Source organism: Klebsiella sp. X13 (genome assembly GCF_003323835.1).
Lineage (GTDB): Bacteria > Pseudomonadota > Gammaproteobacteria > Enterobacterales > Enterobacteriaceae > Klebsiella > Klebsiella ornithinolytica.
Map to the genome: position 1 here is coordinate 2,746,476 of NZ_CP030874.1, position 230,686 is coordinate 2,977,161.

Genomic DNA, 230,686 nt, shown 5'->3' on the forward strand with positions numbered 1-230,686 from the left:
GCCGCTGCTCCCGTCGGGTTATCCAGCAGCCGGTTGCCGAGACGCAGCGCCCGATCGTCCATCGGCCCCGACGGCGGGACGCCCACCGCCCAGTAGCCCAGCCGTCCGGGAAAATCCTGGACGCTGGTCTGCGTCCCGGCGCTGAGTACCTCGACGGTGGCGGCCCGATAGTTCAGCTGTTCCAGGCAACGGGTCCAGGGTTCACCCTGGGTAAAGGGTTCAAAGCCCAGAATCTGCTGGAGATAGATGCGGTTAGTTTCCACGCCATACAGGCGGGTGTTCGCCAGCGCCCGGGCCAGTTCAGCGATAGCCTCTGCGCGGGTTGGCCGCCAGGCGATCGTTTTGGCCAGCATCGGATCAAAAAATGGCGGCACGTCGCAGCCGGCTTCTACCCAACGATCGATGCGAAGCGTTTCGCCGTCCGCCGGTGGAAAGAGCACCTCGGTCAGCAGACCCGGCGATGGCTGAAACTGCCGGCCCGGATCCTCCGCATAAATACGCGCCTGGATAGCGTGCCCCCGTGGAGTCAGATCGGCCAGCAGCGCAGTGAGCGGTGGTAAATCTCCGGCCGCCAGCGCCACCATCCAGCGCACCAGGTCGACGCCCCACACCTGCTCGGTGACGCCATGTTCCACCTGGAGCCGGGTATTCACCTCGAGAAAATAGAAGCGTTGCGCCGCGCTGTCATAGACAAATTCGACCGTCCCGGCGCTACGATAGCTGACCGCTTTGCCCAGCGCGACCGCCGCCGCACAGAGGGCCTCCGCCGTTGCGGTGGGTAAATTGGGCGCCGGAGTCTCTTCGATCACTTTTTGATTGCGCCGCTGTATCGAGCAGTCGCGCACCCCGAGGGCGATGACCTCGCCCTGCCCGTCGCCGAATATCTGCACTTCCAGATGGCGCGCGCGTTCAATGTATTTTTCGAGAAACACGCCCGCATCGCTAAAGTTGTTCTGCCCCAGCCGCTGTACGGTCTCAAAAGCGTCCGTCAGCTCGCGGGCGTCGCGACAGACGCGCATCCCGATACCACCGCCCCCGGCGGTGCTTTTTAACATCACCGGATAACCGATGGCGTCCGCCGCCCGGCACGCTTCAACGCTATCGGCCAGCAGACCGGTCCCCTCCAGCAGCGGCACGCCCTGCGCTTTGGCCAGCGCCCGGGCGGTGTGTTTCAGGCCAAACGTGCGGAGCTGAGCGGGCGTCGGGCCAACAAACGCCAGCCCGGCAGCTTCACATGCCTCGGCGAAGGCGGCGTTTTCCGACAGGAAACCGTAGCCGGGATGAATCGCTTCGGCCCCGCTTTTTACAGCGGCGGCGATGATTTTTTCCGTCATCAGGTAGGTTTGCGCCGCCGGGCCGTCGCCAAGGCCGATCGCCTCATCGGCTTCACGGATATGCAGGCTGCTGAGATCCGCGTCGGAATAGACCGCTACGCCCTTCACCTGCATCGCGCGCAGGGTGCGTAAAATTCGACAGGCAATGGCGCCGCGGTTAGCAATCAGTAAGGTTTTGAACATACAAGGGACTCGCGTCGTGGCGGGTCGTCCCGCCAAAAAATTCGACGTCCCCGGGGCCGTCCCCGAGGCGCACAAGCATTCAGGGCTTGCGCGAAGGTGTGCTTAACAGGCGGTCGGCGCGAACGGCAAACAGACGCCAGGCCAGCAGGCGCCAGCGCTGCCAACGGGTCAGTTCCATACCAGCACCTCCGCCGGCGTCGGATTCCAGCCGTTGCAGGGGTTATTCAGCTGCGGGCAGTTGGAGATCAGGACGATCACGTTGCGCTCCGCGCGCAGCTCGACGTACTTCCCGGCGCCAGAGATCCCGTCTTCAAAAGTCAGGCCGCCGGCTTCCGTCACCGGAACGTTCATAAAAAAGTTGATATTGGCGCCAATATCACGCTTATGCAGCCGGCCGTCATGCAGACAGGCGCAGAGAAAATTATCCCGACAGCTATGCATGTAGCGTTTATCCAGCGCATAGCGCACGGTGTTGCTCTCCTGCGCGCAGGCCCCCCCGAGGGTATCGTGGCGCCCGCAGGTATCGGCCACGATGGTCAACAGCGGATTCCCGAGGTTGGAGTACAGCACGCTGCCGGTCGTCAGGTAGGCGTTGCCCTGGCGGCGCAGCGTGCGCTGCGGATCGTAACGCTCGCGTGGGCTGTCGGCGCAATAAAACAGGGTATCGACAGCCTGGTTGCCTTCCAGATCGAGCAGGCGCAGGGTCTGCCCCTTTTTGATTTCGAACAGCCAGGGTTCGCCTGCGGGAATCACGTGGCGATAGACGGCATCGGCGGGGTTACGGGTACTGGTCACAAGGCTCATCGCAGGCTCCTCAAAGGGCGAACAGGTGGGTGTTGGTGAAGGCGCGCTGGTTTTCATCGCGGGTAAACAGCGATTCGACCGCCGCCTGCTCATCGTCGGCCTGATACCAGTCCAGCTGGACCGGACGAGGAGCATATTCGTCAGACGGGTTCATCGGATGCGGCAGCGCGGTGAGGACCATCAGTACATCCATCGGCGCGAACAGTTCAACGTAGCTACCCGGGGTGGAATGGCCCGCACAAAACTGAAAGCGCCCTTCGCTGTCGACGGTGACTTTGCTGAACAAGTTGACCACCATCAGCAGATCCTCGAGGCCGAGATCCCATTTACCCATTTCGACCAGCAGATTATCGGTGCCGTTGCGATGGAAGGTGTTGCGCAGTTCCTGGTAGCGACCGGCACCATATTTTTCTTCCGTCTCTTGCGCATTGAGCACCCCGCCGAACGGATCGTGCCAGCCGCAGCTATCGGCGATAATGCCCGCCAGTACCCGCCCCATATCGGAGTAGAAACAGTGTCCGGCCGTCAGTCGCGCGGTGTGCTGTCCCTTGAGGGTGTCCGGCAGGTTCAGACGCTCGCTTTTCTCGTGCGGGTTGAGCATCATCATGCTGACGTTCGCACCGCCCTCGATGTCGGTCAAACGCAGGATCTGTCCACGGCGCAAAATGAACGAGGTATGGCCCCCGCCCGGCAAAAATTCTTCGCGCAGATTTGGTGAGGTATGAAAAAGCGCTGTCATCGGGCTATCTCCTTAAGGCATAGACATTGTTATCGGTACCGGTGCTGAGCATCTGCGACATCCGGGTCTCATTAAGCGGAATATCGTAGGTAATGCGCGCGCCATAGGCGTTGGGAGCCTGCGGGTCGTGGCGTACCTTATCGAAGACCAGCAGACGGGTGCCGAGGTTGAATCCTTCGGCCAGATCGTGGGTGACCATAAAGACCGTCATTCGCGTTTCGCTCCACAGCTGGAGCAGCAGTGCGTGCATATCTTTACGGATACCGGGGTCGAGTGCGCCGAAAGGTTCGTCGAGCAGCAGAACCCGCGGCTGCATCACAAAGGCCTGGGCGATCGCCAGCCGCTGCTGCATCCCGCCGGACAGCTGTGCCGGATAGCGGTCCAGGGCGTGGGCGAGCCCCACTTTGTCCAGCATCTGTGCCGCCTGTTCGCGGGCAGCGCGCTTGCGGGCACCGAACAGACGGCCAAAGCACGGCGAAGATGGCAGCTCCAGACCGACGGTCACGTTATCCAGCACGCTCAGGTGCGGGAAGACCGAATAACGTTGAAACACCACGCCGCGGCTGCGATCCGGCTCGGGAGCCAGCGGCTGACCGTCGAGCGTAATCGCCCCCCGGGTCGGTTGCTCCTGCCCCAGCAGCAGGCGCAAAAAGGTGGATTTCCCGCAGCCGGAAGCGCCGACCATTGAACAAAACTCCCCCTCTTTGACCTCTAAATTGATGCGCTCCAGCACCACATGGTCGCCGTACTCCTGCCAGATATTGTTGATGCGGATAAAACTCATGTCCGGCCTCCTTCGGCCCACGGGAAGCAGACTTTATGCAGCTGGCGCAGCCCCAGATCCATCAGCCAGGCCAGCAGGGTTATCCAGATGACATAGGGGATGATCACATCCATCGCCATGTAACGCCGCACGAGGAAAATGCGGTAGCCCAGCCCGGCGGTAGCGGAAATCGCCTCCGCCGATATCAGAAACAGCCAGGCCGATCCCAGCAGCAAACGCAGCGAGGTGATCAGACGGGACAGCAGCTGCGGCAGGACCACCCGCAGGACCACCGTCCAGCTGTTGGCGCCGAGGGTTTGGGCTTTGATAAACAGTTCCGCCGGGATTTCCCGCGCCCGCTGTTCAAGATCGCGCGCCAGCATCGGCGTGATGCCAATCACGATCAGCATCACCTTAGAGAGTTCATCGAGACCGAAGACGATAAACAGTACCGGCAGGATCGCCAGCGGCGGTACCATCGAGACCACGGTCATCAACGGCGACAGCGCCGCGCGATAGAGCGGAAACACGCCGGCAACGATCCCGATGCTCAGGCCAATCAGCGCGGACACCGCCAGCCCAATGAGCAGGCGGGTCAGGCTGATCAGCGTATCGCCCCACAGCAGGTATTCGCCGCTGCGTTTGTCCGGCGTAAACGCCATCCGCTCGACGGCCGCCGCCATCTGCGACAAACCGGGCAACAGCTTGTCCTGCGGGTTAGCCTCAAGGCGAATAGCGGAGCCGATAAACCAGGCGGCGATCAGCAACACAAAGGGCAGCAGCAATAGCATCAGCCGCATGCCCTGCTGTGGATGGCGGTTAATTTGGCGCATGGCGTTCACTCCCGTCATCAATGATTACAGCTGGCCGGCGGCGGCCATTTTCAGATAGCTATCGTCGAAGCGCAGTCGGGTATTGGCGCTATCGCCGACGGTGACGTCGCCGGGGAAGCGCATGCCAATGAAGTCGGCGCTTTGCGCCCCTTCACCCAATAGCCCTTTATCAAATGAAAACTGCGCCACGCGCTGCATGGTTTTTGCCAGCTCCGGGCTGGAGATGAATGTCAGGGTTTCGGCGGCGGTCCAGAACAAGTGAGTCGTTTTCAGCTGCGCCTGGTAGCCAGCAAGATCGGTGCCGGAATCTGCCGCCATCGCGTTTAGCGCCTGGGCATCTCCGGCATGCATTTTGGCCATCATCTCAAACCATGCGCCGGTCAGGGCTTTACCCAGCGCGGGGTTATCTTTCAGGGTTTGCGTGTTGACCACCATCATGTCGATAAGCTCGCCGGGAACCTGCGCTGAGCTAAAGACTTCGCTGGTCTGCGGGGTCTTTTTAATCGCCGACAGCTGCGGGTTCCACGCCACGGCGGCGCGGACGCTGCTGGTGCCAAAAGCGGAGACAATATCGGCATCGGAGGTATTCACCACTTTGACATCTTTCTCCTGCAGACCGGCCTTCTCCAGACCGCGAACCAGCAGATAGTGCGAAACCGACAGCTCAGGGAGATAGACCTGCATCCCTTTCAGATCGGCTAACGTTTTAGCGCTGCCTTTGAGCACCACGCCGTCATTGCCGTCGGAATAGCTGCCGGTAATAAGCGCGGTGGTATCGACGCCGCCCGCTGCGGGGATCGTCAGCGCATCCATGTTGGTCATGGTGCAGCCATCAAACTGACCGGCGGTGTACTGATTAATCGACTCGATATAGTCGTTGAGTTGGACGATATTGATTTTGATGCCGTATTTCGCGGCCCATTTATCAATAATTTTTTCGTTGCTGATGGCGCCCCAGGGCATCCAGCCGGCATAGATCGTCCAGCAGACGTTGAACTCTTTTTTTACGGCGGCAAAGGAAGGGAAACTGGCCAGCAGCGCCAGCGACAGCATGAACAAGCGGATTACACGGGATGTCTTCATTATGAACCTCTGGTTGGCACAAAAACAGGAGCAGCGCGACACCTGACGGTGCTGCTGTCTCCCGGGCTTTTGTCCCGCCGTGTAACCTCGCAGAGGTCGCCAGCTCTCGGACCAGACATTCACCTGCGTGAACCGGAACCCTAGCCAGCTATTGGATCATCTTGATTGTCTGTTGCGCTGCCTTCTGATGTATTGATTGCAAAGGGCATGCCAGAAAATTGTTCTTTTTAATTCAGTGAGATAACTGAAAGTAGCGTGGCATCACACCACAATGGGGAGTGGTTTTGGGGCAATGCGTAACTTTGGTGCAGGTCATCTGTGCGACCAACGACCCGCCGCAGGCAATCAAGCAAAAACAGGCCCGGGCGCATTTTGCAAGCACTACCGGGTTATATAAACGCAGGAACTCGACCGCGGTAATCTTATTTCTTGTCGTCGCGACGGAAACCAGTAAATGACCAGAATTCACCTGCTTAGCTTTTTTTGCAACCGCTGCTTTTATCACCAGAGGCTTCGCTACAGTGTCCTATACTGATTAGCTAATAAGAAAATACGTAAGCTGCTTTACGTATTTTGGCTTTAATCCACAAATTTTTTATGGATTTCTTTGTCACCTGTTGTTAAAAGGATATAACTATTAATTCCGTAGATTCTTTCAAGTATCACTTATTGGTTGCAGTGTATATCGTAATGGCATTCACAAAAGCAAACGGAGCCTGATATGAGCACGTCTAACGATTCATCTAACAACGCATCCGCCGGGAAGTGCCCTTTTCACGCAGGGAAGCCCACACAAAGTGCCGGTGGCGGCACCGCCAACCGCGACTGGTGGCCTAATCAACTCCGCGTGGACCTGCTGAACCAGCATTCCAACCGCTCAAATCCCCTCGGCGAAGACTTTAACTACCGTGAAGAGTTCAAAAAACTCGACTATGCCGCGCTGAAGGCAGACCTGAGAGCGCTGCTGACCGATTCGCAGGAGTGGTGGCCGGCAGACTGGGGCAGCTACATCGGGCTGTTTATTCGTATGGCCTGGCACGGTGCAGGCACCTATCGTACCGTTGACGGTCGCGGTGGCGCAGGCCGTGGACAGCAGCGCTTTGCGCCGCTGAACTCCTGGCCGGATAACGTCAGCCTCGATAAAGCCCGTCGCCTGCTGTGGCCGGTAAAACAAAAATACGGCCAGAAAATCTCCTGGGCCGACCTCTATATGCTGGCCGGTAACGTCGCGCTGGAAAACGCCGGTTTCCGCACCTTCGGTTTCGGCGCCGGTCGTGAAGATGTCTGGGAACCGGATCTGGACGTGGACTGGGGCCATGAAAAGGCCTGGCTCGAACATCGTCACCCGGAAAGCCTGGCGCAACAGCCGCTGGGGGCCACCGAAATGGGCCTGATCTACGTTAACCCGGAAGGCCCGAACGCCAGCGGCGACCCGCTCTCCGCCGCCGCCGCCATTCGTGCCACCTTCGGCAACATGGCAATGGACGATGAAGAGATCGTCGCGCTGATTGCCGGCGGTCATACTCTCGGTAAAACCCACGGCGCAGCGGTAACCACTCACGTAGGCCCAGAACCTGAAGCCGCACCGATTGAAGCGCAGGGCCTCGGCTGGTCAAACAGCTACGGCAGCGGAGCCGGTCCCGATGCGATCACCTCGGGTCTGGAAGTGGTCTGGACACAGACCCCGACCCAGTGGAGCAACTACTTCTTCGAGAACCTGTTCAAATACGAGTGGGTCCAGACCCGCAGCCCGGCTGGCGCTATTCAGTTCGAAGCTAAAGACGCCCCGGACCTGATCCCCGATCCGTTCGATCCGGAGAAAAAACGCAAGCCGACCATGCTGGTTACCGACCTGACGCTGCGCTTTGACCCGGAATTCGGCAAGATTTCCCGTCGCTTCCTCAACGATCCGCAGGCCTTTAATGAAGCCTTCGCCCGCGCCTGGTTCAAACTGATCCACCGCGATATGGGGCCAAAATCGCGCTACCTCGGACCGGAAGTGCCGAAAGAAGACCTGATCTGGCAGGATCCGTTACCGGCCGCCATCCACAACCCAACGCCGGCGGATATTGCGACGCTGAAGACCGCCATCGCCGATGCCGGACTGTCGGTCAGCGAGCTGGTGTCGGTGGCCTGGGCCTCTGCCTCCACCTTCCGCGGCGGAGACAAACGCGGCGGGGCTAACGGTGCGCGTCTGGCGCTGGATCCGCAGAAATCGTGGCCGGTGAACGCCGTTGCTGCAAAAGTGCTGCCGACGCTGCAGGCCATTCAGAAAGCCTCGGGTAAAGCGTCGCTGGCCGATATCATCGTGCTGGCAGGCGTCGTGGGTGTCGAACAGGCCGCTGCGGCTGCCGGTGTGCAGGTCAGCGTACCGTTCGCGCCGGGCCGGGTGGATGCTCGTCAGGATCAGACGGATATCGAGTCCTTCGATCTGCTGGAACCGCTGGCGGATGGTTTCCGTAACTATCGCCGTATCGAAGGTGGCGTCTCGACAGAAACGCTGCTGCTGGATAAAGCCCAGCAGCTGACGCTGACCGCGCCGGAAATGACGGTGCTGGTGGGCGGCCTGCGGGTGCTGGGCGCCAACTATGATGGCAGCCAGCACGGGGTCTTCACCGATCGCGTCGGCGTCCTGAGCAATGACTTCTTCGTCAACTTACTCAGCATGGCCACCGTCTGGAACGCTACCGACGAGCAGGGCGAACTGTTCGAAGGCCGCGATCGTCAGAGCGGTGAGAGCAAGTACACCGCGACCCGCGCCGACCTGGTCTTCGGTTCGAACTCAGTCCTGCGGGCGCTGGCGGAAGTTTACGCCTGCCAGGATGCTCAGGAGAAACTGGTTAAGGACTTTGTTGCGGCCTGGACCAAAGTGATGAACCTCGACCGTTACGATCTGTAATCTCCCTCCCCGGCTGGCGCTATGCCCGCCGGGGCTTTTCCCCTTCCCCTCTTATGTTTTCCCCAGCTGCAATAACCGGCTGTAGGTACGCTGAATATCTTCCTGTTCGACATCCGCCACCAGTTCGCTCAGTCCACAGGCAGCCACCACGATCAGCTGACACTGCTTTTCATAGAGCACATCCACCAGATTAATAAAACGCTGCTGCGCCGCCGGGCCTGCCTGACGCAAAGGCGGAACCGCATCCAGTAGCCAGCGCTCATGCCGTTCACAGAGCGCCAGATAATCCATCACCGATGTTGCCGCCATGCACAGTTGGTTGAAGGTAAAATGCAGAAAATGCGCCGGCGCCGAGGCGGCGTGCAGCGTACGATAGCCCACCTGCAGCGGCTGCGCGCTGACGCAGGGATCCGGTAGTTCAAGTCGCTGGCGGGTTTGTGCAGAGGGCTGCACCAGAAATCTCCCGCGGCAGAATGGATTTTCCGCCGGCGCATGGCGCGCCCGGTAATCCTCTTCACCATTGAGCGCGGCTATCGTCATGTGCTGTTTGATCAGCGCAATCGACGGCACAAAACGTTCGTGATACAGCGGGTTAGCCAGTAATTGATCCGGGGGGTAGTTGGAGGTAGCCAGCAGAATGATGCCGCGTTGGAACAGCAGCGTAAGCAGCGCTTTCACCAACATGGCGTCGCCCGGATCGTGCAGATGGAACTCATCAAAACACAGGAGTCGACAGCCGTCGGTCATCTGTGCCAGCACCTCAGGCAGGGTTAGCGCGGGCTGCGCGTTCAGCCGCTGATGCAGTTCGCGAAAGAAATAGTGGAAATGCACCCGGCGCTTTTCCGCCAGCGGCAGGCTGGTAAAGAAATGATCGATAATAAAACTTTTACCGCGCCCGGTACGCCCCCAGACGTACAGCCCTTTGGCGCCGGCGGCCTTGCCTGAGGTCAGTCCGCTCCCCAGCGTGTCCAGTTGATTAACCAGCGCCTGCTGATCTGCATCAAGGGCCAACGCCAGCTCCTGAGCCCGCTGCGCCATAAACGAAGTAAACCTGAATTCAGTCATTCCTTGCGTCATTTTCGCTCTTCGTGGTGTTACCGGCGCATCTGCCCCGGAAAAAGATGAGGAATCCTCATCAATTACACCTTCCCTGAACGACAATAACAAGCTTATCTGCAGCACAACGGTTTTATACCTCTCGCGGACCTGAAAAAAATCCATCGCTCTCTTCAGGGGCACATCAGCAGACTAAAACCTGCAAAAACAGATAAATAGCATTGTTTATTCAGTAGCAGGTTGACTGTGCCGACCTACAAAAACCAACGTTATATATTGACATATACAGCGATGTTTTTTATCTTTTTGTCATACAAATAAAAACCGTACCCTTCAGACAGAGACGAGATTTTACCCGCCTCATTCCGCTTTCATTCGTCTGAACTCAAAATTAATGCGCTCATATAAACTCGTTTTATTTACCGGGATGATTCCCTGTTCTCTCATTATGCCGGCGATGCCCGTATATGCGGCAGAAACCCTGGTTGTCACCGCAGAACCGCTTACGCAATCCCTTGATGATGTTACGCCTGCCGCTGAACAGCAGGCTACGGTAGGCAACCTCGGCAAGCAGAAGTTGATTAACGTTCCGTGGTCCGTGCAGACGCTCTCCGACTCTCTGACCCGCCAGGTGCAGGCCAGCAGCGTCAAAGATATCTACCGTTATCTGCCCTCCGTCCAGGGCGACGGCGTTCGTCCGCAAACCCGCGGTATGCAGGGCAGCGTGGTCCAGAACAGCATGATTGACGGCCTGAACGTGGTGTCGACCACCGAGTACCCCGCTGAACAGTTTCAACGCATTGAGGTACTGAACGGTATGGCCGGCGCGTTATATGGCCCGGCGAACCCGGCAGGCATGTTTAACCTGGTCTCGAAACGGCCTACCGATGTGCCGCTGCGCAGGGTAACCGTTGGCGGTGGGACCGCCTCCGGCGCGAATGCCGCGTTGGACCTGAGCGGGCCGGTTGACGCGGCCGACAGAGTAAAATATCGCCTCAATCTGCGGGATCAGGACGGCAGCAGCTATACCCACGGTAGCCGTCAGCGCAACCAGTATGCGGGTCTGGCGCTCGACTTCCAGCTGACCGACCAGACGGTGCTGGAGAGCAATTTCAGCTACTACCACTTCTATCAAAAAGGTCTTCCCGGAACTTTTGCCCTCGCAAAAGGCACCCGTTTCCCGTCGCCGCTGGATCCGACCAAAAGCCAATATGGCCAGTACTACGCCGGCAACGACGACACCACCACAACCGGAAGCCTGCATATTAAGCATGATTTTGACGGTAACTGGCTGCTGGACATTGGCGTACTGCGCCAGATTGCCGACCGCGAATCCACCGCCGTGACCAATACGCTCACCGACAATCGCGGCCATTACACCACCACAACCGCCAACTCTGCCGCCAGCCGTTTTACCATCAACAGCTATCTTGCCAATCTTACCGGCAGCGTTGAGACGGGCTGGCTGCAGCATGATCTGGCGGTCGGCATGCGCGGTTTCGTGTGGAAAAACGACAATCCACGCAACGGCGGGACGCAAACGCTGGGACACGCCTCGCTGGCGGAAAATCCGGATTACGCCCGCCCTGCTTACCCGGACTTTACCGACCGCTATCATTCGGCCACCACCACGCAGCACGTTTTTTTACTGAGCGATACGCTGACTTTCACCCCGCAGTGGAGCCTGCTGCTCTCGGGTAGCGAAAACCTGTTCACCGTCGACAATTACAACAAAAGCGGAAATCGCAGCAGCAATCATGATGACCGGGGTACCAGCGGCTCAGCCAGTCTGATGTATAAACCGGTGGAGAATGTGACGCTCTACACGACCTGGGCAAACAGCATGCAACAGGGCGACACGGCGCCGGCCGGAGCCAGCAATGCCGGAGAGGTTCTCGACCCTTATCGTAGCCATCAGCTGGAAGTCGGCGCGAAATATGCCCCGCACCGCGACCTGCTCTTAACCGCGGCGCTATTCCAGGCCGAACGTCCGTTCGCCTACACCAACGATAGCGGCGATTTTGCCGAAGACGGTACGCAAAAAAACCGCGGGCTGGAGCTGATGGCCGACGGACACGTCACCTCTAACCTGCGACTGTTCGGCGGCGCTACCTGGCTCGACCCGCGTCTGCATAATACCTCGAGCGCGGATGCCGATGATAAGCAGGTTGTCGGCCTGCCGCGCTTCACCGCCAACCTGCTGGCCATTTACAGCATCGACCCGGTTCCTGGACTCGACGTCAACGGCAATATTCACTACGTCGGGCGCCGGGCGACGGATAATGCCAATGACAGCTGGGTCGCCAGCTATACCACCGTGGATATCGGCAGCAACTACCGCACCCGACTGTTTGGCACCGACACCACCTTCAGGTTAGCAATTACTAACATTACTAATCGCCACTACTGGACCAACATCGTGCCCGGCGCGCTGACAGGCTATACCGGCGCAGGTTACGCCAGCGCTCAGCCCGGCGCACCGCGCGAAGCGACGGCGTCAGTACAGTTTGATTTCTGAGGAACGACATGAAAAAGATAGCCGCTGGTCTGCTTTCGCTGCTACTCGCTTTCCCGGTGCTGGCCGACCGTCAGGTGACGGACGATGCCGGGCACCCGGTGATATTGCCCGATCGGGTGACTCAGGTGGCAGAGGGGTGGTTCGCGCACCACTCGCTGCTGATGACGCTCGGCGTCGGCGACCGTATCGTCGCCACGGTTAACCGTCCGGATAGCCGCCCGTGGATGTTTCATATCGCTCCCCGGCTCAATCAGGTGCTGATAAGTCGCGGCCCCCACTTCACCAGCGAAGCGCTGCTGACGCGCGATGCTCAGGTGGTCTTTGTGGCGCAGGGCAATGGCGATGCGGACGCCTATCGCCAGGCGGGATTAGCCGTGATGGAAATGCACTTTACCGACTACCCGTCGCTGGCCCACGCCGTAGAGACCACCGCAGCGGTCTTCGATACGCCCCAGGTTCGGGCCAGGGCCCAGGCGTACAACCGGTATCTGCAACAGGTTATCGCCGTCACCGCTCAGCGCAACCGGGGTCTGACGGACGGCGAGCGGCCGCGGGTGCTGCATATCCAGTCGCTGAAGCCTCTTAAGGTTGACGGCAGCCATACGCTAATCGATACCTGGATTCACCTGGCCGGTGGGCGAAACGCCGCGGCGGAAATCTCCGGCAATATGCAGGAAATTTCCCCGGAGAAAGTGCTCGCCTGGCAGCCAGATATCATCATCCTCGGCGCCGGGTGCGGCGATTTACAGCACTCGGCTTATGGCAAGCTGTTCGCGCCGCTACGGGCGGTAAAAAACGGCAAGGTCTGGCAGAATCCGGCAGGCGTGTTCCCGTGGGATCGCTACGGCACGGAAAGTGCGCTGCAGATCCAATGGGCGGCGAAACGGTTGCAACCACAGCGTTTTAACGATCTGGATATGATCGCCATCACCCGCGATTTTTATCAGCGCTTTTTCGATTATTCGCTGACCGGATCGGAAGCAGAGCGGATATTACAGGCGCTGCCGCCGCAGGTAAAAGTGGGCCGCTAAGCAGCGGCTCAGCGCATCATGCTGGCCGCCGGTGTCATGGTCATTTACTTCAAATCCGTCGGCCACTCTACGAAGAAACCAGCGTATCCAGTAGACATTTTGCATATCGGCGAGATTTTTTGCTGTGGAAGTCCCATGGAAAGAGGAATTAAAAATTTAAAACCATTAACAATCTAATAACATTAGCAGGCAAACATTTTATCTGAGGAAAATAATAATATGTCTACCACCCAGGTTCTGGGGGATGCGTCTTTTGCACCCGCAGAACACCCCCACTCCAGCTTAACCCGCCGCATTGATGCCCTGCCTGCCTCTGTCGGCCTGTGGTCGTTTATTACTCTGCTGGCGCTGGGCGGCTTCTTTGAGCTCTACGATCTTTTTCAGACCGGGTATATCAGTACCGGACTGCTGGCAGAACATATTTTTCATACCGACCAACAGGGCATTTTTGGCATCTCCGATCAGGCCTCATTTGCCTCGGCCACCTTCTTCGGATTATTTATCGGCGCCAGTCTGATGGCGCCGCTGGCGGACAAGCTGGGCCGCCGATTAACCTTTATGTTTGCGCTGGCCTGGTACGGCGCATTTTCACTGCTGATGGCTTTCCAGAACAGCGCCGAAGGGGTCATCTTGTGCCGCTTCCTGGTTGGTATTGGGCTGGGAATTGAACTGGTGACCATCGACACCTACCTGAGCGAATGGGTCCCGACCCATCTGCGCAACAAAGCGTTCGCCTTTGCCTTTTTTATCCAGTTTCTCTCGGTTCCCGCCGTCGCGCTGATGTCATGGATGCTGGTCCCGACGACGCTGTTCGGCCTGAGCGGCTGGCGCTGGGTGATTATCTTTGGCGCACTGTGTTCGCTGATCATTTGGGTCATCCGCAAAAAATTGCCGGAGTCGGCCCGCTGGCTGGAGGTGAAAGGTCGCCATGCGGATGCGCACGCGGTGATGTGTCAGATGGAGCGGCGCTGTGGCGTCACGCCTTCGCCGCAGCATATCCCTGACACCCGGGAAGCGCAGCGCAAAAGTGGAACCTTTAAAGAGATCTGGGCGCCGGAATACCGCAGACGAACCCTCATGCTGATGGTGATGAATTTCTTTCAGGCGATCGGCTTTTTTGGCTTCGGCAACTGGCTGCCGGCGCTGCTTTCCGGCCAGGGGGCGAGCATTACCCACAGCCTGCTGTACGCCTTTTTTATCACTCTCGCCTACCCGCTGGGCTGCTTGTTCTGCACCCGCTTTGTCCACCGGTTTGAGAATAAGTGGCAGATCGTTCTTTCCGCGCTGATGACGGTGGTGTTCGGTACCCTGTTTGCGCTGCAGAATAATCCGGTGATGCTGGTTGTCTGCGGGTTTATGATTACCTGGTCCAACGCCTGGCTGACCATCAGCTATCATGCCTACCAGGCGGAAATCTTCCCGACGCGGATTCGCGCCAGAGCCGTGGGCTTTTGCTACTCGTTCAGCCGCCTGTCAACGGCGCTCACCAGCCTTCTGATCGGCCTGATTTTACAATACGCCGGCACCCCGGGGGTGATTAGCTTCATCGTGGCCAGCATGCTGATGGTGATGCTCTCGGTGGGTATTTACGGCCCGAAAACCCGCGGTATCGAGCTGGAAAATATCTGACTGTCCGCTGCGCCGCCGGGTGATTATCGGCGGCGCAGTCGGCTCATGGCGGGCAATCGTCAGCGCACTAAGCCATAGTCTGCCAAATGAATATGCCATTGAGCCCCAGGGACGGCCTCCCATCCCCCGGCCATATTAATTAAAAATGACCTGCGCATCGGCAAAACATTTCTCCGCCAGTGACGAGACCGGCTGCTGGTTGCGCATGATCAGCGCCAGCATTGACTCTACTTCGGTTTCGGCGATGGGAATAATCTCCAGATTATCGCTTAACGCCTCCAGACCATTGTTGAGCGGCATAATGGCGCAGCAAATTCCCGCCTGCACCGCCTGGATAATCTGGAAGGTAGAATCGCTCTCAAAAACATATTTCGGCGTGAACCCTTTACTCTTAAAACTCATCTCAATGGATTCACGGTAATGCATTCCTTTAGTGAGAAAACCAAGCGGTAATGCGGCCATCGTTTCCCAGTCTGGCGTCCCTTCGGCAAACTGAAAATGGCGTTTATCATGCAGCAACCCCATTCGCGTTGCCGGCAGCCGCTTAATGTTGAAAAGCTGGCTATCGACGTGGTGAAGGTAGCAAATGCCCAGATCGAGCTGATTACGGCTGACGCCATCGATAATCTGCTCCGAGGTGAGAGAAAGCAGGTTGAACTGCAGCTCCGGGTACTTCCCGGCCAGCGGTTTAATCAGCTGCATCGGGTTAAGGCTGGCCAGCGGCACCATCCCTACCCGCAGTTGCCCCACCATCTGGCCGCGACAAATCGCCGCTTCCGCCTCCAGCCCGTCATGAGCCGCCAGCAGCGCCCGCGCCCAGGCCAGAATACGTTCGCCTTCCGCGGTAAACCCCTCAAACCGCTGCCCGCGCTGAATCAGAACCAGATTGAGCTCCTCTTCCAGATTGCGGATGCGCATCGAAAGCGTCGGCTGAGTGATATGGCACAGCGCCGCGGCCTGGCCAAAATGACGCGTTTGATCGAGTGCGATCAGGTATTTGAGCTGTTTAATATCCATGGTTAATCCAGTGTGTTGCCGTTCGCTATATGCGAACGCCGGCGCGATGCAGACTCCCCTCGCCCGGTCAAAAGTATGTTAGTTAAATGTTACGTTCAGCATCGGACAAATACAAGCCGGTCCGGCGCTTGCGGAAGTGACGATCGGCGGACTACACTCGCACAAAACCGCTTCGGGAGGAGCACATGGCGCCCCGCATCCATCACGTCCAGCAGCATCACTTGCCTCTCCCCGGTCTCGAGGCCATGTCGCTGCTGACCGAACAGCACTTTTCGCGCCATGCTCACGAGCAGTTTGGCCTCGGTATTTTCATTCGCGGTGCCCAGCGCTCGTGGAGTCATCTTGGCCAGGTTGACGCCTCGGCCGGGCAGATCATTATGGTCAACCCGGGAGAAATGCACGATGGCGTACCGCTGAACGGTCCCCGCAGCTGGCAAATGCTCTACCTCGATCCGCAGCTCGTCGTCGATGAATTTCAGGGCGCGGTTAAAAGTGAGGATATCCTGCTGCGCCCGGTGGTCGACGACCCGCCGCTGCGCCTGCTCATGCAGCGACTGTTCGCTGAAATCACCGCCCGCACGGGCGATGAGACGGCGCTTGAAGAGGGGCTGCTGCTCTGTCTGCTGCGGGCAACCGGCTGCCATCGTCTCGTCCGGACGGCACCGGCCCGTTACTCCCCGACCATCGCGCTGGCAAAAGAGTATCTTGATGATGCGCCGGAGGAAAAAACCTCCCTCGACATGCTCGCCGCGCTGTGCGGCATGAGCCGTTTCCAGCTGATCCGCGGCTTCGCCCGCGAAACGGGCATTACCCCGCATGCCTATCTGGTGCAGTCCCGGGTACGGCTGGCGCGTCGGCTGTTAAGCGCCGGACATTCCCCCGCCGATGCGGCGCAGATGGCCGGCTTCGCCGATCAAAGCCATCTGACTCGCGCCTTTCAAAAACAGTTCGGCACCACCCCGGGCAGCTATCACTCCGTCCGGTAACCTCGTCTGCAATTTTATTCAAGACGCGCCCGCGGTGTGGCGAAATACTCAGAGCGACTGATTTCTCTCACAGGAACACCGCCATGTCGTTCATCAGCCCTGAATTTCTACTCACCTCATTGCTGGTTGTACTCGCCCCCGGCACCGGGACGCTCTACACCATCGCCACCGGACTCGCTGCCGGAAGACGCAGGAGTTTCGCGGCCGCTTTCGGCTGCACCCTGGGTATCATTCCGCATCTGCTTGCCGCCGTCACCGGTCTGGCGGCGCTGCTTCACCGCACTCCGGAACTCTTCAGTGCGATCAAATATCTCGGTGTCGCCTGGCTGCTGTACATGGCATGGAATACGCTCGCTCAACGGGGCGCGCTCACGCCAGAGAGCCGCGACGAGGCCGATTCACCGCTGAAAATCATCACGCATGCCGTGATGATTAACCTTCTCAACCCGAAACTGCCGCTCTTCTTTTTCGCCTTTCTGCCGCAATTTATCCGCAGCGATGCCGCCTCCCCGGGGGAAGCGATGCTGACGCTGAGCGGGATTTTTATGCTGATGACGCTACTGGTCTTTATGTTATACGGCGCCTGCGCGGCCGCGATGCGCGGCTATGTCCTGACCCGTCCCAGGGTGTTACTGGGGCTGCGGGTCGCTTTTGCCGCCGGTTTTGTCGGCCTTGGCATCAAGCTGGTACTGGCGCCAGAATAGCGAGAGTTTGCTGCCGACGTTGAGGTCGGCAGCGGTCGCGGGCAGATTAGCGCAGGCCGGAGACCGGCCGAATCTCTTTCGAGCGCAGGGTCAGACGAATCGGCACGGATTTATAAGAAGGCGTGCCGCTCTCTTCATCAATGTAGTCCAGCGGAACCAGGACGTTGGCTTCCGGATAGTAGGCGCCAACGGTGCCTGGCGCGATGTTGTAGGCCACCAGCGTAATATCCTCCAGACGCAAATCGCTGTCCGGCAGCGCGGTGGTGATATCCACCCGGTCGCCGTGCTCGAATCCCTGACTGGCCATATCCTGCTCGTTCATAAACAGCACGTCGCGACGGCCAAAAATACCGCGGTAGCGGTCATCCATGGCGTAGATGGTGGTGTTGTACTGATCGTGGCTGCGCAGTGTGACCAGCCGCAGTACCTCCTCGCCCGCAACATGGACGTTCTCATGTACGCCGTGGAACACCGAGAACATGGCTTTCCCGGTTGGCGTTGGCCAGATGCGCTCCGTCGGCGGCAGCGGCATGCGAAAACCGCCCGGGTGACGAATACGCTCGTTGTAGTAATCAAAACCGGGAATGGTGCGTTCGATCAGATCGCGGATACGGTCGTAATCTGCCACCAGCGAGCGCCAGTCGACTTTAGTGTTTGCCAGGGTCGCCATCGCCATACCGGCAACAATCGCCGGTTCTGAACGCAGCAGCGGCGAGGCCGGTTTCAGTTTTCCTGACGAGGCGTGCACCATCGACATGGAATCTTCCACGGTGATCGACTGCCGCCCGGTCTCCTGCATATCCAGCTCGGTGCGCCCCAGACACGGCAGAATAAACGTCTCTTTCGCTACCAGCAGATGCGAACGGTTCAGTTTTGTCCCGACGTGCACGCTGAGATCCAGCCCGCGCATTGCCGGGAACGCGCGCTCATGGTCGGGCATTGCCACCGCAAAGTTACCGCCAAGACACAGCAGAGCCTTCGATTTGCCCTCGATCATCGCCTGCAGCGCTTTCACCGCGTCATGGCCATGCTTGTGCGGCGGCACGAACCCAAACACCTCCTGCAGCTTCGCCAGGAAGGCGGCGCCCGGCTTCTCGGTAATCCCGACGGTGCGGTTGCCCTGGACGTTGGAGTGACCGCGCAACGGACAGATCCCGGCACCGGGTTTGCCGATATTCCCGCGCATCAGCAGCAGGTCGGCGATCAGCCGCACGTTTGATGTGCCTTTGTTATGCTGAGTGATCCCCATGCCATAGGTCACAATCGTGGCGTTCGATTTAGCGTAAGCGTCGGCAACCCGCTGCAGGTCAGCGCGGGTGAGACCGGATTCGCGTTCGATATCTTGCCAGGAGGTCTTCTGCAAATCATCGACAAACGCCGGGAAGTTCTGCGTATGCTCAGTAATAAAGGCGCGATCGAGGACGCTACCCTGCTCTTCTTCCATCTGCAGCAGCGCTTTGGCAATGCCTTTCAGCGCCGCCGCATCGCCACCGGCCTTCACCTGAAAATAGGTAGAGGCAATATTTGTCGAGCGCAGGGTTGCCATCTCGATAACATTCTGCGGGTCGGCAAAACGCTCCAGCGCTCGCTCTTTCAAAGGGTTAAACACGATAATCGGTACGCCGCGACGAGCCAGCTCATGCAGCGTCCCCATCATACGCGGGTGGTTGGTTCCCGGATTATGGCCGATGGAAATCACCAGCTCGGTTTTATCAAAATCATCCAGCGACACCGTTCCCTTGCCGATGCCGATCGACTGCGGCAGCCCGACGCTGGTCGATTCATGGCACATATTCGAACAGTCGGGAAAATTGTTGGTGCCCAGTTCACGGGCAAACAGCTGGAACAGCCAGGCCGCTTCGTTGGAGGCGCGTCCGGAAGTATAGAACTCGACCTCGTCCGGCTGCATGCCGCTGACCACTTCGCCGATACGCGCGAAGGCGCTTTCCCAGCTGGTCGGGCGCAGCGTGTCGCTGGCGCGATCGTAGACCAGCGGATGGGTTAAGCGACCGTAGCCTTCGAGCTCAAAGTCGCTTTTGGCCAACAGCGAAGTGACGGTGTTCGCCGCCAGAAATTTCGGCGTAACGCGTTTGCTGGTCGCTTCCCAGGTCACCGCTTTGGCGCCATTTTCGCAAAACTGGAAAGTAGATTTGTGTTCTTTATCCGGCCAGGCACAGCCGGGGCAGTCAAAGCCGTCAGGCTGATTGGTGCGCAGCAGGGTGACGGGCGCCTCCAGGGCATCCATTTGTGTCCGCACGGCGATGGCCGTTGCTTTCAATGCGCCCCAGCCGCCGGCCGGGCCATCATAAGGATGCACGCCAGGTACTGAGCGTCTTTTCATATTCATATCTACTCCAGAATGCGCCGTCGATAAGCGAGAACGACGTGCCGAATCACCTTAATCAGGGCGATCCGCAACGTGAAAAAGTTCGTCCGCCGGAGAACACCGCGGCGGACGTTTTTGTTAACGAAAGCATAACAATCGGGATCGCAACTGTATAATCAATGTTATCTATCACGCGTTAGATTTAACTTATTTAACAGTTACGCAGAGAGAACCATCAGGTCAGATTGTAGTAGCGGTCGGGCTGCAGCGTTTCCGGCAGCGGGTGCTGACCGGTCATATCCAACAGGTTGCGTTCGATGGTGTTGCACATGGCGTTGAGGGGTAAATCGTTCGCCGCGGTGCCAAACGGATCTTCCAGCTCTTCCGCCAGCGAATCCCAGGACAAGAAGGTGTAAGAGATAAAGACCGACACGAACGGCGTCATGTAGTGCAGATCGCCGACCAGCGCGAAAGGCAGCAAGGTACAGAACAGATAGACCGTACGCTGCAGAATCAAGGTATATGCGAAAGGGACCGGCGTGCTGGCCAGGCGTTCGCATCCGCCCAACACGTGGGCCAGCTCGTCGAGCTTATTGTCCATCAGACCATAGGTGATATCGCTCACCTTCCCCGCTTCGCGCAGCTGGCCCAGCTCATGACCGACCAGCAACAGGATGCGGTTAGTCGGCATCGAGCTGCCGAGGATCTCCGCGACGGTATCGGGGGGCAGCAGCCGGTTAAGGTCAGCCCCGGGATGGGTTTTACGTAACTGGTGTTTCAGACTCCAGCTAAAGGCAATCAGGTAGCTGGCGATTTTTTGATGCGTTTGGTGCTCCGTCGGAAGAATATTTTTCAGCTGACGCATCAGGGTGCGTTCGGCAATCAGTACCGTCCCCCAGAGATTACGCGCTTCGACAAAACGGTTGTAGCTGGCGCTGTTGCGAAAACCGAGGAATATCGCGATGGCTATCCCCAGCAAACTAAAGGGCGCCACGGTCAGATGGATACCCAGCTGTTCGTACCATTGATAGCTGATGATGGCGATAATCGACATCAGGACGTTAAGCAGCAGGCGAAAAATGATTTTTGACAGCACGGAGCCGTGCCAGTCAAACAGACGAAGGAACCAGTGTTGTTCTGGTCGGATGATCATTGTATGACTTCCTGAATGCCCAGTCTGGCTATAGATAATATCTATTAACCGATTGGATTATTTTATTGAACATAAACACGACAATGCGTTTGTTATTAACCATTAATATGCGATGGAATAATGGCGCAATAATTATGGTCCTTTTTTATTTATCGGGCAATATGAAAACCACTGCGGGGATGCGAGGTAGAGCGCCAATGAATCAACCCTGAGATTAATGTGGCTACATTATCAACCTGCCGGCGTCAGCCTCCTCTGGACAGTTAACGCACCTGTCGCGGGGCCCACACGCAATCGATTCCAGCGAGCCGATAATTTAATTCACAGAGGGCCGAAAACGCGCATAAAAATATAAATCGCGCCGACTTTTTTATTCTGAAATAATAGCCGACAGGTGCTATCCGCGACAAAAACGTTAATTCACGGCCATTCTGCGCATCGCACAATGATAGGCGCCGTTGCGTACCGATGCGCGAAGCACCCTGGCGATACCCTGTACCGCGAGCCGGGCGGTATGCCGCTGCCAGGGAGTCAGCGTCAGAGAGAGCATCTCCTGCGCCCAGGGCGGCAGCAGATCAATCCCGGCACGCATCATCAACTGGCCTGCCGGCTGAGTCAGACGGCCGGGTAAACGGGTGGTCAGCAGCACGTTCGCCACCTCCCGCGTACGCTCATCGCAGCGCAGACGCGGGCGCATATCCTGCAGATATTCCGTCACCTGCTGCTGCGTCACCGGGATATCGCGCGCGCCCAGACGGCGGGCAATCTCAGCCGCCTCGTGGAAATATTGCGTCTGTCGCTCCTCGCTGACCACCGTACGCTTATAGCGCAGATGCGATGCCATAAAGCTGCTGCATTCGGCCACGTGTACCCAGGTCAGCAGCGCCGGATCGCTGGCCATATACGGCGTGCCGTCTTTATCCTGCCCGCTGACCCGCAGGTGAATGCCCTGCACTTTGGCAATCAGCCTTTCCGCATCGATGGTGGTGCCAAAGGTGGTCGCGGAGATAAACTGGCTGGTGCGCCGCAGGCGGCCGAAGATATCGTCGCGGAAATTGGAGTGATCCCAGACGCCGGCCAGCGCCAGCGGGTGCAACATCTGGAGCAACAGTGCGCTCACGCCTCCGCATAGCATCGACGTAAAGTCGCCGTGTACCTGCCAGATGGCCGATCGGGGGCCGAACAGCCCCGGCTCCCCTTGCGGGTGCTCGAAATCAATCTCTTTCAGCGCCATGCCGGTTAAGCCCAGAACCTGAGCTTCTATCATTCCGCGTATGCTGGTCATTGTTTTGCCTGATTCTCTCCGTGACAGCAAAACATACCACTATTCGGCGCGGGACTCATGTGCAGGCCGTGACTTTATCCGCAGCGAGGATGCAGAGTGCCCGCCAGCAACGGGCACTAAAGACTCAAGGATTCAGCTGGTAGTCGAGACTAATCTCAGCGTTCAACACCTGCGATACCGGGCAGCCGGCTTTCGCTTTCTGGATAATGCCGTCAAAGACATCGGCTTCAATGCCCGGCAGAACAATCTGACTCTGCAGCGCCACCTGGGTAATCGCAAAACCGCCGCCGGATTTATCCAGCGTCACCACCGCCACCGTATCAATCGCCGTGGCCGTATAGCCGGCTTCACTGAGCATCAGCGACAGCGCCATCGAGAAGCAGGCCGCATGCGCAGCGCCTATCAACTCTTCCGGATTGGTCCCTTTTACTCCCTCAAAACGGGTATTGAAACCGTACGGCTGCTGGCTCAACGCCCCGCTTTCTGTCGAAACGGTCCCCTTGCCACTTTTTAAATCCCCTTCCCAGTGCGCCTGACCTTTCTTATGGATTGCCATGTAATCGCTCCTGTTGATATGTCGAACCCAAAGTATAGATGGTGAGGCGTCTTTCGGGTGTGGATTAGGAAAATCCCCTATAAAACAAAAAATTATCAGGTGGCGCCTTCTGTCGTTATTTTTAACACGAAAATGACAATGATTAACATTCGCGCAACAGATCACATTTTCATCATCGCGCCATAGCGAATTTTTTCCGCTCATCTACTATCAGTTCACAACTAGATATATCGAGATAAAAGATATATCTCAATTGGGCTTTGTCTTGAGCAGAACAGGCGGCCACAGAGCTGCTACGTATCCGATACCTGTAGCGATGACTGAAAGAGAGAACCCTACAATGCAGCAGATCAATGAGCTAGTCGGCCAGCCTCCTTTTAATGTGACCCGGGCCAGCCATGTCGTCCTGAACGTACGGGACCTTGAAGCAAGTAAACATTTTTATCGCGAGCTGGTGGGCCTGATCGTCAGCGATGAAGATGCCTCCACCGTCTGGCTGCGTGGCCTGGAAGAGCGCGGTCACCACAGTCTGGTGCTACGTAAAAGCGCACAGCCTGGCTGCGCGCGCATCGGCATGCGGGTCCACAGTGAGGACGATGTCAAACGGGCGCGGGATTATTTCGCCGCACAAGGAGCGAATGCCGAACTGGTTGATGTCCCCTGGCAGGGTTTGACGCTGCACGTCAGCGACAGCATCGGCGTGCCGCTGGAGTTCTGCGCGACCATGGAGCCGCGCGAACGGATGTTTAAACAGTACGATCGCTACCGCGGCGCCTGTGCCCAGCGTCTCGATCATTATCAGCTGCAGGCCAGCGACGTGCGCACCGCGTTTGATTTCTACCAGCGCCTGGGATTTCGCACCAGCGAATACACCTGGTCGACGCTGGACGGCAATGAGCAGCTCTGGGGGGTGTGGATGCAGCGTAAAGGCAACCCGCACGATATTGTCTTTACTAACGGCGTCGGCCCTCGCCTGCACCATTTCGCTTATACCATCCCGGATAGCAACGACATGATTCGCGCCTGTGACGTGGCCGGAGCGTTGGGCTACGCGCCGCAGCTGGAGCGCGGCCCTGGACGTCACGGCATCAGCGGCGCGCTGTTTATCTATTTTCGCGACCCTGATGGCCACCGCATTGAACTGTTCAACACCCACTATCAGCACATCGACCCGGAACCTGCCATTGGCTGGGATCTGGCGGATCCCAAACGCGCCGATCAGTGGGGACTGCCGGCACAAAACAAATGGTTTACCGAGGCCACAACGTTCGTGGGCGTGACGCCGCAGCCTCCGCGGCTGCGGGTTGAACCGCCGGACCTGGAACGTTTTCTGGCGATGGCCAACGACGCCTGACATTGCACATCGTCACACGCTGTACCTCAACGCTCCGGCGCCGCGCGCGGCCTGTGAGCAAACTTAACAGCATCCAGGAGTACGATTGTGGCTACATTTTTTCAAAATGCTTATCTCAGAATTCTGGTGACCTACGCCCTCGGCGTGATGGCGGCGATGACCGTCAGTGAAGCGGTCACCGAACTGGGCGCCATTGCACACGCGTTTCATATCGACGGGCACGGCCAGGTGGGACTGATCATGTCGCTCCCTTCCTTAATGGTCGCTCTCGGCGCGCTGCTGGCAGGCTATACCGTTGACCGCTTCGGCGATCGCGTGGTGCTGCTGATTGGCGCGGTGATTATTGTTGCCGGCGACCTGCTGGTGATTGCTGCCCCCACTTTTACGCTGCTGCTGATCTGTCGGGCGATTACCGGCGTGGGCTATGTCCTGACCGCTGTCGCCGCCGTCACCCTGCTTATTCGCATCACAACCGGCAAGCAGAGGACGATGGCGATGGCGCTGTGGTCAACGTTTGTCCCCGCCAGTTTTCTGCTGCCGTTTCTCTCGGCCGGTCTGGCCGAACACTTTGGCGACTGGCGGGTGGCGTTCCTGGCCCACTCGGTCTTGACCCTGCTGCTGGCCGCTGTGGCGCAATGCTGCCTGCCGCGACGCAGTGCGGAAGAAAAAATCATCTTCTCCCGTACCCGGGGCCTGCGCGACGTGCTGAAGAGCCCGCTGCCGTGGCTGCTGGGGATCTCTTTCGGCGCCGATGCGTTTCTGCAAACCGGCGTCATCACCACCCTCGCACCGTGGCTGGCGAAAAGCTATGGCGTGGATCCGCTGGCGGTTTCGCGCTGGAACGTGGTGGCGATGGTCTGTAACGGCATCGGCTGTCTGATGGTCGGCGCCCTGCTCAACCGTGGCGTCCGCGCGATGCTTATCGGCGCGCTGGGCATCGTACTGACCGGTATTCCCGCGCTGGTCATCTTCAGCTTGCAACTGGGGCTGTGGCCATCGCTGGTGGCGTCGTGGGTCTTTACCTTTGGCAGCGGGCTGCTGGTGGGAATGTGGGCACTGGCGCCGGTGGTGGCCCCTTCACGCGACAGCATTGGCGCCACCAGCGGGCTTATCACCCAGTTGACGCTGATTGGCGTGTTCCTGGGACCGCCGCTGTTTTTCCATGCTCTACAGAATCATACCGGCCATTCGCTATCGCTGCTGGTTCTGGCGGGACTGGCGGTATGTCTGGTCGGCATTCCCGTCTGGCTGCGCGATCCGAACCATAAACCTGCCGCTGAACACCGCGCCCCGGACGGCGCTGGCATCAACAAATCGTCCGTGAACTGACTATGACAGGCCAGCTGGCCTGCCGATAACACAATCTGAGGAAGTTATTATGTTGGATATCGTCATTATTGGTGCCGGTCCGGCAGGGCTGGCTGCGGCCCTACGTCTGCACCAGCAGGGATTTAAACCGCGTTTATTCGAAGCCGTTCAGGAAATTAAGCCGCTGGGCGTCGGGGTGGATATCAAACCCTACGCGGTAAAAGAGCTGACGGAACTGGGTCTGTACGAGGCTTTTTGCGACATTTCTGTCGACGCTCAGGAGTCGATTTTTTACACCGGTTACGGCCAGCAGATTTTCGCCGAACAGTGCGGTCGACATATGGGATATGAACACGATCAGCGCTTCGTACATCGCGGCCATCTCCAGATGATGCTCTATCGTGCGGTACAGGAACGATTGGGACCCGAGGCGATTACCCTCGGCTGTCGCTGCCTGAGCTTCACCCAGGACGAGCATGGGGTGACCGTCACGTTTGATAACAGCCTGAACCCGGCGGCTCCGCAGCAGGTACGGGCCGACGTGATGGTTGGCGTGGATGGCATTCGCTCGGTGGTGCGCAGCCAGCTACTCCCGGCCTCTCAGCGTAGTCACTTTTCCGGCCTGACGCTGTATCGCGGCGTCACCGTAATGCCGCCGATCAAAACCGGCGGCTCAATTTTGCACATCGGCGATCCGATTCGTCAGGGCACCCTGATCGTCTACCCCATTCAGGACAACGTCGATGGTCAGGGAAATCAGCTGGTCAACTGGGTGATTGAGCAGGCCGAAAAACCGCAAAGCGAAGAAGACTGGAATCAGGAAACCGGCGTCAAAGAGATTGAACATGTTTTCGATGACTGCCAGCTCGGTTTCCTGGATGTCAGCGAAATGATCCGCCGCGCCCGCGAATGCTACCTCTTCCCGCTGATCGATCACGATCCCCTCTCCCAGTGGTCTTTTGGCCGTATCACCCTGCTGGGCGACGCCGCGCACGCCATGTATCCGCGCGGCGGCAACAGCGTTTGTCAGGCATTTGTCGACGCCCGCGTGCTGGCTGAGAAGCTCAGCACAGTGGCCGATCCGGTTGCGGCGCTGCGGGCCTACGAGGAAGAACGACGCGAGAAGGTGAACTGGCTGGTGCTGGCTTCACGCGGCGAAGGCCCCGAGGTGGTTCGTCGGATTGTTGAAGAGCGCAGCGGCGGGAAACCGTTCGACGATATTGAGGCCATTTTCCCCCACGAAGAGGCGCTGGCTATCTTCAGCGAATACCACGCCAAAGCCGGGATGCGGATTCCTGGAAGTAAAGAGAGCGTAGCGCCCGGTAAATATAAGTCCGTTTTTGCCAGCGAGCAGAAATAACCCCCCACCAACCAACATGACACCAAAAACAAAAGGAAAGAACACATGAGTAAAATTATCGATGCCAACATGCACTGGCTGCCAGGCGACCTGTTCTCCGACGAAAAACTGCTGAATGCATTTCTGGATTGCGTGCCGAAACAATACGGGGTCCACACCCGGGTAGAGCAGATCGAAGGCAAACCGCTGCGTCAGCTGATCATCGAACAGCCGAAAGGCTATGTGAATCTCAACTACGCCGAAGGTCAGTACACGCTGGAGAGTCAGCTGGCAGACATGGAAAAAGCCGGCGTCGACCACGCCATTTTCCGTCTTCCGGTATGGCAGGAGTGGCTGGATCTGGAGACCTGTAAAAAGGTCAACGATCGAATGGCCGAATACGTGAAACGCAGCGGCGGAAAAATGTCGGCGCTGGCGGTCGTTCCGCCGTGGGGGACCGAAGAGTGTCTGCGCGAAGTCGACCGCTGTCTGAATCAGCTCGGCTTCCGCGGCGCGCAGATTGTCGCCCACTACGGGCAGATCTATCTCGACGATCCGGCCTTCCGCCCTTACCTCAACTACCTGAACTCGCTGGAAATTCCGGTTGTGGTTCACCATACGCCGCTGCCGGTGGATTTTAACTCCGTACTGCCGTACACCAACCAGCGCCGCCAGTTCGGGCGCTGCATCGACCAGGCCACCGCCGTCGGACGCGAGCTGTTCAGCGGCATGTTTGACGAGCTGCCGAACCTGCGCTTTATCCACTCCATGCTGGGCGGCGCGTTTTACGCCTTCGCCGATATGCTGGTACCGCCGCAGCATCAGTTCAACGATGCGGTCGATCGTTTCCAGACCGGCACCGGCAATCTGCGCGCGCAGTTAAGCAACAACATCTTCTTCGATACTTCCGGCGCGCCGCAATGGGGTAAAGCTCAGCTGGAGGCCGCGGTGAAGGTGATCGGCGGGAAAAATATTCTCTACGGTAGCTCCTACCCGATTCGCAAGGACTGGTTCTTCCAGGGGGTGGACACCATTCAGAGTCTGGATATTTCAGCGGAAGATAAGGCCAATATTCTCGGCGGGAATGCCGCACGGATGTTCCATCTCGACTAACGAAATCGGCCCCGCTAAACATCAGATTATCGGGGCCAAAAGCGAGAAACCGGCAGAGGGCTGCCGGTTTTTTTTACGTCCGCTGCCAGCGGATATCCAGCGTTTCGCGCACTGCCGCTTCCGCCAGATGGCGTTCCACGATGGTTTCCATCTCGGCCAGATCGTCGGTTTCCGTGGCGCTCAACGTAATCTGCAACAGGTTATCCTGCACATCCAGCCGGACCTCGCCGATGCTCAGTCGAAACTGCCCGCTGTGCTCATCGCTGACGACCGGCGTGCGATGTTGGAAATGGCTGCACAAGCGGCGCATAAATCGCGAGGCATTGGGCGTCGCGATGCAGGCGATACTGGTGTGCACGCCCTCCGTCGCAACCGGGGTAGTCAGCAGATGTTCAATACGTTCGGCGGCCAGATGAATTGCCTGCGCCAGGCTCACGACCATACCGGCAGGCAGCGGCTCATATTTCATCCGCAGGCTGAGCGCCCGTTTCAGGTGGTCCATTGCCTCTACCAGCTCCACCGGCGATTCTCGGTTCGCCTGCGGCGCCACCCGCGACTTAAGCATTTCCATAACCGATTGATTAGCCGTCAGCCATGCCCGGCCCTCTTCGGTAATGCTGTAGCGCTTGCGGCCGCCCTTTTCCAGGTCGATAACCGCATAGTTGCGGTCATACAGCCAGGTCAGGGTCGGATAGATGACCCCCGGGCTGGGCTTATACAACCCGCCAAAGCGTTCTTTAATGTCATGAATTAGTTCGTATCCATGGCTCGGCTGTTCAGACAGCATCGCCAGGAGCAGCACGCGTAGCTCACCGTAATCGAATACCCGCCCACGACGCCCGGTCTGCCCCGCATTTTGCGGGACAGCCGGAGTGTCGTTACCGGCGGACTTTTTTCCGGAGCGTTGTGTTTGTTCCATCGTCGACTCCTTTATCATCCACTGCAACATAACTAAACTTTAAATATATCTTAAAGAGATGACGCAGGCCTGAATTTTGTTCGCCAACGGAATACGCGCGGGAAAGCGGAGAAGCGGTCAGTAAAAGTTAGTTAAAGAACGGCGATAAAATCACACTGTACGCGAATATTGCCGTTCAGTTTAGCATCGATGGCGTACCTGGCCGGACGCGATGCCGGATCAGGGAAATAGCGGACCCAGTGGCGGTTCACCGTTTCGCGCTCGTTTCTGTCCGCCATCAACAGCGTCAATCGGGCAATGTTGTCCAGCGTCCCTCCGGCATCCTCAATTAGCGTTTTGATATGGGCAAACATCAGCGCGCACTGGGCATCAAGATCGTCCGGTACCTGCCGGCTCAGCGGATCGCGGCCATAAATCACACCGGAAAAAACCATATTGCCAATCCGACAGGCGGCAGGAACGGGATTGGCGTGAACGAAGGCCTCGCTATAAATACTTTTTCTGTTACTCATATTTATCTCCAGTCAGGATCTGCCGCCGGCAGACCCTGCTACTAATAAAAGGACAATGTCATCACGATTAATATTCGCTGTCCGGCATCATAGCGCCGAATTTATAAACCAGGCGCAGGCGTTCAGCATGATAATCACCGGTTATCGGCGACGGCGAGTCAATATAATCAAATTCAAATTCAGCATGTAATCGCGGGGTCAGGTTATAGCCTAATATCATAAACCCGGCATTAATATCCTTAGCGGCAATCGGATAATAAATCCCACTGGAATCTTTTAAATTCAGACGCGTATAGCCTAATACCGCCAGCGCGTTTTGATTATGATAAACATAGCGCAGCGCCAGCGCATCGCCGGGCTGATTACTGGTGATCATCGATGCCAGCGGTTGTCCGGCCTCAATCGGCGTGGTGTCATAAATACCAAAATTATATGGTGCGAAATAGGCGCCATTTAAAAACGCCCCGTCTTTGCTGGGGACATGAGTGGCAATCACCGAGAGACTGTGATTGCGCGAGCGCATCCCCAGTCGGGCAGAATAAAGATCGGTGTCGATATTTTTATACGGCCAGGACTGATCCGATGTATCCCATTCATGCAAATACTGTGCGCCGAAAAATGGCGTCCATTGTCCCACGCTTAGCCCATGTACCGGCAGCTCGCCGCCGACAAAAGCCATCTGCGCACGTTTATCAAAGTGATAATACCAGGCCTCGGCCTGGGCATCGTACAGGTGGCCATAGCGCAGACCGAAGGTGGAGAAACCATCGCTGTCGACCGAAGGGATCGTCGTATCATCAACCTCTGGCGCCCCGGTATCTCCCTTACCAAAGGTATCAGAGCTGAAAGGTTTGAAGCGGTAGATTCGATAGCCGTACAGCTTTAACGGCTGCTTATCCAGCAAAGCGTAATCGCCGCCAACCCCCTCATATAAGGCCGGAATCATGGTACGACCTTCGCCGCCGTTGGCGAAAGGCGTGTCGAGTGCAATTCGTCCCCCCTGTAGATTAAATCCATATCCCCGATAGCGCAGATAGGCCTTACCCAGAACATTGATATTATCCGCCGGCAGATAAACTTCCGTTTTTTCACTGTTATCGGGATTGAGACCTAAATTCCACGACGCATAATCTGCAACACCAAAACTAAAGCCATAAAGTTCCGGGCTGACATATTGAATATCACCCCCAAAGGCGTGCGTTTGTTTATCCGCAACGGTACCGTTAAATTCTTTAAAAAAATGCATAGTTTTGACTTCGCCGTAAATATTCCCTTGCGAAAGCCAGTCGTTGAATGAATCAGAGTCGCCACCAGCAGATACCGTATTCGCGTAACAACTGCCGCACATCAACGCCAGCGGAAATAACGCCATCGTTGAGACTCTGAATGAACAGTTTAATTCCATTGCCAGATAACCTCATTGTAGGAGACAGAGATATTTTTATTTACCGCCCGGAGCCTGTTCGCGCAGGCTCATAGAGAATGGCGCGTCAATGCGCCCACCCGCGCTACGCTCTGCGTTCGCGACGGGTGATATCAACAGAAATTAAACCCGACAGGTTTATTTGCGCGTTTGTGCCAATAAGGCTTTGCCGTAATCATTGCCATTGGGAATCCGCGTAATCGTGTGAATATGAAAACGCGCCGGCTGCTCATTGGTCAGCCACATCCCGCTATGGTGATCGAACTCCAGCATCACCACCGGACTTTGAATACGGTAATAAAAGACATCGTCATCGCCGCAGCCGCCAATCCAGCACCACCAGGTTTCCTCAAGATGCTGTTCAATGCACGCCAGCCGCCGCTGTCGCGGAGCATCGGGCAAAAAATCAAGGAAGCAGGCAATCGTCGCCATTAACATCTTGCGCTGCGCCGGACTGAACTCCGCCACACAAATTCCCTCATAAGGAATTATTCGGTTATCCTGAAAAGCCCCGCCGAGATGGCGCTGATCGGCGAAGTTAAAGCGCTCTGGCGGCATCGCCGGATCTTCCATCTGCTGGAAAATCGTTGCTCGTTTCTGCTGCCGCGGAGTCAACGCCTGCATCAACGCCAGGCCGCAGCGCTCTTCGTCGGTAAACAGCGTCGCATCGCTGTCATCACCGCGATCGATAACGTTTGGCTCCACGCCCATAAACGTGGGGGCGATAGTCAGCTGACGTCCGACGATAAAACAGCAAAACGCGACATGATGGCCGTAGATATTCCACCCCCAGGGCCGATCCGCCGAAGGCTCGCCGAACAACATGAAATGGAAGCTCCAGCGGTTCATGATGTTATTCAGGTCATACAGCTCGCCAAGGAAATGGTTGGCATCCATCAGGCGAGAGACTTTGCGAAAACCCTGCTCGCTGGTGCAGGTCCTCAATAACCCGAGAAATGCCTCGCGCGTCGCCGGAGACGTCGCTTCCAGGCGCACGCCATAGTCATTGAACGGAATTTCCGGGTTATACCAGGCACGCCACTGCGGCGCATCAATCGGCTGGCAGACGCGCTGGCGCTGCGACGGCTCCAGCGTCCGCAGCAGCTCTCTGGCGGCGGCAACCGCCTCGTCGACGGCAAACCCTTCATCGGCTAACGCGAAAAGCCCCTCGCGTACCCTGCCGTCAGTCGTGATCCCGCGAAACGTTTCATCCAGGCTGGCCTGCCACTGCGCCTGTAGGTCACGCGCTTTTTCCGTCGCCAGCATCCTGGCGCCATAGGTGGCGACATCCACGTTACGCGCGGCCAGAATACGTGGCGCGTCAGCAGGCAGAAGATAATCACGAAAAGAGTTGCTGCTCATCACGCCTCCCACGCTATGGCGTCGTCTTCTGCCACCACGCGATGTTCTATCGCCCCCAGGCCGTCGATGGTCAGATGCAGCAGATCGCCCGGCTGCAGGAAACGCCCGGTCGGCGCGCCAATCCCGGACGGTGTTCCGGTAGCAAGTACGTCGCCCGGCTCCAGCGTCATCACCGATGAGAGATACTCAATTTGTTGATATATGTTGTAAATCATATCGCCGGTTGAGGCGTGCTGACGTTGTTCACCGTTCACCGTTAGCGTCATCTGTAGCGCCAACGGGTCGGCAATTTCATCGCCGGTCGTCAGCCACGGGCCCAGCGGCCCGTGCGTATCGAATGATTTGCCGAGCGTAAAGGTCGGCGATTTTTTCAGCCAGTCCCGCGCGGAGAGATCGTTGACGATCAGATAGCCGGCAATCACCGCGTGTGCATCGCGGGCACAGACATGGCGACAGCGGCGACCGATAACCACACCGAGCTCGATTTCATAATCCATCTGCTCGCTAACGCGCGGCTTAACGACCGGATCAAAGGGCCCGCTGATGCAGGAAACCTGCTTGTTAAACCACATTTGCGATGGCGGGATGGCGATCCCCGCCCGGCGTGCCTCCTCGGCATGCTGGCGATAGTTCATACCAATGCCGAGAAACTTCTGCGGGTCGTGAATCGGGGCCTCCAGGCGAACCTCCTCCAGCGCAATGGCCGGCCCGGTGGCCCGCTCAAGCCGTTCGCGAAGCGCCGGCAGGTCGTTGAGCAACTGGCGCATTGAGTGATCGATGCCGGTGATTTCGGATAAATCAATGACCGTAGAATCAACCACTTTGCCAAGCCGGGTACGTCCGTGGTGGGTGTAGCGCACGAGCTTCATAACACTCCTTCTTACGCCGCAAAGGGCGTCATTTGTGACAACACAATCTGCCAGCCCTGCGGGGAACGTCGCAGAACCAGCGTGGAAAAACCGTGGCGAACCCTTTCGGCGCCATCGTGCAGTGCACGGACCACGTTGCGCGTTTCGCCGCTGATAATGGCAATATCGCCCAGCAGGCGTATATCCGGCGTTGGCCGCTCGATAGCCACAAAGCCGCCCATTTTCACCACGTGTTCGAGAAACTCGGCCTTACCCTGCACCATTCCGGTACTGTGAATATGAACAAGATCGTCGGCCAGGAGCCCCGCCAGACGCACGCTATCACCGGCCACCAGTGCCTGCTGACGCTGCGTCTCAAGCGTCATTAGCGCCAGGAGATCCGTATTCATAGCAGCCCCTCATAGGAACCGCCGTCGAGCTGCAGATTTTGTCCGGAAATATAGGAAGCCTGCTGGCTACAGAGAAAGGCACAGGCCGCAGCGAACTCCTCCGGGCGGCCAAAGCGACCGGCGGCGATTGTCGCCTCATTGCGTCGGCGCGCCTCTTGCAGACTGATGCCCTCTTCATCCATCAGCCGCTGCAACATAAATGCCTGGCGCGGCGTATCGATCCGCTCCGGAAGCAGGTTATTGATGGTCACATTGTCGGCTACCACTTCACGACCGATCGCTTTGCAGATAGCAGTCAGCGCCGTCCGCGCCGAGGTGGATAGCCCCATCATGTAGTGCGGCGCTTTGACCATGGCCGAAGTGATATTGACGATCCGCCCGAAGCGCTGCTGCTGCATTGCCGGCAGCCACGCGCGAATCAGCTGTACCGCAGGAATAAAATTGGCCGCCATCGCCCCCAGCAGCGCCTCTTCATGCCAGTCGGCAAGTGCGCCGGGCTGAGGCCCGGCGTTATTGGTCACCAGAATGTCGATTTTTGGCCAGGCCGCCAGGATCGCCGCGCGCCCCTCCGACTGCGTCAGGTCGGCAGTGACGGTGGTGACGGCAACCTGAGGAAAGCGCTGGCGCAGCGCCGATGCCGCCTGCGCCAGCTTCTGTTCATAACGCCCGTTTAGCGTGACGTTCACGCCTTCTGCCGCCAGCGCCGCCGCGCAGGCCAGACCGAGTCCTTGCGATGATGCGCAGACGAAAGCCTGTTTTCCGCCAATCCCCAGATCCATTCTCCGCTCCTGAATGTTAATTATTGGTAAAATAATGTACATATATTGATATATCTCAAATTGCGATATGTCTAGATATCCACAGGAGGATTAGATGAAAGTCGGAGATGGCTCACGAAAGAGGACGCTGTCGGCGCGAACAAGAGACAGACGTGCGGACGCCACCCGGTAGCAGGTAGCGAGGTGAGTGATGGCAGGAGCACGCGCGCCCGCAAGGCGCGACGCAGGATCGGCGGTACGAAAGCGCGCTAGCTAAGCTGCGCCAGCTGCTGTTGGATCTCATCGAGGAACAGCGGTAGCGCGCTGGGTTGATAGTCGCGCGATAAATAGATGCCGTAGACGCTGAGTGCTTTCGGCGTCCAGCCCGGCAACACCGGCTTCAGCGCCCCGCTGTTGAGCGCGCGCTGCGCTTCCAGTTCCGGCAGCATCGCGATACCGCATCCGGCTACCGCCGCTTCGAGTAGTAATGAGGAGATCCCGGCGCTGAGGTTTCCGGAAACCGTCACCGAGACCTCCTCGCCCTGCGAGTCGGTAAGCTGCCAGCTCGGCGCGACAAAATGGCTGTAGTGCAGACAGTTATGTTCGCTAAGCTCCGCCGGCGTCTGCGGCTGGCCATGTAACTGCAGCCAGCGCGGCGATGCGCACAGGACCGAACGACAGACCCCCAGCCGACGGGCAATCGCTCCTGGCTCCGGGTTATCGGTGATGCGAATCGCCACGTCGATGCGCTCTCCGATCAGACTCACCGGATGATTATTGATATCCAGTTCGAGACGCAGCTGGGGATAACGGGCGAGAAAATCGGGTAACAGCGGTGAAATCAGCTGCATAGCCGTAAAGTGAGCGCAGGCGACGCGAAGCGTGCCGCTGGGCACCGCCCGCTCGGTCTGCCCGGCAATTTCATCCGACAGTTGCGTCAGGCTGCGGGTTTTTTGCAGCACCTTCTCCCCGGCCGCGGTTAAGGTTAATTTGCGCGTCGAACGGTGGATCAGGCGGGTACCCGCCCAGTGTTCCATCTGCTCCAGATAGCGACTGACCATCGGACGCGACATCCCCAGCGCACGGGCCGCGGCGCTCAGGCTCCCCAGTTCGCAGATCCGCATGTAGACCTGCGCGGCAATAATTCTGTCCATCTTTCACTTCCATCTGCACGTTTTATGAAACTCAGCATCTCTTTTTTCAGGAATTTTCGCAAATCAGGAAATCCGTAAAATAGCGTTATTCAACAGACACAGAGAAAACCAACATGAAATTATCCGCCCTTGCCGTTGCCACCGCGCTGTTCAGCTCCGCTGCGTTTGCCGCACCTTTAACATTGCAGACCTATAACCCGCAGGATAAAGGTATCTTCGCCGTGAACTCGACGCTGGCTTCCGGCCCGCATGAAGCGGTGCTGTTTGATGCGCAATTTAGCGTGAAAGATGGCGAAAAGCTGGTCGATATGATCCGCAAAAGCGGTAAGAAACTGAGCCGCATTGTCATTACCTCCGGCGATCCGGATTTCTATTTCGGCCTCGAGCCGCTGGTGAAGGCTTTCCCGGACGCAAAAGTTGTCGCCACGGCCGAGGTGGTCAAGCACATCGAAGCAACCCAGGCCGCGAAGCTGGCATTCTGGGGCCCGCAGATGAAAGATGGCGCACCGAAGCAGCTTTATACGCCGCAGGTGATTGCGGCCAACACCTTTACCATTGACGGCGAAAAAGTTGAAATTCGTCAGCCGCAACACTACGCGGCGTTCGTCTGGATCCCGGCGAACAAAGCCATCCTCGGCGGTACCGGTGTCGCCTGGGGTATGCACGTATGGACGGCCGATACCCAGAGCGCCGAAAGCCGCTTGCAGTGGCGCAAAACGCTCGACGATATGGCTGCACTCCATCCGCAGCAGGTCATTCCTGGCCACTATCTTGGCACACCGCCGGCCGGGGATCGCGCGATCGCCTTTACCCGCGACTATCTGCAGCAGTTTGAGCAGGCGCTGAAAACGCACAAAGATTCCGCCGGGGTGATCGCCGAGATGAAACAGCGCTGGCCGGAGCTGGCGGAAGTCAGTTCGCTGGAGCTGAGTGCGAAAGTGAACACCGGCGAGATGAAGTGGTAAACGCAGACTATTCCTGATTCCGGGTGATAAAGTTGCCAGGGGCGGAAAAATAGACCACGATAGATAGACGGTCGCACTAGCGCGCCGTTCTTAGGGTTACATTTCGTCCGGCCACGCCGGGCTTGTCCTTGAAACAGAACTGGATTAAGGAGTAAGAATGAAATCGAACCACCAGGCACGTCATCTTCTCGGTCTGAACTATAAACTGTCCCAGCAGAAAAAAGTGGTGCTGGACGGCGATGTGGAAACGACAATTAACCACGCTCATGCCACCGGCCGTAAGCGCCGCGCGGGTTAATTTCTCAGCTGAATGATGATAAAAACACCGTCCTTTCGTCAGGATGGTGTTTTTTTAATACAATTTCCCCTCTTTGATAACATCTGCTCTATACTGCTCCCGCTGCATTCCCTGCCAGCCCGCACGCTTATCGCCGCGCACGGTCTGAAGTGAACATCAAGGAGTTAGTGCGATGCAATTCACCCATAAGAAAAACCGTTCCCTGTATATCCCCTACGCTGGCCCCGTTCTGCTCGAATTTCCCCTTCTCAACAAAGGTAGCGCCTTCAGCATGGAAGAGCGCAGCAGCTTTAACCTGCTCGGCCTGCTGCCAGAAGTTGTTGAAACAATTGAGGAACAAGCTGAACGCGCATGGATCCAGTACCAGGGATTTAAAACTGAGATCGACAAGCATATTTACCTGCGCAACATTCAGGACACCAACGAAACCCTCTTTTATCGCCTGATTGGCAACCATCTCGATGAGATGATGCCGGTCATCTATACGCCGACCGTCGGCGCCGCCTGCGAGCGCTTCTCTGAGATCTACCGTCGTTCGCGCGGTGTTTTTATCTCCTATCAGAACCGGCACAACCTCGACGATATCCTGCAAAACGTCCCGAACCACAACGTCAAAGTGATCGTCGTCACCGACGGGGAACGCATTCTGGGTCTCGGCGACCAGGGCATCGGCGGTATGGGGATCCCGATCGGCAAACTCTCGCTGTACACCACCTGCGGCGGTATCAGCCCGGCCTACACGCTGCCGATTGTGCTGGACGTGGGGACGAACAATCAGCAGCTGCTCGACGATCCGCTGTATATGGGCTGGCGCCATCCGCGTATTACCGACGATGAGTATTATCAGTTTGTCGATGACGTTATCCAGGCCATTAAGCACCGCTGGCCGGACGTTCTGCTGCAGTTTGAAGACTTCGCGCAGAAAAACGCTATGCCGCTGCTCAACCGCTATCGCAATGAGATTTGCTCATTCAATGATGATATCCAGGGCACCGCCTCGGTGACCGTCGGCACGCTGATTGCAGCCAGCCGCGGTGCGGGCAGCCAGCTGAGCGAACAGAAAATCGTCTTCCTCGGCGCCGGCTCTGCCGGTTGCGGGATTGCCGAACAGATTATCGCCCAGATCCAACGCGAAGGATTAAGCGAAGAAGAAGCGCGTCAGCGCGTGTTCATGGTTGACCGTTTCGGCCTGCTGACTGACGCCATGCCGAACCTGCTGCCGTTCCAGAACAAACTGGTGCAGAAGCGTGAAAATCTGCAGCAGTGGGATACCACCAACGAAGTGCTCTCCCTGCTTGACGTTGTGCGCAATGTGAAACCGAATATCCTGATCGGTGTCTCCGGCCAGCCGGGTCTGTTCACCGAAGAGATTATTCGCGAGATGCATAAGCACTGCCCGCGTCCAATCGTAATGCCGCTGTCGAACCCGACCTCTCGGGTGGAAGCCACGCCGCAGAACATCCTCAGCTGGACCGACGGCGAAGCGCTGGTTGCCACCGGCAGCCCGTTCGCGCCGGTCACGCTGAAAGGTAAGCAGTACGTTATTGCCCAGTGCAACAACTCCTATATCTTCCCCGGTATCGGTCTTGGCGTCATCGCCTCAGGGGCATCGCGAGTCACCGATGAGATGCTGATGGCGGCCAGTGAGACGCTGGCGAAGCACTCGCCGCTGGTCAACAACGGCGAAGGCCCGGTGCTGCCGGAACTGAAAGATATCCAGACCGTCTCGCGCGCGATCGCTTTCGCGGTCGGTAAAGTCGCTCAGGAACAGGGCGTGGCGGTGAAAACCTCCGCCGAGGCGCTGTTGCAGGCGATCAGCGATAACTTCTGGTTGCCGGAGTATCGCAACTACCGCCGGACCTCGATTTAACCGGTATTCAATGGGCCTGAATCTCAGGCCCGGCTTAGTATCAGAGCAGCATATCATGCTATGCTGCTCGCCTCAGGGTAAATTAGTATTTTATATATTCATAAAAGTATAGTTATTTATTCATATCAATAGTTATGTTTTAGTTTTATAAAAGTATAAATGATTTTGTTTGTCGGGATATTGTAAAAAATAACATCTTTAATCTATTCTATCAGTGTCATCTTCGAAACGTTAGCAGGCACCGTTCGGAGGAATAATGAATAAGTATCTTGAACTGATAGATAAACCCCAAGCTAATAGTGTAAATGTTGGCCTTAGCTCACCGAAACTATCAACTTTGATAAGTCTTTTTGGAGAACCGAGAGATAATTACACAGGTGATTGCCAGCCTGTTACTGGCCCCTTTAAAAATAGAATTATTACGCAGTCAGTAGGTCCATTTAAGTGTACGGGCATGGATGTGGTACTAAAGTCATTGACCGATATTTTAGATTCGGTAAAAAATGAAATACCCGATCTTTATGCAATACTAGGTACGGCTGGAATGTTATGTGCCCGTAAAGTTAAAATTAAGCGGAAAGATGGCACTCTTCACCTTGGTGACAATCCTTCTAATCATTCCTGGGGTTTAGCAATAGATATCAAATTATCAGGTGTACTTGATAAACAAAGTGATGATAAGTGTTTCCGTGGCCTTCTAATCCTCTCAAAATATTTTAATGCCGGAGGATGGTATTAGGGAGTAAGTTTTCCAAATGAAGATGCAATGCATTTTGAGGTGGCCGAGTCGACATTAATAAAATGGCGAAATGAAAATTTAATCTAATCTCCACATAAAACATTGAGATTTAAAATTTAATAAAAAAAACCAAATCGCATTCGAGTTTTATTTCTAATTGCAAAATAATAAACTCAATGAACATACCAGGTTAACGCTATCATATTACAGAAGAGTTTCAACTCGAATTGTATTGAGCGGTTGACAGAACGAAAGCGCATACGTTCGGCTGTTCAGGATGCTAAATTACCATTAACTTACCCAGAGTAAAGAAGATGTCACGTCAATGATAGAACACTTGAGTTTAAATAAAATTTTCATAAAAATTAACAATGTAACATATTAAATTATTTATATTCCCTGATATTATTACAATTACCGCTCATTATTTATGAATGTCAAATCTACATGTCATGTGCAATTAAATAAAACAGTACCTTAAATTTCATTTAACTAGCCAAAACGTCTTTCTTCATCTACACTGCCTTCACCTGTCAACTCACTGAATGAAAAAGGAGGACCCCATGCTGTTATGTGAAATATCTATGTTTTCACTGACATTTGGTAATCGTCACTGCTCAAGCGTTATCGGTATCGTGCTGCGATAACTTCAGCTTGAGCGAAGACACCCCAGACTAATTCCCTTCCCTCGGGCTTACCGGGTTATCGTCAGCGATGTTTGACGAGGCGTTTTTACGCCTGTAACTCTTGAGTAAGTTCACTATGAGTACATTATTTAGCGCGCAATCTCTGCATGTTGAAACGGCATTCGGGCCGCTTTTCACCGACCTCTCCTTTACCCTGAAAAAAGGCGACCGCATCGGTCTGATCGGCCATAACGGCTGCGGCAAAAGTACCCTGCTGCAGGTGCTGGACGGCACGCTGACGCCCGCTGCCGGCAGCGTGGCGCTGGCGCACCATTGCCTGATGGCGCGGGTTGAACAGCACCTGCCGGATGCCCTGCTGCAACAATCGCTCATTGAGGTGGTTCTGGCGCGGCTTCCCGCCAGCGGGCGTGAACAACAGCGCTGGCAGGCAGAACGTCTGCTGGCAGAAATGGGCTTTACGACGGTGGCGTTCACCCAGCGAGCGGCAACGCTAAGCGGCGGGCAACATACCCGACTGCTGTTGGCCAGAACGTTAATTCAGCAGCCGGATCTCCTGCTGCTTGACGAACCCGGCAACCATCTCGATCTGCCGACCCTGCTGTGGCTGGAAAGCTTCTTGCAAACCTGGCAGGGGAGCTTCGTGCTGGTGTCCCATGACCCCCTCTTACTGGATGCTGTAACTAATGCCAGTTGGATCCTGCGCGACAGAACCCTGCACGCCTTCTCTCTTCCCTGTAGCGCGGCGCGTCAGGCGCTGGCGGAACGGGACGAAAGCGATGCCCTGCGTCATAAAGCCGAGCAGCGAGAAATCGACCGCGTCACCACCAGCGCCAAACGGCTGGCAACCTGGGGACAGGTGTACGACAACGAAGATCTCTCGCGCAAAGCCAAACAGATGGAGAAACAGGTCGCGCGCCTGAAGGAGAGTCAAACCGAGCTGACCGCCGGCACGCCGTGGCGGCTGGCGCTGAACGGTGACGCCCTGCGGGCCGATCGTTTACTCGAAATTGAACAGCTGCCGGTGCCCCCGGCTCCGGGATTACCGGCCCTGTTCACCGCCGGGCTGGCGCGTCTGCGCAGCGGCGACCGGGTGGCGATTATGGGGCGCAACGGCGGCGGGAAATCGTCGTTGCTGCGCCTGCTGTGGCGGCAGATGCAGCAGGCGGCGCCGGATGTCGGCCTGCGTCTGCATCCACGATTACATCCGGGCTACTACGACCAGTCGCTGCATCAGCTGGCGGATAATGCCACGCTGCTGGAGGCGCTGGAGCGCTTCGAACCCGCCGGTGAACGCCGTAAGCGGGCGCTGATTTCCGCCGGTTTCAGCTGGAGCCGCCACGGGCAAAAGGTCAGCACCCTCAGCGGGGGCGAACGTTCCCGCTTGCTGTTTGTCGGGCTGTCGCTGGCGAGCTATAGCCTGCTTCTGCTGGATGAGCCCACCAACCATCTGGATATGGAAGGCAAAGAGGCGCTGGCTGCCTCGCTGCGCGAGTATTCCGGCGGTCTGCTGCTGGTCAGTCATGACCGTCAGTTGATAAGCCAGAGTTGTAACCGCTTCTGGCTGATTGATGATAACGGGCTGAGCGAGTGGCATAGCGCCGACGACGTTTACACCCGCCTGCGCGGCGGGGCGCCCCTGCCCGGGAGGCCCGCCGACGCGGATGCGACGACCACCGTCTCCGAAGACCATGACGCCCTGCTGGAACGGCTGATCGATCTGGAACAACGGCTGGCGGATGATGTATCGCGTAAACCTAAGCACCAGAAACCCCACCTGCAGGCGCAGTGGCGCGAGGAGATCGCGGCCATTACCGCCAGACTGAGTTAAAGGAGACTGAATCCCCGGCTAAGGTGGAGACAGCTTAGCCGGGTGTACGCGGTCAAGGACGGTGGCTACGCCGACGCTGCATCCGCCGGGTATCGGCTGAACTGCTGTTCGGTCATCATCATCCCCCACTGATCGCCCTGCCACTCTTTATGTAGCGTAAAGCCGAATGATTCATACAGCGCGCGCGCGGCGTCAAGCCCGCTGAAGGTCCACAGCTGAACGGCTGAAAACGCGCGACGGTCGCAAAAAGCCATCGCCTCGGCCAACAGACGTCGGCCAACGCCGCTGCCCCGACAGCTGTCGTCGAGAATAAACCAACGTAGATGCGCTTCGTTATTGCCCAGATCTTCACCATCGATGGCCACGGAGCCGACGATTTTGCCCTCCAGCACGGCCAGCCAGATCTGATTGCACTCTGCGTCAAGTCGGGCAGAAAACTCTGCCAGCCCGCTGGCGACCTTACCTTCGAAAAAGTGGCCGAACCCGTGGTGCCGGGCATAATATTCGCCGTGCATCTGCGCAATGCGGCCAATCATACCCGGCCGGTATCCGCGCACAATCGTCACGTTGTTTGCCGCAGCGGGCCTTGGTACGTCGCGGCATTTCGCCAGCGCCTGCGCGTACGCGGTCAGCCCCAGCGCCACGTTTTGCTGTTGTCCGGCGTCGAGATGCGTAAGCGCATCAATGACCCGCATCGCCCCGTAATCGTTAATCCGTCCGACCGTCCCTCGTCCCTGTTCCGTCAGTTCGAGTTGCTTGAAGCGGGCATCTTCGCCGTCGGGTTTTTCCTGCAGCTCGCCGGCGGCCAGCAGACGGGACAACATCCGACTGACGCTTGATTTCTCCAGGCCGAGGATCTGAACCAGCTGCGCGGCGGTCATCGCCCCGTGTGCGGAAATTTCCAGCAGCGTATGCACGGCGGAGGGTGAATAGTCGGTGGCTGCCAGCGTAGAATTCATGAAGCCGAGTTCACGAACCATCAGGCGGGAAGAGCGGCGTATTTCAGTGATGAGCGATTGGTTAATAAGCGATGGATGCGTCATGGCGATGGGTGCAGGCGAGTTAATAGTTGCACAATACAACCATTATTGCGTTCTCCCTGTCAATCCACGCCGCCATTCGGCCCGCGCACACGAACGGTATTTTCTTCCGACTCATCGGCTCTTTGTCAGGATTAAACACGGTCGCAACGGGTCATTGCCCGGCTAAAAAAGTACAGGCACCGTGCGGTGCCTGTTTTTATCTTATTGTGGATTTTTGGCTTTCCACGCATCCCATGCCTGCTTAATCTCTTGTTTTGCCGCAGCGGCATCGTTAAAGCCGTTCAGCTCCACCTTTTTACGCCCGTCAGGCAGTTGCTTATAGACGCGGAAAAAGGCCTGCAGCCGCTCCTGCTCAATGGCAGGCAGGTCGCTGATATTCTTGATGTCATCATAGGTCGGATCGATTTTGCTCGCCGGCACGGCAATAATCTTATCGTCCTTTTCCCCACCATCGATCATCTTCAGGACGCCGATTGCCCGCAGCTTAATCAGCGTCCCCGGCGCCATCGGTGCACGCGTGTAGAACACCACGTCCAGCGGATCGCCGTCTCCCGCCAGCGACTGGGTCAGTGAACCGTAGTTAGCCGGATAGGCGACCGGCATCGACTGGAAACGATCGGCTATAATAAATCCCGTCTTCGCGTCGGTCTCATATTTGATGATACCGCCCGTCGGAATTTCCGTGACCGCGTAAAACTCTTCCGGGTTGTTCTCCGGCTGCGGAAAGTCCAGTACGTTGTGGGCCTGAGCGGCGGCAGACAGGAACAGCGATGCGGCGAGGATAGTTTTTACCAGATGCATTGTAGTATCACTCTGTTGTTATAAGAAATTTGCCTGTAACAGCCTGCCGCTTAGCCATGAACAGAATATGACGACCTCATTGCATAATTATTAACAGCCAAAATTCACACATATGCTCGAATTTTGCGCTATTAGTGTTGCTCTAGACCACATATTTCACTAGCTCCCTTGCATTCCTGACTATAAGGGTTAATCCTTAATGAGTATTATTTAAGAGTAAACACCCATTTTTTCTTCAAAATTCAAGGAGTAAACATGAAGGCAGCCGTTGTTACCCACGATCATCAGGTTGATGTGACGGAAAAAACACTGCGTCCCCTGCAACATGGAGAGGCGTTGTTGAAAATGGAGTGCTGTGGCGTATGCCATACCGACCTGCACGTGAAAAACGGCGATTTTGGCGATAAAACCGGCGTGATTCTGGGCCATGAAGGCGTGGGCGTTGTACAGCAGGTTGGTCCGGGCGTCACCTCCCTGAAACCGGGCGACCGCGCCAGCGTGGCGTGGTTCTTCGAAGGCTGTGGGCACTGCGATTACTGTAACAGCGGCAACGAAACGCTCTGCCGTTCGGTAAAAAATGCCGGTTACAGCGTAGACGGCGGCATGGCTGAAGAGTGCATCGTCACCGCTAACTATGCGGTCAAAGTGCCGGACGGCCTCGACTCTGCTGCCGCCAGCAGCATCACCTGCGCGGGTGTTACCACCTATAAAGCGGTGAAAGTTTCCCATATTAAACCGGGCCAATGGATTGCCATCTACGGTCTTGGTGGCCTCGGCAACCTGGCGCTGCAATATGCGAAAAACGTGTTCAATGCCAAAGTCATCGCCATCGACGTTAACGATGCGCAGCTGGCGCTGGCGGCCGAGATGGGCGCAGATCTGACCATTAACTCCCGCAATGAAGATGCGGCGAAGGTGATTCAGGAAAAAACCGGCGGCGCTCACGCGGCCGTCGTCACCGCTGTCGCCAAAGCGGCGTTTAACTCCGCCGTTGACGCCGTTCGCGCCGGAGGCCGCGTGGTGGCCGTTGGCCTGCCTCCGGAAGCCATGAGCCTTGATATTCCCCGTCTGGTACTGGATGGTATCGAAGTGGTGGGCTCGCTGGTCGGCACCCGTCAGGATCTGACCGAAGCCTTCCAGTTCGCGGCCGAAGGGAAAGTCGTTCCTAAAGTGACGCTGCGTCCGCTGGGCGACATCAACGCCATCTTTAAAGAGATGGAACAGGGGCAAATTCGCGGCCGTATGGTTATCGATTTCCGCCGCTAAGCCTCGCGCCTCTCCCGCTCAGGGAGAGGCCGTTTCATGACGCTGGCCATCCGGCATGAACGCATTCCTCCGGCTGTTACCCACATAGAATATTTCCCCGACGCGGTAAATGCCTTTTCCGCAAATGCTTAGCGCAATTCGTTGGTTCCTTTGTTTATATCCGCGCCCGATGATGGCAACACAATAGATAACAAAGGAATTCACCATGCAAAGCCGTTTTCGTCTGCCCGCGTTGGCAGCCCTCTTTTTATCCGGCGCTTTTTCCGCCTGGGCCGCCGATACGCCGGTCAAAGGCGGGACATTAATCTATCTGGAGCAGCAGCCGCACACCAATCTCTATCCACCGGCCGGAGGCTTCTATCCCAACGGCGGCATTCTCAATCAGATAACCGATAAGCTCACCTGGCAAAACCCGAAGACGCTGGCGGTTGAACCGTGGATTGCCGAGAGCTGGGTCACGAACGCCGACAAAACCGAATACACCTTTACGCTGCGTCCGGGCATCACCTTCTCCGACGGTACCCCGCTGGATGCCAACGCGGTGGCCAAAAATTTTGATACCTACGGTCTCGGCAATAAAGCCCACCGGCTGCCGGTCTCTGAAGTGATCAACAACTACGACCATAGCGAAGTCATCAATCCGCTAACGGTGAAGTTTTACTTCAAAAAACCGTCGCCAGGATTCCTGCAGGGTACCGCCACCATTGGCTCCGGGCTGGTCTCTCTCAGCACCTTGCAGCGTAATTTCGACGAGCTCGGCGACGCGCGCAATATTATCGGCTCCGGACCCTTTATCGTTAAAGATGAAAAGCCGGGTCGCGAGCTGACGCTGGTCGCCCGTAAGGATTACCAGTGGGGGCCGAAAAACCTGGCTCAACAGGGGCCGGCCAACCTCGACGGCATTACCTTTATCGTCACCCCGGAAGACAGCGTGCGTATCGGGGCGTTACTGGCGGGTCAGGCCGACTTTATCCGCCAGGTCCAGGCCTACGATGAAAAGCAGGCGACCGACCAGGGATTCAGGATTTATGCCGCCCCCACCCGCGGCGTCAATGACAGCCTGAGTTTCCGCCCGGATAACCCGCTGGTGTCCGACCTGCGCGTCCGCCAGGCGCTGCTGCATGCCACCAATGCAAAACAGGTGGTTGATACGCTGTTCTCCGCCAACTACCCGCAGGCGACCTCGGCTATCGCCAGCACGGCGGCAGGGTATGTCAATCTGAGCGACAAGCTGACCTTCGATCAGGCCAAAGCCAGACAGTTGCTCGATGAAGCCGGATGGCAACCGGCCGCCGACGGGATCAGAGAGAAAGATGGCCAGCGCCTGGCGCTGACGGTCTATGAATCGCTGCCGCAGCCGCAAAACAAAGAGGTGCTCCAGCTGATCGCCCAGCAGTGGCGCCAGGTGGGGGCGGCGCTGAGCGTAAAAGCGGGCGATGCCGGTAGCCGGGTAATTGATAACCTCGATCCGCTGAAGACCCCGCTGACCGTTTCAGAAGTGGGTCGCGCCGACCCGGACGTGGTGAAAAGCATGTTCTTCCCGACCAACCGCGATGCCCTGCTGCAACAAGGCGGTTCCAGCGACAAAGTGCAGCACTTCCGCGACGATAAGCTTAACGATCTGCTGACCGCGATTTCCGCCGAAGTCGATGCGCAAAAACGCCTGCAGCTGACCGGGGATGCCCAGCGCTATCTGCTGGATAACGCCTACGTGATCCCGATATTTGAAGAGCCGCAGGTCTTTGCCGGCGCGCCGTGGGTGAAGGGGGTGAGTTTTGAAGCCGTTGGTCGTCCGTCGTTCTACGGCAGCTGGCTGGAAAAGCACTGAGGAGCATGGGATGAGCCATAACCTTCTGCGACGTCTGGGCCAGAGTTTACTGGTGCTGTGGGCGGCCTTCACCCTCTCCTTCGTGCTGCTGCAGGTGCTGCCGGGAGACGCGGTACTGATCAAGTTCCAGAATCCGGATCTGGGTCTCAGTCCGGCGCAAATCGCCGATATGCGTATCGCCTACGGCGCCGACAGCCCAATCTGGACGCAGTATTTCCACACCTTAGCGGCGATGCTGCAGGGGGATTTTGGCTACTCGTTACAGGCGGGTATTGCGGTCAGTACGCTGCTGGCCAGCAACCTGCCGGATACGCTCAGCCTCGCGATCCCGGCGTTTATACTGGCTATCGTGCTGGCCTTTAGCCTGGCCTTCGCCTCACGCCTGCCGGGGCTGCGCTGGCTGAGCAATACATTACAATCTTTGCCGGTGCTGTTTATCTCGCTGCCGACCTTCTGGCTGGGCATTGCGCTGATTCAACTCTTCTCCTTCCAGCTGCGTTGGATCCCGGTGATCAACCCCGGCCCGCTACAGGGCCTGATACTGCCGATCATTGCCGTCGCGGTGCCCATTTCCGCCCCGCTGGCGCAGATCCTGATGCGCAGCATGGACCAGGTGGCCGCCCTGCCGTTTGTCGCCGTCGCCCGCGCCAAAGGGATGAGTGAAACCGGCGTCCTGTGGCGACACGTTACCGGCAACGCCCTGCTACCGGCGCTGAATATCGCCGGGCTGCTGCTGGGGGAGTTGATCGCCGGCGCATTGATTACCGAAACCGTCTTCGGCCGCGGCGGTCTGGGTCAACTGACCCAGCAGGCGGTCAACAATCAGGATATTGCCGTCTTACAGGCGGTGGTGATGATCTCCGCCCTCGCGTTTGTGTTGATTAACCTGCTGGTGGATCTGCTGATGCCGCTGTTCGATCCCCGCCTGAAAACAGTGACCGGAGGAGTGGTATGAGCCTCGTTGATTACGCTACCGCCGCCCGCCGGCGGGCGCCCGGCCGTCGACCGCTGCGTTTCCAGCCGGGGCTATGGCTCGCCTGGAGCATCATGATCGCCGCGCTGTTGATGGCGCTCGCCCCGCAGCTGTTCAGCGGCTATAACCCGCTTGAAGGGACCTCCGGCGCGCAGCGTCTGGCGCCGCAGGTCGGCCACTGGCTGGGAACCGACCAGCTGGGACGCGATCTGTGGACGCGGATCGTCTATGGCGCGGTCCACTCTCTTTCCGCCGCGCTGGCGGCCGTCGCTATCGGGCTGCTGGTCGGCACCGCGCTCGGTACGCTGGCCGGAGCCGTTGCCGGACGCGTCGAGTCGCTGGTGATGCGGCTGGTTGACGTCCTGCTGGCCATCCCGTCGCTGCTGCTGTCATTAACGGTGATTATCCTGCTTGGCTTCGGCACGCTGAACGCCGCGGTTGCCGTGGGCGTTGCCGCCATTGCCAGTTTTGCCCGCCTGGCGCGAGCGGAAGTAGTCCGCGTGCGGCACAGCGACTACGTCGAAGCGGCCTTTGGCAGCGGCGGCACTTTCTTCGCCGTCTTCTGGCGGCATATTTTACCTAATTCCCTCACCGCCGTACTGGCCTTCGCCACGCTGCAGTTTGGCCAGGCGATTCTCGCCCTCTCCACCCTGAGCTTTCTCGGCTACGGGACCCCGCCGCCGGTGCCGGAATGGGGGCTGCTGATTGCCGAAGGCCGTAACTATCTCTCAACCGCCTGGTGGCTGACCACCTTTCCCGGCGTGGCGGTCGTCGCGGTGGTGCTGGCGGCCAACCGCATCAGCCGTCAATTTAGCGGAGAGCGCTCATGAACGTATTACGCGTGGAAAACCTGCGCATCAGCTACCGCTCGCAGCACCGCTGGCAGGAAGTGGTGCATAACGTCAGTTTCAGCCTGCAACGCGGTGAAATGCTGGCATTTGTCGGGGAGTCGGGTTCCGGCAAAACCACCACCGCCCAGGCCATTATCGGCCTGCTGGCGAACAATGCCCGACGCGACAGTGGACGAGTGGAGATCAATGGCGAGGATATCAGCGGCTGGTCGGGGAAACGACTTGATAGTCTGCGCGGTACGCGCATCAGTCTGGTCCCGCAGGACCCGGGCAACTCCCTGAACCCGGTACAAACGATCGGCGCGCAGGTTGGCGAAATTCTGCGTCTGCACCAGAAAGAGCCCGCCGCCGTACGTAAGCAGCAGGTGCTGGCCCTGCTGAGCAAAGTTGGCCTCAGCCACCCCGAACAGCGTTTTCATCAGTATCCGCATCAGCTCTCCGGCGGCATGAAGCAGCGGGTGTTAATTGCGATCGCCATTGCCCTGAAGCCGGACTTGATCATTGCCGACGAGCCAACCAGCGCCCTCGATGTCACCGTACAAAAACGTATTCTCGACCTCCTCGATACCCTGCGCCGGGAGTCCGGGACGGCGGTACTGCTCGTCACCCACGATCTGGCGCTGGCGGCGCAGCGTGCCGACCGGCTGCTGGTTTTTCGCCACGGAGAAATTCAGGAACAGGGCATTACGGCGGATGTTATCCGCGCACCGCAACACGCCTACACTCGCCAGCTGTTGAGCGATCTGCAGGGAATCCAGCCGACAATAGGGGCAGCGCAGCGCCGCCATCCGGCGACGGCCGCTATCCGGGTCGCGGATATCAGTAAACGTTTTTCGCTGGGCGACGCCGGGCTGCAGGCGCTTGACGCCGTCAGCTTTGAGGTGAAACGCGGTACAACCCATGCGTTAGTGGGTGAATCAGGTTCGGGCAAAACCACGCTGGCGCGGATTCTGCTCGGATTTGAACAGGCCGATCGCGGCCACATCGCCATCGATGGTATCGATGCCGGTCATTTAAGTCGCGAGGCGCAGCGTCAGCTGCGGCGTAAAATTCAGTTCGTCTACCAGAACCCGTTCGCCTCGCTCGACCCGCGTCAGACCCTGTTTGAGATTATCGAAGAGCCGCTGAAAAATTTCGAACCGCTGAGCCCGGCCATCCGTCGTGCCCGGGTCGAGGCGGTTGCCGCCCGGGTCGCACTGGCGCCGGAGCTGCTGACGCGGACCGCCCGCGAGCTTTCCGGCGGCCAGCGCCAGCGGGTCGCCATTGCCCGGGCGCTGGTGCTGGAGCCGACGATTCTGGTCCTCGACGAAGCGACTTCCGCGCTGGATGTCACGGTGCAGGCGCAGATTCTGGCCCTGCTTCAGCAGCTCCAGCAACAGCTGGGGCTGACCTATCTGTTTATCACCCACGACCTGGCGACGGTGCGTCGCATCGCGCAGAGCGTCACGGTACTGCGCGCCGGTCAGGTTGTGGAATACGGCGAGGTCAACCGCCTGTTTAGCCAGCCGCAGCACGACTATACCCGTGAACTCATCGCCGCTATTCCCCACCTGTCCACTCTGAGCAAGGAGATCGCATGACGCGTAAACGCCTGGGTTTTTTCACCCGCCTGCTGGACTCTGCCCCTGCGCAAGAGCGCTACCGGCTGGCAACCGAACAGATTCGCCACGCCGAACGTCTCGGCTTTGACAGCGCGTGGATTGCCCAGCATCACTTCCACGAGCATGAAGGCGGCCTGCCTTCGCCGCTGGTCTTTCTCGCCCACGTAGCGGCACAGACCGAACATATTCGCCTCGGTACCGCCATTATTACGCTGCCGATGGAGAACGCACTGCGGGTCGCCGAAGACGCGGCGGTGCTGGATCTCCTGGCCAACGGGCGTCTTGAAGTCGGCTTTGGCTCCGGCGGTACGCCCACTTCATTTCTGCCGTTTGGCTTAACCAGCGAACAGCGGGGCGCCGCCTTTGCCGATAATCTGCATCTGATCCACAGCGCCTGGCGCGGTGATTCACTGGCCCATCCAGAAAACCATCTCTACCCGCCGGCGCCGCAGCTGGCTGAACGGATCTGGATAGCGACGTTTTCAATTGACGGTGCCATTCGCGCCGGTCAGGCCGGTCACGGCCTGATGCTCTCCCGCACGCAGCCGCGCCCGCCCGGGCAGCCATATTTAGCGCTTGATGCCATCCAGAATCCGCTGATCGATGCCTACCTCGCGGCGCTGCCCGCCGGCAAAGCGCCAAGGATCCTCGCCTCGCGCACCGCCTTTATTGCCGACAGCCAGGAGTACGCTCTGCAGGTTGCAGCACCCGGATTACGCCAGCAGGCGGCGGCGCATCGCGCCGCCGGGCATGAAATAATCGGTGACACTGTCACCGACCATCTGTCGCAACTGGATGCCCACGTCGGGGATGTCGAACATGTACAGGCGTCTCTGGCGCGGGACAGCGTGCTGGCCCGCGTCACCGATATTTCGTTCCAGGTCCACTCCGTTGAGCCCGCGCACCGTGACACGCTGCGTTCCCTTGAGCTGATCGCTCAGCATATCGCCCCGCAACTAAGGTAGGAGTCACCATGACACTGAGTCAGGATATTTTGGCAGAGCTGGCAGAGATTTCCCCGGGTTCCCCGTTAGCCGAGGCCCGGGCCGTGCGCGACGCAGCGACCCGCCATGCGCAGGGCAGCTATGAGGTGCTGTTCAGCCAGCAGGATGAGGATTTTCCACCCGATGAGCGTTTTGCCGTCGCCGCCAAAGTGGCGAAACTGCATCAGGCCGATGCGCTGGCCGCCCACTATGCCGGTTTTGGCCTCGCCGACCCGACCTCCGCGCGGCTGACACCGGCGCTGGCGTTTGCCCGCCTGTTAACCTTCAGCCCGGTGGAAGCCACGCCTGCGGCGCTGCAGGCGCTTACCCGCGCCGGCTGGACCCCGCGGGGGATAGTCACCCTCGCCCAGCAGATCGCCTTCGTCAGCTTCCAGAGCCGGTTGCTCAATGGTCTGCGGTTATTGAACGGCAAACCCTTTGCCAGCGCCGATACGCCGGTGGCGGCCGGTTTCTGGCATACCACCCGGCAAACGGTCAGCGGTAGGCCCGCCCCGGGACATTTCACCCGAGATGAGCTCAACTGGGAGCCCTGGCTTGAGGCCAAACCGCTGGAAGCCTTCAACGACGACGAACGGGCGATTCTGGCGAAATTTGGCCATACGGATTCCCCCTACTTCCGGCTGCTGGCGCGCAATCAGCCGGTGCTGGAGCAGCGTACGCTGACCGACAAAGGCATCTTCTACACCCCAGGCGGTCTGCCGCGTGCGGAACGGGAGTTGGCCGCCACGGTCGCCAGTAAAGTTAACGGCTGTATTTATTGCGCATCGGTCCATGCCCGCAAGGCGGCGCAGCTGGCAAAAGATGAGAGTGCGATAGAAACGCTGCTGGCGGTGACGCCGGGGGAAACATTGAGCGACGGCCAGTCGCCGCGCTGGCGGGCGGAAATAGACTTTGCCGCCGCCCTTTCCGTCACGCCGCCAGCCCTGACCACAGCGCATCTTCATGGCCTTGAAGAACAGGGGCTGGACACGCTGGCCCAGCTCGATTTACTGCAATCGGCGGCCTTTTTCGCATGGGCTAACCGCCTGATGTTGACCCTTGGCGAACCGTGGGAAACCGATTAATTCACCGCGCCCGCCGCGATGCGGTTTCGCTGGCCGCGGGCGTAAATCAACAGGGATGTCATGGCCAGGAAGGAGAGTAACGCCGCCGGGAGCGCAATCGCATTCCAGCCAAAGCCCGAGGTAATCATCATCCCGCCGCAAAATGCGCCGATCGCGCTGCCGAGGTTGAAGGCTATCTGCCCGCCGGCCGCCCCCAGCATCTCTCCGCCCCGCGCATTCTGTAGCAATAAGATTTGCAGCGGCGCCGCCAGCGCAAAGAGTCCGGCACAGCACAAAAATGCCAGCAGCAGCGATGCCGTTTTATGGTCGCCAAAGAGAAAGATCAGCAGCATCACCACCACAATGGCGCCGTCGGTGGCGGCCGCAATGCGCAGCGGGCTGTAGCGAGCGGAGATTTTCCCGCTCAGCAGATTACCGATAACCATCCCCAGCCCTACCAGCATCATGATGGCGATCATCGCGCTTTCGGAAAATCCGGAGACATGGATCATAAAGGGTTTGATGTAGCTGAACCACGTAAACACCCCGGCGTTGCCAAACAGGGTCGCGGCAAAAATAAGCCACGGCGCAGGCGACGATAAGAAGTGAAACTGCTCCCGCAGCCGCGATGTGGATCGATCAAAGACGGTCGGTACCCACCAGAGAATCGACATCAGCACCGCCACGTTGAAGACGGCAATGCCCAGAAAGGTATAGCGCCAGCTGAACTGATGCCCAAGCCATGTCCCGGCGGGGACGCCGACCAGGTTAGCCACCGTCATCCCGGCAATCATTCCCGCCACCGCAGCGGTCACTTTACCCGGCGGCGCCACCTTCGACAGAATAATCGCCCCGACGCCGAAAAAGGCGCCATGCGGGAAGCCGGACACCAGCCGCCCTGTCGCCAGCATGAAATAGCTGGAAGAAAAGGTAAACAAGGTATTCCCGACAATACAGAGCGCCGCGAGAAACAGCATCACCGACTTTAATGAAAAGCGGCTGGAAAACAGCGCCATCACCGGCGCGCCAATCACCACCCCGAAGGCATACCAGGCGATCATGTTGCCGGCGACAGGAATGGAGACCCCGACATCGTGAGCAATTTCCGGCAACACACCCATAATGCCAAATTCCGCCATGCCCAGGCCAAACGTACCCAGCGCGAGCGAAAAAATCGTCTTTTTCATTCAGTTAATCACGTAGTTTGGATTTTCGGCCGGCATTATTGACCACTCAGGATCGGCAAACCAGACAAAAACGTCCGCTGACCCGTTTGTCCATAAAATAGCGCGATCCCTGCATGTGAGTCTGGGGGCGGGAGAGATGAATCAGAGAGGATGGCCGGCGCGTCGGCGTGACGCAGAGGCAGTCAGCCGTATCGCAGCGCAATACGGCTGGAGAGCGTTAGTGGGTCGCTTTCCCGATCATGCCGCCGGCCCCGGCGCCCAGCGCCGCGCCCTGCAGCACGCTGTTGCCGGAAACGGCTGCGGCGCCCGCTCCGACTGCGGCGCCGATGGCCCCGCCGGTACGTGCGGCTTTGCCTTTGTCGCCGTGTTCAGTCATGGCGCCGATACCGCCACCGACGACCGCGCCTTGTACCGTAGAGCGCACGCTTTTTCCGCTTAGCGCCCCCACGGCGGCCCCCGCCACGGCGCCACCGGCCGTTTTATCCATCGCGCTGACGGAAAAGGTCAGTGCGCATCCCAAAAAAATGGCTATACCGTTCGCTGTTTTCATCGGTCAATTCCTTTTTAGTTCGCTCCCGAAGGCGTTAACGCCAGCCCTACGGGCAATCCTCAGGAGCCAGACCTGGCGGTCTGATGGCAAAGAGTCGGCAAACGGTATGCGCTCGCTGGCGGAATGAAAAGAGAAAACTTGTCCAAATCTGGACAAGTTTCATGCCTTCTGCCGCGTGACGCCTTGCCGCTTTCAGCCGTTAACCCGCGGAATTGTCATAATGTCCGCCACTCTGGCCCGGGGTGATTACACTTTACGGTACACGGGTCCCATTTCCCCTCTCAGAACGGAGCGATAGCCATGGGAAACAACAAGAAGGCCAAGGGTGTAGCGGGTTCGACCAAAATGAAGCCGCTTGGCGACAAAGAGTATGAAAAAGCGCTGCGCAAGCTCCACGTTGAGCTGGTTAAATTGCAGCAGTGGGTGGTCAGTCAGGGACTGAAGGTCTGCATTGTCTTTGAAGGCCGCGATGGCGCCGGTAAAGGTGGCACCATCAAAGCGATCACCGAGCGGGTCAGCCCGCGTGTGTTCCGGGTGATCGCCCTGCCGGCACCAACCGACAAGGAGAAGACCCAGCTCTATTTTCAACGCTATATCCCGCATCTGCCGGCCGCCGGAGAAATCGTCATTTTCGACCGCAGCTGGTATAACCGGGCCGGCGTTGAACGGGTGATGGGATTTTGCAGCGCCGACGAAGTGGAAAAATTCCTTGCAGGCGCGCCGCTGGTAGAGCGGTCGATGGTGGAGTCCGGCATCATCCTGCTCAAATACTGGCTCGAGGTGACGCCGGAAGAGCAGGAACGTCGGCTGCGCGACCGCATTGATGACGGGCGAAAAATCTGGAAATTATCACCGATGGATATCAAGTCATTTAACCGCTGGGATGAGTACACGCAGGCCAGGGATGCGATGTTTGCCGCCACCGACACCTCCTGGGCGCCGTGGTTTGTCGCCCGTTCGGAAGAGAAGAAGCGCGTGCGCCTGAATATCATTACGCATCTGCTGTCGCAGATCCCCTATAAGAGCGTCCATACCGAACCGGTCAAATTACCCAAACGTAAAATTGGCAAAGTGAAAACGGCCGATTACCCTTTCCGTTTTATTGCCGAGCGTTTCTGAGCCCGGACTCCGCCTTGTCCGCCTCGGCCCTTCGGTACCGTGGCGGGCAAAGCCCCCCTTTTCTGGGGAGCTCAAATCGACAAATCCGCCGTTTACCTCAAGTTAACTTCAGGTATTACCCTTAACGCATCCTCGTCAGACCACAATAAGGACATGATATGCATGAGATTGACAGCGGTTTTACCCACGTCGCCTTTATGGTGCGGGATCTCGACAGGAGCATCGATTTTTATACCCGTTATACCGCCATGCAGGTGATTCACCGGCGCTCGCCGAATCTTCCCTCCGCACGCCACGTGGCGTGGTTAAGCGATCGTACCCGCTTATTCGCCCTGGTGCTGGTGCAGGCGGACGAGCCGACCGATACCCCGCTGGGGCCGTTTGGTCATTTAGGTGTCGCCTGCGCGACCAAAGCGGAGATCGACGTGAAAACCGCGATGGCGCGGCGGGAGGGCGTGCTGAGAAAGGAGCCGGAGCAACTTGGGGAACCGGTGGGCTATTACGTTTTTTTCCGCGACCCGGATGGCAATACGCTGGAACTCTCTTACGGCCAGCGCGTTGGGCTGGAAGTCCTGCGTAGCGAGAGCTGAAAGCACATGGCGCGACCGGGTCGCGCCATGAATCGGTCAGGAACGGCGGGACGAGATGCCTTCCGAACTCTCTTTTTTCGCTTCCAGGCGCTCAACCTCGCGATACCAGCGCGGGTGGTGTTTCTTCGCCCAGCGACGGCTGACTTTCCCTTCGACCATCCCCTTAATCGACCCTTTCACCCAGAATGCCATATACATATGGATCAGGATGGCGTGAATCAAAATAATCGCCGAGGTGGCGTGAATCAGCAGGCTGTAGCGAATGACCTGGATCGGGAAGAAAGGGGCAAACCAGGGACGCCAGATGATCACCCCGGTCACCAGCAGCACGAAAATCATGCTCATGATGGTCCAGAACATCATCTTCTGCCCGGCATTATATTTGCCGACGCGGGCCACTTTATGCTCATTGCCCTTCAGCACTTCAACAATGCCCTTCAGCCACGGGATGTCCTGCTTGTCCGGAATGTTATGGTGGACAAAGCGTACAAACATAAACATCAGCGCAATGAAGATAGCCACGCCGAAGAAGGGATGCAAAATGCGCCCCATCTGCGGCGTACCGAAGGTTTCCGTCAGCCACTGCAGCGTCGGGAAAAAGAACGAGATCCCGGAGAGCGCCACCAGAAAGAAGCAGATAACCACCGTCCAGTGACAGGCGCGATCGATAAACTTTGTGCGCACAATCATTTTCGATTTATTCATCATGCTCCTCCTCGTCGTCATCCACTTCCTTGTTCGGCCCGATGCCGATGTAGTGATAAATCAACCCGGCAAAGGTAGCGATAAAACCGGCCGCTGACAGCGGTTTCAGCGCCCCTTTCCACAGATTAATACTGGTATCAATCTGCGGCTCTTTCGGCAAATTGTGGTACAGCTCAGGCTGGTCAGCATGGTGCAGGACGTACATCACGTGGGTACCGCCCACCCCCTGCGGGTTGTATACCCCGGCCTGTGAATAGCCGCGCGCTTTCAGCTTGTTGACCCGCTCCTGCGCGACCTCCAGCATCTCCTTCTTGCTGCCAAAATGGATGGCGCCGGTCGGGCAGGTTTTCACGCACGCCGGTTCCTGACCGACGCTAACGCGATCCACGCAGAGGGTACATTTATAGACCCGGTTATCCTCTTTATTGAGACGCGGGACATTAAACGGACAGCCGGCAATGCAGTAGCCGCAGCCGATGCAGTTCTCCTGCTGAAAATCGACGATGCCGTTGGCGTACTGAATAATCGCGCCGGCGGAAGGACAGGCTTTCAGACAGCCTGGCTCCTCGCAGTGCATGCAGCCATCTTTACGGATCAGCCACTCCAGCTTGCCGTTCTGCTCGGTTTCGCTAAAGCGCATCACCGTCCAGGATTTTGCGCTCAGGTCCGCCGGGTTATCGTACACCCCGACGCAATGCCCCACCTCGTCGCGGATATCGTTCCACTCGGAACAGGCCACCTGGCAGGCTTTGCAGCCCACGCAGGAGGAGACATCAATTAGCTTAGCCACTTCCGCCTTGTAGTCCCGCGCACGCGGCGCGGGGGTTATCGGGTTGGTTGCGGAGCGCTTAATAATGTCTTGTGTTTCCATCGCCATTGAATCGCTCCTTACGCTTTCTCGATGTTGACCAGAAACGCTTTATACTCCGGCGTTTGCGAGTTGGAATCGCCGACGTTTGGCGTCAGGGTATTGGCGATATAGCCTTTCTGCGCCACCCCTTCAAAGCCCCAGTGCAGCGGGATCCCGACGGTCTCCACCTGCTGGCCGTGAACGTTGAGGGTCCGCAGACGGCGAGTCACCACCGCCACCGCGCGAATAAAGCCGCGCTGGCTGCTCACCGTCACCCGATCGCCGTTGGCAATGCCTTTCGCCTGCGCCAGCCCTTCGCTGATTTCCACAAACTGTTCCGGCTGGGCGATGGCGTTGAGCCGCGCATGCTTGGTCCAGGTATGGAAATGCTCGGTCAGACGATAGGTCGTGCCGACGTAAGGGAACTTATCTTTTTTCCCTAAGCGCAGGGCGTCCTCTTCATACAGACGCACCACCGGACTGGAGATCACATGCGGATGCAGCGGGTTGGTCCCCAGCGGCGTTTCCATCGGCTCGTAATGTTCCGGGAACGGCCCTTCGGCCAGCTTATCGAGCGCAAACAGACGCCCCAACCCTTCCGGCTGCATGATAAACGGCCCGGTATTGCTGCCCGGCGCGGCGGTATTGAAGTCAGGAATATCGTTCCCCGCCCACTTGCTGCCGTTCCACTGGATCAACATCCGCTTCGGATCCCACGGCTTGCCGTTAATATCCGCCGACGCCCGGTTGTACAGCACGCGTCGGTTCAGCGGCCACGCCCAGGCCCAGCCCAGCGTATTGCCCAGCCCTGACGGATCGGCGTTATCGCGGTTGGCCATCTGGTTACCCTGCTCCGTCCAGCTACCGGCGTAGATCCAGCAGGACGAGGCCGTAGTGCCGTCATCGCGCAACAGCGCGAAGCTGCTCAACAGCTGGCCTTTTTTCGCCAGCAGAACGCCGTTGCTGTCGTAGAGATCCTCGAGCGCGTAGCCGTTGTTCTCTTTCGCCACCTCTTCCGACTCCGGATGATCCGGCTGCTTGTAGCTCCAGCTCATCTTCAGCAGCGGTTCCGCGCCTTTGCCGCCTTCACGGCGATACATCTCGCGCAGGCGATGGTAAATCCCGGCCAGAATTTCGCCGTCGTTACGCGCTTCGCCCGGCGCATCCTGGCCTTTCCAGTGCCACTGCAGCCAGCGCCCGGAGTTGGCAATCGACCCATCCTCTTCAGCAAAGCAGGTGGAGGGCAGACGGAACACTTCGGTCTGAATCGCCGCCGGGTCAACATCGTTCGACTCGCCGTGGTTTTGCCAGAAGGTCGAGGTTTCGGTCACCAGCGGGTCGATAACCACCATGTACTTCAGCTTGCTCAGGCTGCGGACCACCTTGTTTTTGTCCGGGAACGAGGCCACCGGGTTGAAGCCCTGGCAGATATAGCCCGTGACCTGACCTTTATCCATCATGTTGAAATACTTGATGACGTCGTAAGCCTGATCCCATTTCGGCAGCCAGTTAAAGCCCCAGTCGTTCTCTTTCTGCGCCGCATCGCCGTAAAACGCTTTCATCAGACTGACCGCAAACTTCGGATAGTTGCTCCAGTAGTTCACCTGATCCGGTCGCGTTGCTTTTGGCGTGTTCGCCGTCAGCCAGGTGTGCAGATCGGTCTGTTTTTCAGACGGCAGCGTCAGATAGCCAGGCAAGCTGGTCGACAGCAGGCCGAGGTCGGTTAAGCCCTGAATATTGGAGTGGCCGCGCAATGCGTTAACGCCGCCGCCGGCCATCCCCATGTTGCCGAGCAGCAGCTGGATCATCGCCATCGTGCGGATGTTCTGCGCGCCGACGGTATGCTGCGTCCAGCCCAATGCGTACAGGAAAGTGGTGGTCCGGTCCGCGGCGCTGGTGGAAGCCAGCACTTCGCACACTTTCAGGAAGTCGGCTTTCGGCGTTCCGCAGATATTCTCCACCACTTCCGGCGTATAGCGGGAGACATGCTGCTTCAGCAGGTTCCATACGCAGCGCGGATGTTGCAGGGTCTCATCGCGCAGGGCGTAGCCATTTTCGTCGAACTGATAGTTCCACGACGTTTTGTCGTACTGCCGTTTTTCAGCGTCGTAGCCGCTGAACAGGCCATCTTCGAAGGCAAAATCATCGCGCACCAGCAGGTTGGCGTTGGTGTAGTGCTTAACGTACTCCGCATTGATTTTGTTGTTTTCAATCAGGTACAGCAGCACTCCCGACAGGAAGGTAATGTCGGTCCCGGATCGAATCGGCGCATAGATATCGGCGACCGAAGCCGTACGCGTAAAGCGCGGGTCGACGACGATCAGCGTCGCATCGTTGTTGTTTTTCGCCTCCATCGCCCAGCGGAATCCCACCGGATGGGCCTCAGCGGCGTTGCCGCCCATCACCACCACGACGTTAGCGTTTTTGATATCAACCCAGTGGTTGGTCATCGCACCGCGACCAAATGTTGGAGCAAGACTTGCTACCGTTGGTCCGTGTCAGACGCGCGCCTGGTTATCCACTGCCAGCATGCCGAGCGAACGCACAAACTTCTGCGTCAGCATCCCGGTTTCGTTACTCGCCGCCGAGGCGCACAGCATCCCGGTTGAAAGCCAGCGGTTGACCACGGTGCCCTGCTCGTTTTTCTCAATAAAGTTGGCATCACGGTCGGCTTTCATCAGTCTGGCGATACGGGTAAAGGCATCGTCCCAGGAGATGCGCTGCCATTTGTCAGAGCCTGGCGCGCGGTATTCCGGATAGCGCAGACGGTTATCGCTGTGAACATAATCCAGCAGCCCCGCCCCTTTCGGGCATAAAGCGCCCCGACTGACCGGGTGATCGGGATCCCCTTCAATATGATAAATGGCTTCTTTCGCGTTCTTCGCGCCGTCGCCCAGGCTATACATTAATAGCCCGCAGCCCACGGAACAGTATGTGCAGGTGTTGCGGATCTCTTTGGCGCGCAATAATTTGTAATTACGCGCCTGAGCCAGCGCCATTTTGGGTGCGAAACCCAGGGCAGCAGCTGTTGTTCCGGCCATACCGCCTGCGCAGATTTTAAAAAACTTTCTGCGGCTGACGTCCATTGATTTTCTCCATGCAGGATGCGTGTTCATCGCGGGGGAAACTAACAGCAATGCCCCTGATTTTTTTGCGTCAAATCAATGTCGAAAACCATCGCCCCCTTAATAGTCAAGGTCAGCGGATTTCATTACTCCCTTTGTATTAAGCGCGAAGGAAAACAGGGGCCAGAAGGAATGAAAAAGTGTTATAAATCGACTCTTGATGAATATCGGTGTCAGGTTTGACATGGAAAAGAAAAAAGCAACGTTGACCGGTCTGGCTGCCATTGTGCTGTGGAGCACGATGGTCGGACTAATTCGTGGCGTCAGTGAAGGGTTAGGTCCGGTCGGCGGCGCGGCAATGATCTATACGCTGAGCGGCTTATTATTGCTGGCCACCGTCGGGTTTCCCCGGCTGCGGCAAATGCCGCGCGCCTATCTGCTGGCCGGCAGTCTGCTGTTCGTCAGCTATGAAATTTGTCTGGCGCTGTCGCTGGGCTTTGCCGGCAGCCGCCAGCAGGCGATTGAAGTCGGGATGGTCAATTATCTGTGGCCCAGCCTGACGATTCTCTTTGCCATTCTCTTTAATGGTCAGAAAACCAGCTGGCTGGTCGTTCCCGGCTTATTTCTCGCGCTGCTTGGCGTCACCTGGGTATTAGGTGGTGAGCATGGCCTGAATATCGATGAAATTACCCGGAACGTCGTCTCCAGCCCCCTGAGCTATATTCTGGCCTTTGTCGGCGCATTTATCTGGGCGACCTATTGCACGGTCACCGCAAAATATGCGCGCGGCAAAAACGGCATCACCCTGTTTGTTTTATTAACCGCCCTGACCCTGTGGCTCAAGTTTATGTTCAGCGATCAACCGCCGATGATTTTCAGCTGGCCGGTGGTCATTAAGCTGGTGATGTGCGCGGTGGCGCTGGGGTTTGGCTATGCGGCCTGGAACGTAGGTATTCTCCACGGCAACGTCAGCCTGCTGGCGGCCGCCTCTTACTTTACCCCGGTGCTCTCTTCGGCGCTGGCGGCGGTGCTGCTCAGCGCGGTCCTCTCCTGGCCATTCTGGCAGGGCGCCGGCATGGTATGCGCCGGCTCCCTGCTCTGCTGGTATGCCACCCGACGTTAGCCGAGGTCGCCTCCGGCCACCGGCAGCGTAACGCCGGTGATATAGCTTGCCTCATCGCTGGCGAGAAACAGGATCGCGTTCGCCTGTTCCGTCAGCGTGCCGTAGCGATGCATCAGGCTGCTCTCCACGGTTTGATCGACCACCTGCTGATACCACTCCTGCTCCTGCGCCGTGGGCGTTTCATGATTCCGCGGGGTTAAGCGCGCCGGCGCCTCGGTTCCGCCCGGCGCCACGGCGTTGATGCGAATCCCGCTGCCGCTGTACTCCATAGCAATCGAACGGGTCAGCGCGTTGACCCCGCCTTTCGCCGCCGAGTAAGGCACCCGGTTAACGCCCGCGGTGGCAACGGACGAGACGTTAACGATGCTGCCCTTGCCCTGTTTGAGCATCCACGGTAGCGCCGCGCGGCAGCCCCACAGCGTCGGAAACAGCGAGCGACGAATCTCTTTTTCAATCTGATCCGGCTGATATTCGGCAAACGGCCGCGCCCAGATCGTCCCCCCGATGTTATTAATCACCACGTCCAGTCGGCCAAAATGGGCGACCCCGGCGGCAAAAGCCTGCTCGGTGCTCTCCCACTGTTCGAGGTCTGCCTCCAGCGCCAGCACGTCGCTGCCCCCCTCGGCCAGCGTCGCCGCCAGCTCGTGGACATAGCGCGAACGGTCGATCAGCAGCAAACGGGCCCCTTCACGGGCGGCCTGCTCTGCAGTCTGACGGCCAATGCCCTGGGCGGCGCCGGTAATGGCCACCACTTGATGTTGAAAACGCATCGCTCCTCCTTATGCCGCCGCACTCTGGCTGGCGAGAAATTTTTCGTACCAGAAACCTGCCGGATTAATTCCCCGCTCGCGAAGCGCGCCGGAAACCGCGTTGACCATCGGCGGCGGGCCGCACAGATAGATGTCGACATCGCCATCGTTAAGCATCGCGTCATCAAGATGCCCGGTGACAAACCCGCGCTGCGGGCAGGCGCTCTGTTCATCGGCAACGACCGGCAGCCAGCGGTAGCCGGAAAGCTGATCGACAAACGCATCCAGCGCCTCGGTCTTCACCAGATCGCTATCGCGGGTGACGCCATAGAGCAGCGTAATCGGCCGGGTACTGCCCTGCAGGGCCAGGGTGTGCAGCATCGACAGCAGCGGCGCCAGCCCGGTCCCGCCCGCCAGCATCAGCAGCGGACGTTCCCCGTTGCGCAGGTAGAAGCTGCCCATCGGGCCGCTGAGGGTGAGACGATCGCCCGCTGCCGCCTGGCTCGTCAGCCACTGGCTCATTACCCCGCCGGGCACATTGCGGATCAGGAACCGACCTTCGCGCTCGCCCGGAAGCGAGCTGAAAGAGTAAGCGCGCACCTGCGGTGTGCCCGGTACCTGAATGTTGATGTATTGTCCGGGCAGAAAAGCCAGCGGTTCATCCAGCTGGAGCACCAGCTCAATGGCGGTCTCCGACAGGTGATTCACCTGCATCACCGCCGCACCGCTGCTGGCGAGCGCGGTTTTGCACTGCGCCGCAGCCACCGGAACGTCAATCACGCAATCGCTGGTCGGGATCATCTGACAGGTCAGCACCTGACGAGCATCGGCCTCTTCTTCGCTCAATGCCTCCTCGAGATACTCTTCCCCCATGCCATAGTCGCCGCTGGCGCAATGGCATTTGCAGGTCCCGCAGACGCCGTCCGAGCAATCCATCGGCAGGTTGACCTTCTGGCGGTAGGCGGCGTCCAGCACTTTTTCTCCCGCATTGCACTGGATAAAGCGGGTAATACCATCCTCAAAATTGAGTGCGATAGTAAACATATCCACCTCTTAAATATGGTAAACGTCAATCACCTGACGGATATAATCGTTGTTCAGCCGCACCGTCTTACTCAGGATCTGCGGTTTGCCGTCGCAGGTCGTCAAGGTGACGCAGGTCGAGCCAAACCACGCATCGGTGTGCTGGTACCGGTGGTTGTAAGTCACCCAGTTGTAGCGCACCTCCACCCCCTGCTCATTTTCGCCGAGCAGCTCAACGTTGCTGATCAGGTGGGTGGTACGCGGCTCCGGCGTACTGGCGCCAGAACGTTCCGTTTTGATGCGGTAGACGCGGTCCTCAAGTCCCTCGCGGTTCGGGTAATAGATCAGCGATATTTCGCGCTGCGGGTCGCGGGTCAGCTTGTCGTCATCGCCCCATGCCGGCATCCAGAACACCACTTTCGGGCTGTAGCACGTCAACCACTGATCCCACTGACGGTCGTCCAGCAGGCGGGCTTCGTAATAGAGAAACTGGCGAACCTGTTCAAGCGTCAGCATCACACCACCTCCACGCGTTGGGTTATGGACTGTTCATAGCGCTGCTGCTCTTTTTCCAGCGCCGCCATCATCACGTTTTGCCAGTGATGGTGATGGGCGATGTACAGCGCCTCATCCTCCGATTTCACCCCGCTAAGCAGCGGAGTGAATCCGGCATGCCGGGCGTGTTCATCCGGGCCATCGACCCAGTGCAGCGCGCCGCGACTGAGATCGCTCCACGCCAGGTTCTCGCCGAGATAGCCGCGCTGGCAGGCGCTGAACTCTTCCAGATCGTCCGGCGTTCCCATGCCGCTGACGTTAAAGAAATCCTCGTACTGGCGGATGCGCAGCGCGCGGGCCTGGTCCGGCTCGCCTTTCGGCGCGAAGCACCAGATAGTGACTTCGGTTTTGTCTACTGCGAGCGGGCGAATAACGCGGATCTGTGTGGAAAACTGGTCCATCAAATAGACGTTGGGATAGAGACAAAGATTGCGCGTTTCATTGACCATCTGGTCGGCGCGCAGCTCGCCAAACTCGGCCTGTAAGCGGGCCTGATGGGCGAAAACCGGGCGCACTTCCGGGTTGAGCGCCCGGGTCCACAGCAGCATATGGCCGTTTTCGAAACCGTAACCTCCGCCGAGACTTTTCGACCAGCCGTTGGCATCGACGGAATGCGTCCCTTCGGCTTCGTAGTTGCGGCGCGACATTGTGGAGGCGTAGTTCCAGTGCACCACGCTAACGTGGTAGCCGTCGGCGCCGTTTTCCGCCCCCAGCTTCCAGTTGCCCTCGTAGACATAGCTGGAGGAGCCTTTCAGCACTTCCAGCCCTTCCGGCGCCTGATCGACCATCAGATCGATAATTTTGCAGGTTTCGCCAAGATAAGTTTCCAGCGGCTGCACGTCCTCGCTGAGGCTGCCGAATAAGAAGCCGCGATATGAGGCAAAGCGCGGCAGTTTTTTCAGGTCATGCGACCCTTCATGTTTAAAGGTCTCCGGATAACCGCCGGTGCTTTCATCTTTGGCTTTCAGCAATTTACCGTTGTTGCCAAAGGTCCAGCCGTGGAACGGACAGGTAAACGAGTTTTTATTGCCGGTTTTACGACGGCAGAGCATGGCGCCGCGATGGGCGCAGCTATTAATTAACGCGTGCAAGGCATGCTGTTTATCGCGGGTGATAATAACCGGCTGTCGTCCGAGAGTCAGAGTAAAATAATCACCAGGCTCAGGAATTTGACTTTCATGGGCGAGGAACACCCAGTTCCCTTCAAATATATGTTTGATCTCAAATTCAAATAGCTGCGGATCGGTAAAAATCGAACGATGGCAGCGATAAATATGTTTTTGCCGGTCAACAATTAATGCATTGCTGATTTTATCTTTTAATAGCGAGAGTGTTTTTTGCATGAGCTTAGCCCTCCTGCAGAATTCAGGAATTAATAAAGTCAGAGAGAATAATCAATTCGGGAATATCCCCGGCCGCGCGTGGCAGGCCGGGCAACAGCATGACTCACCGCCCCGGGCGCACCGGCCCGGGAGGTGCGCCGGTCATTACTCTTGTGCGCGCAGGCGGGAAATACGCTGTTCTTCGTCGGCGTTGAGGGCCGGGCACAAAGTAAAGTCGAAGCGAATTTCGGTGTGTTCGCCGTCAAGCTCACGCTGCTGAATCAGCTCACGATCGGTGATTTTAACCGGGTCGGCAATCAGGCCATCGCGGGTGGCGAAGGCAAAGTCATCCCACAGATACTTATCACCGTTAAGGTTAATCTGGCTGGTTAAATGCTTGTGGCCCGGCGCGGAAACAAAGAAGTGAATATGTGCCGGACGGTTGCCGTGACGACCCAACTGGTTAAGCAGCTTTTGGGTCGGGCCATCCGGCGGACAGCCGTAGCCAGAAGGCATGATGCTACGCACGCTGTAGCGGCCATCTGCGCCGGTGCGGATGCGGCGACGCAGGTTGTATTCACTCTGGCTCTGGTCGAAGAACGAATAGTTCCCCAGGGTGTTGGCGTGCCAGATATCGACAATGGCGTTGGCAACCGGACGTCCCTGGGTGTCGCACACCTGACCGTGCAGCCACATGACTTCACCCGCATCGCGGCCGTCATCCATCCGCGCGTGCCCTTCTGCGAGCGGCGCATTGGCCACGTACAGCGGCCCCTCAATGGTGCGCGGCGTACCGGTTTCCCGATGCGCTGCGGCGTCAATCGCATCCTGACGCAGGTCGAGGAAGTGTTCCAGCCCGAGACCTGCCGCCAGCAGCGCCGCTTCCTGACGCCCGCCCAGTTCATGCAAATAGTTCACCGCATGCCAGAACTCTTCCTGGGTAATATTATAATCGTCGATCAGGGTGCACATATCTTCCAGTAAACGATGCACAATGGCTTTAAAGCGTTCATTACCGCCGGGAACATTTAACCCGGCACTTTCACGTAATAATTTCTGCACGGCTTCTTGTTGTACGAAAGAATTTTTCATTGTGATTCTCACTTATTGCTTGCAGTTGGCTTGTAGGGTTTACACCGGAATATCCGGCGCGAGGTTTTTTATTATTTTTAGCTATCGTCTTCACGAATCGAGGAGGGATGACGACACAGTGCCTCGACGCGTATTTCCATAAACGGGTATAACGGCAGAGCCATTAATATCTGGTGTAACTGGTCGGCATCACGCACATCAAAAATACTGACATTGGCGTACAGTCCGGCGACGCGCCAGATATGTCGCCAGGTGCCTTCACGCTGTAATTGCTGCGAATAGGCTTTTTCTCGTTGTTTAATCTCCTCAAGCTCGGCGGCGGGATATCCCAGCGGGATCTTGACGGTCATATCCACTTTAAACAGCATATTTTTCTCCTGTCATGTCCTACGCTTTGCGGGCATAGAACTGCAATTTGTCTTCATCGAGTTCGACACCTAAACCCGGTGTCTGAGGCAGGGCGACGCTGCCGTCGGTGAACGTTAGCGGCACGCTGACGATGTCATCTTTGAGCAACAGCGGACCAAACATTTCAGTGCCCCATTGCAGCGGCAGCGTCGACCAGGCGTGCAACGATGCGACGGTGCCCACGGTTCCTTCCAGCATGGTGCCGCCATACAATCCGATACCCGCCGCCTGCGCGACGTGCGCCAGGGCTAAAACGCTGGCCGGGCCGCCCGCTTTGGCAATTTTCAAGGCAAAGGCGCCGCTGAAGCCTTGCTGCGCCAGGCGATAGCCATCGTAGTGCGTCGCCACCGCTTCATCCGCCAGAATCGCGGTTTCAATGTGATGGCTGAGGCGAACCAGCGCCGCGTTGTCCTGCGCGCTGACCGGTTGTTCAATTAAGTCGATGCCCATCGCCGCCAGTTCACGACAGCCTTTTGCCGCCACAGTGGCGTCCCAGGCCTGGTTGACATCGACACGAATGCTCGCCCGATCGCCGAGGGCTTCGACAATCGCCCGGGTATGACGTAAATCGGTCGCCAGTTCGCGGGCGCCAATTTTCAACTTAAATGCCTGATGGCGACCTTCGGCCAGCAGCGTTTCCCCTTCGGCGATATCCTTGTTGGTATCCCCGCTCGCCAGGGTCCACAGCACCGGCAGCGAGGTCTGCAGCGCGCCGCCAAGCAGCGCTGAAACCGGCAGCCCCAGCGCCTTGCCCTGCGCATCCAACAGCGCGGTTTCAATGGCGGATTTGGCGAAGGTGTTACCTTTGATGGCGCTGTTGATACGCTGCGTCAGCGCATTCAGGTTATCGGCGGGCTGCCCTTTGAGCAGCGGCGTCAGATAATGGTTAATGGCGCTGGAGATGGCTTCCGGACTCTCGACGCCATAGCTCAGCCCGCCGATGGTGGTCGCCTCGCCGATACCGCAAATACCGTCAGAGCGCGTAATGCGGACAATCACCAGCGTCTGGCAGCCCATGGTTGTCATTGAGAGTTTGTGCGGGCGAATGGTCGGGACATCAACCAGCCAGCTTTCAATGCGTTCTACGGTCGCGGTCATGTTTTCTTCCTGATCGTTAAATTCATAACTTTTTGTGACGCCAACCATAACGAAGGGTGACGGTGACTTTGACAATAGGGGGGAGCCGGTGAAATGGTCAACGGCGATAATCGAAATGTTGTGCGATTATCGACGCACTTGTTAAAATGAGGTTAATAATGTGATCCGGGTGGTAAAACAGGCACATTCCGTCGCCGCCCTTTTTCCCCACGGTATAGTGGTGCCCGTGAGCTTTTGTTTTCGAATGGAGAGGAATTCAATGAGCGCGACACCGCCAACCCCCCTCAGCGCCAGGCAGGCCGAACACGACCCGAATTTCATGCTGTCGCTGGCGCGCGGGTTGGAAGTTCTCAGCGCCTTTACTCCCCAGCGCCAGCGGCTGACTATCTCGCAGCTCAGCCAGAAAACGCAGATTTCCCGCGCCGCCGTCCGCCGCTGCCTGTATACCCTGGCCGCACTCGGCATGGTGCACAGTCCTGACGGACGCAGCTATGAACTGTTGCCGCGGGTGTTGGCCGTCGGCCACGCCTATCTGGCCGGAACGCCGCTGGCGAAAGTGGCCCAGACCGCGCTGGATAACCTCGGTAAGAGCCTCGGCGAATCTTGCTCCGCCGCCACCCTCGATGGCGATAACGTGCTCTATATTGCCAGGGCCGCAGTCAATAATCTGCTGAGCGTTGATATCGGTCGCGGCAGCCGTCTCCCCGCATGGGCGACCTCTATGGGCCGCGTACTGCTTAGCGCCCTGGCGGAAGAGCAGCTGGACGTGACATTGTCACGCGCGAATTTAATTCGCTACACCCCGCATACGCTGTGTGATTTAGCGGGATTGCGGGAGGAAATAACCAGAGTACGTATGCAGGGATATGCGATCGCCGATCGGCAAATTGAGGTGGGATTATGTTCGCTGGCGGTACCGCTGCTGTCACGCAGCGGCCAGGTGGTGGCGGCGCTCAACGTCGGCGTGCCCGCCAGTGCCATGAGCGCCGCCGCGCTGAGAGAGAAAGCGCTGGCCCCGCTGCGGCGGGCGGCCATGGAGCTTTCTCTCCAGCTGTAGGGCTAGTTCATTTTCGGCGCCTGCGCCAGACTGCGCCAGATCCCGGCGGCCAGCAGCAGCAGCAGCACCCCGGCGGTGGCCAGCACGATGCTGTGGGCGCTGATAAACGCGGTTTTCGCCGCTGCAATCAGCGAATGCGCCGGAACTGCGGGCAGCGATTGCGCCAGGGCGATCGCTTCGCTGATGGACGACGAGGCCTGCGCTGCGGCCTGACCGTCCACCCCGGCGGGCAGCACAATCGATGAACTGTAGCTGCGGGTCAGAATCAGGCCAAACAGCGCGATCCCCAGACCGGCCCCCAGCTCGTAGGCCATCGTTTCAATGGCGCCGGCCGCCGCCGCTTTCTCTTTCGGCGCCGCCGCCATAATGGCGGAGCCGGAAGCCAACAATGCGCTGGCGACGCTGAAGCCTAAGAGAATCATCAATCCCCATGCCAGCCACTGCTGGGAGCTGAAATCGGTCATCGACAGACCGAGGAAACTGAGCGCGCTCAGCAGCATACCGCCGGTTGCCACCAGCCGCAGGCCCAGGCGAGAAACCATCACCCCGGCAACAGGTCCGCTAAACCCGCTCGCCAGCATCAGCGGCAGCATAAACAGCCCGGCTTCAAACGGTGTTTTGCCGTGGACGAACTGTAGCTCCTGCGCCATCAGTAGCTCGAAGCCAACCAGGGTAATCAGGGCGGTCATCGCCATCATCACGCCGCTTAAGATAATGCGATGCGTAAACAGGCGCATATCGACCATCGGCGTCGCGGCGGAAAGCTGCTGGCGAACAAAGCGCACCAACAGCGCCAGGCCCACCAGCGCGATCGATCCGGTCAGCCATAATGCCATCTGCCCTTTCAGCGCCGATTTTGCGCTGAACACCAGCATCAGGATCGCCACAATCAGCATCAATGCCTGGGTCAGATTAAGCGGCTGTTCGCGCCGTGCCGGCTGGCGCGGCACCATCCGCGCACTGAAGGCGATAACCGCCAGCACGATGGGCACGTTGATCAGGAATACCGATCCCCAGTAAAAATGTTCCAGCAGGATCCCGCCCACCAGCGGGCCGAAGGCGGCGCCGCCAGAGCCAATCGCCGCCCACAGGCCGAGCGCCATGTTGCGGTGGCGCGCCTGCGAAAAAGTGTTACGGATACCGGCGAGCGTCGCCGGGACGATCATCGCCGCACCAATGGCCAGCAGCGCGCGGGAGGCGATCAGCGCCAGCGCAGTGGGTGAAAATGCCGCCGCCAGCGACGAAACGCCGAAAATAGCGCTGCCGAGCAGCAACAGCCGTTTAAAGCCAATTTTATCGCCGAGCGCCCCCATCGGCAGCACCATACCGGCCATGACTAATGAATAAATATCAATGATCCACAGCAGCTCATTGCTGCTGGTCCCCAACGACATACTAAGCGTTGGCGCGGCGACATGCAGTACCGTGGCATCAATCGCCACCGGTAAATACACCAACAAAATCGCCACCAGCGTTAACCATTGCCGAGACATACTTTTTCCTCAATTTTGCAAATTGGACACGCGTCCAGGATTGCGATCCTGCCGGATTGTTGAACAACTGTCCAACTTTTTGTTACTATCGAAGAAAACCACGGCTCAGCGGGGAAATATGCACTACTTAAATCGGGAAGCGCGTCGGGAGGTGATCATGCTGGCGGCGATGCGTGTCGCGCTGCAGGGGGGCTTAGGCGCCATGACCGTCCGGCAAATCGCCGCCGAAGCCGGAGTCTCCACCGGGCAGTTGCATCACCATTTCACCTCCATCGGCGAGCTTAAGGCGCAGGCCTTCGTTCGTTTAATTCGTGAGATGCTGGATATCCAGCTGGTAGCGGAAGACGCCAGCTCGCGCGAGCGCCTGTTTTCAATGCTCGGCAGCGAAGATGGCCGCCTGGATCCCTATATCCGTTTGTGGCGCGAAGGCCAACTGCTCTCCGGGAGCGATAGCGACATCAAAGAGGCCTACCTGCTCACCATGTCGATGTGGCACGAAGAGACGGTCAATATTATTCGTCTCGGCAGCGAAAGCGGTGAATTTCATCCCGATGACAGCGCGGAGAATATCGCCTGGCGTTTAATTGCCCTGGTCTGCGGTCTGGATGGGATTTATGCGCTGGGAATGGAAGCGATCGACGACAGCGCATTTACACGTTATATAAACTATTATATAACGTTAGAACTACTGCGCCCGCCAACCATTTAGCCAACTGAGCTTCTGAATGCGCCGGGAAGGCACGGTCTGTCGGCCCGGCAGACCTGTCGCCGCTGCTGACAGGAGCGCAGTTTAAGTCACATTTCATTTACATTTAGTAACAAATAATAAACCCCTATTGCGCACGCGCTTTCCTGAAGCGTTTTTTTTTATCTATTCTTCAAACACTACAATAATTCATTCGACCAGCCTTAATCGCCTCTTCTGCTTAATTTGCGGTGTTGTCATCTTTAAATTTTCTTTGGTTACTGTGCATTCGAGGGCAATATGTCAAGAGAAAGTGAGAAAGATAATCATTACCTTTTAAAAGGGTGGCGCCCGGAAAATCCAGCATTCTGGGAAAATAAAGGCAAAGCCATTGCGCGAAGAAATCTTTTTATTTCAGTAAGTTGTTTACTTCTTGCCTTCTGCGTCTGGATGTTATTCAGCGCGGTTGCGGTGAATCTTAATAAAGTCGGCTTTAATTTCACTACCGATCAGCTTTTTTTATTAACCGCGCTTCCTTCGCTGTCCGGGGCAATATTACGCGTGCCCTATTCTTTTATGGTTCCTATATTTGGCGGACGCTACTGGACGGTGATCAGCACCGTTATTTTAGTGGTGCCCTGCCTGTGGCTTGGGATCGCGGTGCAAAACCCGGCAACCCCATTCTGGATATTTATTCTCATCGCTCTGCTCTGCGGTTTTGCCGGAGCTAACTTTGCCTCCAGCATGGGCAACATCAGTTTTTTCTACCCGAAAGCGAAGCAAGGCAGCGCCCTCGGCGTGAACGGCGGCCTGGGTAACCTCGGCGTCAGCGTGATGCAGCTGCTCTCGCCGGTAGTGATCTTCGTGCCGATCTTCACTTTTGTCGGCGTTCGCGGCGTCGATCAACCGGACGGCGCAACCCTGTGGCTCGGCAACTCGCCGCTCATCTGGGTGCCGCTGCTGCTCGCCGCTACCGTGGCGGCGTGGTTCGGGATGAACGATATCGCCGGTGCCAAAACCTCCATTCGCGATCAGCTCCCGGTGTTGAAACGCCCGCATATGTGGTTGCTGAGCCTGCTTTATCTCGCCACCTTCGGCTCGTTCATCGGGTTTTCCGCCGGCTTCGCGATGCTGGCCAAAACGCAGTTTCCGGATGTGAATATCCTGAAACTGGCCTTCTTTGGCCCGTTTATCGGCGCCCTGGCGCGCTCCTTCGGCGGCATCATTTCCGACCGTCTGGGCGGCGTCAACGTCACCCTGGTGAACTTCATTCTGATGGCGCTGTTTACCGGCCTGCTGTTCCTCACCCTACCCGGCTCCGGTTCCGGGAGTTTTCTGGCGTTTTACGTGGTGTTTATGGGGCTGTTTCTCACCGCGGGTCTCGGCAGCGGCTCTACGTTCCAGATGATCGCCGTGATCTTTCGCCAGATAACCATCGATAGCGTCAAGAAACGCGGCGGCAGCGATGAGCAGGCCCAGCACGAAGCGGTCACCGATACCGCCGCCGCGCTCGGGTTTATCTCCGCTATTGGCGCGGTCGGGGGCTTCTTCATCCCGAAAGCCTTTGGCACCTCGTTAGCCATGACCGGTTCCCCGGTTGGCGCCATGAAGGTTTTCTTTGTCTTTTATGTCGTTTGCGTACTGGTGACCTGGCTGGTCTACGGTCGTCGTAAACTGGCAAAAAAATAACGGCATCGTTGCCGGATGGCGGCTGACGCCTTTATCCGGCCTACGGGATCGTGCGGTCTTGCTGGCCGGATAAGGCGCTAACGCGTCGCATCCGGCAAGGGCTTGATGCCGGACATTATCGGAGCAGGAGAAACGTCATGAGTAAACTACTGGATCGCTTTCGCTACTTTAAGCAGAAACGCGAGACCTTTGCCAACGGCCACGGTCAGGTCCTGGATACCAACCGTGACTGGGAAGATAGTTACCGTCAGCGCTGGCAGTTCGACAAGATCGTCCGTTCCACGCACGGAGTAAACTGTACGGGCTCATGCAGCTGGAAAATTTACGTCAAAAACGGGCTGGTCACCTGGGAAACCCAGCAGACCGACTATCCGCGTACCCGCCCGGATCTGCCCAACCACGAACCGCGCGGCTGCCCGCGCGGCGCCAGCTACTCCTGGTATCTCTACAGCGCCAACCGACTCAAATACCCGCTGGCACGTAAACGGCTGATTGAGCTGTGGCGCACGGCGCTGGCCCGCCATCCCGACCCGGTCGATGCCTGGAACAGCATTATGGAAGATCCGCAGCAGTGTCTCAGCTACAAGCAGATGCGCGGCAAAGGCGGGTTTATTCGCTCGACCTGGAAAGAGCTGAACCAGCTGATTGCCGCCGCCAACGTCTGGACCATCAAGCACTATGGCCCGGACCGCATTGTCGGCTTCTCGCCGATCCCGGCGATGTCGATGGTCTCTTATGCCGCTGGTACCCGCTACCTGTCGCTAATTGGCGGTACCTGCCTGAGCTTCTACGACTGGTATTGCGACCTGCCCCCCGCCTCGCCGATGACCTGGGGCGAACAGACCGACGTACCGGAATCTGCCGACTGGTATAACTCCAGCTACATCATCGCCTGGGGCTCTAACGTGCCGCAGACCCGAACGCCTGACGCCCACTTTTTTACCGAGGTGCGCTACAAAGGCACCAAAACTATTGCTATTACGCCGGACTATTCGGAAGTGGCGAAACTGTGCGATCAGTGGCTGGCGCCGAAACAGGGTACCGACAGCGCGCTGGCCATGGCGATGGGCCATGTCATCTTAAAACGCTTCCATCTCGACAATCCGAGCGATTACTTCCTTAACTACTGCCGCCACTACACCGACATGCCGATGCTGGTGCTGCTCGACGATCGCGACGATGGTACCACCGTCCCCGGGCGAATGGTGCGCGCTTCTGACCTGCTGGACGGGCTGGGTGAGAGCAACAATCCGGAGTGGAAAACCGTGGCCTTCAGTTCCGCCGGTGAACTGGTCGCCCCCAATGGCTCTATCGGTTTTCGCTGGGGCGAAAAAGGGAAATGGAACCTCGAACCGCGGGCCGCCGGGAAGGAGACCGAACTGGCGCTGTCCCTGCTGAATATCAAAGATACCGTCGCCGCCGTGGGCTTCCCCTACTTTGGTGGCAACGAGAACCCGCATTTTCGCAGCGTTGAGCAGCAGCCTGTGCTGATTCATCGGCTTCCGGCCAAACGTCTGACCCTGGCCAGCGGCGAGAGCAAACTGGTGGTGAGCGTCTATGACCTGGTCCTGGCTAACTACGGCCTCGACCGGGGGCTCGACGATGAGAACGCGGCCGGCGATTTCAGCGAGGTGAAAGCCTACACTCCGGCCTGGGCGGAGCAGATTACCGGCGTTCCCCGCCACCACATAGAGCAAATCGCCTGGGAGTTCGCCGATACCGCGCATAAAACCCACGGTCGCTCGATGATTATCCTCGGTGCCGGCGTCAACCACTGGTACCACATGGATATGAACTACCGGGGGATGATCAATATGCTGGTGTTCTGCGGCTGCGTCGGACAGAGCGGCGGCGGCTGGTCGCACTATGTCGGCCAGGAAAAACTGCGTCCGCAGACCGGCTGGCTGCCGCTGGCGTTTGCCACCGACTGGAACCGCCCGCCGCGCCAGATGAACAGCACCTCTTATTTCTACAACCACTCCAGCCAGTGGCGCTATGAAAAGCTGACCGCCCAGGAGCTGCTTTCACCGCTGGCGGACGCCAGTCGATATACCGGACACCTGATTGATTTTAACGTGCGCGCCGAGCGCATGGGCTGGCTGCCTTCCGCCCCGCAGCTCAGCGTCAATCCGCTGACCATTAAGCAGCAGGCCGATGCCGCCGGCCTCTCACCCGCCGACTACACCGTGCAGGCGTTAAAATCCGGCGCCATCCGCTTTGCCTGCGAGCAGCCGGACAACGGTAAAAACCATCCGCGGAATATGTTTATCTGGCGCTCCAACCTGCTGGGTTCCTCCGGCAAGGGGCATGAGTACATGCTCAAATATCTGCTGGGCACCGACAGCGGCATCCAGGGCGATGAACTGGGGGCGACGGACGAGGTTAAACCGGAAGAGGTCGAGTGGCAGACCCCGGCGATTGAAGGCAAGCTCGATCTGCTGGTGACCCTCGATTTCCGCATGTCGAGCACCTGCCTGTTCTCAGATATCGTTCTGCCGACCGCCACCTGGTATGAAAAAGACGATATGAACACCTCGGATATGCATCCGTTTATCCACCCGCTTTCCGCCGCCGTCGACCCGGCCTGGGAAGCCAAAAGCGACTGGGAAATCTATAAAGAGATCGCCAACGTCTTTTCGACGGTCTGCGTCGGCCATCTCGACGCGGAGACCGATGTGGTGCTTCTGCCTCTGCAGCATGACTCTGCGGGCGAACTGTCCCAGCCTTTCGATGTGGTTGACTGGCATAAGGGCGAGTGCGATCTGATTCCGGGGAAAACGGCCCCGACCATTGCGGTAGTCGAGCGCGATTACCCTGCCACCTACGAGCGCTTCACCTCCCTGGGCCCGCTGCTGGATAAGCTGGGCAACGGCAGTAAAGGCATCAGCTGGAAAACCCAGGATGAGGTCGATTTCCTCGGCAAACTCAATTACGTCAAGCTCGACGGCCCGGCAAAAGGCCGCCCGCGCATCGACAGCGCCATCGACGCCACGGAAGTGATCCTCAGCCTGGCGCCAGAAACCAACGGCCAGGTGGCGGTCAAAGCCTGGCAGGCGCTGGGAGAGTTTACCGGACGCGATCACACCCATCTGGCTATCAACAAAGAAGATGAGAAGATTCGCTTTCGCGATATTCAGGCCCAGCCGCGCAAAATCATCTCCAGTCCGACCTGGTCCGGGCTGGAAAGCGAGCACGTCTCCTACAACGCCGGCTACACCAATGTCCATGAACTGATCCCCTGGCGCACGCTCTCCGGCCGCCAGCAGCTGTATCAGGATCATCCGTGGATGCGCGCCTTCGGTGAAAGTCTGGTGGTCTACCGGCCGCCGATTGATACCCGGAGCGTCAGCCATATGCATCAGATTCCGCCGAACGGCTTCCCGGAAAAGGCGCTCAATTTCCTCACCCCGCACCAGAAATGGGGGATTCACTCCACCTACAGCGAAAACCTGCTGATGCTGACCCTGTCGCGCGGCGGGCCGATCGTCTGGATCAGTGAAACCGACGCCAGAGAGCTTGGCATTGAGGACAACGACTGGATTGAGGCCTTCAACGCCAACGGTGCGCTCACCGCCCGGGCGGTGGTCAGCCAGCGCGTACCGCCCGGCATGACCATGATGTACCACGCGCAGGAGCGCATCATGAACATTCCCGGATCTGAAGTCACCGGCCGTCGCGGCGGCATTCATAACTCGGTGACCCGCATTTGCCCGAAACCCACCCACATGATTGGCGGCTATGCGCAGCTGGCCTACGGCTTTAACTATTACGGTACCGTCGGCTCCAACCGCGATGAGTTCATCATGATTCGTAAAATGAAAAACATTAACTGGCTGGATGACGAAGGTCGCGATCAGGTACAGGAGGCGAAAAAATGAAAATCCGCTCACAAGTTGGAATGGTGCTCAATCTCGACAAATGCATCGGCTGCCACACCTGCTCGGTCACCTGCAAGAACGTCTGGACCGGGCGCGAAGGGATGGAATACGCCTGGTTTAACAACGTCGAAACCAAACCCGGTATCGGCTACCCGAAAAACTGGGAAGACCAGGAAGAGTGGCAAGGCGGCTGGATCCGCGGGATCACCGGTAAGCTGACGCCGCGCCTCGGCAACCGCGTTGGCGTGTTGGCAAAAATCTTCGCCAACCCGCAGCTGCCGGGCATCGACGACTATTACGAACCCTTCACCTACGATTACCAGCATCTGCATACCGCGCCGGAGAGCCAGCATCTGCCTACCGCCCGCCCCCGTTCGCTGATTAGCGGTAAGCGAATGGATAAAATCAGCTGGGGCCCCAACTGGGAAGAGCTGCTTGGCGGCGAGTTTGAAAAGCGCGCCCGTGACCGTAACTTCGAAGCCATGCAGAAAGAGATGTACGGCCAGTTTGAAAACACCTTCATGATGTATCTGCCGCGCCTGTGCGAACACTGCCTTAACCCGAGCTGCGTCGCGACCTGCCCGAGCGGGGCTATCTATAAGCGCGAAGAGGATGGCATCGTACTGATCGATCAGGATAAATGCCGTGGCTGGCGCATGTGCATCAGCGGCTGCCCGTACAAAAAAATCTACTTTAACTGGAAGAGCGGCAAATCGGAGAAGTGCATCTTCTGCTATCCGCGGATTGAATCCGGCCAGCCGACGGTCTGTTCGGAAACCTGCGTCGGGCGCATTCGCTACCTCGGCGTGCTGCTGTATGACGCCGACCGGATTGAGGAAGCGGCCAGCACCGAACATGAAACCGACCTCTATGAACGCCAGTGCGAGGTATTCCTCGACCCGCACGACCCGGCGGTGATTGAAGAGGCGCTGAAACAAGGGATCCCGCATAACGTCATCGACGCGGCGCAGAAATCGCCGGTGTATAAACTGGCGATGGACTGGAAGCTGGCGCTACCGCTGCACCCGGAGTATCGCACCCTGCCGATGGTCTGGTACGTCCCGCCGCTGTCACCGATTCAGTCGGTCGCCGACGCCGGCGGCCTGCCAAATAATGGCAGCATTCTGCCTGCCGTCGAAAGCCTGCGCATTCCGGTGCAGTATCTCGCCAATCTGCTGAGCGCCGGCGATACCGGCCCGGTGCTGCGCGCCCTGAAACGCATGATGGCGATGCGCCACTACAAACGCTCACAGACCGTCGAAGGAGTGACCGACACCCGGGCTATCGAAGAGGTGGGCTTAAGCGTGGAACAGGTCGAGGAGATGTACCGCTACCTGGCCATCGCTAACTACGAAGATCGCTTCGTGATCCCCACCAGCCACCGGGAAATGGCGGAAGATGCCTTCCCGGAACGCAACGGCTGCGGATTTACCTTCGGCGACGGTTGCCACGGGTCGGATACCAAATTCAACCTGTTCAACAGCCAGCGCATCGATGCGATCAACATCGGGGAGAAAGAGTAATGCGGATCCTCAAAATTATCGGTCTGCTGCTGGAGTATCCGGATAGCCTGCTGTGGGACAACCGTGAAGAGGCGCTGGAATTGGTCCGTGCCGATGCGCCGGCGCTACTGCCGTTTGTTGAATCGCTGCTGGCCGCCCCGCTGCTCGACCGCCAGGCCGAATGGTGTGAAGTGTTTGACCGCGGACGGGCCACCTCGCTGCTGCTGTTTGAGCACGTGCACGCGGAGTCCCGCGACCGCGGCCAGGCGATGGTCGAGCTGATGAATCAGTATGAGCAGGCCGGGCTGCACATCGACTGCCGGGAGCTGCCTGACCATTTACCGCTCTATCTGGAGTACCTCAGTAGCCTGCCGCCAGACGACGCCAGAGAAGGCTTGCAAAACGTGGCCCCGATTCTGGCGCTGCTTGGCGGGCGTGTCAAACAGCGCCAGTGTCAATATTATCAGCTGTTTGACGTCCTGCTGGCGCTGGCTGGCAGCGCGCTCAGCAGTGACAGTGTCACCAGGCAGGTGGCGGGTGAAAAGCGCGATGATACCCGCCAGGCGCTGGATGCGGTGTGGGAGGAGGAGCAGGTGAAGTTTATCGAAGATAACGCCACCGCCTGCGACAGCTCCCCGATGCAACATTATCAACGACGCTTTAGCCAGGACGTCGCGCCACAGTACGTCGACGTCGGTGCCGGAGGCCCGAAATGATACAGTACCTGAACGTCTTTTTTTACGATATCTACCCCTATCTGTGCGGGACGGTGTTTCTCATCGGCAGCTGGCTACGCTACGACTACGGGCAGTATACGTGGCGCGCCTCTTCCAGCCAGATGCTCGACAAACGCGGCATGGTGCTGTGGTCGAATCTGTTCCATATCGGCATCCTGGGCATCTTCTTCGGCCACCTCTTCGGGATGCTGACCCCGCACTGGGTTTACTCCTGGTTCCTGCCAATGTCGCAAAAGCAGCTGATGGCGATGATTCTCGGCGGGATCTGCGGCGTACTGACGCTGGTGGGCGGCGCCGGGCTGCTGATTCGTCGTCTGACCAACCCGCGCATTCGCGCCACCTCATCGACGGCGGATATTGTGATTCTGAGCATTCTGCTGATTCAGTGTGCGCTGGGTCTGACGACCATCCCCTTCTCCGCTCAACATCCTGACGGCAGTGAAATGCTGAAGCTGGTGGACTGGGCGCAGGCGGTGGTGACCTTCCACGGCGGCGCCTCGGCGCATCTTGATGGCGTGGCATTTATCTACCGCGTTCACCTGGTGCTGGGGATGACCATCTTCCTGATCTTCCCGTTCACTCGCCTGGTGCACGTCTGGAGCGCGCCAATAGAGTATTTGACCCGCCGCTACCAGCTGGTGAGATCCCGACGCTGAAGGTTTGACTCCCTCTCTGTCAACCCTTATGAGCTAACCCGTCAGCCTCCGCGCCAGGAGGCTGACGCTGTTAAAACAGGGGGAAAAGGTAAACCTGTAGTCGCTTCCCGCAATGACTTATACTGTTCCCGCACGTAATCTCTTCTCTTGAAACGCGCTGACTCAACCGGATGATACGTAGGTGAGGGAACCATGGGTAAATACGTCATTTTTATCAGCAGTCGCGGCGGGAGAGCCGTAGCAAAAGACGCAGTGACATCCTCTTTGCTTAAAGAGATGAAACGACAGGGATTCAGAAAACATCACGTTGAGGTAGAAGCTGAAAACGAAAACGATGCCGTTAAAGCGTTAAACAGATTTAATGACGATTATCTGACGGAGGTAAAGGAGTACACCGCGAGCGTCATATTTGTGTGCCTGTGCGCGATTGTTGCTTTCATCGTTTTTCTATTTTCAAACAGATAGCAAATTTACGCCTCCAGGCGCAACAAACAGATGAACAAGCGGATTTCAGCGCAAAGCGCAATTATCCGTCGGCGGCATATGCAGCGCAAAACAGGCGGTAATAGTGTGCAGCAGCAGTTTCGCCGGCCCGGTAAGTCGATTTTCATCGCCATATAATCCCACCCCAATGTCACCCGCCGCGGGCAATTTTGCGCAATCAACGATCTGCAGCGTAGCAGGCATGCCTATCGTTGTGCGTAGCGCCACCCCCAGTCCTGCAGATGCGGCAGCCCAGATTCCGTTCAGACTGCGACTGGTAAAGGCAATACGCCAGGGGATTCCGGCTTTATCTAACGCCGCGGTGGCGGCGGTGCGCATGACGCACGGCGCTTCAAAGGCCAGCAGCGGCAGCGGCTGGTTGCTGTCGAGATAACGGGCAACATCGAACGCCGCCGCCGCGATCCACTGCAGCGGCAGTCTCCCCAGCAGATGATCAAAAACCGGTGCGTCGCGCCCTTCCCAGCTCAGGGCCAGATCGAGCTCCTGGCGCATCATCGCCTCGCGCAGCGGCGCATTCCGCGTGACGGTAACCGCAATCTCCACCTCGGGACAAGCCCGGGAAAATTGCCCGAGGACCGCCGGCAGTAACACCTCGCCAAAGTCCTCCTGCAGTCCGAGACGAACCTCGCCGCTTACCCCTCTGGCCTGCAGCGCGGCCCAGGCCTCGTCATTCAGGCTAAGCATTCGCCGCGCGTAGCTCAGCATAATTTCCCCTTCCGCCGTCAACGCCAGATGACGCCCGGCCTTTTGTACCAGCGCCGTGCCGCTCTGCTGCTCAAGCTTTTTAAGCTGAGCGCTGATCGCCGACGTTGAACGCCCCAGGCGTTCGGCGGCAAGGGCAAAACTGCCGAGTTCCATTCCGGTCACGAAAGCGCGTAGCGCGTCGGCATCAAAGGTCAGTGGTCGTCTGGTCATCATTAATCATCCCGTTTTTCAGGATTATTACTCACAAATTATATGATTATCGAAACCATCATAACCGGATATCGTCTCCGTGACATCCCACCTATGAGGTTGCAAATGGACAAAGTTAATCTGACCCGGGAAACCCTGGCAGCGCTGGCGCCAAAGCTGGCATCACTGAGTGAAGAGATCCTGTTTGGCGATATCTGGCAACGCCCCGCGCTGTCACCGCGTGACAGAAGCCTCATCACTCTCAGCGCGCTGGTCGCAATGTATCGTCCTGAACAGCTTGCCTGGCACCTGACATTCGCCCGGGAAAACGGCGTAACGGAGAGCGAAATCACCGAGCTTTTTACCCACCTGTCGTTTTACGCCGGATGGCCAGCGGCGGTTTCAGCACTCAATGTGTTTAGCCAGCTTGATACCGAATGAGGAGACGCGCATGCCCATAACCCGCATCGCCATTTCTGCGCAGCGTTTCGCGCAATGGCACGCTCAAATCTCTATCGATTTGCAGCAGGCGCTTGAAGATCATTTTTCGGTCCCGGCCGGCGACTGCTTTCAGCTTTTTGACTGCTACAGCCCAGGGCAGCGGATAGTTAACCCGCACTATCTCTGTAGGGCTGAAGCCGGACGCAGCGATGATTTCCTGCTGTTTCAGATAACCGCCGGTAAGCCACGCAGCCATCTGCAAAAGCAGCGTTTTTATCAGGATTTAGTGACGCGACTTGAGCAGTCGCTGGGCATCAGCCCGCATGAGGTGATGGTGGTGATCGGCTTTACCGAGCCGGAAGACTGGTCATTCGGCAGCGGGAAAATGTTCAGCCTGACGGATATTCCTCCGCCGCGCTAAGCAACGCTGCAATAACAGAAGCTGTGACCAGTCAGGAGCCGGAAGCCGACCCGGTTGCTGAGGATGCTTCCCGGCGGCTGACGCTACAGGAGACGCAGCGCCACCACGTTGGGTCATCGCGAAGCATGACTCTCGGGTAAAGAGCAGGTGCCAGATACCGCTCGCGGCCGGCATTAGCAGACCGCGGCCCCGGGGGGATGCTGGTGAACAACGGGTGACGCTGGAAGCACGTCTCTTGCGGGTTAACATCGCCGAAAGTGACAGGACAAATGCCGCAGTTCCCCGGTTTATGGCCGAGAAAAGGCGGTCGCTATACTCTGTTTTCGCCAGGACGACGCCCTGAAAAAAAACCGGGGAGGATTTCAGATGCGACCTTTCACCTTGCGGGTCTGGCGATGCGATAGATGCGGTCCGCCTGCACGGCCGACCGCCCCTTCTGTCTGGACAGCGTCGCCCCTACTTCCCCGCCTCAGGATGGGTATCAAACGCCGCCATGACCGCTGCGAGCTCACCTTCAGTAAAGCCATATTTGGCATCATCGACGCCAAGACCGAAGCGGGTTTGCAGCGCCTCATACAGCGCAGGAACATCCGGTAAATCGATCTTCTCCACCACATGGGCATTATCCCAATGGGTAAAGTGGAAGTTAGTTAACGTCATTTTCCCGCCGTCCGGCAAATGACGACACATCAGCAGATGGTGGCGGAAATGCGATTGCGGCCAGTGCGCCGACCAGAAATTCCCCATGACATAGTCAGCGGCATACTGGCGCCCGAGGTCGAAAACGTACATCGACTGCCAGTGGCCGTGATGGCTGTACTGTAACGTCCACTCATCCCCTTCGCAAATCAGTCGGTAGACACCGTGCGGGGTTGACTGTTCCGCATCCGCCAGCAGCCGGACAGGCGCGGTCAGGGTCTGGCCGCCGAAGCCGACATCGGCGATCCAGCGCTCACCGTCGACCTCAACCAGCAGCAGGCGATGGGTTCGCGGCGGCATCTGCGACGGATTGGCCAGCACCACGCGCCCCAGCAGACTACGGACGTTAAAACCCAGCTCGCGAAGTACCCGCTCCAGCAGCCCATTTTGCTCGAAGCAGTAACCGCCGCGACGGCCGTTAATCAGCTTCTCTTCCAGCGTCCGATCGTCAAGATGGATCTCTCTGGGCAGCAGAACATCCAGATTTTCAAACGGGATCGCGCCATTGTGGTGAATATGCAGTTCGCGCAAGGTGTTAAGCGATACATCAGGGGTTCCCGTCCAGCCCAGACGAGAAAAATAAGCGCTTAAAAATCGACTCATCAATGCCTCCAGCAATCGGTGTTCGACATTTATAGCCTATTTTCCCCGGCCGACTGCATATTTTGTGCGGTCACCCTTAACCGCGCGCGCCGCGTTGCATCAAGGCCAGCGCGCCGAGCATCAACGCCAGGCCGGTCAACAGCGTCAGCGAAGCCATGGCCATGCCCTGGCCGATCGACCCTTGCTCAAACTGACGCCAGATAAACACGGACACGGTTTGCGTCCCCGCCGGAGCCAACAGCAGCGATGTCACCAGTTCACGCGAAGCGACGGCAAACACCATCAGCATCGCCGCCAGCAGCGCCGGAAAGACCAGCGGCAGCACAATCAGCCGCAGCGCCTGCAGCGGCGATGCGCCGTGGACCCGTGCCGCCGGTTCGAGATTATTTCCCAGCTGGCGCAGAGCGCTGCCAACATAGCGCACCGGCCACGGCAGCAGCAGGCAACAGTATGACAATAGCAGCATCCATCCGCTGTTATAGGGCGAAACCGGCCAGAACGGCTGGTTCCACAGCAGAATCAGCCCGACGCCCACGACCACCCCCGGCAGCGCCGCCGGCATCAGCGACAGCGCATCGACGATGCCACGGCCTTTGATTTTCTGCACCAGCACCAGCCATGCGACAATCAGCCCCACCAGGCCGACGATCAGCGCCGACGCCAGCGCCAGCGACAGACTGGTTCCCAGCGCCGACAGCGCATCCCCCTGCCTGGCAAACAGCGCGGCAAAATGGCGGAAAGTAAAATTATCGGCATGAATGCCGCCTGATAAGGTCCCCATCAGGCCGGTCAGGACCATCGCCGCGCCCGGCAGCACCACGGCGACGCCTGCGATACCCAGCATCAGCAGAACAGCGGGCAGCGCCAGCCACCCCAGTTCCGCCCCGCTGTTTTCCCCCGGCTTGCCGGTCACGCTGGTGACCTCGGTATCCCCCACCAACCGCTTTTGCAGCCACCAGGCCAGCAGCGCGACGCCAATCAGCAGCAGCGACAGTAGCGACGCGCCCGGCAGATCGATGGGCCAGTCAGCCAGTTTTTTCTCAATACCGACGGTGAGCATCACCAGACCGGCCCGCGATCCTAACGCCGCCGGGACGCCAAACTCCTCAATTGCCAGGGTAAACGCCAGCAGCATCCCCGCCGCCAGCGCCGGGGAAAGCATCGGCAGCGTAATATGCCAGAAGGCTCGCCAGGCGCTGGCGCCGTGAACGCGCGCGACGATCGCCAGCCGCTGACCGCTCGCCAGCAGGCTGCGGGAAACGGCAAAATAGACCACCGGGAAGATATTAAAGGTCATCACCAGCACGATCCCGCCGCGGCTGAACAGCAGATCGTTCAGATCCCAGCCGGTGAGCTGTTGCAGATAGCCGTTGCTTTGCAGCACCAGCATCCACGACAGCGCCGCGATATATGGCGGCGTGAGGAACGGGATCAGGAACAGCAGATCCCACAGGCGCGGCAGCGGAACATTAAACAGGCCGCGCAGCACCCCCAGCGGCAGGCCGATAACCACGCTCATCAGCGCGACGCCGCAGGCCACCCACAGGGTGCCGCCGAGCATCGGCAGGAGCTGAGGATCGGCGAACAGCATCGGTACGCCCGTCAGCGCTCCGCTCAGGGAACCGGCGCTGAAATGGGGGAAAATCGCCTGTAAGACGATGAATAAAAGCGGTAACGCCACCAGCACCAGCAGCACCGTCAGAGTGACGCCGGAAATCAGTTTCTGTTTCACGGTAGAGTCCTGGGAATACGGCCCCGTCTCCCGGGTCAGGCGTCAACCGCCCCCCGGGAGAAAGGCAAATTACTGCGCGAAAAGGGTATTGAAGCGGGAAAGTACCGTACTGCGTTCGCTGCTGCCATCGCTGGTGGTCGGCAGAATTTTCAGTTCATTAAGCAGCGGACGTTTAGCCGGGATATCGCTACGTGCGGGCATCAGCCACGCGCCGGCGACCAGCGCCTGGCCTTCCGGCGACAGGACATAGTCAACGAAGGCTTTGGCATCGTCAGCATGCGCCGTGGTTTTAAGGATCATCATCGGCCGCGGGGCAATCACCGTGCCGCTGGCGGGGAAAATCACTTTCAGGGATTCCCCCTGGTCGATATTACCGTAAGAGACATAGTCCACCGCGCCGAACACCGCCGCTTTCGCCCCCTGCATGACCGGCGTCACCGCCTGAGCGTTCGGCCCGCTGACCACCATGCCGTTCTTTTTCAGTTCGTCGAACAATGCCCAGGCCTTGTCGCCCATGCCATTCTGCAACCCGATCAGCAAATCCAGCGATGCGCCGGAGAGCGCCGGATCTGGCGTCGTGACCTTATCTTTAAACGCCGCTTCGGTCAGGTCGCGCCACTCTTTCGGCTCCGGGGTGCCGCTTTTGCTGTTCCAGACGATCCCCAGTGCCGATATCCCCTGCGCAACGTAATCCGCAGATTTCAGGTTCGCCGGGACCTTATCGGCATTGGCGCTTTGATACGGCAGCAGCCAGCCGCGTTGATGCAAATCTTCCGCGGTATCCCAGGAGGCGGAGATCAGCACATCCGCCTGCGGATTGGCCTGCTCCGCGTCGAGACGCGCCATCACCTTACCGGTCGTGGCCTGGAAAATATTGACCTTCACCCCGGTTTTCTTTTCATAGCCGCTGGCGAGACTTTTCGCCAGCGAACCCGGCCCGGCGGTATATACGGTCAGCGCGTGGGCGCTGGACATCATGGTGGCAGACAACAACATCGCGAGCACAGCTCCTTTCTTAACGGTCATAACGGTTTTCATGCGAGTTCCCCGGAGGATGAAGTGATGGTGCGAACGGCGGCAATAGTGCCGGCAGATAAATGAACAATTCGGTCGGCCAGCAGTTCGGCTTCGCGGCGGTCGTGAGTGACATATACCGCGGTGATCCCCAGCTGACGCAGCAGACGGCTCATCTCGACACACAGCGATTCGCGCAGTTCGCTATCGAGGTTGGAGAGCGGTTCGTCAAACAACAGCACGCGAGGTTCGGCAACGATGGCGCGAGCCAGCGCGACGCGCTGCTGCTGACCGCCGGAAAGACCGGAGGGTTTACGATCGGCAAAGCCGTTGAGGCCAACCATCGCCAGCGCATCATTAACCCGCTGTTGTCGCGCTGCGCGCGCTACGCCGCGCATCCGCAGTGGAAAGGCGACATTCTGCGCCGCCGTCATATGCGGCCACAGGGCGTAGTCCTGAAAAACCATGCCGATGTCACGCTGCTCCGGCGCCATACCCCAGCCGGGTTTCGCCACCAGACGATCGCCAAAGCGTATCTCGCCTGCTGCCGGAACGCTGAGCCCCGCCAACAGGCGCAACAGGGTACTTTTGCCGCAGCCAGACGGCCCCAGCAGCGCCACGATGCTACCCGCATCGATATGCAGGTCTATTTGATTCAGGACAGTATGAGTGCCGAAGGCGAACGAAACGCCGTCGAGTTTGATGCCGGTAAGCGCGCGCATTATCGTCCTCCCCGTCGGGAAAGCGTTGCTCCGCCCGCCGTCAACAGCCGGCGGGCCGCACTCACCTGTGATAAAGACAGGAGAGCTAACATATTGTTATCCTCTTTGGGATTTAGTGGTGCCGACTATAGGGAGCCCGCATGACATATTGATTACATTTTCATTGCGGATTAACGTGTTGTCTGGCATCAGACCCATTTACCAAGGAACGCTTATGAGCCGTTTTCGCCACGTGGAACTCCAGTACGCCAGTCGCCTGCTCAATCATGGCCCGACCATTCTGATAACCAGTTACGATGCCGCTTCTCAACGCCGTAACGTCATGGCCGCCGCGTGGTCGATGCCGGTGGAATTTGCCCCGCCGCGACTCGCCATCGTGGTGGATAAAAGTGCCTGGACAAGGGAGATCATTGAGCGCAACGGTACCTTCGGCATCGTGGTCCCCGGCGTAGAAGCTGCCAGCTGGACCTACGCGGTCGGCAGCATCAGTGGACGTGATGAGGATAAATTTAACGCTTACGGCATCCCCGTGGTGCAGGGGCCGGAGCTGGGATTACCGCTGATTGAAGAGAAGTGCCTGGCGTGGATGGAGTGCCGACTGTTGCCGCCAACGGCAGCTCAGGAGCAGTACGACACGCTGTTTGGCGAGGTGGTTTCCGCCGCCGCCGATGAGCGCGCTTTCGTCACCGGACGCTGGCAGTTCGACGACGATAAGATCAATACGCTGCATCATCTCGGCACCGGAAACTTTGTCGCCAGCGGCCGCCACGTGCGCGCCAATACTCCGGAAGAGTAACCCCATTCGCCGGCGCAGGCAGGGTTTACCGGCCTGCCTGGCTTGCTGGCCGCATATGCGCTTCGGGGAATTGCCCGCCGGCGCTTCGCTGGCACGGGCCTACACGATCGGCGCATAACATCCCCTCCCTCGCCGGTCAGGCTATTCCGCTACCACATCCGCAACCCCGTATTTACTGGCTCGCCTGCCTGGCTTGCTGGCCGCATATGCGCTTCGGGGAATTGCCCGGCGGCGCTTCGCTGGCACGGGCCTACACGATCGGCGCATGACATCCACGCCCTCGCCAGTCAGGCTATTCTGCTATCACATCCGCAACCCCGTATTTACTGCCTGGCTTGCTTGCCGCATATACGCTTCGTGGAAATTGCCCGGCGGCGCTTCGCTGGCACGGGCCTACACGATCGGCGCATGACATCCACTCCCTCGCCTGCTATCACATCCGCAACCCCGTATTTACTGGCTCGCCTGCCTGGCTTGCTGGCCGCATATGCGCTCCGGGGAATTGCCCGGCGGCGCTTCGCTGGCACGGCCTACACGATCGGCGCATAACATCCCCTCCCTCGCCGGTCAGGCTATTCTGCTATCACCCGTGTCCCCCTGTAGGCCGGGTAAGGCGTCAGCCGCCACCCGGCAAAATACCGGCACGCTGTCCAGGCCCGATTTATCATCTTTTATGCTGATGTTCACAAAACGCGCGTTGACATTTGATTATCGATAAACTCACCCATATAGTTAGGCGCCATACTATATTGCAGAGGCCGCGATGGAGCTTGAACAGAAATATCTTTCGTTATTGCAGGAGGCCCGGCGTCTTCAGCTTGCCGATGTCGATACGATCCGTCTCTGTTTTCAGACCCTCTCGCTGGCCGCTGCGATTGATCGCGATTGTGCGCTGCTGCTGGCGCCATGGGGATTGTCCGAGGGGCGCTTTGTTCTGTTGTTTATACTCGATGGCGCGCCTGACGGTCTGGCCCCCAACGTACTGGCGGAAAAAGCCGGCGTCACCCGGGCAACCATTACCGGATTGCTGAACGGTCTCGAACGCGACCGGCTGATTGAACGCCACGCCGATCCCCTTGATGGCCGGGCCATGCGTATCGCATTAACCTCTGAGGGGAAGCAGCTTATCGCCCGCGTTTTTGCCCGACACAGCCGCTGGATCGCCGGTTTGTTCAGCCCTCTCTCGGCGCAAGAACGCACCCAGCTGTCTGAACTGCTGGCGAAAGTTGCCGCCGGTACCCAGGCAGGAAAAGGAGATGCCCATGCCGGTTGAACAACAACGTAAAGGCGCAACCCGCGTCGCGGATATCCCTGACGACATTTTGCACCGGCTTTCGCGGGGAGAGTTGCCAGGTGCCAACCTGACGGAAATCCTGGCCATCGATCAGGCCGTTCTGCTGCGCTCGGTCTTTCCAGAGCTGTCGCCGGTTTCCCACCAGGCCGCAGAGGGATTGGCTGCGCAGGGTATTGTTAAACGAATGGCAGGTATTGCTCGTCTGTTGCTGAGCGAACTCGGGGAGAGTGGATTCGACCGCTGTGCGGCTCATTCGTCGGATACCGTGCGCGGCTGGGCCTGTTTTATGCTCGGCGCCGCGCCGGATTTAACGCTCGATGCGCGCTTACACGCTATCTATCCCCTGGCCGACGATAGTCATTTTGGTGTTCGCGAATGGGCGTGGCTGGCGCTGCGTCCGCATCTGGCGCACGATCTGGATCTTACTATCGCCCTGCTCACCCCCTGGACCTGTTGCGCATCGCAGTACATTCGCCGTTTTGCCTGCGAGTCCCTGCGCCCGCGCGGCGTCTGGTGCGCGCATATCGCTGAGCTGAAACAACAGCCCCAGCGGGCGCTGGCAATACTTTCCCCACTGCGTGCTGATCCGTCGAGATATGTCCAGGATTCTGTGGCCAACTGGCTGAATGACGCGGGTAAAGAGAGAGCGGAGTGGGTACAGTCGCTCTGCGCGCAATGGCTGGCAGACAACCCGTCTCCCGCCACCTTGCGCATTTGCCAGCGCGCGAGGCGAAATTTAATCTGATGAGCGACGCAGGCGCCCTGCCCGGGCGACAAACGGCGCCGATTGTTGAGCACGGTCGCCCCCTGCGTCGTTCTGCGCAAACATACCGTATAACCAACTCATCCCATCGAAAGGAACTCGCTATGAGCGTACCGCAAACCCAGGCGCAACTCCTGCAAGCCATCAATAAAAACTACGCTAAACTAGCCGGCTATTTGACGCATATTCCCCCGGAGATGACGGAGCAAAAGACCCTTCCCGGTCATGCACAGAACACCGAAATGAGCGTTCGCGATCTGGTCTGTTATCTGCTGGGATGGAATGAACTGGTTCTCAAATGGCTGGCTCACGATGAAGCGCAGCAGCCCATCGACTTCCCGGAAACCGGTTTTCAATGGAACCAGCTTGGGCTGCTGGCGCAAAAGTTCTACCTCGATTACCCCGCGCAGGACTACCCGGCTCTGCTCGATTCTCTGCATCAGGCTAAACGGCGGCTTATCGCCTGCATCGAAGCCCAGGATAATGATTCGCTTTACGGTCGGCCGTGGTATGGGAAATGGACTCTGGGGCGGATGATTTCACTCAACACCTCGTCGCCTTATGCCAACGCCTGCGCCCGCCTGCGCAAGTGGGCGAAGGCACAAAATGTCGCCTTGAAATAGTAGCTCCCTCAGCGCAGCAAACGACGCCTGTCTTCGCTGGGGGTCACCCCAAAAACCTTTTTGTACAGGGTCGTGAAGTGGTTACTGTTGGCAAATCCACACAAATAAGCCACATCGGTAATCGTCATATCCGTTTCCCGGAGCTTTACTCGCGCTGAGACTAAACGCAGGCGTTTTAAATAATTATCCGGCGTCATCCCGGTGGCTTCTTTTATATGGCGAAAAGCAGTACGTGACGTCAGATGAAATTTTTCGGCCAGCTGTTGCCAGTTATGGTCTTCAAAACAGTGCTCCTGTAACCAGGTCAGCAGCTTATGCAGTTTATATTTGGTATTGCTATATTCCGCTTCGGTTTCCGCATACATTATGGTCGTCACCAGCTGGAAAAATGCGGCTTCCCGCAGCGCCCTGTTTTCCCCCCGCTGGCCATCCGCTGAAAATATTTTCCCCACCAGTTCCTTGCAGATATGGCGGGCATCTGGCGCCAGCCAGCCGTAGCAGGAGGCCTGCCGGGAAGAGAAGGTCTGCAATAGCGAATCGAGATGCTGTAAATAATGAAATTCAACCTCGGGGTTAATCAATACATTAATTAATTTCAGTGTTCCAAGCTCATCATAATAATGTACATCCCCAGGCTGAACATAAAAAACGTCGCCCTGCTGAATATATAATGGCCGGCCGTTAATAATATGTAAGCCGTGCCCCTCGTCCACTATCACCAGTTCAGCAAACTCGTGGCTGTGTTCATGACTGTTATCTTCCGGATCGCTGGCGTACATCCCCAGTTTATCCTGCGGATCGGCGAAATAATACTCAACGGTTAATATCATCGTTAACAATATCCAAAACGGCATTCGGGCAGTGGCACGATAATGCATTTTACTGGCTGCCACGTACAAGATTTATAGAATTGTGATCGCCAACCGTCCTACCCCACTATCAGTGCCATTTTCATAACAGGATTGGCATTGCCAGAGTGGTTGTGGCGGGCGTCGACATCTTATGCTGCGTGAAAATCAACTCAGAGGACGCAGTATGTCACAGGCCATTCAACGCAACGCGCAGGTCGCGATGACCCGCCACCCGCATTTTTTACGTACCGCCGAAGCGCTCAGACCCGTACTGCGCAGCCAGTCGCGCCAGCCGATGGCGGTGATACAAGCCCATGCCGACCCCGAGGCCCTGTTCGGCTGGCGCGGGGATGAAGTAGGCACCTTAGCGGACTTTTCCCGGCGTGAACTGACCAGCGGTGACAGTGCGATCATCGATTTCGGCAGCCACATCGTCGGCTATCTGCACTTCACCTGTCTGAGCGCCGGCAGCCCCCCCGACGCCCCGGCCCATTTGCAATTGACCTTCGGCGAAACCCTGTGCGAAGTGTGCGAACCCTTCAGCGATTATCAGGGCTGGCTCAGCAGCAGCTGGTTGCAGCAGCAGGACCTGTGGCTTGACGTGTTGCCCGCCGCCGTCGACCTGCCACGCCGCTACTGCTTTCGCTACCTGAAAGTGGAGGTTAAGGCGGTGTCGGAGAAATTCCGCCTGCGTCTCAACCAGATCCAGGTCAATGCCGTGACGTCAGCAACGCAAACCTGCCCGCCGGCGGTGACCACCGATCCGCAGCTTCAGGCTATTGACCGGGTTGCCGTCCTGACTCTGAAGAACTGTATGCAGGAGGTGTTTGAAGATGGTCCGAAACGTGACCGCCGCCTGTGGCTCGGGGATTTACGCCTGCAGGCGTTGGTCAATGATGTTACCTTCGCGCACCACGATCTGGTCCGCCGCTGTCTGTACCTGTTTGCCGGTCATACCCGGGAAGACGGGATGGTGTCAGCCAACGTTTTCGTCCAGCCGGACGTGCTGGCTGATGATACCTTTCTCTTTGATTACTCTCTTTTTTTTGCCGACATTCTCTATAACTATCTGCACAGTACCGAAGATGACAAAACCGCTCGCGAACTCTGGCCGACGGCGCGTCGACAAATCGACCTCGCCCTGGCCCGCTGCGAAGCGTCTGGCCTGGTGCGCGATAGCGATGACTGGTGGGTCTTTATCGACTGGCAGGCATCATTGAATAAACAAGCCGCGGCTCAGGGCGTGCTGATCTATTGCCTGCGCCGCGCCATCCGGCTGGCCGAGCGCTTTGAGCCTGAGCGGGTGCCGGACTACCGCGCCCGTTTGCAGCAGCTCTGCGCAGCGGTACAGGAGAGACTGTGGGATGAGAAGCAGGGATTTTACGTCAGCGGCGCACAGCGCCAGGTCTCCTGGGCCTCGCAGATCTGGCTGGTGTTGGCGGAAGTCGGTAGCGCCGGGCAGCGTCGGGAGATCATGCATAACCTGCGACGCCATCCGCCGGCCATCGCCATGAATACCCCCTATTTGCGCCATCACTATATCGCCGCCCTGCTGCAGTGCGGGCTCCGTGAAGAAGCCATTGCCGAAATCAAGGCCTACTGGGGCGCGATGATCAACTACGGCGCCGATACCTTCTGGGAAATTTTTGACCCGGCGGATCCTGAGTTTTCCCCTTATGGCAGCAAACTGATCAACAGCTATTGCCATGCGTGGAGCTGTACCCCGGCCTGGTTTATTCGCCAGTACGGACTTTAACAACAACAATAAGCGAGTGCATTTTATGGCAGAAACATTCTTTACCCGATGGCGGCAGCGCATTGGCTATGGCATCGCCGACCTCTCCTGCAACCTCGTGTGGCAGATGATCTCTTTATATCTGATGTTCTTTTATACCGATGTGATGGGCCTTCCCGCCTACTATGTCGGCCTGATGTTCCTCGTCACCCGTCTGGTTGATGGCGTCGCTGACGTACTGATGGGGCTGGTGATCGATAATACCGCCACCCGCTGGGGGCGCTGCCGTCCGTACCTGCTGATTGGCGCAGTACCCTTCGGTGTGCTCTGTATTCTGGCCTTCTACGTGCCCGATTTTGGCACCACCGGTAAGCTGCTCTACGCCTTTGTGACCTACCTGTGTCTGTCGTTTCTCTACACCCTGGTCAATATTCCATTTTGCGCGATGCTACCGTTTCTGACCAACGACTCGCGGGAGCGCACCACGCTATCGGCGGTGCGTATTCTGCTGGGCTCACTTGGGGCAACGATTGTCGCGGTCGCTACCCTACCGCTGGTCGGGGCGCTGGGCAACGGTAGCCAGGCCGATGGTTTCTTCTATACCGCGGTGGTTTTCGGCGTGATTGCCACCTTCTTCCTGCTGGTGAGCTTCCGTAACGTCAAAGAAAACATCCGCATCACCGAAGAACGGATGACCTTAAAACGTGCGTGGGTCAGCCTGCGCGCCAATCGTCCCTGGTTGGTCTTCGCGGTGAACATTTTCCTGATGTGGGGGGCGTTCTTCTTCCAGACCGGGGCGCTGGTCTATTTCTTCCACTACTACGTTGGCAATAACGATCTGACGGCGATCGTTGCCGGGATCTCCACGTTTGTCCCGCTGCTGGGCACTCTCACCGTTCCGCTGCTCGCCAGCCGGATGAAAAAGCGCCACGTTTATCTGTGGGCGAGCGCGATTAACCTCATGGGTATGGGCATGATGATGGCGGCCGGCGCTAACAGCTGGGGGCTGATTGCCGGGGCGGTGGTACTGTCCCTCGGCGCCGGTCAGCGAACGGCCATTTACTTCTCCATGCAGGCGGATCCCGTGGATTACGGCGTGTGGAAAACCGGTATCAATACGGCGGGGATTTTAACCTCCATCAACGGTTTTTTGGGGAAAGTGGCGATGGCCGGCGCGGGTGCGATCACCGGCGTGCTGCTCTCTTCCGGCGGCTATATCGCTAACCAGGTACAGAGCGACAGCGCAATGTTGGCGATTAAAGCCTGTTATCTCTACATCCCGGCGCTGCTGATCGTTGCCTCAATGCTGTGGATCGGGCGCTTCTATCGCCTTGACGATCATTACGAACAGATTCGCGCCGACCTCGATGCAGGCCGCCGCGCGCCGCCCGATCCGTCGGTGGCTTCAGGAGAAAAACACGCCATCTAAGGCGCCCCTGCACCGTTCTACCTCTGGAATAAATAAGGATTGATATGCGCATCTCTGTGATAAGCGCAGCGGTTTGCTGCGCCCTTTTTTCGGCCTTCGCCGCCGATGCCACGCCGCTTTCTGTCGAACAAAGGCTGGCGCAGCTGGAAGCTCGCCTGAACCATGCCGAACGTGAGGCAGGAGAAGCAAACCGCCGGGTGCAACAGGCGGAACAACGGACCACCGCCGCCGAGCAACGTGCGGCGGCAGCGGAAAAACAGATACAGACCCTGAGCCAAAGAACCGCGGTGGCCGAACAAAAACAGCAGGCGACCGATAAGCAGCTGGCGAAGAGCAGCCTAAGCGACGGGTTTGAGTTCAATGCCTATGCCCGCGCCGGGATGCTGGTTGACAGCCACGGCAAAGGCGCACGCGGCGGCCCGGGGATCTCTCCGGCCAGTTCGCTCAACGGTGATGCCCACGTTGGCCGTCTTGGCAATGAAAAGGATAACTACGTCGAGCTAAGCTTTGGCAAGAAGATGACCTTCAGCGACGGGTCGTGGGCACGCTTCAAAACGATGCTGGCCGATGGTGCGACCAACCCGGACCCGTGGGTACAGGATAACGACAGCCATCATCTGAACGTGCGCCAGCTGTACGTCGAGATGGGAAACTTCGCCGACTTCTCCGGACCGTTTAAGCACGCGTCGATCTGGGCGGGTAAACGCTTTGACCGCGATAACTTTGATATCCACTTTACCGACAGCGATATCATGTTCCTTGGCGGCACCGGCGGCGGGATCTACGACGTCAACTGGGGCGACAGCCTGCGCGGCGATTATTCGCTCTATGCGCGTAATTTTGGCGACCTGGGAAGCGATAACTACGCAGATAACGACATTCAGAACCTGATGTTCACGGCAAACCACTTCTGGCAAAAATGGCAGCTGATGACCACCGCGATGACCGCCCAGGGCAATGATTCGCTGAAAGATAATACCTCCACCACCGGCAGCTATGCTCTGCGCAGCGACAATACGGCGAAAAATGGCTATTACGCGATGCTCGCGTATCACGACAAAGAGCGGTTCTACGGTCTGGCACCGGGAGTATCGGAAAGTGCTCTGCAGTACGGCAGCGGACTGGGCGCCGAGGCGCGGCAGCCCGGTAGCGATGGCGACCTCACCGAGAACGCCAAATCGTTACGTTTTGCCTCGTACGGCATTTTACCGCTGGGGAAAAACTGGCAGCTGGCGCCATCGGTGATTGCCCAGCATAGTGAAAACCGCTACCGCGACGGCGACCGCTACGACTGGGCGACCTTCAACCTGCGCGTCTCGCAGGCGCTGACCCGTAACTTCGCTCTGCTGTACGAAGCGTCATGGCAGTATATGGACCTGAATCCTGACGGGCGTAGCTACCGCTATAACGACAATCTGTACCAGTATCAGGCGGTGAGCGGCGATTTCTATAAGCTGACCTTTGCGCCGACGTTTAAGGTCGGCGATGTGTTTGATATCAAGGCTCGCCCGGAAATTCGGTTCTTCGTAACGTGGATGAACTGGGACAAAGCGCTGGACCACTACGCTATCAACGATGATTTTGGCAGCAAAGGCTTTACCGCCGGGGGGAACTGGAACTTCGGCATCCAGTCGGAGATTTGGTTCTAATCGGCAAAACCGTGGCCGCTGCTGCGGATGATGATCTGCAGAAAACAGGTCGCCCGGACCCTGCACAGCATCGCCCGGGCGACAACATCCGCACTCTTTTAAAACCGTACTCCGTGACAACAGACCGCCACGGCGACGGGCCTGGCAGCGGCCTGCTGACAGGTAGCCCGGACAAGTGCGGCAATCACTGTCCGGGAAAGGTTCGCCATTACATGCTGTAACCCGGCTTCTTAATCAGTTGCTCCATCTGCGGGGCGATTTCGCTGTCCCAGACTTTTTGCCAGTCGCTTTGCTCAACCAGATTGAGGGCGACGCTCACCGCCCCGTCTTTACTGTTCAGATGGCGGATCAGCACCTCGGTAATGTCGGCGGCCAGGGCGCTTTTTTGATCATCGGTCAGTTCGCGGGGAAAACATTTAATATCAACATGCGGCATAGCAGGCTCCTTATTGTGAGAGCGATAAACTAGCATAGCGGTAGTCAGTCGGTTGGCCTTTTGTGCTTTAAATCAACTCGTTGTCACGCAGTACCTGCTGCAGGTCCGGGTGCTGACAGACTTTGTCAGCCACGGCGACAAACTTCGGCGTATGGGCGGAAAACCACTCCCGCCGCGGACCCCAGCGGCACATCGTCGCAATATAACAATCCAGCAGGGTTATCTCCGCCCCCAGCGCATAAGGCGCCGCCGCCAGCTGCTGCTCCAGCCACAGGTACAGCGATTGACGATAGCGGATGCAGTTTTGCCGCAGTTGCTCCGCCGCATCGGCGGCCCAGCGCTGCGGATAATCGGCGTAGGTAAAGGTGGGATAAACATTGGCCACCAGCCAGATCAACAGACGCTGAAACTGATGGCGCTGCGCTGTGCCCGGCGCCGGCGCCAGATCCGGACGGCTATCGAGGATCATCAGAGCCATCGCGGCGGTTTCGGTCATCACGCTGCCGTCCGCCAGTCGCAAAGTGGGAACCTGACACAGCGGGTTTATCTGCATCAGGCTATCGCGCTGCGGCCCCGGCTGGTCGAAGCCTGCTACGTTAACGAAATGGTAAGGAATGTTGGCGAGGGTCAGCATCAGCTCACCGATCGCCGATCCCCAGCCGGGAACGCCATAGACAGTAATCATCATCTGCCTCCACGATAAAGCTTAAGTTTAGACACAAAATCGGGCTGACATGCTGGAGATCCGGCCAGCAGTACGGCGCAAGATGCTACAGAACAGGCGTTATCCGCGATGATCTTTGACCGGTAGCGCTACGTTTAGCGTAGCGACGCCCTGCTTTTCAATACCTCATACCTTACCGTTTATCCGCAGAATACTCGCGGCGTTGCAAGCAATATTCATGGCTGACGATTGAGAAAGGGTGAAAATGTCTTCCAGAATTTTTTGGCACACTGAATGTCATATAAGCTGTTAACCACGGCACTGACAATCAGAATAAACATCGCCAGGTAAACAAGAAATAAAACGACAAAACAGGCTACCGCGGCCGCGCCTGACATTTCGGCTACCACGTCGGGCACCGACATAAAGAATCCGTATATGATAGCGGCAATCATCAGCCCGCCGAAAATAACTATCTCCCGGCGCGCCTTTTTCCTTTTACTGGACGGTTGCGTCACGCCTGAATCCGTAACATTCAGCAGCCTCGACATCCGAAGAAAGCTATTCAGGGTTGGCTCATTGAAATCGATATTGTTGCTGGCAATATACTCGAGAATTTTATGGCTGATGGTCACCGGATATCTTATGCCGATACCTTCATATAACGCCTTGATAGCCAGTAAATCAAACGGGGTAAGATCGTTTTTATTTTTCAATTGTTTAATACGGCGAAACGTTGCCAGGCGCTTTTCCACATTCACTTTATCAAACTGACTGTCACGATGAAGCTTCCTGCCTTCTCCCCAGCGATTATAAACAGCGCGAATGAATGCGACAACAGCAGGAAACACCACGCCCGATAAGGGTATAATAACTTCTGATAATATATTCACTTCAATCCCTTGATGATTATTGATGTAAAGAGATGGTCCCAGCAGAACCGCGGAGTGAAAATATTAACCACACGAAAAATATACGGATTTTGATAAAAATCAAAATCGTCATCATCATATTTATCTTTGGAATTAAAAACCGGCGAGCTGAAAATGATGGTGCAGTTATCATATTAAATACGTTGCCGAAAGTTAAATCCGCCACACAACGCATAAAGTGACATTGACATCATCTTTGCCGATTGCTGAACACCGCGATGAAAGTCGCTATCAATAATAATCCCCCGCTGTTTCGCCCCGTACTCCGGCGAAACAGCGGTTTTTTTAGTAGGTAATGCCCGGCGGATTCACCTGCGATTGTGTCACCGCCTCTCCCTGTTCGCCCCAGCGCGCCAGCACCTGCTGGTACTCTCCGCGCGCAATGGCGCCATCGAGCGCCGCCTGCAACGCATACACCAGGCCATTGCCCTTTTTGGTGGTGGTGGCGACCCAGGCCTTTTTCGGCCCCAGCCCAACCACTTTGGTTGCTCCGGTCAGCGCCGCTTTATAGGCTGCCGTGGACTGCGGGCCAAAAAAGACGTCGGCGCGCCCTGACTGAATATAGAGGTTGCCGGAGGCGTCATCGGTCAAATAGATCGGCAAAGCCGGTTGACGTCCCGCCGCTTCATTTTCCCCGTTCCAGCCCAGCAAAATGCGCTCCTGATTCGTGCCGGATCCGACGATCACCTTCCGCCCGGAGAGATCCGCCGCACCGCTGATTTTGTCGATGGCGCTGGTGGATTTAACCGAAAATGCCAGCGAATCGACGCGATAGGTGGCGAAATCGAACTTCTCTTTGCGCGGTTCGGTGACGGCGATATTGACCAGCGCCACGTCATAGCGCCCGGAGGTGATCCCCAGCGGCCAGTCTTCCCATGCCGTCGGCACCAGTTTCAGCTTGAGGCCTAAACTGCCGGCCAGCAGGCGGGCAATATCCGGGTCGCTACCGATCCGCGTCCGGTTGTCGCTGGCCAGCAGCGCCAGCGGCGGGGAATTAAGCGCTGAAATCGCCACCGTCAGCGTACCGGGTTCAACAAAGCGATAGCTGGCCGGGATCCTGGCGATCGCGGCGTTGTCCACCGTTACCGGCAGCGGCCGTTCATTCGCCTGGAGATCGATTTCCGCCTGCGCTCCCGCAGAGAGGGCGCCCAGCGCCAGGGCGACTATCCTTTTTTTCATGCCAGCACCTTTGATAAAAATTGCCGCGTACGCTGATGCTGCGGATGATTGAGCACCGCATCGCTGCTGCCCTGCTCAATAATTTTCCCCTCGACCATAAACACCACCTGATCGGCCACTTCGCGGGCAAAACCAATCTCATGCGTCACCACCACCAGCGTGGTACCGGAGCGGGCCAGCTTTTTAATCACATCGAGCACTTCGCCCACCAGCTCCGGATCCAGCGCCGATGTCGGTTCATCGAACAGCAGCACTCGCGGCTTGAGGGCCAGCGCCCTGGCGATGGCAATACGCTGCTGCTGGCCGCCGGAGAGATGGCGCGACCAGGCCTCGGCCTTGTGGCGCAGCCCCACCACGTCCAGCAGCTCATAAGCGCGCGCGATGGCCTCTTTGCGGCTCGCCTGCCGGTGGGCAATCGGCGCTTCAATCAGGTTTTCCAGCACCGTCAGATGCGGGAACAGGTTGAAGTTCTGAAAGACGTAGCCGACGTTAACGCGCTGGCGCAGAATCTCTCTCTCCTTCAGCTCATAGAGCTTATCGCCCTGGCGCCGATAGCCAATGTAGTCGCCATCAATCTGAATAAACCCTTCATCCACTCGCTCAAGATGGTTTATGGCACGCAGCAGGGTTGATTTCCCCGAACCGGATGGCCCGAGGATCACCGTCACCGTGCCGGGCGCAATTTCCAGCGAGACATCATCCAGCGCTTTATGGCGGCCAAAATACTTACTGACGCCGGTAATCGAAATATGGCCGTTATGAGAGTTGGGCATGAATGGCCTCCTGCGGTTTCTGCGGCTGGCGAGAGGATTCATCTGCGCGCGCCCGGCGCGGCGAGTTGACCGCCGAACGGCGTTCGCTGCGCGCCAGGGCGCGTTCCACCAGATATTGAATCAGCGACAGGACGCTGGTGATAGCCAGATACCAGACGGCCCCCACCATCAACAGCGGGATCACCTCCTGGGTTCGGTTGTAAATCATCTGGATGGTGTAAAACAGCTCGGGCATCGCCAGCACATAAACCATCGCGGTCCCTTTGGCGAGGCTGATAATCTCATTGAAACCAGAGGGTAAAATCGTGCGCAGCGCCTGAGGCAGAATAATACGCAGCGTACGCCGCCACGCCGGCAGCCCCAGCGCCGCAGCCGCCTCATACTGACCGTGGTCAACGCCGAGGAAACCGCCGCGAATGATCTCCGCGGTATAGGCGCTCTGCACCAGCGTCAGCCCCACGACCGCGGTGGAGAACTGCCCCAGCACATTGATGGTCTGATAACTCCCCCAGCTGATCCCGGTAAACGGAATACCGAGCGATAGCGTGTCATACAGATAAGAGAAGTTGTAGAGGATGATCAGCACCACAATCAGCGGCAGCGATCGAAACAGCCAGATATAGCCCCAGGCCAGGCTGCTCAGCAGCCACGAGGAAGAGAGCCTGGCCAGCGCCAGCAGTCCGCCAAAAATCACGCTCAGGACGGTACCCAGCAGCGTCAGCAGCAGCGTTTGTCCCAGCCCTTCAAGAATGACCGGGTCAAAGAACCAGCGGGCGAAAACCGCCCACTCCCAGCGCGGGTTAAAGGCTACCGACTGCACGACGACCGCCAGCACCAGCAGCGCCACCACCGCGCCAACGGCGCGCAGCGGATAGCGCGCCGGGATCACTTTAATCGTTTCCGATCTGTTCATGTTCTCTCCTCAGGCGCTGCGGCTTAAAACGCTTACTGCCAGCGCTTTGGTGAACCGTAACCGTCCGTCAAATGGCGGCTGGCTGTACTCTTCCGGGTTGCGTGCCAGGTCAAACTGCGCGTCGTACCCCTGACTCAGATAGAGCCTGACCGCTTCCGGCTGGCGAAAGCCGGTCGTCAGGTAGATATGGCTGTAACCTGCCAAAACCGCCCGCCGCTCCAGCTCCTGTACCACTTTCGCCGCCAGCCCCTGCTGGCGCAGGGCCGAATGGGTCCAGATGCGTTTGATTTCCGCCGTATGACTGTCCTTCGGCTTATAGGCGCCGGTGGCGATAATTTCGCCTTCACGTTCAAGGACGATAAACAGCCCCTGCGGCGGCAGATACCACTCGGTCAGCTCAACCTCCGCATCGCGAGAAAAATAGTCGCCATAGCGCGACGCGTATTCGGCGAACAGGCCGTGAATAATCGGCTGGAGTTCCGGCGCTTCAGGTGAGATATCGCGAAATGCTGCACTCATATTGCCTCCTGTTAATCGCCCAGCCCGGCCGGGTTAATTTCGGATTGCGGGATGCTCTCCACGCTTTCCCCCCAGCGGGTAAGCACTTTGCCATAGTCACCGTTCTGAATGGCGCCGTTTAACGCCGTCTGCACGGCCTCAACCAACCCGCTGCCTTTTTTCAGCGTAACTGCAATGTGCGCCGCTTTCGGCCAACCGCCGTCCACGCTGCCCACCAGTTTGGTCTTCCCGGTCAGCGCGGCCTTCCAGGCGCCGATCACGTTCGGGCCAAAAAAGGCGTCGGCGCGACCGGACTGAATGGCCAGCGTCTGGGCGGCATCATCCTTGGTGTAGACCGGCGTAAAGGGCTTCAGCCCCTTTTTCAGGTTTTCCGCATTCCACGCCAGCAGAATGGCTTCCTGGTTAGTGCCGGAGCCGACGATAATCCGCAGCCCGGCAATGTCTTCCGCCTGGTCAATTTTACTCAGCGGGCTGGTACTCTTGACGTAGAAACCCAGCGAGTCCTTACGATAGGTGGCAAAGTCGAACTTCTCTTTGCGCTCTTTGGTGACGGTAATATTGCTGATCGCGGCATCATATTTGCCGGAGGAGACGCCCAGCGGCCAGTCCTCCCAGGAGGTCGGCACGACGTTCAGCTCCAGCCCCAGGCTGTCGGCGACCAGGCGGGCGATATCGACTTCGCTGCCGAGCAGGGTCTTGTTGTCGTCCGAGAAGACGGTCAGTGGCGGCGAGTTCAGCGCCGCGACCGCCACGGTAAATTTACCCGGTACCGCAAGGTGATAATTCGCCGGCAGCCGGGCGATCGCCTGCGGATTTTTGGCCGTGTGCACCGGCGCTTTATTGGCCTCCACGCTTACGCCGGTACCGTTGATATTGACGTCCTGCGCCCATAATGGCGCGCTGAAACCCAGCGCAAGGGCCAGTAAAAGTGACTTTTTCTGCATAGCGAGCGTTCTCTGTTGTTATTGTTGTTGGAATTGATTAACCGGCTGCGTCAGCCCCAGGCTTTCGCGCAACGTCGTTCCCGGATACTCCCGACGGAACAGCCCGCGCGCTTGCAAAATCGGCACCACCCGATCGACAAAGCGCGGGAAGGTATCCGGCGTGCCGCCCTGAATGATAAAACCGTCGGCCCCTCGCTGTTCAAACCAGAGCTGTAAACCGTCGGCGACCTCCTGCGGCGTACCGGCGAAAAGCGGGCGCGGGCTGGCTGCTTCCAGCGCGACCTGGCGCAGGGTCAGTCCGCGTTCGCGCGCATTGCGCTTAATTTCATCGGTGGTGCTGCGGAAGCTGTTTTTCCCGAGGTCGCCAATATCGGGGAACGGTTCATCCAGCGGATACTGCGCAAAGTCATGATGTTCGAAATAGCGTCCGAGGTAGTTGAGGGCATCCTCAATCGATACCAGCGCGGCGGTCGTCTGGTATTGCTGTTCGACGTCGTCGGCATCGTCACCAACAATCACGCTGACGCCCTGGAAGATATGTAGTTGGTTATCCTGACGACCGCAGGCCGCCAGCTGATGCTTCACATCTCGATAAAATGCCTGCGCTTCCGCCAGTGACGCCTGATGGGTAAAAATGGCATCGGCATGGCGGGCCGCCAGCTTTTTACCGTCATCGGAGGCCCCGGCCTGAAAAATAATCGGTCGCCCCTGCGGCGTACGGGAAATATTGAGCGGGCCGGCAACCTGGAAAAAATCACCGCGATGGTCGAGGGTATGCAGCTTATTTTTATCGAAGAACTGTCCGGTAGCTTTATTACGGACGAAGGCATCTTGTTCCCAGGAATCCCATAATCCTTTCACCACCCGCAAATATTCATCGGCAATACGGTAGCGCAGCGCGTGGTCAGGATGCTGCGCGCGCGAAAAGTTTTTTGCCGATCCTTCCAGCGGCGAGGTCACCACGTTCCAGCCCGCGCGTCCCTGGCTCAGATGGTCAAGGCTGGCAAACTGCCTCGCGGTGGTAAAAGGCTCGCTGTAGGAGGTCGATAAGGTGCCCACCAGCCCGAGATTGCGGGTGACCGCCGCCAGCGTCGAGAGCACGGTCAGCGGTTCAAAACGGTTTAAAAAATGCGGGATAGATTTCTCATTAATATATAAACCATCGGCAACAAATAAAAAGTCCAGCTTGCCCTCTTCGGCTTTTAAGGCCGTCTGCTTAACGAACTCAAAATTAATACTGGCATCCGCCTGCGCGGCCGGATGACGCCAGGCGGACATATTTCCCGATGCGCCGTGTAATATTGTGCCCAGACGCAATTGTCGTTTTTCAGACATAGCAACCCCTTTCCTTGCCGAAAATAAAAACAGAAGCCCGAACGCTCAGGCGTCAGATCTGGCCTAAAGCCTGCTCCGCCAGCGCCGCAAAATAGCGGGCCGCCGGGGCAATTAAGTTGTCATCCGGATTGTAGGCCGGGTGGTGAAGACCAAATTCGCTGGCGCTGCCGATACTGACAAACGCGCCGGGAATATGCTGTAGATAGACGGCGAAATCCTCGCCGCCCATATGCAGATCCGCATGGCGGGTGCGGTAGCCGGAGCGAGCGGCAACGTCGCTGGCAAATTCCGCCCAGCGCGGGTCATTGACCAACGCCGTGGGACCGGCGTACCAGAACACATCTATCTGGGCGCCAAAAGCACTGGCGAAACCGGCGGCAATATCGCTGACCCGCGCCTTGACCCGCTGCTGTACCTCGCTGCTGTGGGTACGCAGGGTACCTTCCAGCTCCACGCTTTCCGGCAGCACGTTCCAGGTATTGCCCCCCTGGATCCGCGTTACGCTCAGGACCACCGAATCGAGGGTATTCACCTCGCGGCTGGCCACGCTCTGCAGGACGGTGACCAGCTGGCTGGCCAGCAAAATCGCATCTTTGCCTTCGTGCGGTCGGGCGGCATGCGCCCCTTTGCCGGTGACCTTAAAGACGAAACGATCGACGTTGGCGTAGAACGCCCCGCCGCGGGTGGCGAACTCGCCCAGCGGCAGGCCGGGTTCATTATGCATACCGAAGATCGCCGAGACGCCCTCCAGCGCCCCGGCGCGAATCAGGGTTTTCGCCCCGCCAAAATTCTCTTCCGCCGGCTGGAACAGAATCCGTACTCGTCCCGGGAGCGTCGCTTCGCGTTCTTTCAGCAGCAGCGCCGCCCCCAGCATCACGCTGGTGTGAATATCATGGCCGCAGGCGTGCATCACCCCCTCGTTTTGCGAGCGATACGGCAGGCCGGTGGTCTCAGCGATCGGCAGCGCATCGATATCTGCACGCAGGGCGATAATCTTCTCGCCGCGGCCCACTTCGACGACCAGGCCGGTTTTCAGCGCGTAGGGCAGCACCCGCAGGCCGCCGCTCTCAAGCCAGTCGCGGATGCGCGCCGTCGTCGCCACCTCCTGCAACGAAAGTTCCGGATACTGATGCAGCTCGCGCCGCCAGCTAATCAGCTGTTGTTCAAAGCTCATGGCAACACCTCCGCGCCAAGATGGGCCTGAGCCAGCAGGCGGAGTGAGTCGAGGCGCGCCTGCCCCTCGGCGATCGGCGTGTCGATGATAAATTCGTCAATATGCCAGGCGGCATGCAGGGCGTCGAGCTGCGCTTTTACTTCGTCTGCGGTTCCCGCCAGCAGCGAGGCCTCGCGGCGGGCGATGCGCACCGGCGGACTTCCGGCCTGACGGGCAAAGGCGGCCGCCTGCGCTTCGCTACCTACCGTCACCCGCTGGCCGTTTTCCAGTTCGACGCCCCAGATTTCAATCTGCTTCGCCAGTTCAATCGCCGTGGCGCTCTCTTCAGCGACAATGACCTGGATAGCGATGATGGCGTCGCGGCGACTCAGCGCCCGCCAGCGGGTTAACACCTCGCGCAGCAGCGTTTTGTCGCCGTTAAGGTGGGCGGCGAAAACGAAATTCCAGTCCAGCCGGGCGGCGAGCTGAACACTCTCCAGGCTGGCGCCGAGCAGGAAGCCGTCGGCGCGACGCGGCGGGATTGGCGTGGCGCGCAGGTTCTCTTCCCCTGCGGCATCGGTGAGCGACAGCCAGTTATCCAGCTGGGCGAGGCTATCGGCAAAAGTCCCCTTCTCCGCCGGATCAATCCCCTGCTGCAGCGCCCGCGTTGCCAGCGGCAGGCCGCCCGGCGCTTTTCCGACGCCAAGATCGACGCGGCCAGGCGCTATCGAGGCCAACAGGTTGAAGTTTTCCGCCACTTTGTACGGGCTGTAGTGTTGCAGCATGACGCCGCCGGATCCGACGCGAATCTGCCGGGTCTGGCCAAGGATCCAGGCAATCACCACTTCCGGCGACGGGCTGGCTAATTGATCGGTGTTGTGGTGCTCGGCAATCCAGAAGCGGTGATAGCCCCAGGCTTCCGCCTGTTGCGCCAACGTTAATGTACGCGTCAGCGCCTGAGCGGCCGTTTCTCCCGCCGCCAGCGGACTTTTATCCAGGATACTGATTCGATAAGACATTTCGCAGGCTCGTATTAATTAACATGCCTGCATTATTAGAATCTGCCGCGGCCACTGAGAAACAATTTATTTACATGTACTCTGCCGGAAAATAGATATACGCACTTAACGCGGCGCCACCTGCCGCTGCAGCTGACGGATGAAATCCTCGGTCTGCCGCGGGTGACGCAGGCGTACAAAGCGGATGTGCCGATACGCCGGGTCGGTCATATCAGACTGATAACGCTGGCGATTGTTCTTCCAGGTTTTGAGGGTCCACCAGATAATCGAGTCGCGGCTGAGGAAGGCGCGACGGAAGCTTTCACGGTTGCCGGTTCCCGGCCACAGCTCCTGACCGCTGCTTGCCCGGGAGATGGCCCGACAGATGGCCTGGCGCAGAGTTCGGGCGAAACCATAATCCACCCACACCACCAGATCGACATTGCGCCACTTAACCGGGCGGCTGCGGTTGTAGTTGCCGTCCAGCACCCAGCCGGGAGTCTCGGTGGCTGCAACCACCCTGGCGAAGAACACCTCATCCGGCACGCCCTGCCACTCCGCGCGCCAGTAAAGCCTGTCCATCTCAATGTAGGGAACGGACAAGATCTGCGCGAGCCTTCGCGCCAGCGTCGATTTGCCGACGCCACTGGTCCCCACTACGTTGATATTCATCGCTGTCTCCCAGCCGTTGCGCCGCTGAGAATCATAGCCCGAAAAAGCCCAACGGCGCTACCGGCTGCCCCACGGAACACGGCCGGTAGCTCGAGCCGGACGCGGGGCCAACGGGATTAGCCTGCCGGATACTGGTCGTCGGTCACTTTTTCCAGCCAGCTTACCGGGCTGCCGTTTTCGGCTTCGGCAATCGCAATATGCACCAGGGCGGTCTCGCTGCTGGCGCCGTGCCAGTGTTTTACGCCCGGAGGAATCCAGGCAATATCGCCCTGATTCAGCGCCTGCGGCTCTTTGCCCCACTCCTGCAGCCAGCCGCGCCCCTGGGTGACGATCAGCGTCTGACCAAGCGGATGGGTGTGCCAGGCGGTACGCGCGCCGGGTTCAAAAGTGACCGTCGCACCGCCCACTTTTGCCGGCTCGCTGGCCTGGAACGGCGCATCAATACGAACATCGCCGGTAAACCAGCTATCCGGCCCCTTTCTCGAAGGCTGTGAGCCGCTACGAATAATGTTCATTTCTGTTCCTCTCAACATGACGTGTCTGTTCAAAGTAGCGCAATCTGGCAACGAGGATTAGACTGCAAAATCAGAAAGGAACCATGAACGAAATTCATTAATCCGGAAAAGTGATGTTAAAAGATAACGTTAACGACCTGCTGTCGTTTATGGTGGTCGCCCGCGAGCGTAGCTTCACCCGTGCGGCCGCTCAGCTTGGCGTCTCCCAGTCCGCCCTCAGCCACGCGATGCGCAACCTCGAGGCCCGGCTCGACGTGCGGCTGCTGACCCGCACCACCCGCAGCGTGGCGCCTACCGAAGCGGGCGAAAAGTTGTTCCAGCGCCTGAGTCCGCACCTGCAAGAGATAGAACAGGAGCTTCACGCTCTGCGCGATACCCGCGACCGTCCGGCGGGTAACCTCCGCCTGACCGCCAGCGAGCATGCCACCAGCGCCGTGCTCTGGCCGGCGCTGAAAAACTTCATGTTGCAATACCCGGAGATCAATATCGAAATCACCGTGGACAACGGCCTGACCGATATTGTCGACGGCCGCTATGACGCCGGCGTTCGTCTGGGTGAACAGGTTGCCAGAGATATGATTGCCGTGCGCATCGGGCCCGATATGCGCATGGCGGTAATCGGTTCAGAGGCCTATTTTCAGCGCTACGGTATCCCGCAAACGCCCTACGATCTCGCACAACATCGCTGTATTAATCTGCGCCTGCCGACCCTCGGCGGTATCTATGCCTGGGAGTTTGCGCAGGACGATCACGAAGTCCGCGTGCGGGTTGAAGGACAAATTACCTTAAACAGCCTGCCGCAGCGAATTGATGCCGCGGAATCGGGGCTGGGTCTGGCCTATGTCCCGGAAGATAGCGTGCAGCAGGCGCTGGCGGAAGGACGACTCATCCGGGTCCTCGAGGCCTGGACTCCCGCCTTCCCCGGCTATCACCTCTACTACCCCAGCCGCCGCCAGCATACGACGGCCTTCAGCCTGCTGGTGGACGCCCTCCGTCTTTGAACTCATTGATATTTAAGCAAGTGCGGTCGAGAAATGTTTTACGTGCGTGACTATCTCGATACGTGTAGGATGCTGCGCCATGCTCTGCTTATCTCCTACGTCAGAATGATGGGAAAGCCAGCATAACGTACTGCTACTCAGCGGTGCGATGAACCACTCATGGACATTGACAGGAAAATGGGTACATCAATGAATACAAAGCAACACTCGACGGCGGAACACCATGCCGCCAGACGTCACTGGCTCAACTCCCAGGAATCGGGCTATCACAAAGCGATGGGCAACCGTCAGGTACAGATGATTGCCATCGGCGGCGCCATCGGTACCGGCCTGTTCCTCGGCGCAGGCGCGCGTTTACAGATGGCTGGCCCCGCGCTGGCGCTGGTTTATCTGGTCTGCGGCCTGTTCTCATTCTTTATCTTACGCGCCCTCGGCGAACTGGTGCTGCATCGTCCTTCCAGCGGCAGTTTCGTCTCCTACGCCCGCGAGTTTTTGGGTGAAAAAGCGGCCTACGTCGCCGGCTGGATGTACTTCGTTAACTGGGCGATGACCGGGATTGTCGATATCACCGCCGTGGCGCTGTATATGCACTACTGGGGCGCCTTCGGCGATGTCCCGCAGTGGGTCTTCGCGCTCGGGGCGCTGGCGATCGTCGGTACCATGAACATGATCGGCGTGAAGTGGTTCGCCGAAATGGAGTTCTGGTTCGCCCTGATCAAAGTGCTGGCGATTGTCGCCTTCCTGGTGGTCGGGACCATTTTCCTCGGCAGCGGCAAACCGCTGGACGGGAATGCCACCGGCTTCCACCTGATTACCGATAACGGCGGTCTGTTCCCGCACGGGCTGATGCCTGCGCTGGTACTGGTTCAGGGGGTGGTGTTTGCCTTTGCCTCCATCGAACTGGTCGGGACCGCCGCCGGCGAGTGTAAAGAGCCGCAGACGATGGTGCCGCGCGCCATTAACAGCGTGATCTGGCGTATCGGCCTGTTCTACGTCGGCTCGGTGCTGCTGCTGGTGCTGCTGCTGCCGTGGAATGCCTATCAGGCCGGGCAAAGTCCGTTTGTGACCTTCTTCTCGAAGCTGGGCGTACCGTACATCGGTAGCGTAATGAATATCGTGGTGCTCACCGCCGCGCTCTCCAGCCTCAACTCTGGCCTGTACTGCACCGGGCGTATTCTGCGTTCGATGTCGATGGGCGGTTCCGCGCCGAAGTTTATGTCGAAGATGAGCCGTCATCAGGTGCCGTATGCCGGGATTCTGGCCACGCTGGCGGTGTATGTCGTCGGGGTGTTCCTGAACTATCTGGTGCCGTCGCAGGTCTTCGAAATCGTCTTAAACGTGGCTTCGTTGGGGATTATCGCGTCGTGGGGCTTTATCGTGGTGTGCCAGATGCGCCTGCGTAAAGCTATCAAGGAAGGGAAAGCGGCGGATGTCAGCTTCAAGATGCCGGGTGCGCCGTTCACCTCCTGGCTGACCCTGTTGTTCCTGCTCAGCGTGCTGGTGCTGATGGCCTTCGATTACCCGAACGGTACCTATACCATCGGTTCCATTCCGCTGATTGCGGTACTGCTGGTGGCCGGTTGGTTCGGCGTGCGTAAGCGCGTTCATGCTATTCATAGTACGGCGCCGGGCGTACAGTCAGCGCAAAAATAACCCTATCGCGGTTTGTCCGTCACCGGGCAAACCGCCGCTTCCTGCTTAGTTATCTTCCACCAGCTGCGACACATCGCTGCTGTTAATCTGGCGGTGATTGCCGGATTCATCCACATAGCTGGTCATACCGGTGTCTTTATCCAGACGCGGCTTACCCTGAGTCACAATGGTCTGCCCGCTTTTCGTCGTCATTACATAGTTTGAAGTACAGCCCGCAAGCAGTGCCAGCATCGCGCCAGCGCACAGAACCATAAATGGCTTATTCATACATCCTCCAGAATGATTAATTCCGCCAGGCAGCAGGCGGCAAAACGATGATTGTAAAACCATAACCGCAATCGGGCCAATAAGTGTTTGTAACAGAGGGTGATTCTGGCGGGCGGGAGGGGTTTCCCCCTCCTCAATCACGACTTACAGCGCGATACGGATAACGTCATCCGGCTGGGTCGCTTCTTTCTGACGGGTCGACTCCTGCTTCACGCTGACATACAGCGTTTTACCGTCGGCGGAGAGCGTCAGGCTGTTCGGGTAGGTCGGCGTTTTGAAGGTTTTGACCACTTTATAGGTTTTAGCATCAATTACGCTGACTTCGCCGGCTTTGCGATGGGTCACGTAGGCTTCATTGCGCGTCGGGTTGAACAGCACCGCCAGGGATTCCGGCGCAGCGATTTTCTGCAGCACTTTGCCGTCGCGCAGATCAACAACCAGCACTTCCGGCTGTTTACTGTCGGTGATGAAGGCGCGGTGGCCGGCGGTATCCAGGCTCAGGTTCAGATAGAAGTGCTCTTTACCGTCATCCTGCAGCTTCTTGCGGCTGAGAATTTTGTTGCTCTCGCTGTCGATGGTCAGCAGCTCGCCATCGGCATTGGTGGTGTAAATACGCTTCGCATCAGCATCCACCGCCAGCCCGGTCGCCATGGCGCCAGTATTGGTGATAGTGTCTTTCAGCGTCAGCTTTTCACCATCCACAACCCAGATCACACTCTCTTTACCCAACCCGGTGATATAGACCGTGTTGGTTTTTTCATTGACCGCCAGCTCACGCGGCGCCAGCGGACGCACGGTTTCACTGCGTTGACGATTGTCGAGCACCAGACGGCCTTTCACCGCGCCGGTTTTCGCGTCAATGGCGGTAACGGTGCTGTCAGTGGTGTTACCAAACCACAGCGTTTGCGTAGCATTGTTGATCGTCGCGCCGAACGGTTTCAGATCGTTATGAATAACCTGCGTCACTTCCAGCGTGGTCGGGTCGAGACGATAAACAATCCCGCCTTTATCCAGTGAACGGCTTTGAGAAGTTGCGACCCACAGCGCATTTTCCTGCTGGCTGTAAGCCATTTCGTATGCGCCCTTACCGACCGCCTTGCGCAACATTTCTTCTGCCGCATGAGCGCTGAAGCTCCCCGCCAGCAGTAAAGAGGTTAATAACAGTGAACGACGCAGACGCGGCGCGGACAGATGACGTAATGACATGACGACTCCCTTGAATAAAACACCTATGTGCCTGCTCGACATTGCTTCCCTGACACAAAGTCCTGGCTTTGCGTTCATTTTCAAATGCGAATAGTAATCATTATTTGACATGAAGTGGAGCGTTATTTATGAAAACTGACGGCGAAAATAACCATTCGGTGCCATTATTTAACGAAAATAACGTTAATAATTTTCAAAAAATTACAAAAGGGTTAACATGTGGACATATGTTCCGTTTGGTTCGTTTCACGAGTAGCTCTATGAAAATCCTTTCCGTGCGCACGGCTGCGCTACCTGCCCTCCTCTTTCCGCTGATCGCTGTGGCCCAGCCCGGCACCAGCGATGAACAAACTATGGTTGTGACCGCCGCGCCGACCGCGGTCTCCGAGCTCGATACCCCCGCCGCGGTCAGCGTCGTTAACGGCGATGAGATGCGTCAGGCGGCGCCGCGAGTCAATCTCTCTGAATCGCTGGGCGCCGTACCGGGACTGCAGGTTCAGAACCGACAGAACTATGCTCAGGATCTGCAGCTATCGATTCGCGGCTTTGGTTCCCGTTCCACCTACGGCGTGCGCGGGCTGCGCATTTATGTTGACGGTATTCCGGCCACCATGCCCGATGGCCAGGGCCAAACCTCGAATATTGATATCGGCAGCGTCGATAGCCTCGATGTCCTGCGCGGTCCGTTCTCTGCGCTGTACGGCAACTCCTCCGGCGGGGTGATCAATGTGACGACCCAAACCGGCAGCCAGCCGCCAACCATCGAAGCCAGCAGCTATTACGGCAGCTTCGGCACCTGGCACTATGGCCTGAAGGCGACCGGCGCCGTCGGCGACGGAACGCATGCCGGGGACGTCGATTACACCGTATCGACCAACCGCTTTACCACTCACGGCTACCGCGATCACAGCGGCGCCCGCAAAAACCTGGCGAACGCCAAACTGGGCGTGCGCATCAATGACGTCAGTAAGCTGACCCTGCTGTTTAACAGCGTGGATATCAAAGCCAATGACGCCGGCGGCCTGACCTACGATGAATGGCGGAATAACCCGCGTCAGTCGCCACGCGGCGATCAGTACAATACCCGTAAGTCGACGAAGCAGACCCAGGCAGGATTGCGCTACGAGCGTCAGCTCAGCGAGCAGGATGACCTGAGCGTGATGATGTACGCCGGTGAACGTGAAACCACGCAATATCAGTCAATCCCACGCGCGCCTCAGCTCAACCCCTCTCACGCGGGCGGCGTTATCGACCTGACGCGCCACTATCAGGGGATCGATACCCGCTGGACTCACCGCGGCGAACTGCTGGTGCCGGTCACCTTCACCACCGGTCTCGACTATGAAAACATGAGCGAGCGGCGCAAAGGGTTTGAAAACTTCGTGATGGTCAACGGCGCGCCGCAGTACGGCGAAGAGGGGAACCTGCGCCGTAATGAACGTAATCTGATGTGGAACATCGACCCGTATCTGCAGACCCAGTGGCAGCTGACGGACAAACTCTCCCTCGATGCCGGCGTGCGCTACAGTTCGGTATGGTTTGACTCCAACGATTATTACGTTACCCCGGGTAACGGCGATGACAGCGGCGACGCCAGCTACCATAAATGGCTGCCGGCCGGCTCGTTAAAGTATGCGGTCACCGAGGCGTGGAACGTCTATCTCTCCGCCGGGCGCGGCTTTGAGACGCCCACCATTAACGAACTCTCCTACCGTTCCGATAACCAGAGCGGTCTGAACTTCGGCCTGCAGCCTGCGACTAACGACACGGTCGAGATCGGCAGTAAGACGCGGATCGGCAATGGCCTGTTTACCGCCGCGTTGTTCCAGACCAACACCGATAACGAGATCGTGGTGGATGCCAGCAGTGGCGGCCGTACCAGCTACAAAAACGCCGGCAAAACCCGTCGTCAGGGGATGGAGCTGGGGCTGGATCAGCAGTTTGGCGAAAGCTGGCGTCTGAAAGCCGCATGGACCTGGCTGGATGCGACCTACCGGACCAATGTCTGCGATGACGCCAGCTGCAACGGCAACCGTATTCCGGGCATCGCGCGCAATATGGGCTACGCCTCGTTCGGCTATCAGCCGGATCGCGGCTGGTACGCCGGCAGCGATATTCGCTATATGAGCGATATCATGGCTAACGACGAGAACACCGCCAAAGCCCCGTCCTGGACGGTGGTCGGTCTCACCACCGGTTATAAGTGGAGCTATGGCAAGATGGACATGGATCTGTTTGGCCGCGTCGATAACCTCTTCGATCGCAGCTACGTCGGCTCGGTGATTGTCAACGAGTCCAACGGTCGTTACTACGAACCCGCGCCGGGACGTAACTATGGCGTCGGCCTGAATCTCGCCTGGCGTTTTGAGTAACCCCAGCCTTAGATCGTACAAACCTGACTCCCCGGTAAGCATAGCGCCACCGGGGAAACAGACCGCACAAACCCGTAGCCCCGGTAAGCGCAGCGCCACCGGGGAAGCAGACCGCACAAACCCTTAGCCCCGGAAAGCATGGCGCCACCGGAGAAGCAGACCGCACAAACCCGTAGCCCCGGTAAGCGCAGCGCCACCGGGGAAACAGCCCCCACATCCCCGTAGCTCCGGGAAGCATAGCGCCACCGGGGAAGCAGACCGCACAAACCCGTAGCCCGGGATGCACAGCGCCACCGGGGAAACAGACCGCACAAACCCGTAGCCCCGGTAAGCGCAGCGCCACCGGAGAAGCAGACCGCACAAACCCGTAGCCCCGGTAAGCGCAGCGCCACCGGGGAAGCAGACCGCACAAACCCGTAGCCCCGGCAAGCATAGCGCCACCGGGGAAGCAGACCGCACAAACCCTTAGCCCCGGAAAGCATGGCGCCACCGGCGGATCGTCCCCACGTGCGTCTTATTGCGGCTTACATCACGCTTTGTTTTATCCTTTCTCGTCTGTTGTGCCCTCGAGCGTTACCCTTGTCACAAATAACGCCCAACAAGGAGCTGCTATGGCACTGCCGATCATTCTCGATTGCGACCCCGGTCATGATGACGCCATCGCGATGGTTCTCGCCCTCGCCTCACCCGAACTTGACGTCAAGGCGATCACTGCCTCCGCTGGCAACCAGACGCCGGACAAAACCCTGCGCAACGTGCTGCGCATGCTGACGCTGCTGGGAAGGCAGGACATTCCTGTCGCCGGCGGCGCGCGTAAGCCGCTGATGCGGGATCTGATCATCGCTGACAACGTTCACGGCGAAAGCGGGCTTGATGGCCCGGCGCTGCCGGAACCAGATTTTACGCCGCAGGCCTGCACCGCCGTCGAGCTGATGGCCAAAACGCTACGCGAAAGCCCGCAACCGGTGACGATTGTCGCCACCGGCCCGCAAACCAACGTCGCCCTGCTGCTCAACAGCCACCCGGAACTGCATGACAAGATCGCCCGCATTGTCCTGATGGGCGGCGCGATGGTGTTGGGCAACTGGCAGCCCGCCGCCGAGTTTAATATCTACGTCGACCCGGAAGCGGCGGAGATCGTCTTCCAGTCGGGTATTCCGGTGGTGATGGCCGGGCTGGACGTCACGCATCGGGCGCAGATTCATGGCCTGGATATCGAACGTTTCCGCCAGGTGGGCAACCCGGTGGCGACCATTGTTGCCGAGCTGCTCGACTTCTTTATGGAGTATCACAAGGATGCCAAATGGGGTTTCACCGGTGCTCCGCTGCACGATCCCTGCACCATTGCCTGGCTGCTGAAGCCGGAGTTGTTTACCAGCGTTGAGCGCTGGGTGGGCGTGGAAACTCAGGGGAAATACACCCAGGGGATGACGGTGGTTGATTATTACTTTCTCACCGGCAAGCAGCCAAATACCACGGTGTTGCTGGATATCGACCGGGAGCGGTTTGTGGACCTGTTAGTCGAGCGGCTGGCGTTTTATGGCTGAATAAGGATTCTGAGAGACGTTAAAGGCTGCGATACTGCCTTCTGGATAAAGACGAGCGTCGGCAGTTTGCAGAGTATCAGGCGATGAGTTTGTCAGACGCAGAGCCTGTCCGCTCGTTCGTCAATAAACCTGCCTTTGGTCTGTCCGGGTTGGATCTATCAGAGGCAGGCAGCTTCGTTAATTCCAGTATCGTGACCGACAAACAGCGTTTACCCTGGAAAGGTATTCAAGGATAACGGCTCCGAAGAGCCGTTATGACTAGCGGTGTATCAGGTCCAGTCTTCATAGCCGTTCTCGTGGATCCAGACAATGCCAGCTGGGCAGTTTTCACTTAAAAACCAAAATCCTTCAAATGCATCACAATTCATATCATCCTCAGTTTTGGGAAATGCCATTTCAAAAGCTTCGAGCTGCTTGTCGATGCTTCCTGGGAGGAACTTTCCATGACGAGCAAGTTTGATTTCACCATCCTCCAGTAAACGCCCGATAAACCAGATATAAAGCGCTTTTTCTTCTTTATAAGTTAGCTTATAGGTGCCATCAACACTTTCTGGGTCGATATTTTTCCATAACATGGTGGTAGAAGCCCCTTGAAGAAACTCTTTCCTTTCCTGGTATTGTTTCTCGGTTAAATACGTCACCTTACCTCCTCTTTTATCTAAATTTCACTTCAAATCTATTTAATGATGTTTTGGAGACAGTTTTAATATCTGAATTCCCAATGATTTCAATTGTCCACCTTGCTCCGGTTTTCTCTGCAGAAGCTGAAAAATCTCGAAGATTGATTGTTTGATTGTCGTTTATTTTTGCATACATCAGCCTACCGTCTGGAAGAATCTGCTCTTTAAATGGTATTCCACCAGTTAGAGATGTAGCAAAGCTAATAATTTCATCCTCAGTTAATTTTTCTGAAGCAAAAACTTTAGTTTTACCTCTGGTATCACTCCCTCCAGGTCCCAAAACTTGTTGTAAAGGTTTCCCAAAAACATTTAATTCAGCGTTAGGGTTTTGTTTGTTAAAAATACTTACTAATTTGGCAGTGTTATCTTTTTGCAGGCTTTTGACATAATCAGCCGTTTTCGTCGACAGATTAGCCCCGGCTGCTGTTTCTCCTTTGATAAAACCAGCAACAGGCTGGATATTGAACGTTTTTGTTTTGTAGAACTCATCGAAAACGTTCACCAGCTGTCGGCTCAGCTTCTTCACGCTGTCCTCGGTTTTACCTAGGATTAATGTGCTGCCGGTCGTTACAGCGCCAGTACCAATGATGGCTTCTGGTGCCACAATGTCTGCCGCATAAATACCAGCCTGATTCAGGCAAAGCGCGGGGTTGGTTTTGCAACCGGCGATGACCAGCCTTGCCGCCAGAACCAACTCTGGTGCAGCACCAATCAGAGTCATGCCACCTGCGGTCAGTGCCATACCTCCACCGCTGGCAGCGGCCACGATAATCGCTGCTTCCCGCCGGGCCTGGACGCGTTTAGCTGCCTCCTTATCCCCTTTATCTGCCGCCAGAATATCCCGCTGATTATCCAGGGCATACTGTTGCAACATATGCTCCGTCATATTGTAGCGGTAAACATTTTGCGCGCTGTCCGCACCGCTATATGCGCCTTCGGGCGTATGCGTGGTCAGCGCACCGGTCAACGCGCCAATCACGCGGGCCGTTTGCTCTTTTTCCTCATTACCGTTTAGCGCTTCCTGCAGACGCCGCAACTGGCGCTCTTGCTCATTCAAATTAGCGGGTTCGAACAACGAGCTTTGCATGATGACGCCGGCCATCTCCGCTGCCAGGGCGCCAGCGGCCGCGCCTTTACCGTCACCCCGCCCGATTTCCGCGCTGATGCCAGCCAGAACCGCGTGGCTGACCGATTTCCCGGCCACGCCTAACACTTCACCATTATCCCCAATCAGCCCTGCGCCTTCGGCCTGAACCTGATTACCAACATTCGATAGCAGAGCATTGACCAGATTGTCCTTAAAGCTGCCGCCATTGATGCCGGTGTTCAGGCTGGAGCTGATCACCGATTGTCCAGCAACGCGCTGGGTAATCTTGCTCCACCCTTCATCTTTGACCAGCGCCGGCAGCCGTGCCTTTTCCGGCGCCACGCTGACGTTCATCACCTCATCAAACCCAGCCAGCGCCCCGCCGATAGCCATAGACGTTGCCAGAGATTTAACGGAGCTGCTGCTTCCAAGGCTTTTAAGAGTTTTTGACAGATTTCCCTGATTTTCAACCAGCGCGACGGCAGCCTGAGAAACCAGGGATGTCATACCCGCATAGGCTGAACCATACACTGCCGCGGAAGCCGTTGCGCCCGTAACGCCGGTTGCCGAAACAGCAGTGGTGCCTGCTATCGTCGCAAGACTGGTGCCTGCAGTGACCGCGGCCGCGGCTATCGCAATCACCGCGGCAACGGCCGGATTCAGACTCTGGCTTTTATAGTTCCAGCTGTCGTAGGCATCCTTGACCACATTCCACTGTACGTCATTACGGGTGTTCAACCCTTTTAGCCATTCGGTGCCCGGCTGAACGCCGAGGGCGGTAATGGCTCCCTGCAGCGCCTGACCATTTTTGGTTTTAACATCAGCACTGATGCCGCTTGCCGCATCCACCGTCAGCTTACCGCCGGCGTAAACGGAAGGCAGGACCCATTTACCTTCGCTATAACCCTTATTTGCCTGTTTAATATAAAAGCCTTTCGAGGTGCTGACGGTCTGCTCGAAGGTCGTATTCTTCACCGCCAGGAAGTTGACTTTTCCGTTGGTACTGGTCAGCGTCGCATTTTTCCCCGCCTCGATTTTACTGGCTTCATAGGTACTGTCATCGCGACTCAGCAGGTTAAGATTGCCTCCGGCGGTAAACTCAGTCACCCGATTGGTGGTCGTATGCTTTGTCTGCTTAACCGTCGTTTTCTGTCCCCACCATTTCCGTTTGGTGGTTTGCTTCTCATAATGACTGGACTCTTCCATCGCCTGGGCATATAGCCAGCCGCCTTTCGCTGCCACGTCCATCGCGCCTTTCGCCAGCAGGCGAGATGCCTGGAACAGAATACTGCCGCCCGAAATCACCGTCAGGGCGCCACCCGCATTAAGTGTCACACCGGTCTGGCTGACGGTCTCCGTCCAGGTGTTCCCGGACTCCCGATAAACGGTCCCCCGCGCGGACTGAAATTGCATATTCCCGCCGGAGGTCAGCGTGATATTACCGTTCGATGTCAGGGTGCTACCGTTAGCCTGAATACCGCCGTTTGCCGCCAGAGTGATGCCCTTCGCGCCGTGCAGACGGGTCAGTACATTAAGCTCATCCCGATTATTGTCATTGCCGCTGTCCGTCACGCCATAGCCGTATGTTCCCAGCCAGATAAGCCTCCCCGCCTGTAAGGTTGCCGCTTTCCCGGCCGAAATATCTGCCCCCTGCAGGCCGATATCTGCCGCTGAGCTAATGAGCAGGTTACCCCCGGCTTTCAGGCGGCTGCGTAACTCGGGTATCCGGTTGTCCGGGAATAAATCGCTGTAACGGTCGCTGAGGATCCGCATATTCAGGTCAGTATTTGCGCCTGACGTGAGACTAATATTGCCCCCGGCGTCAAGACTGGCGCCATTGAGATACAGATGTTTTCCGCTAAGCGTAATATCACCCGAGGCGCGCAATGAATCCGCGGGTAACATTAGGTTAAACAGCTCCTGTTTGCGTTCCCGGGTCAGGTTATAGCCCGGGCGCATATGGTCCAGCATCGCTTCATTTTTATCCAGCGTGACATATCTGCCGGCAACCAGAGAAATGTTCTGACTCTGAACCGGAAGACGCGTATTCCTCAGCAGAATATTGCCACCAGCAGAAATTGACAGATCCTTACTGGCTTCAATACTCCCTAGCCAACGGACGCCATCGGCATGGAAATAATTCGGCTGTTCACTGGTATGGGAGTTCACGTCGCCAGTACGGCTGACGAGAGTAATATTCTGTCCCTTGAGTTCACTTTGCCAGGCCTCCACAGTTCCGCCCGTCACGACGGAGAGGTCCTTCCCGGCCGTCAATAGTGCCAGTGCGACTTTGATACCTTTTTCTGACTGAAGGGTGATGTCTCCGGCGGCTTTCATCACATCGGTGGTGATAATTTGCCCTGCGTGGAAGAAAATGCTTTTCGCCGTAATGGTATCCGGGCGCGATATCACACCGGAATACTGCACACTGGTGTTATAAGGTTCATTACTCTCAATGCGATCGGAAAAGTCGGCCACAAAATTTCCGCCAGTAACAACTTTACTGGCTAAATAACTTTGTGGGCTCCAGCTATATCCTTTTTCACCGGTATCAAGATAACTCATCGGAGGATAAGGCCAACCCAACTTATCATATTGCTTATAGGCTTCAGTATCCGGAATGAATTTATTGAATCGTTCTTTGATCCCTACAGAATGACTCGTGGAAACAAATGTTTTCCCTGTCAGGATCATGTCACCCTTAGCTTTAAGGATACTGGCATTGTTCCGTAATGAATCAGCATTGATGAAGCTATTTTTACCCGAGTCAATAACAGCCTCAGGCGTACTCATTTTAACTAAAGTGCGAGTACGTTCATCAGGTATCCATCTGTCGATATTGCGAGTGACGTATGTGCATTCTTCAACCGAATTGCAGGGTAACATCCATTTTTCCCGCTTCGCATAATCCTCCTGATAAAGATCTTGTCGATTTTTTATATCACCGTTTTTATGCGCATTGAAAAGTACGCCATAAATTCTCATGCCTTCACTGTCTACTGCTTCAGACTGTGACACTATGGTCAAAACATCGCGCACATTGCTGAGTTCATTGGTTCGTATAACTAGATCGCCGCTATTCGTCTGGATTCTGGCTGAACGGTTCTCCACCAGTGTCGCTTTATTACCCTGAGCATCCTTCTGTATCCACAGATTGTTGTTGCTGTGCAGGGCCGCCCCCTCGCCGGTGTTACGCACCGTGGAGGCAAACACCCGCATATCCCCGTGAGCCGTGGTACTGCTGCGGTTATCCACGGTGGTGGCCGCCAGCGTCATATCGCGCTCTGCCCGTACGCTGCTTCCGGCTGGTGTGACGATCTCCCGACCGCTGACGTTCAGGTCTGTCTGCGATTTGACGTTGCTGAGGGTGATTTTTCCGGCCGCCGTCAGGGATATATCCCGCTGGGTTGAGGTAACGCTGTTCAGATTAACCCCCACCCCGTCTTCGGTGGCGACAAGACGAATTTTCCCGGCGTACATACCGCCCAGCGCCTTCGTATCAACCGCCAGCTGAGGTTTCGCCCCCTCCCCGGCAACAGGTTTTACCGTGCCATCTTTAAAACTGACCTGGTTCGCCCCCAGGGTCATGGTGAGGGTTTTCGCGTTAATTTTTCCATTCAACTCAGTTGCCCGGCTGATAATATCAACATACTCCGCGCTATTTCCGTCGAGGCCCTTGCTACCGATAATCACTGAGCCTTTCTTAACGGCTAATGCATCCAGCGCCCCTTGTTTATCGAACTGCGGTTTGCCGGTGCTCAGGGTAACCGAAGGCGCGTTAATAAATCCGCAACCATCGCAGGTAATACCGTTCGGGTTGGCTATCATTACGCCAGCTTTATTACCAAAAACTTCCAGCTTGCCTTTTAACTCTGAGCGGTTGCCGCTGGTCACCTCGTTGATAATGAGTTCAGCCGGTTTGCCTTTTAATCTGCTGTTACCGTTGTCAATGGTGACGCCCAGCTGGGTTTTTCCGCCCTGCGTCGCGTTATTTAACACGGCACCGGGGGCCCCCACGTTGAAATCCTGATAGGTGTTGTGTGAAATGCCGGCACCGTTTGGCGTGGCGATATTCACCACCGGAACGTTACCGGGCTTGATGACAACCTGAGTATTCCCGTTAGCTGCAACGATGCCGGCGGCAATTGCGGGATGTAAAGGCTGAACGGCGGTAAGGTAGATCAACAGCCAGCTGGCGCCCCTGGCCAGCGGATGGGCAAGCTTATCCATATCTGAACATCCTTTTATTCTGGAGCCAAAGGGCCCCTGCTGTGTGCCGGCAGTTAAAGTGAAACGGTGGCCTGCCAGTAAACCACCTGTTTATCGGGGTTAAGTCGGTCGGGATACGATAGCGGCATGGCAAAGGTCAAAGACTGGCTGAGCCAGCGGCCTGCCAGCTCCAGTCCGAGGGAGGTCCCCGTCAGCGTGCCGCCATCGGTTATCCCTTTCTGGCTCACCACATGCCCGGTATCCAGCGCCCCCGTGGCTGACAACGTGCCGACGCCAGGAATGGTCATCCATTGCCATGTCAGTTCATTGCGCCAGTAGCCGCCGCGGTTGCCGCTGAGATACTGTTCTTTAAATCCTCTGACCGAGTACTGCCCGCCAACGGACAGCTGCTCGCTGGCGTAAAGGCGATCGGGCGTGGTTTGTCCGTATGCGGACGTCAGCCAGTACAAAGAGGGCGTGAGGGGATAAAACCAGCTGGCGCTCAGGCTAAAACGGCGGAATTCACTGCGCGGTAGCTCAGGATGAGCGGGGTCGTCGCGGGTAGCTCCGGCGAGGCTCAGGCCATGTGAAAGCGACGGGCCGACCGTCAGGTAGCCATTACCGAGAGTACGACTGTAGCTGAGCCCGGCTATTACGCTGGTCAGCGTTGGACTGCTGACGCCGAGACGTACGTCTCCCAGGCGATTCTCAGTTTCCCGGCGAGAAAAGGCCATATCCAGCGCCATCCGCTGTTTCCCGTCACGCCAAAGCGTTCGGCTAACCGCCAGACGCTGGGTCTGGACGGTCCCGTCGTACCGCCAGCGAGAGCTCGAATCGCCAACGGATAACGTTTGATAAAAATCGGACCAGCCATATTGCGCGCTGAACAGCCAGTATCCGTAAGGAACTGAGACTCCGGCCTGAAGGTTACGGCTGCGGCGGTCGTGGTGAAACTCGCTGTCCCTGCCTGCAGATAGCATCCATTGATCCGCCAGGCTGAGCGGATTATCTACGGTCAGCTGGGCATTCATCTGTCTGCTGCCGGTACTTTTTTGCCCGCTATTATCAGCCCCTAAGCTCAGGCTCACCGGCAAATGATGGTCAGTCGTGATCAGATCTACCCGGGAAAATCCCTCTCTATTCCCGGGAAGAACATCTATGGTCAGGGCCCTGGAACGCAGGCGATTAAGCTGGTCAAGTCCCTGCTCAAGGTCCCGCAGATTCAGAATCCGACCTTCGGCCTGCGGGAACGCCATTCTGAGGGCATTATCCTGGCTGCCGGCAAGAGTGATGCTTTCCACTTTTCCTTCAGTAACTTCAATCAGTAGAAGCCCACCAGAAATATCCTGTTCCGGCAGCCAGGCGTGGGAGGTAATGAAACCGCGGGAGAGATAGGCCTGAGTGATATCGCGGACGCGCAGCTGAATTTCCTGCAGGGACAAACATCCTTTTGCCGGCGCTGATGTCAGCGTCTTCTGCGCATCGCGAGGTAGAGCCGTGCTGCCCAGCAGGCGGATTTGCTTAATAGCAAAACATGGACCTTTTTCAACCGACAAACTCTTATCCGGGGAAAGCTGTATGGACGTGCTGTTTCGGAGCGCCTCTCGCTGCTGCTGAGTATGGTCCAGCAGAGCCTTCTGCTGTTGCTCAATAGCGCTCTGGTCGGCCGGACTCAAAGGGGCCGCAAACAGAGTAAAAGGCATGAGTAACGGTGCAACAAAAAACCAAAGACGGCGAGCGGCAGGCAATAATGTCAGCATCAAAAACTCCATTTTTTGAAATGTTGCGACATTAAATGTAATATTTTGTAATTAAATGTCCATTAAAAATTCAATATTGTGCATCCGTACTCATCTGAAAAAACAGGCATGGCGCGTTACGGTTAGCCACTGAAGTAACGTATTCACGGTCGCGGAAGAAAGGTAAGGCAGGATATTTAACAAAGAGGTGAGTTAAGGAAAAACCCGGATGGGGCGCGCCATTTCTGGTGCCTGGCCGATCCTCGCCCCGGCGCTCTGCCGCCGGGGCATAAGACCTATTCGTCGGGTGAAACCCGGACCACGACTTTGCCGAAGTTTTCGCCCTTCAGCAGACCAATCAGCGCATTGGGCGCACGCTCCAGGCCATCAACAAGCTGCTCGCGGTACTTGATTTTGCCTTCCCGTACCCAGCGCCCCATCTCCTCCTGGAACTCGGCAATACGATGCCCGTAGTCCTGACCGATAATAAAGCCCTGCATCCGGATCCGTTTTTTCAGCAGCGTCGCCATCAATAGCGGCAGACGATCCGGCCCCTCCGGCAGTCCGGTCGCATTATACCCGCTGACCAGGCCGCACACCGGTACCCGCGCCGAGGTATTGAGTAGCGGCAGCACGGCATCAAACACCTTGCCGCCGACGTTTTCATAGTAAACGTCAATGCCCTGCGGGCAGGCCTGCGCCAGCTGTTCGGCAAAATCCGGCGCGCGATGATCGAGGCAGACGTCAAAGCCCAGCGTCTCGACCGCGTAGCGGCATTTCTCACTGCCCCCGGCAATCCCTACCGTACGGCAGCCTTTTAGCTTCGCGATCTGGCCGACCGTACCGCCAACCGGCCCGGTGGCCGCGGCCACCACCAGCGTTTCTCCCGCCTTCGGCTGACCGATATCCAGCAGCCCCATATAGGCCGTAAAACCAGGCATCCCAAGGATGCCGAGCGCCCATGAGGGGTGTTGCGGATGTTCACCCAGCTTCACCAGCCCGTTGCCATCGGAGAGTTCAAAATCCTGCCAGCCGCCGGAGCTCAGCACCCACTCTCCCGGTGTAAAGTCAGCGTGGTCAGACGCTTCAACGCGACTCACCGTTCCACCGACCATCACGGCGCCGATGGCAACCGGCGGCGAGTAGGACGGCGCATCGCTCATGCGCCCGCGCATGTAGGGATCTAACGAGAGATAAACCGTGCGCAGAAGCACCTGCCCGGGACCCGGCGTCGGGGCCTCGCTCTCTTCCAGACGGAAATTATCCCCTGTCGGCTCGCCGTGCGGGCGAGAAGCCAGCACCCAGCGGCGGTGACGTTGCGGATGAAAAGCCATAGCAAACTCCTCTTGTTTAGGACCTGTACTGAGGCTAGTCGCAATTGCCGCCGCGCACATTGGCATTATGAGGCAGATTGATTTAATCGCACGACCAGATAGGTGCAGGATGTGCTGGATTCATTGATAAAACGGCAGTCGTTAGGCGGCCCCAGTTCGAGACAATCGCCGGCTCGCATCTCATGCCGGGTCGTGCCCTCGACAAAAACCAGCTCCCCCTGTTGCAGCCAGATCAGCTGACGCGCCAGCGCGTAGGAGGCTGCGGGCATCGGTACATCGCTACCCGCCGGCAGCTCCACCTGCACCAGATCGATAGGCAGATCGCTGCGCGGCGAAACGTGACGCCGTAAATAGTGGCTTTGCGGATCGCGCCATACCGGCTGCTGGGCAAAGCGCAGCAGTTTACCTTCCTGCATCTCCGCTCGGGCAATCAGCGTCGACATACTAATGCCAAAAGCGCCGGACAGCCGCCCCAGCATCGATGCAGTCGGACTACTCTCGCCGCGTTCGATCTTGTGGATCATGGCACGTGAGGCGCCGGCGCGCTCGGCCAGTTCGCTGAGCGACCAGCCGCGAGATTCGCGCTCGATGCGGATACGTGCGCTAATGCGCTGATTCATATTGTCTTCAATAGTATTCATAGCGTAGTACTATAGTGTATGAATTAATCTCAAACAAGGCGACCTCAGGCAAAACCCGCGTCGTCTCGTCTGGCCACCTCACCCCCGATATACCTGCACGCAGACGACAGGCCATGATAAATTTCTTGCTAAAACAGATGACAGCGTCGCGTACATTATTGTAATAATACCGTACTACTATAGTGTACGGATATTGAGTTGAGGTTTACTATGACCATTCGTTATGCCTGCAAAGAAGATTGCGCGGCGATTGCCGAAATTTACAACCACGCGGTGCTGCACACTGCCGCCATCTGGAATGACAAAACCGTCGATACCGATAATCGCATCGCCTGGTTTGAAGCGCGTCAGCTGGCAGGCTATCCGGTCCTGGTGAGCGAAGAAAACGGCGTCGTGAGCGGCTATTCTTCGTTTGGCGACTGGCGCGCATTTGACGGCTTTCGCCATACCGTCGAACATTCGGTCTACGTCCACCCCGATCATCAGGGTAAAGGATTAGGCCGCAGCCTGCTGGTGGCGCTGATTAAGGAGGCCCGTCGCCTGAACAAACATGTCATGGTGGCCGGTATCGAAGCGCAAAACCAGGCCTCTTTGCATCTGCACGAAACGCTCGGGTTTGTGACCACCGGACAGATGCCGCAGGTCGGCACAAAATTTGGCCGCTGGCTGGATCTGACCTTTATGCAGCTCCAGCTCGACGATCGTCGCGATCCGGACGCCAGCGCATGAACGCTTCGCTGACCCTCGCCTGTCTGATTGCCGCCGGCGTCGGACTGGTCGTGCAAAATACGCTGATGGTGCGTATTACGCAGTCCGCCTCCACAATACTCATTGCGATGCTGCTGAACTCGCTGGTGGGGATTGTGATTTTCGTTACCATCCTGCTCCTGCGCCACGGTGCTGCGGGCTTTCAGGAGCTGGCGCTCAGCATAAAATGGTGGACGCTCATTCCAGGATTGCTGGGATCGTTTTTTGTCTTCGCCAGCATCAGTGGCTATCAGAACGTTGGTGCCGCCACGACGATTGCGGTGCTGATTGCCAGCCAGCTGGTGGGGGGACTCGTGATAGATATCATTCGCGCGCACGGCGTGCCGTGGCGGGCGTTGCTGGGGCCGCTGTGCGGCGCGGTTATGCTGGTGGCAGGCGCCTGGCTGGTAGCCAGACGCCAGTTTTAGCGCGCAATATCAGAGAATGGCGCCGCCTTTATTCAACTGCTCGCGGCGCGTTTCCTGCTCTTCATGCTGCTGACGGCCGTGGTGGGCAATCGTGGTGCGTAAACGCTGCTGCTGGGTATAGCGTTCGTCGCGGCTCAGCTCAGCATCATCGCTCAGCGCCACCAGCAGTTCATTCATGTGAGTAATCACCCCTTCGGCGATCGCCGCATCGACGCGGGCGATAACGTCATCCAGATGTGCCATATGTGCTCCTTTCGGCTTAGTTCAATTTGACCTTCGAAAAATCGCTCCCCATCAGGCTCACGCTATACCCGCTAACGTTGCTGCGCGTGGCGTAGTAGGTTTTCCCGGTCGCCAGGGTGATCCATGGCGCCTGCTGATAAAAGATCTCTTGCGCCTGACCATACAGCGCAGCGCGTTGCTGCGGATCGCTGACCAGGATCGCTTTTTTGACCAGCGCGTCATACGACTTATCGCACCAGCGGGCAACGTTGGAACCGGTCTTGATATTATCACAGCTCAGCAATGTCCCGGCAAAGTTGTCCGGGTCGCCATTGTCCGACATCCAGCCAAACAGGGCGCTGTCGTGTTCGCCTTTGCGCATGCCGGAGAGATATTCCCCCCACTCATACGTGACGATTTTGGCTTTGATGCCCACTTTGCTCCAGTCGTTCTGAATCATTTCGGCAATGCGGCGCGAATTGGGGTTGTAGGGGCGCTGTACCGGCATCGACCACAAGGTCACCTCCGCCCCTTTTTCCAGCCCGGCCTGCTTCAGCAGCGCTTTCGCCTTTTGCGGATCGTAGTCGTAATCCGGCAGATCTTTCTTATAACCGAGCATATTCGCCGGCAGCGGAGATTTGGCTACCACGCCCGAATCCATAAATACCGCTTTGACGATTGCCTGTTTGTCGGTGGCGTAGTTCAGCGCCTGACGTACCAGCACGTTATCAAACGGTTTTTTCTCGGTATTAAACGCCAGATAGCCGACGTTCAACGCTTCAACAGCCTGCAGCGCCAGATCTTTATTGCCCTTGATCGCGGCGAACTGTACCGGCGACGGCGCCGGGATAATCTGACATTCGTTGGTTTGCAGCTTCGCCAGGCGAGTCTCGACATTCGGGGTGATGGAGAAGATCAGATGTTTTGTCGGCACCTCGCCTTCCCAATAATGCGGGTTAGCAATGTAGCGGATAAGCGAATCGACTTTATACTGCTGAAGCGCATACGGGCCGGTCCCGACAGGCCAGGTATCAACATACTCCGGCGTGCCTTTCTTCATCATGGCATCGGCGTATTCCGCGGAGAGTATTGAGGCAAAATCCATTCCCCAGTCGGCAAGGAAGGCAGCATTCGGCTCGCTCAGTACGAACTGGACATGATAATCATCGACCTTTTTCACCTCTTTAATCAGCTTATCCAGCCCGACATCATGAAAATATTCATAGTTGCCCTGCGAAACGTTATGGTACGGATGTTTCGCATCCTGTTGACGCAGGACGGAGAACAGAACGTCATCGGCGTTAAAATCGCGGCTCGGGGTAAAGTACTTATTGCTGTTGAACTTCACTCCTTTACGCAGGGTAAAGGTCCAGGTCTTGCCATCTGGCGATACCGTCCACGCGGTGGCCAATGAAGGGATCGGTGTGTTTTTAAGCGGATCAAAGGTGATCAGGCGGTTATACAGCACCTGCGAGCTGGCCACAAACGAGGGGCCGGAGCTGGCAATCTGCGGGTTAAATGATTCCGGCGATGCTTCGGAGCAATAGATCAGCGTATCGTTACCGGCCGCCCACGCGGCGCCAGCCGGCAACCAGGCGCTTAACGCCAGCGCAATTAACGTTTTCCCTGTAGACATGGTTATAAACCTTATCAATTTGTTATAAGTGCTCTAATAACAGCACAGCGGCATGCAACCGGCAAATAATCAATCGGTATCAGGTTATGCTGAAAGCGCTGTTTTCGCCGATTTATTCTCCAGTCCGGGCCAACCTGCTGAAGTTGTGAACTGCCTATAAAACCAGAAAAAAAACGTGCGATAACCGCCCTGCCTGTCCCATGCGCTCCCGTCGCCCGATACACTCGGAAAACCGCAGAACACAACCCAACGAGGTTTTCCCATGACAATTACCTGCAACTTATATACCGATGGCCAGTGGCATGATGCTGAAGACCAGGCCACTTTTACCCGCACCAATCCGCTCAGCGAACAGCCGGCTTCCACCGCATCGGCTGCGAGCCTGGCCGACGCCCGGCGCAGCGTCGAGGCCGCCGCTGCCGCCTTCCCGCAATGGCGCGACACGGCCCCCGCCGAGCGTCGCCGCCTGCTGCTGGAGGCGGCGGAGCAAATGCAGCAACGTGAGGCAAAATTCATCGCCGCAATGTCGGCTGAGACGGGCGCGACGGCGCACTGGGCGGGTTTTAACGTTCATCTCGCCGCCGACATTTTGCGGGAAGCCGCCGCCCTCACCACCCAGATTGAAGGGCAGATTATTCCGTCGAATGTACCGGGCAATCTGGCTATGGCCGTCCGTCAGGGGGCTGGAGTGGTACTGGGGATGGCGCCGTGGAATGCGCCGCTGATCCTCGCCACGCGCGCGATTGCAACACCGTTAGCCTGCGGGAATACGGTGATCCTCAAAGGAGCCGAGATGTCGCCCGCCAGTCAGGCGCTGATTATTGATGCCCTGGCTGCGGCGGGATTACCGGACGGTGTCGTGAACTATCTCACCTGCGCGCCGGAAGATGCGCCCGCGCTGGTGGAGTCGCTTATCGCCCATCCGGCAGTACGCCGCGTTAACTTTACCGGCTCTACGCCGGTCGGACGCATTATCGCCCGCACCTGCGGACAGTACCTGAAACCGGCAGTGCTTGAACTGGGCGGCAAAGCGCCGCTGCTGGTCCTCGATGATGCCGATCTCGAACAAGCGGCGGCCGGTGCCCTCTTTGGCTCATTCGCTAACGCCGGACAGATCTGTATGTCGACCGAGCGCATTATCGTCGACGAATCGATCGCCGATGCCTTTATCGCCCTGCTCAGCCGCCGCGCGGCAACGTTGCCCGCAGGGCTGATGGGGCCGGTTGTCGATATGAAGACCGTTACACGCTGCAATGCGCTGATTGACGACGCGCTGGCAAAAGGGGCCCGGCTTTTAACCGGTGGTAAAGCCGACACAACCCAGATGCGCGCCACGTTGCTTGATGGGGTGACCCGCAGCATGCGGATATGGCAGGAGGAGTCCTTTGGCCCGGTAAAAGCCATTATCCGGGTGCAGGATGAGCAGGAGGCGCTGACGGTAGCCAACGAAAGTGAATACGGACTCTCCTCGGCGGTATACAGTCGCGACACCGCCCGGGCGTGGAATGTTGCCCAGAGATTGCAAACCGGCATTTGCCACATTAATGGCCCCACCGTGCACGATGAAGCGCAGATGCCGTTTGGCGGCTGCAAAGCTTCCGGCTACGGACGCTTTGGTGGCCGCGCAGGTGTTGCTGAGTTTACCGAACTGCGCTGGATAACGCTGCAGACCAGTCCGCGCGAACTGCCGTTTTAATCAGCGGATCTGCCGGTTGCCGATTCTCATCACCAGTTTAAAACAGCCCCATTGCGCTGCCGTTCCGGGGAGGGCTAACCGCGGAACGGTCGCAACGCCGTGACGACAGCGCGCCACAACGAAAGATGCTGATCTTTAACCAGCCAACCGGGCCGAGAAAGTTAGTCCCGCTACACGCCAGCGTCTTCGCAAGCCACGGCTGGCGGTTCCGTCCTCCGCGGTCGGGCAAACAAGTGATCACGGCGATATTTAGCCGTCCGCCTGCGTACCCCCGAAGAATTGCGCCATGCAATCGGCCAGGGCAACGGGATTCTCCCAGGCCATAGAGTGGCCCGCATCCGGCACCACCAGCAGCGGAATACCGACGGCGACAACGTCGTCAGCTTCCTGAGCCGGGAGCGACAGCTCACCGTAAATCAGCGCCTTGCGGCAGGATAATTGCTGAAAGCGGGCGAACCAGGACGGCGACGCCCCGTCGACCAGGCTGCTGGCTCCTCGCCATACTGCCCAGGGGGCGCTGTTTTGCAGACACCCGCTCCAGGGAGACGTTTCCGCTGCCAGCAGATCGGCAAAGCCGCGGGCGACAAACTCGGCTTCCGGCTGGGCGACGATAGCCCGACTGTACATGCCGCCGCCGGCATAAAGATTAGGTTCGGAGACCAGCAGAGCCTGGACGCGACGGCCCAGAAGCTCCGCCGCTTCAATGGCAATACTGCCGCCCATGCTATGCCCGAACAGTGAGCAGCGGGTCAGCTGCAGACTGTCAAGCCACTCCACAACAACCCGCGCCTGTTCAGCGATACCGTAACCAAAAGAGCCGGGCTTGTCGCTATAGCCAAAGCCCGGCAGATCGATCAGCAGGGCCCGCCGGCCGGAAAAAGCCGGATCGGTCGCTACGCCGGGATAATCATAAGAGGATGCACAACCCAGCCCGTGAATAAAGACCACCGGGTCGCCGTGCCCTGGGAAATCAAACCAGCGCACGTTCGCGCCAGCGAATGAGGAAAAATAGCGCTTCATAAGGTTGCCTCGCCAACAGTTACTGTGTTTTTATACAGTAATATTGTGGCGGTTGCCATCGCTTTATGCTGTCAGAATAAAGAGACCAGCAGCGCCATCGGAAAGCTAAACGGCCAGGTGGCGCCGATCAACAGAGCGGCCAGCAGGCGAATCAAACGGCTCTCTTTTGTCAGAAACCAGCTAATGATTGCACAAATACATCCCATAACTGCATAAAAAACCAGCATTTTCTGGTATAAGGTCATTCTTCTTCCTTCCCTGATAAGCCCCATTATGATACGGAGATGCGTGGCAGCAGAAGTGCGACACAGTCCGCAAAATCACACAATGAATCGCACGCTTAATCAGCGGAAAACAACCAATTCATCCTTGTCTGATAGCACTTCCTTTCGCCTCGTACTATACCTGTAGAGGCTTACTCATAAAGGTGGCGTTATGGATGTTTCCAGCAAAACCGTAATTCTGATTAATGTCGGCGTAGCTTTCGCGCTTATCAGCCTGTTATCTGTTCGTTTTGGTTGGTTTTAGTGATTTTATTCAGCAAAGAAACCTAAAAAAGCAGCCTCTGCGGGCTGCTTTTTTACGCTTTAATCGCGACGGTTTTATCCGCGCGGGTCTGAGCCTGAAGCTCGGCATTAGCCTTCATATATTCAGGGTCATAGCCAGGCAGCAGATTAACTTTTTCATTATCCCACTCAGCCGCCGTACAGACGGATTCGCTGACCCCCTGCTGTTCACACAGGCTAATACGCCGGGCAGGTAAATTGCCATACAGAATTGCCGTGGCGCAGGCCACTGACAGAAAAAAAGCTATTTTTTTCAAAACAAGATCAACGTCGAAGTAACAAATTATGACAAATGTTCGCATGAGCCAGCCTGTAAAGTCAAACCTCAAGCATCCTTTTACCCCCAGGCCGCCGCGGCCAGACAGCGTTTCTTAGCATTTTTCTACACCATGTAGTGGAACAAAATGTCGCGGAACAAAAAGATGCCTCCGCGGATATCCCTTCATTCTCCCCCTTTCATCTCTGCAGGTTACTGGACAATATGAACAATTTGTCGTCATTTCCTCTATGAAAACAATCTGGTCAGGTGAAATTAAAAAGAAAATAACTGTCTGATACCTTACATGAGGTTCCGAAGAGTTCGATGAATAATAAAAATAGTGTATAAGAACAAACCTAAAAAACATCATAAATTATACGGTAAATTAATGATGGATAATAAAAAAACCTATAGGAAGTTGACTAAAAATGCGGAACAACTTAAACGCCAGCCCAAAAAACCAGCAAGAAAAAACACACCAATACATTGATTAATAACAAATAATTAAATCAACCCTGTCTTTTCAACAGTGACTGACAATGCACTTATCAGTAAATATCATTTGCGTTATCACCCTTTAGAAATTACATTTTAACTGCATATTTTGACCTTTTTTGTTTTTACTCATTTATTTTGGGGTGGTACATGTCTGGAATTATTGTGCTTATTGTGGCACTGCTATTGCTGGTAATTGCAGCGTATAATCTGGTCTCTTACATTCGCGACCGTCGTCAGTCTGGTTTACCGACCAAAAAATCAAAGCGATAGCACGACACGCGCGTGACAACATCGTGCGAATAGGCCACAAACGTTTTGCTCACTGCAACTTCATGCGCGATAAATAACACTATAGTTTATGCGGGAAATAGATCGTTCCGCCCTCTCTGCGCCCTTCTCTCACCTATTGTGCCGACGTTGTACACAGCAACAAAAAACCCCTGTATTCAGTACAGGGGTTTTATTGTGGATTGCCGCAGCAGCGGATATATCATCTGGATTCGCTCTCTGTCTCTCCACGCTGACAGGCAGGTTACGCGCCCCACCCGGCGCTTATCTCCGGCACTCATTGGCTTAGCTCTTGAAGGGGCATAAGAATATTCTCATATTTCGCTGTCTCTGTTTTAGCAATTACTGCCATTGTGACTATTAGCAAGCTAATGCACTCGATGAGTGACTATCCCGTCCGTTACAAGCTCGCGATCGCGCCATCAGCGTCACCCGGCCACCGCTTCATACTCACGGCCGACCTCTGAAGGTTGTGCCCGCAGCAGCGGGCATAAAAAAGGCCGCCCCGGCGACCTTTATCTTTCACATCAGCTTGATTCTGACGTCGTATCCGTCAAGACCCGACATGGTTTCATGAGCAACAAACTCAATTTCAGAGACTTCTTGCCCCGTTTTCTTGCGCAGTTCTGCAATCTTTTTGCTAATCAGCGCCGAGATCTCTTCTTCAGCTTTACGAGTCAGCTCTTCGCTTTTCATTGGTCAACTCTCCTTGAATTTCACGATGTCGTATAGCGTAAGGGTTGTCCCGCGTTAGCCGAAAGCCAACCCTAATCCATTATAAACAATAGGTTATCTTCCTTGAAGCTGTTTTTTGCCATCGGTTATTTAGTGATATCAGGCCCTGTATCACAACGCCATTTTTTAAGCATAGTACGCCCATCCTGCAGAGGAAAGGAGATGGTGGCGACGCCATTTTTGCGGTTGAAGAGAACTTCGGATTGGTCCAGGTCTTTGGCATAGATGGTTCCTTCCGCATCGCTAAAATTGTCGGCGCCATAAGCTCTTACATACCAGCCATCTATCTCGATCGATGCAAATTGCTGCCATGTCGTGTCAATTCGCCGCAGCCACCCCGCTGAAAAGCTGCCGATGGCCGGACTATCACCCAGGATTATGTTTTGATCCACCAACATGCAGTTGAGTCGCCTTTTTTCCGTGTATTCAGCATTGTCCGCGCCTGCGCCTGATGAAAGGATTGGCATAGCCATCACTATGGTCGCGAGTAAAATGCGGTACGCAATATATTTATCTGACACAACCTGTATAAATTAAATTATAAACTGAAAACATAGCATAAAAACAGAATAAATAACCATTCGAATGCTATTACACTCTGCCAGCGCCCTACAGAACGACAATGTTTTGCGATAAACAGGGAAACTGATAACCATTTCCCGGCTTTGCTAATGTATTTGCATGTGAAAACAGGCAATATTTAGCATTAGATTGGCGGCCAGTATTTCATCGGCCCCCTTCAGATTGTCACGACAAGGAACAATGAATAATGGCGCGGACCTATTTTCTCGGTTGCCTCCTGCTTCTGGCCGCTTCATCCGCCGATGCGGGATGCTGGGTTATTGAAAACTTGCGGGGTTCTGGCGCCCATGAGTACGATCAATATGCCATTAAAAACGATGGTTTCGCGGGAAAAGTGTTTGTGGTGAACATTGATAAAAAATCCCCTTCCGTCACCGACAGCATCATGAATTACACCGTGGTAAGTCCAACGGCCATGACGGGAACCTATGCCACGGATCTGGGGCTGACTATCCAGACATGGCAAATTTCCACCGATGAGACAAAAGCGCTAATGACGCTTAACAGAACCAACAAAAATAACGTCTTACAGGATGCCGTCGCATCTTTTATCGGCGATGTTAAAGCCAGATGTGATCATTAATCTCTTCTCTTGCTGCGCTCCATAGACAGTTCAGTTAGCCATAGCGCGACGACAATCTCCGAATGGCACCTTCGCAGTTCACGGTTCAGCGTTTTATCTCCCTATCGCGCGGCGGCAGTAAAAAAACCGCCCGCAGGCGGCTTTTTATCTCTATGCCGGCAACAGGCACCCGGCTTCTGTCGGCACTTAGTGTTTTATCATCACATGACGCACGACGGTGTAGTCTTCCAGACCATACATCGACATATCCTTCCCATAGCCGGAGAGTTTCTGTCCGCCGTGCGGCATCTCGCTGACCAGCATAAAGTGGGTATTAACCCAGGTACAGCCGTACTGCAGACGCGCGCTCAGACGATGAGCCCTGCCCACATCGCGGGTCCATACCGACGAAGCCAGGCCGTATTGGGAATCATTGGCCCATGCCAGCACCTGATCTTCATCGCTGAACGAGGTCACGCTGACCACCGGACCAAACACCTCACGTTGAACAATATCATCATCTTGCCTGGCGCCCGCCAGCAGCGTCGGTTGATAGAAATATCCCTTGCCAGTCGCCGGGCTTCCTCCGGTCACCACCTGGATATGCGGTAATGCGCGGGCAGCTTCAACGGCTGCGCTGACCCGCTCCAGATGCGCCTGCGAGCTCAGCGGCCCCAGTTCAGTAGCAGGGTCGTCCGGCTGGCCAATTTTCAGCGTAGCCACGGCCGCGCCCAGTTTCTCCACCAGCCGATCGTAGATACCCTGCTGGGCATAAATACGACAGGCTGCGGTACAATCCTGGCCAGCATTATAAAAACCGAAGGTCCTCACCCCCTCCACGACCGCATCGATGTCCGCATCGTCAAACACGATCACCGGCGCTTTGCCGCCCAGTTCCATGTGCGTGCGTTTTATCGACGAGGCCGTATGGCCGATAATATGGGCGCCGGTGGCAATCGAGCCGGTGAGCGACACCATGCGCACCTTCGAATGGCCGGTCAGCGGATCGCCCACGGTTTTACCACGACCAAACAGCACGTTCAGCACGCCGGCAGGGAGAATCTCTCTGGCCAGCTCAGCCAGCTTCAGCGCCGTCAGCGGCGTAATCTCTGACGGTTTGATGACCACGCAGTTGCCGGCTGCCAGCGCCGGCGCCAGCTTCCACGCCGCCATCATTAACGGATAGTTCCACGGTGCGATAGAGGCCACCACGCCAACCGGATCCCGGCGAATCATCGAGGTATGCCCCTCCAGATATTCCCCCGCCGCCATACCCGGCAGACAGCGCGCCGCGCCGGCAAAGAAGCGGAACACATCGGCGACGGCGGGCAGCTCGTCGTTCATCACGCAGTGCAGCGGTTTGCCGCAGTTTAAGGATTCCAGCTTCGCCAGCGCCTCCGCGTGATCGGTAATCGCCTCCGCCAGCTTTAACAGAGAGTCCGCGCGAGTTTTCGGCGTCGTCTGGCTCCAGCTGACAAAGGCCCGATCCGCTGCCTCAACCGCCGAGTTGACCTGGTCCTCCGTGGCTTCTGCAATCTCCAGAATGACCTCACCATTAGCAGGATTGAATACTGGCACCATTTCGCCTTCACCCGCCACTAACTCACCGTTAATCAAAAGGTTATGTTGCATAGCATTATCCTGTAGAAATGAATTATTTACTGTTTTCAGCACTCATGTCGCTATCACGGGTAAGCCACCAGGCCCCCAAAATGGGTATCGTCGTCACCAGCATCACCAGCAGCGCGACCACGTTAGTTACCGGTACATCGCGCGGGCGCCCCAGCTGATTCAACAACCACAGCGGTAAGGTACGCTCATGCCCGGCGGTAAACGTGGTGACGATAATTTCATCAAACGATAAAGCGAACGCCAGCATTCCCCCCGCCAGCAGCGCCGATCCCAGATTCGGCAGCACCACATAGCGAAAGGTCTGCCAGCCCGTGGCGCCTAAATCCATTGATGCCTCCACCAGACTCCACGATGTCCGGCGAAAACGGGCGATGACATTGTTGAACACCACCACCACGCAAAACGTGGCATGCCCCACGACGATAGTGAGCAGGCCAGGTTCCAGATTGACCTCCTTAAAGGCCGTCAGCAGCGCAAGTCCGGTGATAATCCCCGGCAGCGCGATCGGCAACAGCAGCAGTAACGACACCGCGTTTTTGCCAAAAAACGTACTGCGCCATAATGCGCCTGCAGCCAACGTGCCAAGTACCAGCGCAATCGCCGTCGACATTGCGGCGATTTTAAGTGACAACGTCACGGCCTCGATAATATCGCTGCGCCCTGCCGCCTCGCTGAACCAGCGCAGCGTCAGCCCTTGAGGCGGAAAGCTAAAGGCAGCATCTTCGGTATTGAAAGCATACAGCGCGATAATCAGCAGCGGAAAATGGAGGAAAACCACCCCGCCCCAGGTGGCGACTTTGAGGAACAGCGGTGCCCGTTCAGAGTGCATCGAACGCTCCCAGGCGCTTCACGAACGCCAGATAAAGGGCAATCAGCACAATCGGTACCAGGGTAAATGCGGCCGCCATCGGCATGTTGCCGATGGCCCCCTGCTGGGAATAGACCATATTGCCAATAAAGAAGCCGGGCGGCCCCACCAGCTGCGGAACGATAAAGTCCCCCAGCGTCAGGGAGAAAGTAAAAATCGACCCGGCGGCAATGCCGGGGATCGCCAGCGGCAGCACCACGTGGCGGAAGGTCTGCCGCGGGCGGGCGCCAAGATCGGCGGAAGCCTGTAGCAGCGAAGGCGGCAAGCGTTCCAGCGCCGCCTGTACCGGCAGGATCATAAACGGCAGCCAGATATAGACAAACACCAGAAAACGGCCGAGGCCTGAGGTCGACAGCGTATTTCCGCCGACCGCCGGAATCGTCAGCACCAGGTTTAACACCCCCTCCAGCCCAAGATGCCCGAGAAACCATTGCGCCACGCCATCTTTCGCCAGCAGTAACGTCCAGGCGTAGGCCTTCACGATATAGCTCGCCCACATCGGCAGCATGACGGCAATATAGAAGAATGCTTTCATTTTGCCGCGGGTATAGCGAGCCATATACCACGACATCGGCAAAGCCAGCACCGCGCTGGCTATCGTCACCGACAGCGCCATCACCAGCGTGCGGACAATGATGTCGTAGTTCGCCGGATTAAACAGCGCTTTGAGGTTGGCGAGCGTCAGATCCGTGGTGACCGACATGGTGAAATCATCAAAGGTGTAGACGCTTTGCCACAGTAAAGTCAGCAGCGACCCCAGATAGACAATGCCGAACCACATTAACGGCCCCAGCAGGAGCAAGAACAGGCCGAGCGATGGCCTGCGCCAGAAGAGTGCGGACAGACGCCCGGACGGTGCGCGCGGAATGACCATCGTCATCTCAGCCCCCTTGTTCCAAAGGCACCATCGCCGAACGTGACCACGAAGCCAGCACCGTTTGTCCGGTCTGCGGTGCGCTGGATGCCATACCGCCATCGCTGTTCGCCAGGCTGACCAGCAGCTTGTCGCCATTCGCCAGCTTCAGTTCGATACGCGTTGCCGCTCCCTGGTACTGAACCGCCTGCACCACGCCCTGCACCTGAACTTCTCCGCCGCTGTTCAGGCGAATATGTTCCGGCCGCAGTGACCAGACCCCGCGCATCCCGCACAGGCGGGCGGCAAGATCGCTATCAAATACGTTCGCGGTACCGACGAAACCAGCGACAAACGCGGTTTTAGGACGCAGATAGAGGTCGTGCGGGGCATCAACCTGCTCGATACGCCCGTTATTAAAGACCGCCACCCGATCGGACATCGACAGCGCTTCGCCCTGATCGTGGGTGACGAAGATAAAGGTGATCCCCAGCGTCTGCTGGAGTTTTTTCAGTTCGACCTGCATCTGCTCCCGCAGCTTTAAGTCCAGCGCGCCGAGCGGCTCATCAAGCAGCAGCACCCGCGGTTCATTCACCAGCGCACGGGCAATCGCCACCCGCTGCCGCTGTCCGCCGGAGAGCTGTGACGGTTTACGCGTGTACACAAACCCGAGGGCCACCTTTTCCAGCGCCTCCTGCGCGCGAAAGTGGCGCTCCTTTTTGCCGATACCTTTGACCATCAGCCCGTAGGCAACGTTATCGAGGATCGACATATGCGGAAACAGCGCATAGTCCTGAAAGACGGTATTCACGTCACGCTGCCACGGCGGCAGCTCACTGGCCTTGTGACCGTAAATGGAAATCGCCCCGCCGGAGAGCTGCTCAAATCCGGCGATCAGCCGCAGGCAGGTGGTTTTGCCGGAGCCGGACGGCCCCAGCATGGAGAAAAACTCGCCATCACGGATCCCCATGTTGACGCCGTCCACCGCGCGAACGTCACCATAGAAACGTGAAACGTTGTGAAACTCTACCGCGTACGTCATGTTCCGCCTCCGGCCGATTACCGGCCGCCCATAATCGCGATATAGTCCTGCGTCCAGCGGCTGTAAGGCACGTATTTACCCCCTTCGGCCACCGGCGTTTTCCAGAATGCAATTTTAGAGAACTCGTTGTAGCCATTGGTTTCGCAACCTTTGTCACCCAGTAGCGCACTCGCCTTACAGCCTTGCGGAACCACCGGCAACGAGCCAAACCACGCCGCCACGTCGCCCTGTACCTTCGGCGTCAGCGACCAGTTCATCCATTTATAGGCGCACACCGGGTGTCTGGCGTCGCTATGTAACATCGTGGTATCCGCCCAGCCGGTCACCCCCTCTTTCGGGAAGACGGTGGCCACCGGCTGGCCGTCGGCTTTTAAGCCGTTGGCCTGGTATGGCCAGGCGCTCGAGGCCACCACGCCTTCATTTTTGAAGTCGCTCATCTGAACGGTGGTGTCATGCCAGTAGCGGTGGATTAACCCATGCTGAGCGCGCAACACCTTCAGCACCGCCTGGTACTGTGCTTCGGTCAGCTGGTAGGGATCGGTAATGCCCAGCTGCGGCTGGGTTGCTTTCACGAACAGCGCCGCATCGGCAATATAGATAGGTCCGTCGTAGGCCTGAACGCGCCCTTGATTACTTTTACCATCGGAGAGTTTTTGCTCCACAAAGACCACGTTCCAGCTGTCTGGCGGCGTCGGGAATATTTTCGTGTTGTACATCAGCAGGTTTGGCCCCCACTGGTACGGGGTGCCGTAAACTTTACCGCCGACGTTAAACCAGGCGCCTTTTTCAACGCGCGGGTCGAGGCTAGACCAGTTGGTAATCAGGGCCGTATTAATGGGCTGCACCCGCTTGCCCATAATTAAGCGCAGAGAGGCGTCACCCGAAGCGGTGACCAGATCGTACCCTCCTTTCGCCATCAGGCTGACCATCTCATCGGACGTGGCGGCCGTTTTCACATTCACCTGACATCCGCTCTCTTTTTCAAACTGGGTGACCCAGTCATAATTTTTATCCGTCTGGCCACGCTCGATATAGCCCGGCCAGGCGATAATATCGAGTCGGCCTTCTCCTTTATCCAGCGAAGCGGGCGGCTCAGCGGCCTGCGCAGTCAGGATCGCCATCCCCAGCGCATAGAGGCTGCCACGGGCAATTTTTTTGCTCATCGGGTGTTACTCCTGTCACAATAAAATTAGCGGCAGCCGTGCCGTAAAAATATCTCCCTTTTTAACCATAGACGGCGCACTTACGGCCCCTGGAGAAATTTATTCAGGTTGTGACAAGGGGCGCATTCCACAAAAATCGATGAAGACCTGGCAACAATATGGATTATAGACAAGGAGTTAGAGGCAGGATACGGCTATGCGTATTTCCTATGACCACGGCCGGTAAAATATTAGCCGGCCGGGTTTGATAATAATATTTAGTTATTTCAGCAGCGGCTGTTTAGCGGTATATAAAAAATCAGTTCTTTAGCTCAGCTGCTCGCGAATAAGTTCGCCGAGTCGTTTAACTCCTTGCTCTTCTCTTTCTCCCCAGCCCCACGCGGTATTAAAACGGAAAAAAGAGGTCCAGCTGGCGGTGGTAGAGAACATTTTCCCGGGGGCAATACTGATATTATCGCGCAATGCCCTGGCGCTCAGCTCACCGGCATCGGCCCCTTCCGGCAGTTCAAGCCACAAAAAGTAGCCGCTGTCGCTGTGATGGATTTTCACCTCGGCGGGCAGATGGCGCAGCAGCGCCTGCCAGGCCTGCTGTTTGCGCTCGGCAAGCTGGCGGCGCAGGCGGCGGAGATGGGCGTCATAGCGCCGGGTAGAGAGGTAATCGACCAGCGCCATCTGCATCGGCGAACTGGTGGAGAGCGTGCTCATTAATTGCAGCTGCTGAATACGTCGGGCATGTTTACCGGCCGCCACCCAGCCGATCCGAAAACCGGGCACCAGGCATTTTGAGAACGAACTGCAGTGCAGCGTCATCTCCTGCCGGTCCCAGAATTTGGCGGGGAGCGGTTTTTCGCGGCCAAAATAGAGTTCACTGTAGACATCGTCTTCAATCAGCACCACGTTATAGCGGGCCAGCAGATCCACCAGCTGCGCCTTTTTCGCCGCACTCAGGGTAAAGCCGAGCGGGTTTTGCCCGTTGGTCATCAGCCAGCAGGCCTTGACCGGGTAACTCTGCAACGCCTGCTCCAGCGCGGCTAAATCAATCCCCTCTTTGACATCCGTCGCCACCGACAGCGCTTTCAGCCGCAGCCTTTCCAGCGCCTGCAGCGCGCCGTAAAAACAGGGGTTTTCCACCACCACCCAGTCGCCAGGCTCCGTCACCGCCTGCAGGCTGAGATTCAGCGCCTCCAGGGCACCGGCGGTAATCACGATTTCATCCGGCGAAATGTTCATCCCCTGCAGCGCGTAGCGCCGGGCAATCGCGTGACGCAGCTCATCATTGCCCGGCGGCAGATTCTCAATGACGCTCATGGCGGTCGCAGTTTTGCTCACCTGCGCCAACGAGCGATTAAGCTGCTGGAGCGGAAACAGCCGCGGGTCGGGAAATGCCGAGGCAAAGGGCAGCATCGAAGCCCGGCGGCTGGCCTGCAGCACCTCAAAAATGTAGGTGTTGATATCGACCGATTCATCACGGGTCACCTGCGCAGGCGGTGGCGGCTGGCGTAGTCTGACCGGTTTTGGCGCTACGTAGTAGCCGGACTGCGGGCGGGCAATAATCCGGCCCTGGCTTTCCAGCAGCTGGTAGGCGTGGCTGACGGTCATAAAACTCATCCCGCTGCTGACCACCTGTTCGCGTAACGAAGGCAACCGATCGCCGGGTTGCCAGACGCCGAGCGCAATCTGTTCGGTCAACTGCTGCGCAAGCTGCTGATACTTTTTCATGAGGAGTCTCGCGGTTCAGGTTTGCGCCTATAGTATATCAGCCATGAAAAAATAGCCGTTTATAAAAACTGTTATAGCTCAGCCCGCGCCGACTTCCGCTGCCGACGCTATCGGCGCGGACGATTTTTTTAGATCTAATGATTAACAAATGAGTTACATGTCACAAATTGCGCGTAAAGCTTTCCCGGCACTTTGACACCCGCCGTTCAGCGCTCTAGAGTTCAGCCTACAGATTTTAGATTAGAGACTATCTGTCATTCATTAAGATGGTCTCTCATTGCCTTTCCTGTATGTAGCGGCCTTCTTTCGAGTATTGCAAAGGGGACCGCTATGTCTGTTCATAAAAATACAAGCAAAAAAAATATTCGCGGCATTGACGATATTATTCAGTTTATCGATGCGCAGCCGAATATTGCGGGTAAAGCCGGCATTATCTGGTGGCTGGCACTCGGTGGATTATTTTTAGACGCCTTCTCTAATTCAGCATTAAGCGCCGGGCTCAATCCGATGACCCGGGATTTACAGCTAAGCGCTACGGACGTGGCGATGCTGACCTCTTTTTCTTCATGGATTGCCATTATTTTTAATCCAGTCGGCGGCTGGATCGCCGACCGCTGGGGGCGGGTCACGCCGCTGATTGCGGCAAAAATATGCGCCGTTCTCGGCGCCCTTCTCGTCACTTTCTCTCCTGATTTCAATTTGATACTTACCGGCCGATTCTTTGTGGGCATCGCCTACGGCATGGATTTTGCGGTGGCGATGGCGCTGCTCGCGGAGTTTACCCCGGCGCGCTTTAAAAGCCGGCTCAACACCTGGCAAGGGGTCTGGTATGTCGCCGTCTGCTTAAATCTGGTGCTGGCGTTGTTATTTTATTCATGGCAGGTCGGCGATACTATCTGGCGCTATTCGGTGGCCGCAACGGCGCTCTGTGGAATAATTATTTTACTGCTGCAAATACGTTATCTGGTTGAAAGTCCGGTGTGGTTAGCGCGTAAATCGCGCCTGGCTGACGCGGTCAAAGCGATGCAAAAAATATATGGCGATCGTTTTATTCTCGCCCCCGCCAGCGAACAAAAACCGATAATTGGCCAGGCGCAAAAAGGGATTAAAAACGTTGTGCTTATTTTTCGCGGCGTCTATTTACCGCGGACAATTCTGGCATCAACAGTGCAGATCTGTCAGTCGATTCAATATTTCGGCGTGGGCTGGTATCTCCCGGTCATCAGCGCCAGTCTGTTCGGTAAAAACTTTGTCTACGCAACGCTTGGTTCACTATTTTTTAACATATTCGGCATTGTCGGCGGTTTTCTGTCACCGTCGATCGGTCGTCGTCTCGGTCTGCGCCGCTCCTCCGCTATCGGCTTCGCCATCGCTTTTCTGGTGCTGCTCACTCTCGGTTTGTTCAGCGACCGCATGCCGCTGTGGGCGTCGCTGATGGTACCGGCTCTGTTTATCCTGTTTCATTCCGGCGGTCCAGGCGCCAACGGTAAGAGTCTCTCTTCTCTCTCCTTTCGCAGCGAATTACGCGCCGGCGCCAACGGCATCGTCGGTGCGTTGGGGGCGATTGGCGCCGCCATCGGTTTGTTTGTCTTCCCCATCTTTCGTGAAATGTACGGATTACAGTCGACCTTTTTGATCATGTCGGCCGTCCCGCTTTTCGCCAGCATCGTCTGCTTCGTTATCTCCTGGGATCCGACGCGCACTGCGATCCAGCCGGATAACGAACCTGGCGCGCCGCAATTTACCCCACTCTCCCGTTCCCCCCTGCAGCCTGTCGCGCAGGAAACCGGCCGAGGCACAAAATGAATTCACCACAAAACGTTATTCTGTCCATTGATGAAGGTACCTCCGGCACCCGCGCGGCGGTCGTCGGCCAGGACGGACAGGTTCACTGTCTGGAATATCACCCGCTTCGGGTCGTCAGCCCCCGTCACGGCGTGGTGGAACAAGATGCCAACGAGATTCTGACTATGACGCTGGCGGTATGTCGCAAGACCATCGCCGAAGCGCAAAGCCGCAACATGCACATTCAGGCACTGGCTATCGCCACCCAGCGATCCACCGCCGTACTCTGGGATCGCCAGAGCGGCCAGGCGCTGGTGCCGGCGATGGTCTGGCAGGATGCTCGCTACGCCCGGACACTGGCGGATAAAGCCGGCGAATGGGACCGACCGCTGCTGAATCACACCGGTCGTCCGGTGGGGATTCGCTCCCCTTACCTGTGGGCCGCCCGCCATATTGCCGAGACCCCGGCGATCGCAGCGGCGCACCGGGCCGGACGCCTGATGTTTGGGACCATCGATAGCTGGCTGCTCTGGCATCTCACCGAGGAGCGGCGCTGCCTGTCCACGCCGACCAATGCCACCTCGGCCGGTGCCTATCAGCTGCGGGATCACCGTTACTACGCCCCGTGGCTGGCGGAACTGGCTTTCCCGAGCGGTCTGTTACCGACCCTGGTCGATGATGGTGAGATGCTCGGCACCTCGCGAAAATCGGTGCTCGGCATCGCCGTGCCGGTACTGGCCTGCATGGGCGATCAGTTTGCCGGCGCCGTCGGGCTGGGCTGCATCGCCCGCGGTCAATCCTTGTGTATGCACGGCACCGGCAGTTTTGTCGATCTGCTGGTTGGCGACCGGCTCCCGACACTGCACGAGGCCGGTGAAAGCACGCTGGTGATGACCGCCAGGCGCCAGCACGGTAAAGCCCACTATTCCGTCGAAACCTTCGTCCCCACCAGCGGATCCGCCCTTAACTGGGTGTGTGAAAATCTGGGCTGGTTCGACACGCCGGAGCAGATCAGCGACCTGGCAGCGCAAACCGCCAGCGCTGGCGGCGTAAGCTTTATTCCGGCGCTAACCGGGCTTCGCGTTCCGGTGCTGCAACCGCAGGCCCGCGCCTCGCTAAACGGGATTTCCATCTCCACCACCCGCGCGCAGATAGCCCGGGCGATTCTCGAAGGCATCGCCCATTCGGTAGCCGCCTGCATTCGCGCCAACGAACAGGCCACCGGCCTCAGCGTCAGTGAGCTGGTGGTGGGCGGCGGAATGTCCAACAGCGACATCCTGATGCAAATCCAGGCCGATCTGAGCGGCATTCCGGTTCTCAGAATGGCCGAAACGGCGCGCGCCAGCCTGCGAGGAGCCGCGTTTCTCGCCGGATCCGGCGGTCTGCTATGGGACTCATTACACGAGGCCTGTCAGACCGTGCAGGTCGCCCGTCGATTTATGCCATCCATCGATAGTGAATGCCGTCGGCAGCAGCGAACCCTCTGGGAGAGCCGCATCACCCAGGAGCTGGCCACGGCCGCCACCTCATCCCACAATCAGGAGTAAAGGCGTTGATGAAGTTTTTTCCGTCCCGTAAAGCCAACAAAGCGCGCAGCGAAATGTTCGACACTGCCCCGCTGCGCCTGCAGCGCGAAGAACAGCTGGACCGGCTGGCCAGCGATACCTTTGATATTTTGATTGTCGGCGGCGGCGTCACCGGTGCCTACACCGCGCTGGACGCCAGCCTGCGCGGCTACCGCGTGGCGCTGGTGGAAAAGAACGACTTTGCCTCCGGCACCTCGTCCAAATCATCAAAAATGGTCCACGGCGGCCTGCGCTATATCGAACAGGGGAATTTAGGGCTGGTGCGCCACTCGCTGCTTGAGCGTCAGCGTCTGCGCCGCAATGCCCGCCATCTGGTACAGCGCCTGCCGTTTATGTTTCCGGTGCTGGATAAAAACGGCATTTTCGACAAACGCATGGCCTCCGCCTTTGAGAGCCTGCTGTGGACTTACGATCTGGCCGGCGGCTGGCGAGAAGGCATTCTGCACCAGAAACTCACGCCGGCGGAGGTGCTCTCCCACTGTCCGACGCTGAATGAAGAGCAGCTTTCCGGCGGCTTTATGTACTTTGACGCCAGAGTCGATGACGCCCGGCTGACGCTGGCCCTGGTACGTACCGCCGCATTTCACGGGGCGGCGGTGGTGAACCATGCCCAGGCGATCGACACGACTCGCGATGGTCATGGCAAAGTGAACGGCGCGCGGGTCCGGGCCGACGATCGCGAGATCGCGGTCAAAGCCCGGGTGGTGATCATGGCCACCGGCGTGTGGCTGCGCGACTGGAATGGGCAGAAAAAAGGCGCCCCGTCGGCGCTACAAATCCGCCCGGCAAAAGGCGTCCATGTCGCGATTCCGTGGCTCAAAATTCGCAATGACTGCACAGTCACCATCCCCGTCGCCGGGCGCAAACGCCGCGCGACGATTACCCGCTGGGGCAATGTCTCCTATCTGGGCACCACCGATGAAGATTATCACGGTGATCTGGACGATGTGTGCTGCACCCGGGAAGAGCTGGATTTTCTGCTGGATGGAGCCAATTCCGCGCTCAAAACCCAGCTCACCGCGCAGGATGTGGTTGGCAGTATTGCCGGCTGCCGCCCGCTGATAGGCAGCCCCGGCGGAAAAACTGTGGAGCTGAAACGCAATCACGAAATTGATGTCGCGCCGGATGGCCTGATTACGATTGTCGGCGGCAAACTGACCACATCCCGGCATATGGCGGAACAGACCGTCGATGTGGCCGCGAAACTGCTGGGGCGCAAACGCGCCTGTTCCACCAAAAGCGCCTTTTTACTTGGCGCCGCCGGCTACGATCCGCAGGCTATTCTCGCTTCCGGCGGGCTCTCCGCCCACCTCGGCGAGCGTTATGGCGCCGAAGCCCATTTTGTCAGCGACCTCATCCACGCCAACCCGGCGTTAGAGACGCCGATTATTGCCGGTCTGCCCTACACCGAAGCCGAAGTGATTTACGCCATTCGTCATGAGCTGGCCGGCAGCGTCGACGACATTTTGTCACGTCGTTTACGCGCCCGGCTGATGGCGCGGGATGCCTCGGCGACCGCCGCCGACCGCGTCGGCGAACTCTTACAGCAGGAACTCAACCTGGCCCCGGCAGTCGTTGCGCAGCAAATTGCCGCCTACCGGGCCGCCGTTAAACATGAAAAATCCATCCTTATGGGGAGCGCAGAATGATCAGTAAAGAAGCGATTAAACGTGGTTATAACCGCGGTAATTATCTTGTCGGCGTCCACACGCCACCGGGTTGGGCCGCACAAAGCCAGGCCGAGGGCTGCGGGGACGGCATGCAACGTGACCCTGTCACTGTGAGTGACAGCGTGGTAGACCAGCTGCGCAGCGTAGCCAACGAGGTGCTCACCGCCCGTCATGATGTCGTGAGCTGGACCCGCGACTGGTGGGCCGGCTCGATGATCGCCGAGACCGATGGCAACCCGGCAACCCCCATTGCGGTTATCGTCCGCGTCTCCCGCGTCGAACAGGTTCAGGAGGTGGTCAGCATCGCCCATCGCTACCATCTGCCGCTAACGGTTTCCGCCGGACGCAGCAACGTCACCGGCGCCGCGTTGCCGGTACGCGGCGGCATTGTGCTCGACGTTTGTGATCTCAACCAGCTGCTGAGCTTTGACCCGGACAGCCAGATTGTAGAGGTAGAAGCCGGGATGTTTGGCGATATATTCGAGCAAACCATTCAGCAGGAGTACGGCATGACGATGGGCCACTGGCCCTCTTCGTTTGGCATCAGCACGGTGGGCGGCTGGGTCGCCTGTCGCGGCGCCGGTCAACTGTCGACCCGCTACGGGAAAATTGAGGATATGGTATACGGCATGGATGTGGTGCTGGCTGACGGGCGCTTAATTACCGTCGGCGGTGCGCCGCGCAGCGCCACCGGACCGGACATTCAGCAGCTGTTTATCGGCTCTGAAGGTACGCTGGGCGTCATTGTGCGCGTACGCCTGAAACTGCATCGCCTGCCGGAGTATGGCCGCGCCATCGCCTGGGGTTTCGCCAGCTTTGCCGACGGCCTCGAAGCCTGCCGACAGATCCTCCAGCATGGCGCAACCCCCGCCGCCCTGCGGCTGTACGATAATCTCGAAAGCGGCGTGCAGTTCTCCTTACCGGAGACCAACGTTCTGTTGATTGCCGATGAGGGTGAAAAGGAGCTGGTGGACGCGGTGTTGGCCATCTCGGCGCGCGTCTGTGAGCAATGCCAGGGACAGCCGCTGGAGAGCGATCCGATATTTGAGCGTTGGCTGGATACCCGCTATCTCACCGGGAAGAGCGCCGAAGGCTTTGCCCGCAGCCCGGGTCTGGTGGCCGATACCCTGGAGATGGTTGGCCGCTGGCGCGATCTGGCCGCTATCTATGAGGAGGTCGTCGCCGCCATTAACGCCGTCCCGGGTACCCTCGCCGGCTCCGCCCATCAGTCTCACGCCTACGTCGATGGCGCCTGTCTCTACTTTTCGCTGCGCGGAGATGTCGCCGTTAAGGAGCGAGCGGCCTGGTATCGCGCTGCCTGGGATGCGGCAAACGCGGTGCTGATTCGCCACAACGCGTCTCTCAGCCATCATCATGGAGTAGGTTTATTACGTTCGCCTTATATGCAGGCCGCCTTAGGTGAAACCCTGAAGGTGATGGCGGAGATCAAAGCCGCACTCGATCCACACCGTATTCTCAATCCGGGGAAACTGGGGTTGAGCGATGAATACGTTTCGCGCCCGGCAGGTCAACAATGATCAAAAACCTCGGCACGCAGCTGGCGTGCCACCCGATGATTATGGCGATCTACGGCATCGACCAGTTAAAAGTGGCGCTCACCAGCCGGGCGCAGGTCTGCATTATTGCCAATATCGATCTGATTAAACTTCAGCCGGTGATTACCCTGCTGGCGAAGGCAGACAAGTATGTGATCGTCAATATCGACAGCTGCAACGGCCTGTCGCAGGATAAAGGCGGGATCGACTATATTGCCGAAACCGGCGCCATGGGGCTGCTCTCCACGCGCCTGCAGACCGTGCAGCGGGCCAAAAAAAGCGGGCTGGTGACGATGCAAAAGATCTTTGTCACCGACCGTTCGACCTGGCTGCGCAGTCTGCATGCGCTGGAGCAGAGCGAGCCCGATTATGTGCAGCTGATGCCGGCCCCGATGCTGGCCATGCTGCCGCAGGCCGATCGCCAGCGCCTGCCGCCAATTGTCGCATCCGGATTTGTCAGTAACGAAGCGCAAATCCGCGCGGCGCTTGCCAGCGGCGCGACGGCAGTCTCCAGCAGCGACAGTGCGCTGTGGAATCTGCCCCTTTCATCGCAATAACGCGGAGCTCTCTATGGGAAATCAGCAGCTACAGGTCATCGCCCACTACTACACGCGTCCGGATGAGGTTGAGAACGTGGCAACCGCATTGCACGCCCTCGCCGCAGCCACCCGTCAGGAGACGGACAATCTCTCCTATGCCTTCTTTCAGTCCCGGGAAGATCGTCGCCACTTTGTGATCCTCGAGCGCTATCGTCACGCAGGCGGGCTCGATGCGCACCGGGCAACCCCGCATTTTCAGCACCTGGGCCTCGAAGTGATTGCCCCGTTGCTGGATAAAAAAGAGGTGCAGAGCTTTTTAATTCCGCAGACGGACAACGACAGATAAGGAGTCAGTATGCCCCCATCAGGAAAGGCCTTCACCTTCACCACCGTCGGGACCGTACTCGTCGAATGGCAAGGCGCGGCGCGGCTGGGCGATATCGTCCGGCGCTATTTTCAGGCCCGGCGAATCTTACTGGTCACCGATCCCGGGCTGGTGAGCGCCGGCGTGCTGGCACCGGTGGAAGACGCCTTGTGCCGCAGCGGCTATACGCTAACCCGATTCGACCGGGTCGTCGCCGACCCGCCCGCCGATTTGGCCGTGCGCGCGGCGGAACAGGCCCGTGAGGCACGCTGCGATATGGTCATTGGGATCGGCGGCGGCTCCTCGCTGGATGTGGCGAAAATGGCCGCCGTGCTCGCGCCGTCGCAGCAGCCGCTCGACGCGATGTACGGCATGGATAAGGTCGAAGGGACGCGTCTGCCGCTGATGCAAATCCCGACGACCGCCGGAACCGGCTCCGAAGTAACCAACATCGCGATTCTCACCACCGGTGAAAACAGCAAAATGGGCGTGGTGGCCCCGCAGCTGTATTGCGATGTGGTGCTGCTGGATGCCCACCTGACGCTCGGTTTGCCTCCGGTGCATACCGCGGCTGCCGCAATTGACGCCATGGTCCATGCTATCGAAGCCTACACCAGCGCCCATCAAAAAAATCCGCTATCGGATGCGCTGGCCCGCGAAGCGCTGCGGTTGATGACTCGTCATTTGCTCAACGCCTGTCGCCACGGGCAAGATCGCGAGGCGCGCGAGGGAGTGCTGCTCGGGGCGATGCTGGCCGGTCAGGCCTTTGCCAACGCGCCGGTGGCGGCCGTTCATGCGCTCGCTTACCCACTCGGCGGGCGCTATCACGTGCCCCACGGTCTCTCAAACGCCCTGATGCTGATCCCCGTTTTGCATTTCAATGCCCCCGTGGCGGGGGCGCTGTATGCAGAACTTGCGGCGGCTATCGGGCTGCAGACCTGCGGCGATGTGCAACGGGATAGCGCGGCATTCATCGCCGAAATGACCCGTCTTATCGTTGCCAGCGGCGCACCGCAGCGCTTGCGAGATGTCGGGGTAGATCAAGCTCAACTGCCGCTGCTCGCCCGGGATGCCATGCAGCAAACCCGGCTGTTGGTGAATAACCCGGTGACGGTCAACGAGGAGGATGCGCTGCGGCTTTATCAACAGGCCTTTTAAGGCTTTTTGCGCCGCGGATTTGCCCATGCGTAACGCGGCGCGCTTTTATCTCCTGCCTGCGGGCCGACCGACCGCAGCAACAAGCCGCTCGGGGATCATCATCATCGCGTCGACAGGCTGGCTCCCGCGATAAAAGCCATAACAGTCAGGCAACTGTTATCACAAAAAATAGCCTTTCTGCCTCTGCAACCCGAAACTCTCGCCGCCTAGAATTGCGCTGAATCAATTTTCTTGCGGAGTTCTGCATGTTCGGTCTTGATGCATTCCACCTGGCGCGAATTCAATTCGCCTTTACCGTCTCATTTCACATTATCTTTCCTGCCATTACCATCGGCCTGGCCAGCTATCTGGCGGTACTGGAAGGGTTGTGGCTGAAGACAAAAAATCCTGTCTGGCGCTCGCTTTACCACTTCTGGTCAAAGATTTTCGCCGTTAACTTCGGCATGGGCGTCGTCTCCGGTCTGGTGATGGCCTACCAGTTCGGCACCAACTGGAGCGGTTTTTCCGAGTTTGCCGGCAGTATTACCGGCCCGCTGCTGACTTATGAAGTCCTGACCGCCTTCTTCCTTGAGGCGGGGTTCCTCGGGGTCATGCTCTTTGGCTGGAACCGCGTCGGTCCCGGCATGCACTTTTTCGCCACCTGTATGGTCGCGCTGGGGACCATCATCTCGACCTTCTGGATCCTCGCCTCCAACAGCTGGATGCAGACGCCGCAGGGGTTCGAAATCGTTAACGGCCAGGTGGTTCCCGTCGACTGGTTCGCGGTTATCTTCAACCCGTCGTTCCCGTATCGTCTGCTTCATATGACGGTGGCGGCTTTTCTCAGCAGCGCGCTGTTCGTCGGGGCCTCGGCGGCGTGGCATCTGCTGCGCGGTCACAACACGCCGGCGATTCGCGCCATGTTTTCAATGGCGCTGTGGATGACGCTTATCGTAGCCCCCATCCAGGCGATGATTGGCGATATGCACGGCCTGAACACCCTGAAACATCAGCCGGCAAAAATTGCCGCCATCGAGGGACACTGGGAAAACCGGCCGGGGGAACCGACGCCCCTGCTGCTGTTCGGCTGGCCGGATATGGCGCAGGAGCGCACCCGCTACGGACTTGCGATCCCGGCACTCGGTAGCCTGATCCTGACGCATAGTCTGGACAAACAGGTGCCTGCCCTGAAAGAGTTCGCGCCGCAAGACCGCCCCAACTCGACCATTGTCTTCTGGTCATTTCGCCTGATGGCCGGACTCGGCATGCTGATGATCCTGCTTGGGGCGCTGGCGCTGTGGCTGCGCTACCGCCAGCGTCTGTATCAGTCGAAGCCCTTCCTGCGCTTTGCCCTGTGGATGGGCCCTTCCGGGCTGATTGCCATTCTCGCAGGCTGGGTCACCACCGAAGTGGGCCGTCAGCCCTGGGTGGTGTATGGCGTACAGCGCACTGCTGATGCCGTCTCCGCCCATGGCGACCTGCATATGACTCTCAGTCTGCTGACCTTTTTCGTCGTCTATAGCTCGGTATTTGGCGTCGGCTACAGCTATATGCTGCGCCTGATCCGCAAAGGCCCGCAGACCTTCAATCCACCGCTCTCCGGTACCCCGGCCCGCCCGCTCTCCGCGGCAACGGAAGGTTTTCAGCATAAGGAGTCCCGCTAATGGGGATCGATCTCTCAGTTATCTGGTTCGTCATTATCGTCTTCGCCACCCTGATGTACATCGTGATGGATGGCTTCGATTTAGGGATCGGCATTTTGTTCTCGGCCACCCGCGATGCTGAAGACCGCGACGTCATGGTGAACAGCGTAGCGCCGGTCTGGGACGGCAACGAAACCTGGCTGGTGCTTGGCGGCGCCGGGCTGTTCGGCGCGTTTCCCCTCGCCTACGCGGTGATTATCGATGCGCTGGCGATCCCGCTGACGTTAATGCTAATCGGCCTGATTTTTCGCGGCGTGGCGTTTGAGTTTCGCTTCCAGGCAACGCCGTCACACCGCCCGTTCTGGGATCGCGCATTTCTCGGCGGCTCGCTGCTGGCCACCTTTTCTCAGGGCGTGGTTGTCGGGGCGGTCATCAATGGCTTTTCGGTAAGCGGTCGCGCGTTCAGCGGCGGAATGCTCGACTGGCTGACGCCGTTCACCCTGTTCTGCGGTCTGGGATTGACCATTGCCTATGCGCTGCTGGGCGCCACCTGGCTGGTCATGAAAAGCGAAAATCCGCTGCAGGACAAAATGCGCCATACCTCGCGAACGCTGCTACTGGCGCTGCTGATCGCCATCGCCGTCATTAGCCTGTGGACACCGCTGGCGCAGCCGGCCATTGCCGCCCGTTGGTTCACGCTGCCGAACCTCTTTTTCCTGCTGCCGGTTCCCCTGCTGGTTGTGGCGCTCGGCGCCTGGCTGTGGCGGGATCTGCGCAACCCTGATCGCCATGCGCTGCCCTTTATTCTGACGCTGGGGCTGGTGTTTCTCGGCTTCAGCGGTCTGGGGATCAGTATCTGGCCGCATATTATCCCGCCGGGCATTACGCTGTGGCAGGCCGCCGCGCCGCCGCAGAGCCAGGGTTTCATGCTGGTAGGCGCCCTGCTGATTCTTCCGGTGATCCTCGGCTATACCTTCTGGAGCTATTACGTGTTTCGCGGCAAAGTCCAACATGGCGAGGGGTATCATTGATGAATCAGTCACGACTGAAGCAACTATTATGGATGGTCGCGCTGTGGGGCACCAGCGTGCTGGCGCTGGGGGCAGTCAGTATGCTCTTTCGTTTTTTAATGACCGCGGCCGGGCTGAAAGTTTAATCCCCGACGCTGCGGATTACGCTGATTAGCAAGAACTCCATTGTCTCTCCATTTTTATTTGCTGAAATCTCAAGGCACATAAAAAATATAGGATGTAGTAATGAAAAAGAGTGTCTTGTTATCCGCGGCGATGTCGTTTGCGCTCTCTTCCCTGGCGTTTGCCGCCGATAATCCCCCGCCGCCTCCGGGGAAAGCGGTCGCAGGCCAGCAGCATAACGGCCACGATAAGAACCGGCAGCAGCACAGCGGTAAACGGCCAGCACAGGGCGCATCGCATAACGGCAAACAGCCGCCGAAAGGCAAGCCGTCCGCACAGGGCAACAAACAGCCGTCGAAAGACGGCCAGCACAACGGCAATCCGTTGCCGCCGAAAAAATAATCACTCTCCGGCCCGACGCGTGTATCGCGCCGGGCTTTTTTTCGCCTTTCGTCAGGAAAGGCTGACGCAGACTTTGCTCTTCTTTGATAACCCAATAATAAAGCTCAAGAAATTCAGAGCATAGTAGCCCCACTCGTCTGTCACTGGAAATCGATATGCTCAGGAGATGCGTTTCGGCATTCGTGCTGATGTGTGCGTTATTTTCCGGCCATCTGCTGGCCCGCAAACAAGGACATGAATACTTCCCGGTACAAAGCCTCGAACAGCAGCTGCTGCACGAGGCCGACAGTGATGAACTGCGCAGCCAGCGGGACGAGGCCGCCGCCGATCTGCGCGAACGTCACCACTGGCAGAATGCGCGCAAACCGAAAATGCACTTCCGCCAGTAGCGTCTGCCGTCGATCAGACGCCTTTACGCTTCGGCAGGGTTTTCAACAGCTCATCCGGGCTGACCGAAGCAACCACGCTCCCCGGAAGCGGCATTTTCAAAATATGATTTTTCATTTTGCCGATAACGTGCATTTCGCACGGACGGCAGTCGAATTTCAGCGTCAGCACTTCATCCCCGTGAATGAGCTGCATCGGCGTCGCTTTCCAGCTCTTAATCGATCCCTTGGCCTGCTTCGGGCATAAATTGAAGGCAAAACGCAGACAGTGTTTCGTGATCATCACCGGCACGTCGCCCTTCTCTTGATGCGCTTCATAGGCCGCATCGATCAGCTTCACGCCATAGCGCTGGTAAAACGCACGCGCCTTATGGTTATAGACGTTGGCAAGGAACGACAGATGGGTGTCCGGGTAAACCGGCGGCGGGACGGAAACCGCTTTGCGCTGGCCGCGCGGCGCGGCTTTCACCCGCGCATCGTCCAGTCGTTCTACCGTTTCCCGACGCAGCTGGTTCAGCAGGCTATTCGGCACAAACAGCGCGCCGGGGAGATTGATCTGCACATCGCGGGCAAAATAGATCGTCTGTCCCAGCTTCGCCACGCCGTCCCGCAGGTTCGCCAGCGCTTTCTCCGCCTGGGTCGCTTCGGCAAACTCGCCGTCCAGGGTGTGGGTGACGCTGACGCCATCTTCGCAGGTCATCGTCAGCACCAGCTGCTCCTGCCAGCCGCTGAGGTCGATATCCACCGCAATTCGCCGCTCGCTGGAGGTTTTTTGCAAAGCCTGCTGCCAGTTATGGTCGAGGTTACGGTTCAGCACCTGGCGCGGCCGGACTTTATGCAGATCTGCCGGCATCTCGTTCGGCCAGACGCGATAGCGATTTTCGCCGGTTTTTTCCACCGTGTTGGCGCGGAAACCGACGATTTCGCGCTTAATCATCACGTTGAGGCCATCGCCGTTGGTCAGCGCTTCGCTCACTTCAACATCGAGGTGGTCTTTCGCCACTTTCAGCACTTCACCCACCGGCAGGCCGATAAATTTCGGCGAATCAAATGCGCCGATGTCACCTTTGCGCGCATTAACAAAGTAGTCGGTGCTGCCGCGATGGAAGGTTTTGTCGGTGGAGGGAACGAAAAAGTGTTCGGTGCGTCCGGCGGACGAACGCATCAGATCGCCGCGATCTTCAATAATCGCGTCGAGCATCTGACGATAGTGCGCGGTAATGTTCTTCACGTAGCTCATATCTTTGTAACGCCCTTCAATTTTGAAGGAGCGCACGCCGGCATCGATCAACTGGGCCAGGTTGGCGGTCTGATCGTTGTCTTTCATCGACAGGAGGTGTTTCTCATAGGCTACCACGCGACCCTGATCATCTTTCAGGGTATACGGTAAACGGCACGCCTGGGAGCAGTCGCCGCGGTTGGCGCTGCGCCCGGTCTGAGCATGGGAGATATTGCACTGCCCGGAATAGGCCACGCACAGAGCGCCGTGAATAAAGAACTCGATTGTCGCGTCGGTGTTGTCGTAAATCGCTTTAATCTGCTGCAGGTTCAGCTCGCGCGCCAGCACGATTTGGCTGAAACCGACGTCGGAGAGGAATTTTGCCTTCTCGACGCTGCGGATGTCACACTGGGTGCTGGCGTGGAGTTCAATAGGCGGAATATCCAGCTCCATCACCCCCATATCCTGCACGATCAGCGCATCAACGCCGGTTTCATACAGGTCGGTAATCAGTCGCTGCGCCGGTTCCAGCTCATCATCGTGCAGGATCGTATTCAGCGTCACAAAGATTTTCGCGCCGTAGCGATGGGCGAAAGGCACCAGCCCGGCGATATCGCTGAGGCTGTTGCTGGCGTTGTGGCGTGCGCCGAAACCCGGCCCGCCGATATAAACCGCGTCTGCGCCGTGTAAAATCGCTTCACGGGCGATCCCGACATCGCGGGCGGGGCTAAGAAGTTCAAGATGATGGTTGTGCAGGCGCATACGCTCGTCGTTATCCGTTATAGGGGGTCGAAATGGCGGCTATTGTAGTCAGAAGTGGGCAGAGACGAAATCATTTTCCATCACGCGGAAAAGGTGAATTTTCAGTTTCCAGCAAAGCATTGAAGGAAAAGGTATTTCCTTCGCAAAACGTCTACGGTTACAGTCATCACGTATTCCGGATTTTCCTCGTCACGTTGTGAGTGGTTACATTAATCATTTGATTGGCCGCAGGTTAAATACCCGCGGCTTTTTCTTTGGGATAATGAATCAGCGAGTGAAAATGGGCCGTTTGCGCGCCGCTGTTACGATAAGCATGCGCCAGATCGCCGGCAAACCGCCGCCCTTCTCCGCTCGTTAGCGTCTGCCACTCCCCCTGCAGACACAAATCCAGCACGCCGCCGATCACCACCACATGTTCAATTACCCCTTTCTCGTGCGGCGTGGATTCGCTGAGCGCCCCGGGGGCGAGCGTAATCGAGAAGTGGTCAAAACGCAGCTCCGGGTCCCACGGGAAAAGGGGTGTCACCACCATCGCCTGCTGCTGCGGGTCAAAGGCGGTCGGCGCCGTCGATTCATCGGCCACGATAAACGCCGAGAACGGCACGTTCAGACCGGTGGCGATTTTCCACAAGGTCGCTACCGTCGGGCTGGATTCATTTCGCTCAACCTGCCCGAGCATCGCTTTTGACACCCCGGTCTCTTCCGCCAGTCGCGACAGACTCCAGCCCCGCTGTTGACGCAGCGTTTTCAGGGTCGTCGCCAGATGTTGCGCAATATTCATTCCACCTCCTGATATGCTCAGCAGAAATTATACGCGCATTGGTATGATTCTACAGGAAGTTTCGTCGGGAAACGCGCCTGGCGCGTCCGCGACGGCGATGACGACGGCATGAAAAGAGGGAAAAGATCATTGTGCGTTATAGCGTACAATGCTACATTTTGCCGGATGTTATAACGCACAAGAGGTCACTATGCGCTCGTTCTCACTCCCGCTGCCGACGCTACTCGCCGGGTTTATCGCCGTCCTGGTGGGCTACGCCAGCTCGGCCGCCATTATCTGGCAGGCCGCCGCCAGCGCAGGGGCCAGCGCGAGTCAGATCGCTGGCTGGATGACGGCCCTCGGCCTCGGGATGGGGGTCAGTACGCTGGCCCTCACGCTATGGCGCAAAGTGCCGATCCTCACCGCCTGGTCAACCCCCGGCGCGGCGCTACTGGTCAGCGGATTACAGGGGGTGACGTTGAACCAGGCGGTCGGCGTGTTTATCTTTGCGAATGGCCTGATGGTGCTATGCGGGCTGACCGGCCTTTTTGCCCGGCTGATGAAAATTATCCCCCACTCGCTCGCCGCCGCCATGCTGGCAGGGATTTTACTGCGCTTCGGTCTGCAGGCCTTCGCCACCCTTGAAGACCATCTTCTGCTGTGTGGCGGCATGCTGGCAGCCTGGCTGCTGTGTAAAGCGCTGTACCCGCGCTTTGCGGTGGTCGCGGCGCTGCTGGTCGGCGGCGTTATCGCCGTGTTCTCCGGCGACGTCACCGGGAGCCACATCAGCCTCGCTTTTGTCGCCCCGGAATATACCGCGCCGCAGTTTACCCCTTCGCTGCTCCTCAGCGTCGGGGTGCCGTTCTTCCTGGTCACCATGGCTTCGCAAAACGCCCCCGGCTTCGCCACGATGCAGGCTTCCGGTTATCGGGTACCCGTGTCGCCGCTGATTGTCGCCACCGCCGGCCTGGCGCTGATCCTGTCGCCTTTTGGCGTCTACTCCATCTGTATTGCCGCCATTACCGCCGCCATCTGCCAAAGTCCGGAGGCCCATCCCGATCCGCAGCGACGCTGGCTGGCCGCCGCCGCCGCGGGCGGTTTTTATCTGCTGGCCGGCCTGTTCGGCGGTTCGATTACCTCGTTGATGTCTGCCCTGCCGACGGCGTGGATTCAGATGCTGGCCGGGCTGGCGCTGCTCGGGACGCTTGGCGGGTGTCTGTTTCAGGCGCTGAATCAGGAGAATGAACGCGATGCGGCGGGGGTGACGTTTCTGGTCACCGCCAGCGGCGTGACTTTGGCGGGGATCGGCTCGGCCTTCTGGGGGCTGGCGCTCGGCGGCGCGAGTTTCGCCCTGCTGTCAGCGCTGCGCCGCACGTAACTGCGACGGCGTCAGACCGGTGGCGCTTTTCACCCGGTTACTGAAATGGCTGGCGGAGCTGAAACCGCAGGCCATCGCGATATCGATCAACGGCCGGGCGCTGCGGCAGATGAGCTCCTGCGCCTTAACCATCCGCCGCTGCATCACATACTGGTGCGGCGCCATGTTCATTGACTGCCGGAACATCCGCGCGAAGTGATATTCGCTGAGCGCCGCTTCCTGCGCCAGATCGGCCAGCGTCAGCGGCTGATCCAGATTCTCCTCAACCCACGCCAGCAGATTACGCAGGACGTGCGGCGCCAGGCCGCCGGAGACCGTGGGCAACCGCCACTGAACGTTCGAATAGTGCTGAATAAGATGGGTCAGCAGCAGCGTGCTGGCGGAGCTTAAGGTCAGCTGGTTGGCCTGCTGCTGCCAGTCGTAATCGAGAAGAAACTGGCGATAGACGGCGGTAATTTTATCATCCCGGGAAAAGGTCTGTTCCTGCAGACTGAACGACGCCGGGCTGCGGTCCCAGATCTGCTCGCCAACCCGACGCAAATGGTCATCGGTACAGTACAGATGCACGAACGAGAGGTCGCCGCGAATATCCCAGGTGCTCTCGGCTCCTTTTGGCATCAGGCAAAAACGATCCGGGCCGCCGCCGTTTTTCCAGCCCTGCGGCGTTTTCTGATAACTTTCGTAACCATCGGCAACGTACAGGCTCAGCGTATGATGGTCGCTGCGCACCGTAACCGTATCGCGATTGTTATACCACGCCGCCAGTTGAATACCGGAGTTAAGCTCCACCGTCTCCCGCAGGACGGCTTTTTGTCGGCGTAATGTTTCGAACGTCCCGTAAGCCATGGCCTTCACACATCTGATTTCGTAAACCTCTAGTCTATGAAGAGTCGGCAGCGGATACCAGATCTCTCCAGCCATTCGATAAAAATAAGCGCAAGAATTTGCAAGTCCAACCCGCAAGGATGACAGCGGCGGCGCGCAAAAACCGCCACACTGCCTCCCTGGAGTGTTTATGGGAGAAATATTTTGAACGCAATACTGTACGGGCTGGTGGTCGTTATCTGGGGAACGACATGGATTGCCATCTTTTTACAACAGGGGCCGGTCTCCGCGCCGGTCTCCATTTTCTGGCGGTTTGCGGTAGCCAGCGTCACGATGCTGGCGATTCTGCTGGCAACCCGTCGTCTGCGCCCGCTGGCGCTGCGCGATCATCTGTTCTGTGTACTACAGGGCTGCTGCGTCTTCTGTTTCAACTTCTGGTGCTTTTATACCGCCGCCGCGCACATCAACACCGGTCTTGAATCGGTTATTTTTTCCATGGCGGTCCTGTTTAACGCCATCAACGGGTTTATTTTCTTCCGCCAGCAGCCGCCCGCGCGTTTCTGGCTAGCCGCCGCGCTCGGCCTTGTGGGGATTATCACGCTGTTCTGGGACGATCTGCTCAGTAACGGGCTCAACGCATCCTTGCTGTGGGGAATTGGTCTCAGCGCGCTGGGAACCTACGGTTTTTCTCTCGGCAACATGCTCAGTATGCGCCACCAGCGCCGTGGGCTGGAAACCCTGACCACCAACAGCTGGGCGATGCTCTACGGCACTCTGGTGATGGGGGCTATCGCTCTGGTGCGCGGCGATGATTTCACCCCCCAGTGGACGCTGAGCTATATGGGGGCGCTGCTGTACCTGGCGCTGTTCGGATCGGTGATTGCGTTCGGCGCTTACTTTACGCTGGTTGGCCGGATTGGCGCCGGCAAAGCCGCCTACAGTACCCTGCTGTTCCCGCTGGTGGCCCTGACGATTTCGACCTTTTACGAAGGCTACGTCTGGCACAGTAACGCGGTTATCGGGCTGGCGCTGATTCTGGTGGGGAACCTGGTGATGTTTGCCCGTCCCGAGCAGTGGTTCCTGCGCCGCAGACTGGCTTAATCTCTGCCTGTCGGCATAAAAAAGGTGCCCTCCCGAAGGGCGCCTGAGATTGATGACAGGCCCGTTTTGAACATCGTGCCCACATTATGCCGGGTGGCGGTGGCGGCTGCGCCTGACCCGGCCGACAAAACCCGTCACTTCTAAGGTTTGCACAACCGCTGTAGGCCGCTGTAGGCCCGTACAAGCGCCGCGCCGTCGGGCAATTTAATGTGTCGGCAATCTGAGACGCCCTCCTGAAGGGCGCCTTTCGTTGTTGCGGGCTTATTTCTGCGTCGGGTCAAATTTCACGGCATCGATCGCCATGTCATCAATCACCTGCTTCAGAGTATCAATGGTCATCGGCGTACTTTCGTTAGCCAGTGATTTCCCCTCGCCTTTGCGCACGACTTTGACCACCGGTTTGTTGGTCGCCGGGTCAATCAGTTCACCTTCGAAGTAGAGGTTGGTATCCATTGTACGATGCCCGGTTGCCATCTCTGTACCTGCCACCACCATGGCGACCGGAACCACTTCATAGAACTGCAGGCCTTCTTTGCTGGAATCCACGCCAGTGATGGCGCCGCGGAAAATCAGGCTGCGCGGTCCGGGTTTCGCCACCAGCGGTTTACGCTCGGCAATCGCCTGTTTCATCTGCTGGTTGGTGTAATTAAGAATATCGCGCAGCGCCTTTTCCCCGACCTGAGTAGACGGTTTAGGCACCGGATAATAGGTGATCGGGTTATAGACAATACTGTCGTAGTTTTGCGGATTGTAATCCGCAGAGATCCAGCGCAGTTCTGCTTTACCAGACGCTGACGTCGTTTCTTTTAAGTTTGAATAGTCTTTTAAGAAACCAGAATATTTTTCCGGTGCGGCAATTTTTGAGGCGCAGCCCGTAAGAGCCAACAGACCAGCAAGTGCTGCCACTTTAAAAATGAAATGAGTACGCATGAGTGAATCCCTGTAAATGCAGTTGTCGGCGCGATTTATAGCAAAATACCAGGATAAGTTTTGTGACAAAAAAAGGGAACGTCAAACCTTTGAGAAAATAAATCCGCCACGACGGGCGGATTTACATTTGCTGTTTATTTTATATCGACCTGATAGAAAATATGCTTGCCAAAAGGATCAATTTCATAGTCAGAAACGTCTTTACGCACCGGTTCAAAAATAGTCGAGTGGGCAATCATCACCGCCGGCATTTGGTCATGCATCATCTGCTGCGCCTGTTTATACAGCGCTTCGCGTTTTGGACGATCGGTAATCGATTTTGCCTCGGCAATAATTTTATCAAACGGCTGATAGCACCATTTCGCCGAGTTCGAACCGCCGTTGGCCGACTGACAGGTAAATAGCGGCCCGAAGAAGTTGTCGGGATCGCCGGTCGCCGTGGTCCAGCCCATCAGCGCCGCCTGATGTTCGCCATCTTTTACCCGCTTCAGATATTCACCCCATTCATAGGTGGTGATTTTAGTCTGCACGCCGATTTTGGCCCAGTCGGCCTGAATCATCTCGGCCATCCGTTTGGCGTTAGGGTTATAAGGACGCTGCACCGGCATCGCCCACAGATCGATCGTTAGCGGACCGCTAATGCCCGCCTCCTGCAGCAGCGCTTTGGCTTTTTGCGGGTCAAAGTCATAATCTTTCAGCTCCGCGTCCGCGCTCCAGACGCCCGGCGGCAGCAGGTTTTTCGCCTGCGTACCGGTACCGTGGAACACCGCTTCAATAATCGCCGGTTTATTAATCGCCATCGCCAGGGCCTGACGTACTTTGACATTGTCCAGCGGGGGTTTTTGCGTATTAAAAGCAAGGAACCCGGTGTTCAATCCGGCCTTATTCAGTAATTGAATGTTTTTATTTTCCTTCATCCTCGGTAAATCGGCCGGATTAGGGAATGGCATCACCTGGCATTCATTCTTTTCCAGTTTGGCATAGCGCACCGAAGCATCCGGGGTAATGCTAAAAACCAGACGGTCGATTTTTGCTTTCCCCTGCCAGTAGTCCGGGAAGGCGGTATAAAGAATACGCGAATCTTTCTGATACTGCGCCAGCTTAAAGGGACCGGTGCCAAGCGGATCGGAATCGACGCGCTGCGGGGTACCGGCCTTCAGCATCGCATCCGCATATTCCGCCGATAAAACAGAGGCAAAATACCACGCCAGATCTGCCACAAACGGCGCTTCGGCGCGGGCCAAAGTAAAGCGCACCGTATACTCATCAGGCTTATCAATAGCGGTAATTAACTGGCCAAACTCCAGGCTTTCAAAGTTAGAGTAGCTGCCGCCGGAGACGTTGTGATAAGGATGCCGCGGATCTTTTTGCCGCATGAAGGAGAAAATCACATCATCGGCATTAAAGTCGCGGGTGGGGGTGAAATATTTATTACTTTGAAACTTCACCCCTTTGCGTAAATGGAAGGTATACACTTTTCCGTCATCGCTCACCTCCCAGCTTTCCGCGAGACTCGGCTGCAATTCGGTGGTGCCCACCTTAAAATCAACCAGCCGGTTATAAACAGGTACCGCGCTGGCGTCCACGCTGGTGCCTGAGGTGTAGAGCTGAGGATTGAAATTCTCCGGCGATCCTTCGGAGCAGTAAACCAGCGTTTTTGCGCTCACGGCGGAACCGAACGTGAGTGCCGTTATTGTCAGAGCAAGCGTGGTGAGTTTGCGTTGCATAACGTTTTCCTTTTTTAATTTGTCAGCTAATGAATAGCTTGTTGTTTTCCTGCCCATACATAACACTAAAGCCAGATTGCAAACACCTGAAAAAATAAATAAAGAAGGAATCACTATGTCATCTCCACTCGCCAGTCAATTGACCCAGCGTTTCTTCCGCTACCTTGCCATCAGCAGCCAAAGCGATCCGCGCGCCACCACGCTGCCAACCACGCCGGGACAACATGAGATGGCCCGCGAACTTGCCGACGAGTTAAGCCGCCTTGGGCTGGACGATATCGTGATTGATGACCATGCCACCGTCACCGCGGTAAAAAGAGGGAATGTCCCGGGCGCGCCGCGGATTGGCTTTATCACCCATATCGACACCGTGGACGTCGGCCTGTCCCCGGACATTCATCCACAAATTTTGCGTTTTACCGGCGATGATCTGTGCCTGAATAGTGAAAAGCAGATCTGGCTGCGGGTTGCCGAGCACCCGGAGATTCTCGCCTACCCGGACGAAGAGATTATTTTCAGCGATGGCACCAGCGTGCTCGGCGCCGACAACAAATCGGCGGTCACGGTGGTGATGACGGTGCTGGAAAACCTGACGCCGGAACATCGCCACGGCGATATCGTGGTGGCCTTTGTCCCCGATGAAGAGGTGGGCCTGCGGGGGGCAAAAGCGCTGGACCTCAGCCGTTTTGCCGTCGATTTTGCCTGGACTATCGACTGCTGCGAGCTGGGCGAGATCGTGTATGAGAACTTTAATGCCGCAGCGGCGGAGATTCGCTTCACCGGCGTGACCGCCCATCCGATGTCCGCCAAAGGCGTGCTGGTCAACCCGCTGTTGATGGCCGCCGATTACATCAGCCATTTCGATCGGCTGCAGACCCCGGAACACACCGCCGGACGCGAAGGTTATGTCTGGTTTAATGGCATTCAGGGCGATCAAAACAGCACCCTGCTGCAGGCCAGCATTCGCGATTTCGACAGCGAGAGCTTTTTACGCCGTAAACAGCAGATTGGCGACGTCGCTGAAAAAATTGCCGCACAATACCCGACGGCCAGCGTCGAATTTTCGATCGGCGACACCTACAGCAACATCAGCAATGCCATTGGCGACGATCGCCGGGCTATTGACCTGATGTTCGAAGCCATGGAGAGCATTGGCGTGACGCCGAAGCCTACGCCGATGCGCGGCGGTACCGATGGTGCGGCGCTCTCGGCAAAAGGCCTGTTAACGCCCAACTTCTTCACCGGCGCGCACAACTTCCACTCGAAATTTGAGTTTTTGCCGCTGCGCGCCTTTGAAGCGTCGTACCACACCGCGTTCCAGCTCTGCCTGCTGGCGGCCCGTTAAGCCGGTTTTTGCGCCAGCATGGTGGCAAAACGCAGTTTAATGCGGTTGCCGTTGGCATCGGTGCGGTGCAGCTCGCCCACCTCTTCGTTGTACCTGAGGAACGACCAGCCGGCGTAGTAGCGTCGCAGTTCCTCAGGTTTAAAGGCAAACGGGAAGCCAACGGTGCAGGGATAATCGTCGGTGTCCATTGCCGCAACGATCAGGTTGTAGCCGCCCGGTCTGGTGCAACGCTGCATGTTGGCGATAAGCCCCGGAATAGTTTTCGCTTCAAGGAACATCAGTACTACGGTGGAGAGAATAAAGTCATATTCACCGTCGAAGCTTAAGCTATTCAGATCCTTGACCGCCGCCTGGAGATTGGTCAGTTCTTCCTGCGCACGAATACTCTCCAGGTTATTGATGCTCATCGGGTTTTTGTCCCACGCCGTCACATCAAAGCCGTTTGCCGCCAGATAGAGGCTATTGCGTCCGTTGCCACACCCCAGATCCAGCGCTTTTCCCGGCGGCACCTGGGTCGCGGCATAGACCACTTCCGAGTGGGTACGGGTCAGCCCGTATTTATCAGTAAAGTAGTTTTCGTCACGGATAGTCATGATAAGTCCTTATTGTTTAATAATGTGGCCCGGTCGACGCGAATCAGCAATTTCCCCCGCAGCAACAGCAGAAACGTGCGCAGCAACAACAGTCCAATAATCAGATTGGTAAAGATAAACAACGGGATCGATAAGTAATGGAAGAAGCCGTTCGGCTGGCTGTGTCCGAGATGCAATCCGGTGCTGGCCAATGCGGAAATCCCAAACGAAAAGCTCCAGAAGGACGCATTGAACGGCTGCCGCAGGTACCACGGCATCAGACGTAACATAAACAGCAGTTGTAAAAGGCCGTAGCCAAACAGCAGTTTGGCAAAGGTATCCGCCTCTGCGCCGTTGACGCTGAGCCAGGCGCTGCACGCTACCAGCGCTGGCGCCAGCTGGATACCCAGCGAGGTCCGCATAGCCGCGGGCAGTTCGCCGTGGCTGCGTAATCGTTGCAGAATCACCGGCTCCAGGCTCAGCCATGAGAAGATCCCGGCGCCGAGAAACACCAGCCCGGCGTCGTTAAAGCCGAGCGCCCCGCAGGCCATCGCGCTGATGAAATTGTTCGCCACGGTTGGTAAATAGAGTCCCGGCGTGGTGGCGTCGCTCGGATGTTTTCCGCGCCACAATCCGGCGCTCTGCCAGGCGGAATAGCTCAGCTGGAGTACCACGCCAATGCCGAACAGCAGCAGCGAGAGCGGACGAAACCACGGCACGAAGCCGATAGCCACCAGCATCGTGGTGGCGGGAAACAGGCTGACAAAACTGCTGGCAACCGGATGGCGCATCTCCTGCAGCACGCTCCACGGAAAGCGAATGGCCCGGGAGATAAACGCTATCGTCAGCAGCGCCCAAATCATCGCCGCCAGCGCCACCAGACCATCGCCGATAGCCCGACTCACCGGCCAGAGGGTGCTGGCATAGCGCCACGCGAACCCCATGCCGATCGTGCCCAGCACCATACCAAAATAGCCCGCAGGTAAATTCAGAACCTGCCGTTCAAGCGGGTTTTTATCCATTTTATTTATTTTTTCAATTTATCTTTAAGTTGCATTTTAAAAGAACCTTATAAAACACGCTACGGAGATTTTTGCTATGTTTATGTTAACCAAAAGTAAAATAAAGCCTTGATAAGAGAAGTCCTGATGAACAAATATCGTCTGAGCGACAAGGTTCGCCTGTTTCACTATGAAGAGGACGGGATTAAACATAGCGTAAATCTGCGGCAAATTGTGGCCCTGCGTGATTTCGCCGATGTGCCGGCCGGCAGCGAAGGCGGCTGGCTGGACGATGAGTCGGCGCTGAGTCAGGCGGGCACCTGCTGGATTTACGACCCCAACAGCGCGGTGTTTGCCGGTGCGCGGATCGAAGGCAATGCGCGGCTGACGGGGACCTGCATCGTCAGCCACTTCGCGATCATCCGCGATGATGCATGGATCGACAGCGGTACCATCAGCCATCACGCCCTCATTTGTGACAATGTCACGCTTCAGGATTCCCGCGTTCGCGGCTTCTGCCGCCTCGCCGACCGGGCGCGCATTCTCCCCCACTGCCTGATTATCGCCGCCCAGGGATTGACCGCCGACCGCGACAAATTTTTGCAAATCTACCAGCGGGCGACGGTCAGCGCCTCACGCATCGTTCATCAGGCGCAGATTTACGGTGATGCCTTCGTGGAGCACGCCTTTGTTGAGCATCGGGCGGAGATATTTGACTATGCCCGGCTGGAAGGCAACGAAGAAAACGATGTCTGGGTCTGCGATAACGCCAGAGTCTACGACCATGCGCGGCTGATTGCCGGACGCGCTGAGGATGCGATACCGACGCTACGCTACAGTTCGCAGGTGGCAGAAAATGCCGTGGTTGAGGGCAACTGCGTGCTTAAACATCGGGTGATGGTGGGCGGCCACGCCCGGCTATGCGGCGGCCCGATCCTGCTGGATGACGACGTGCTGGTGCAAGGCCACGCCCACATCAGTGGCGATGTGGTGATCGAACATCGGGTTGAAATTACCGACAACGCGCGGATTGAGGCGCTGAACGGCGATGCGATTCATCTGCGCGGCCGCAAAGTGATCAACGGCGCGCAGCAGATTACCCGCACGCCGCTGCTGGGATCGCTGTAGCGCGGTATTCCGGCCCAGGCATGACGCCGCACGCCGGGATACCTTATTATCAGGACGCGGGGCTATCGATAATCCGCCCGTAGATATTCTGATCGTCATAAGCGCCGTTCAGGTACTCGGCCTGTTTCAGACAGCCTTCGAGGGTAAAGCCATTGCGCAGCGCCACCTGGTTACTCTTGTGGTTAGCCACCCGACATTTAATCACGAAGCGCCGGACTTCGCCGCGGCGAGCGTAGTAGTGCATAAACGCCTGCAGCGCCTGGGAAAGCAGCCCTTGTCCCTGGTGATGTTCATCAATCCAGTAGCCGATATAACCCGTTTTATTCAGCGGTTCAATCTGGTTGAACGACAGCACACCCACCATCTCATCGCGCAAAAACAGTAAAAACATTTTAGCGTAACCGCGCTGGTGCAGCATGACGTTCCCCTGTACGTGGCGACGGGTTTCATCTTCACTGTCAACCGCGGCGGGCCAGCTGAGCGAATGCTGTAGCCAGTGTTTATTCTTCTCCACCAACTGATGTAAGTCGGTAACGTAGCGCTCATCCACCGCGCGCAGCGTCAGTTGCCCGGACACCGGGATTATTTCAGGAACGGGGATCTTTTCTGCGGACATGACTATCTCTCACTGCAGGAAAACCCGTCCACGGCACGCAGACGGGCAACCGCGACGGTTACTTCATGACCCGGTCATCAACGTAGTTGCGTTTATCCGGAGCCGGCGGGAAATACTGATACAGCCAGGTCTCACTGATGGCCTCGCCCTGGCAGCGCAGGAACATGCGCATTTCCACCGGGTCGGTGGAATCGTTGGTCGGGTACCAGTCAAACTGGATGCGATAGCCATCGAACGGCTCAACGTACAGAATCTCGATCTGCTTCGCTTCACCGTTAGACAGGGTAATCACCGGTTCGATGCCTTTTGGCGCAGCGGCCTTCAGGTCGCCACCGACGAAATCAATGGCAAAGCGGCGCGCCCATTTGTCCGGATAGTGTTCGCCCGGCGCCCAGCCTTCCGGGAAACCGCCCATTCCGGTGCGGGTGGCCATCACGCGAGCCAGCGGAGAACGCACCGGCGGCTGTGCGCTCCAGTACAGGCGATAGCTAAAGTCCAGCTCATCACCGGCCTTGATCGCTTTTTCCGGCTGCCAGAAGCAGACGATGTTATCCAGCGTCTCACCGGTGGTGGGGATCTCCATCAGGCTGACGGCCCCTTTGCCCCACTGGTTACGCGGCTCGACCCACAGACTCGGACGCTTGTTGTACCAGCCCATGATGTCCTGGTAATGGCTGAAATCGCGGTCAAGCTGCAGCAGACCAAAGCCGCGCGGGTTCTTGTCCTGGAAGGCGTTGAACTGCAGTTTTTGCGGGTTGTTCAGCGGGCGACAGACCCACTCGCCGTTACCGAGCCACATGGCGAGGCGGTCGGAGTCGTGAATTTGCGGGTGGATGGTGTCGCACATCCGGCGCTCGTTGTTGCCGCAGCTGAACATACTGGTCATCGGCGCGATACCCAGCTGTTTGATATCTTTGCGGGCGTAGATGTGGTTTTCCACATCCATAATCACCTGCGTCTCCTGGCAGTTGATCACAAATTTATAGGCGCCGGTGACGCTCGGGCTGTCGAGCAGCGCGTAAACGGTAAAGACGGTGGCGCCCGGCTTGACGGTTTCAAACCAGAACGAGGTAAAGTCCGGGAACTCTTCCGGGGTGTCGGTAAAGGTATCCACCGCCAGACCGCGGGCGGAGAGCCCGTACTGGTAGGTGCTGTCCACCGCGCGGAAGTAGCTCGCGCCGAGGAACGCCACGATATCGCGACGCGCCAGCTCCGGCGCTTTAAACGCGCGGAAACCGGCAAAACCGAGGTCGGTTTGCCCTACCAGCTGTTTGGTGTCTACGCCGGCGTTATTGTAGTTAAACAGTTCCGGACGGAAGTGAATCTCCCGCGCCTGCTGAGTTTGCGAATCCAGCGAGAACATGCGCACGCGGCGGCGAAAACCCATGCCGACGTGGAAAAACTGGATGTCCAGCTTGCGGTCGTCGATGTTATTCCACAGCGAATGTCCCGCATCGTACTGAATGCTGTTGTAGGCCTGCGGAGTCAGATTAGCCAGCGTGGGCGGCAGGTCGCGCGGGGCGCCGCCCCACGGCTGACGCGACAGATCGTGGGCCATCGATTGCAAAACGGTAAAGTCAAAACGGCGCGTCATCCCATCAGCAATGCCCGATTCCTCGGCAAGCGCGGCGTTAGAAAAAAGTGAAGCGACTCCTGATGTTCCGCATACGGCGGCAACAGCCATGGAAGATTTGAGAAAACGTCTGCGATTCATGCCTGAGAAAGCGTCCTTCTGTTATGCCAATTGGTCGACAACGCGACAAACAGATGCGTCGTGAATTTCGCCCACTCTAGACAAAAACGATTGATAATCCAATTGTTGGCGACAGAAAAAGCGTGAAAAAATTCTCGCCATCGGAGCAGACTGAATCCCTCCGCAGGTTTGCCCTGCGGAGGCAGACGGGTTATTTGACGCTGACGTCGATACCCGGGAAGTATTTGGCCGCCAGACGGGTGATGGTACCGTCAGCGCGAACCTTGTCGATTGCCGCATCGAGCTGTTTTTTGCTCGCCTCGTCGCCTTTGCGCAGGCCGTAGCCGATCCCGCTGCCGAGAATAGTATCGTCAGCCACCGGTTTGCCGATAAAGCCAAAGCCTTTGCCCTGCGGCTTGCTGAGGAAACCGGCCTGCCCGGCGGCAGACATCACCAGCGAAGCATCGATACGGCCATTCAGCAGATCTGCCCACGCCATATTTTGATCTTTATAGGAGACCACCGTCACGCCATGCTTCTCCCAGTGCTCTTTGGCAAAGGTTTCCTGAATCGAACCTTGCAGCACGCCGATGGTTTTGCCTTTCAGGCCTTCCGGGGTGGTCTCCATGCCGCTATCGGCTTTACCGACCAGCTGCGAGGGAATGCGATAAATCGGCTGGGTGAAATCAATGCTTTTGCGCCGCTGTTCGGTGATATTCATCGCCGAGTTAATGGCGTCGAACTTCTTCGCCACCAGCCCCGGGATCAGCGCATCAAACGAGGTTTCCACCCAGCTGCATTTCAGCTGGGCCGCCTTGCAGATGGCGTTGCCGAGGTCGATATCAAAACCCTCCAGCTCCCCTGCCGTATTGCGACTTTCAAACGGCGGGTATTCCGCTTCTACGCCGTAGCGCAGTTCGCCGGCGGCAAACGCAGAGAAGGTGCACATCATCCCTAAAGCAAGGGTAAGGGCTGTTATTTTCATCTTCATCGTGGGGCTCCTTAACGCGGCTTAACGTGACACAGTGCCTGCGCACCGGCCCGCAATGTGGCTTCATCTTTAGCAAAAGAGAGGCGAATCAGTTTGTTATCAGTACCATCCGTATAAAACGCCGACAGCGGGATCGTCGCTACGCCGTAGTCGGTTATCAGCCGCTTCACCATTTCGCTGTCGCTTTCGTCGCTGAAATGGCTGTAGTCCGCCAGCATGAAGAAAGAGCCGGCGCTCGGCAACAGGCGGAACGGTGAGTCAGCCAGCAGCTGGCGGAGTAAATCCCGCTTCTGCTGGTAGAATGGTGCCAGCGAAAGCCAGGACTGGGGATCGGTCATATGCTCAGCAAAGGCATATTGCATCGGCGTGTCGGCAGAGAACATCAGGAACTGGTGAACCTTGCAGATCTCGTCCATCAGCGCCGCCGGCGCAACGCAGTAGCCCACGCGCCAGCCGGTCACGTGGTAGGTCTTGCCGAACGATGAGATGATGACGCTGCGCTCAGCCAGCTGGGGATGGGTCGCCATCCCATGGTGGTGTTCACCGTCAAAAACCACGTGCTCATACACCTCGTCCGACAAAATCACGATATCGGTATTGCGCGTCAACGCCGCCAGCTGGTCTAAATCTGCACGGGAAAATACCTGGCCGCTGGGGTTATGCGGCGTATTAACAATAATCATCCGCGTCCGCGGGGTGATGGCGGCGCGAACTTCATCCCAGTTAACGTTAAAATCAGGCACCGTCAGCTTAATGGCCACCGGCGTCGCCCCCTGCAAGCGGACAATCGGCGCATAGCTGTCAAAAGAGGGTTCGAAGTAGATAACCTCATCGCCCGGATGCACCAGCCCACCGATAGCCGAGTAGATCCCCTGGCTGGCGCTGGCGGTAATCAGGACTTCGTGGTCTACGTCATAACGCGTACCGTACAGGGCCGCAACCTTCCCGGCAATTCGCTCCTTCAGCGCGGGCAGGCCGGTCATCGGCGCATACTGGTTATGCCCCTCCGCCATCGCCCGCGTGACCCCGGCAACCAGCCGGGCATCGCAGGCAAAATTCGGCGCGCCCTGAGAAAGGTTGATGGCATTATGCTGAGCGGAAAGTTGACCGATCACGGTAAAAATTGTCGTGCCGACATCCGGCAGTTTGGAGCGCGTCGTCACCGGGGAACTGAGACTCATAGTTAATCCTTTCTCATTTTATTTGCATAACCATTCAATCCAATGCGCTACCCGGCGACAACCGAATTGTTATCATAGTAGCCATGCATTCTGATCATGCCTTGAGAAAAGAGACGGCCAGCCCAGGCTGGCCGGAGCGGAAAACTACTTGCGGGTTAAGGTGTTAAAGCTGGTCATCAGATTGCGGTAATCGGGAATATGGTTGGAAAACAGCGTTGCCAGTCCCTCAACATCATTGCGCCAGTCGCGATGTAGCTCACACGCGGCGCCAAACCACGACATCAGCTGCACGCCAGCCTGTGACATGCGATCCCAGGCAGCATCGCGGGTAATCGGGTTAAAGGTGCCGGATGCATCGGTGATCACGAAGACCTCATATCCCTCTTCAATCGCCGACAGCGCCGGAAACGCCACGCAGACCTCGGTCACCACCCCGGCGATAATCAGCTGCTTTTTCCCCGTGGCCTTCACCGCATTGACGAAATCTTCGTTATCCCAGGCATTGATATTTCCCGGACGCGCAATATAGGGCGCGTCCGGGAACTGCGCTTTTAGTTCCGGCACCAGCGGGCCGTTGGGGCCGTTCTCAAAGCTGGTGGTCAGGATGGTCGGCAGGCCGAAATATTTCGCCATATCCCCCAGCGCCAGCACGTTGTTCTTGAATTTATCCGGGTCGATGTCGCGAACCAGAGATAACAGTCCTGCCTGATGATCCACCAGCAGCACCGCCGCCTCGCTCTTATCCAGACGTACGTAGGGTTTTGCCATGCTTGACTCCTCATTTAAACATCAGGTTATCCCCGCCAGCCTTCCCGCACCGGCAGATGTTTACTCTACAGGCAGATCATAGTTTACTCGTGGCCTGAGGATTAGCCGGCAAAAGTGGAACGCAGTGTCCCATTCGCTGAACAAAGTGGGCATACTGTCCATGATCAAAATGCATAGCTGGAGATGAGATGTCGCGAAGCGCCCTGCCTTTTCATGCCGTGGAAACCTTTCTGGTCACCGCCAGACACCTTAACTTAACCCATGCCGCGCGCGAACTCTGCCTGACTCAGGGCGCCGTTAGCCGCCAGATTGCGGCGCTGGAGGCGTGGTTTGGTTTCCCGCTTTTTGCCCGCCACGCGCGCGGACTGCATCTTTCACCGCAGGGCAGCGCCCTCTACCCGGAGCTCCAGTCGGCATTTGGCCGTCTGATCGCGGTGGCCGAGCAGGCTCGTCAGCAGCAGACCGTGGTGCGTCTGAAGGCGCCGACCTGCGCCATTCGCTGGCTGGTTCCCCGGCTGGTGGCTATTGAGCAACGTCACCCGGAACTGCAAATCGCCCTGACCACCACCACGGAACATGGCGTCAATTTCAGGACCGAACCCTATGACGCCGCCATCGTCTTCGGAACTCACCACAGCGTCGGCGATCTGCTGTTTGAAGAGGCGCTGACGCCGGTCTGTAACGGTGCCCTTGCGCGGGACAACATGCTCAATGACGTCACGTTTTTGCACCCGACCCGGGATAAGACCGACTGGTCGCTATGGCTGGCGGCATTCTCACCCGATGCCCCGCTACTGATGCGCAAAAATCAGCACTTCGACACCATGGATCTGGCGATCACCGCCGCCATGCAGGGGCTGGGCGTCGCCATGGCTGACGCCACCCTGGTGGCTGAAGATGTCCGCGCCGGCCGCCTGGTGCGCCCTTTCACCCTCAGCGTAAAAACCGGCGCCAGCTATCGGCTGGTGGTCCGCAGTTCGCAGAGCAAAGCCGACGGTCTGGCGCGGTTTCGGGAGGAGCTGGTTAATCCAGCGTAACGTGGTGGCGCATGACCCGGCGAAACAGCGCCAGCCGGGCGCGCATAAAGCGGTTTTCCAGCTTAAACCCGACCCGTTTATGGAGCCCGATGCGCAGCAGGCGATCGCGCCCGCGCAGGCTGGCGGGCCAGCGTACTGCTCCCGGCAGTTCGCTACAGCGATGCCCGGCAAGGCGGGCGAAGTTCACCCAGTAATCGGCGACCTGGGCGGCAAACGCGCGGTCCTCCTCGCTGGCGTAGGTACGCACCGGCTCGGCCAGGGTGAGCGTGTCAAACACATAAGGCACTTCATCGCCGTGCCACGCCCCGTGCGGGCAGGTTTCATCGGCGGCCCGGGGAACATAGTCAAACCAGTAGCGCCAGCACGGCTGTCCTACCCGCTGCTGGGCCTGCATCACCACATAGCCCAGCGTGGTGAAGGCCATATCGCGGCACACTTCGCGTCCCAGATTCTCATCCCCTTTCACGCCAGGATAGAGCAGTTTGATCAGTCCGAGGCCAAATCGCCGCTCGCGGCGCAGTTTTTGGATCTGCCCGGCGATATCGACGCCGAAGACCGCCATCACGCTGGCCTCGTCGCTGTTAGAGCCAACCATGACCGGCATCGGGTGCTGACGGCTGGCGAAAAAAGCCTCCAGCATCGGCTGCGGTAACACCGCATCGCCGACGATCGGCGCCGGTCCGGTATTCAGCGGCGCGGTCAGCGACCAGAACGCCTCCGCCGGAATCGCCCGCAGCTGTGCGGCGCTGGCCTCCGGCAGCGAGAAGTGTTCCGCCAGCAAACGCCCTTTCTCCAGCGCTTTTTCTCGCGGCAGATCCGGCAGCGTATAGCCGCTCTGGATGATGGCCTTATGGAACAGTCCGCGGGATTTGGGCGATACCATCAGCGAGAGCACGCTGCGCGCCCCGGCCGATTCGCCAAACAGGGTGACGTTGGTGGCGTCGCCGCCAAAGGCGTGAATATTATCCTGCACCCATTGCAGCGCGGCGATTTGGTCAAGGAGGGCGAAATTATAGACCCGTTCGCCGTCTTCCCCTTCCAGCGCCGGATGGGCGAAGAACCCCAGATGCCCCAGCCGATAGTTGACGGTCACCACCACCACGTCGCGGGCCGCCAGCGCTTTGCCATCGTAAGGCGGCAGGCTGCCGGCGCCAATGGTAAACCCGCCGCCGTGCAGCCAGACCATAACCGGCAGCGGCTGAGTACGTCCGGCGGGTGCCCAGATGTTAAGGTAGAGACAATCTTCTGAGAAGCGCCCGGGATCGCCGCCGCCCAGTTCGCGGCAGTACTCAATATCTTGCCAGCTGGCGGCGGAGAAGGTGTCGGCCTGGCGGATGCCCTGCCAGCGCGCGGGCGGTTGCGGCGCGCGCCAGCGGAGCTCGCCGACCGGCGGCGCGGCAAAGGGAATGCCGCGCCAGAGATGAATACCCTGTTCAGTGATGCCGGATAACGTCCCCTGCCGGGTTTTGACCAGTGGGGTAGACGGGTTCTGCATGACCTGCTTCCTTTTACTGACTGTCCTCAATGATTCATGTCAGCAGAGTACCGGTTTCAGAGCAGACCGCAACGACGTTTACTGCGCTCCTCCGCCTGTTGATAGAGAGTAAACTCGTCCAGCACCGGGCAACCCAGCGCCGTTTCAAAGGCGTCACGGCTGGCATTGCCATGGCTGCGGGCCTGAATTTCATTGCCGAGATTTGACTGGAAAATCCCTGCCGCGCTCACCGGTAAAAAATCTTCATAAATAATCGGTTGCGCCACCACCCAGCCGCGTTCGATCAACGGCTGCGGATCGTCGCCGGGGCCAAAGGCATGACGATGGGCTTCCCCGGCGGGGGTCAGACGATAGCGGAACCATGCCAGCCCCTGCTGGCGCAGCAGGAATTCGCTGTCCGGGAACTGGCTGAACACCTCCTGGAGATGACGCTGATGGTTGAGGTTGTCTTTACCCACGCCCGCTTCGTTCAACAAGCGATCGTACAGCGCCCGGCCTTTCGGCGTCAGCGCAATCCCGCGCTGCTCTATCTCGCCAAAACGCGCGCTGTGGGTCCCCTGGTGCTCCCCGGCAAAGACCACCGGTTCTTCGAGGGCCTTAAAACTGGTCTGGCGCAGCAGAATCGGCACCTCGCGGCGCGGCGGCCCTTCAATCAAAGCCTTCGGCACAATCCCGCACTCCGGCATCAGCGCCTGAACCCGGTCGATATCCAGCGTGCGCGGCGTCAGGTGGTTGATATGGCAGCCGGGGAAGCAGACCACATCGGCAATCAGCCGGTGCTCATTATGCAGCGCATGATAGGTGTCGGCGTCCACCGTTGCGTGACTGTGCCAACGAAACGTCTCCAGCGCTTCGCGAACAAATTCCCGGGCCTGCGTCGATGAAAAATGCCCCTGTTCTTCGTGTACAGCGATGAGCTCGCGACAGCGGGGAGTAAAAATATCGCGCCGGGCGAGGATCGCCGCCGCACGCTGGCGCAGCTCAACGTTGGCAATCAGTTCCAGACGCAGCAGCGAGGTAAAAATACGAAACGGATTGCGCGCCAGCGCCGCGTCATCAATCGGACGAAACGCGGTGGAGTGCACCGGCACGCCGGCCTGCGACAGGTCGTAATAGCTGACGGGGAACATCCCCATAATGGCAAACATACGCCGCAGCGTCGCCAGTTCCTCCGCCGTGCCAACGCGGATCGCGCCGTGGCGCTCGACATTAAGTCGCGACAGCTCATCGGCATTCGCCAGTTGCTCATGCAGTTTAGGATGATGCTCCAGCACCGCCAGATTAACGTCAGCCACCAGCTCCAGTAACGTCCCGTACTGTGGAACTTCCTGCTGGTACATCGCCGACATTGCCTGCGAAAAGTTTTCCCGAATCTCATCAGCCGTGATGGTGTTCGCCATGATGCCTTACCTCCAGTGAATACTTCCTGGAGTGTAGAAAAGGCCCGTGGCAACGGCGGGAAGAATTTACAAATTGTGATGCGGATAACCTGCCTCTGTCCTCCATGCCATTCTGAGCATAACCGTGGGTTATGCAAAACGACCGTTAATTTCACTTTAAATTAACAAAGCATTTACACACACTGTTTCTGGCGATATGACAATAAAAAGCCCTCTACCGATAAAAACGGAGCCACTACCCTATGAATGATAAATGGTCACCGCGCGAGGTTGTGCATCGCGACTACAGCAGTCACCCGCCCGCCTATGCCCCGGGCTACAAAACCAGCGTCCTGCGCTCACCGCGCAATGCGCTGATCTCATTACAGAATTCCCTGTCCGAAATTACCGGCCCGGTATTCGGCCACGACGATCTCGGCCCGCTGGATAATGACCTGATCCTTAATTACGCCAAAGAAGGTCTGCCTATTGGCGAGCGTATTATTGTCCACGGCTACGTGCGCGACGGCTTCGGCCGCCCGATGAAAAACACGCTGGTCGAGGTGTGGCAGGCCAACGCCGGCGGCCGCTATCGACATAAAAAGGATCAGTATCTGGCGCCCATCGACCCCAATTTCGGCGGCTGCGGCCGGATACTGACGGATGAAAACGGCTATTACTGCTTCCGCACCATCAAGCCAGGCCCCTATCCGTGGCGCAATCAGGTCAGCGACTGGCGCCCGGCGCATATTCACTTTTCCCTCTCCGGGGATGCGTGGGCGCAGCGCCTGATTACGCAAATGTATTTCGAGGGCGACCCGCTAATTAAACAGTGTCCGATCGTCAAAACCATTAATAACGACGAGGCGGTTCGCACGCTGATTGCCGAACTCGACACCCATGCCGCCGTACCGCTGGATTGCCTCGCCTATCGCTTTGATCTTGTGCTGCGCGGCCATCGCGCCACGCTGTTTGAAAATCGCACCCAGGGGGCCGCCCGATGAAAGACTATTTAGCCGAAACCGCCTCGCAGACCGCCGGCCCCTATGTGCATATCGGCCTCGCACCCGACGCCGCCGGCTTTCATATCTTTGAAAAGAACTTCGGCCCGCAGCTCACTACGCCGGACACCGAAGGTGAACGTATTACGATCGAAGGTCGGGTGATCGATGGTTCCGGAACGCCGGTGCGTGACGTGCTGCTGGAACTCTGGCAGGCCAATGCCGCCGGGCGCTATCACCACCCCGACGATCGTCAGCTACATAAAAAGCTCGATCCGGGCTTTCGCGGCTGGGGTCGCAGCTGTTCGGACTTTACCTCCGGCATCTGGCGCTTTGAGACCATCAAGCCGGGAGCCGTCGTCGGTCGCGATGGCCGGATGATGGCGCCGCACGTCAATTTATGGGTGGTGGCGCGAGGCATCAATATTGGTCTCAACACGCGGATGTACTTTTCCGACGAGCAGGAAGCGAACCAGGCCGATCCGGTGCTGAATCTGATTGAGTGGGAGGTGCGTCGCCAGACGTTGATTGCCCAACGCGAAGTGCGCGGCAGTGAAATTGTCTACCGTTTTGATATTCACCTGCAGGGTGAGAACGAAACCGTCTTCTTTGATATCTGAGTAACTTTCCGTCTGATTTTGCCCCGACCGGGTTCGGGGCGTCTGTTTTTTCATCAAAATAAAAAATTTGTAATACAAGAGAGTGAAATGTTAATAATATTTTGCTATCAGGTTATCAAATTTCAATAACTTCGCTTGTCACCCACTGCGCTCTGTTTTTAACATCAACTATGGAAAAAAATGGTCTTTTTAGTCAGCGCATTCGTTTGCGCCATCTACACACTTTCGTGGCCGTCGCTCAACAGGGAACGCTGGGGCGTGCGGCTGAAACACTTAATCTAAGCCAACCTGCCTTATCAAAAACGCTCAATGAGCTGGAGCAGTTGACCGGTACGCGACTGTTTGAACGCGGGCGGCTGGGCGCTCAGCTGACGCTGGTCGGCGAACAGTTTCTCACCCATGCGGTTAAGGTCCTCGACGCGCTGAATACGGCAGGCCAGGCGCTTAACCGTAAAGAGGGGCTGAATAACGATGTGGTGCGTATCGGCGCACTCCCGACCGCCGCCTTAGGCATTTTACCCACCGTCATCGGCCAGTTTCACAAGCAGCAGAAAGATATCACCCTGCAGGTCGCGACCATGAACAACACCATGCTGCTGGCGGGCTTAAAATCGGGAGAAATCGATATTGGGATCGGCCGCATGTCTGACCCGGAGCTGATGAGTGGCCTCAACTACGAGCTGCTGTTCCTCGAATCTCTGAAGCTGGTGGTACGTCCCGGTCATCCGCTATTGCAGGAAACCGTGACCCTCAGTCGGGTGATGGAGTGGCCGGTCGTCGTCTCCCCTAAAGGCACCATTCCGCGGCAGAATGCGGAAACGCTGCTGCAAAGCCAGGGGTGTAAAATTCCCGCCGGCTGTATCGAAACCCTCTCCGCGTCGCTCTCGCGTCAGCTGACCGTGGATTATGACTACATCTGGTTCGTCCCTTCCGGCGCGGTCAAAGACGACCTGCGCCGCGGGCTGCTGACCGCTCTGCCGGTACCCACCCAGGGTGCGGGCGAACCGATCGGCATTTTGACGCGCGTCGATGCCACATTCTCCTCCGGCGCACAAACTTTACTCAGCGCCATTCGCAAATCCATGCCGGCGTAATGAACGCCGGATACGGCATCTGACGCCCTGTCCGGCCCTTCCCAGCCCCTTCTCACCCGCCCGCCGCCAGGCTTTTGGCCGCCGTAGCCCGGCGGAAAAATCAGCGTGCTAATCAATTAATGCGAAATTGTTTATTAACAATTGCGCAAACTTCATTAACAGATTTATCATTGTCGCGATTTCACCAAATGGTTCATTCGAAATCAACGTAACTTGTGAATACCGCCAACATGAAGGCGCATTCCACTTCACTCAAAAGCACCCCTGTATTTTTTGATTCATTTGGTTCGCATCTGAGAACGGATGGTTTAAGGAGACAAAATGGCAACTGGCAACGTGCCGCGAGGATTCCCCCGGATCCTGCAGTGGCTTCTCGCCGGGCTGATGCTCATCATCGGCCTGGCTATCGGTATTCTTGGGGTCAAGCTCGCCACGCTGGGCGGTACCCTCTATTTCGCAATCATGGGTCTGGTGATGGTTATCGCCGCCGTGCTTATCTTCCGCAATCGTCGCGCCGGTATTGTGCTGTATGCCATCGCGTTCATCGCCTCTGTAGTCTGGGCGATCGGCGATGCCGGCTGGACCTACTGGCCGCTGTTCTCGCGCCTGTTCGCGTTCGGCGCGCTGGCGCTGCTCTCAGCGCTGGTCTGGCCCTATCTTTCGGCCCCGCCGGCGAAGAAAGGCCCGGCGTTTGGCCTGGCCGCGGTGCTGGCCGTGGTGCTGGCCGCCAGCTTTGGCTGGATGTTCAAATCACAGCCGCTGGTCAGCGCTACGGAAGCCGTACCGGTAAAACCGGTTGCCCCGGGTGAACAGCAGAAGAACTGGGAGCACTGGGGTAACACCACCCACGGCGACCGCTTCGCCGCCCTCGACCAGATTAACAAACAGAACGTCAACCAGCTGCAGGTTGCCTGGGTCGCCCATACCGGCGATATCCCGCAAAGCAACGGTTCCGGCGCGGAAGACCAGAACACCCCGCTGCAAATCGGCGATACGCTGTATGTCTGTACGCCGTACAGCAAAGTGCTGGCGCTGGATGTCGATAGCGGAAAGGAAAAGTGGCGCTATGATTCAAAAGCCACCGCGCCAAACTGGCAGCGCTGCCGCGGCCTCGGCTATTACGAAGACAGCCAGGCCCAGGCCGCCGCTGCAGGTGACGTTCAGCCTGCCGCCTGCGCCCGCCGTCTGTTCCTGCCGACCACCGATGCCCGTCTGATCGCGATTGACGCCGATACCGGCAAAACCTGTGAGACTTTCGGCGATCGCGGTATCGTCGATCTGAGCGTCGGAATGGGTGAAATCAAACCGGGCTACTATCAGCAAACCTCCACCCCGCTGGTTGCCGGTAACGTCGTCGTTGTCGGCGGCCGCGTGGCGGATAACTTCTCCACCGGCGAGCCTCCCGGCGTGGTCCGCGCCTATGATGTCCACACCGGTAAACTGGCCTGGGCGTGGGATCCGGGTAATCCGGGCCTGACCGGCCTGCCGCCGGAAGGCCAGACCTACACCCGCGGCACGCCAAACGTCTGGTCGGCGATGTCCTATGACGCGAAGCTGAACCTGATCTATCTGCCAACCGGCAACGCCACCCCGGACTTCTTCGGCGGTGAACGAACCGCGCTGGATGACAAATACAGCTCCTCGATCGTCGCCGTTGATGCCACGACCGGCCAGGTACGCTGGCACTACCAGACCACCCACCACGATCTGTGGGACTTCGACCTGCCGTCACAACCGCTGCTGTACGACCTTCCCGACGGGAAAGGCGGCACCACGCCGGTGCTGGTGCAGACCAGCAAGCAGGGGATGATCTTTATGCTCAACCGCGCGACCGGGGAACCGGTAGCGAAAGTGGAAGAGCGTCCGGTTCCGGCCGGGACGATTAAAGGCGAACGTTACTCTCCGACGCAGCCCTACTCCGTGGGCATGCCAATGATTGGCAATGACACGCTGAAAGAGTCGGATATGTGGGGGGCGACGCCGGTGGACCTGCTGATGTGCCGAATCGCCTTCAAAGCCATGCGCCATCAGGGTATCTTCACCCCGCCGGGCGAAGACCGCTCGCTACAGTATCCGGGTTCGCTGGGCGGCATGAACTGGGGCAGCGTCTCGGTGGATCCGAACAACAGCCTGATGTTCGTCAACGATATGCGCCTTGGCCTGGCAAACTATATGGTTCCGCGTGAAAAAGTCGCCAAAGATGCCAGCGGCATCGAGATGGGGATTGTGCCGATGGAAGGGACGCCGTTCGGCGCAATGCGTGAACGCTTCCTGTCGCCGCTGGGTATTCCGTGCCAGAAACCGCCGTTCGGTACCATGTCCGCGGTGGATCTGAAGAGCGGTAAACTGGTGTGGCAGGTGCCGGTAGGGACCGTTGAAGATACTGGCCCGCTGGGTATTCGCATGCATATGCCTATCCCCATCGGGATGCCGACGCTGGGCGCATCGCTGTCGACCCAGTCCGGTCTGCTGTTCTTCGCCGGGACTCAGGACTTCTACCTGCGCGCGTTTGATACCGCCAACGGTAAGGAGATCTGGAAATCTCGTCTGCCGGTGGGCAGTCAGTCCGGCCCGATGACCTACGTTTCGCCGAAAACCGGCAAACAGTACATTATCATCAACGCCGGCGGCGCTCGTCAGTCTCCGGATCGCGGCGATTACATCATCGCCTACGCGTTACCGGAACAGAAGTAAACGTCAGGGCCCCAAACGGGGCCCTGTTTACTGGCAATGTGCGAGCCTGGGCAATGTGCCCGGCGGCGCTACGCTTGCGCGGGCCTGCCGGGAGCAACGCCTGCGCAGGTCTGCCGGAAACAGCGCTTTGTCGGTCGGGCCAGGCGCCACCCGACGAAACCCGCGCATTCGCTAAACCATTTTATCACCACCCTAAGGGTCCTGGATGGAGGCATCGCGAACGGCAGTGGTGGCGACACGGGTAGGAAAATCTGCGGTGAGAGTCACCACTCTTTAGCAATAACCCGGGCAAGCCCGGGTTATTTTTGGTCTGAAAATCAATTCTCGCCGAAATGAATGACGGTCCGAATCGATTTCCCCTCATGCATCAAATCAAAAGCTTCGTTAATCTGCTCCAGCGGCAGGCGGTGGGTGATAAACGGATCGAGGTCGATTTTACCGGCCATCGCGTCTTCAACCATACCCGGCAGCTGGGTACGCCCTTTCACTCCACCGAATGCCGAACCGCGCCATACGCGCCCGGTCACCAGCTGGAACGGACGGGTTTTGATCTCCTGGCCCGCACCGGCCACGCCGATAATCACGCTTTCGCCCCAGCCTTTATGGCAGCACTCGAGCGCCGCACGCATCACGTTGACGTTGCCAATACATTCGAAGCTGAAGTCCACGCCGCCATCGGTGAGCTCAACGATCACATCCTGAACCGGCTTATCATAATCATTCGGGTTGATAAAATCGGTCGCCCCCATCTCTTTGGCGAGGGTGAATTTTTCCGGGTTGGTATCAACCGCCAGAATGCGCCCGGCTTTCGCCTGCACCGCCCCCTGGATAACCGCCAGACCAATCCCGCCGAGGCCGAAGACCGCCACGGTATCGCCCTCTTTGACCTTCGCGGTATTGTGCACGGCACCGATACCGGTGGTCACGCCGCAGCCCAGCAGACAGACTTTATCCAGCGGCGCCTGCGGGTTCACCTTCGCCAGTGAAATTTCGGCTACCACGGTGTATTCGCTGAAGGTGCTGGTGCCCATATAGTGGTAAACCGGCTCGCCGTTATAGGAGAAACGGGTGGTGCCATCCGGCATCAGACCTTTCCCCTGGGTGGCACGTACTGCCTGGCAGAGGTTAGTTTTACCGGATTTACAGAATTTGCACTCGCGGCACTCTGCGGTATACAGCGGGATAACGTGATCGCCAGGCTGCAGGCTGGTGACGCCTTCGCCAACTTCGACCACGATACCGCCGCCTTCATGACCCAGCACGGCCGGGAACACCCCTTCCGGATCGTCACCGGAGAGCGTAAACGCGTCGGTATGGCAGACGCCGGTGTGGGTAATTTTGACCAGCACTTCGCCTTTTTTCGGCGGAGCAACATCAATTTCAACAATCTTCAGCGGCTGGCCGGGGCCAAACGCGACAGCTGCACGTGATTTCATAACCGTCTCTTCCTTCGTGATGATTTATTTTAAATAAGATCGTAGCAGATGACCGACTTCCGCCATTCTGGCCGCTCGCTGATCCGGGGTTGTTTCGCCGCTGACCAGCTCGTCCTGAAGGTGGATTTCTACCATTTCACCCATCAGGCCGTTGGTCGCCCCGCGGATGGAGGCAATCTGCTGCAAAATCGACATGCAGGACTCGCCGGACTCCAGCGCCCTTTCCAGGGCTTCAACCTGCCCGCGAATGCGACGTACGCGGCTGAGCGCGCGTTTTTTGTCTTCAGGTGAATGTGGCACGATGACGCCCTCAATATTATATAGGGGGGTATACTATATTTTATTAAGCAAAGTGGCAAACTGAAACGCCGCGTTATACCGTAGCACGGCGGCGAGCCGTGGCGGTTAGCTGAGCCGGAGCGCCATTTCCACGCAGCGTAAATCCGCCTTCGCCAGCTTTGACGGCAGCAGCTTTTCGCGCACGGCGACAAAACCATGGCGCAGATAAAACCCGGCCGCATTCGGCGTCGCTTCCAGCGTCAGGCGCGGGAGATTCCGCCGCCGCGCTTCGGCGATAATGGTCGTCAAAATCATTCCGGCGCAACCTTTTCCGCCCCATTCGGGCAACGTAAAGATGGCTTCCACGCTGGCCGCGCGGAGATCAAGAAAGCCGGTCGCCACCGGGCGCCCGCTCTCTTCCTCAACGACAAAAAAGGGATTGTCGCGCACCGCATGGCGATACCCTTCCGGCATCGTATCCGGCGTCCAGGCCTTGAGGACCGCGGCTGCGTAGCTCTCACGACAGCCGTTGCGAATGGCCTGATTGCGGATGTTCCATAGCGCAGGTGCCTCATCCGGCACGGCAAGTCTGACTTTCATGTTGGACTCCTTTTTCCTCAGTCCGTATCAGATCTACCACAACCGGCAGCGGAAGGAATAAAAAAAAACCCGCTCGGCGGCGGGGTCAGGAGATCGGGAGTGATTAGCGCTTACGTGGCATCATGCGCAGCAGCGTATTATCTTTCCACAGATAGTGGTGCAGCAGCGCGGCCAGCGCGTGCGCGCCGATGATAAAGTAACCGGTATTCGCCAGCAGGCTATGTACGCCCTTCAGCGTATCCACCAGCTCAAACTGACTTTGCGCCGCAAACGGCATGGTCAGGCCGAAGGCAAACCACGGATTGCCACGGTAATACATCATCACCAGTCCAACGATCGGCTGGGCGATAAACAGCAGATAGATAATCAGATGCCCCAGATGGGCAAAACCGGTCATCATCGGTGACGGTTTCGGTACAATCGGCGGCGCCGGGGACTTCAGTCGGACCAGCAGGCGCGCAACCATCAACACGAGAATGGCCACCCCGCAGGAAACGTGAATCATATTAATGAGCGGACGGTCGCTGCGGGGGAAAAAACCGCGAAGCTCCATGGTGGCATAGGCGCCAACCACCAATAAAAAGACCAGCCAGTGGATACCTATTTGCAGGCCAGTGTATTTATCGCGCATGTTAAACCCTTAACAAAACTGTGATGCCGACAACATAACGACCTTTCCTGAAAAATTCATTAACTTTTACGTACTTATAAGAAACAATTGCCGTTAAGCCTCTATTCTCAGTAAAAGCAATGGGTTACTCCTGTTTCCCATGACCTGTTGCAGGCTCTTTGCCGCCATTTAAGCGCGCCAAAACCTGCTCCCACTCCCGCTTTTATCACCTAATCTCACCCATAAATAGCGCGATCTCTTTTTAATTGATTCCGCAACGTATTGATGTGTCGCCAGATTTAGCCGTTTCAGGTCTTGATATTGCAGCCAGGCCCGTCTCGCTTTACGTGACAACGTCACACACCGCACCAGCGTCCGGCGGCTGATGTCATGGTTTTTGCTTGTGACGACGGCAGATGAGAGAGCTGTCGGCCCGGCGGCAATCAGGAGATTAAAAACAATGCGGTAGCCAGGCCGGCTTCAGAAATCATCCATACCGGGCAGGGCCACACATTAAACAGATTAAATTTTAGCCATACGTGGTACACTGAAACACATTCATTGAAAGGTTAATCATCATGTCTTTTCTCGATTACGCAATGAAGTTCATCGGGGGTGCCTCGACCTCCACAATCACCTGCCCCGTCTGTGGCTTATCATCAACCCAGTCCACCTCTAAGATTCGCTTAAAACAGGCCATGCTGTGCCCTGGATGCAAGGCTATTTTTGTCCCGACACGCTAGCCAGCTTCATACACCGACCCACTTAAACCCCGTGTTCTATACTGAATAAAGACCGGCAGCTGTTAAATCCCTGATGCCTCACGCCCATCCTGAGAGAACGTTTCTGAACTGATTTCGCAACTGCTCCTGCGCGTTAATGTCGCATCAGAGCAACGCTATGAAAATGAATCCCCGAGCATGGTTTAGCCGCGCTCATCCCTTTACGAAAATCCCTGGACGGGAACCCTTCCCGGCCAACGACCCGACCGGTGAAAATAGTCTGCGGCCAGAACTGTTTTCGGCCCTCCAGATGGAACGTTACGGCCAGAAACTGGCGCATACTCATAAGCTGTCGCCGGACAAACTGCCTTACTATCTTCTCAAGCGGCTTGGGGACAACGAGGCCGTGATCACCCATAACTGTTATGCGCTCAATGCCGGGAAAAAATCGAGTATCATGCCCGCAGGCGAGTGGCTTCTTGATAATTATTACCTGATTGAGGAGCAAATTCGTATTGTCCGCCAGCACTTGCCGAAAAGCTTTGGCAAAGGTCTCCCCGCCCTGATTTCACCCCACCAGTGCCCGCGCATTTACGATATCGCCTCTGAAGCGATTGCCCACGGAGACGGACGCTGGGACGTAGCCAGTCTCACCAGCTATATCGCCGCCTATCAGCAGGTGACGCCGCTGACGTTAGGCGAGGTCTGGGCTTTACCGGGCATGCTGCGTCTGTCGCTGATCGAAAACCTGCGGCGTGTCAGTATCGAAGTAGTAAAAGCGCAGCAAGAGCGCAGCCTGGCGGACACATGGCTCACGCGGATTTTCGAATGTGCGGAGAATACGCCCGCCGATTTAATCATGGTGGTGGCCGACATGGCGCGCGCCCGCCCGCCGCTCAGCAGTGCGTTTGTCGCAGAACTGGTCCGCCGCCTGCAGGGTCATGGCAATGCGCTGGCGCTGCCGTTGACCTGGGTGGACCAGCGCCTTGCTGAACAGGGCGTGACGACCGAGGTTCTCATTCACCGCTTCAATCAACAGCTTGCCGCCAGCCAGCTTTCTGTCAGCAACAGCATCGCAGGTTTACGTTTGCTGAGCGAAACAAACTGGGCCGATTTTGCCGAGACGATCAGCGTTGTGGAACAGACATTGCGTCTTGACCCGGCCGCTACCTATTCCCGGATGCACTTTGATACCCGGGATCATTACCGGCATGTCATCGAGATTCTGGCCAGAGACAGTCGGTTCAGCGAGCCAGAGGTTGCCAGCCGGGTGCTGGCGCTTTCTCTGGAAAACGCGCCCGCCACGCCGGGATATCATGTGGGTTATTATCTGGCAGGTGAAGGCCGCGAGCAGCTGGAAGTGCAACTCTGCGCTGACACCCCTGGACTTATCCGGCTGCGCCACAGTTTCAACAAAATCCCCTTGTTGTCATGGCTCGGCAGTCTCAGCCTGTTGACGACAGCCGTTACGGCCGGAATCCTGCACGCCACAGCGCAACAGGGAATGGGCTGGATACTGATACTTTTGGCTTTACCGCTTATTGTGGCGGTCAGCCAGTTAATTAGCGATCTACTAAGCGAAGCGACCACCCGTTTTCGCATTCCCCGCCCTTTGCCACGAATGGATTTTTCAGCGGGGATTCCCGCTGACTGTGCGACGATGGTCGTGATCCCCTGTATGCTGACCAGCCACGCAGGCATCAGCCAGCTCCTCACTAGTCTCGAAGTATGCTGGCTGGGCAATCAGAATGAACACCTCCGCTTCGCTCTTCTCACCGATTTTGCTGATTCAACAGTTGAAAATCCGCCAGAAAACGCCCTGCTGCTCAGGCAGGCCATCTCGGAAACAGAGGCGCTTAACCGACGTTATCCAGCCAGCCGCCCACGCTTTTATCTTCTGCACCGACAGCCTGAATGGGTTCCGGCGCAGGAAACCTGGATGGGGCATGAACGTAAGCGGGGAAAACTGGCATTGTTGAACAACTGGTTGCGCCACCCGGCAACACAGTTTTCCAGTGTCGCCGGGCTGCCCGCGCACCAGCTGCCGGGCCCGATTAAATATGTCATAACCCTGGACAGCGATACGGTTTTGCCGCGCGACACCGCACATAAACTGGTGGCCACCATGGCGCACCCGCTGAACCAGCCCGTGTATGATCCGCTGCGACAGAGAGTCGTCAAAGGGTATGGTATTTTGCAGCCCGGACTGGCAGAGGAGATGCCGCGCAACGGACAGGGGCGCTATGCTGCCCTGCGCAGCAGCGTACCGGGTAATAATCCCTATTCAATGATGTCTTCGGACATCTATCAGGATCTCTTCGGCGAAGGGTCGTTCGTTGGCAAAGGGATTTATGACGTCGATATCTTTGTCCAGGCCACAGCCAACGCCTGCCCGGAAAATCTGGTTCTCAGCCATGACTTACTCGAAGGGTGCTATGCCCGGTCCGGGCTACTCAGTGAAGTTTTACTCTACGAACAATACCCAAACAACTATCTGTCAGACGTTGCGCGTCGTATGCGCTGGATCCGTGGCGACTGGCAGCTGCTTAACTGGCTCTGCCCGTACGTCAGAAAAGCGGATGGAACGCGGGATAAAAATCCGTTATCCCCGCTCTCCTGGTGGAAGTTATTTGATAATTTACGCCGTAGCCTGGTCGCCCCCTCTTTACTGGTACTTCTTTTTTGTTCCCTGCTCTGGGTTCCCAATCCGCTCTACTGGCTTGGCGCGCTGACGCTGGTGTGGTTATTGCCCGCAGCCCTGAGTATTCTTCACGACCTTCTTCATAAACCCTCTCGTCGCCCGTTGCGGCTACATCTTCCGCTTGTCGCCGCCGGAGCGCTGAAGCGGCTCTCCCGTATTGCACTCAATTTTGTGATACTGCCGCACGAGGCCGGATATTCATGCTATGCCATTGCCGTGACGCTCTGGCGTCTTGGTATCAGTCAGCGCAATCTCATCCAGTGGGCCAGCCACGCGCCGGACAGCCCGCAGTCCAACCTTTCGGTGCTGCGTTTTTATCGGGCGATGTGGCTCAATGTGGTCACCGGGGTCGCCCTGACGATGATGACGTATCATTTTACCCCACCGCTGCTGGCTATCGCCCTGCCCGTCACGATTCTGTGGTGTCTGGCGCCGCTGATGATGCGCTGGTTAAGCCGCCAGCCTGCGCGTAGGACGGTATCACTGAATGCGGACCAGAAGCAGCTGCTGCGTCAGACGAGCCGCGAAATCTGGGCCTTCTTTGAGACCTTTGCCACGGCAAAAGAAAACTGGCTTCCCCCGGATAATTATCAGGAAATACCGCAGCCCACCGTCGCACATCGCACCTCCCCCACCAATATCGGGCTCTCCCTGATGGCCAACCTGACCGCCTGGGATTTTGGCTACCTGCCCGGGGGTGAGGTTTTGCAACGCGTGACGCTGACGCTCGACTCGCTGGATAAAATGGAACACTTCCGCGGCCACCTCTTTAACTGGTATGACACCCGCACGCTCGCGCCCCTCAACCCACGCTATGTCTCAAGCGTTGACAGCGGCAATATGGCGGGTCATTTACTGACATTACGCGAAGGCCTGTCCGCGATGCGTTATCAGCCGGTGTTGAACAGCGAGCAGCTGCTGGCGGGGCTGAACGACACGCTGATTATTCTGGAAAAATACTGGGGCCAAAACGCGCCAACCGGTCTGCGACTGCTGCGCAAACACTGCCTTAACGCGGTATCGTTGCCCGCGGGGCAGCTGTTCGGCGAACTGAAGAAAATGCGCGCTCAGTGTAACCATCTGACGACACAGTGTGCTCAGGAAAACCCGCTGGTGGTGCGCTGGACAGCGCACCTTGAACATCAGCTGGTGCAGCTGTGCCATGAATGGTCGCATCTACTGGGCTGGTTACCCCAGGCGTATAACCAACCGCAGCTACCGACGCTGAGCTGGCTCGCCGGCGCGAGCTATCGCGGCGAAGGAACGCCTCCGGCATCGGTTACGGCGCTGGCCCGCATGCGGCTGAAGATTATCACTGAACTTGAACAGCGTCTGAACGATCATGCGAGAATGGATTTTGCGTTTCTGTACAGCGAAGCAACCTGTCTGCTCAGCGTCGGCTATAACTGTGATACCAATACCGCGGATAAAAGCCATTACGATCTGCTGCCCTCTGAAATCCGCCTGACCAGTTTTCTCGCCATCGCGACGAATCAGCTACCGTTAAAAAGCTGGTATGCCCTGGGACGGTTGTTCACCACCATTGATCATGAAACCGCGCTGATGTCATGGAGCGGTTCGATGTTTGAATACCTGATGCCGAATCTGGTGATGCCCACCTGGCCCGGCTCTCTTCTTGATGAGATGAGCCAGTCAGCGGTGAAACGTCAGATACACTGGGGCAAAGAGCGTGGCGTGCCCTGGGGGGTCTCGGAGTCCGGCTATCATGCTTTTGATGTTCAGCACAATTATCAGTACCAGGCATTTGGCGTACCGGGCCTCGGTCTGCGGCGAGGTCTGGCCGATGATATGGTGATCGCCCCGTACGCAACGCTGCTGGCTCTCATGGTCTCCCCACACAAAGCCTGCGACAATTTGCTCAGTCTGGAAAAAAACGGCGCGCGCGGCGAATACGGTTTTTATGAAGCGCTGGACTATACTCCCTCCCGCCTCGCAACCGGGCAACTGTATGCCATCGTTCAGTCCTGGATGGCGCATCATCAGGGGATGGCATTTCAGGCGCTGGCTCACGTGCTGCTCAACGCCCCGATGACAGAGCGATTCATGTCCAGTACCGCCTTCCGCTCGGCGAGCCTGTTGTTGCAGGAACGCGTCCCGGATGCGGTCGATCTTTACAGCCCGCGCCGTCATTTCGAATCCCATGAAGGGAGGGTCAAACCGGTTCGCTATGAACCGCGTATTTTCAGCGGAGCAGATACCCCGGTCCCTGAAGTGCAGCTGTTGTCCAACGGCCATTACCATCTGATGCTGACCCCTGGCGGCGGCGGTTACAGCCGCTGGAACAATCTTGCCCTCACGCGCTGGCGCAGCGATACGACCCGGGATAACTGGGGAGCATTCTGCTATATCCGCGATGCGCAAACGGACGAAGTCTGGAGCAATACCTGGCATCCTGTCGGCACAGATGCCGATGGCGGCGACGAAGCGATCTTTACCGATGCCGGCGCTGAGTTCCGCCGTACTTTCGGATCGCTGAGCGTCAGAACTCAGATTGTGGTCTCTCCGGAAGATGATATTGAACTGCGGCGGCTCACCCTGGTACACAGAGGACGCTTGCCCCGAGAGCTTGAACTGACAACCTATTGCGAAGTGGTGCTGGCCCCTGATGCCAGCGATCGGGCGCATCCGGCATTCAGCAACTTGTTTATTCAGACGGAGATTAACCCCGATCGTGACGCGATCCTGTGTCATCGCCGCCCGCGCTCGCCGGATGAACAAACCCCCTGCATGCTGCACATGGTGGTTGTGCATGGTAACAGCAGTAAGAGTATCTCGTTTGAAACTGACAGAGCCCTGTTTCTGGGTCGCGGCAAAACCCCTTCAGATGCGCAGACCGCCGGGAAAAGTGGCGCACTCAGCAATACCTCAGGCGCGGTACTGGATCCGATTCTGGCGATACGCCACGCGATTACCCTGCTGCCGGGACAACCGGTCACGGTTGATATCGTGTATGGCATCGGCGAAAGCCGCCAGCAAAGTCTGGCGTTACTGGAAAAATATCGAGATCACCCCATTGCTGACCGTATCTTTGAGCTGGCGTGGTCCCATAGCCTGGTGGTATTACGCCAGATGAATGCCAGTGAAGATGATGCCACGCTGTTTAACCGTCTCGCCAGCGCGGTGCTGTATCCCTGTCAGGAACTGCGGGCCGACGGCCAGATTATCAGCCGTAACCGGCGAGGCCAGTCCGGCCTGTGGGGCTGGGCCATTTCAGGCGATCTGCCGATAGTGCTGCTCAGCATCACCAGCGAAGAGAGTATCGCCTCGGTCACCACCCTGGTACAGGCGCACCGATACTGGCGTCAGAAAGGGCTGGAGGTTGATTTGGTGATCCTCAATGAGAGTCCCGGCGGCTATCAGCAGATCCTGCAGAACCAGATAATGGATTTAATTTATGCCCGCTCAGGAGCCAGCCTGCTGGATAAGTCGGGCGGCATTTTTGTCCGTAATGGCGAACATCTCTCCGCCGAAGATAAGCAGCTTCTGATGAGCGTGGCCTGTTTGTATCTTGATGATCGCGCAGGCGGACTCAGTGAACAGCTTAACCAGCGCATTCATACGTTAACCCCGCCGACCCGCTTATTCATTGCCCACGCGGTGGCACAGAAAAACCACCACGTCGACTGGACACCGGATAGCGATAAGTTACGCCACTTCAACGGGTTCGGAGGTTTTTCAGAAGATGGTCGGGAGTATCAGATTGTCCTCAGCGAAAACCAGCCGACGCCAGCGCCGTGGTCAAATGTACTGGCTAATCCCGGTTTTGGCAGCGTTATCTCGGAGGCGGGGCAAGCCTACAGCTGGTATGAGAATGCTCATGAGTACCGGTTAACGCCGTGGGAGAACGATCCGGTAAGCGACCGCAGCGGCGAAGCCTTTTATCTGCGCGATGAAGAGAGCGGCGCATGCTGGTCGCCGACGGTATTGCCGGTTCGCGGGCACGGTGATTACCTCACCCGCCACGGGTTTGGCTACAGCGTGTTTTCCCATCGCGAGAGCGGTATAGACAGTGAGCTGACGGTACTGGTCGCCGAACAGGCTGCGGTTAAACTGGCGATCCTGACGCTCAGCAACAACTCGGGGCGAACACGTAAACTGTCGGTCACCGGCTATGCTGAATGGACGCTCGGAGATTTACGAACCCGCACCGCCTCCCATATCGTGACGTATCCCGTCAACCATTCCGCTGGTTGCGGGGTGATGGCCAATAATTTTTACGGCGCTAACGGCGGCGAGCGCACGGCATTCTTTGCCGTCAGCGGTTCTTACTGCTCGCTGACCGGCGACCGCCGCGAGTTTATTGGACGCAATGGCTCATTGCAAAATCCGCAGGCGATGGCACTGCGCAGGCTCTCGGGTAAAACAGGCGCCGGCCTGGATCCCTGCGCCGCAGTACAATCCGCAGCGACCTTAATTGATGGCGATCAGCGGACGTTTATCTTCGTCCTTGGCGCGGAAGAAAACCATAGCCGGGCTCAGGAGACCCTGGCCCGCTATCTGAATGAAGATACCGTCCGTCAGGAACTGAACCATGTTCACCGCTACTGGCATAACGCGCTCGATAAAATCGTGGTGACGACGCCGGATACCACCGTGAATTTACTGGTCAACGGCTGGCTGCTGTATCAGACGATGGCCTGTCGCCTTATGGCACGTAGCGGCTACTATCAATCCGGCGGCGCATTTGGTTTTCGCGATCAGCTGCAGGATACGCTGGCTCTCAGCCACGCCGCGCCGGAAAAAATGCGTGAACAAATTGTACTCTGCGCCTCCCGGCAGTTTATTGAAGGAGATGTGCAGCACTGGTGGCATCCCCCGCACGGTAACGGCGTACGGACACGTTGTTCTGATGACTACCTCTGGCTCCCGTTTGCCGTCTGTCACTATGTCGAAACGATCGGCGACCCGGAAATACTGGACCTGAATATCCCTTATCTACAGGGGCGCCCGCTCCCCGCTGGCGAAGAGTCGGTCTACGATACCCCGGTCCAGAGCAGTAGCGAAGAGACGCTCTGGTTACACTGCGTCAAAGCCATTGAGCACGGATTACAGTCCGGACAGCACGGTCTCCCGCTGATGGGCGCGGGGGACTGGAATGACGGGATGAACCGGGTTGGCATTGAGGGTAAAGGTGAAAGCGTCTGGCTGGGCTTCTTCCTGTACGATATTTTACAACGCTTCGCTTCCCTTGCCGATCGGCGGCAGGATGACGCTGTCGCGTCCCTGTGTCGTCGCGAGGCGCTGCGTTTGCAAAACAGTCTCGACGCCTCCGCATGGGACGGTGAATGGTACCGACGAGGATATTTTGACGATGGGACCCCCCTGGGGTCAAAAGCTGCGCAGGACTGCCGGATTGATGCCATTGCCCAGAGCTGGTCGGTACTCTCTGGCGCGGTCAGCCGGGCGCACAGCGACCTGGCGATGCAGGCGCTGGATAAGTACCTGGTGGATAACGAGGGTGGATTAATCAAACTCTTAACCCCGCCGTTCGACGGCCACGGCCCTAATCCGGGCTACATTCAGGGCTACCTGCCCGGCGTGCGGGAAAACGGAGGGCAGTATACTCACGGCGCTATCTGGGCGGTGATGGCGTTTGCCCGAATGGGGAACGCAGAACGCGCGTGGCAGCTGTGGTCGATGATCAATCCGATAAACCACGCGCTGGATGCCGATGGCGTGGAAAAATATAAGGCGGAGCCCTATGTCATGAGTGCGGATGTCTACAGTGTCGCCCCGCATACCGGCCGGGCCGGGTGGAGCTGGTATACCGGTTCAGCGGGCTGGGCATATCGTCTGCTGACAGAGGAACTGCTGGGGATAAAACGCGGCGCGACGTCCTTCACCGTTCACGCGCTGCTGCCTGACAGCTGGCCCTCTTTTACCTTGACCTATCAATACCGCGAGAGTCAGTATCGTATTACCGTCTCACGTGGCGTCGGGCCATATCAGGCCACGCTGGATGGCCTCCTCCTCGCGGACGATTCCATTCCGCTGTTGGATGACGGACAGTCCCACACCCTTGATATCATTCAGAACTGACGCCAGTTAACCCGCGTATTAACGCCTGTCGTTAATGCGCGAATTATTTTTGCCCTTATTCATCGCGCGCTGAATCGAGAAATTATCCGGCTGTTATTTGGTTAACCCGGTTAACGGCGGTGAGACAATATGATTTCCTTATAAATTTCTCCCCACCGCGTGTTGCTGTACCAATATGCGTTAACGGCTCGCTTTTACCCTCTGCAGCAGAGAAATATAATAAAAAGAATAATAGTCAACAAAGGCGTATAATAAATAACACCTCCCTCAGAGAATTAATTTATGTCTTACACCAGTGGAATCAGACATTTCAAAGAAAGACCGGTGCATGTCACTTGCCCGGCCTGTTCCTGCATCGCAGACCAGAAGGCCGGTAAATTACGCAAAGATGCGATTCTGCAATGCCCGCAATGCGGATTATTATTCCGCCCCTCAGAGTGTTGGTGTATTGGCGGCTGAGCAGCACACCAGCACTTTAAAGCGCAACTCTTTAAAAACAGCAACATACCTGTTTTATCAGCGTAATAAAGGAAAGGCTTATGAAAACCAGAAAAGATGTTTTTATTGAAGGCGATATTCTTGCCAGCCGTCATCCTGGCGAAGTGAACCAGCCTTTCTGCATCCATAGGGTAAGGTTTAACAATGGTAAATATGCCATTATTCGGGCAGCGACAGGGCTATGTTTCCTTCCAGGAGAAATGATTCAACGGCAGGAGAACGAATGGTTTTACAACCGTGTGAAAATTCGTTTGCTCGGCTTTGAATATCTTGATGAAAAAGAATCCGCCAGGCAATTTATTGAATATTTTTGATATTAATGAAGCCGTTACCAGAAATAACATCTGCGCTGTAAACAGGTGCCATTAAACCGACACTGAGTCCTCCGTTTTTGCCGACCGGGTTCACCCGGCGCCGCGGCCGTCCCTCGGCCTGACTGAGTGCATAAATTGTCTGAATCACCTTAACACGTTGGTTGAAAGGAGGAATCCTGTTTGTGGCGCTGACTGATGTCCAGAGAGACAACCTGCGGTGAAGGCCATCCGCAAATGTTTCTTCTGGCCGCGTGATGCGTATAATTCGCCCTCTACGTTCACCGATCGCTGCTGGCTAATGGTATGAATCTCAATCGCTTCTGTTATTTACTCCTCGTCTGCGCGGCGACCGGGAGTCTGTTTACTCCGCATCCTTATATCACGTGGTTCCTGCTGGTCAGCGTACTGACGCTGGTGATTTACGGCATGGATAAAATGGCGGCACGCAAAGCCTGGCGTCGGGTGCCAGAATCTACCTTGCTGGTATTCGGCTTTGTGGGCGGATGGCCTGGCGCGATGGTCGGTCAACAGGTGTTCCGCCATAAAACGCAAAAACAGCCCTTTAAAACTTACTTCATCATCAGCGTGATATTGAGTATTCTCGCGACGCTGGCGGTTTATCAGTTCTCTCCGTTCTCTTCTTCGACCGCTTCCCGTTCGGTTTTCCCCAGTGCGAGTGTCTCGCCTTCAGATTTTGCCCATAATGTCAGGCAGTAAGGATTCGATGGCGCTGATGATGCTTCTGACCCTTTGAGGGATAAAGCGGGCGTCGGGATAGACGGCGTAAAGGAAGCGGTCAGGTAAGCGCCAGGCGGGTAATACCGGCACCAGCCTGCCGGATTGTACCGCCCTGGCTGCCAGCGGGAGCTGCATGCCGCCGATCCCGAGGCCTGACTCAATCGCCTGTCGCAGAGCCTCACTGGTGTTGGCCCGGAAAACGGTATTCACTTTCACATCGACAGCATCCTGACCCGAGACCAGGCGGAGCGGTGCTTCCAGCGGGATAGCGCTGAAGCGCACGTGCGGATGCATCGCCAGCTCGTTGACGGAATGCAGCGGTGTAAAATCAGGTGCGGCAAAGAGCGCCGTTTCAATACGCGCCAGCACGCGCGCCGCATGCGCTTGCGGCGGCTCATGGCCCAGCCGCAGCGCGACGTCTACCCCTTCAGTAACCAGATCGGCGATGCGGTCATCCAGTGACAGCATCAGATGCAAGCCTGGATTCTCTTTCTGCAGCGCCAGCAGGTGTGGCATAAAAATCTGTCCCAGACCGCTCGGCAACTGCACATGTACCCGGCCCTGAAACTGATGATCGCCAGGGTTCAACCGCCTTTCCGCTTCCCGCATGGCCTCGAGCAAAAGCTGCATATCACGGCGGTAGATTTCCCCCTGCCCGGTCAGCGCCATCACCCGCGTAGTACGATGCAGCAATACCACGCCAAGCGACTCTTCAAGGGCCGCAATCTGCTGACTGACAGCAGATTGCTTCATCCCGCTCTGGCGGGCGGCCGCAGAAAAGGAACCCGCTTCGGCTACGCGTAAAAAAGTGGCTATCGCATTGAGCTTATTATTCATTTAATGATTCTGCTTATAAGTGCCATCATTTTCAGGGGATATGTGGGAAAAAAATAATATATCACACTGTTTCCGTCACCTTCCCTGGAGAAACACGATGAATAAGACACAACAACAGAAAGTCGCGCTGGTCGCCGGCGCCAACGGCATTATCGGCAACCAGCTCGTCAAAACGCTTCTGCGCAATGGGTGGGAGGTCATCGGACTGAGCCGCCATGCCCTCTCCCACCCTGACGGCATTCCGATGGTCGAGGTTGATTTACTCGATGCCGCGGGCAGCGCGCGGGCGCTGCGGCCCCTTAGCGATATCACCCATATTTTTTATAGTGCCTGGGTGAATGCTGCAAACTGGACGGAGATGGTTGCCCCGAACGTCACCATGCTGCGTAATCTGGTCAGTCAAATCGAGCACAGGGCTCCGCTGCAAGCGGTCAGTCTGATGCAAGGATACAAGGTCTATGGCGCGCATCTTGGACCGTTTAAAACTCCGGCGCGTGAAAGCGATCCTGGCGTCCCTGGCGCTGAATTTAACGCCGCCCAGCTCGCGTGGCTCAGCCATTTTCAACGAGGTAAAACGTGGCACTGGAATGCCATCAGGCCTGGCGTGGTGGGTAGCGCGGTGCCGGGCAATACCATGAATCTTGTCCTGAGTATCGCCCTGTACGCCTCGCTGTGCCGGGCTCTGAATCTGCCGCTGCGTTTTCCCGGCTCGCCACAGACCTGGCACAGCATCGTCGATTTCACGGATGCCGGATTGTTGGCAGAAGCGACACTGTGGGCAGCCACCTCCCCCGAGGCGCAGAATCAGGCTTTCAACGTCAATAACGGTGACGTCTGGCGCTGGAGCGAACTATGGCCGCTGATCGCACGCTGGTTCGCGCTGGAGGTTGCCCCGCCGGTCAGGCTCTCCTTTCAGCAGTTATTTAAGGACTATGGCGCGCAATGGCGCGACCTTGCCGGACAGCGGCTGGTGGAGCCGGAACTTTTACGGTTAAGCGACGGCAATTTTGCCGATTTCGTCTTTAGCTGGAATGACGACATGTTTGGCGATGGCAGTAAGCTGCGCCGGGCGGGCTTCCCTCGGATGCAGGCAACCGACGAAATGTTTTTCAGTCTGTTCACGCAGCTGAGAGAGGCACGTATTATCCCCTGAAAGCGCGTGGCGCTGAAATAAAAACCGCAGCGCGCCGGCCTGTGCCGGAGAACGGTCACCGGGGGAGGTTGCGCGCGATGCTCTCCCGGCACCAGCCGGTGAAGGGGCAGATTACCGGCTTAGTCCCGATGTTTTCCCGGCATCATTCGCAGTATTCAGGGTAAATCCCCTTAAACTCCAGCGCCGCGTAAGTGATTACGATGAGCAGTAATACCAGCCAGTGTAGTGCTATCTGACGACCTGAATATTTTCTCAATTTTATCGCTTAATGGTCATTCAGGCCATGGCCTGACCGGCGAGAGAACCGGCCCCCATGGATAAAGCCATGGCCATTGCGCTCCAGAAAGTGATTCTGATTATTGCCTTCATCGGTGACGCATGGCCCGCAGTCGATGAGATATAGCCAAGAATAACCAGCGAAAAAAGCGTGGAGAGAATAACGAACGGAAAAACCAGCGTTGCCGGCGCTAGCCATGCGATGATGACCGGCAACAGCGCGCCGGCGGAAAAGCTGAACGCTGAAAACATCGCGGCCTGCAGCGGCTGCGCCGAATTTGTCTCCGTCAGCCCCAGCTCTTCCCGGGCATGAGCGTCCAGCGCATCCTTCGCCATAAGCTGTTCCGCGACCCGGTATGCCAGAGCCGACTCCAGTCCGCGCTGCCTGTACAGCGAAGCCAGTTCCTGCACCTCTTCCTCATAATTTGCCGCCAGCTCTCTTTTCTCCTGACTGAGCGCCGCGTGTTCGCTATCCGCCTGCGATGAGACGGAAACATATTCGCCGGTTGCCATCGACATGGCGCCCGCAACCAGCCCAGCCACGCCGGCGAGTAAAATACCCGACGGCGAAGTGCCCGCTGCGGCGACCCCGAGCACCAGACTGGCGGTCGACACGATGCCATCGTTCGCCCCCAGCACTGCCGCTCTTAGCCACCCTACTTTGCCGATACTGTGTCGTTCCAGATGCATAGTGGTTTTCCTTTCGATCGGGAAATGAGTCATCCTGGCATGACAGATATATAAAAACCGCCTCACTTGTAACTTATTCTTTTATCATTAACCTTCCATTAAGATTACGCCAGTATAATCCAGTGCCTGAGGTGAATTATTTAAACGGACAGTTTTATGCGAAATGATAATGGGTATCATGAACGTTCAGCCACCGCACAAAAAAGCACATTAATCAGCGCCGCGGTAAATATTATTTTGTCGTTCATGCAAATTCTTAGCGGTATATTTTCTGGCTCTCAGGGTTTAATTGCTGATGGTATTCATTCTCTTTCTGATTTAGTGGCAGATGTGGTGGTGCTGCTGGCAAATAAAAAGAGCCGTAAACCCTCGGACAGCGACCACCATTACGGCCACTGGCGATACGAGAACGGTGCGTCAATGATTCTCGGAATGATGCTGGTCGCCGTGGGCGTCGGTATGCTGTGGTCGGCTGCGGGAAAATTGCTGCACCCTGCATCACTCTCTGAGGTACATGTGACCGCGCTGTGGGTCGCGCTTGCCGCGCTCGCTATTAAGGAAACGCTGTTCCGCTATATGCGCAGGGTAGCCATCCGTCTCCAGTCCTCTCTGCTGATGGCCAATGCATGGCATGCCCGTTCAGATGCCGCTTCATCGGTTGTTGTCGCGATTGGTATTACCGGGACGCTGGCCGGCTACCCCTGGTTTGATCCAGCGGCGGCTTTTGTGGTCGGATTGCTGATACTGCGCATGGGCTACTCCTTCGCCGCTGACGCGATGCACGATCTGATGGACCGCGCGGTGGATACCGACAAGGAACATGCAATCAAAGCGCTTCTTCTGTCAACGCCGGGGGTCGCCGGGCTTCACGATCTGAAAACGCGAAAAGTGGGAGATCTTATCCTCGTCGATGTGCATCTGGAAGTGCCGGAGCATCTCTCCGTCCGGGATGGCCATGACATTGCGGTGGCGGCTCGGGAACGGGTTTTACACAAGCACGGGGTACTGAATGTCATGGTTCATATTGATCCATGTTCAGTCGCAACGTGACATCGCGGGGTGTAGACGCAGGCTCGCTCAGGTCTGCTCCTCGCACCGCCTTTCCGGGGCGTGTGGCGCAGGCTCCTGGGGTATCTGAATCCGCTGCACAGAAATCCCGTCAGCGCCGTTAACTTACCGCTCAGGACTTTTGCTCATCCGGGATTTCATGGCGCGGCATGGGGGTGCCTGGACATTGCTGTCGTTCGCCATTTGCATAAGGATAATCCTCTTGTCGCGAGGCGATCAGCAAGCGCAGGGTCTGTATAGAAATGGCCGCGCCAACTGTAGACAGCGCGCCCGCGATTAATGCGTATAACAAATCGCCCAGACACCAACAGTCCCACGCAATAAAAAAATTAATTGGGACAATAAATATAAACTGAACCACAGCCATTACAAATATAGAAATATGAACACCTGAAATCATAATTCATTATCTGTTTATTATCTTTAATGGTTGACTTAAATAACCGCAGCTCAACCCTACGGACATAGTCAAAAGCCACCATTTAAATTCATAGAGAATAGCAAACAATAATTATTATAATGACAGATTTATTTTTGTGATGACAACCTGTAATTTGCGAAACGACCGTTCGATAAATACGAATCAGAAGACCCGCAGGCAGACCGGGCAATATCTGCCCGATCTGATCACTCAGTGTGATAATGCAAATTCGATGGCCCGACGGACGGTGACTACCTGCGCCCGGGTACACTCCTGCGGAGACGTTTTCGCGCTATCGGGATAGACTTCGGTTGTGGTGGTAAACGGCGCGCCGGTCATGGTCGAGCACAGGTGCCAGGCATTATTGTCATACTCAACAATCCCCTGGCCGATGACCGGATAACCGAGCACGGTCTCGCCGGGCAGCGACGGAGCAATGTGCGTCACCTGCGCAACTGCGGAAATCAACGCGCTCTGGAAATCCAGCCTTGAATTGCGCTCGTCGCTAACCAGATAGAAGCCATCAGGAATATTCTCCGGTTTATACGCCACGCCGTCTCTGGCAGCCCGCGCGGGGCTGAACTCGCTTTCGTCCGTATCGGTCGTTTCATGCAAATCAACGTGAACGGCGAACCGACCTTTCAACGGCGAAATGAGCCTCATCAATGCCAGGGACTCCTCCGCTGCGCCCTCCGGGAAAAATTGCCGGTTAGGATCGACGGCATCGTAGTTCCAACGGGAAATACGCTCATAGGCCCAGGGGCTGACGCAGGGAGCAACCAGTAGATTGATTTTTCCCGCATACTCATCCTGATATTCCGTCAAAAACGTCAGGGCGCCCATCACGCCGCTGGTTTCATAACCGTGGACGCCGCCCGTCACGAGCGCCACCGGCAGAGTATCGTCCCAGTTTTTTGATTTTACCGCTCTCAACGGATAAACATCATCGGCGTAACGCAATTCGCCATACTGAATGACATCGAAGCGGTGCTTCAGGCCATCGAGGACATCTGACACATCGCGCTGATAGCTCCTGGATCGCGTCTGGTTCTGCCGCCACTGCTGTATTTCGTCTGCTGTCCAGGGTTGCCCCGGGGTACCGATTGGATAAAACTGATTCAGGGTCATATTTCACTCAGAGAATAAAAGAGAGTATCGGGTGCGGGAAGAGAGGTATGCAGCGCACCTTCCGGAACCGTCGATGAAAACATCTCGGGCAATCAGGCCGTTGGCTAATTGCGCCATCTCTGAATTAAAGCACAGATCGCCGCAAGGACAACAGCGGCTGAAGGCCGGTCAACAGGCGATTTTCCGCCAAAGCAGGATCAATACGGAGGCGGACGCTGTTCCTGCCGCCCGGAAAGCTGTGGCCTGGGGCAACCCGCCTTCGTATCAACAGCAGGTAAACTAACCGTGGAGCGAGAGCCCTTTGATCACTTTATCCACCTTTTTTTTCGGGCCACGGATCCCCAGCCCGACCAGATCCAGATTCTCCGCATCGGCGGCCATAAATACCTCACGATTGGCCTCATCATACCCGGTAGCAAACATGGCGTGGATGTAGGGAATGATGGTCACCTCCCGCTCAAGCGCTTTGCGATGCACGACCTGCAGTTTTTCCAGCCCGCCCTCAAAGATCAGCATGGGCTGGCCAGACATATTGCCATATTGCCGGCCCAGTGCATCGATATAGGGCTGGCCGAGGATCTCGGGCGCCGCAGAGGCAATCCCCGTCGCCAGAAATGCCACCACGTTCAGTCGCTGCCATGTCGCTAAATCATCGCGCACGATATAGGCAATCTTAGTGTCAAACGTCATCAAAATACTCCTGTCTGTACCGCGAAAAGGCTATCTTCACGCAGGCACGGGGCATCAGGATAGAACGTTTGAGCAGCGGCTCTGAAAGGCAACCGGAGACATCCGGTAGGCGCGTCGGAACCAGCGACCTAAATGGCTTTGATCGGCAAAACCGGTCTCTGCCGCAACCTGCGACACAGCCAGACCTCCAGCCAGCAGTCGTCGCGCGGTGCGCAGGCGCAGCCTGACCAGATACGCATGGGGCGTCTGTCCGAAGGCCGCCTTGAATTGCCGGCTCAGGCGGAACCGGTCGATACCGCTGATCTCGGCCAGCTCATCGAGGCCGGTATTCCAGGCAAGATGGTCGTGCAGATACTCACGGACCCTGTTCATCCTGACCAGGGAATCGGTCATCGCCGTTGCTGGCTTTACGGCAACGTGCGGCGTCAGATGCGCCACCAGACGATCGAGGCTCTCATCACACGCCAGCCGACCTTCCCCATAATGAATGGCCGCAAACGCCTGCGAGATGGCCACGATCAATTCGCGATCGGCGGTCAGCGTATGGCGAAAAGCGGCCTCCACCAGAGAAATATCGCCCATGCCGCGCTGATCCAGACTGTCGGACATCCAGCGCTGCGGGATGTAGAGCATGGCATAGGTGAATCCACTGGGCTGCGGGGCATGGCCATCATGCGCTGCGCCCGGCTCAATAAGGATCGCGTTTCCCGGCGTACTGGTATGCACCGCGCGGTGGCAGCTAAAGCGCTGGGAACCCTGTAACGTCACCCCTACCAGCAGCTCCTCGTGGTCATGGCTGTCGTAAGCATGGCCTTTAAAGTGCGCGTTGACGCTTTCAATCCCCGTCGCGGTATCCCGGCGAAAGTCGATCCAATCGCCGGATGTCGCCGGCGGCGTTTTTTCTGACATCATCACACTCTGACAACGTTGGCGAGACAATAAGCTTAACAGGGAACTGCGCGGCGAATTGGCCTAAAATGCGCCACATATTATCGGGGATCGGCGGCGCATCGCACCAGTCAGTCGCTCCCGGACGGGGGCGCCGGCGCCCCGTTTCAATCAATTTATTTGATGCATTATGTTAAACAAACGTGATTTATTCTCCTCAGGGAATACGTAAAGTAGTGATTATGCCCAACGAGAACCGGCAGGCTTATCGAGGCCGGCGCCCGTCTACTGAACATTTCCCTGCAAACCAGGATAAAGACGTCATGAAAAAGATTGGATTTTTGTCATTCGGTCACTGGACGCCATCGCCGCAGTCCGCTACCCGCTCTGCCGCTGACGCGTTGTTGCAATCCATCGATCTGGCGGTGGCCGCTGAAGAGCTGGGCGCTGACGGCGCCTGGTTCAGAGTGCATCACTTTGCCCGTCAGCTCAGCTCGCCGTTTCCCCTGCTGGCGGCGATCGGCGCCAGAACCCGGCGTATTGAGATAGGAACCGGCGTTATCGATATGCGCTATGAAAACCCGCTGTACATGGCCGAAGATGCCGGCGCCGCGGATTTGATCTCCGGCGGACGCCTGCAGCTGGGTATCAGCCGGGGCTCCCCGGAGCAGGTCATCGATGGCTGGCGCTATTTCGGTTACGTCCCTGGCGAAGGGGAAAATGAATCCGATATGGCGCGCCGGCATACTGAGGTGTTGCTGGACGTCCTGCGCGGCGAAGGCTTTGCGAAGCCCAATCCGCAGCCGATGTTCCCGAACCCGCCGGGTCTGCTGCGCCCGGAACCGCATTCCGCGGGTCTGCGCGACCGCATCTGGTGGGGCGCCGGTTCGAATGCGACGGCGGAGTGGGCCGCCAGACTGGGGATGAACCTGCAAAGCTCGACCTTAAAAGACGATGAAACCGGCGAACCGTTCCATATTCAACAGGCAAAACAGATCCGTGCCTATCGCGACGCCTGGGCGCAGGCCGGGCATACGCGGACGCCGCGCGTCTCGGTTAGCCGCAGCATTTTTGCCCTGATGGACGATCGGGACCGGCGCTATTTTGGCTCCAGCCATGACGACAGCGATAAAGTCGGTTTCCTCGATGAGAAGACCCGCGCAATTTTTGGTCGCAGCTACGCCGCCGAACCGGACAAGCTGATTGCCCAGCTGCAGCAGGATGAGGCGATTGCCGAGGCGGATACGCTGATGCTGACCGTGCCGAACCAGCTCGGCGTCGATTACAACGTGCACGTCATCGAGTCCATCCTGCGGCATGTGGCGCCGGCAATGGGCTGGCGCGACAAATAAATTTGCCCTCTCCACGCCCTGCCCGCCGCCGGCTGGCGGGGCACATGGCCCGGTACAGACCGCCGGGATGAGTTATGGGCGGACTGGCGGCTGAAGCTGATAGATCCACGCGGTCACGCGCTGCGCCTCTACCGTCGTCACCTCCACCGCCACGCGGTCGTAGCCCGCTTCGAACTCATCCAGCATCGGCCAGTGCGCGGCAAGTTTATCCGATGTAAAGAGATAGCCGTCGACCCGGGGACCGTTTTTATCAAGGACGATACCCGGGAAGTCGGCAGCGGCTCCCCAGCCGCGCGCATAAAACGTGCCGTGCACCCACCCCGGCAGCCACTCGCCGCCGATAGTTTCCAGAATGGGGGCATTTTCCTGGCCCGGACGCAGCGTGCCGTAAACAAATAAGCGTTCCATGATTCCTCGTCGCAAAGTCACTCATGCCCGACGGGCGGTGAAAAGGTTCAAAATACGAGGGAACACGGCGCTTAGCAAGATGCGGGAAACGCGGATAATCCGCGGCAGAGAATGCATTAATTTTTCTGTAGTGTTTTTCAACCGCTTAGCGGATGGAGCGACTTTCCGGGTTGCCGATTCACCATCAGTAGAGTATGCCTGGAGTGTCTTATACCCTCAACCTCACTCACCATCCTATCGGAGGCTTTACATGAGCAAACTAGGGATTAATGGCTTTGGTCGTATCGGACGTCTGGTATTACGCCGTTTACTGGAAGTGAACAGCCCGCTTGAAGTGGTGGCGATCAACGATCTGACCTCACCGAAAGTGCTGGCCTATTTGTTAAAACATGATTCTAACTACGGGCCGTTCCCGTGGAGCGTTGATTTTACCGAAGATGCGCTCATCGTGAACGGCAAAAAAATTACCGTCTATGCCGAGAAAGAGGCCCGGCATATTCCGTGGAAAGCGGTGGGTGCAGAACTGATTGTCGAGTGTACCGGCTTCTACACATCAACCGAGAAGGCGCAGGCACACCTCGATGCCGGGGCGAAAAAAGTCCTGATCTCCGCTCCTGCCGGTGACATGAAGACCATCGTCTATAATGTCAACGACGATACCCTGACCGCCGATGACACCATCATTTCCGTCGCCTCCTGTACCACCAACTGCCTGGCACCGATGGCCAAAGTGCTCAACGACGCCTTCGGCATTAAGCTCGGCACCATGACCACTATTCATGCCTACACCGGCACGCAGTCGCTGGTTGACGGCCCGCGGGGGAAAGATTTACGCGCCTCGCGCGCGGCGGCAGAAAATATCATCCCGCACACCACCGGGGCGGCGAAAGCCATCGGGCTGGTTATTCCTGCGCTCAGCGGCAAGCTGAAGGGTCACGCCCAGCGCGTGCCGACCAAAACCGGCTCAGTCACCGAACTGGTCTCCATCCTGGAGAAAAAAGTCACCGCCGATGAGGTCAACCAGGCGATGAAAAAAGCGGCGGAGAACAACGAATCCTTCGGCTACACCGAAGAAGAGATCGTCTCTTCCGACATTATCGGCAGCCATTTCGGCTCTATTTACGATGCCACCCAGCTTGAAGTCGCCGAAGCCGGCGATGTTCAGCTGGTCAAAACCGTCGCCTGGTACGATAACGAGTACGGTTTTGTCACCCAGCTCATCCGCGTACTGGATAAATTTGCCCGCTAGCCATCGCGGCGACGAAAAAAAGCGGATAGCCCGGCTATCCGCTTGTCGCCCGGCCGGAACCGGCGCTGGCGACTACCGCGCTGACGACTGTAAATAGACGACCTGGGTCTGCAGATACTCATTCAACCCATGACGACCGTCGGCACCGCCGATACCTGATTTTCGCCATCCGGCATGGAAGCCCTGCATCGCTTCAAAGTTCTCGCGGTTAATGTAGGTTTCACCGAACTTCAGCCCCTTTATCGCCTTCATCGCCACATTCAGATCCCGGGTATAGATCGAGGAGGTCAGGCCATAGTCGCTGTCATTGGCCATCGCCAGCGCCTCATCCAGGGTGTCAAACGCCACCACCGGCAGCACCGGGCCAAACGTCTCTTCATGAATGATGTCCATCTCCTGGCGTACGTCCAGCAGCAGCGTCGGCGGATAGAAATAGCCGCGGCCCGCTACCGCATTGCCGCCCAGCGCCAGACGCGCCCCCTGCGCTAACGCTTTGGCGACTTTCTGCTCGACGCGTTCCCGCGCGGCGGCGTTGATCAACGGCCCCATGGCGATATCGTCCCGGGTAGCCGGGTCGCCAAACTGTACCGCCTTTAAAGCTTCGCCCAGGCGATTTACAAACCGATCGTAAATGCCTTTTTGTACGTAGACCCGCTCCACGCAGTTACATACCTGCCCGCTGTTAATGACCCGGGAATCCACCACCGCTTTTACCGCCAGCTCAAGGTCGGCATCATCCATCACGATGGCCGGCGCCTTGCCGCCCAGCTCAAGGCACACTTTAGTGATGTTCTTCGCCGCGGCGGCCATAATCTTCTCGCCCGCGCCGACGCTGCCGGTCATGCTGACCATCGCCACTTTGGGATTGGCCGCCAGCTCGTGACCAACGGTTTCACCGCGGCCCAGCACCAGATTAAATACCCCTTTCGGCAGACCGATGTCATCGACAATCTGCGCAAACGCGACGGCATTGTTGGGGGTAAATTCGCTGGGTTTAATGACGATGGTGTTACCGGTAATTAACGCTGGCGCCAGCTTGCGGGCGATCAGGAAGAACGGGAAGTTCCACGGCAGGATTCCGGTGGTGACGCCCAGCGCGCGTTTGAAGACGAGGATGTTTTCTCCTGGCCGATCGCTCTGGACGATTTCGCCTTCATAGCGACGCGCCCACTCGGCCATATAGTCAAGATAATCGGCGGTAAATGAGACCTCCACCGCCGCCAGCTGCTGGGTTTTGCCCCCTTCCGCCACGATCAGCGCGGCAATCTCCTGCGCGCGCTGGCGAATGCCGGCGGCAATTTTCCGCAGCCAGCCCGCGCGCTCAATCGCCGGCAGCGCCTCCCAGGCAGGCTGCGCGCGCTCTGCCGCCTCAATAGCCCGCCGGGCATCCTCAGCCGTGCCATCGGGAATACGGGAAAGCAGCGCTTCCGTTGCCGGGTTGAGTACATCGATCCAGGCGTCGCCGCGCCCAACCACAAACTGACCATCAATATACATCGGGTGCTGAACGGGTGCTGTCATGGCCTGCTCCTGTAGATTTAGTGTTTTTAACAAGTAACTTATTTGTTAAAAATCTACTCACACGCCGCGCTAAGAGCAGACGGTCAGCATAATTTTGTGAAACAGCTCATGAAAACGCGCCAACATCACGCCGATGAAGTTACATACTGGCAACAAAAATTGCCCGTTTGCGAAAAACGCGCCGCAAACGGGCAACGCTCAGCCGGGCGCGCGGGCGTTCAGCGCTTCACCCAGCAGGTTGTCTTCACTCAAGCGTTGTCCGGCTTCGAGGATCCGGGCGGGGATATCTACATGGACGATAAAATCTTTTCCGCGCGGGCCGTATCCCTGGGGCGCATCCAGCAACCGCGGCAGCTCGCCAAGAATCAGCGACAGGTAGCGTCCGACCGGCCACAGCCCGGCAGCGTCACCGCGAAACGCCAGCCCGTTCGCCGTATTGTCCAGCAGCGGCGCGCAGCCCGGCGTGCTGTACCACTGCGGCACGACCGCCTCGCCCTGCCAGACCCGGGCAAAGGTCGCCATAGTTCGCCGCTGCATCGTCGGATCCTGGAGCACCACGCCAGCGCGGGGAGCGATTCCCGTCGCCGCCAGCATCTCGCGGGTAAAGCGCGCGTTCTCACCGCAGTTGGTGGAACGATCCTCAACCACGATCCTGTCGCGGGGGATATGCCAGAAACGGTGGGCGATATCGGCGAGGATATGCGCCTCCGGGCGCCCGTCGACCGGCAGCGACCGATAGCGCGGATCGTTGCGTACCGCGTCGTAGAGAAAGACCGTGGAGTGGCCAATCCCGCCGCTAATCAGCAGCGGGACCCCGGCGTCAGCCGCCAGCCGACAGGCGGCATCAATGGTCGGGATCACCGCATTGCCCGCCAGCACCACAATATCCACCGCCGGCATCGGCGCCTGTGCGGTAAAATCATCCAGCGCCAGCCACTGGCCCAGGCGGTTGGCCGCCGCCAGCGTTGCATCCGGCAGGGATGGGAACTGCTCACTCATACTCGCTCCTTTCATGCCATCTCATCCATCAAGGACGTCCGGCCCTATCATAACCCCTCACCCACAGCGTCGGCGAATAAACGGGAAGGCGTGACTAAAAAGCCCACATGCTAGCTAAAAACGAATGGCTTGCGCCTGAATCATCACCGCAATGATGCCATTAACGCGCGCAGAGGCTCACGCATCATCATGTTGGCCACCTGAAAATCGATAAAAGGCGCGGAGGACGGCAGCGGACGACCGGGTAGCGGCGTATCGGGCAGGAACGGCGGGCCTGTCAGCCGCCGCCATCTTCTGCGGCGGCTGATGAAACTCGCCAGGTTATGCTTTGCTAAAATGACGCCGACAGCAGACCCGCTGCTGTCGGCATTCGGTCAGGCGTTCAGCTTCTCCAGCTGCGTTTGCCCTTCCCGCTTCTGTTTTATCTTCCAGAACAGCCACAGCGCCACAAACCACAGCGGCGTCGCCATCAGCGCTTTCAGCGTATCCGGATCGAAGATCATGATAAAAATCGAGAAGGCGAAAAACAGCAGGCTGATCCAGCTCATGACAACCCCCGCCGGCATCTTAAAGGTCGATTGTTCATGCAGATCCGGACGCTTGTGGCGATACACCAGATAAGCCACCAGAATCATCCCCCAGCTGAATACCACCATAATCGCCGCCAGCGTCGACACAATGGTGAACAGCGTCATCACGTTCGGCACCAGGAACAGCAGCAGCGTGCCGCTGAGCATGCAGAAGCAGGAGAACAGCAGGCTACGCACCGGAATACGCGTGGTGCGCGACAGAATGCGGAACTGGCCGTGGGCATGTTTCTCTACCGACAGGCCGTACAGCATGCGGGTACTGGAGTAGACGCCGCTGTTGGCCGATGACATCGCCGAGGTCAGCGCGACAAAGTTAATCACCGCCGCCGCCGCAGGCAGCCCGGCATTAGCAAACAGCGTGACGAAGGGGCTGGCATCCGGCGAGACGCCAGGCCAGGAAGCCACGGCAATAATCACCACCATCGAGAGCAGATAAAAAATGATAATCCGCAGCGGCAGCGCGTTAATCGCCTTCGGCAAAATCTTCTGCGGATCGCGGGTTTCGGCGGTCATCGTGCCGAGCAGCTCAACTCCGGTAAAGGAGAAGATCGCTATCTGGAAACCGGCAAAGAAGCCGGTGACGCCGTGCGGCATAAACACCGTCGGGTCGGTGATGTGGTGCAACGAAGCTTTCACGCCATCAGGCGAAGTCCAGCCGGTCGCCACCATCCACGCGCCGGTGAGAATCAGCGCAATAATGGTAATGACCTTGATCAGCGCAAACCAGAATTCGGCCTCGCCGAACATTTTGACCGACAGCAAATTGAACAGGAACAGAATGCCGAGGGTGCTGAGCGCCGGCACCCAGGCTGACATCTCCGGAAACCAGTACTGCATATAGCTACCGCACACCACCACATCGGCGATACAGGTCACCACCCAGCTCAGCCAGTAGGTCCAGCCTAAATAGAAGCTGGCCTGCGGACCGAGATAATCGCCGACGAAATCGGCGAAAGAGCGGTAATCAAGCCGGGTGAGCAGCACCTCGCCCATAGCCCGCATCACCATATAGGTAAAAAAACCCACCAGGACATAAATCACGAGGATCGAGGTCCCCGCCACCGCAATATTTCTTCCCGCCCCCATGAACAGGCCGGTGCCGATAGCGCCGCCCAGCGCAATCATCTGAATGTGCCGGGCGCCAAGGCCGCGTTTGAGCTGCGACGGGCACTCCCCGTCGATGGCAGGATTCACCTGCCCCTCGCGTTGATGTTGAGTCATGTCGATTCCTTCAAGCAGGCAAAGAAAGGCATGGCGCGGCTGACTTCAGCAACAAACCGGCGCGTTGCCCGGTTGCCACTCCCGCATTCGGAAATAAGATGTACGGCGCGTGAGCCTGAACAACCCACGTTTTATCCGGCTGGCGGGCAATTTCATACCCGGCAGGCAGCGCGGTGAAGTTGTCAATTTTCGGGTCAAGGTTGAGCGTAAAATCGCTGTCGCTCTTGATGATGCTCTCCTGCACCAGAAAATAGTCCGCCGTCGCTTTGTCCCGTGCAGGCAGCGCAGCGTCGGCAATCAGTGCGCGCACCGCGGCGTCGGTCCCGGCAAACAGACGGAGGTCGTTTTCGCCAAAAGCCATCACTTTGCCCAGCTCCAGGGTGGCACTTTGCGCGCCGAATTTTTCGCTGGTGTAGTGCGTAAAGGTGCCGCCAGGTTCGGTATGACGCACGATGGCATCCATAGCGCTGGCCTGCAGCAGCGCGTAAAACCCGGCGTCATACTCTCCCTCGCGGGCCGGGAGCAGCGCAAACTGGCGGTAGCGCGAACCGCGTATCGCGGTATGCAAATCCAGATGTAGCCGACGCGCGTGGCCCTGGCGATCCGCGGTCGCAAAGAAGGCCGCGACCGCCCCCTCCAGCTCCGCCGCGCGCCGGGACTCATTCCCCGGTGCCACGGCGAGATGCCGCCCGCCAAACAGGCGGTTGAGGTCGTTATGCAAATAGCGGCGACCGGCGCGAATGGCAGGCAGATTGCCGAACACCAGCAGCAGCGCATGGCTGAGCGGCTGTTTACCCTCGCTCAGCGCCTGCATGATCTGCAGCAGGATCTCAATCGGCGCGGTTTCGTTGCCATGAATCCCCGCTGACACTACCGTAGCCTGGGTCCATGGCGTCTGCGGCAGCAGTTGCAGCACGCCATCGGCTAACCAGCTTGCCTCCATCGCCGCCGGAAAAGGCCAGCGGCTCAGCTTGCACTGGAGTAAATCATTGACTGTTTTTTCCATTCCCGGTCCCTTAGCGCTGGAAGTCATAGACCGAACCCAGACCTAAAATCTGCGTCAGTTCATCAAGGGCCTGGTAAACCTCGCTCAACAGCTGCGGGTCGCCGAGGTCACGGGCATGCAGACGGTCGCGGTAATGTTTTTCAACCCAGCCGGTCAACTGCTGATAGCGTTCGTCATTCATCAGGCTACGCGGATTCACCGCCGCCAGTTCGTCATGATTCAGCACGACGCGCAGGCGCAGGCACGCCGGGCCGCCGCCGTTACGCATGCTTTCACGCAGATCAAAGACCGCCACCTCGTTGATCGGCGAAGCGCCGCTGCTGACCAGTTCACTCAGGTACTGCCAGACATTACTGCGCTGGCGACACTCTTCCGGCACCACGATCAGCATCGTGCCATCCGCTTTACTGAGCAGCTGACTGTTGAACAGATAGGAGGCCACGGTATCATCGAGACTGACCTGCGCCTGGGGCACTTCGACGCTGGTAAACGGGATATCCAGCCGCGCGGTTTTTTCCCGCAGCGTGTCCAGCACCGCCTGCTGATTTAAAAAAGCATGCTGATGATGGAACAGCACGTGGCGGTTGCTGACCGAAATCACATCGTTATGGAACACCCCGTGGTCGATGGCCGCCGGATCCTGCTGGGCGAATACGGTATATTCCGGGTTCAGCCGATGCAGACGCGCAATCGCCTGGCTGGCTTCGAGGGTCTGACGGGCCGGATATTTCGCCGGCGCCACGCCGCCGCTGGCGCGCTTACCGTAGATAAAAAACTGTACCCCCTGGCGGTCATAGTCGGTGCAAAAGCGGTTATGGTTCGCCGCCCCTTCGTCGCCTAAATCGCCATGCTGCGCCAGCGCGTCGTGGTGGCTAAAACGGGTCTCATCGGCAAAGGTGGCGCGCAGAATCGACGCGGTCGTCGGCGCCTCCTGAGAACGATGCAGCTTGTTGTTCAGGTTGGCGACCGTGAAATGCAGCTTTCCGTCGGCGCTGTCGGCAGAAGGCGATACCGTGGCGGCGTTGGCGGTCCACATCGACGACGCGGAGCTAAATGCGGACAGTAGATGCGGCGCCTCGACGGCGGCCTGCTGAATCACCTGCCCATCGCTCCCCTGAAAGCCCAGTCCGCGCAGAGCGGAAATATTTGGCCGCGGCTGCGGCGGTAAAATGCCCTGAACGAAGCCTTTGTCGGCCAGGGTTTTCATTTTAAACAGCCCCTGCAGCGCCGCTTTCTTCGGGTTGGATAAGCCGTCGCGGTTGTTTTGCGAGGCTTCGTTGCCGACCGAAAGACCGGCGTAATGGTGCGTCGGCCCAACCAGGCCATCAAAATTAGCTTCAAAACCAGACATGGTGTCCTCACAGAATCCGTTATCAGAATGACAGGCCAGGCGAGAGGGTCGCCGGCAGCGTCAGCGTTTCGCTGACCAGGGAGGCCATTGGCCACGCGCAGTAATCGGCGGCATACCACGCCGAAGCGCGATGGTTGCCGGACGCTCCCACGCCGCCAAAAGGCGCTTTACTGGAGGCGCCGGTTAGCGGCTTGTTCCAGTTAACGATTCCGGCGCGTGCCTCGTCGGCAAACTGCTCAAACAGCGCCGGGTCGGCGGAAATGAGCCCCGCGGCCAGCCCATAACGGGTGTGGTTGGCAATGCGGATCGCCTCATCAAAGGTGTCATAGCGGATCACGGTCAACAGCGGACCAAAGTACTCTTCATCGGGAACATCCAGGCCGGTCACGTCGATAATACCCGGCGTTAAGAGCGTGGAGCGCGGGTCCGGCTGATGCAGGCGTAGCAGGACGTTGCCGCCCAGTTCTTCCAGTTTGTCCTGCGCCGCCAGCATCCCCTGCGCCGCCTGAAGAGAGATAACCCCTCCCATAAACGGCTGTGGTTCGGCGTCCCATTTTCCGCTGCGGATCCTCGCGCTGGCCTCAACCAGACGCTGCAGCAGCGCATCGCCTTCGGCGCCGCGTTTGACCAGCAGCCGGCGCGCGCAGGTGCAGCGCTGTCCGGCGGAGATAAAGGCGGATTGAATAATCACATTCAGCGCCGCATCGCTGTCGGTCACATCGGCGACGATCAGCGCGTTATTGCCGCCCATCTCCAGCGCCAGCATTTTCTCCGGCTGACCGCTGAGGTAGCGATGGAAATGGAATCCGGTAGAGGCGCTGCCGGTAAACAGCACGCCGTCGATATCCCGGTTTTCCAGCAACGCCTGGCCGGTCTCTTTCCCCCCCTGAATCAGGTTGATAACGCCGTCCGGGATCCCGGCCTGCAGCCACAGCTTCACCGTCAGTTCGGCGGTGGCGGGCGTCAGTTCGCTCGGCTTAAACACCACGGTATTCCCGGCAATCAGCGCCGGAATAATGTGTCCGTTCGGCAGGTGACCGGGAAAATTGTAGGGGCCAAAAACGGCCATCACGCCGTGCGGCTTATGGCGCAGCAGCGCTTTACCGTCCGGCATCGCGGTTTCGCGCTGGCCGGTACGCTCGCTGTAGGCTTCTATCGAGATGCCCGCTTTCCCCATCATCGCCTGCACTTCGGTGCGGGTTTCCCACAGCGGCTTGCTGGTTTCCCGGGAGATAAGCGTCGCCAGCGCCTCTTTTTGCGCTTCCAGCAGGGCGGCAAACCGCTGAACGCAGGCGATGCGCTCCGCCAGCGGTCGGTGGGACCAGGCATAGAATGCGCCGCGCGCTGCCGCGCAGGCGGCCTGCACCTCCGCCGCACCGGCGCTGGGCGCCTGCCACAGGACGGATTGATCTTCCGGAGCCAGTTTGGTCAGCGTTGCGCCGCTCCCCTGCTGCCACTGCCCTGCGATTAACTGTGCATTTATCGCCATGATATTCTTGCCTCCGGATGTAAAGTCACCGCATGAACCCGGTCGGTTTCATTCACCGCCAGTGCGTCCAGCGCGGCCTGATTAAGTTGCGATTGATCGTCCGGCGATATCAATACCGCACGGAACTGTTCGAACTGGTTGTTGGCGACGATAAGCGGCGACGACCGCTCCGTCATCAGCTGCATGGCCGGAATAAACTGGCTCTCGCTGATTGCCCTGATGGCGTCGGTTTCAGCTTCCAGTACCGGGCCGGCATCAAAAATATCGACCGAACCGCGCCAGCTGAATCCCTCTTTCTCCAGAATCGCCCGCGCCGGCGAGGTATTGGCATGCACCTGGCCGATCGCTTCGCGGGCGTCATCCGGCAGCAGCGACACGTAAATCGGGTACGCCGGCATCAGTTCGGCAATAAAGGTTTTCATTCCCGTACCGGTCAGCCGGTCGGCATCGGCAAACGGAATGTCGAAAAAGTGATGGCCCAGCGCGTCCCAGAAGGGGGAATTGCCCTGCTCATCGCTGCGCCCGCGTAATTCTGCAAACAGATGCGGTGAAAACAGCTCTCTGAAGGCGGCGATAAACAGGAAGCGCGCCTTCGACAGAAACAGACCATTACGGTTTTTCTGATATTCCGGGTCCAGGAACAGCGTGCACAGCTCGCTGTGTCCGGTGTGGTCGTAGCTGAGATTCAGCAATTCCTGATTTTTATAGACCCCCAGCTCTTTCGAGGCGCGGACGGTACGCTGCAGGCGAAAATTATAAAAGGGCTCGTCGAGGCCCACGGCGACTTCAATGGCGCTGACCCCCACGACCCGCGCCAGGCGGGTATCTTCCAGCACAAAGAGAAAGCCCTGCTGGCCGCGCGGCAGCTTACCGGCAAAGGTCTCGACGCTGCGCTGGATCCGCGCGGCCAGCCGCGCGGGGTCGTTGGGTAACGAGGTCATACCGACTCCCGCCCGCGACGCGAGGCGGATAATATCGTTGAGGTCATCTTCCCGAACGGGACGAAATAGCATCATAAACCGTCCCCCGATTAGCGCGTCAGGCGGGCGACGGCGCGTTCAAGGCGCACGAAAGCGTCCTCAATGTCCGCCAGCGGAATATTGAGCGCCGGAGCAAAGCGCAGGACATCCGGACCGGCAATCAGCGCAATGACGCCCTCTTCCGCGGCCAGATTGGTCAGGGTTTTAGCCTGGCCGCGCAGATGGCTGGCCAGCTCTGCGCCGATCAACAGCCCCTTACCGCGTACCGCGCTGAAGAGATCGTAGCGAGCGTTCAGCGCGTTCAGCTTCTCGACGATGAGGTCATGACGCCGGGCGACGCCGGCCAGCAGTGGGTCATCCAGCTGGGCCAGAACGGTGTTGGCGACCGTCGCCGCCAGCGGATTGCCGCCGAACGTGGTGCCGTGGGTGCCCGGCTGGAAAACCTGAGCCCAGGCCTCTTTGGCCAGCATCGCCCCAATCGGGAAACCGCCGCCGAGTCCTTTCGCGCTGGTGAGAATATCCGGAACCACGTTGTAGTGCTGGTAGGCATACAGCGTGCCGGTACGTCCGGCACCGGTCTGGACCTCATCAAAAATCAGCGCAGCATCGTGCTGGTCGCACAGTTCGCGCAGCGCCTGCAGGAACGCCGGGTCGGCAGGCATCACGCCGCCTTCGCCGATAATCGGCTCGACGATCACCGCGCAGGTGCGGTCCGATATTGCCGCTTTGACCGCCGCGATATCGTTATAGGGCAGATGGGTAATATCCTGCGGCAGCGGCGCATAATCGCATGAGTATTTCGGCTGCCCGCCGACCGTCACGGTAAACAGCGTGCGGCCGTGGAATGCATTCTGGAAGGCGATAATTTCGCTTTTGTCCGCGCCAGACTTATCGTGGGCATATTTACGCGCCAGTTTCAGCGCCGCTTCATTGGCTTCCGCCCCGGAGTTACAGAAGAACACCTTATCGGCAAAGGTCGATTCCACCAGCGTTTTCGCCAGCTGCAGCACCGGCTCATTGGTATAGCCGTTGCCGATATGCCAGAGGTTATCAAGCTGAGATTTCAGCGCCGCAACCAGCGCCGGATGGGTGTGCCCGAGAGAGTTAACGGCAATGCCGCCCGCTAAATCGATATATTCTTTACCCTGCTGATCCCAGACTTTCGAGCCCGCCGCCTTCACTGGAATAAAGGGCGCAGGGGCAAAACAGGGAACCATGTAAGAATTAAAATCTTCACGAGTCATAGAGCCTGACATAACAATTCTCCGGAACGATTATTGGCATTATTCAGTGGGCCAATCATGGTGAGTCGACATTAACAATTCCCCGATCCCTGTTTTACTGGCGAACGAGCCCGTTGCGATGAAGATATATTCACCACAATAAAACAAAGCCTTTTTATATTTATGGGTATTTGTTAACTCTCGGTTAATACCTTGTGCATTGCGTGCTCTCATGCTGGGCCCTGTCGCGTGACAAAGTCAATACCAGCACCATCATTTTATTCACTTTTTGAAGATCATCAAGATAATGATAAATATGAAAAAATTATTTTACTATTCACCATATTGCATAAAATATGCATATAAATGCACAGCATGATCCCGTTTTTGGCTGCGTAGTTATGCAATCGAAAAACCAAATTTCTAACAAAAATTTAAAATTCGGAATACCCGTCAAATACCGGTTTATAAAATTGGTGATAACATTCATTGCACAGAGTTTACTGCTGTGTACCCTGAATCATTCGGGTTGCAGGAAGGCGGCGACGCAGGGGATCCCCAGGGCTTACTGAAGTGAATGACTGGGGTGAACGAGGAAAGCCAACGTTCATGCGGCTTGAAGTATGACGGGTAGAAATATTCCACGGTTTCACACGACATAAATAACACTAAGAACAGGACTCTTATGGAAAAGTTATCTTACGCATCTGAAAGTAGTACATCTCCATGGACAACCTACCTGCGCCAGATCGACCGCGTCGCGCCTTACCTGGGCGATCTCGCCTACTGGGTGGAAACTCTGCGTCACCCGAAACGCGCGCTGATTGTCGACATTCCGGTGCAGATGGATGATGGCACTATCCGTCACTTTGAAGGTTACCGCGTACAGCACAATCTATCGCGTGGACCGGGTAAAGGTGGTGTTCGCTACCATCCAGACGTTGACCTGAACGAAGTGATGGCGCTTTCTGCCTGGATGACCATTAAGTGCGCCGCGGTCAATATTCCTTACGGCGGCGCCAAAGGCGGCGTGCGCGTTGACCCGTTCAGCCTGTCAGAAGGCGAGCTGGAGCGTCTGACCCGCCGCTATACCAGCGAAATCGGTCTGATTATCGGGCCGCAGAAAGATATTCCGGCCCCGGACGTCGGCACCAACGGTAAAGTAATGGCGTGGATGATGGATACCTATTCCATGAACCATGGCACCACGATTACCGGCGTGGTGACCGGCAAGCCGATTCACCTCGGCGGTTCGCTGGGACGTGAAAAAGCGACTGGTCGCGGCGTCTTTATTACCGGCCGTGAAGTCGCCGGCCGTTCCGGAATTGAAATTGAAGGCGCGAAAGTGGCGCTGCAAGGTTTTGGTAACGTCGGTAGCGAAGCCGCTCGTCTGTTCGCCGAAGTAGGCGCGCGGATCGTGGTGATTCAGGACCACACCGCCACCCTGTATAACGAAGGGGGCATTGATATGGCCGCCCTGACCGCATGGCAGGCTGAGAAGAAGCAGATTGCCGGTTTCCCGGGCGCCCGTGAAATCGACAAAGATGCCTTCTGGACCACCCAGATGGACATTCTGATCCCCGCCGCGCTGGAAGGCCAGATCACGCGCGAGCGCGCAGAAAAACTGACCTGTAAGCTGGTGCTGGAAGGGGCGAACGGCCCGACCTATCCGGAAGCGGATGATGTCCTTGCCGAACGCGGTGTCGTCGTGGTTCCTGACGTTATCTGTAACGCCGGCGGCGTGACCGTCAGCTACTTTGAATGGGTCCAGGATATGGCGAGCTTCTTCTGGAGCGAAGAAGAGATCAACGCCAAGATGGACCGCATCATGACTGACGCGATCATTCACGTTTGCGAGAAGGCCGCAGACAAAGAGTGCTCTCTGCGTACCGCAGCCTATATCGTCGCCTGTGAACGCATTCTGATGGCGCGTAAAGATCGCGGTATCTACCCAGGCTAAGATGCAGCGCCCCCCGCCCGGGCTATCGCCCGGGCTTTTTTTTGTCCACGCCAGGCCATCCCACCGGTAGCGCCCTTCTCGGTTCGTTCTTCCCCCCTGCACGTCAGCGTGTCAGGTATTCCCCCTGCTAAGCGCACGTAGCGTTAACAACTTTTTAGCATCTGCCCTTGAATTTGGCTTTCCATCAGGAATAGAATCGTTAGAGCTCTAATGATTTTGTCATGTACTGATGCGAAGAAGACTATGGATAACCGGCAGCTTACCTTTTCCCATCTGTTGTATCTCACGGCCCACCACTGGCGGCTGGCGGTCAATCGCCGCCTGAAAGACCTCGGTATGAGTCAGGCCAGCTGGGTCGCGGTTGCTGCCATTGCCCGCAACGCCGACCCGCTGTCGCAAATTGAGCTGGCCCAGGAGCTGGGCGTGGAAAGCGCCACCATCGTTCCGCTGGTCAATCGCCTTGTCGGGCTGGGGCTGGTCGAGCGCGTTATCACCGAGCGCGATAAACGCAAACGGCTGCTGGTCGCCACGGAAAAGGGTCTTGAGGTCTATCACCAGGTCAAAACCGTGGCGGACGCCCTGCGCGAAGAGATCCTCAGTTCCATCACCGCCGAGGAGCGCGAGCGCACTCAGCGGGTACTGGAAACCCTGCTGCGCGAGCTGGAGAAAAAATAATGCCGCGCCGCGAGAGTAATCCCTATCGCCCTCATGACTGGGCGCCGCACGAGAAACCCGCGCTGCTCGGCTCGCCGTCAACGCCGATTCACAGCCCCCCGAAACGCATCGCCTATGGCATCGTCGGGCTGCTGGTGTGCCTGACCGGCGCGCTGGGTAATGCGGTGGTGACCGCCAACCTGCAAAACCTGCAGGGGACATTTGCCGCGTGGTCCACGGAGATCGCCTGGCTGCCCGCGGTGTACGTGATGACCAACGTGTCGATTAACCTGCTGCTGGTGAAATTCCGCCAGCAGTTCGGCCTGCGCGCCTTTACCGAAGGCTTCCTGGTGCTCTACGTGCTGGTGACCTTTTTCCACCTCTTCGTCAACGATCTCAGCTCGGCGATGATGGTTCGCGCCGCCCACGGCATGGTGGCGGCCGCCCTCAGTTCTTTGGGTATCTATTATCAGGTGCAGGCGTGGCCCGCTCGCCACCGCCTGAAAGCGTTGACGATTGGCATTACCGGCTCCTCGCTGGCGATCCCCATTGCCCGCCTGTTCTCCACCGAACTGTTACAGCTTGACGAATGGCGCGGACTCTACTTCTTCGAACTGGGGCTGGCACTCATATCCCTGGCCTGCGTTATCGTGCTGAAGCTGCCGCCCAGCGATCGGAAAAAGGTGTTCGAGAAAAAGGATTTCATTACCTTCATGTTGCTGGCGCCCGGCATGGCGCTGGTCTGCGCCGTCCTGTCGCTGGGCCGTCTCGACTGGTGGTTTGAAGCCCCGTGGATTGGCTGGTCGCTGGCGGGCGCGGTGGTGTTAATTGTCTCGGCCATTGTTTTTGAGCACAACCGAAGCAACCCGCTGCTCAATACGCAGTGGCTCTCCAGCGGCAGTATCCTGCGTCTGGGGCTGATTATGCTGCTTATTCGCATTGTGCTGGCGGAGCAAAACACCGGGGTTATCGGCTGGCTACAGTACGCGGGGCTGCAAAACGAACAGATGGGCACGCTGGCCTGGTCAATTTTCGCCGGTATCCTCAGCGGGATTATCGCCAGCTGTCTGACCCTCAATCCGCAGCGGCTCTACTGGCCGATCGCCACCGCGCTGACCTGCATCATGCTAGCCTCGCTGCTCGACAGTCAGTCCACCATCCTGACTCGCCCGGAGCAGCTGATGTTCAGCCAGTTTTTACTCGGTTTCGGCAGCGCCTTTTTCCTCGCTCCGGCCATGCTCGCCGGGATCGGCGGGGTCATTGCCGACCCGCGCAACCTGGTGAGTTTTTCGGTGCTGTTTGGGATGAGCCAGAATATCGGCGGCCTGCTGGGTTCGGCTATTCTCGGGACCTTCCAGACCTGGCGGGAGAAGTTCCACTCCAGCCAGCTGGCCGACCAGCTGACCACTCTGAACCCGTTAATTACCGAGCGCCTGCAGCAATACAGCCAGCTGTACCAAAGCCAGATCGGCGACAGTACCCTGCTGAACGTCCAGGCCAGCACGCTGCTGCAAAACGCCTCGACGCTGCAGGCCAATATTCTTGCCTACAATGACACCTATCTTCTGACCGCGGCGATTTCCGCCGGGACGCTGATCTGGGTGTTCTGGCGATTGATAAGACTGCGTATTACCGCCCGTATCGCGTTGCAACGCGCGACGGGCAGCAAATAACACTGATAATTTTTCTCTGGAGTCGTTATGAGTCAGCAGGATGCGGCCAGGCAACAGGCCAACACCCGCAATAATATCCGCGTGGTATCTATTTTTACCGCCGCCGCCATCGGTCTTATCGGCGTGCTGGTGATTTTGTATGCCTGGCAGCTGCCGCCGTTTACCCGCCACAGCCAATTTACCGATAACGCCTATGTTCGCGGGCAGACCACCTTTATCAGTCCGCAGGTCAGCGGCTATGTGACTGCCGTTAATGTCCAGGATTTCGCCTACGTCAAGCCAGGCCAGGTGCTGTTCCAGATTGATGACCGGATCTACAAACAGCGCGTTCATCAGGCGCAGGCGACGCTGGCGATGAAAGAGGCGGCGCTGAAAAATAACCTGCAGCAGCGTAAAAGTGCCGAGGCGGTCATTCAACGCAACGAAGCGGCGCTGCAAAACGCCCGCGCGCAGAACCAGAAAAACCAGGCCGATTTAAAACGCGTGCAGGATTTGACCGCCGACGGTTCACTGTCCATACGCGAACGCGATTCCGCCCGGGCCAGCGCGGCGCAGGGTTCCGCCGATATTGAACAGGCAAAAGCAACGCTGGAAATGTCGCGCCAGGATCTGCAATCAACCATCGTAAACCGCGATGCGCTGGCAGCCGACGTCGCCAGCGCCAGCGCGGCGCTGGAGCTGGCGGAAATCGATCTGAACAACACGCGCATTGTCGCCCCCACCGCCGGTCAGCTCGGACAGATATCCGTGCGCCTCGGCGCCTACGTTAGCGCCGGTACCCACTTAACCTCGCTGGTGCCGCCGCAGCACTGGGTGATCGCCAACATGAAAGAGACCCAGCTGGCGCAAATTCGTATCGGCCAGCCCGCCACCTTTACCGTCGATGCGCTGAACGGCGAAACATTCAGCGGTACCGTACAAAGCATCTCGCCGGCGACCGGCGTTGAGTTCAGCGCTATCTCCCCGGATAACGCCACCGGCAACTTTGTCAAAATCGCGCAGCGCATTCCGGTGCGCATTGCGGTGAAGGACGGGCAGAAAAACAGTTCGCGACTGCGCCCGGGGATGTCGGTGCAGGTCACCATTGATACCCGCGAGGGAGCACAGCCATGATCCGCCCGCTGACTCTCGCGCTGGCCCTCGTACTGATCGGCTGTCAATCGGCGGACGTTCAGCGTGCCGGGTCGTCATTACAGATCCCGGCCGCCTGGCGTGCCGATGTCGGCCCGGCTAGCCCGGTGGAAGGGGCGTGGTGGCGCCACTTTCACGACAGCCAGCTCAATCGCTATGTCGACCAGGCGCTACGCTACAACAGCGATGTGCTGATCGCCCGCGAGCGCGTCAATGAGTATCAGGCCCGGGCCTACGCCGTCGATAGCAGCCTGTTTCCATCGCTGGATGCCTCATTGACCGGCACCCGCGCGCGGGCGCAGTCCGCAGCAACCGGCCTGCCCGTGCACAGCACGGTCTACAAAGGCGGATTAACCGCCAGCTATGATGTGGATATCTGGGGCGCTAACCGCAGCGCGGCCAGCGCCGCCCAGGCGAGTCTGGAGGCGCAAAAAGCCGCCGCCGCGGCCGCCGATCTCACCGTCGCCACCTCGGTGGCCGCGGGGTATCTGACGCTGCTTTCGCTGGATGAGCAGCTGCGGGTCACCCGGCAGACGCTGAAATCGCGCCAGGACGCGTACAACCTGGCTAAACGTCAGTTTGAGACCGGCTATACATCGCGCCTGGAGCTGATGCAGGCCGATTCTGAACTGCGTTCAACCCGTTCGCAGATCCCGCCGCTTCAGCATCAAATAGCTCAGCAGGAGAACGCCCTGAGCGTCCTGACGGGCAGCAACCCTGGCAGCATTCAGCGCCAGGATTTCAGCCGACTGACGCCGCTCGCGCTGCCGTCCCAGCTGCCCTCCACGCTGCTGAACCGCCGTCCGGATATTGTTCAGGCCCAGCGGCAATTGCTTGCCGCCGATGCCACCCTCGCCTCCTCGCAGGCGCAGCTCCTGCCGTCGATCAATTTGACCGCCACCGGTAGCCTGCAGGATCGGTCGTTGCCGGACCTGCTCGATAACCCGCTGCGGTTGTGGAGCCTTGGCGGCAGTATTCTCGCCCCGCTGCTCAACCGTCAGGCGCTCAATGCGCAGGTGGATGTGTCGATGGCGCAACGCAACCAGGCGCTGTACGGTTATGAGAAGACGGTGCGCGGCGCGTTTCAGGAAGTGAATGACAGTCTTGATGCCATCGCCCGCTATGGCGAGCAGTTAAACGAACTTCTCAGCCAGCAAGAGGTGGCGCAGGAAACCTTGCGCATTGCGCAGAATCGCTACCGCAACGGCTACTCCTCCTATCTCGACGTACTGGACGCCCAGCGCACGCTGTTCGCTACGCAGATTAGCGTTGTGCAGGTGAAAAACAATCTGCTACTGGCGCAGGTGGATTTATACCGGTCGCTGGGAGGCGGCTGGTCAGACTCATCAGGGACGTAACGCGGGAAATCGCTTATGCAACAACAATGGTCTGCCGTAGACAGTTATCTGATTGATGCTTTAATTCCCCAGGATCCGCTGCTCAGCCAGGTGCTGGCGAACAATCAGCGCGCCGGGCTGCCGGCTTTTGACGTCGCCGCTAATCAGGGACAGTTTCTGGCGCTGCTGGTGCGCATGGTGCGGGCGCAGCGGGTGCTGGAAATCGGCACGCTCGGCGGATACAGCACCATCTGGATGGCTCGTGAGCTGCCGGAAGATGGCGAGCTGCTGACCCTGGAGGCCGATCCGCGCCATGCCGCGGTGGCGCGCGAAAATCTGCGTCTGGCGGGGGTCGATAAGCAGGTCACGCTACGGGAGGGGCCGGCGCTGCAGACCCTGGAATCCCTCGGCGATCGCCCGCCGTTTGATCTGATTTTTATTGATGCCGATAAACCCAGCAATCCCGACTATTTGCGCTGGGCCTTGCGCTATTCCCGACCGGGAACATTGATTATCGGCGATAACGTGGTGCGCGACGGCGAGGTGGTGAACCCGCGCAGCGAGGACGACCGCGTGCAGGGTGTACGACGCTTTATCGAGATGATGGCCCGCGATCCGCGCCTGACGGTCACGGCGCTGCAAACGGTAGGCAGCAAAGGCTGGGATGGGTTTACGCTGGCGTGGGTCAACGGGTAGCTTTTGTGCGGTTCGATTAGGTTGCGATATTATTGCTGAAAGAATTTTCAGCAATGACTATGCAGGCATGAGGCATCGGGACATGCAGCAGGGGGTTGGGCCGGCAAAAAATCGCTGAGGCGCAGGCGGCTGGCCGGGGCCGCCAGCATGGACAAAAACGCCCGGAGCGTTTTTGAACGACGTTGACGTCTGCCCGAAGGGGTGAGTCCCAGGGATGGGACGAATAACCTGGCGGAGGCAAGCCTTACAGGGAACTTACCTCTTGCCGTCCCCGAACAGCCAGACGGCGGAGACGAAGGTATCGCGCAGCGACGATTTTTCTTGCCGGGATGCCGGGTCCCCAGAGCCGGGCGAAACCGGCCCTGGGCCGTTCACCTGTGCCGCAGGAAACAGAAGTATACGGAACCGATAGTGAACGCAACATTCCACCGAACATTTCACAGAACAAACGAAGAAAACACGCCTTCGCCCAAACCACCCTAAAAACGACTATCAGCCGGTCGATCAGGCGACGATCTGCTCCATCGCCTGCAGCACCCGCTTGTCGGAGATGGGATACGGCGTTCCGAGCTGCTGGGCGAAGAAGCTGACGCGTAGCTCCTCAATCATCCAGCGAATCTCCTGCACATCCGTATCCCCACGACGCCCCGGCGGCAGCTTATTCAGCCACTGCTGCCAGGCCTGCTGGATACTCTCCACCTTAAGCATCTGCGCCCGGTCGCGATGCGGATCGATGGCCATTTTCTCCAGCCGTTTTTCAATCGCCTGCAGATAGCGCAGAGTATCCCCCAGCCGGCGGAAACCGTTGCCGGTCACGAAGCCGCGATAGACCAGCCCGCCCATCTGCGCCTTAATATCCGACAGCCCCAGCGCCATGCTCATGTCGACGCGCCCTTTCAGCCGCTTATTGATGTTAAACACCGCGGTCAGAATCTGTTCAACCTGTTTGGCTATCTCCACCACCGTCTCATTCAGTTCGGCGCGCACCTTATCGTGCAGTCTGGCGAAATCCTCCTCGCGCCACACCGGGCCGCCCGCCTCATCGATAAGTTTATCGACGCCACAGGAGATACAGTCATCAATCAGATCCAGCACTTTGCCGTAAGGGTTAAAATAGAGCCCCAGCTTGGCTTTATTCGGCAGTTTCTCGTGCAGATACTTAATCGGCGACGGGATATTCAGCAGCAGCAGACGGCGCAGCCCCTGCCACATCGCCTGCTGCTGCTCCAGCGGATTATCAAACAGCTTAATCGCCACGCTGTCGCGTTCATCCACCAGCGCCGGCCAGGCTTTCACCTTATAGTTGCCGCGTTTTTGCTCGTAGCTCTCCGGCAGCTGACCGAAACTCCAGATATGCAGCCCGCTCTGCTCAATGCCATCGTCGGCAACGGCAGAAAGCGTCTCCTGCACTTTGCCCTTCAAAGCCTCTTTTAAATCCTGCAGCGAACGCCCTTCCGCCAGCTTTTTGTTCTTGTCATCCACCACCCGGAAGGTGATTTTCAGATGATCGGGCACCTGTTCCCACTGCCAGGCCTCGCGGTCGATGGTCACGCCGCTCATCCGCCGCAGCTCGCGCTCCAGCGAATCGAGCAGCGGCAGCTCCAGCGGCGTCGCGCGGCCTAAAAACGCCTCGGCGTAGTTCGGCGCCGGCACGAAATTACGGCGCACCGGTTTCGGCAGCGATTTAATCAGCGCGATAATCAGCTCGCGACGCAGGCCGGGAATCTGCCACTCGAACCCGGCCTCTTCCACCTGGTTGAGCAACGGCAGCGGAATATGTACCGTCACCCCGTCGGCATCGGCGCCCGGTTCAAACTGATAGGTCAACCGCAGCTTGAGGTTGCCCTGATGCCAGAAGTTCGGATAGTCAAGCTTACTGACCTGTTCCGCCCCCTCTTTGATCAACATACTCTTTTCGAAGTTGAGCAGATCCGGCGTTTCGCGACTGGCCGCTTTCCACCACTTATCGAAGTGGCGCGCGGAGATCACATCGTGGCTGATACGCTGGTCGTAGAAATCGAACAGCGTATCGTCATCCACCAGAATGTCGCGGCGGCGCGATTTATGCTCCAGCTCTTCGATTTCCGTACGCAGCCTGAGGTTGTCGCGGAAGAAGGCGTGACGCGTCTGCCAGTCCCCCTCCACCAGCGCGTGGCGGATAAACAGCTCGCGGCACAACGCCGGGTCGATCTGGCTATAGTTCACTTTGCGGGCGGCGACGATCGGCAGACCGTAAACGGTCACTTTCTCCCTCGCCATCACCGCCCCCTGCGCCCGCTCCCAGTGCGGTTCGCTGTATGAGCGTTTCAGCAGGTGCTGCGCCACCGGCTCTATCCATTCCGGGTCGATGCGCGCGGCAATCCGTCCCCACAGACGGCTGGTTTCCACCAGTTCGGCAACCATCGTCCACTTCGGCGGTTTCTTGAACAGACCGGAGCCCGGGAAGATAGAGAAGCGCGCATTACGCGCGCCGGTAAATTCCTGCTTATCGTTATCTTTCATCCCGATGTGCGACAGCAGACCGGTCAGCAGCGCGGTATGGATTTCGCGATACTCCGCCGGCTCGCTGTTAATCGGCAGCCCCAGCTCTTTCACCACCTGGCGCAGCTGGGTGTAGATATCCTGCCATTCGCGCACCCGCAGATAGTTGAGAAAATCGGTACGGCACTGGCGACGGAACTGGTTCGAGGAGAGCGCTTTTTGCTGCTCGCCAAGGTAGTTCCACAGGTTAACAAACGCCAGGAAGTCGGACTCTTTATCGTGGAAGCGGCGATGTTTCTCATCGGAGGCCTGCTGCTTGTCCATCGGGCGTTCGCGCGGGTCCTGAATCGACAGCGCCGAGGTGATGATCATCGCTTCACGCACGCAGCCATGTTTTTGCGCTTCCAGCACCATCCGCGCCAGGCGCGGGTCAACCGGCAGCTGGCTGAGCTGACGGCCCATCGGCGTCAGCTTATAGGCGGTCTGCTGCTCGTCGGTGGTAATCGCCCCCAGCTCCTCAAGCAGACGCACGCCGTCCTGGATATTGCGCTTATCCGGCGCTTCGACGAACGGGAAGGCGGCAATATCTCCGAGGCCCAGCGCGGTCATTTGCAGAATCACCGACGCCAGGTTAGTACGCAGAATTTCCGGGTCGGTAAATTCCGGGCGCGAGAGGAAATCGTCTTCGGAATAAAGACGAATACAGATCCCTTCGGAAACACGGCCGCAGCGCCCTTTACGCTGGTTAGCAGAGGCCTGAGAGACCGGCTCAATCGGCAGACGCTGCACCTTGGTCCGGTAGCTGTAGCGGCTGATGCGCGCGGTGCCCGGATCGATAACATACTTAATGCCCGGCACCGTCAGCGAGGTTTCGGCGACGTTGGTCGCCAGCACAATCCGCCGCCCGCTGTGCGACTGGAAGACGCGGTTCTGCTCGCTGTTCGATAAGCGCGCATAGAGCGGTAGCACTTCGGTATGGCGCAGATTGAGCTTATTGAGCGCATCGGCGGTATCGCGAATTTCGCGCTCGCCGCTCATAAAGATCAGGATATCGCCGGGACTTTCACGTCCCAGTTCATCAACGGCATCGAAGATCGCCTGCAGCTGATCGCGTTCGGTGTCGTCGGCATCTTCAACGATTGGCCGATAGCGCACCTCCACCGGGTAAGTTCGCCCGGAGACTTCGATAATCGGCGCGTTGTTAAAGTGGCGCGAAAATCGTTCCGGGTCGATGGTTGCCGAAGTAATGATAATTTTCAGGTCCGGGCGACGCGGCAGCAGTTCCCGTAAATAGCCGAGCAGGAAGTCGATGTTGAGGCTACGTTCGTGCGCTTCATCGATGATGATGGTGTCATACTGCATCAACAGTCGATCCTGCTGGATTTCCGCCAGCAGAATACCGTCGGTCATCAGCTTGACCATGGTGTTGTCGCTAACGTGGTCGCTAAAACGGACCTTATAGCCGATGCAGCCGCCCGGCTCGCTTTGCAGCTCTTCGGCAATACGGTTGGCCACGGTGCGCGCCGCCAGACGACGCGGCTGCGTATGGCCAATCAGCCCTTTCACCCCGCGCCCCAGCTCCATGCAGATTTTCGGCAGCTGGGTGGTTTTACCGGAGCCGGTCTCCCCCGCCACAATGACCACCTGATGGTCGCGAACCGCCTGCAAAATCTCATCTTTTTTCTGGCTGACCGGTAGATTTTCCGGGTAAGTAATCGTCGGACGCGACGCTTCACGCAGCAGGACTCTCCCTGCAGCTTGTTCGATCTCCTGCGCCATCTCCTGAAGAATGGCCTGCTGGGCTTCAGGATTTTTAACCTTCTTCACGCCATGCAGGCGACGGGAAAAGCGTGACTTATCACGCAGCATCAGGCCATCAAGCCGTTGGAATAGCTGAGAGAAGGTGAACTTTTGTTGTTCTGTCATAGCGTTATCGGGCAGCGCACTGCCGGGAAAAATCTCTTTTGATGTATTGCTGTATATTACCACATCTGCGAATCGCATGCCTTGTTCAAAAAAATTGAATACAGGGTTCGATTTATTGCGCTTTCTCTGTGGCATGATTGTGAATACAGTGTCAACAAGCACCAGGGCATCGACCCGTCAACCTCATATAAGGAAACACCCATGAGCAAAGTATTAGTACTGAAATCCAGTATTCTGGCAGGGTACTCACAATCCGGTCAGCTGTCCGACTATTTTGTTGAACAATGGCGTGAACAGCACGCTGAAGATGTTATCACCGTGCGTGACCTGGCAGCCAATCCGATTCCGGTACTGGATGGTGAACTGGTTGGTGCTCTGCGTCCGAGCGATGCGCCGCTGACGCCGCGTCAGCAGGAAGCGCTGGCGCTGTCCGACGAGCTGATCGCTGAACTGCAGGCTAATGACGTGATTGTTATCGCCGCGCCGATGTACAACTTCAACATCCCGACTCAGCTGAAAAACTACTTCGACCTGGTGGCTCGCGCCGGTGTGACCTTCCGCTACACCGAAAAAGGACCAGAAGGTCTGGTTACCGGTAAACGTGCGGTCGTGCTGACCAGCCGTGGCGGTATCCATAAAGATACCCCGACCGATCTGGTGACGCCGTACCTGTCTACCTTCCTCGGCTTCATCGGTATCACCGATGTGAACTTTGTCTTCGCAGAAGGCATTGCTTACGGTCCGGAAGTCGCGGCCAAAGCGCAGTCCGATGCCAAAGCGGCCATCGATAGCGTGGTTGCAGCGTAATTTAGATTGTCACTCCCACCGCACGGTGGGAGTTTCTTCTCCCCGTCACCCACCTTACGAGACGCCTCGTAAAATCAGCAGCCCATTCTGCCTGTAAATCCTCCAACGTATACGATAGCGCTCACGGCCTGCGGCCAGCTGTCTCCGACCTCCGGGCCTGACCTGACAACATGTCGAAAAATCATCGATAGGTACCATGTACACGCTCAGGTGTACATGGTACCTTAGCAAGGAGCGTACTCATGTGCTGTGCGATTGAATTTATCGAAACGCCGCTGTTTACCCGGCAGATAAAACAGCTTGCGACTGACGATGAGCTTCGGGCGCTGCAGAAAGAACGCATTGGCAATCCGGATGCCGGGGATATCATCCAGAATACGGGTGGACTACGGAAAATCAGGATGGCGACCGGCGCTCAGGGGAAAAGCGGCAGCGCGAGGGTGATTTATTTCCTCGCCACCGCTGAGATTATCTATCTGGTTTTGGCGTACCCGAAAAGCACCAAAGATAATCTCACCGATGCAGAAAAATCCCGGCTCAAAAAACTAGCTAACCTACTGAAAAATGAGGTGTGACATGCGTTTTTTTGATGAGTTTCAAACGTCCCTCAAAGAAGCCGTTGATATCAAAAATGGCGATAAAGCCCCGGCCCGCGTGACTCGCTATGAGATCGCTGACGTAAAAGCCATTCGCGCGCAGCTGAACGTTTCCCAGACGGAAATGGCGCAAGCGCTGGGAACCAGCGTGGATACCATTAAAAGCTGGGAGTCCAGACGACGTAACCCAACGGGACTCGCGGCAAAAGTGCTGGCGGCGATTCAGGCGAACCCGGCACTTTTTCGCGAGCTGGCTAAATATTAGGCCCTCGAAGCCAGGGGCTCTGGTTCAGGATGATGATTTCGGCCGCAGGCTTTCATCAAACTCCAGCCGCTTTCTCTGCGGCTCCACCTCTTTCAGCGGCTCCACCTGATGCAGCGTTTGCTGGCAGCGCTCGACCAGCGCCTGATACTCCCGCGTCCCCTGCTTTTTCCACGCGATCTCCTGTTCGCTCAGGGTGCGAATGGCCTTCGCCGGGCTGCCGACGATCAGATGGTTGGCCGGCATCTCGGCTTTAGCCTTAACGAACGCCGAGGCGCCGACGATGCTGTTTTCGCCAATCGTTGCGCCGTCGATAATCACCGCGCTCATCCCCACCAGCGCGTTGCGGCCGATAACGCAGCCGTGAAGGATCGCCCCGTGACCGATATGCCCGTCCTCTTCGACCACCGTATCCTGGCCGGGAAAGCCGTGCATCACGCAGTTATCCTGAATGTTGGCGCCATCTTTCACCACGATGCGCCCGAAATCACCGCGCAGGCTGGCGTTAGGGCCGACGTAGACGCCTTTCCCGAGGATCACGTCGCCAATCAGCACCGCCGTGGGATGCACATAGCTTTCATCCGGTACAACGGGGGTCATACCGTCAATCTGATAAATCGGCATCAAGCCTCCTTAGGCGCCTGGCAAACCGCCAAAACGCTGATAATAGAGCGGCCCCGGTGCAGGCAGTTCCCCCACCGAGCTTTCCCCTTTTTCGCCGACGAAGGTCAGCGCGCCCGGTGCCACCCGCTGGTAAATATTGATGCACAGCTGGCGCGCGGTTTGGCCGGCCCAGTGCGCAGGCAGGAGCTCCTCCGGTAACAGCGGATCTTTGAGCACCACGCGACGATAGAAATGGATCAGCAGCAGCTGGATCTGAAAGCAACGTTGCGGCGTTAACTCGTCGGCATCCGCATCGCGCAATAGCGGTAGCAGCGGGCGAAACAGAGCAATAAAGGTGTCGTACATCGTGTTCTGCTCGGTCAAATGCCAGCACTCTTCAACCCGGGCGCGCAGCGCCGCCTGGGAGAGCGCCAATGGCGAATGGGCTTCAAAACAGATCACGTTTTCCGCCACGCCCGCTTCGTGCAGCAGCGACTGAACATCCGCCATTTTTTGCGACGGCGAGGCGAGCAGACTCGGTGCCAGAGCGCCAAAGCCTTGCCACAGCAGCTGCTTTTTCACTTCCGCCAGCTGATTTTTCTCCAGCCCTTCCGACAGCAGCAGCAGCCAGGTCCCGTCCCATTCCGGCGCGCTGGCGCGGTAGATTTTATGCTCCGCCCGGCGCGTCAGGCGCAGCCCTTTGTCGCTCAGACGATAGAAACTGCGTCGGCCGATGCGCACCACATCCAGCCACTCCTCTTTGTTCAGCCGGAACAGCGCCGTGCGCACGAACCGTTCGCCAAAACCCAGCCCTTCCAGCAGCGCGGCCACGCTGCCGAGCCACACTTCACCACCGCGTTGTAGCAATGAATCTCCGTACAGCGAGGCAATCAGCGAAGTGCCGCTGACAGGCATCGCTTCGACCGCCTGTTGAATAAAAGTATCGAGTTTACTCATTTGATTCATTCTGTTGTTATTGTTGTCCTTTCTGAATCATAGCACAGGAAAATCCCCGGTAGCGCAGGCTAACCGGGGATCGGGTCTGGATCCCCGGTTAGCCTGCGCTACCGGGGATCGGGTCTGGATCCCCGGTCGGGCGCAAGCCGCCGCCGGGACGTCGCGGCTTAACCGTTGGCGACGATTTTGCGCAGGTCGGAGACGCGGCAGGCCTTACCTTCCGAACGAGGGATACTGCCGCAGTTGACGATGCTAATATCCGTCGAAATCCCGACCATCGACTTAATACGGTGGCGCAGCTGATGGCAGATCTGGCAGCGCTGTTCATGACTCAACGACAAGCTGCTCTCTTTCAGCTCGACGCGAACAGAAAGTGAATCAAGATGGCCGCGACGATTGACTTCCAGCTGATAGTGCGGCGACAGATGCTCGACTTTAAGGATCTCCTCTTCCAGCTGCGACGGGAAGACGTTTACCCCGCGAATAATCAGCATATCGTCGCTGCGCCCGCTGATGCGATCCATCCGGCGCATGGTGCGTGCGGTGCCCGGCAGCAGACGGGTCAGATCGCGGGTACGGTAACGAATCACCGGCAGCGCCTCTTTGGTCAGCGTGGTAAACAGCAGCTCGCCGTGTTCGCCATCCGCCAGCGGCGTACCGTCGTTGGGGTTAACCACTTCCGGGAAGAAGTGATCTTCCCAGATAGTCGGGCCGTCGGCGGTTTCCAGACACTCCATCGCCACCCCCGGCCCCATCACTTCCGACAAGCCGTAAATATCCAGCGCGGAGATCCCCAGGCGACGCTCAATCTCTCCCCGCATCGCCAGCGTCCACGGCTCGGCG

Annotated in this window: 199 protein-coding genes, 2 pseudogenes and 1 riboswitch (2 of these 202 only partly in view); of the genes and pseudogenes, 91 read left to right on the forward strand and 110 right to left on the reverse strand. The window is 57.6% G+C overall.

What is annotated here, in order from left to right:
* The 6 genes from uca to DSD31_RS13135 form a co-directional block, all read right to left on the reverse strand.
* On the reverse strand, positions 1-1,517 hold the 5' end (the start) of the coding sequence (gene uca / locus DSD31_RS13110; RefSeq protein WP_113991095.1) for an urea carboxylase. 2,089 nt of this gene lie to the left of the window's left edge; 1,517 of the gene's 3,606 nt are visible here — the first part of the coding sequence; its start codon is at positions 1,515-1,517; the stop codon falls past the left edge of the window.
* A 168-nt stretch (positions 1,518-1,685) separates the two neighbouring features.
* The gene (locus DSD31_RS13115; protein ID WP_004861833.1) at positions 1,686-2,321 is read right to left on the reverse strand and encodes an urea amidolyase associated protein UAAP2; all 636 of its coding nucleotides are present in this window, start codon (positions 2,319-2,321) and stop codon (positions 1,686-1,688) included.
* A gap of 10 nt (positions 2,322-2,331) precedes the next feature.
* Positions 2,332-3,060, reverse strand: coding sequence for an urea amidolyase associated protein UAAP1 (locus DSD31_RS13120; RefSeq protein ID WP_004861830.1), 729 nt, complete (start codon positions 3,058-3,060; stop codon positions 2,332-2,334).
* 4 nt (positions 3,061-3,064) lie between these two features.
* Positions 3,065-3,844 (reverse strand): ABC transporter ATP-binding protein, encoded by a 780-nt coding sequence (locus DSD31_RS13125; RefSeq protein ID WP_004861827.1) that lies wholly within the window; start codon positions 3,842-3,844, stop codon positions 3,065-3,067.
* Positions 3,841-4,656: an ABC transporter permease gene (locus DSD31_RS13130; protein ID WP_004861825.1), complete on the reverse strand. Its 816-nt coding sequence runs from the start codon at positions 4,654-4,656 to the stop codon at positions 3,841-3,843. The genes DSD31_RS13125 and DSD31_RS13130 overlap by 4 nt, the downstream gene beginning before the upstream one ends.
* A gap of 24 nt (positions 4,657-4,680) precedes the next feature.
* Positions 4,681-5,739, reverse strand: coding sequence for a putative urea ABC transporter substrate-binding protein (locus DSD31_RS13135; RefSeq protein ID WP_088883976.1), 1,059 nt, complete (start codon positions 5,737-5,739; stop codon positions 4,681-4,683).
* Positions 5,740-5,795: 56 nt separating this feature from the next.
* A riboswitch (guanidine-I (ykkC/yxkD leader) is annotated at positions 5,796-5,894 on the reverse strand.
* 566 nt (positions 5,895-6,460) lie between these two features.
* Here DSD31_RS13135 and katG point away from each other — a divergent pair.
* The gene (gene katG, locus DSD31_RS13140) at positions 6,461-8,638 is read left to right on the forward strand and encodes a catalase/peroxidase HPI (protein ID WP_015584359.1); all 2,178 of its coding nucleotides are present in this window, start codon (positions 6,461-6,463) and stop codon (positions 8,636-8,638) included.
* A gap of 51 nt (positions 8,639-8,689) precedes the next feature.
* Here the strand turns inward: katG and zapE are convergent, their stop codons facing one another.
* Entirely contained in the window at positions 8,690-9,715 is a 1,026-nt protein-coding gene (gene zapE / locus DSD31_RS13145; RefSeq protein ID WP_073972284.1) for a cell division protein ZapE, read from the reverse strand.
* Between the two features lie 373 nt (positions 9,716-10,088).
* Between zapE and DSD31_RS13150 the strand changes: the two genes are divergently transcribed.
* From DSD31_RS13150 to DSD31_RS13160, 3 genes are all read left to right on the forward strand, one after another.
* Positions 10,089-12,212 (forward strand): TonB-dependent receptor, encoded by a 2,124-nt coding sequence (locus DSD31_RS13150; RefSeq protein ID WP_015584361.1) that lies wholly within the window; start codon positions 10,089-10,091, stop codon positions 12,210-12,212.
* An 8-nt stretch (positions 12,213-12,220) separates the two neighbouring features.
* Positions 12,221-13,243: an ABC transporter substrate-binding protein gene (locus DSD31_RS13155; protein WP_104895644.1), complete on the forward strand. Its 1,023-nt coding sequence runs from the start codon at positions 12,221-12,223 to the stop codon at positions 13,241-13,243.
* A gap of 219 nt (positions 13,244-13,462) precedes the next feature.
* The gene (locus DSD31_RS13160; RefSeq protein ID WP_113991096.1) at positions 13,463-14,872 is read left to right on the forward strand and encodes an MFS transporter; all 1,410 of its coding nucleotides are present in this window, start codon (positions 13,463-13,465) and stop codon (positions 14,870-14,872) included.
* A 135-nt stretch (positions 14,873-15,007) separates the two neighbouring features.
* On the opposite strand, the gene DSD31_RS13165 is transcribed toward DSD31_RS13160, so the two are convergent.
* On the reverse strand, positions 15,008-15,889 hold the full coding sequence (locus DSD31_RS13165; protein WP_113991097.1) for a LysR family transcriptional regulator: 882 nt from the start codon (positions 15,887-15,889) through the stop codon (positions 15,008-15,010).
* A 185-nt stretch (positions 15,890-16,074) separates the two neighbouring features.
* On the opposite strand from DSD31_RS13165, the gene DSD31_RS13170 reads away from it, so the two are divergent.
* Together DSD31_RS13170 and DSD31_RS13175 are read left to right on the forward strand one after the other, a co-directional pair.
* Positions 16,075-16,875, forward strand: coding sequence for a helix-turn-helix transcriptional regulator (locus DSD31_RS13170; protein WP_015584364.1), 801 nt, complete (start codon positions 16,075-16,077; stop codon positions 16,873-16,875).
* Positions 16,876-16,958: 83 nt separating this feature from the next.
* Positions 16,959-17,579 (forward strand): LysE family translocator, encoded by a 621-nt coding sequence (locus tag DSD31_RS13175; RefSeq protein ID WP_113991098.1) that lies wholly within the window; start codon positions 16,959-16,961, stop codon positions 17,577-17,579.
* A 46-nt stretch (positions 17,580-17,625) separates the two neighbouring features.
* On the opposite strand, the gene DSD31_RS13180 is transcribed toward DSD31_RS13175, so the two are convergent.
* From DSD31_RS13180 to DSD31_RS13195, 4 genes are all read right to left on the reverse strand, one after another.
* Positions 17,626-19,926: an FdhF/YdeP family oxidoreductase gene (locus tag DSD31_RS13180; protein WP_113991099.1), complete on the reverse strand. Its 2,301-nt coding sequence runs from the start codon at positions 19,924-19,926 to the stop codon at positions 17,626-17,628.
* A 214-nt stretch (positions 19,927-20,140) separates the two neighbouring features.
* Complete coding sequence (locus DSD31_RS13185) at positions 20,141-21,058, reverse strand: bestrophin family protein (RefSeq protein ID WP_004861790.1); 918 nt, start codon at positions 21,056-21,058, stop codon at positions 20,141-20,143.
* 415 nt (positions 21,059-21,473) lie between these two features.
* Positions 21,474-22,343, reverse strand: a complete 870-nt coding sequence (locus DSD31_RS13190; protein WP_113991100.1) for an oxygenase MpaB family protein — start codon at positions 22,341-22,343, stop codon at positions 21,474-21,476.
* A 124-nt stretch (positions 22,344-22,467) separates the two neighbouring features.
* Positions 22,468-22,899, reverse strand: coding sequence for an OsmC family protein (locus DSD31_RS13195; RefSeq protein ID WP_004861784.1), 432 nt, complete (start codon positions 22,897-22,899; stop codon positions 22,468-22,470).
* Between the two features lie 340 nt (positions 22,900-23,239).
* Between DSD31_RS13195 and hpaD the strand changes: the two genes are divergently transcribed.
* The 4 genes from hpaD to DSD31_RS13215 all read left to right on the forward strand — a co-directional run bounded on the left by hpaD (position 23,240) and on the right by DSD31_RS13215 (position 28,013).
* A complete protein-coding gene (gene hpaD / locus DSD31_RS13200) occupies positions 23,240-24,253 on the forward strand; it encodes a 3,4-dihydroxyphenylacetate 2,3-dioxygenase (RefSeq protein WP_086816641.1) in 1,014 nt (337 codons plus the stop codon).
* A gap of 87 nt (positions 24,254-24,340) precedes the next feature.
* Positions 24,341-25,582, forward strand: a complete 1,242-nt coding sequence (locus DSD31_RS13205) for an MFS transporter (RefSeq protein ID WP_071359397.1) — start codon at positions 24,341-24,343, stop codon at positions 25,580-25,582.
* Between the two features lie 49 nt (positions 25,583-25,631).
* A complete protein-coding gene (locus tag DSD31_RS13210; protein ID WP_015584369.1) occupies positions 25,632-26,921 on the forward strand; it encodes an FAD-dependent monooxygenase in 1,290 nt (429 codons plus the stop codon).
* Between the two features lie 45 nt (positions 26,922-26,966).
* Entirely contained in the window at positions 26,967-28,013 is a 1,047-nt protein-coding gene (locus DSD31_RS13215) for an amidohydrolase family protein (RefSeq protein ID WP_015584370.1), read from the forward strand.
* A 73-nt stretch (positions 28,014-28,086) separates the two neighbouring features.
* Here the strand turns inward: DSD31_RS13215 and DSD31_RS13220 are convergent, their stop codons facing one another.
* The 8 genes from DSD31_RS13220 to DSD31_RS13255 form a co-directional block, all read right to left on the reverse strand.
* Positions 28,087-28,932, reverse strand: coding sequence for a DUF2218 domain-containing protein (locus DSD31_RS13220; RefSeq protein ID WP_113991101.1), 846 nt, complete (start codon positions 28,930-28,932; stop codon positions 28,087-28,089).
* 131 nt (positions 28,933-29,063) lie between these two features.
* The gene (locus DSD31_RS13225; RefSeq protein WP_113991102.1) at positions 29,064-29,444 is read right to left on the reverse strand and encodes a RidA family protein; all 381 of its coding nucleotides are present in this window, start codon (positions 29,442-29,444) and stop codon (positions 29,064-29,066) included.
* A 67-nt stretch (positions 29,445-29,511) separates the two neighbouring features.
* The gene (locus DSD31_RS13230; RefSeq protein ID WP_081213135.1) at positions 29,512-30,816 is read right to left on the reverse strand and encodes a hypothetical protein; all 1,305 of its coding nucleotides are present in this window, start codon (positions 30,814-30,816) and stop codon (positions 29,512-29,514) included.
* A 189-nt stretch (positions 30,817-31,005) separates the two neighbouring features.
* Entirely contained in the window at positions 31,006-32,229 is a 1,224-nt protein-coding gene (locus DSD31_RS13235; protein WP_015584374.1) for a DUF3500 domain-containing protein, read from the reverse strand.
* A complete protein-coding gene (locus DSD31_RS13240; protein WP_015584375.1) occupies positions 32,229-33,098 on the reverse strand; it encodes a fumarylacetoacetate hydrolase family protein in 870 nt (289 codons plus the stop codon). Before DSD31_RS13240 ends, DSD31_RS13235 begins: the two co-directional genes overlap by 1 nt.
* A gap of 11 nt (positions 33,099-33,109) precedes the next feature.
* Positions 33,110-33,487 (reverse strand): nuclear transport factor 2 family protein, encoded by a 378-nt coding sequence (locus DSD31_RS13245; RefSeq protein ID WP_015584376.1) that lies wholly within the window; start codon positions 33,485-33,487, stop codon positions 33,110-33,112.
* Positions 33,484-34,266, reverse strand: a complete 783-nt coding sequence (locus tag DSD31_RS13250; RefSeq protein ID WP_113991103.1) for an SDR family oxidoreductase — start codon at positions 34,264-34,266, stop codon at positions 33,484-33,486. Before DSD31_RS13250 ends, DSD31_RS13245 begins: the two co-directional genes overlap by 4 nt.
* A gap of 248 nt (positions 34,267-34,514) precedes the next feature.
* Positions 34,515-35,399, reverse strand: coding sequence for a LysR family transcriptional regulator (locus tag DSD31_RS13255; RefSeq protein ID WP_004861781.1), 885 nt, complete (start codon positions 35,397-35,399; stop codon positions 34,515-34,517).
* A gap of 113 nt (positions 35,400-35,512) precedes the next feature.
* On the opposite strand from DSD31_RS13255, the gene DSD31_RS13260 reads away from it, so the two are divergent.
* The 5 genes from DSD31_RS13260 (at position 35,513) to DSD31_RS13280 (ending at position 41,746) form a co-directional block, all read left to right on the forward strand.
* Positions 35,513-36,364: a Vmh family MBL fold metallo-hydrolase gene (locus tag DSD31_RS13260; protein WP_004861778.1), complete on the forward strand. Its 852-nt coding sequence runs from the start codon at positions 35,513-35,515 to the stop codon at positions 36,362-36,364.
* A gap of 157 nt (positions 36,365-36,521) precedes the next feature.
* Complete coding sequence (gene sra, locus DSD31_RS13265) at positions 36,522-36,662, forward strand: stationary-phase-induced ribosome-associated protein (RefSeq protein ID WP_004861775.1); 141 nt, start codon at positions 36,522-36,524, stop codon at positions 36,660-36,662.
* A gap of 172 nt (positions 36,663-36,834) precedes the next feature.
* Positions 36,835-38,532: an NAD-dependent malic enzyme gene (locus DSD31_RS13270; protein ID WP_004861771.1), complete on the forward strand. Its 1,698-nt coding sequence runs from the start codon at positions 36,835-36,837 to the stop codon at positions 38,530-38,532.
* Between the two features lie 256 nt (positions 38,533-38,788).
* Positions 38,789-39,271 carry a M15 family metallopeptidase domain-containing protein gene (locus DSD31_RS13275; protein ID WP_200859304.1) on the forward strand — a complete coding sequence of 161 codons (483 nt, stop codon included), beginning with the start codon at positions 38,789-38,791 and terminating at the stop codon, positions 39,269-39,271.
* 762 nt (positions 39,272-40,033) lie between these two features.
* The gene (locus DSD31_RS13280) at positions 40,034-41,746 is read left to right on the forward strand and encodes an ABC-F family ATP-binding cassette domain-containing protein (RefSeq protein WP_015584379.1); all 1,713 of its coding nucleotides are present in this window, start codon (positions 40,034-40,036) and stop codon (positions 41,744-41,746) included.
* Between the two features lie 65 nt (positions 41,747-41,811).
* Here DSD31_RS13280 and DSD31_RS13285 read toward each other — a convergent pair whose 3' ends face one another.
* Positions 41,812-42,789: a bifunctional helix-turn-helix transcriptional regulator/GNAT family N-acetyltransferase gene (locus DSD31_RS13285; RefSeq protein WP_015584380.1), complete on the reverse strand. Its 978-nt coding sequence runs from the start codon at positions 42,787-42,789 to the stop codon at positions 41,812-41,814.
* A gap of 201 nt (positions 42,790-42,990) precedes the next feature.
* Positions 42,991-43,590, reverse strand: coding sequence for an inorganic diphosphatase (locus DSD31_RS13290; protein WP_004861761.1), 600 nt, complete (start codon positions 43,588-43,590; stop codon positions 42,991-42,993).
* 255 nt (positions 43,591-43,845) lie between these two features.
* On the opposite strand from DSD31_RS13290, the gene adhP reads away from it, so the two are divergent.
* The 7 genes from adhP to DSD31_RS13325 all read left to right on the forward strand — a co-directional run bounded on the left by adhP (position 43,846) and on the right by DSD31_RS13325 (position 52,177).
* Positions 43,846-44,856: an alcohol dehydrogenase AdhP gene (gene adhP / locus DSD31_RS13295; protein ID WP_004861757.1), complete on the forward strand. Its 1,011-nt coding sequence runs from the start codon at positions 43,846-43,848 to the stop codon at positions 44,854-44,856.
* 205 nt (positions 44,857-45,061) lie between these two features.
* On the forward strand, positions 45,062-46,684 hold the full coding sequence (locus DSD31_RS13300) for a TIGR04028 family ABC transporter substrate-binding protein (RefSeq protein ID WP_004861755.1): 1,623 nt from the start codon (positions 45,062-45,064) through the stop codon (positions 46,682-46,684).
* Between the two features lie 10 nt (positions 46,685-46,694).
* Positions 46,695-47,639, forward strand: coding sequence for an ABC transporter permease (locus tag DSD31_RS13305; RefSeq protein WP_004861753.1), 945 nt, complete (start codon positions 46,695-46,697; stop codon positions 47,637-47,639).
* Positions 47,636-48,487 carry an ABC transporter permease gene (locus tag DSD31_RS13310; RefSeq protein ID WP_004861751.1) on the forward strand — a complete coding sequence of 284 codons (852 nt, stop codon included), beginning with the start codon at positions 47,636-47,638 and terminating at the stop codon, positions 48,485-48,487. Before DSD31_RS13305 ends, DSD31_RS13310 begins: the two co-directional genes overlap by 4 nt.
* Positions 48,484-50,088 carry a dipeptide ABC transporter ATP-binding protein gene (locus DSD31_RS13315; RefSeq protein ID WP_004861748.1) on the forward strand — a complete coding sequence of 535 codons (1,605 nt, stop codon included), beginning with the start codon at positions 48,484-48,486 and terminating at the stop codon, positions 50,086-50,088. Before DSD31_RS13310 ends, DSD31_RS13315 begins: the two co-directional genes overlap by 4 nt.
* Positions 50,085-51,074, forward strand: coding sequence for a putative FMN-dependent luciferase-like monooxygenase (locus DSD31_RS13320; protein WP_015584382.1), 990 nt, complete (start codon positions 50,085-50,087; stop codon positions 51,072-51,074). Before DSD31_RS13315 ends, DSD31_RS13320 begins: the two co-directional genes overlap by 4 nt.
* An 8-nt stretch (positions 51,075-51,082) precedes the next feature.
* A complete protein-coding gene (locus tag DSD31_RS13325; RefSeq protein ID WP_113991104.1) occupies positions 51,083-52,177 on the forward strand; it encodes an alkylhydroperoxidase domain protein in 1,095 nt (364 codons plus the stop codon).
* On the opposite strand, the gene araJ is transcribed toward DSD31_RS13325, so the two are convergent.
* Positions 52,174-53,343 (reverse strand): MFS transporter AraJ, encoded by a 1,170-nt coding sequence (gene araJ / locus DSD31_RS13330; protein WP_004861738.1) that lies wholly within the window; start codon positions 53,341-53,343, stop codon positions 52,174-52,176. The two genes, DSD31_RS13325 and araJ, sit on opposite strands and share 4 nt — an antisense overlap.
* A 217-nt stretch (positions 53,344-53,560) precedes the next feature.
* Complete coding sequence (locus DSD31_RS13335; protein ID WP_004861735.1) at positions 53,561-53,893, reverse strand: hypothetical protein; 333 nt, start codon at positions 53,891-53,893, stop codon at positions 53,561-53,563.
* Between the two features lie 300 nt (positions 53,894-54,193).
* On the opposite strand from DSD31_RS13335, the gene ppk2 reads away from it, so the two are divergent.
* On the forward strand, positions 54,194-55,012 hold the full coding sequence (gene ppk2, locus DSD31_RS13340; protein ID WP_004861730.1) for a polyphosphate kinase 2: 819 nt from the start codon (positions 54,194-54,196) through the stop codon (positions 55,010-55,012).
* Between the two features lie 158 nt (positions 55,013-55,170).
* On the forward strand, positions 55,171-55,602 hold the full coding sequence (locus DSD31_RS13345) for a VOC family protein (RefSeq protein ID WP_004861729.1): 432 nt from the start codon (positions 55,171-55,173) through the stop codon (positions 55,600-55,602).
* A gap of 36 nt (positions 55,603-55,638) precedes the next feature.
* On the opposite strand, the gene fdnI is transcribed toward DSD31_RS13345, so the two are convergent.
* The 3 genes from fdnI to fdnG are packed head-to-tail and all read right to left on the reverse strand — an operon-like array spanning position 55,639 to position 60,243.
* Positions 55,639-56,307, reverse strand: a complete 669-nt coding sequence (fdnI, locus tag DSD31_RS13350) for a formate dehydrogenase-N subunit gamma (RefSeq protein ID WP_004861726.1) — start codon at positions 56,305-56,307, stop codon at positions 55,639-55,641.
* Positions 56,300-57,184, reverse strand: a complete 885-nt coding sequence (gene fdxH, locus DSD31_RS13355) for a formate dehydrogenase subunit beta (RefSeq protein ID WP_015584385.1) — start codon at positions 57,182-57,184, stop codon at positions 56,300-56,302. Before fdxH ends, fdnI begins: the two co-directional genes overlap by 8 nt.
* An 11-nt stretch (positions 57,185-57,195) precedes the next feature.
* Positions 57,196-60,243 carry a formate dehydrogenase-N subunit alpha gene (fdnG, locus tag DSD31_RS13360; RefSeq protein ID WP_113991105.1) on the reverse strand — a complete coding sequence of 1,016 codons (3,048 nt, stop codon included), beginning with the start codon at positions 60,241-60,243 and terminating at the stop codon, positions 57,196-57,198.
* Positions 60,244-60,466: 223 nt separating this feature from the next.
* Between fdnG and yddG the strand changes: the two genes are divergently transcribed.
* Positions 60,467-61,345, forward strand: coding sequence for an aromatic amino acid DMT transporter YddG (yddG, locus tag DSD31_RS13370; protein WP_004861717.1), 879 nt, complete (start codon positions 60,467-60,469; stop codon positions 61,343-61,345).
* On the opposite strand, the gene benD is transcribed toward yddG, so the two are convergent.
* From benD to DSD31_RS13405, 7 genes are all read right to left on the reverse strand, one after another.
* Positions 61,342-62,115, reverse strand: coding sequence for a benzoate diol dehydrogenase BenD (gene benD / locus DSD31_RS13375; protein ID WP_004861716.1), 774 nt, complete (start codon positions 62,113-62,115; stop codon positions 61,342-61,344). The genes yddG and benD overlap by 4 nt on opposite strands.
* 9 nt (positions 62,116-62,124) lie before the next feature.
* Positions 62,125-63,138 (reverse strand): benzoate 1,2-dioxygenase electron transfer component BenC, encoded by a 1,014-nt coding sequence (benC, locus tag DSD31_RS13380; RefSeq protein WP_064359364.1) that lies wholly within the window; start codon positions 63,136-63,138, stop codon positions 62,125-62,127.
* Positions 63,139-63,147: 9 nt separating this feature from the next.
* Positions 63,148-63,633 carry a benzoate 1,2-dioxygenase small subunit gene (benB, locus tag DSD31_RS13385; protein WP_088911771.1) on the reverse strand — a complete coding sequence of 162 codons (486 nt, stop codon included), beginning with the start codon at positions 63,631-63,633 and terminating at the stop codon, positions 63,148-63,150.
* Positions 63,633-65,015: a Rieske 2Fe-2S domain-containing protein gene (locus tag DSD31_RS13390; RefSeq protein WP_113991106.1), complete on the reverse strand. Its 1,383-nt coding sequence runs from the start codon at positions 65,013-65,015 to the stop codon at positions 63,633-63,635. Before DSD31_RS13390 ends, benB begins: the two co-directional genes overlap by 1 nt.
* 144 nt (positions 65,016-65,159) lie before the next feature.
* Entirely contained in the window at positions 65,160-66,086 is a 927-nt protein-coding gene (gene catA, locus DSD31_RS13395) for a catechol 1,2-dioxygenase (RefSeq protein ID WP_004861706.1), read from the reverse strand.
* Positions 66,087-66,163: 77 nt separating this feature from the next.
* Positions 66,164-66,454: a muconolactone Delta-isomerase gene (catC, locus tag DSD31_RS13400; RefSeq protein ID WP_004861704.1), complete on the reverse strand. Its 291-nt coding sequence runs from the start codon at positions 66,452-66,454 to the stop codon at positions 66,164-66,166.
* A gap of 19 nt (positions 66,455-66,473) precedes the next feature.
* Complete coding sequence (locus DSD31_RS13405) at positions 66,474-67,640, reverse strand: muconate cycloisomerase family protein (protein ID WP_369973984.1); 1,167 nt, start codon at positions 67,638-67,640, stop codon at positions 66,474-66,476.
* 211 nt (positions 67,641-67,851) lie between these two features.
* Here DSD31_RS13405 and DSD31_RS13410 point away from each other — a divergent pair, with 211 nt between their 5' ends.
* A complete protein-coding gene (locus DSD31_RS13410) occupies positions 67,852-68,649 on the forward strand; it encodes an IclR family transcriptional regulator domain-containing protein (RefSeq protein ID WP_015584389.1) in 798 nt (265 codons plus the stop codon).
* 2 nt (positions 68,650-68,651) lie between these two features.
* On the opposite strand, the gene DSD31_RS13415 is transcribed toward DSD31_RS13410, so the two are convergent.
* Entirely contained in the window at positions 68,652-70,142 is a 1,491-nt protein-coding gene (locus DSD31_RS13415) for an MFS transporter (RefSeq protein ID WP_004861697.1), read from the reverse strand.
* 118 nt (positions 70,143-70,260) lie between these two features.
* Between DSD31_RS13415 and DSD31_RS13420 the strand changes: the two genes are divergently transcribed.
* The 7 genes from DSD31_RS13420 to DSD31_RS13450 all read left to right on the forward strand — a co-directional run bounded on the left by DSD31_RS13420 (position 70,261) and on the right by DSD31_RS13450 (position 79,754).
* Positions 70,261-70,851, forward strand: coding sequence for a TetR family transcriptional regulator (locus DSD31_RS13420; RefSeq protein ID WP_032717407.1), 591 nt, complete (start codon positions 70,261-70,263; stop codon positions 70,849-70,851).
* A gap of 276 nt (positions 70,852-71,127) precedes the next feature.
* Entirely contained in the window at positions 71,128-72,516 is a 1,389-nt protein-coding gene (locus DSD31_RS13425) for a NarK family nitrate/nitrite MFS transporter (RefSeq protein WP_088402641.1), read from the forward strand.
* A 137-nt stretch (positions 72,517-72,653) separates the two neighbouring features.
* The gene (locus tag DSD31_RS13430; RefSeq protein WP_064359367.1) at positions 72,654-76,394 is read left to right on the forward strand and encodes a nitrate reductase subunit alpha; all 3,741 of its coding nucleotides are present in this window, start codon (positions 72,654-72,656) and stop codon (positions 76,392-76,394) included.
* On the forward strand, positions 76,391-77,917 hold the full coding sequence (narH, locus tag DSD31_RS13435; RefSeq protein WP_015584391.1) for a nitrate reductase subunit beta: 1,527 nt from the start codon (positions 76,391-76,393) through the stop codon (positions 77,915-77,917). The genes DSD31_RS13430 and narH overlap by 4 nt, the downstream gene beginning before the upstream one ends.
* Complete coding sequence (gene narW / locus DSD31_RS13440) at positions 77,917-78,612, forward strand: nitrate reductase molybdenum cofactor assembly chaperone (RefSeq protein ID WP_004861686.1); 696 nt, start codon at positions 77,917-77,919, stop codon at positions 78,610-78,612. Before narH ends, narW begins: the two co-directional genes overlap by 1 nt.
* Positions 78,609-79,289, forward strand: coding sequence for a respiratory nitrate reductase subunit gamma (narI, locus tag DSD31_RS13445; RefSeq protein WP_004861681.1), 681 nt, complete (start codon positions 78,609-78,611; stop codon positions 79,287-79,289). Before narW ends, narI begins: the two co-directional genes overlap by 4 nt.
* 192 nt (positions 79,290-79,481) lie before the next feature.
* A complete protein-coding gene (locus DSD31_RS13450) occupies positions 79,482-79,754 on the forward strand; it encodes a hypothetical protein (RefSeq protein ID WP_032717404.1) in 273 nt (90 codons plus the stop codon).
* Positions 79,755-79,799: 45 nt separating this feature from the next.
* Here the strand turns inward: DSD31_RS13450 and DSD31_RS13455 are convergent, their stop codons facing one another.
* Entirely contained in the window at positions 79,800-80,708 is a 909-nt protein-coding gene (locus tag DSD31_RS13455; protein ID WP_015584394.1) for a LysR substrate-binding domain-containing protein, read from the reverse strand.
* A 105-nt stretch (positions 80,709-80,813) separates the two neighbouring features.
* Here DSD31_RS13455 and DSD31_RS13460 point away from each other — a divergent pair, with 105 nt between their 5' ends.
* On the forward strand, positions 80,814-81,128 hold the full coding sequence (locus DSD31_RS13460; protein ID WP_004861674.1) for a carboxymuconolactone decarboxylase family protein: 315 nt from the start codon (positions 80,814-80,816) through the stop codon (positions 81,126-81,128).
* Between the two features lie 10 nt (positions 81,129-81,138).
* Complete coding sequence (locus tag DSD31_RS13465) at positions 81,139-81,549, forward strand: tautomerase family protein (protein WP_015584395.1); 411 nt, start codon at positions 81,139-81,141, stop codon at positions 81,547-81,549.
* Between the two features lie 456 nt (positions 81,550-82,005).
* On the opposite strand, the gene nhoA is transcribed toward DSD31_RS13465, so the two are convergent.
* The 4 genes from nhoA to DSD31_RS13485 form a co-directional block, all read right to left on the reverse strand.
* On the reverse strand, positions 82,006-82,851 hold the full coding sequence (gene nhoA / locus DSD31_RS13470; protein WP_004861668.1) for an N-hydroxyarylamine O-acetyltransferase: 846 nt from the start codon (positions 82,849-82,851) through the stop codon (positions 82,006-82,008).
* A gap of 76 nt (positions 82,852-82,927) precedes the next feature.
* Positions 82,928-84,583 carry an ABC transporter permease gene (locus DSD31_RS13475; protein WP_004861666.1) on the reverse strand — a complete coding sequence of 552 codons (1,656 nt, stop codon included), beginning with the start codon at positions 84,581-84,583 and terminating at the stop codon, positions 82,928-82,930.
* A gap of 69 nt (positions 84,584-84,652) precedes the next feature.
* The gene (locus DSD31_RS13480) at positions 84,653-85,621 is read right to left on the reverse strand and encodes an ABC transporter substrate-binding protein (protein ID WP_004861664.1); all 969 of its coding nucleotides are present in this window, start codon (positions 85,619-85,621) and stop codon (positions 84,653-84,655) included.
* Positions 85,618-86,322, reverse strand: a complete 705-nt coding sequence (locus DSD31_RS13485; RefSeq protein WP_162098180.1) for an ABC transporter ATP-binding protein — start codon at positions 86,320-86,322, stop codon at positions 85,618-85,620. The genes DSD31_RS13480 and DSD31_RS13485 overlap by 4 nt, the downstream gene beginning before the upstream one ends.
* Before the next feature lie 211 nt (positions 86,323-86,533).
* On the opposite strand from DSD31_RS13485, the gene DSD31_RS13490 reads away from it, so the two are divergent.
* From DSD31_RS13490 to DSD31_RS13505, 4 genes are all read left to right on the forward strand, one after another.
* The gene (locus DSD31_RS13490) at positions 86,534-87,115 is read left to right on the forward strand and encodes a flavin reductase family protein (protein WP_004861659.1); all 582 of its coding nucleotides are present in this window, start codon (positions 86,534-86,536) and stop codon (positions 87,113-87,115) included.
* 763 nt (positions 87,116-87,878) lie between these two features.
* Entirely contained in the window at positions 87,879-88,388 is a 510-nt protein-coding gene (locus DSD31_RS13495) for a MarR family winged helix-turn-helix transcriptional regulator (RefSeq protein WP_004861657.1), read from the forward strand.
* Entirely contained in the window at positions 88,378-89,154 is a 777-nt protein-coding gene (locus DSD31_RS13500; protein ID WP_004861654.1) for a DNA alkylation repair protein, read from the forward strand. The genes DSD31_RS13495 and DSD31_RS13500 overlap by 11 nt, the downstream gene beginning before the upstream one ends.
* A gap of 122 nt (positions 89,155-89,276) precedes the next feature.
* Positions 89,277-89,795, forward strand: coding sequence for a ClbS/DfsB family four-helix bundle protein (locus DSD31_RS13505; RefSeq protein ID WP_004861652.1), 519 nt, complete (start codon positions 89,277-89,279; stop codon positions 89,793-89,795).
* An 8-nt stretch (positions 89,796-89,803) separates the two neighbouring features.
* On the opposite strand, the gene DSD31_RS13510 is transcribed toward DSD31_RS13505, so the two are convergent.
* Positions 89,804-90,625: a helix-turn-helix domain-containing protein gene (locus DSD31_RS13510; protein ID WP_004861650.1), complete on the reverse strand. Its 822-nt coding sequence runs from the start codon at positions 90,623-90,625 to the stop codon at positions 89,804-89,806.
* Positions 90,626-90,830: 205 nt separating this feature from the next.
* Here DSD31_RS13510 and DSD31_RS13515 point away from each other — a divergent pair, with 205 nt between their 5' ends.
* Genes DSD31_RS13515 through DSD31_RS13525 form a run of 3 tightly spaced genes read left to right on the forward strand, consistent with a single transcriptional unit; the run spans position 90,831 to position 95,459 of the window.
* Positions 90,831-92,402 carry an alpha-L-rhamnosidase-related protein gene (locus tag DSD31_RS13515; protein WP_044351475.1) on the forward strand — a complete coding sequence of 524 codons (1,572 nt, stop codon included), beginning with the start codon at positions 90,831-90,833 and terminating at the stop codon, positions 92,400-92,402.
* Between the two features lie 25 nt (positions 92,403-92,427).
* Complete coding sequence (locus DSD31_RS13520; protein WP_032699948.1) at positions 92,428-93,810, forward strand: MFS transporter; 1,383 nt, start codon at positions 92,428-92,430, stop codon at positions 93,808-93,810.
* A gap of 44 nt (positions 93,811-93,854) precedes the next feature.
* On the forward strand, positions 93,855-95,459 hold the full coding sequence (locus DSD31_RS13525) for a carbohydrate porin (protein ID WP_032717399.1): 1,605 nt from the start codon (positions 93,855-93,857) through the stop codon (positions 95,457-95,459).
* A gap of 208 nt (positions 95,460-95,667) precedes the next feature.
* Here the strand turns inward: DSD31_RS13525 and pptA are convergent, their stop codons facing one another.
* The 12 genes and pseudogenes from pptA to DSD31_RS13595 form a co-directional block, all read right to left on the reverse strand.
* Entirely contained in the window at positions 95,668-95,895 is a 228-nt protein-coding gene (pptA, locus tag DSD31_RS13530) for a tautomerase PptA (RefSeq protein ID WP_004861642.1), read from the reverse strand.
* Between the two features lie 67 nt (positions 95,896-95,962).
* Complete coding sequence (locus DSD31_RS13535; protein WP_004861641.1) at positions 95,963-96,580, reverse strand: glutathione S-transferase family protein; 618 nt, start codon at positions 96,578-96,580, stop codon at positions 95,963-95,965.
* Between the two features lie 215 nt (positions 96,581-96,795).
* Positions 96,796-97,452, reverse strand: a complete 657-nt coding sequence (locus DSD31_RS13540) for a hypothetical protein (protein WP_064357084.1) — start codon at positions 97,450-97,452, stop codon at positions 96,796-96,798.
* Between the two features lie 324 nt (positions 97,453-97,776).
* Positions 97,777-98,670, reverse strand: a complete 894-nt coding sequence (locus tag DSD31_RS13550) for a transporter substrate-binding domain-containing protein (protein ID WP_015584401.1) — start codon at positions 98,668-98,670, stop codon at positions 97,777-97,779.
* Entirely contained in the window at positions 98,667-99,443 is a 777-nt protein-coding gene (locus DSD31_RS13555) for an amino acid ABC transporter ATP-binding protein (RefSeq protein WP_004861634.1), read from the reverse strand. The genes DSD31_RS13550 and DSD31_RS13555 overlap by 4 nt, the downstream gene beginning before the upstream one ends.
* On the reverse strand, positions 99,427-100,356 hold the full coding sequence (locus DSD31_RS13560; RefSeq protein ID WP_004861632.1) for an amino acid ABC transporter permease: 930 nt from the start codon (positions 100,354-100,356) through the stop codon (positions 99,427-99,429). Before DSD31_RS13560 ends, DSD31_RS13555 begins: the two co-directional genes overlap by 17 nt.
* A 9-nt stretch (positions 100,357-100,365) precedes the next feature.
* Positions 100,366-100,875 carry a GNAT family N-acetyltransferase gene (locus tag DSD31_RS13565; protein ID WP_004861630.1) on the reverse strand — a complete coding sequence of 170 codons (510 nt, stop codon included), beginning with the start codon at positions 100,873-100,875 and terminating at the stop codon, positions 100,366-100,368.
* Between the two features lie 11 nt (positions 100,876-100,886).
* Positions 100,887-103,154 (reverse strand): annotated as a pseudogene (locus DSD31_RS26195) (NtaA/DmoA family FMN-dependent monooxygenase).
* A gap of 52 nt (positions 103,155-103,206) precedes the next feature.
* Positions 103,207-104,328, reverse strand: coding sequence for a M20 peptidase aminoacylase family protein (locus tag DSD31_RS13580; RefSeq protein ID WP_065906479.1), 1,122 nt, complete (start codon positions 104,326-104,328; stop codon positions 103,207-103,209).
* Positions 104,325-105,326, reverse strand: a complete 1,002-nt coding sequence (locus DSD31_RS13585; protein ID WP_015584404.1) for an MsnO8 family LLM class oxidoreductase — start codon at positions 105,324-105,326, stop codon at positions 104,325-104,327. The genes DSD31_RS13580 and DSD31_RS13585 overlap by 4 nt, the downstream gene beginning before the upstream one ends.
* A 105-nt stretch (positions 105,327-105,431) precedes the next feature.
* The gene (locus DSD31_RS13590) at positions 105,432-105,977 is read right to left on the reverse strand and encodes a P-loop NTPase family protein (protein WP_004861618.1); all 546 of its coding nucleotides are present in this window, start codon (positions 105,975-105,977) and stop codon (positions 105,432-105,434) included.
* A gap of 116 nt (positions 105,978-106,093) precedes the next feature.
* On the reverse strand, positions 106,094-106,492 hold the full coding sequence (locus DSD31_RS13595; protein ID WP_004861615.1) for a (R)-mandelonitrile lyase: 399 nt from the start codon (positions 106,490-106,492) through the stop codon (positions 106,094-106,096).
* Between the two features lie 113 nt (positions 106,493-106,605).
* Here DSD31_RS13595 and DSD31_RS13600 point away from each other — a divergent pair, with 113 nt between their 5' ends.
* Both DSD31_RS13600 and ansP read left to right on the forward strand, forming a co-directional pair.
* Positions 106,606-107,493, forward strand: a complete 888-nt coding sequence (locus DSD31_RS13600; RefSeq protein WP_069475973.1) for a LysR family transcriptional regulator — start codon at positions 106,606-106,608, stop codon at positions 107,491-107,493.
* A 189-nt stretch (positions 107,494-107,682) separates the two neighbouring features.
* Positions 107,683-109,146, forward strand: a complete 1,464-nt coding sequence (ansP, locus tag DSD31_RS13605) for an L-asparagine permease (protein WP_004861610.1) — start codon at positions 107,683-107,685, stop codon at positions 109,144-109,146.
* A gap of 45 nt (positions 109,147-109,191) precedes the next feature.
* Here the strand turns inward: ansP and DSD31_RS13610 are convergent, their stop codons facing one another.
* Entirely contained in the window at positions 109,192-109,413 is a 222-nt protein-coding gene (locus DSD31_RS13610; protein WP_004861607.1) for a YgdI/YgdR family lipoprotein, read from the reverse strand.
* A 144-nt stretch (positions 109,414-109,557) separates the two neighbouring features.
* Complete coding sequence (yncE, locus tag DSD31_RS13615; protein ID WP_015584406.1) at positions 109,558-110,619, reverse strand: 7-bladed beta-propeller protein YncE; 1,062 nt, start codon at positions 110,617-110,619, stop codon at positions 109,558-109,560.
* Positions 110,620-110,879: 260 nt separating this feature from the next.
* Between yncE and pqqU the strand changes: the two genes are divergently transcribed.
* Positions 110,880-112,991, forward strand: a complete 2,112-nt coding sequence (pqqU, locus tag DSD31_RS13620) for a TonB-dependent receptor PqqU (RefSeq protein ID WP_015584407.1) — start codon at positions 110,880-110,882, stop codon at positions 112,989-112,991.
* A 611-nt stretch (positions 112,992-113,602) separates the two neighbouring features.
* Entirely contained in the window at positions 113,603-114,538 is a 936-nt protein-coding gene (gene rihA, locus DSD31_RS13625) for a pyrimidine-specific ribonucleoside hydrolase RihA (RefSeq protein WP_113991395.1), read from the forward strand.
* 269 nt (positions 114,539-114,807) lie between these two features.
* On the opposite strand, the gene DSD31_RS13630 is transcribed toward rihA, so the two are convergent.
* The 5 genes from DSD31_RS13630 to DSD31_RS13650 form a co-directional block, all read right to left on the reverse strand.
* The gene (locus DSD31_RS13630) at positions 114,808-115,113 is read right to left on the reverse strand and encodes a DUF596 domain-containing protein (protein WP_065906477.1); all 306 of its coding nucleotides are present in this window, start codon (positions 115,111-115,113) and stop codon (positions 114,808-114,810) included.
* A gap of 79 nt (positions 115,114-115,192) precedes the next feature.
* The gene (locus DSD31_RS13635; RefSeq protein ID WP_113991108.1) at positions 115,193-120,535 is read right to left on the reverse strand and encodes a DUF637 domain-containing protein; all 5,343 of its coding nucleotides are present in this window, start codon (positions 120,533-120,535) and stop codon (positions 115,193-115,195) included.
* Positions 120,536-120,588: 53 nt separating this feature from the next.
* Positions 120,589-122,274: a ShlB/FhaC/HecB family hemolysin secretion/activation protein gene (locus tag DSD31_RS13640; protein WP_227538639.1), complete on the reverse strand. Its 1,686-nt coding sequence runs from the start codon at positions 122,272-122,274 to the stop codon at positions 120,589-120,591.
* Positions 122,275-122,549: 275 nt separating this feature from the next.
* On the reverse strand, positions 122,550-123,587 hold the full coding sequence (locus DSD31_RS13645) for an NADP-dependent oxidoreductase (protein ID WP_004861590.1): 1,038 nt from the start codon (positions 123,585-123,587) through the stop codon (positions 122,550-122,552).
* Positions 123,588-123,652: 65 nt separating this feature from the next.
* Positions 123,653-124,228, reverse strand: a complete 576-nt coding sequence (locus tag DSD31_RS13650) for a helix-turn-helix domain-containing protein (RefSeq protein WP_099001000.1) — start codon at positions 124,226-124,228, stop codon at positions 123,653-123,655.
* A 210-nt stretch (positions 124,229-124,438) separates the two neighbouring features.
* On the opposite strand from DSD31_RS13650, the gene DSD31_RS13655 reads away from it, so the two are divergent.
* Positions 124,439-124,957 (forward strand): GNAT family N-acetyltransferase, encoded by a 519-nt coding sequence (locus tag DSD31_RS13655; RefSeq protein ID WP_048024282.1) that lies wholly within the window; start codon positions 124,439-124,441, stop codon positions 124,955-124,957.
* Positions 124,954-125,403 carry a DMT family transporter gene (locus tag DSD31_RS13660; protein ID WP_015584414.1) on the forward strand — a complete coding sequence of 150 codons (450 nt, stop codon included), beginning with the start codon at positions 124,954-124,956 and terminating at the stop codon, positions 125,401-125,403. The genes DSD31_RS13655 and DSD31_RS13660 overlap by 4 nt, the downstream gene beginning before the upstream one ends.
* A gap of 9 nt (positions 125,404-125,412) precedes the next feature.
* On the opposite strand, the gene DSD31_RS13665 is transcribed toward DSD31_RS13660, so the two are convergent.
* Positions 125,413-125,646, reverse strand: a complete 234-nt coding sequence (locus DSD31_RS13665; RefSeq protein ID WP_004861582.1) for a YdcY family protein — start codon at positions 125,644-125,646, stop codon at positions 125,413-125,415.
* A 16-nt stretch (positions 125,647-125,662) separates the two neighbouring features.
* Positions 125,663-127,261: an ABC transporter substrate-binding protein gene (locus tag DSD31_RS13670; protein ID WP_064367543.1), complete on the reverse strand. Its 1,599-nt coding sequence runs from the start codon at positions 127,259-127,261 to the stop codon at positions 125,663-125,665.
* 262 nt (positions 127,262-127,523) lie between these two features.
* Between DSD31_RS13670 and DSD31_RS13675 the strand changes: the two genes are divergently transcribed.
* The gene (locus DSD31_RS13675) at positions 127,524-128,957 is read left to right on the forward strand and encodes an aldehyde dehydrogenase (protein WP_015584415.1); all 1,434 of its coding nucleotides are present in this window, start codon (positions 127,524-127,526) and stop codon (positions 128,955-128,957) included.
* Between the two features lie 249 nt (positions 128,958-129,206).
* Here the strand turns inward: DSD31_RS13675 and DSD31_RS13680 are convergent, their stop codons facing one another.
* Together DSD31_RS13680 and DSD31_RS13685 are read right to left on the reverse strand one after the other, a co-directional pair.
* Positions 129,207-129,977 carry an alpha/beta fold hydrolase gene (locus DSD31_RS13680; protein WP_015584416.1) on the reverse strand — a complete coding sequence of 257 codons (771 nt, stop codon included), beginning with the start codon at positions 129,975-129,977 and terminating at the stop codon, positions 129,207-129,209.
* Between the two features lie 71 nt (positions 129,978-130,048).
* Positions 130,049-130,222 carry a GhoT/OrtT family toxin gene (locus DSD31_RS13685; RefSeq protein WP_004861568.1) on the reverse strand — a complete coding sequence of 58 codons (174 nt, stop codon included), beginning with the start codon at positions 130,220-130,222 and terminating at the stop codon, positions 130,049-130,051.
* Between the two features lie 190 nt (positions 130,223-130,412).
* Between DSD31_RS13685 and yncL the strand changes: the two genes are divergently transcribed.
* Positions 130,413-130,505, forward strand: a complete 93-nt coding sequence (gene yncL, locus DSD31_RS13690) for a stress response membrane protein YncL (RefSeq protein WP_004861562.1) — start codon at positions 130,413-130,415, stop codon at positions 130,503-130,505.
* A gap of 52 nt (positions 130,506-130,557) precedes the next feature.
* Here the strand turns inward: yncL and DSD31_RS13695 are convergent, their stop codons facing one another.
* Positions 130,558-130,800, reverse strand: coding sequence for a hypothetical protein (locus tag DSD31_RS13695; protein ID WP_032717568.1), 243 nt, complete (start codon positions 130,798-130,800; stop codon positions 130,558-130,560).
* A 647-nt stretch (positions 130,801-131,447) separates the two neighbouring features.
* Between DSD31_RS13695 and DSD31_RS26200 the strand changes: the two genes are divergently transcribed.
* Positions 131,448-131,570, forward strand: coding sequence for a small membrane protein (locus DSD31_RS26200; RefSeq protein WP_086816685.1), 123 nt, complete (start codon positions 131,448-131,450; stop codon positions 131,568-131,570).
* Between the two features lie 540 nt (positions 131,571-132,110).
* Here DSD31_RS26200 and DSD31_RS13700 read toward each other — a convergent pair.
* Both DSD31_RS13700 and DSD31_RS13705 read right to left on the reverse strand, forming a co-directional pair.
* Entirely contained in the window at positions 132,111-132,284 is a 174-nt protein-coding gene (locus DSD31_RS13700; RefSeq protein WP_004861555.1) for a GnsA/GnsB family addiction module toxin, read from the reverse strand.
* 125 nt (positions 132,285-132,409) lie between these two features.
* Positions 132,410-132,796 (reverse strand): hypothetical protein, encoded by a 387-nt coding sequence (locus DSD31_RS13705; RefSeq protein ID WP_227538640.1) that lies wholly within the window; start codon positions 132,794-132,796, stop codon positions 132,410-132,412.
* 296 nt (positions 132,797-133,092) lie between these two features.
* Between DSD31_RS13705 and DSD31_RS13710 the strand changes: the two genes are divergently transcribed.
* Positions 133,093-133,488, forward strand: coding sequence for a hypothetical protein (locus DSD31_RS13710; protein WP_044346615.1), 396 nt, complete (start codon positions 133,093-133,095; stop codon positions 133,486-133,488).
* A 186-nt stretch (positions 133,489-133,674) separates the two neighbouring features.
* Here the strand turns inward: DSD31_RS13710 and patD are convergent, their stop codons facing one another.
* The 6 genes from patD to DSD31_RS13740 all read right to left on the reverse strand — a co-directional run bounded on the left by patD (position 133,675) and on the right by DSD31_RS13740 (position 140,744).
* Positions 133,675-135,099, reverse strand: a complete 1,425-nt coding sequence (gene patD, locus DSD31_RS13715) for an aminobutyraldehyde dehydrogenase (RefSeq protein ID WP_113991109.1) — start codon at positions 135,097-135,099, stop codon at positions 133,675-133,677.
* Positions 135,100-135,121: 22 nt separating this feature from the next.
* Positions 135,122-135,928, reverse strand: coding sequence for an ABC transporter permease (locus DSD31_RS13720; RefSeq protein WP_004861545.1), 807 nt, complete (start codon positions 135,926-135,928; stop codon positions 135,122-135,124).
* The gene (locus DSD31_RS13725) at positions 135,918-136,847 is read right to left on the reverse strand and encodes an ABC transporter permease (RefSeq protein WP_004861543.1); all 930 of its coding nucleotides are present in this window, start codon (positions 136,845-136,847) and stop codon (positions 135,918-135,920) included. Before DSD31_RS13725 ends, DSD31_RS13720 begins: the two co-directional genes overlap by 11 nt.
* 1 nt (position 136,848) lies before the next feature.
* Positions 136,849-137,862 carry an ABC transporter ATP-binding protein gene (locus DSD31_RS13730; RefSeq protein ID WP_004861541.1) on the reverse strand — a complete coding sequence of 338 codons (1,014 nt, stop codon included), beginning with the start codon at positions 137,860-137,862 and terminating at the stop codon, positions 136,849-136,851.
* A gap of 17 nt (positions 137,863-137,879) precedes the next feature.
* Positions 137,880-139,025: a putative ABC transporter substrate-binding protein YdcS gene (gene ydcS / locus DSD31_RS13735; protein WP_004861538.1), complete on the reverse strand. Its 1,146-nt coding sequence runs from the start codon at positions 139,023-139,025 to the stop codon at positions 137,880-137,882.
* A 306-nt stretch (positions 139,026-139,331) separates the two neighbouring features.
* The gene (locus tag DSD31_RS13740) at positions 139,332-140,744 is read right to left on the reverse strand and encodes an aminotransferase-like domain-containing protein (RefSeq protein WP_004861535.1); all 1,413 of its coding nucleotides are present in this window, start codon (positions 140,742-140,744) and stop codon (positions 139,332-139,334) included.
* A 330-nt stretch (positions 140,745-141,074) separates the two neighbouring features.
* Between DSD31_RS13740 and DSD31_RS13745 the strand changes: the two genes are divergently transcribed.
* From DSD31_RS13745 to DSD31_RS13800, 12 genes are all read left to right on the forward strand, one after another.
* Positions 141,075-142,550 (forward strand): MFS transporter, encoded by a 1,476-nt coding sequence (locus DSD31_RS13745; RefSeq protein WP_004861530.1) that lies wholly within the window; start codon positions 141,075-141,077, stop codon positions 142,548-142,550.
* A complete protein-coding gene (locus DSD31_RS13750; RefSeq protein WP_113991110.1) occupies positions 142,547-144,076 on the forward strand; it encodes an FGGY family carbohydrate kinase in 1,530 nt (509 codons plus the stop codon). Before DSD31_RS13745 ends, DSD31_RS13750 begins: the two co-directional genes overlap by 4 nt.
* 8 nt (positions 144,077-144,084) lie before the next feature.
* Positions 144,085-145,764 carry a glycerol-3-phosphate dehydrogenase/oxidase gene (locus DSD31_RS13755; RefSeq protein WP_004861523.1) on the forward strand — a complete coding sequence of 560 codons (1,680 nt, stop codon included), beginning with the start codon at positions 144,085-144,087 and terminating at the stop codon, positions 145,762-145,764.
* A complete protein-coding gene (locus DSD31_RS13760) occupies positions 145,761-147,323 on the forward strand; it encodes an FAD-binding oxidoreductase (RefSeq protein WP_064357097.1) in 1,563 nt (520 codons plus the stop codon). Before DSD31_RS13755 ends, DSD31_RS13760 begins: the two co-directional genes overlap by 4 nt.
* Positions 147,320-147,898, forward strand: coding sequence for a glycerol-3-phosphate responsive antiterminator (locus DSD31_RS13765; protein WP_004861517.1), 579 nt, complete (start codon positions 147,320-147,322; stop codon positions 147,896-147,898). Before DSD31_RS13760 ends, DSD31_RS13765 begins: the two co-directional genes overlap by 4 nt.
* A gap of 13 nt (positions 147,899-147,911) precedes the next feature.
* Entirely contained in the window at positions 147,912-148,226 is a 315-nt protein-coding gene (locus tag DSD31_RS13770) for a putative quinol monooxygenase (RefSeq protein WP_064357098.1), read from the forward strand.
* A 9-nt stretch (positions 148,227-148,235) separates the two neighbouring features.
* The gene (locus tag DSD31_RS13775; protein WP_064359380.1) at positions 148,236-149,402 is read left to right on the forward strand and encodes an iron-containing alcohol dehydrogenase; all 1,167 of its coding nucleotides are present in this window, start codon (positions 148,236-148,238) and stop codon (positions 149,400-149,402) included.
* 245 nt (positions 149,403-149,647) lie between these two features.
* Positions 149,648-151,045 (forward strand): cytochrome ubiquinol oxidase subunit I, encoded by a 1,398-nt coding sequence (locus tag DSD31_RS13780; protein ID WP_004861510.1) that lies wholly within the window; start codon positions 149,648-149,650, stop codon positions 151,043-151,045.
* Positions 151,045-152,055, forward strand: coding sequence for a cytochrome d ubiquinol oxidase subunit II (cydB, locus tag DSD31_RS13785; protein ID WP_004861507.1), 1,011 nt, complete (start codon positions 151,045-151,047; stop codon positions 152,053-152,055). The genes DSD31_RS13780 and cydB overlap by 1 nt, the downstream gene beginning before the upstream one ends.
* Positions 152,055-152,180, forward strand: a complete 126-nt coding sequence (locus DSD31_RS13790) for a DUF2474 domain-containing protein (protein ID WP_004861503.1) — start codon at positions 152,055-152,057, stop codon at positions 152,178-152,180. Before cydB ends, DSD31_RS13790 begins: the two co-directional genes overlap by 1 nt.
* Before the next feature lie 100 nt (positions 152,181-152,280).
* On the forward strand, positions 152,281-152,559 hold the full coding sequence (locus tag DSD31_RS13795; protein WP_004861500.1) for a hypothetical protein: 279 nt from the start codon (positions 152,281-152,283) through the stop codon (positions 152,557-152,559).
* Positions 152,560-152,714: 155 nt separating this feature from the next.
* Positions 152,715-152,948: a DUF2554 family protein gene (locus tag DSD31_RS13800; RefSeq protein ID WP_004861498.1), complete on the forward strand. Its 234-nt coding sequence runs from the start codon at positions 152,715-152,717 to the stop codon at positions 152,946-152,948.
* A 13-nt stretch (positions 152,949-152,961) separates the two neighbouring features.
* Here DSD31_RS13800 and DSD31_RS13805 read toward each other — a convergent pair whose 3' ends face one another.
* Together DSD31_RS13805 and DSD31_RS13810 are read right to left on the reverse strand one after the other, a co-directional pair.
* Entirely contained in the window at positions 152,962-154,926 is a 1,965-nt protein-coding gene (locus tag DSD31_RS13805; protein ID WP_015584428.1) for a peptidase U32 family protein, read from the reverse strand.
* Positions 154,927-155,158: 232 nt separating this feature from the next.
* Complete coding sequence (locus DSD31_RS13810) at positions 155,159-155,707, reverse strand: helix-turn-helix domain-containing protein (protein ID WP_004861492.1); 549 nt, start codon at positions 155,705-155,707, stop codon at positions 155,159-155,161.
* A 190-nt stretch (positions 155,708-155,897) separates the two neighbouring features.
* Here DSD31_RS13810 and DSD31_RS13815 point away from each other — a divergent pair, with 190 nt between their 5' ends.
* Positions 155,898-157,064, forward strand: a complete 1,167-nt coding sequence (locus DSD31_RS13815) for a benzoate/H(+) symporter BenE family transporter (protein ID WP_113991111.1) — start codon at positions 155,898-155,900, stop codon at positions 157,062-157,064.
* Here the strand turns inward: DSD31_RS13815 and DSD31_RS13820 are convergent.
* Complete coding sequence (locus DSD31_RS13820) at positions 157,044-157,910, reverse strand: helix-turn-helix domain-containing protein (RefSeq protein WP_113991112.1); 867 nt, start codon at positions 157,908-157,910, stop codon at positions 157,044-157,046. The genes DSD31_RS13815 and DSD31_RS13820 overlap by 21 nt on opposite strands.
* Before the next feature lie 183 nt (positions 157,911-158,093).
* On the opposite strand from DSD31_RS13820, the gene DSD31_RS13825 reads away from it, so the two are divergent.
* Positions 158,094-158,990 carry a DMT family transporter gene (locus DSD31_RS13825; protein ID WP_004861483.1) on the forward strand — a complete coding sequence of 299 codons (897 nt, stop codon included), beginning with the start codon at positions 158,094-158,096 and terminating at the stop codon, positions 158,988-158,990.
* A gap of 261 nt (positions 158,991-159,251) precedes the next feature.
* On the opposite strand, the gene DSD31_RS13830 is transcribed toward DSD31_RS13825, so the two are convergent.
* Entirely contained in the window at positions 159,252-159,920 is a 669-nt protein-coding gene (locus DSD31_RS13830; protein ID WP_064357102.1) for a DUF3313 domain-containing protein, read from the reverse strand.
* Between the two features lie 134 nt (positions 159,921-160,054).
* Positions 160,055-161,647, reverse strand: coding sequence for an ABC transporter substrate-binding protein (locus DSD31_RS13835; protein ID WP_162786321.1), 1,593 nt, complete (start codon positions 161,645-161,647; stop codon positions 160,055-160,057).
* Between the two features lie 115 nt (positions 161,648-161,762).
* Here DSD31_RS13835 and pepT point away from each other — a divergent pair, with 115 nt between their 5' ends.
* On the forward strand, positions 161,763-162,992 hold the full coding sequence (gene pepT / locus DSD31_RS13840) for a peptidase T (protein ID WP_004861474.1): 1,230 nt from the start codon (positions 161,763-161,765) through the stop codon (positions 162,990-162,992).
* Here the strand turns inward: pepT and tehB are convergent.
* Both tehB and tehA read right to left on the reverse strand, forming a co-directional pair.
* On the reverse strand, positions 162,989-163,585 hold the full coding sequence (gene tehB / locus DSD31_RS13845) for a tellurite resistance methyltransferase TehB (protein WP_004861472.1): 597 nt from the start codon (positions 163,583-163,585) through the stop codon (positions 162,989-162,991). The genes pepT and tehB overlap by 4 nt on opposite strands.
* Entirely contained in the window at positions 163,582-164,586 is a 1,005-nt protein-coding gene (gene tehA, locus DSD31_RS13850; RefSeq protein WP_104896217.1) for a dicarboxylate transporter/tellurite-resistance protein TehA, read from the reverse strand. Before tehA ends, tehB begins: the two co-directional genes overlap by 4 nt.
* Positions 164,587-164,712: 126 nt before the next feature.
* On the opposite strand from tehA, the gene ydcK reads away from it, so the two are divergent.
* Positions 164,713-165,693, forward strand: coding sequence for a YdcK family protein (gene ydcK, locus DSD31_RS13855; RefSeq protein WP_004861463.1), 981 nt, complete (start codon positions 164,713-164,715; stop codon positions 165,691-165,693).
* A 49-nt stretch (positions 165,694-165,742) separates the two neighbouring features.
* Here ydcK and rimL read toward each other — a convergent pair whose 3' ends face one another.
* From rimL to ycaC, 5 genes are all read right to left on the reverse strand, one after another.
* Positions 165,743-166,309, reverse strand: coding sequence for a 50S ribosomal protein L7/L12-serine acetyltransferase (rimL, locus tag DSD31_RS13860; protein ID WP_004861460.1), 567 nt, complete (start codon positions 166,307-166,309; stop codon positions 165,743-165,745).
* 58 nt (positions 166,310-166,367) lie between these two features.
* The gene (locus DSD31_RS13865) at positions 166,368-168,023 is read right to left on the reverse strand and encodes a glucan biosynthesis protein D (protein WP_004861457.1); all 1,656 of its coding nucleotides are present in this window, start codon (positions 168,021-168,023) and stop codon (positions 166,368-166,370) included.
* A 190-nt stretch (positions 168,024-168,213) separates the two neighbouring features.
* Positions 168,214-168,987: a transporter substrate-binding domain-containing protein gene (locus DSD31_RS13870; RefSeq protein ID WP_015584434.1), complete on the reverse strand. Its 774-nt coding sequence runs from the start codon at positions 168,985-168,987 to the stop codon at positions 168,214-168,216.
* A gap of 17 nt (positions 168,988-169,004) precedes the next feature.
* A complete protein-coding gene (locus DSD31_RS13875) occupies positions 169,005-170,174 on the reverse strand; it encodes a pyridoxal phosphate-dependent aminotransferase (protein ID WP_064357104.1) in 1,170 nt (389 codons plus the stop codon).
* A gap of 144 nt (positions 170,175-170,318) precedes the next feature.
* Positions 170,319-170,942 carry an isochorismate family cysteine hydrolase YcaC gene (gene ycaC / locus DSD31_RS13880; RefSeq protein WP_004861448.1) on the reverse strand — a complete coding sequence of 208 codons (624 nt, stop codon included), beginning with the start codon at positions 170,940-170,942 and terminating at the stop codon, positions 170,319-170,321.
* 188 nt (positions 170,943-171,130) lie between these two features.
* On the opposite strand from ycaC, the gene DSD31_RS13885 reads away from it, so the two are divergent.
* Positions 171,131-171,979 carry a LysR family transcriptional regulator gene (locus DSD31_RS13885; RefSeq protein ID WP_004861445.1) on the forward strand — a complete coding sequence of 283 codons (849 nt, stop codon included), beginning with the start codon at positions 171,131-171,133 and terminating at the stop codon, positions 171,977-171,979.
* Here the strand turns inward: DSD31_RS13885 and DSD31_RS13890 are convergent.
* On the reverse strand, positions 171,966-173,474 hold the full coding sequence (locus DSD31_RS13890; protein WP_113991113.1) for a carboxylesterase/lipase family protein: 1,509 nt from the start codon (positions 173,472-173,474) through the stop codon (positions 171,966-171,968). The two genes, DSD31_RS13885 and DSD31_RS13890, sit on opposite strands and share 14 nt — an antisense overlap.
* Positions 173,475-173,530: 56 nt before the next feature.
* Positions 173,531-174,874: a 2-oxoadipate dioxygenase/decarboxylase HglS gene (hglS, locus tag DSD31_RS13895; RefSeq protein ID WP_004861438.1), complete on the reverse strand. Its 1,344-nt coding sequence runs from the start codon at positions 174,872-174,874 to the stop codon at positions 173,531-173,533.
* A 242-nt stretch (positions 174,875-175,116) separates the two neighbouring features.
* On the opposite strand from hglS, the gene pcaH reads away from it, so the two are divergent.
* From pcaH to DSD31_RS13915, 4 genes are all read left to right on the forward strand, one after another.
* Positions 175,117-175,857: a protocatechuate 3,4-dioxygenase subunit beta gene (gene pcaH / locus DSD31_RS13900; RefSeq protein WP_004861436.1), complete on the forward strand. Its 741-nt coding sequence runs from the start codon at positions 175,117-175,119 to the stop codon at positions 175,855-175,857.
* Positions 175,854-176,474 carry a protocatechuate 3,4-dioxygenase subunit alpha gene (pcaG, locus tag DSD31_RS13905; RefSeq protein WP_015584437.1) on the forward strand — a complete coding sequence of 207 codons (621 nt, stop codon included), beginning with the start codon at positions 175,854-175,856 and terminating at the stop codon, positions 176,472-176,474. Before pcaH ends, pcaG begins: the two co-directional genes overlap by 4 nt.
* Positions 176,475-176,644: 170 nt before the next feature.
* A complete protein-coding gene (locus DSD31_RS13910; protein ID WP_004861430.1) occupies positions 176,645-177,568 on the forward strand; it encodes a LysR substrate-binding domain-containing protein in 924 nt (307 codons plus the stop codon).
* Between the two features lie 321 nt (positions 177,569-177,889).
* Positions 177,890-180,262, forward strand: a complete 2,373-nt coding sequence (locus DSD31_RS13915) for a membrane-bound PQQ-dependent dehydrogenase, glucose/quinate/shikimate family (RefSeq protein ID WP_032717379.1) — start codon at positions 177,890-177,892, stop codon at positions 180,260-180,262.
* A gap of 317 nt (positions 180,263-180,579) precedes the next feature.
* Here DSD31_RS13915 and DSD31_RS13920 read toward each other — a convergent pair whose 3' ends face one another.
* The 4 genes from DSD31_RS13920 to cybB all read right to left on the reverse strand — a co-directional run bounded on the left by DSD31_RS13920 (position 180,580) and on the right by cybB (position 183,208).
* Positions 180,580-181,698 carry an S-(hydroxymethyl)glutathione dehydrogenase/class III alcohol dehydrogenase gene (locus DSD31_RS13920; RefSeq protein ID WP_015584439.1) on the reverse strand — a complete coding sequence of 373 codons (1,119 nt, stop codon included), beginning with the start codon at positions 181,696-181,698 and terminating at the stop codon, positions 180,580-180,582.
* A 24-nt stretch (positions 181,699-181,722) separates the two neighbouring features.
* Complete coding sequence (locus tag DSD31_RS13925; RefSeq protein ID WP_004861424.1) at positions 181,723-181,998, reverse strand: metal/formaldehyde-sensitive transcriptional repressor; 276 nt, start codon at positions 181,996-181,998, stop codon at positions 181,723-181,725.
* A gap of 105 nt (positions 181,999-182,103) precedes the next feature.
* Complete coding sequence (locus tag DSD31_RS13930) at positions 182,104-182,577, reverse strand: GNAT family N-acetyltransferase (protein WP_032717375.1); 474 nt, start codon at positions 182,575-182,577, stop codon at positions 182,104-182,106.
* A 103-nt stretch (positions 182,578-182,680) separates the two neighbouring features.
* Entirely contained in the window at positions 182,681-183,208 is a 528-nt protein-coding gene (gene cybB / locus DSD31_RS13935) for a cytochrome b561 (RefSeq protein ID WP_004861420.1), read from the reverse strand.
* Positions 183,209-183,786: 578 nt separating this feature from the next.
* Here cybB and DSD31_RS26455 point away from each other — a divergent pair.
* The 5 genes and pseudogenes from DSD31_RS26455 to DSD31_RS13950 form a co-directional block, all read left to right on the forward strand.
* Positions 183,787-183,930: a YnfU family zinc-binding protein gene (locus tag DSD31_RS26455; RefSeq protein WP_230132545.1), complete on the forward strand. Its 144-nt coding sequence runs from the start codon at positions 183,787-183,789 to the stop codon at positions 183,928-183,930.
* 157 nt (positions 183,931-184,087) lie between these two features.
* Positions 184,088-192,670, forward strand: a complete 8,583-nt coding sequence (locus tag DSD31_RS13940; RefSeq protein ID WP_113991398.1) for a glycoside hydrolase family 94 protein — start codon at positions 184,088-184,090, stop codon at positions 192,668-192,670.
* A gap of 282 nt (positions 192,671-192,952) precedes the next feature.
* On the forward strand, positions 192,953-193,129 hold the full coding sequence (locus DSD31_RS26460; RefSeq protein ID WP_213894586.1) for a YnfU family zinc-binding protein: 177 nt from the start codon (positions 192,953-192,955) through the stop codon (positions 193,127-193,129).
* An 80-nt stretch (positions 193,130-193,209) separates the two neighbouring features.
* Positions 193,210-193,482, forward strand: coding sequence for a hypothetical protein (locus DSD31_RS13945; protein WP_015584442.1), 273 nt, complete (start codon positions 193,210-193,212; stop codon positions 193,480-193,482).
* Between the two features lie 303 nt (positions 193,483-193,785).
* Positions 193,786-194,124 (forward strand): annotated as a pseudogene (locus DSD31_RS13950) (DUF1294 domain-containing protein); the annotation flags it as partial.
* Between the two features lie 45 nt (positions 194,125-194,169).
* Here the strand turns inward: DSD31_RS13950 and DSD31_RS13955 are convergent.
* Positions 194,170-195,057 carry a LysR family transcriptional regulator gene (locus DSD31_RS13955; protein WP_064359979.1) on the reverse strand — a complete coding sequence of 296 codons (888 nt, stop codon included), beginning with the start codon at positions 195,055-195,057 and terminating at the stop codon, positions 194,170-194,172.
* 97 nt (positions 195,058-195,154) lie between these two features.
* Here DSD31_RS13955 and DSD31_RS13960 point away from each other — a divergent pair, with 97 nt between their 5' ends.
* Positions 195,155-196,210 (forward strand): SDR family oxidoreductase, encoded by a 1,056-nt coding sequence (locus DSD31_RS13960; protein ID WP_004861413.1) that lies wholly within the window; start codon positions 195,155-195,157, stop codon positions 196,208-196,210.
* A 276-nt stretch (positions 196,211-196,486) separates the two neighbouring features.
* Here the strand turns inward: DSD31_RS13960 and DSD31_RS13970 are convergent, their stop codons facing one another.
* Complete coding sequence (locus DSD31_RS13970; RefSeq protein ID WP_004861411.1) at positions 196,487-197,176, reverse strand: VIT1/CCC1 transporter family protein; 690 nt, start codon at positions 197,174-197,176, stop codon at positions 196,487-196,489.
* Between the two features lie 156 nt (positions 197,177-197,332).
* Between DSD31_RS13970 and DSD31_RS13975 the strand changes: the two genes are divergently transcribed.
* Entirely contained in the window at positions 197,333-198,226 is an 894-nt protein-coding gene (locus tag DSD31_RS13975) for a cation diffusion facilitator family transporter (protein ID WP_015584446.1), read from the forward strand.
* Between the two features lie 130 nt (positions 198,227-198,356).
* On the opposite strand, the gene DSD31_RS13980 is transcribed toward DSD31_RS13975, so the two are convergent.
* The 4 genes from DSD31_RS13980 to DSD31_RS14000 all read right to left on the reverse strand — a co-directional run bounded on the left by DSD31_RS13980 (position 198,357) and on the right by DSD31_RS14000 (position 201,392).
* Entirely contained in the window at positions 198,357-198,644 is a 288-nt protein-coding gene (locus tag DSD31_RS13980) for a hypothetical protein (protein ID WP_224050026.1), read from the reverse strand.
* Positions 198,645-198,875: 231 nt separating this feature from the next.
* Entirely contained in the window at positions 198,876-199,793 is a 918-nt protein-coding gene (locus tag DSD31_RS13985; RefSeq protein ID WP_004861401.1) for a M14 family metallopeptidase, read from the reverse strand.
* A 279-nt stretch (positions 199,794-200,072) separates the two neighbouring features.
* Positions 200,073-200,483, reverse strand: a complete 411-nt coding sequence (locus DSD31_RS13995) for a DUF2000 domain-containing protein (protein ID WP_015584449.1) — start codon at positions 200,481-200,483, stop codon at positions 200,073-200,075.
* A 54-nt stretch (positions 200,484-200,537) separates the two neighbouring features.
* A complete protein-coding gene (locus DSD31_RS14000) occupies positions 200,538-201,392 on the reverse strand; it encodes an AraC family transcriptional regulator (protein ID WP_004861394.1) in 855 nt (284 codons plus the stop codon).
* A gap of 302 nt (positions 201,393-201,694) precedes the next feature.
* Between DSD31_RS14000 and DSD31_RS14005 the strand changes: the two genes are divergently transcribed.
* Entirely contained in the window at positions 201,695-202,723 is a 1,029-nt protein-coding gene (locus tag DSD31_RS14005; protein ID WP_004861392.1) for an LLM class flavin-dependent oxidoreductase, read from the forward strand.
* A gap of 72 nt (positions 202,724-202,795) precedes the next feature.
* Here DSD31_RS14005 and DSD31_RS14010 read toward each other — a convergent pair whose 3' ends face one another.
* Positions 202,796-203,131 carry a gamma-glutamylcyclotransferase family protein gene (locus tag DSD31_RS14010; protein WP_004861389.1) on the reverse strand — a complete coding sequence of 112 codons (336 nt, stop codon included), beginning with the start codon at positions 203,129-203,131 and terminating at the stop codon, positions 202,796-202,798.
* A 250-nt stretch (positions 203,132-203,381) separates the two neighbouring features.
* Between DSD31_RS14010 and gap the strand changes: the two genes are divergently transcribed.
* On the forward strand, positions 203,382-204,380 hold the full coding sequence (gap, locus tag DSD31_RS14015; RefSeq protein WP_064367531.1) for a type I glyceraldehyde-3-phosphate dehydrogenase: 999 nt from the start codon (positions 203,382-203,384) through the stop codon (positions 204,378-204,380).
* Between the two features lie 72 nt (positions 204,381-204,452).
* Here gap and aldA read toward each other — a convergent pair whose 3' ends face one another.
* From aldA to DSD31_RS14055, 8 genes are all read right to left on the reverse strand, one after another.
* Positions 204,453-205,901 carry an aldehyde dehydrogenase gene (gene aldA / locus DSD31_RS14020; RefSeq protein WP_065906444.1) on the reverse strand — a complete coding sequence of 483 codons (1,449 nt, stop codon included), beginning with the start codon at positions 205,899-205,901 and terminating at the stop codon, positions 204,453-204,455.
* Between the two features lie 198 nt (positions 205,902-206,099).
* A complete protein-coding gene (locus DSD31_RS14025; protein ID WP_004861378.1) occupies positions 206,100-206,900 on the reverse strand; it encodes a YdcF family protein in 801 nt (266 codons plus the stop codon).
* Positions 206,901-207,274: 374 nt separating this feature from the next.
* Positions 207,275-208,711 (reverse strand): amino acid permease, encoded by a 1,437-nt coding sequence (locus DSD31_RS14030; RefSeq protein ID WP_071359373.1) that lies wholly within the window; start codon positions 208,709-208,711, stop codon positions 207,275-207,277.
* A 10-nt stretch (positions 208,712-208,721) separates the two neighbouring features.
* Entirely contained in the window at positions 208,722-209,717 is a 996-nt protein-coding gene (astE, locus tag DSD31_RS14035; RefSeq protein WP_113991114.1) for a succinylglutamate desuccinylase, read from the reverse strand.
* Positions 209,718-209,727: 10 nt separating this feature from the next.
* Positions 209,728-211,068 (reverse strand): N-succinylarginine dihydrolase, encoded by a 1,341-nt coding sequence (astB, locus tag DSD31_RS14040; protein WP_104896223.1) that lies wholly within the window; start codon positions 211,066-211,068, stop codon positions 209,728-209,730.
* 22 nt (positions 211,069-211,090) lie between these two features.
* Positions 211,091-212,557: a succinylglutamate-semialdehyde dehydrogenase gene (gene astD, locus DSD31_RS14045; RefSeq protein WP_004861363.1), complete on the reverse strand. Its 1,467-nt coding sequence runs from the start codon at positions 212,555-212,557 to the stop codon at positions 211,091-211,093.
* Positions 212,548-213,570, reverse strand: a complete 1,023-nt coding sequence (gene astA, locus DSD31_RS14050; RefSeq protein ID WP_162786334.1) for an arginine N-succinyltransferase — start codon at positions 213,568-213,570, stop codon at positions 212,548-212,550. Before astA ends, astD begins: the two co-directional genes overlap by 10 nt.
* Before the next feature lie 17 nt (positions 213,571-213,587).
* Positions 213,588-214,793, reverse strand: coding sequence for a bifunctional succinylornithine transaminase/acetylornithine transaminase (locus DSD31_RS14055; RefSeq protein WP_004861358.1), 1,206 nt, complete (start codon positions 214,791-214,793; stop codon positions 213,588-213,590).
* Positions 214,794-215,445: 652 nt separating this feature from the next.
* Between DSD31_RS14055 and DSD31_RS14060 the strand changes: the two genes are divergently transcribed.
* The 6 genes from DSD31_RS14060 to DSD31_RS14085 all read left to right on the forward strand — a co-directional run bounded on the left by DSD31_RS14060 (position 215,446) and on the right by DSD31_RS14085 (position 222,211).
* The gene (locus DSD31_RS14060; RefSeq protein WP_004861355.1) at positions 215,446-216,720 is read left to right on the forward strand and encodes a Glu/Leu/Phe/Val family dehydrogenase; all 1,275 of its coding nucleotides are present in this window, start codon (positions 215,446-215,448) and stop codon (positions 216,718-216,720) included.
* 243 nt (positions 216,721-216,963) lie between these two features.
* Positions 216,964-217,395 carry a MarR family winged helix-turn-helix transcriptional regulator gene (locus DSD31_RS14065; RefSeq protein ID WP_015584457.1) on the forward strand — a complete coding sequence of 144 codons (432 nt, stop codon included), beginning with the start codon at positions 216,964-216,966 and terminating at the stop codon, positions 217,393-217,395.
* Positions 217,395-219,047 carry an MFS transporter gene (locus DSD31_RS14070; protein WP_015584458.1) on the forward strand — a complete coding sequence of 551 codons (1,653 nt, stop codon included), beginning with the start codon at positions 217,395-217,397 and terminating at the stop codon, positions 219,045-219,047. The genes DSD31_RS14065 and DSD31_RS14070 overlap by 1 nt, the downstream gene beginning before the upstream one ends.
* Before the next feature lie 27 nt (positions 219,048-219,074).
* Entirely contained in the window at positions 219,075-220,160 is a 1,086-nt protein-coding gene (locus tag DSD31_RS14075; protein WP_015584459.1) for an HlyD family secretion protein, read from the forward strand.
* On the forward strand, positions 220,157-221,536 hold the full coding sequence (locus DSD31_RS14080; protein WP_113991115.1) for an efflux transporter outer membrane subunit: 1,380 nt from the start codon (positions 220,157-220,159) through the stop codon (positions 221,534-221,536). The genes DSD31_RS14075 and DSD31_RS14080 overlap by 4 nt, the downstream gene beginning before the upstream one ends.
* 15 nt (positions 221,537-221,551) lie before the next feature.
* Positions 221,552-222,211, forward strand: coding sequence for an O-methyltransferase (locus DSD31_RS14085; protein ID WP_004861341.1), 660 nt, complete (start codon positions 221,552-221,554; stop codon positions 222,209-222,211).
* A 504-nt stretch (positions 222,212-222,715) separates the two neighbouring features.
* Here the strand turns inward: DSD31_RS14085 and hrpA are convergent.
* Positions 222,716-226,561, reverse strand: a complete 3,846-nt coding sequence (hrpA, locus tag DSD31_RS14090; protein ID WP_255416107.1) for an ATP-dependent RNA helicase HrpA — start codon at positions 226,559-226,561, stop codon at positions 222,716-222,718.
* A 258-nt stretch (positions 226,562-226,819) separates the two neighbouring features.
* On the opposite strand from hrpA, the gene azoR reads away from it, so the two are divergent.
* From azoR to nadS, 3 genes are all read left to right on the forward strand, one after another.
* The gene (gene azoR, locus DSD31_RS14095) at positions 226,820-227,425 is read left to right on the forward strand and encodes an FMN-dependent NADH-azoreductase (RefSeq protein WP_004861333.1); all 606 of its coding nucleotides are present in this window, start codon (positions 226,820-226,822) and stop codon (positions 227,423-227,425) included.
* A gap of 242 nt (positions 227,426-227,667) precedes the next feature.
* Positions 227,668-228,000 carry a type II toxin-antitoxin system RelE/ParE family toxin gene (locus tag DSD31_RS14100; protein WP_069475984.1) on the forward strand — a complete coding sequence of 111 codons (333 nt, stop codon included), beginning with the start codon at positions 227,668-227,670 and terminating at the stop codon, positions 227,998-228,000.
* 1 nt (position 228,001) lies between these two features.
* Positions 228,002-228,286 carry a NadS family protein gene (gene nadS, locus DSD31_RS14105; RefSeq protein WP_113991116.1) on the forward strand — a complete coding sequence of 95 codons (285 nt, stop codon included), beginning with the start codon at positions 228,002-228,004 and terminating at the stop codon, positions 228,284-228,286.
* 24 nt (positions 228,287-228,310) lie between these two features.
* Here nadS and paaY read toward each other — a convergent pair whose 3' ends face one another.
* The 3 genes from paaY to paaK form a co-directional block, all read right to left on the reverse strand.
* Positions 228,311-228,907, reverse strand: a complete 597-nt coding sequence (gene paaY / locus DSD31_RS14110) for a phenylacetic acid degradation protein PaaY (RefSeq protein ID WP_004861325.1) — start codon at positions 228,905-228,907, stop codon at positions 228,311-228,313.
* Positions 228,908-228,916: 9 nt separating this feature from the next.
* Positions 228,917-229,843 (reverse strand): phenylacetic acid degradation operon negative regulatory protein PaaX, encoded by a 927-nt coding sequence (gene paaX / locus DSD31_RS14115; RefSeq protein ID WP_004861322.1) that lies wholly within the window; start codon positions 229,841-229,843, stop codon positions 228,917-228,919.
* Between the two features lie 167 nt (positions 229,844-230,010).
* On the reverse strand, positions 230,011-230,686 hold the 3' portion of the coding sequence (gene paaK, locus DSD31_RS14120; protein WP_004861319.1) for a phenylacetate--CoA ligase PaaK. Its footprint extends 641 nt past the window's final position; the window shows 676 of its 1,317 coding nt (coding positions 642-1,317); its start codon lies off the right edge, out of view; it ends in the stop codon at positions 230,011-230,013.

Excerpts from the sequence above, each read along its gene's own strand:
- DSD31_RS13225 (WP_113991102.1), bottom strand. The coding sequence starts at position 29,444 with ATGAGTAACAGAAAAAGTATTTATAGCGAGGCCTTCGTTCACGCCAAT.
- DSD31_RS13155 (WP_104895644.1), top strand. The coding sequence starts at position 12,221 with ATGAAAAAGATAGCCGCTGGTCTGCTTTCGCTGCTACTCGCTTTCCCG.
- cydB (WP_004861507.1), top strand. The coding sequence starts at position 151,045 with ATGGGGATCGATCTCTCAGTTATCTGGTTCGTCATTATCGTCTTCGCC.
- ansP (WP_004861610.1), top strand. The coding sequence starts at position 107,683 with ATGAATACAAAGCAACACTCGACGGCGGAACACCATGCCGCCAGACGT.
- hglS (WP_004861438.1), bottom strand. The coding sequence starts at position 174,874 with ATGGCGAACACCATCACGGCTGATGAGATTCGGGAAAACTTTTCGCAG.
- DSD31_RS13830 (WP_064357102.1), bottom strand. The coding sequence starts at position 159,920 with ATGCGTACTCATTTCATTTTTAAAGTGGCAGCACTTGCTGGTCTGTTG.
- DSD31_RS13415 (WP_004861697.1), bottom strand. The coding sequence starts at position 70,142 with ATGTCTCGGCAATGGTTAACGCTGGTGGCGATTTTGTTGGTGTATTTA.
- DSD31_RS26455 (WP_230132545.1), top strand. The coding sequence starts at position 183,787 with ATGAAGTTCATCGGGGGTGCCTCGACCTCCACAATCACCTGCCCCGTC.
- DSD31_RS13820 (WP_113991112.1), bottom strand. The coding sequence starts at position 157,910 with ATGGCTTACGGGACGTTCGAAACATTACGCCGACAAAAAGCCGTCCTG.
- DSD31_RS13215 (WP_015584370.1), top strand. The coding sequence starts at position 26,967 with ATGAGTAAAATTATCGATGCCAACATGCACTGGCTGCCAGGCGACCTG.
- DSD31_RS13280 (WP_015584379.1), top strand. The coding sequence starts at position 40,034 with ATGAGTACATTATTTAGCGCGCAATCTCTGCATGTTGAAACGGCATTC.
- DSD31_RS13975 (WP_015584446.1), top strand. The coding sequence starts at position 197,333 with ATGCGAAATGATAATGGGTATCATGAACGTTCAGCCACCGCACAAAAA.
- DSD31_RS13300 (WP_004861755.1), top strand. The coding sequence starts at position 45,062 with ATGCAAAGCCGTTTTCGTCTGCCCGCGTTGGCAGCCCTCTTTTTATCC.
- DSD31_RS13580 (WP_065906479.1), bottom strand. The coding sequence starts at position 104,328 with ATGAGCTTTGAACAACAGCTGATTAGCTGGCGGCGCGAGCTGCATCAG.
- DSD31_RS13970 (WP_004861411.1), bottom strand. The coding sequence starts at position 197,176 with ATGCATCTGGAACGACACAGTATCGGCAAAGTAGGGTGGCTAAGAGCG.
- pqqU (WP_015584407.1), top strand. The coding sequence starts at position 110,880 with ATGAAAATCCTTTCCGTGCGCACGGCTGCGCTACCTGCCCTCCTCTTT.
- DSD31_RS13685 (WP_004861568.1), bottom strand. The coding sequence starts at position 130,222 with ATGACCTTATACCAGAAAATGCTGGTTTTTTATGCAGTTATGGGATGT.
- cybB (WP_004861420.1), bottom strand. The coding sequence starts at position 183,208 with ATGCGCGATAAATACACTGGCCTGCAAATAGGTATCCACTGGCTGGTC.
- DSD31_RS13275 (WP_200859304.1), top strand. The coding sequence starts at position 38,789 with ATGAATAAGTATCTTGAACTGATAGATAAACCCCAAGCTAATAGTGTA.
- DSD31_RS14025 (WP_004861378.1), bottom strand. The coding sequence starts at position 206,900 with ATGAGTGAGCAGTTCCCATCCCTGCCGGATGCAACGCTGGCGGCGGCC.
- paaX (WP_004861322.1), bottom strand. The coding sequence starts at position 229,843 with ATGAGTAAACTCGATACTTTTATTCAACAGGCGGTCGAAGCGATGCCT.
- DSD31_RS13230 (WP_081213135.1), bottom strand. The coding sequence starts at position 30,816 with ATGGCGTTATTTCCGCTGGCGTTGATGTGCGGCAGTTGTTACGCGAAT.
- DSD31_RS13960 (WP_004861413.1), top strand. The coding sequence starts at position 195,155 with ATGAATAAGACACAACAACAGAAAGTCGCGCTGGTCGCCGGCGCCAAC.
- DSD31_RS13800 (WP_004861498.1), top strand. The coding sequence starts at position 152,715 with ATGCTCAGGAGATGCGTTTCGGCATTCGTGCTGATGTGTGCGTTATTT.
- DSD31_RS13520 (WP_032699948.1), top strand. The coding sequence starts at position 92,428 with ATGGCAGAAACATTCTTTACCCGATGGCGGCAGCGCATTGGCTATGGC.
- rimL (WP_004861460.1), bottom strand. The coding sequence starts at position 166,309 with ATGTCCGCAGAAAAGATCCCCGTTCCTGAAATAATCCCGGTGTCCGGG.
- patD (WP_113991109.1), bottom strand. The coding sequence starts at position 135,099 with ATGCAACATAACCTTTTGATTAACGGTGAGTTAGTGGCGGGTGAAGGC.
- ydcK (WP_004861463.1), top strand. The coding sequence starts at position 164,713 with ATGAACAAATATCGTCTGAGCGACAAGGTTCGCCTGTTTCACTATGAA.
- benD (WP_004861716.1), bottom strand. The coding sequence starts at position 62,115 with ATGCGTTTTCAACATCAAGTGGTGGCCATTACCGGCGCCGCCCAGGGC.
- DSD31_RS13315 (WP_004861748.1), top strand. The coding sequence starts at position 48,484 with ATGAACGTATTACGCGTGGAAAACCTGCGCATCAGCTACCGCTCGCAG.
- DSD31_RS13710 (WP_044346615.1), top strand. The coding sequence starts at position 133,093 with ATGGCGCGGACCTATTTTCTCGGTTGCCTCCTGCTTCTGGCCGCTTCA.
- astD (WP_004861363.1), bottom strand. The coding sequence starts at position 212,557 with ATGGCGATAAATGCACAGTTAATCGCAGGGCAGTGGCAGCAGGGGAGC.
- DSD31_RS14100 (WP_069475984.1), top strand. The coding sequence starts at position 227,668 with ATGTGCTGTGCGATTGAATTTATCGAAACGCCGCTGTTTACCCGGCAG.
- DSD31_RS13210 (WP_015584369.1), top strand. The coding sequence starts at position 25,632 with ATGTTGGATATCGTCATTATTGGTGCCGGTCCGGCAGGGCTGGCTGCG.
- DSD31_RS13745 (WP_004861530.1), top strand. The coding sequence starts at position 141,075 with ATGTCTGTTCATAAAAATACAAGCAAAAAAAATATTCGCGGCATTGAC.
- DSD31_RS13325 (WP_113991104.1), top strand. The coding sequence starts at position 51,083 with ATGACACTGAGTCAGGATATTTTGGCAGAGCTGGCAGAGATTTCCCCG.
- DSD31_RS14005 (WP_004861392.1), top strand. The coding sequence starts at position 201,695 with ATGAAAAAGATTGGATTTTTGTCATTCGGTCACTGGACGCCATCGCCG.
- DSD31_RS13660 (WP_015584414.1), top strand. The coding sequence starts at position 124,954 with ATGAACGCTTCGCTGACCCTCGCCTGTCTGATTGCCGCCGGCGTCGGA.
- pcaG (WP_015584437.1), top strand. The coding sequence starts at position 175,854 with ATGAAAGACTATTTAGCCGAAACCGCCTCGCAGACCGCCGGCCCCTAT.
- DSD31_RS13450 (WP_032717404.1), top strand. The coding sequence starts at position 79,482 with ATGGGTAAATACGTCATTTTTATCAGCAGTCGCGGCGGGAGAGCCGTA.
- DSD31_RS13195 (WP_004861784.1), bottom strand. The coding sequence starts at position 22,899 with ATGGCAATCCATAAGAAAGGTCAGGCGCACTGGGAAGGGGATTTAAAA.
- DSD31_RS13655 (WP_048024282.1), top strand. The coding sequence starts at position 124,439 with ATGACCATTCGTTATGCCTGCAAAGAAGATTGCGCGGCGATTGCCGAA.
- DSD31_RS14010 (WP_004861389.1), bottom strand. The coding sequence starts at position 203,131 with ATGGAACGCTTATTTGTTTACGGCACGCTGCGTCCGGGCCAGGAAAAT.
- DSD31_RS14085 (WP_004861341.1), top strand. The coding sequence starts at position 221,552 with ATGCAACAACAATGGTCTGCCGTAGACAGTTATCTGATTGATGCTTTA.
- catA (WP_004861706.1), bottom strand. The coding sequence starts at position 66,086 with ATGAAAAATTCTTTCGTACAACAAGAAGCCGTGCAGAAATTATTACGT.
- DSD31_RS13940 (WP_113991398.1), top strand. The coding sequence starts at position 184,088 with ATGAAAATGAATCCCCGAGCATGGTTTAGCCGCGCTCATCCCTTTACG.
- DSD31_RS13930 (WP_032717375.1), bottom strand. The coding sequence starts at position 182,577 with ATGAAAGTCAGACTTGCCGTGCCGGATGAGGCACCTGCGCTATGGAAC.
- DSD31_RS13290 (WP_004861761.1), bottom strand. The coding sequence starts at position 43,590 with ATGCATCTGGTAAAAACTATCCTCGCCGCATCGCTGTTCCTGTCTGCC.
- DSD31_RS13810 (WP_004861492.1), bottom strand. The coding sequence starts at position 155,707 with ATGAATATTGCGCAACATCTGGCGACGACCCTGAAAACGCTGCGTCAA.
- DSD31_RS26460 (WP_213894586.1), top strand. The coding sequence starts at position 192,953 with ATGTCTTACACCAGTGGAATCAGACATTTCAAAGAAAGACCGGTGCAT.
- DSD31_RS13150 (WP_015584361.1), top strand. The coding sequence starts at position 10,089 with ATGCGCTCATATAAACTCGTTTTATTTACCGGGATGATTCCCTGTTCT.
- DSD31_RS13955 (WP_064359979.1), bottom strand. The coding sequence starts at position 195,057 with ATGAATAATAAGCTCAATGCGATAGCCACTTTTTTACGCGTAGCCGAA.
- DSD31_RS13260 (WP_004861778.1), top strand. The coding sequence starts at position 35,513 with ATGAAATTATCCGCCCTTGCCGTTGCCACCGCGCTGTTCAGCTCCGCT.
- DSD31_RS13390 (WP_113991106.1), bottom strand. The coding sequence starts at position 65,015 with ATGCAAAAAACACTCTCGCTATTAAAAGATAAAATCAGCAATGCATTA.
- astA (WP_162786334.1), bottom strand. The coding sequence starts at position 213,570 with ATGCTATTTCGTCCCGTTCGGGAAGATGACCTCAACGATATTATCCGC.
- DSD31_RS14000 (WP_004861394.1), bottom strand. The coding sequence starts at position 201,392 with ATGTCAGAAAAAACGCCGCCGGCGACATCCGGCGATTGGATCGACTTT.
- DSD31_RS13535 (WP_004861641.1), bottom strand. The coding sequence starts at position 96,580 with ATGATTACTGTCTATGGCGTTCCCGGCTGGGGATCGGCGATCGGTGAG.
- DSD31_RS13805 (WP_015584428.1), bottom strand. The coding sequence starts at position 154,926 with ATGCGCCTGCACAACCATCATCTTGAACTTCTTAGCCCCGCCCGCGAT.
- DSD31_RS13305 (WP_004861753.1), top strand. The coding sequence starts at position 46,695 with ATGAGCCATAACCTTCTGCGACGTCTGGGCCAGAGTTTACTGGTGCTG.
- narI (WP_004861681.1), top strand. The coding sequence starts at position 78,609 with ATGATACAGTACCTGAACGTCTTTTTTTACGATATCTACCCCTATCTG.
- DSD31_RS13240 (WP_015584375.1), bottom strand. The coding sequence starts at position 33,098 with ATGAAGCTCGTGCGCTACACCCACCACGGACGTACCCGGCTTGGCAAA.
- DSD31_RS13635 (WP_113991108.1), bottom strand. The coding sequence starts at position 120,535 with ATGGATAAGCTTGCCCATCCGCTGGCCAGGGGCGCCAGCTGGCTGTTG.
- DSD31_RS13725 (WP_004861543.1), bottom strand. The coding sequence starts at position 136,847 with ATGACGATGGTCATTCCGCGCGCACCGTCCGGGCGTCTGTCCGCACTC.
- DSD31_RS13910 (WP_004861430.1), top strand. The coding sequence starts at position 176,645 with ATGGAAAAAAATGGTCTTTTTAGTCAGCGCATTCGTTTGCGCCATCTA.
- rihA (WP_113991395.1), top strand. The coding sequence starts at position 113,603 with ATGGCACTGCCGATCATTCTCGATTGCGACCCCGGTCATGATGACGCC.
- astB (WP_104896223.1), bottom strand. The coding sequence starts at position 211,068 with ATGTCTGGTTTTGAAGCTAATTTTGATGGCCTGGTTGGGCCGACGCAC.
- DSD31_RS13770 (WP_064357098.1), top strand. The coding sequence starts at position 147,912 with ATGGGAAATCAGCAGCTACAGGTCATCGCCCACTACTACACGCGTCCG.
- DSD31_RS13890 (WP_113991113.1), bottom strand. The coding sequence starts at position 173,474 with ATGCAGAACCCGTCTACCCCACTGGTCAAAACCCGGCAGGGGACGTTA.
- DSD31_RS13790 (WP_004861503.1), top strand. The coding sequence starts at position 152,055 with ATGAATCAGTCACGACTGAAGCAACTATTATGGATGGTCGCGCTGTGG.
- DSD31_RS13465 (WP_015584395.1), top strand. The coding sequence starts at position 81,139 with ATGCCCATAACCCGCATCGCCATTTCTGCGCAGCGTTTCGCGCAATGG.
- DSD31_RS13560 (WP_004861632.1), bottom strand. The coding sequence starts at position 100,356 with ATGAACAGATCGGAAACGATTAAAGTGATCCCGGCGCGCTATCCGCTG.
- DSD31_RS13165 (WP_113991097.1), bottom strand. The coding sequence starts at position 15,889 with ATGGATATTAAACAGCTCAAATACCTGATCGCACTCGATCAAACGCGT.
- nadS (WP_113991116.1), top strand. The coding sequence starts at position 228,002 with ATGCGTTTTTTTGATGAGTTTCAAACGTCCCTCAAAGAAGCCGTTGAT.
- DSD31_RS13180 (WP_113991099.1), bottom strand. The coding sequence starts at position 19,926 with ATGAATATGAAAAGACGCTCAGTACCTGGCGTGCATCCTTATGATGGC.
- DSD31_RS13480 (WP_004861664.1), bottom strand. The coding sequence starts at position 85,621 with ATGAAAACCGTTATGACCGTTAAGAAAGGAGCTGTGCTCGCGATGTTG.
- DSD31_RS13160 (WP_113991096.1), top strand. The coding sequence starts at position 13,463 with ATGTCTACCACCCAGGTTCTGGGGGATGCGTCTTTTGCACCCGCAGAA.
- DSD31_RS13680 (WP_015584416.1), bottom strand. The coding sequence starts at position 129,977 with ATGAAGCGCTATTTTTCCTCATTCGCTGGCGCGAACGTGCGCTGGTTT.
- DSD31_RS14030 (WP_071359373.1), bottom strand. The coding sequence starts at position 208,711 with ATGACTCAACATCAACGCGAGGGGCAGGTGAATCCTGCCATCGACGGG.
- tehA (WP_104896217.1), bottom strand. The coding sequence starts at position 164,586 with ATGGATAAAAACCCGCTTGAACGGCAGGTTCTGAATTTACCTGCGGGC.
- DSD31_RS13285 (WP_015584380.1), bottom strand. The coding sequence starts at position 42,789 with ATGACGCATCCATCGCTTATTAACCAATCGCTCATCACTGAAATACGC.
- narW (WP_004861686.1), top strand. The coding sequence starts at position 77,917 with ATGCGGATCCTCAAAATTATCGGTCTGCTGCTGGAGTATCCGGATAGC.
- DSD31_RS14065 (WP_015584457.1), top strand. The coding sequence starts at position 216,964 with ATGGATAACCGGCAGCTTACCTTTTCCCATCTGTTGTATCTCACGGCC.
- DSD31_RS13515 (WP_044351475.1), top strand. The coding sequence starts at position 90,831 with ATGTCACAGGCCATTCAACGCAACGCGCAGGTCGCGATGACCCGCCAC.
- DSD31_RS13430 (WP_064359367.1), top strand. The coding sequence starts at position 72,654 with ATGAGTAAACTACTGGATCGCTTTCGCTACTTTAAGCAGAAACGCGAG.
- DSD31_RS13775 (WP_064359380.1), top strand. The coding sequence starts at position 148,236 with ATGCCCCCATCAGGAAAGGCCTTCACCTTCACCACCGTCGGGACCGTA.
- nhoA (WP_004861668.1), bottom strand. The coding sequence starts at position 82,851 with ATGAGTCGATTTTTAAGCGCTTATTTTTCTCGTCTGGGCTGGACGGGA.
- DSD31_RS13995 (WP_015584449.1), bottom strand. The coding sequence starts at position 200,483 with ATGACGTTTGACACTAAGATTGCCTATATCGTGCGCGATGATTTAGCG.
- DSD31_RS13410 (WP_015584389.1), top strand. The coding sequence starts at position 67,852 with ATGAGCGCGACACCGCCAACCCCCCTCAGCGCCAGGCAGGCCGAACAC.
- araJ (WP_004861738.1), bottom strand. The coding sequence starts at position 53,343 with ATGAAAAAGACGATTTTTTCGCTCGCGCTGGGTACGTTTGGCCTGGGC.
- DSD31_RS13750 (WP_113991110.1), top strand. The coding sequence starts at position 142,547 with ATGAATTCACCACAAAACGTTATTCTGTCCATTGATGAAGGTACCTCC.
- DSD31_RS13980 (WP_224050026.1), bottom strand. The coding sequence starts at position 198,644 with ATGATTTCAGGTGTTCATATTTCTATATTTGTAATGGCTGTGGTTCAG.
- DSD31_RS13600 (WP_069475973.1), top strand. The coding sequence starts at position 106,606 with ATGTTAAAAGATAACGTTAACGACCTGCTGTCGTTTATGGTGGTCGCC.
- ycaC (WP_004861448.1), bottom strand. The coding sequence starts at position 170,942 with ATGGCAAAACCCTACGTACGTCTGGATAAGAGCGAGGCGGCGGTGCTG.
- DSD31_RS13525 (WP_032717399.1), top strand. The coding sequence starts at position 93,855 with ATGCGCATCTCTGTGATAAGCGCAGCGGTTTGCTGCGCCCTTTTTTCG.
- DSD31_RS13815 (WP_113991111.1), top strand. The coding sequence starts at position 155,898 with ATGCGCTCGTTCTCACTCCCGCTGCCGACGCTACTCGCCGGGTTTATC.
- yncE (WP_015584406.1), bottom strand. The coding sequence starts at position 110,619 with ATGTCATTACGTCATCTGTCCGCGCCGCGTCTGCGTCGTTCACTGTTA.
- DSD31_RS14055 (WP_004861358.1), bottom strand. The coding sequence starts at position 214,793 with ATGTCAGGCTCTATGACTCGTGAAGATTTTAATTCTTACATGGTTCCC.
- gap (WP_064367531.1), top strand. The coding sequence starts at position 203,382 with ATGAGCAAACTAGGGATTAATGGCTTTGGTCGTATCGGACGTCTGGTA.
- DSD31_RS13675 (WP_015584415.1), top strand. The coding sequence starts at position 127,524 with ATGACAATTACCTGCAACTTATATACCGATGGCCAGTGGCATGATGCT.
- DSD31_RS13500 (WP_004861654.1), top strand. The coding sequence starts at position 88,378 with ATGCCGGTTGAACAACAACGTAAAGGCGCAACCCGCGTCGCGGATATC.
- hrpA (WP_255416107.1), bottom strand. The coding sequence starts at position 226,561 with ATGCTGCGTGATAAGTCACGCTTTTCCCGTCGCCTGCATGGCGTGAAG.
- sra (WP_004861775.1), top strand. The coding sequence starts at position 36,522 with ATGAAATCGAACCACCAGGCACGTCATCTTCTCGGTCTGAACTATAAA.
- DSD31_RS13740 (WP_004861535.1), bottom strand. The coding sequence starts at position 140,744 with ATGAAAAAGTATCAGCAGCTTGCGCAGCAGTTGACCGAACAGATTGCG.
- DSD31_RS13420 (WP_032717407.1), top strand. The coding sequence starts at position 70,261 with ATGCACTACTTAAATCGGGAAGCGCGTCGGGAGGTGATCATGCTGGCG.
- DSD31_RS13235 (WP_015584374.1), bottom strand. The coding sequence starts at position 32,229 with ATGAGCAGCAACTCTTTTCGTGATTATCTTCTGCCTGCTGACGCGCCA.
- DSD31_RS13760 (WP_064357097.1), top strand. The coding sequence starts at position 145,761 with ATGATCAGTAAAGAAGCGATTAAACGTGGTTATAACCGCGGTAATTAT.
- DSD31_RS13125 (WP_004861827.1), bottom strand. The coding sequence starts at position 3,844 with ATGAGTTTTATCCGCATCAACAATATCTGGCAGGAGTACGGCGACCAT.
- DSD31_RS13645 (WP_004861590.1), bottom strand. The coding sequence starts at position 123,587 with ATGGCTTTTCATCCGCAACGTCACCGCCGCTGGGTGCTGGCTTCTCGC.
- azoR (WP_004861333.1), top strand. The coding sequence starts at position 226,820 with ATGAGCAAAGTATTAGTACTGAAATCCAGTATTCTGGCAGGGTACTCA.
- ppk2 (WP_004861730.1), top strand. The coding sequence starts at position 54,194 with ATGGGAAACAACAAGAAGGCCAAGGGTGTAGCGGGTTCGACCAAAATG.
- benC (WP_064359364.1), bottom strand. The coding sequence starts at position 63,138 with ATGTTTACTATCGCACTCAATTTTGAGGATGGTATTACCCGCTTTATC.
- DSD31_RS13885 (WP_004861445.1), top strand. The coding sequence starts at position 171,131 with ATGTCGCGAAGCGCCCTGCCTTTTCATGCCGTGGAAACCTTTCTGGTC.
- DSD31_RS13705 (WP_227538640.1), bottom strand. The coding sequence starts at position 132,796 with ATGGCTATGCCAATCCTTTCATCAGGCGCAGGCGCGGACAATGCTGAA.
- tehB (WP_004861472.1), bottom strand. The coding sequence starts at position 163,585 with ATGACTATCCGTGACGAAAACTACTTTACTGATAAATACGGGCTGACC.
- DSD31_RS13795 (WP_004861500.1), top strand. The coding sequence starts at position 152,281 with ATGAAAAAGAGTGTCTTGTTATCCGCGGCGATGTCGTTTGCGCTCTCT.
- DSD31_RS13345 (WP_004861729.1), top strand. The coding sequence starts at position 55,171 with ATGCATGAGATTGACAGCGGTTTTACCCACGTCGCCTTTATGGTGCGG.
- yncL (WP_004861562.1), top strand. The coding sequence starts at position 130,413 with ATGGATGTTTCCAGCAAAACCGTAATTCTGATTAATGTCGGCGTAGCT.
- DSD31_RS13865 (WP_004861457.1), bottom strand. The coding sequence starts at position 168,023 with ATGAATCGCAGACGTTTTCTCAAATCTTCCATGGCTGTTGCCGCCGTA.
- DSD31_RS13185 (WP_004861790.1), bottom strand. The coding sequence starts at position 21,058 with ATGATCATCCGACCAGAACAACACTGGTTCCTTCGTCTGTTTGACTGG.
- DSD31_RS13220 (WP_113991101.1), bottom strand. The coding sequence starts at position 28,932 with ATGGAACAAACACAACGCTCCGGAAAAAAGTCCGCCGGTAACGACACT.
- DSD31_RS13720 (WP_004861545.1), bottom strand. The coding sequence starts at position 135,928 with ATGCACTCTGAACGGGCACCGCTGTTCCTCAAAGTCGCCACCTGGGGC.
- fdxH (WP_015584385.1), bottom strand. The coding sequence starts at position 57,184 with ATGGCGATGGAAACACAAGACATTATTAAGCGCTCCGCAACCAACCCG.
- DSD31_RS14070 (WP_015584458.1), top strand. The coding sequence starts at position 217,395 with ATGCCGCGCCGCGAGAGTAATCCCTATCGCCCTCATGACTGGGCGCCG.
- benB (WP_088911771.1), bottom strand. The coding sequence starts at position 63,633 with ATGCTGACGCTTGAACAGGTTCGCCAGTTTCTCTATTACGAAGCCCGC.
- DSD31_RS14080 (WP_113991115.1), top strand. The coding sequence starts at position 220,157 with ATGATCCGCCCGCTGACTCTCGCGCTGGCCCTCGTACTGATCGGCTGT.
- aldA (WP_065906444.1), bottom strand. The coding sequence starts at position 205,901 with ATGACAGCACCCGTTCAGCACCCGATGTATATTGATGGTCAGTTTGTG.
- DSD31_RS13270 (WP_004861771.1), top strand. The coding sequence starts at position 36,835 with ATGCAATTCACCCATAAGAAAAACCGTTCCCTGTATATCCCCTACGCT.
- DSD31_RS13565 (WP_004861630.1), bottom strand. The coding sequence starts at position 100,875 with ATGAGTGCAGCATTTCGCGATATCTCACCTGAAGCGCCGGAACTCCAG.
- catC (WP_004861704.1), bottom strand. The coding sequence starts at position 66,454 with ATGCTGTTTAAAGTGGATATGACCGTCAAGATCCCGCTGGGATATCCC.
- DSD31_RS13510 (WP_004861650.1), bottom strand. The coding sequence starts at position 90,625 with ATGATATTAACCGTTGAGTATTATTTCGCCGATCCGCAGGATAAACTG.
- DSD31_RS13320 (WP_015584382.1), top strand. The coding sequence starts at position 50,085 with ATGACGCGTAAACGCCTGGGTTTTTTCACCCGCCTGCTGGACTCTGCC.
- pptA (WP_004861642.1), bottom strand. The coding sequence starts at position 95,895 with ATGCCGCATGTTGATATTAAATGTTTTCCCCGCGAACTGACCGATGAT.
- DSD31_RS13255 (WP_004861781.1), bottom strand. The coding sequence starts at position 35,399 with ATGGACAGAATTATTGCCGCGCAGGTCTACATGCGGATCTGCGAACTG.
- DSD31_RS26200 (WP_086816685.1), top strand. The coding sequence starts at position 131,448 with ATGTCTGGAATTATTGTGCTTATTGTGGCACTGCTATTGCTGGTAATT.
- DSD31_RS13405 (WP_369973984.1), bottom strand. The coding sequence starts at position 67,640 with ATGGTTGGCGTCACAAAAAGTTATGAATTTAACGATCAGGAAGAAAAC.
- zapE (WP_073972284.1), bottom strand. The coding sequence starts at position 9,715 with ATGACGCAAGGAATGACTGAATTCAGGTTTACTTCGTTTATGGCGCAG.
- DSD31_RS13495 (WP_004861657.1), top strand. The coding sequence starts at position 87,879 with ATGGAGCTTGAACAGAAATATCTTTCGTTATTGCAGGAGGCCCGGCGT.
- ydcS (WP_004861538.1), bottom strand. The coding sequence starts at position 139,025 with ATGAGCAAAAAAATTGCCCGTGGCAGCCTCTATGCGCTGGGGATGGCG.
- DSD31_RS13245 (WP_015584376.1), bottom strand. The coding sequence starts at position 33,487 with ATGAATACGGATCTCCTGGCGCTAATGACGCTTGAGACGCAGCGTCAG.
- DSD31_RS13455 (WP_015584394.1), bottom strand. The coding sequence starts at position 80,708 with ATGACCAGACGACCACTGACCTTTGATGCCGACGCGCTACGCGCTTTC.
- DSD31_RS13875 (WP_064357104.1), bottom strand. The coding sequence starts at position 170,174 with ATGAGTCTCAGTTCCCCGGTGACGACGCGCTCCAAACTGCCGGATGTC.
- DSD31_RS13335 (WP_004861735.1), bottom strand. The coding sequence starts at position 53,893 with ATGAAAACAGCGAACGGTATAGCCATTTTTTTGGGATGCGCACTGACC.
- DSD31_RS13780 (WP_004861510.1), top strand. The coding sequence starts at position 149,648 with ATGTTCGGTCTTGATGCATTCCACCTGGCGCGAATTCAATTCGCCTTT.
- fdnI (WP_004861726.1), bottom strand. The coding sequence starts at position 56,307 with ATGAATAAATCGAAAATGATTGTGCGCACAAAGTTTATCGATCGCGCC.
- DSD31_RS13595 (WP_004861615.1), bottom strand. The coding sequence starts at position 106,492 with ATGAACATTATTCGTAGCGGCTCACAGCCTTCGAGAAAGGGGCCGGAT.
- DSD31_RS13730 (WP_004861541.1), bottom strand. The coding sequence starts at position 137,862 with ATGACGTACGCGGTAGAGTTTCACAACGTTTCACGTTTCTATGGTGAC.
- DSD31_RS13945 (WP_015584442.1), top strand. The coding sequence starts at position 193,210 with ATGAAAACCAGAAAAGATGTTTTTATTGAAGGCGATATTCTTGCCAGC.
- DSD31_RS13135 (WP_088883976.1), bottom strand. The coding sequence starts at position 5,739 with ATGAAGACATCCCGTGTAATCCGCTTGTTCATGCTGTCGCTGGCGCTG.
- pcaH (WP_004861436.1), top strand. The coding sequence starts at position 175,117 with ATGAATGATAAATGGTCACCGCGCGAGGTTGTGCATCGCGACTACAGC.
- DSD31_RS13490 (WP_004861659.1), top strand. The coding sequence starts at position 86,534 with ATGAGCCGTTTTCGCCACGTGGAACTCCAGTACGCCAGTCGCCTGCTC.
- DSD31_RS13670 (WP_064367543.1), bottom strand. The coding sequence starts at position 127,261 with ATGTCTACAGGGAAAACGTTAATTGCGCTGGCGTTAAGCGCCTGGTTG.
- DSD31_RS13870 (WP_015584434.1), bottom strand. The coding sequence starts at position 168,987 with ATGAAAATAACAGCCCTTACCCTTGCTTTAGGGATGATGTGCACCTTC.
- DSD31_RS13700 (WP_004861555.1), bottom strand. The coding sequence starts at position 132,284 with ATGAAAAGCGAAGAGCTGACTCGTAAAGCTGAAGAAGAGATCTCGGCG.
- DSD31_RS13650 (WP_099001000.1), bottom strand. The coding sequence starts at position 124,228 with ATGAATACTATTGAAGACAATATGAATCAGCGCATTAGCGCACGTATC.
- DSD31_RS14060 (WP_004861355.1), top strand. The coding sequence starts at position 215,446 with ATGGAAAAGTTATCTTACGCATCTGAAAGTAGTACATCTCCATGGACA.
- DSD31_RS13250 (WP_113991103.1), bottom strand. The coding sequence starts at position 34,266 with ATGGATCTGGGGATTGGCGGAAAACAGGCTTTCGTCTGCGCATCATCG.
- DSD31_RS13190 (WP_113991100.1), bottom strand. The coding sequence starts at position 22,343 with ATGACCAGCATACGCGGAATGATAGAAGCTCAGGTTCTGGGCTTAACC.
- DSD31_RS13425 (WP_088402641.1), top strand. The coding sequence starts at position 71,128 with ATGTCAAGAGAAAGTGAGAAAGATAATCATTACCTTTTAAAAGGGTGG.
- DSD31_RS13755 (WP_004861523.1), top strand. The coding sequence starts at position 144,085 with ATGAAGTTTTTTCCGTCCCGTAAAGCCAACAAAGCGCGCAGCGAAATG.
- hpaD (WP_086816641.1), top strand. The coding sequence starts at position 23,240 with ATGCAGCAGATCAATGAGCTAGTCGGCCAGCCTCCTTTTAATGTGACC.
- DSD31_RS13120 (WP_004861830.1), bottom strand. The coding sequence starts at position 3,060 with ATGACAGCGCTTTTTCATACCTCACCAAATCTGCGCGAAGAATTTTTG.
- yddG (WP_004861717.1), top strand. The coding sequence starts at position 60,467 with ATGGAAAAGAAAAAAGCAACGTTGACCGGTCTGGCTGCCATTGTGCTG.
- DSD31_RS13170 (WP_015584364.1), top strand. The coding sequence starts at position 16,075 with ATGGCGCCCCGCATCCATCACGTCCAGCAGCATCACTTGCCTCTCCCC.
- DSD31_RS13630 (WP_065906477.1), bottom strand. The coding sequence starts at position 115,113 with ATGTTATGGAAAAATATCGACCCAGAAAGTGTTGATGGCACCTATAAG.
- narH (WP_015584391.1), top strand. The coding sequence starts at position 76,391 with ATGAAAATCCGCTCACAAGTTGGAATGGTGCTCAATCTCGACAAATGC.
- DSD31_RS13505 (WP_004861652.1), top strand. The coding sequence starts at position 89,277 with ATGAGCGTACCGCAAACCCAGGCGCAACTCCTGCAAGCCATCAATAAA.
- DSD31_RS13665 (WP_004861582.1), bottom strand. The coding sequence starts at position 125,646 with ATGGCACATCTGGATGACGTTATCGCCCGCGTCGATGCGGCGATCGCC.
- astE (WP_113991114.1), bottom strand. The coding sequence starts at position 209,717 with ATGGAAAAAACAGTCAATGATTTACTCCAGTGCAAGCTGAGCCGCTGG.
- DSD31_RS13130 (WP_004861825.1), bottom strand. The coding sequence starts at position 4,656 with ATGCGCCAAATTAACCGCCATCCACAGCAGGGCATGCGGCTGATGCTA.
- DSD31_RS13610 (WP_004861607.1), bottom strand. The coding sequence starts at position 109,413 with ATGAATAAGCCATTTATGGTTCTGTGCGCTGGCGCGATGCTGGCACTG.
- DSD31_RS13115 (WP_004861833.1), bottom strand. The coding sequence starts at position 2,321 with ATGAGCCTTGTGACCAGTACCCGTAACCCCGCCGATGCCGTCTATCGC.
- DSD31_RS13460 (WP_004861674.1), top strand. The coding sequence starts at position 80,814 with ATGGACAAAGTTAATCTGACCCGGGAAACCCTGGCAGCGCTGGCGCCA.
- DSD31_RS13175 (WP_113991098.1), top strand. The coding sequence starts at position 16,959 with ATGTCGTTCATCAGCCCTGAATTTCTACTCACCTCATTGCTGGTTGTA.
- paaY (WP_004861325.1), bottom strand. The coding sequence starts at position 228,907 with ATGCCGATTTATCAGATTGACGGTATGACCCCCGTTGTACCGGATGAA.
- katG (WP_015584359.1), top strand. The coding sequence starts at position 6,461 with ATGAGCACGTCTAACGATTCATCTAACAACGCATCCGCCGGGAAGTGC.
- DSD31_RS13640 (WP_227538639.1), bottom strand. The coding sequence starts at position 122,274 with ATGCTGACATTATTGCCTGCCGCTCGCCGTCTTTGGTTTTTTGTTGCA.
- DSD31_RS13915 (WP_032717379.1), top strand. The coding sequence starts at position 177,890 with ATGGCAACTGGCAACGTGCCGCGAGGATTCCCCCGGATCCTGCAGTGG.
- DSD31_RS13985 (WP_004861401.1), bottom strand. The coding sequence starts at position 199,793 with ATGACCCTGAATCAGTTTTATCCAATCGGTACCCCGGGGCAACCCTGG.
- DSD31_RS13920 (WP_015584439.1), bottom strand. The coding sequence starts at position 181,698 with ATGAAATCACGTGCAGCTGTCGCGTTTGGCCCCGGCCAGCCGCTGAAG.
- adhP (WP_004861757.1), top strand. The coding sequence starts at position 43,846 with ATGAAGGCAGCCGTTGTTACCCACGATCATCAGGTTGATGTGACGGAA.
- DSD31_RS14075 (WP_015584459.1), top strand. The coding sequence starts at position 219,075 with ATGAGTCAGCAGGATGCGGCCAGGCAACAGGCCAACACCCGCAATAAT.
- DSD31_RS13555 (WP_004861634.1), bottom strand. The coding sequence starts at position 99,443 with ATGCCCAACTCTCATAACGGCCATATTTCGATTACCGGCGTCAGTAAG.
- DSD31_RS13765 (WP_004861517.1), top strand. The coding sequence starts at position 147,320 with ATGATCAAAAACCTCGGCACGCAGCTGGCGTGCCACCCGATGATTATG.
- DSD31_RS13585 (WP_015584404.1), bottom strand. The coding sequence starts at position 105,326 with ATGTCTTATCGAATCAGTATCCTGGATAAAAGTCCGCTGGCGGCGGGA.
- DSD31_RS13310 (WP_004861751.1), top strand. The coding sequence starts at position 47,636 with ATGAGCCTCGTTGATTACGCTACCGCCGCCCGCCGGCGGGCGCCCGGC.
- pepT (WP_004861474.1), top strand. The coding sequence starts at position 161,763 with ATGTCATCTCCACTCGCCAGTCAATTGACCCAGCGTTTCTTCCGCTAC.
- DSD31_RS13590 (WP_004861618.1), bottom strand. The coding sequence starts at position 105,977 with ATGAATATCAACGTAGTGGGGACCAGTGGCGTCGGCAAATCGACGCTG.
- DSD31_RS13835 (WP_162786321.1), bottom strand. The coding sequence starts at position 161,647 with ATGCAACGCAAACTCACCACGCTTGCTCTGACAATAACGGCACTCACG.
- DSD31_RS13550 (WP_015584401.1), bottom strand. The coding sequence starts at position 98,670 with ATGAAAAAAAGGATAGTCGCCCTGGCGCTGGGCGCCCTCTCTGCGGGA.